Below are 230686 nucleotides of genomic sequence, written 5' to 3'. Positions count from 1 at the left end.
GGTTTGTTCGAGGCGTATACCGGGCTGTTGCAGCGCCTGTGTTTTGAAGCTTCGGCCTGGAACCTGTCGCCTCCAGCGCTGATCCCCGCCAGCCAACTGGCGGTGCGTAACGGCGTCCAAGGGCAGGCAGCGCCCCTGCCGGTACAGCGCCTGCACGAAGCCTTTTTTGCCCGGGCGCACCTGACGCCCACCCTGCCCGCCTTGTTGTTTGGCGATCATCCCGTCATCCACTACGGCGAACTCGCCGAACGTGCCCTGCAAGTGGCGGCCTACCTGGAGGCCCAAGGCGTGCGGCGCGGCGACGTGGTGGCACTGCAACTGCCCAAGGGACCCGAGCAGGTGATCGCGGTGCTGGGCATCCTGGCGTGCAGCGCCACGTACCTGCCTGTCAGCGTCGATCAACCGACGGCGCGTTGCCAGAAAATCTGCGATTCGTCGGGCGCACGCTTATTGCTCACGCAACTGCCCGCCACCAGCACTGCGCTGGACGCCCCCCGGCCCGGAGCGATCAGCGACCTGGCCTATATTCTCTATACCTCCGGCTCCACGGGTGAGCCCAAGGGCGTGGAAATCAGCCATCTGGCCGCCGCCAACACCCTGGAAGACCTGCAACGGCGCTTGCAACTGAACAGCGACGACCGAATCCTCGCGCTCTCGGCGCTGGAGTTCGACCTGTCGGTGTTCGACCTGTTTGCCGCGTTGTCGACCGGGGCGGCGGTGATCGGTATCGAGCCCGAGGCGCAACGTGATGCCGGACGCTGGCGTGAACTGGCCCTGCGGCATCGCGCCAGCGTGCTCAACTGCGTGCCGGCGTTGCTCGACATGTTGCTCGGCTGCGCCCCCGCCGGTGCCCATCTGCCCCTGCGCGCGGTGTTGCTGGGCGGCGACAAAGTCGCTCCAGACCTGGCGCCACGGCTGTGGGCCCAAACGCCCGGCTGTCGTTTCATGGCCTTGGGCGGTGCCACCGAAACCGCCATTCACTCGACCCTGTTCGAAGTGCTGCCCGGCCAACCCTTGTCCTGGCACTGCCTGCCCTATGGCACGCCACTGGACAACGTCCGCCTGCGCATCGTCGACCCGCACGGCCACGACTGCCCCGACTGGGTGGCCGGTGAACTGTGGATCGGCGGCGCCGGTGTTGCCGAGGGTTATCGCGGCGACCGGGTGCGCAGCGCCGAACGCTTTGTCGACTACCAAGGCCTGCGCTGGTACCGCACCGGCGACAGTGCGCGTTATCACCCCGACGGTAACGTCGAATTCCTCGGGCGCACCGATTTCCAACTCAAACTGCACGGCTACCGCATCGAAGCCGGGGAAGTCGAAAGCGCCTTGCTGGCCTGGCCCGGTATCGAGCAGGCGGTGGCGCTGCTGGCCGGCCAGCAATTGGCGGCGGTGGTGCGCCTGACGAACGGCCCCGCGACGCCTACACGCCTGGACCCAACGGGCCTGGCCGAACATCTGGCCGAGCGCCTGCCGAGCTACATGATCCCCGGCACGATCCTGGGCTGCGGGCAGTTGCCCTTGACCGGCAACGGCAAGGTGGATCGCAAGGTATTGACCGACTGGTTGGCAGCCAACAGCGCCCCTGTGCAGGCCAACCTGTCCCCTCCCTGCGGCGACATCGAAACCCTGGTTGCGCATGCCTGGCAGCAGTTGCTGGGCTGCGCTGAGGTCTGCCGTGAACACAACTTCTTCGCCCTGGGCGGTGATTCCCTGAGCGCCACCCGCCTGGTGCGCCTGCTTGCAGAGCAAGGGCTGGGAGGCGCGCGGATCGCCCAGGTGTTCGCCAAACCGGTGCTGGCGCATTTTTGTGCCGATTTGCATCGACAGGCCCATTCCGAACCGCAGCACATGATTGTGCCCGACCTGCCGCAACGCCATGCGCCCTTCCCCATGACCGAGGTGCAACAGGCTTATTGGCTGGGCCGCGACCCGAGTCTGGTACTGGGTGGCGTGAGTTGCCACTTCTATCGCGAATACGACGTCGAGGATCTCGACCTGCCGCGCCTGCAGACCGCGCTGGATCGCTTGATCGAGCGCCACGAAATGCTCCGTGCGGTGTTCGATCAATGCGGCCAGGCGCGCATCCTGCCCCTGCAACAGCTGCCGTCCTTCAAAATCGGCCAGGGCTACGCAAACCTCGACGACTTGCGCGAACACTGTGCCCACCGGGTGTTCGATCCGGGCCAGTGGCCGCTGTTCGATGTGCAGGCGGTGGCCAATGGTCGACACACGCGGCTGGCCATCAGCCTGGACAACCTGATCCTTGATGCCCTGAGCATCCTGCGTTTCTACGCAGAGCTCGATGCCTTGTACCGTGACCCTGGGTTGACGCTGGCGCCCCTGGCACTGTCGTTCCGCGACTATCAAGTGCAATCCGCCGTGGACGCGGCCGAGCTGCAAGCCGCGCAACACTTCTGGCAAGAACGCCTGCCCGAGTTGCCGCCGCATCCGCAACTGCCACTGGCGGTCGACCCTGCCAGCCTGGGTCAACCGCGCTTCGAACGCCTGCAAGGGCAAATCGACGCTCAAGCCTGGCGGGCGATCCTGGCCAAGGCTCAACAGCATGGCCTCACCGCCTCGGCCTTGCTGCTCTGCGCGTTTGCCGAAACCCTCGGCCGCTGGAGTGCGCGTCCCGACCTCAGCCTCAACCTCACGCTGTTCGATCGTCGAGCGCTGCATCCCCAGATCGATCAGGTCATGGGCGATTTCACCTCCCTTACGCTGCTCGGCTATGTTCCGCTGCCCGGCGAGCGCTGGGTCGACCGCGCCCGGCGTACCCAGCGAACCTTGGGCGAGGCACTGGAGCACCGGTGCCTCGGCTCGGTCAGCCTGTTGCGGCAGCTGGCCCGGGGCAATGGCGAGCAACAAGTGAGCATGCCCGTGGTGTTCACCAGTGCGCTCGGGGTCCCGGATGGCACGGCCGCGCCGCTGGACGGGCCGTTTGCCCGGCAGGTCTATGGCCTGACCCAAACCCCGCAGGTCTGGCTCGACCATCAGGTGGTGGAAGCCAACGGCGGCATCGCCTTGAACTGGGACTACGTGGTCGGCCTGTTTCCCGAAGGCTTGGTCGAAGTGATGTTCGACGCCTACCTGTACAGCTTGAACTGGCTGGCCGAGCACACCTGGGACAACCCACCGCCCGACCTGCTGCCCCAAGCCCAGGCGCAATTGCGCGCCCAGCTCAATGCCCCGGGCCCGAGCGTGCCGGGTGACCCGACGTTGCACCAAGGCTTCTTCGAACAGGCACGCCAAGCGCCACAACGCCCGGCGTTGTTGTGGGCTGAGCACGGCACGCTCAGCTATGGCGAGCTGGCCGAGCAGGCGCTGCGCATTGCGGGCAGCCTGGTGGACGCCGGCGTTGTGCCGGGCGACCTGGTCGCGGTGTCCCTGGCCAAGGGCCCAGGACAAATCGCCAGCGTGCTGGGCATCCTGGCAGCGGGTGCCGCGTACCTGCCGGTCGGTGTCGACCAACCGCTACAGCGTTGCCAACGCATCCTGCAACAGGCCGGCGTGACGCTGATCCTGGCCGGGCACGACCCGCAACTGCCGAGCGTCAAGCACCTCGATCCGCTCCACGCGCTGGAGGCTGAACCGCTGTCGACGCCGCTCGCCGTCTCGGCCGCAGAGCTGGCCTACGTGATCTACACCTCCGGCTCCACTGGCCAGCCCAAGGGTGTGGAAATCACCCACCGCGCAGCGATGAACACCGTGGCCGAGGTCAACCGCTGCTATGGCATCGACGCCAGCGACCGCACGCTGGCCCTGTCCGCACTGGATTTCGATCTGTCGGTGTACGACCTGTTCGGCCTGCTGTCGGTGGGCGGTGCGCTGGTCTTGATCGAAGAGGACCAGCGCCGCGATGCCCGGGCCTGGCTCAAGGCGTTGCAACATCACCGTGTGACACTGTGGAACAGCGTCCCGGCGCTGCTGGACATGCTGCTGGAAGCCAACGCTCACGACCGCCAGCCACTGGGCCTGAACGTGGCGTTGCTGTCGGGCGACTGGATTGGCCTCGACCTGCCCCAGCGCCTGCGGCAACAGGCGCCAGACTGTCGTTTTATCGCCCTGGGCGGCGCCACCGAAGCGGCGATCTGGTCGAACCATTACCCCGTGCGGCAAGCGCTACCGGATTGGCGCTCGATCCCCTACGGCGTACCGCTGGCCAACCAGGCCTATCGGGTGGTCGATGCCCTGGGCCGCGACTGCCCGGATTGGGTCACCGGCGAGCTGTGGATTGGTGGCGCCGGCGTCGCCCGGGGCTATCGTCACGCGCCACAGTTGAATGCCGAGCGCTTTATCGACGGCTGGTACCGCACTGGCGATCTGGGTCGCTACCACCCCGACGGCCTGCTTGAGTTTCTCGGGCGTGCCGACAGCCAGGTGAAGATTGGCGGCCATCGCATCGAACTGGGCGAAATCGAGGCTGCCCTCGCCCGTCACCCCTGCGTCACCAGGGCCGTGGCGCTGGTCACGGACAACCGGTTGATGGCTGCCGTCACCGCCAGCACCGACGCACAGGTCTTGGCACGACATCTGGAGCAGTGCCTGCCGGGGTACATGCGCCCGGAGCAAATCCTGGTGCTGCAACACTTGCCCCTGAGCAGCAACGGCAAGATCGATCGCCGGGCGCTGCAGGCCTCCTTGGCCGACGCCGCCCAGTCGCGCCCGGCGGTGGACGACCAACCGCTGCGCCCGGACGAACAAGTGATCGCTGAACTCTGGCAGCAATTGCTCAACGTGCCGAGCGTGTCGCGCCACGACAACTTTTTCCGCCTCGGTGGCGACAGCCTCCTGGCCACGCGTTTTCTCGAAATGCTGCGTACCCGCCTGGGGCTTGAACTGCCCATGGGCCAGTTGTTCGGCGCCGCAACCTTGACGGAGGTGGCGCAGATCCTTGAGCGCCAGCCCTCCTCGGACGCCGTTGAAGAGGGCGTCATCTGATGCCCGCACAACCCCTCTTTTTTCCAGGAGCTGTACCCATGCCCGCCGCCAAACTGCTAAGTGAACTCAAGTCCCTGGGCGTCGAACTCTGGCCTCAGGACGGACAATTGAAATTCCGCGCCCCCCAAGGTCTGCTCAATACCGAGCGCCTGGCACAACTGCGCGAACATAAAGAACAGATCCTGCACCTGCTCGAAACACAGGAACGGCCCCTGGTTCAGGCTGACCCGGCGAACCACCACGCCCCCTTCCCGCTCACCGACGTGCAGAACGCCTACCTCCTGGGCCGCCAATCTTCCTTTGGCTACGGCAACGTGGCCTGCCATGGCTACCTGGAACTGAGCTGGCCGCTGCTCGATCCGCAGCAGGTGGAACAGGCGTGGAACCGTCTGATCGAGCGTCACGACATGCTGCGTGCGGTGATCGCCAGTGAGGGTTCGCAATGCGTCCTGGCCAACGTGGCCCGATACCCACTGGCCGTCGCGGACCTGCGCGGCGCCACGGCTGAACAGCACCGGCACGGCGTGCAACAGATCCGCCAGGCCATGGAACAGAAGCTCTACCCCACCGATCAATGGCCGCTGTTCGAATTGCGCATGAGCCGCAGCGACAGCGGCGACACCCTGCATTTTTCCATGGACTCGCTGATTGCCGACTGGGCCAGCGCACAGTTGCTGTTCAACGAGTTGGAACAGTTGCTGGACGATCCCCGAGCCACACTGCCACCTCTGGACATCACCTTCCGCGACTACCTGCTGGCCGAGCGTGGCTTGCTTGAAGGCAGCCGCCATCAACGCGACCGCGAGTATTGGCTGGGGCGCGTCGATGACTTGCCTGCCGCGCCGCAACTGCCGGCACCCCTGAGTGGTGATGACACGACCCTGCCGCGCTTCCAGCGGCACTCGGCCCAGCTCGATCAGTCACACTGGAACGCCCTGAAAAAAGCCGCCAGCGAACGCGGCCTGACCCCTTCCATTGCGGTGCTCGCCGCCTACGTCGGGACTTTGCAACGCTGGAGCCAGCGCCCCGCCTTCAGCCTCAACCTGACGCTGCTCAACCGCTTGCCGCTGCACCCGCAGGTGGATCGACTGGTGGGGGACTTCACCTCCGTGAGCCTGCTCCAGGTCAACGATCCTCAAGGCCAGGATTTCACCCAGCAGGCCCGGCAACTGGGCAGCCAACTGTTTGCCGACCTGGAGCACCGGCTGTTCTCCGGCATTGAAGTGATGCGTGAAATCGGCCGCCGTCGTGGCCGTGAAGCCGCGGCCATGCCGGTGGTGTTCACCAGCGCCATCGGCCTGGCGATCGAACCGTCGGCGGCCAGCCAGCGGCGGGTGGGCCACGGCATTACCCAAACCCCGCAAGTCACCCTCGACTGCCAGGTGATGGATGACCGCCACGGTTTGCACATCCATTGGGACGTGCGCCAGGGCGTATTCCCCGACGGCTTGGTCAATGACATGCAGCGGGCGTTCCTGGCGCAGTTGCAGCGACTGGCCCTGGACCCGATCGCCTGGGAACAACCGATGCAGGTGCCGCTGCCGGCCTGGCAACAGCGGGAGCGCCTGGCGGCGAATGCCACCGCCGCGCAGCTGCCCACCGGTCGCTTGCACGACGGCCTGCTGGCCATGGCCGCTGAACATCCGCAAGCGCTGGCGGTGATCGACGCCAACGGCAGCCTGACCTATGCCGCACTCGTCGAACGCGCCCTGGCCGTCGCTGCCACCCTGTGCCGGGCTGGTTGCGCCGCCCAGGAACCGGTGGCGATCCTCATGCCCAAAGGCCTCGACCAAGTCGTGGCGGCCTACGGTGTATTGCTTGCCGGGGCCGCCTACTTGCCACTGGACAGCAATGCCCCGGCTGCCCGCCGCGACCGCGTGCTACGCAGCGCCCAGGTGCGTCATGTACTCGGCCAATCCCAGAACGTTCCCGCTACGCTGCTGCCTGATGGGTTGCACTGGCATGCGGTGGATCGACTGGCGCCCGCGTCGACCGATTTCGAAGCGGTCGAGGGCAGTTCCGATGACCTCGCCTACGTGATCTTCACCTCCGGCTCCACGGGCGACCCTAAAGGCGTGATGATCAGCCATCGCGCAGCCCTCAATACCGTGCAAGACATCAACCGGCGTTTTCAGCTCTGCGCCAAGGACCGCGTGCTGGGGTTGGCCCAGCTGAGTTTCGACCTGTCGGTGTACGACCTCTTCGGTCCCCTCGCCGTAGGCGGCGCACTGGTGCTGCCCGACCCGGCACGTGGCGCCGACCCGTCGCACTGGGCCGAACTGGTGCAGCGGCATCAGGTGACGCTGTGGAACTCGGTGCCCGCGCAACTGCACATGCTCGCCCACTACCTGCAGGCCGAGCCCCGGCCGCTGGACAGCCTGCGCCTGGCGTTGTTGTCCGGTGACTGGATCCCGCTGAACCTGCCGCCGCAACTCCAACAGCGCTTGCCCGGCCTGGTCCTGGTGGGCCTGGGTGGCGCGACCGAAGCCTCGATCTGGTCCAACCTGCACCCGATCGGCGCGATTGACCCGGCGTGGCGCAGCATTCCCTATGGCCTGCCCTTGGCCAACCAGGGCTTTCGCGTGCTCGACAGCCAATGGCGCGACGCCCCGACCTGGGTGCCTGGCGACCTGTACATCACAGGTGTCGGCCTGGCCGAGGGTTACCTTGGCGACCCGGCACTGAGCGAAGCACGGTTCTTCGCCCACCCCGTGGACGGCCAGCGTCTGTATCGCACCGGCGATCGGGGTCGCTACCTGCCGGGCGGCGAGCTGGAGTTTCTTGGCCGTGAAGACGGCCAAGTGAAAATCCGTGGGCATCGCGTTGAATTGGGTGAGATCGACGCCGCATTGCTCGCCACCCCCGGCGTGGACAGCGCAATCAGCCTGGTCACCGGTGATGCCGCCGGCGAGCGCAGCCTACAGGCCTTTGTCACCGCCGCGCAGACAACACCAAAACCGCTGCCGGACGCGTCCTTGCTCACGACGATCAATCGTTATGCCGACAACCAGGTCGGCACCTTTGACGCCCAACAGGTACGCGATTACCAGGCAGACCTGAGTGCCGCGGCGTTGAGTTCAATGCTGGAGGTGATGCTCAAGGCCGGATTGTTCAGCGGCGAGCTGACCGAACCCGATGCCCCGGCCATTCTCAGCGCGTTGCAGGCTCAGCCGCGCCATCACTGGCTGGTGCGCCGCTGGCTGGGCTCATTGTGCGAGGCGGGCCTGGTGCAACTCGAACAATCGCGCTATCGCCTGGCGCAACCGGCACCCGAGCCGGCGCTGGCCTGGGGGCGGGTGGAACAGGCGGTCGCCTCGGGGCTGTGCAGCCAGGCGCTGTTCGACTATCAGCTCAACCATGTCTGGCAATTGCCGCAGTTGATCAAGGGCGAGGTCAACCCCTTCGACCTGCTGTTTCCCCAAGGCCAACAGGACCTGGCGTTGCAGCTATACGGTGGGGACGCCGTCTCGCGCTACAACAATCACAGCATCGCGGCCCTGATCAATCGCCTCGCCACTCACCATGACGGCGACGGGCCGCTGCGCATCCTGGAAATCGGCGCCGGCACCGGGGCCACCAGCGCGCCCGTGATCGGCCTGCTCGATGGCTTGGACGTCGATTACCTGTTCACCGACATGACCGCTTTTTTCCTGCCGGCGGCCAAGCAACGGTTTGCCGAGCACGCCTGGGTGCGCTACGGCGTGCTGGACATCGACCAGGACATTCGGCCCCAAGGGCTGGCCAGCAACAGCGTCGACGTCGTGTTGTGTGCCGGCATGCTCAACAGCGTCAAGGACATCGACAACGCCCTTGGCCAGATTACCGAACTGCTCAGCCCCGGCGGCTGGTTGGTGCTCAGCGAACCCACCGGCGAATGGCCGCCGATCCTGTTGACCCAGGGTTTCATGATGACCCCGGTCAACGGTGATCGCGACTTGGGCCGTAGCGGTTTGCACAACGCCGAAACCTGGCAGGCGCGGATCCAGGCGTTGGGCGGTGAATGCCTGCCCACCCTGCCCCAAGCCGATCATCCGCTGGCCGCCCTCGGCATGCAGGTGTTCGCCGCCCGTTTCAAGGCCGGGTTCCAGCGCCTGGACGTCGACAGCCTGCGCCGCGCCCTGGCGCAACGCTTGCCCGAATACATGCTGCCGGCGCACCTGCAAGTGCTCGACCGCTTGCCATTGACCGCCAACGGCAAGGTCGATCGCAAGAGGCTGGCCAGCTTGCGCCCCGCCGTGGATGCCCAAGTGTCCGCGGGCCAGGCCACGCCGACCGATCCCCTCACCGCCGAGCTGTGCCGGCTATGGGCCGAGGCGTTGGGACTGACGCAGATTGGCGTCGACGACAGTTTCTACGAAAAAGGCGCCGACTCACTGATCCTCGCCCGTGTCGCCGGTCAGTTGCGTGAACAACTGCCCCAGGCCCAGGGCGTGAGTTACGACACACTGCTGCGGCAGATGCTCAACGAACCGAATGTCGCCGCCCTGGCGCGCTTGCTCAACCACGGCGAAAGCGCGCCAGCCGTCACTGCGGTAAGCGGCGAAGCCCAGCGTTCATCCAGCAGCAATGCGTTGGTGGTGCCATTCGGCGGTGGCGAGGTCGGCCCGGTACGGGTGATGTTCCACGCCGCCCTTGGCACCCTGGATTACTTCCAACACCTGGGGCATGCCCTGGCCGAGCAACAGGCCGGACCGGTGATCGGCTTTGCCGTGGCCGACACCGAGCGCTACCTGGCCCTGGAGCCCAAGCGCCTGATCGAAAGCGTGGCCCAGGACTACGCCGAACGCTTGATCGCCGACGGGCATCAGCGCTTCCAGTTGATCGGTTACTGCCTCGGCGGGTTGCTCGCCACCGAGGTCGCCCGGCGCTTGCTCGAACGCGGCATGGACGTGGTGGACCTGAGCCTGATCGACAGCATTCCGATGTTCATCGACACCGACGAGGAACTGGCCTACGAGGCGATCTTCGTACCCAACCTGAACCTGGACCCGGTGAAAACCGTGTTCGGCGCGCACATCGAAGACTACGACGTGTACCGCGCCATCGACCTGCTGATGGCCCGCGACAATCGCCGCGTGCCGGCCGGGGCCATGGCCTCCTTGAGCGGCGACCCGGGCCTGGAAGCCCTGGCGCTGGCGGTGCGACAACAATCGGCGCGCAGCCAGGAACAACGTCTGGCCGAGTACGCGCGCCTGGCGTCGGGCCAGGCCGGGGTGCCCATCGGCCCGGAGCTGGTGCCGACGCTGTTTCGCGTGTGCCGCCACAGCATGCGCGCGGCACGGTTCGACCCGCCGCCGTTCCTCGGCAACATGACCTACCTGCGCTGCCTGGAGCAGCAATCGTTCGGCATCACCGGCGGCGTTGGCCACCTGGCGGCACCGTTCTGGGAAGACGCGTGCCTGGGGCGGTTCGAGTTGATCGATGTGCCCGGCAACCACTTCAGCGTGATCGAACCGCCCCACGTCCACACCGTCACCGCGCACCTGCTGGACGCCCTACGGAAAAACTCATGACCACCGCCCTGGATACCCTCAAACGTCCGGTCAACCGCCTGATCCGAATAGGTGTGGTGTTTGCCGCAGTTGGCGCGCTGGTGAACCTGGTGCCCTTCATCGGCCTGACCGAGCTGGGCCGGTTGCTGCTGGCCGGCAGCGTCGACACTCAGGTCTTGTGGCGCTGGGCGGCGCTGGTCGTGATCGCCCTGAGCCTGGGCTGGATGGCCAACGGCGCGGCCCTGTGGTTGACCCACCTGGCGGACCATCGCCTGCAGGCCAGTATGCGCGACGCCATGGTGCGCAAGCTGGGGCGCGTGCCCCTGGGCTGGTACACCGAGACCACCTCGGGCGCGGTGCGCAAAGTGGTGCAGGACGATCTGGAGGACCTGCATCACCTGGTCGCCCACCACGCGGTGGAACTCACCGCGGCCATCGTCACCCCCGTGGCGGGACTGGTGTGGCTGGTCACGCTGAACTGGCGCCTGGCGCTGCTGGCGGTGCTGACCTTGCCGGTGTATGCGCTGGCCTACGCCCTGATGATGCGTGGCTTCGGCGCGAAGATGCAGTTGCTGGACAAGAGCATGAGCCGAGTCAGCGCGGCGATCGTCGAGTTCGTCCACGGCATCGCCGTGGTCAAGGCATTCGGCCAGGTGGGCCAGGCCCATCGCAGCTACCAACAGGCGGTCAACCAGTTCAGCGAGCAATACGCCGGTTGGGTCAAGCCGCTGTTGCGCCTGGAAGCGTTGTCCTCGATGGCCTTGAGCGTCCCGGTGATTCTGCTGGTGAGCCTGGGGGTGGGCAGCCTGTTGGTGGCCGAAGGCTGGATCACGCCGCTGCAATTGTTCGCCGAGACCTTGGTGGCGGTGGTGATTCCACAGTCGCTGTTGGTGATCAATCAGAGCCTGACCGCCCAACGCACTGCCCTGGCGGCTGCCGACCGCATCGAAACGCTGCTCAAGGTCGAAGAACTGCCCGCGCCCAACGAGGGCAAGCAGCCCTTGGGCAGCGACATCACCTTTGAACAGGTGCAGTTCGGCTACGACCCCGAGCACCCGATCCTCAACGGCGTCGACCTCCACTGCCCTGCCGGCAGCGTGACCGCCCTGGTCGGCGCGTCCGGTGCGGGCAAATCGACCTTGGCCAAACTGGTGCCGCGTTTTCACGACGTCAAGGCTGGGTGCGTGCGGGTGGGCGGCGTCGATGTGCGGGAGATCGATCCGCGCCAGTTGTATCGGCAGGTCGGTTTTGTCTTGCAGGACGCGCAATTGGTCCACGGGACGGTGGCCGATAACCTGCGCCTGGGCCGCCCCGAGGCCAGTGATGCAGCGATGGAGATGGCGGCCCGCTCGGCGCAGATTCACTCGCGCATCCAGGCCCTGCCCCGTGGCTATCAGTCGGTGATCGGCGAAGACGCGATTTTCTCTGGCGGTGAAGCGCAACGCCTGTCCATTGCCCGTACGTTGCTGGCCGACACGCCGGTGCTGATCCTCGACGAGGCCACCTCCCACGCCGACCCCGAATCCGAAGCGCTGATCCAGGACGCCCTGTCGGCCTTGGCCCGGGGCCGCACGGTGCTGGTGATCGCGCACCGCCTGGCCAGCATCAGCGGTGTCGACCAGATCGTCGTCCTCGATCAGGGCCGCGTGCTTGAAAGCGGCCGTCACGAATCCCTGCTTCAGGCCAACGGCGCCTATGCCCAGCTATGGCGCGCCGGCGCCAAGCACTCCGTTCCCGAGCTGGAGATGTCCCTGTGATCCGCAGTCTTGTTACGTTACTGGGGCCGGCGCATGCCGCCCGCCTCTACCGATACCTCGCGTGGCTGGTGACCAGCGCCGTGCTGCAAGGCCTGGCCGTGGCGTTGCTGGTGCCGATCCTGCACACGCTGTTTGCCGGTGATCTACCCAGGGCGATGGTTTGGCTGGCCGGCCTGGCGGCGATGGCCGTGCTGACGTGTATCGCCCATTACCAACAGGCGATGAAGGGCTTTGCCCTCGCGCTGGTGGTGTTGACCACCTTGCATGATCGCCTCGGTCGACACTTGGCCAGCCTGCCCCTGGGCTGGTTCAACTCGGAGAAGGTCGGACGCCTGTCGCGCAGCGCCACCAGCGGCACGTTGATGGTCACCGGCCTGTTCGCCCATTACCTGGGGCCGGTGGTGTCCGGGGTGGTGGTGCCGGCCACGGTTGCGCTGACCTTATTCATCTTCGACTGGCGCCTGGGCCTGACCGCGGTGCTGTGCGCGCCGCTGATCTACTTCACTCACCACGGGTCCGCCGCCGCCATTGGCCGTAACGACGCCCGGGTCGAAGCCGCCGCGACCCGGGCCGGTAACCGCGTGGTCGAGTTCGCCCGCTACCAGCACGTGCTGCGCGCCTTTGGCCGGACCCAGGACGGTTACGCGCCCTTGCAAGCAGCCAACCTGGCGCAGAAACAGGCCGGTGGTTCGATGTTGGCCCAGACCTTTCCCAAACTGCTGGCCGGCGGCCTGACCGTGCAATTGGCCTTTGCGCTGCTGGTGGGCGTGGGCATCGCCCTGGCCGTCCGAGGCGATATCGACGCCATTCAGCTGGTCGCCCTGCTCGCCCTGGCGGCCCGATTTGTCGGGCCACTGGCCGAGGCGGCGGCACGCAGCGGCCTGTTGCGCATGGCTGCTAATGACCTCGACCAACTGGTCGACATCCTGCGTGAGTCGCCATTGCCGCAACCCGCTGTCAGCCAAGCGTTGACCGCCCCCGGCAGCTTTGCCTTCGAACACGTCAGCTTCGCCTACGCCAGCGGCCCGACGGTGCTGCGCGACCTGACCTTCACGGCAGCGGCCCATTCGATGACGGCGATTGTCGGCGCCTCGGGCTCGGGCAAGACCACCGTCACGCGCCTGCTCATGCGGTTTTTCGATGCGAGCGAAGGCCGCGTCAAGGTCGGCGGCGTCGATGTGCGCGAACTGTCCAACGAAGCCTTGATGGCGCAACTGTCGCTGGTGATGCAGGACGTCTACCTGTTCGACGACAGCCTCGAAGCCAATATCCGCGTCGGCAGGCCGGACGCCAGTGCGCAGCAGGTGGCTGAAGCGGCGCGGCTGGCCGGCGTCGACGAAATCGTCGCACGCCTGCCCCAGGGCTGGCACACCCCGGTGGGCGAAGGCGGCGCGTCACTGTCCGGCGGCGAACGCCAGCGGGTGTCCCTGGCCAGGGCCTTGCTCAAGCGCGCGCCGATCGTGCTGTTGGATGAAGCCACTGCCGCCCTCGATCCCCAGAACGAAGCCTTTGTACAAGCGGCGATTCGCAGCCTGAAGCAAACTTCAACGGTATTGATCATCGCCCATCGCTTGCCGACCATCATGGCCGCCGACCAGATTCTGGTGCTGGACCAGGGTCGCCTGGTGGAAGCAGGTACTCACGCGCAACTGCTGGCCCTCGACGGGCGTTACAGCGGGTTCTGGCGTGATCGCCAGCGTGCCGGCGGCTGGCGCCTGAATGCGCGGGCCCAGCCATGCTGATCGGGGTGCTGGGTGCCAGTGGCGATGTCGGCCTGGCCAGCGCTCGGGCGCTGTTGAGCTTGGGCGTGAACGAACTGCGCCTGGGCGGGCGTGACTCACGCAACGGCGCGCGCTGCCTGGCATCGCTCCAGCGGCAATGGCCCGACGCACGCCTGCACTGGGCAGCGGTGGACTTCAATGACGCTCCCGCCCTGGCCAGGTTCGCCCACGGCTGCGACGTGCTGCTCAACTGCGCCGGCCCCTCCTGGCGATTGGCGGACCGTGCCGCCCGGGCGGCGTTGCAAACCGATGCGCATTACGTGGATGCGGCCGGCGAGGTGACGCTTGAAACGAGCCAGTGGCACAACCGTTGCGCCGTCCTCGGTGCCGGCCTGCAACCGGGGCTTACCGGCTTGCTGCCACGTTGGCTGGCCGAGCAGGCCTTCTCTGAGGTCCAGGGACTGACCAGTTATTTCGGCCTGCGTGACCATTTCACCACGGTGGCTGCCGACGACTTTCTGCAGGGGGCGGTGGACGGCACCAGCGAACCCCTGGCGGCGTGGCGCAACGGTCGTTGCAGCCGGGCGCTGCGCCGCAGCCGGGACGTGCTGCTGCCGTGTTTCCCCGGTCAGGTTCACCTGCTGCCCTATTTGAACCGGGAAGGCGAATGCCTGGCCATGGACCTGCGCTTGAACGTCGGCCAATGGTTCAACGTGATCACCGACGGGCATGTGCTCAAGGCGCTGGACCTGGCCCACAGCCTACCGCGCGTCGATGCGGTGCAGCGCTTGTGCGAGGCCAGCCGGCTGGACCTCAGCGGCCAGGCGCCCTTCGTCACGTTGCTGCTGCAACTCGACGGGCGGTGGGACGGCCAGGCGCGCACCCGCAGTCTGGTGCTCAGCGGCGCCGGCAACGCAGCGCTGACCGGTGCAATGGCTGCCGCCACGGTGCTCAGCGTGGCGAACGGTGAAATCAGTGCCGGCTGCCATTACGCCGCCCAGGCGCTGCCACCCGCCGCCAGCCTTGAACGCCTGCAACGCACCTCGGCGATCCGTGCCCTGAACCTGCTGCCCGGCCCGCTCGATCACCTGCACACCGTTGAAGAAGGTTGCCTATGAACAACGCCCTGAATGCGCTTGAACACGTCAGCCTGGGGGTGATGGCCCAAGTGCTGCTGCACACCCAGGCCTTGCCCTTGCGGGTCTGGCGCAGCGCCGGGCAGATCAACCAGGCCTTGGGCACGGCCCCCCGCCATGCCTGGATCGTGCGGCGCTGGCTGGCGGCGCTGACCCGCGCCGGTGCCTTGGGCGAAGACGCTGAACGCCTCGCCTGGCAAGGCATACCACCCACGGCTGCGGTCGAAAACCTGCCCGGGCTGTACGCCGAACTGGGCTTCCCGGCCAGCATGGCGCCCCTGCACCGCCAGGTCATCGCGTGCCTGCCCGACCTGTTGCGCGATCAACTCGCCCTGGCACCGTTGCTGTTGCAATCGGGTGACCCCGTCACGGTGCTGGGTGCCTATCAGCGCAACCACTTCACCGCAGCGATCAATCAAGCCCTCGCCGCACGGGCGGGCGAAGTCAGTGCCCACGGCGATGTGCTGCGGGTGTTGGAGTTGGGCGGTGGCGCGGCCTGCACCACCCGCGCCGTGCTGGCAGCGTTGCAAGCACGCGAAAAGGATTATCGCTTTACCGACATCAGTCCGCTGTTCACCGGCGCAGCCCAGCGTGAGTTTCGCCTGGAACCGGGGTTGCGCGTCGGCTTGCTCGACTTGGACCGGGACTTCGCCGAGCAAGGCATCGAGGCCTGCAGCCAGGACCTGGTGGTCGCTGGCAACGCCCTGCACAACGCCCGCGACTTGCCCCGCAGCCTTGGGCAGATACGCGCCTGCCTGAGGGACGGCGCAAGCTTGTTGTTCAGTGAGTCCATCGCCGACAACCCGGCGATGCTGACCTTCATGCACCTGCTGCTGTCACCGCCCGCCGATGCGCCGCTGCGCGATACCGATGAAGTGTTCATCCCGCCTGATGCATGGCGCCAGGCCTTGCAGGCCCAGGGTTTCCAATTACTCGAAGTCTGGCCCGCGGCCACCGACCCGCTGGCGGCCGCCGGGCAACGTTTGTTTCACGCCGTAGGAGTTTCAAGATGACGCTGCACGTTGACATCCTGCTGGTTGAGCTAGCCGCCGGCACGTTCCCCTGGCATTTACCGGCCCTGACCGAGCTGGGCGTTCATCAGGGTTCCCCGGCACGGCTGTTGGCGGTCATCGAACGCCAGCGCCCCGCCGTGGCAGTCATGAACGCCGAACAGCTGGAACGGCTGTTGGACTTCCCCGCCTTGCCATTGACCGACCTGAGCTACCTGGAACAGGTTCTGTTCATCACGGCGCAACCAGACGACTGGCAACTTGCCGAGCGCGCGGCGGCACAGCTCAATTGCTGCGTCCAGGGGTTTACGAATGCCCTCGGGGATTGGCGCGACCTGGCCAGCGTCAAGATCGAGCAGCAACGCTGGCGCGAGCGGGCCCTTGGGCATCCCGACGTGAGCAGCGTCGCGTTGCACGGCCAGACCTTGTTCGCCGTACCTCACCCCTGCAAGGCCGCATGGGTCGAGGATCACCTCGATGCTACCGAAGCGGCCCTCGACCGACAGTTTTCCTCCGAGCGACTCGTCGAAGCGGTACGGCTCAATGATCGGCTGGGCCATGCCGCGCTGCTGTCGATGCTCAACGGCCTGGACCATTGCGGCCTGTTGCCCGCCCCGTTGAACGATGTCGCCCAGGGCCTGGCCCATGGGGGCATCGCGCCGGGTCATCGGCCATTGATCGCGCGTTGGCTGGACGCGTTGCAGGAGCAAGGACTGTTGCGCCGCGAAGGCACCCGATTGCAGCCCACCCTTGACGCGAACACCTGGAGCGACGAAGCCCTCGAAGGTATCTGGACGCAACTGACCCTGGACTGGGCGCGCAATACCGGCGGCAGCGGCACCCTCGACTATGCCCGAGACAACGCCCGTCAATTACCGGCGCTGATGCGCGGCGACTGTGCGGCTGTGCATCTGTTGTTTCCCGAAGGACGCACCGAACGCGCGGCGGCGTTGTACCGCGAAAGCCTGGCGGCCCAGTACCAGCACCGCGCCGTAGCCCACTGGGTCGGAGCCTGGGCGGCACGCCAGTCGACCGGTGTGCCGTTGCGCGTGCTCGAAGTCGGTGCCGGCACCGGCTCGACCACCCAGGCGGTGCTGCCGGCCTTGGCCGACGCTGTGGTGGACTACCTGTGTACCGACGTGTCGCGCTATTTCAGCGAGCAGGCCGCCGAGCGTCTGCGAGACTGGCCGTGGGTCCGTCACGGCGTGTTCGACATCGACCGCCCGGCCCTGGCCCAGGGTTACCGCAGCCAGAGCTGGGACCTGATCATCGCCGGTGGCGTGCTCAATGCCGCCCGCGCTACCGAGCGCTCCCTGGCGACCTTGCTCGCCTTGCTCAAGCCCGGCGGCTGGCTGGTGTTCAGCGAACCCACGCAAGAGGAATTCTGGGTGATGGCCTCCCAGGCCTTCATGCTCAACCAGGCCGACGATGAACGTCAGCTCAGCAGCACCACCTTCCTGAACCTCACCCAGTGGCAAACCGCACTGGCCAGGAGCGGATTCCAGGGCAACCGCAGCCTGCCCGCCGCCGGTCACCCACTGTCGCGCCTGGGCCATCGCGTCTTCGTTGCCCAGGTGCCCACCCGCCGCTTGAGCCGCGCGGCACTGGCCGCGCACCTCGAAGAACCGGCCTTGAACCTTGAACTGCCCGACCAGTTACCCGACGACCACACGCTGGCCCTGTGGGCGCGCCTCCCGGAGACTTGCCCGTGAACAGCCCCCTTGCGCGCAAACGCGTGATCGTCGCCGGCACCGCGTTCGGCCGCCTCTACCTGCAAGCCCTGGCCCGCGCCCATGATCGCTATCAACTGGTGGGCATCCTGTCCCGCGGCAACGCCTATTCCAAAGCCTGCGCGGAGCATTACGGGGTGGCGCTGTACGAGACCGTCGAACAGGTGCCGGATGAGGTCGACATCGCCTGCGTGGTGGTGCGCTCCGGCGCAACCGGTGGCGCCGGTGCTGATCTGGCCCAACAGTTTCTGCGCCGTGGCATCCACGTGTTGCAGGAACACCCGGTGCACCACCGCGAAATCGCCGCGTGCATGCAGGCCGCGCGCCAGGGCCAGGCCGCCTATGCGGTGAATACGCTGTACCCCAATATCCTGGCGATCCGTCGCTTTCTCGCCGTGGCCGCCTACCTGCGCGATCAACAGGGACTGGCGTACATCGAAGCCGCCTGCAACAGCCAGGTCGCCTACCCGCTGTTGGATATTCTCGGACGCCTGGCCGGTGGTCTACGGCCCTGGTCGTTTACGGCACCGGCTCCTACGGTCGGGGAACATCCCTTCACCCGGCTCGATGCCCGTTTCAACGGCGTACCGATCAGCTTGCGCGTACAGAACCAGGTGCACCCCAAGGACCCGGACAACCACTCGCTCCTGCTGCATCGCCTCGAAGTCGGCTGCGAAGCCGGGGTGCTGAGCCTGGGCGACACCCACGGCCCGGTACTGTGGAACCCGCGCCTGCACGCTTTGAGGGACAGCACTGACCGGCTGATCATGGCCGGCCCCGGCAGCGAGCGGCTGGCCGGGCCGACGATGGTGCTGCTCGATCCGCACGTGCCCCTGAGCTACCGGCAGGTGTTCAACCAGGTCTGGCCCGACGCGGTCAGCGTCGCCCTGGATGAGTTATGCCGCGACATCGATGAACCTTCACGGCGCTTGCACAGCGGCGTCTGGGCCACCGAGGTGGCCATGGCCTGGCGCGAAATGAGCAACCTGATCGGCATGCCCGCCTTGATAGAGCCGCCAGTGCCCCGTGCGCTGCCGCTGGCCGAGCTCCAGGCCCTGGCCGACGCTGTGCAACCCCCTTGTGGTGATCACACCGCCCAACTGCTGGGAGCGCTGCCGTTTTGAACACTGTCCAACCTGCTTCCACTTGCAGCCACGTGTTGCTGTGGGTGCGCGACTTGCACCAGGCCGTGGCGAATTTTCGCGCCGCCGGTTTCGAGGTCACCTTCGCCACTGCCGAGGCACGCGCGCAACACGCGCACATCTGGTTCAGCCAGGGGCCGATCATCGAATTGCTCACGACGCCGCGTCACGCCTGGCTGTTCAAGTGGCCCATCGACTGCCTGGCCGGCCGTGGCGCTGGGCGCCGCATGTTGCGCTGGGCCGCCCAGGGTGAAGGGTTCTGCGACCTGGCGCTGCTGTGCGACACCCCTGCCCTGGCGCCGCGCCTCAAGGGCCTGGCGGGATGCGGCGTGGCCATGGGCCGCACGGTGAACTGGCGGCGTACCTGTGTCGATGGCCGCCAGACGCGCTTTCGTTTCGTCTACCCGCGCCACGACCGCCTGCCCTTCCTGGTCACGCCCTATGAGCCGGCCCAGCATCCGCCCCGAATGACTCACCCCAACGGCGCAACGGGCTTGGCGGCGATCCACCTGGGCGTACATCCCGGCGACCACACCGCCCTCAGCCTGCTGACCGGCGACGACCCGTTGCTGCGTATCCAGCCAGCCGAATACACCGGCGTACAGGCGGTGCAAGTCGCTGGCCTGGCGCACCCGCTGACTCTGCACGGCGCCCGTTTGCTGGGTTGCCCGACCGTTCAAGGAGATTGCCATGCTTGATGGATGCACCGACTGGCCCGACGACTTTATCCGCCGTTACCGCGAACACGGCTACTGGCAAGGCGTGCCGTTGGGCCAACTGTTGCGCGAGCAGGCGCAGCGCACACCGCACAAAGAGGCGCTGGTGGACGGTCATCGGCGTTGGTGTTACGCCGAACTCGATCTGCAGGCCGACCGCTTGGCCGCCGGGCTCGCCGACCGGGGCCTGCGCGCCGGCCAGCGGGTGCTGGTGCAACTGCCGAACATCGCCGAGTTTTTCAGCCTGACCTTCGCCCTGTTGCGCCTGGGCGTGATTCCGGTGTTCGCCCTGCCGGCCCATCGCGAACACGAACTGGTCCACTTGGCCCAACTGAGCCAGGCCGTGGCCTATGTGATTGTCGATCGGCACTTGGGCTTCGATTATCGGCCGCTGGCGCGCACCCTGCGTGAGCAGGTGCCGAGCTTGCAACAGGTCTGGGTGGTCGGGGCGGCCGAGGAGTTCGTCGCCTTGGGCGACTGTGTTGCTGACCCTCGTCCGCTGCCCGCGCCAGGCTCACGGGAAGTCGCCGTGCTACTGCTGTCCGGCGGCACCACCGGCCTGCCCAAGCTGATCCCGCGCACCCATGACGATTACGCCTGCAATGCACGCCTCGCGGCCCGCGCGTGTGGCTTCGACAGCCACACCCGCTACCTGGCTGCGTTGCCCGTGGCGCACAATTTTCCTCTGGCCTCACCCGGCGCGTTCGGGGTGTTCAGTGTCGGCGCTACCCTCGTGCTGGCGCCGGAGCCCAGCCCCGACACGACCTTCGAACTGATCGAGGGCGAACGTATCACCCACACCGCGTTGATCCCGCCGCTGGTGCTGCTGTGGCTGGAGATGGCGCAGTGGTCCGACCGCGACCTGAGCAGCCTGCAATGGCTGCAGGTCGGGGGCGCGCGACTCAAGGCCGAGATTGCGGCGCGTATCCGCCCGGCCCTGGGCTGTGGCTTGCAACAGGTCTACGGCATGGCCGAAGGGTTGCTGTGCTTCACGCCGCTGGATGACTCACAAGCGCGCATCTTCGAAACCCAAGGTCTGCCGCTCACCGCCGATGACGAGATCCGCATCGTCGACGCCGATGACGTGCCGGTCGCGCCAGGCGCCGTGGGCGAACTGCTGGTGCGCGGCCCCTACACCATTCGCGGTTACTACAACGCCGCCGAACAAAATCTGCGCGCCTTTACCGCCGACGGTTTTTACCGCAGCGGCGACCTGGTGCGGCGTTTGCCCGAGGGCCATTTGATCGTCGAGGGGCGGACCAAGGATGTGATCAATCGCGGCGGCGAAAAAATTCCGGTGGAGGAAATCGAGAATCTGTTGCTGGGCCATCCCCTGATTCGCGATGTCGCCCTGGTGGCCTTGGCCGATGAGCTGCTGGGTGAGCGCAGTTGCGCCTGCGTGCTGGCCCACGGAGGACCGGTCGAACTGGGCACGATCAACGCCTGGCTGCGCGAGCGTGGATTGGCCGCCTACAAACTGCCGGATCGCTTGCAGGTGCTGCGCGAGTTCCCGCTGACGCGCCTGGGCAAGGTCAACCGCAAGGCCCTGGCGGAACAGGTGCAAGCCTTATGAGCGGCGAAATGTCCGCGTGGTTACGCGTGCTGCGTGGAGGCGACCAACCCCGGGCCCGCCTGGTGTGCCTGCCCCACGCCGGAGGCAGCGCGAGTTTCTTCCGTCCGTGGCTGGCGCACCTGCCGGGGGATATCGATCTGCTGGCCGTGCAATATCCCGGACGTGAAGAACGGTTCAATGAGACGCGTATCGCCTGCCTGGCCAGCCTGGCCGAACACATCAGCCAGGCCTTGCTGAGTTTGCCCAGCCGTCCGCTGTGGTTGTTTGGCCACAGCATGGGCGCGGCGCTGGCCTACGCCGTCGGTGTGCAGCTGGAAGCAGCGGGTGTCGGTGCCGAGCATGTGTTTGTCTCGGCCCACCCGCCACCGCACCGGCAACCACCCAGTGACCTGCACCGCCAGGACGACACCGCGCTGATCGCCGACATTCTGCGCCAGGATGCCGAGGCCACAGGTCTGTGGGGCAACCCGCAATTGCGCGCCCTGTTCCTGCCGACCCTGCGCAGCGACTACCAGGCCATCGAGACCTGGCAACCGGCGCAGCTTGACCGCTTGGCGGCGCCCATCGACGTACTGCTGGCCCGGGCCGACACGGATGTCAGCCTTGACCAGGCCCGGGCCTGGGCAGACCTGAGCGAGCACACCCCGGATATCCGCCTGTTCGACGGCGATCATTTTTACCTCAAGCAACAGCCGCGCCCCGTGGTCCATCACCTGCTGCGACGCACGGCCTACCTTCAAGGAGAATCGGTATGAAAACCCCGGAACACTGCACCGGCCTGCCGGACATTCGCCACGCCATCGACACCCTCGACCGGCAGATCATCGATGCCCTGGGGCTGCGCATGCACTACGTCAAGGCAGCCTCGTCGTTCAAGCCCGACCAGGCCAGTATCGCCGCGCCGGACCGCGTCGCGGCGATGTTGCCGCAGCGTCGGCGCTGGGCCCAGGAGGCCGGGCTGGACGGTGAATTCATCGAGGGCCTGTTCAACCAGGTCATCCACTGGTACATCGCGGAACAAACGGCGTTCTGGCTGCAAAAAAAGAGCAAGGCGGTATGAACGAAGCCGCCTTGTTGAATGTGTTCGAAGCCGCGCACCAGCTCGCGTTGGAGTACCAGCGTCCCGTCGTCGCCGTGAGCTCGCGCCCCGCACCGACCCTGGATCCGTTGGTGCTGTACGAAGCGCACCGGCAGGGCTTTTTCTGGTGCGCTCATTCACCGCGTCTGGCCCTGTTCGGCCTGGGCAGCGCCTGGCAGATCGAAGCCTCGGGTCCCCAGCGATTGGCCGAGGTGAACCGTCAATGGTTCGCTCTGTGCGCCGACGCGGTGATCGACGGCCCCCATCCACCGCTGCTGCTGGGCGGCATGCGTTTCGACACGCAGCAACCTTGCGCGCCACATTGGGCGCCGTTTGCCGATGCCAGTTTTCACCTGGCCCAATGGTTGCTCAGCGAAGACAGCGACGGCCGTTGGCTGCGTTGCCAGTGCGTGGTGGAACCCGGTAGCGATCCCGCCGCCTTGGCGCACGCCAGTCTGGCGGCGTACCAACAGCTTCTCGCGTCGCCACGCTCGCCCGCATCGTGCCCAGCGGTCATCGAACGCACTGCATTGCCCGCGCCGCAGTGGCAGGCCAAAGTCACCAACGCCTTGCAGGCTATCGACCGCGGCGACCTGAGCAAAGTGGTGCTCGCCCGCCATATCGAATATCAGCTGGACGCCGCCCTCGATAGCGGCGCTGTCATGCGCCGGCTGCACGAGCGGCGCAACTCATCCCACCTGTTCGCCCTGCACCGCGCAGAGAGCTGTTTCATGGGCGCCACCCCGGAGCGGCTGCTCAGTTGCCAGGCAGGTCACCTGCGCACCCACGCCCTCGCTGGTAGCGCGCGCCGCGGCCCAACGCCCGAGGAAGACCAGGACGTGGGCGCAGGCTTGTTGGCGGATCCCAAGGAACTGCACGAACATCAATTGGTGGTGCAGACCATCCTGCAAGGCTTGAGCGGCATCGTCAGCAACCTGCAAGCCGCAACCCGACCCGAACTGCTGAAACTGGCCACGGTGCAGCATTTGAGCACCCCGATCAGCGCCCGGCTTGAAGAGGGCCGCAGCTTGCTGGACGGTATCCAGGCCTTGCACCCCACTCCAGCGGTCGGAGGTTTGCCAGGGGCGACGGCGATGGACTTCATTCGCCGCCACGAGGGCTTCGACCGGGGCTGGTATGCGGCGCCCGTGGGTTGGCTGGACTCACGGGGCAACGGCGATTTCCTGGTGGCCCTGCGTTCGGCGCTGATGACACCTTTGCATTGCCACTTGTTCGCCGGCTGCGGGATCGTTCAGGGGTCTCGACCGGCCGATGAGTATGAGGAAACTCAAATCAAACTGGCGAGCATGGAGCAGGCCTTGCAACTGGCTCCACGCTAAAGGCGAGCCAATGATGAACCTGTGGCGAGGGAGCTTGCTCCCGTTCGGCTGCGAAGCAGTCGTGGACCGGCGGATGCGGAGTGCCTGGTGCTTTGCATTCAGCAGGTTTGGGGGCCGCTACGCAGCCCAGCGGGAGCAAGCTCCCTCGCCACGGGTTTGTCGATTGCCTTGAGTGAACAGCGTCAGCTCAAATCCTGTTGTCCCCGCTCCCGTTATCGGGCAGAGGAAACTCAAATCAAACTGGCGAGCATGGAGCAGGCCTTGCAACTCTTCACACGCTAACGGCTACACGTCTATGCCAAGCCGCCCTGGGCGATCCAAGGCGGCGCGCATGACGCTTCGAAATTACCTTACACGTTCAAAGACGATGTGAACCTTCGTCCCATCGGGGCGGCGAAAGTCTTCCACCATCCGGTCGCCGTCGACCTTCAACTGCAGGTCGTCCCGGGTACGCACGGCGCCCACCCAGTTCGGGAACGTAGACCCTTTGACAATGTTGCCAGTGAACTCACCGTTCTGGTCGACGGTATAGCGCCCGAAGAAACCGATGCTCCCCGCCATCGCTGCCCGGTTTTCCTCATCGGTTCCTTCACCACGTACATTGGATCGAAACACCGGCACGCGCGGATTCGTGAGCACTTCGACAAACGTCAGCTCCGGCGTGAAGACGAGCCAACCATGAGGATCGGGGCCGTAGGCGTCCGATCTGCTGCCCTGGCTTTCAACGGTTGCACTGACCATGCGCCATGTCCCGACCAAGGCGTTTTCCTTGCCCGTAAACACGCTGGAGCACGCCGATAAGACAACGATCGCACCGACTGCCAGTACCTTATTTTTCAGACTCATCCGCATCACCTTTCACTCGCCGCAACAACGCGACGGACAATAGAGTGGGTTTCATCCTGGTCGGAACGGTCTTCATCCCTGGCTGCGATAGCAGCCAAACGTAGCTCCCGCGAAGCGGCATAGTCGGCCTGTCGTCCCAGTTGCCAACCCAAGTACCCCCATAGCAACGCGCAACCTGCGCCCACCACAGCGACCGGCCCGGCGCCCTGCCCCAGCAGGTCGAGCAGACTCTTGACCCAGCCGCTCATGGCGTCACCCGCGCGGTAAACCACGGTGTCGATGAAATTCTTGGCCTTGTATTTGCTCTCGGCATCCAACGGCGCGAACAGCATTTCCCGGCCCGGTCGGACGAACGCGTACTCGCCGATCCGTCGCACGATCATCAGCGCCACCAGCAGCGCGAACCCCGGCGCCAACGCCAGGCCCAGGAAGCCGATGCACATCAGCAGCGGCACGATGGCCAGCAAGGCACGCACGCCCAGCTTCGGCGCGATACGGCCGGTGATGAACAGCTGGGACAGCAACGCACCGGCCTGCACGACGATGTCGATGGTGCCGAAGATGCGCACTTGCGCCGCGCGATCCGGATAGTGCTCGGCCACCAGGCGTGCCTGCTCGAAATAGAGAAAAGTGCTGACCGTCGCCAACAACACGACGAACCCGGCGATGCCCAACAGGTAAGGTGACCCAAGCACGGCCGTCAAACCGCTGAGCGGATTGCCCTGCAAGGGCTGCCGGGGACTTTGCGTCGGCGCGGCGCCGGGACGGCCAGCCCCGCCCGTTTCGCGCCATCCCATCAACGCCCGCTTCAACACGAGCGTGGCACCGAGCAACAAGGCCGCCAGCAACATCAATCCCGAGGCGCCAAGGGGACCAATGAGCAACGCACTCAGGGCCGGCCCCAACAAGCCACCGACGCTGGCGCCCGCGGCGATGAAGGCGAACAGACGCTTGGCCTGCTCGCTGTCGAACACATCCGCCATCAGGCTCCAGGCCACGGAAACGACGAACAGGTTATAGACCGAGATCCAGACGTAAAAGACCCGGGCCAGCCAGACACTGTCCGGCTGGAATTGGAACAGCTCGACGAACATCAGCAGGTTGAAGCCGAAGAAGCCGTACACCCAGTCGATCAGGCGCAGGCGCGGCACTCGGGAACTGAGCCAGGCGAACAACGGCACGGCCGCCAGCATGACCAGGAAGGTCGCGGTAAACAGCCATTGCAGATTTTCCACCCCCGCCGCGATGCCCATCGACTCACGGATCGGACGCAGCATGAAGTAACCGGTGAAGAGGCAAAGGAACAGCAGGAACCCGCACAGCGCCGGCCTCAACTCGCCGTCGCGGGCGTTCAGGGCGAGACTCAGCCGGTGCAAATAGGAAGGCGTACGCATAGGGACTCCAGGAAGATGGCAACAGGGCAAAGTCGAGCGCGGGACGGACGCCCGCGCCCAGGGTTGCATCAGCGGTAGGTCACGCCAGTCAGGCGCTCGGAGACGGCCCAGAGCCGTTCGGCATCCGCCTGCGTGCTCGCGGCGGGCGGCGTCTTGGCGAAGCCCAACGGCCCGCGTCGTTCATCGTCACCGGTCGGGCCGTAATAAGCCCCGCCCACGGCGTGCGCCGCAGTGGCAGCGTACAGCGTGGGCAACGCCCCTTGTGCCGCTGAGTGGTACGCGTCGCGGTCCTTGGCCCAGCGCCGACCGAACTCGCTGTCCAGGCCGGGCCCCCGTGCGACCAACTCGGTGACCGCCACGCCAGGGTGCGCCGCCATGCTGCGAATGCCCCAATTTTCAGCGTCACTGCGCCGTTGCAAGGCAAATGCCCAGTGCAGGACCGCCAGTTTCGATTGCGCGTAGGCCGCGTACGGGTCGTATTTCTGCTCGCTCTGAAGGTCATCGAGGTTCATCGCGCCGCGTGCGGCAGCAATGCTGGACAGGCTCACCACGCGAGCATCCTGGCTTTGACGCAAGAGCGGCACCAACAGACCGGTCAGCGCGAAGTGCCCCAGGTAGTTGGTAGCCAACTGAAGTTCGAAGCCATCCGCGGACGTGCCCCGCTCGGGCGGCGCCATGACGGCGGCGTTGTTGATCAACACGTCGAGGCGCGGCAGCCGCTGATTGAGACGCTGGGCCAGGTCGCGCACCGATGAAAGATCAGCCAGGTCCACGTTCTCGAACTGCACCTTGGCGTCGGGCACGGACTCACGGATACGGGCGATGGCCTGCGCGCCGCGCTCGGGGTTGCGCGCGGCGATGATGACCTCGGCGCCGGCACGCGCCAGGGCCAGCGCGTCCTCGTAGCCCATGCCACTGGTGCCGCCGGTGATCAGGACAATCCGACCTTTCTGGGACGGCATGTCGCGGGTCGACCAGTCCGGTTTCGGTGCTACACGATCGGACGCCCCGACACTCACCGAAGCGAGCAGCGCGATACCCGCGGCAAGGGTTCTCGCCAGTCTCGCCAACCGGCTCATGTTGCTCATGCGGCCAAGGGTGGGTGTTGTTGTGTTATTCCACATGGTAATGGTCCCTGTCTGAAGAAATGAACCGGCATCGCCGGACGGTCACTGTTTCGAGCACGCCTCGGCCAACTGCAAAAAGCTGACGTGTTTCTTGATGCCTTGGGTGTTCAAGTAGGTCATCCTGGCCTGCACGACCTCGCACACCGGCGATGTCGCCTCCTCGATATGGATGACCCTGGCGATGTCCAGCGGCATGCCATATTCGTAGGCCGGGAACTGCGTTTGTTCTTTGGCGAGCAGCGGCGAGCCGCTCAAGGAGATGACGGCCAGCAGGCCGGCAATCGACAGGTTTCGAATATTCATAGTGGGCTCCACGACACGGTCCTCGTTGGGATGGTCGTAGCACTCTAGGAGGGGGTGACTGACGTCAAGGTGACTGCTGGCTGACGGGAAGATGTCAAACCCGAGCGCAATGCTGCTCACTTAAGAAAAAATGATGGACTTGTGGCGAGGGAGCTTGCTCCCGCTCGGCTCTGTAGGAGCTGTCGAGCGGAGCGAGGCTGCGATCTTTTTCCAGACACTTGAACCTCAAGCGAAAGATCAAAAGATCAAAAGATCGCAGGCTTCGCCAGCTCCTACAGAGCCCAGCGGGAGCAAGCTCCCTCGCCACGGGTTTTTCGATTGCCTTAAGTGAATAGCATTGCAAACGCGAGCGGGCTTTTACTCGCGGGGTGCGACGACTAAGGCGCCGCCTGGTTCATCAAGGAAAACCCGAAGGTGTTGAACCCATTCTCGCTGTGGGCGAACACACGCCCGCCGTGCATGGACGCTACCGCCCGCACGATGGAAAGCCCCAGGCCATGGTGCGCATCGCTTCGCGCCCGGGCGGCGTCGGCGCGATAGAAACGCTCGAACAGACGCTCCAGGTGCACGCTGTCGATGGGCGCCCCTGCATTGGAAACCCTCACCTCGACTTGCATGCCGTCGCCAACCAGGCTGACCTTGATGGTGCTTTCCGGCACCGCATAGCGCGCCGCGTTCTGTATCAGATTGGCCAGGGAGCGGTGAAAAAGACGTCGGTCGATGCACACACGCATGTCGCCTTGGATCTCCACGCCCAGCTGTTTGTCGTGCAGCACCGGCTCCAGGTATTCCACCGTCTTCGACGCTTCTTCATACAGCGAGACATCACTGAGTTCGGTTGCCCGTTGCCCGCTCTCGGCGCCGGCCAGGAACAGCATGTCGTTGACGATGGTGCCCATCCGTTCCAGCTCTTCGAGGTTCGACTGCAGCAAGTCCTGGAGCTCACCCACCTCGCGCCCATGGGCCAAGGCCACCTGGGTCTGTCCGATCAGGTTGGTCAGAGGCGTTCGCAACTCATGGGCCACATTGGCGTTGAACCCTTCGAGCTGACACCAGGCGGCTTCCTGGCGCGCCAGGGCGCCGTTGAAGGACACCGCCAGTTCCTGCAACTCGCCCGGTAGTGCCTCGGTGTCCAGGCGCTGCTTCGAATCCCCGGGCGGCAGGCTATTGGCTTGACGACTCAAGCGCCTCACCGGCCCAAGGCCGAAACGCGCGATCCAGTAACCGAGCAGGGCCACCAGGCCGATGCCCAACGCCGAAGTCAGGATCAATATTTTGGTGAAGTGGTTCAGGGTCTTCCTGAACGGCGTTGAATCCAGCCCCACGATGAAGCGCAATTCCGGGCGGTCGCCCATGGCGGGAATGGTCTTGAGCAGCACCATCATGGGCCGTTCTTTCTCAGGCAGGTCGACGGTAAACAGCCCATCGGCGCGCTTCGACCAATCCTGGCCGTCCGGCATCGCCCCACCGTAACTGAAGGCCGGGTTGTCCACCAGGATCCAATAGCGGACCCGTTCATCCGCGGGCGTCAGGCCGTCGAGCTTCTGGCGCAAGCCGACCCAGAACGTCGGCGAATCGTATTTCGCCAGCACCGGGTCAAGCACGGAATGGCGCAGGATGAGCTCGTTCTGCATCTGTTCATCGAGCGATTGCTTCAAGGAAGAGCGCAGCAGTGTCGCGCTGATCGACATGATCAGCAGGACAGCAAGGGCGAACATCAGGGCCAGCCGCTTGGCGATGGAAATCTTCATCACGACGTACCGCTTTGCCTGCCGTGTTCTTCACGGCTTTCCAGCACATACCCCATGCCGCGGACGGTATGCAGCAACTTGTGGGGATAAGGCGCGTCCACCTTGGCGCGGACGCGCTTGATCGCGACCTCGACCACGTTGGCATCACTGTCGAAATTCATGTCCCAGACCTGCTCGGCAATCATCAACTTGGACAGAATCTCGCCCTGGTGCCGTGCCAACAGGCTCAACAGGCAGAACTCCTTGGCCGTCAGGTCCAGCCGCAGCCCACCCCGGGTCACCTTGCGCGCCTGCAGATCGACCTCCAGATCGTCGATGCGCAAATGCGTCAGGTCGGCCGTGTCGCCGGCGCGACGACGGATCAAGGCCTGGACGCGTGCGACCAGTTCGGCAAACGAAAAAGGCTTGCCCAGGTAATCATCGGCGCCCTCGCGCAGCCCTCGAATGCGATCATCCACCGTGCCCCTGGCCGACAGCATGATGACCGGGGTTTTCTTGTGCAGGCGCAAGCCTTGCAGCACGTCGTAGCCGTCCTTGCCCGGCAGCATCACATCCAGGATCACCACGTCGTATTCCCATTCCAACGCGTAGTGCAGGCCATCGATGCCATTCGTGGCAACGTCGACAATGTAGCCAAGTTCGGTCAAGCCACGATGGACGTAGGAGGAAGTTTTTTCTTCGTCCTCGACAATGAGCAAACGCATCAGGTGACTCCTCTACGAAAGCAAGGCAACCCAGTGAGTCTAGACAGCGAAGGTGTCTGGAGGCTGACGGCTTCCTGACATTTTTGTCAGAAAGGGTTCGAGGACTGGAACATCAATCTTTGTTATTCGAATTAAGAATCAAATCTATAGCTAATGAAACTAAGCAAACGACCTTTCAGTCACCTATCTTGACCTCAAGATCTGCCAATCTGGCTGACGCCGGAACGTTACCCAACGGCTCAGAGGCGCCATCAAACGGCACCGGACAAACGTTCATCCGGCAGGATACGGATCCGCTCGTACGTTCACATTGATTAAAAACCGCAAGACCGATAAGGAGATCACCCCTGTGGTGGATGCACAGCAATCGTTGGATTCAATTTCCCCTGGCATCTCCTCTGGCGACGACCCTTACGGCGCCACCTTCCTCGCAACGGCCGACTGAAATCCGAACGAGAGCCAAAGGAAGCCGTTCATGGCAATCACGCAAAACAACCGTTTGGTGCAGGTCGACAGTCCGCTCGGCGGCGATGTCCTGTTGCTGCAGGGCATGGAAGGCAGCGAAGAACTGGGGCGGTTATTCCACTACGAATTGGACCTGACCTCCGAAGACCGGGCGATCACGTTCGACCAGTTGCTGGGCAAGCCGATGGGCCTGACCCTGGAGCTGTACGACGGCGGCAAACGCTATTTCCACGGCATTGTCTGCAGTTGCCGGCAGTTGACCGGGCACGGCCAGTTCGCCGGTTACCGCGTCAGCCTGCGACCCTGGCTCTGGCTGCTCACGCGCACCTCCGATTGCCGGATTTTCCAGAACAAGACCGTGCCGGACATCATCAAGCAGGTGTTCCGTGACCTCGGCTTCTCCGATTTCGAAGACAGCCTGAGCGGCAGCTACCGCGAGTGGGAATATTGCGTGCAGTACCGCGAAACCAGCTTCGACTTTGTCAGTCGACTGATGGAGCAGGAAGGCATCTATTACTACTTTCGCCATGAGAAGGCCCGCCACGTGCTGGTGCTGGCCGACGCCTACGGTGCCCACTCCACCGCGGCGGACTATGCCTCGGTGCCCTTCTACCCACCCGATCGGCAAATGCGTGAGCGCGATCATTTCTACGACTGGCAACTGGCACGGGAAGTCCAACCCGGCTCGCTGGCGCTGAACGACTACGACTTCCTGCGTCCGCGCGCCAGCCTTGAGGTGCGCTCCAGCGTGCCGCGCAACCACACCAACGCCGACTACCCGCTCTACGACTACCCCGGTGAATACGTCCAGAGCAACGATGGCGATCACTACGCGCGTACTCGCATCGAAGCCATTCACAGCCAGTTCGAGCGTGTGCAGTTGCGCGGCCGGGCCCGCGGAATCGGTTGCGGTCATGTGTTCACGCTGACCGGATACGACCGTGCGGACCAGAACCGCGAATACCTGGTGGTGGCCGCCCGTTATCAGATTCGTCAGGATGCCTATGAAAGCGGGCAGTCGGACGTCGCCGAACAGTTCGTCAGCGAGCTGGACTGCATGGATGCCAACCAGGCCTTCCGCCCTCTGCCCCTCACGCCGATGCCCATCGTCCGTGGGCCGCAGACCGCCGTGGTGGTGGGGCCCAGTGGCGAGGAGATCTGGACCGACCAGTATGGGCGGGTCAAAGTGCATTTCCACTGGGATCGCCATGACCAGTCCAATGAAAACAGCTCCTGCTGGATTCGCGTGTCCCAGGCCTGGGCCGGCAAGAACTGGGGCTCCGTGCAGCTGCCGCGGATCGGTCAGGAAGTGATCGTCAGTTTCCTCGAGGGCGATCCGGATCGGCCGATCATCACCGGTCGCGTCTACAACGCCGAACAGACCGTGCCCTACGCGCTGCCCGCCAATGCCACCCAGAGCGGGACGAAAAGCCGTTCAAGCAAGGGCGGCTCACCGGCCAACTTCAATGAAATCCGCATGGAGGACAAGAAAGGCGCCGAGCAATTGTTTATCCACGCCGAGAAGAACCAGGACATCGAGGTCGAGAACGACGAGACCCATTGGGTGGGCCACGACCGCAGCAAGACCATCGACAACGACGAGACCGTGCACGTCAAGCATGACCGCACCGAAACCGTCGATAACAACGAAACCATCACCATCGGTGTGGATCGCAAGGAAAAGGTCGGCAATAACGAAACCATCTCCATTGGCGTGAACCGCACCGAGGATGTCGGCAGCAACGAGAAAATCACCATTGGCGCCAATCGCACCGAGAACGTGGGCAGCAACGAGACCATCACCATCGGCGCGGACCGCACGGAAAAGGTCGGTGCCAACGAGACGATCACCATCGTCAGCAATCGCACCGAGGACGTGGGCGGCAACGAAACGATCGGCATCAAGGGCAACCGTAACGAAACGGTCCAGGGCAACGAAGGGATCGAGATCAACGGCAACCAGAGCACCCAGGTCGGTCAGAACGAATCCCGTGACGTATCCCAGAACCGCAGCACCAACATCAAGCAGAGCGACACCTTGGACGTCGGCAAGCACTTCGCCCTCACCGCTGGCGACTCCATCAGCCTGACGACGGGCGACGCCAGTATCACCCTGAAGAAGGATGGCACCATCATGATCAGCGGCAAGAACATCACCCTCGACGGCTCCGGCGCGATCAAGATCAAGGCCGACAGGAACGTGGTCGTCAAAGGCCAGAAAATTCTGCAGAACTAGCCAAGGAGCGTGCGCGATGACTGTCGAATATCAACTGCCCACCGCCTCCACTACCACGCCGGTGCGGGTGGATGGCGTCGTGATTGGCCTGCTGCTGGATGTGCCCAAGGCGGACGCTCCGGTCGTGGCGTTTCCCGGCTGCCCGGCCGAGGGCGGCCTCGCCGCGCGCACCACTACCCCCCTCAGTCGCGAGGACATCGGTGCCCAGGTCGCGCTGATGTTCGAGGCCGGCGACCTGACGCGGCCTTTGGTGATCGGTCGCATCCAGCGTTTGCCGCAAACCGCCACGCCAGCCGTCGCCCACCTGGACGGCGAACGCTTGGAGTTCACCGCGGAGCGGGAAATCGTCCTGCGCTGCGGCAAGGCGAGCATTACCCTTACCCGCGAAGGCAAAGTGCTGATCCGAGGGACCTACCTGTCGAGCCGATCATCCGGCGTGAACCGCATCAAGGGCGGCTCGGTGCAGATCAACTGAGGCAATGACGCCATGGAATTGGTAAACAAGACCCGTCTCGTTGGCGGTTATACGACCTCAACCGATAAAACGGGCCGTGAATGGCTGGTCGTGGTAGCAAAAGGAACCTATGGCATTCCAGATCACCCTGGACATACGCCCCGCCTGCTCGAACAACAGGTTCCGCTGGTCATGGCCGATGTATTCCCAGGTGAACCGAGTGAATCAGCGGCCTTGTACGAAAACGATTTTGCACTGCACAAGCCACGCTGTGATGTCCTGCTGAATGGTCACTGTCACGCCCCCAATGGAGAGCCGGCAACGGAGGTGAACGTAGCGCTGAAGGTCGGGACGCTTGTAAAAGCCTTCAAAGTGATTGGGGCACGAGTCTATGAGGATAGCGCCCTCTCATACTCGATAAGCAAGCCTGTTCCATTCACCATCATGCCGATTACCTATGCGCAGGCCTTTGGCGGCGTGGATCGGACGCATGCAGACCCGGCCAGACACAAATGGTACCCATGGAACCCTGTTGGCGCCGGTTTTTACCCCGCGGCAAGCAGTGCTCAGACCAATGGCTTGCCGCTCCCCAATACCGAAGAGCTGGACAGGCCCGTCACCGCCCCGAACGAACATTACAAGCCAATGGCATTTGGCCCGATTGGCCGAGCATGGCAGCAACGTATCCGATGGGCTGGCACCTATGATCAGGCGTGGCTTGATCATCAATTCCCCTTTCTTCCTGAGGATTTTGACTTGCGCTACTTCCAGTGCGCACCCGAGGACCAGCAAATTGACTATCCCCAGGGGAATGAAGAAGTTGCGCTGCTTAATCTGAGCGATAAAGGCCGGTCGGCATTCAGGCTTCCGGCAAACCTGAAACTACCGATGCTTGTTGTTTTTCATGACGACAGCGCGCGGGAAACAGCTGCCGTGGTCGACACTGTCATTCTTGAGCCTGACGCGAATCGCCTGACGCTGACCTGGCGAGCGTCTTCACCGCTCGGGCGCAACATCAAGGAAGTCGCCAAGGTCATCGTCGGGCAAACCGCCGAACAGTTCGAACAGGCCAAGGCCAACGAAGAACGCATGCGAGGTAAGCAGCACTTCAAGTCATTGGCTCAACTCGTGGCGTGGACAAAGCAAGCGTATCCTCCCGCGGAAGAGGAGATATGACGTCCATGCAGGGGCCCGCCCTCTTCGTCACCAGCATGGGCATGGCTTGTCCCGTGGGCCTGTGCGTCGCCAGCGCCTGTGCTGCCAAGCGAGCCGGGCTTTCCGCACTCCAGGAGCTGCCGTTCCTCGACAACGCCTGCGAGCCCATCATCGGTGCGACGGTGCCCAGCGTTGACCTGGCGCTGCCGGCCTCAACGCGGATGTCCGAGCTTTTGATGCATGCACTGGTCGAGCTGATACACAGTGCGCCCAAACTGGATTGGCAAGCGGTGCCTTTTCTCCTGTGCCTGGCTGAACCGGAGCGTCCAGGCATCGACATCAGGGAAATAGCCCAGACCGTCATTCAGGATGTTTCCTCCAGGTTGGGCATCCGATTCGATCCAAACCATTCCAAGATCATCCCCTCCGGCCATGTTGCCGGCATGCATGCCCTCCATGAAGCCAGTCGCTTAATGCAGGAAACGCGCGCCCCCGCCTGCGTGGTGGCGGGCGTTGACTCGCTGCTCAGCGCCTCGACACTGCAATGGCTGGATAACCATCGCCGGCTGAAAACGGCCACTCACAATGACGGCTTGTTTCCTGGCGAAGGAGCCGCGGCCATCCTGGTTCAGGCCTATCGGCAACCTGGCACCTGCCTGGCAATTTCAGGCCTGGGTTTTGGGCAAGAAGAGGCGCCTCTGTTGTCGAACAAGCCCCTGCGAGCAGGGGGACTGACCGACGCCGCGCGCACGGCGCTTGCGCAGGCAAAACTGGGGTTACATGAAATTGATTGGCGCCTGTCGGATGTCACGGGGGAGCAATACGGGTTCAAGGAATTGCCCTTGATGGAAGCGCGGCTTTTTCGGACGGTCAGAAAAGAGGACCAGCCGCTGTGGCATTGGGCGGAAGCGATGGGTGACACCGGGGCCATCGCCGCAATCGTCCAATTGATACTCGCCGAGCAGGCGTTTCGCAAAGGCTACGCACCGGGAACCACTGCGATCTGTCTGAGCAGCGCCCTGGCTGGCGCGCGTGCCGCCGCCGTCGTGCGCGACCTCAGTCGATCCGAGGGGGGCCTATGAGCTGCGACGTTTACGCAAACGGCGATGAGATTGCCTGCAAGGCGGGTGGTGGCAAGGTCATCGCGGCGTTCCCGGATGTTTGCCTGACGCCACCACCGCCTCCGGGAGGGCCGATCCCGGTGCCCTACCCGGACACCTCGTTCTCCAAGGACATGAAGAAAGGCAGCAAGACCGTCAAGATCGAAAACAAGGAGATCATGCTAAAAAATCGCTCCTTCTATAAAACCTCACCGCTGGGCGATGAAGCCGCTACAAGAAGCCAGGGTGCAGGCGTCATCACTCACGTCATTACCGGCAAGACCTATTTTGTTTCATGGTCAATGGATGTTCTTTTCGAAGGCCAGAACGTAGACCGACATACCGACCTCACCACCTCGAATCATGCCAGCCCTGCGGCGAATGCGGCGGTGCCCATGGTCAACACCGCCAAATACAGCCCGGTGCAACAAGACTCCAAAGTGCCGGGCAAGCATAAGTGTGAATGCTGTGGCGGCGCGGCGCACTCCAAGGCCCAAGCGAACGGGGAGTACATGTCGGAAGCTGAGTTCTACGACACCGCGCAAAGTCCCGAGAACGCTGCCGTCCTCGCCAAGGTCCGAGCGAACCCCAAGTGCAAGCACCTGCTACCGCCCGCCGGGAAGCCACCGAGCGGTTGCAATAAATACTACAAGACGGACACGCGGGAGAAAAAGAACATTGAGAACGACTGGGCAATGAACAGACCCAGTTATATGGAATGGAAAGGCGTGAGCCAGGGCGACCCAGTTGCCCATAGAGTCCCCAAGGCGGCCGGAGGTTGCCCCGCCGGCCAAGGAAATCTGGCGCCCACTGGCCGCAAGTGTGCCAAACTCGAAACAGAGTTGAGTGCCCTGCAAGACAAACGCGCCAATAGTTTTCGAAGGTCCTAGCGATGAGCGCTGCCACTTACAAGTACACCCACCGACCAGACTTCCTTCACGATTGCTTCTATTGGAAAGGCCGCGGATACCACTACGTCAGTGCGGCCCCCGAAGCCGTGTTGTCGCCTGACGGATGGCAGAGCAATGACCCCTGGATTGCACTTGCCTCGACTCTGGAGCGTGCAAAACATGCAGATTACAGTCATGTTTCCCAGCTCAGGAAATGGATATTGGACACCGATAGCGCGCCAACGCTGGTGTCGGCCTGCCTGGGCCTGACCGCGGATGCGGGCCTGGATACGGATTTGGATTTCCTGGCCGAACTCATGATCGACGGACCCGACTATCTACGCATCGAGGCTTGCCTGGCGGCTCAGTGGTCGGGTGTTCTATGGCTGATACCGTTCATGGTCGAAGCGCGGCGCATGCTGGAACGACGAGCCGATCAGGAAGCCGTAGAAGCGAACATTTCAAACCTTCTTGACCCCGTGGGCGGCCAGCCCGATTTCTACGACAGTGGTCTGAGCGAAGGCGACTACCGGGCGGCTGTCGATTCGCGACTTGCCAATCTGAAGAACGCCCATGGGAACGACAGAATTTCGATCTTGGGCGGCCTACCGGTCGATATGAACAAACAGGCCTGGTTCATGCGCAAGGCCCTGGCCCCAAAAAACACTGACGAATGGATCGATTGGAGCGGCTTTTTGCTCTGGAGACGGAAGTTCGAGGTGTACACCGGGGTTGACTGCTCCAGCTTCTATGGAAAAAACGGCGACTTCCAACCCCTGAATGCAGCGGTCGTCCTGGACCAATACATGGCCTCTCCCCAGCACTTCGAAGTCGGTGGACGTTATTTCTTTGGAAACCTGGTGCCGTAACAAGACAGAGGCGTCATGGTCCCCATCTCATCAATGATCGAGCAACATGCCGAAGAAGCTTGCTTCCTCATCCTCCTGCACGATCACGCCGTACGAGCGCCCCATTACGACCTTGATGACCTGAGCAAACTGGACGAGCGTATCGACGCCCATCTCGATGGCCTGCGCATCGCCGGCTCGACAGGCCTGGAGACCCTGCTGGCCCAGCTCGGCCCGCACACCGTCGGCGAGATGTTCGCCAGTGTGCTGCTGTCCTTCGAAGCGGCCAATGCACAGGCGCTGTCGCGGCTCAGCGAGCACCTGAGAACGGCCATGGAAACCGAGCGAGGTTACCTGATGGCCTTGGGGTGGCTCGACTGGGAACGGGTATCGCCCTGGATCGACCGCATGCTCTCCTCCCCCGAGCCTCTGTTCCGCCGCCTCGGCCTGGCAGCCTGCGGCATGCATCGCCACGATCCTGGTCCCGCCCTGCTGGCCGGACTTTCCGATGCCGCCCCAAGCGTGCTGGCACGTGCCGCCCGCACAGCTGGCGAGTTGCGTCGTCGTGACCTGCTGCCAGCGATTCGAGCCCAGTGTCTACAGGTAGACGCCGCCACGCGCTTCTGGGCCAATTGGGCCGCCGCCCAGATGGGTGATCAGCAGGCCTTGGAACCTCTGCGTTCATTCGCCGAGCAACCGGGCGAATTTCAATACCGCGCGCTCTGCGTGTTGCTGACCTGGCAGGAACGCGAGCCCAGCATCGCCTGGATACGCCAGTGGGTGCAGGATCCCAGGGATCGACGCATCGGCATCCAGGCCCTTGGGCTGCTGGGCGATCCGGTCTGCGTTCCGTGGTTGATCCAGCAAATGAGCGACCTGCCCTATGCCCGGGTCGCCGGCGAAGCCTTCAGCCTGATCACCGGTGCGGACCTGGCGTTACTCGACCTGGAATTGCAGGCCCTGCCGGATTTCGATGCGGGCCCGAACGACAACCCTGAGGACCCCAACGTGGCCATGGACCCCGACGAGAACCTGCCCTGGCCCGACCCGCAGGCAATCGATGGCTGGTGGCATGCCAATGGCGGAGACTTCCAGGTGGGTAATCGTTATATGCTGGGCTTGGCCCATGGCGAACACAGTTTTCAGCAAGCCCTTGTCCGCGGCCAGCAACGCCAGCGCGTCGCCGCCGCCTGCGGTCTCGCGCGCTTTCGTCCAACCGAAGTGCTTTTCCCCACCAGCGCACCGGCCTGGCGGCAAAAGCGGTTGTTGGGATGACGGCGGCGTTCGGGCGTTGACCAGGGTGTGTATAGCGCTGCGACGCCCGCAATCAATGACACCCCCTTGGAGGCACCATGCCGAACGCAAGCGGAAAGAACCCTGTGGCACTCATCAGTGGGGTTGGCAGTGAGATCGGAATCGGTATGGCGATCGCCCGCAGGCTGGGTAACGCCGGCGCCAGACTGATCATCACTGCCAGCAGTGCTCGTATCCTCGAACGCGTCGCAGAACTGCGTGCCGAAGGGTTCGAAGTCGAAGGACGGGCCCTCGATCTTACCGATGAAACCCAGGTCCGTGAGTTTATGGAGTGGGCAGAATCCGTCTGGGGGCAGGTCGATATTCTGGTGAACAACGCAGGCATGGCCATGCAAGGCAGTCCGGAGTTCTTTTCCGACTTGGCGACCATGGACCTGCACACCTGGAACCTGACACTGGCGCGAAATCTCACCACGGCCTTTCTGCTTACCCGGGCGGTTCTGCCCGGTATGCGGGCGCGCCGTTACGGGCGCATCGTCAACATCAGCTCCACGACCGGCACCCGCTGCAGCAACCCTGGTGAAGCGGCTTACAGCGCGGCGAAGGCGGCGATGGTTGGCATGAGCATGAGCCTGGCGCTGGAAGTCGCCCAGCAAGGCATCACGGTAAACAGCGTCGCGCCCGGCTGGATCAGCACAGGGTCGACCACCGCCGAGGAAGCCAAGGCGGCCGGTTACACGCCAATGGGCCGCGCCGGACGCCCCGAAGAGGTGGCGGCACTAGTGGCTTTTCTTGCGTCTTCAGAGGCGAGCTACCTCACTGGCGAAGTCATTGTGGTGGATGGCGGGAACTGCCTGGTCGAGAATAAGGCGCCTTGAGCTGAACAGGCGCCCCGGGCATTCGCCACGATTCGCGTCATAGGCCCAATAACCGCACGGCGTTACCGTGAGCGATGAGCGCCTTGTCCGCCTCAGTGATAGGCAGGCTATCGAGGAAAGCGCGAGCGCCATCCAGGCTCTGGTAGGGATAGTCGATGGAATACAGGATACGCTCGGCCCCCATGAGCGCGTGGATAAACTGGAAGTGCGGGAGCGTGAGCATGCCACTGGGCGAAACGTAGACATGCTCGCGGTAAGTCTGGCCGATGGGACGTTTCAGGCCGCTGGCTTCCTGAGGAATGGAATCTTCCAGGCGCTGCAGGAAAAACGGCACCATTTCGCCCCAATGCCCGCTGATGACTTGCAAATGGGGATGCTGGTCGAACACACCCGCGAGCAACATCCGCACGACTTGAATACCCGCCTCGTTGTGCCACCCCCAAGCAAACATCGAAAGGCGTGCACTGAGTTCGCGCTCGAACCCGCCGTAATACGCTGTTTGAACGGCAGGCAGCGGCAGCCCCGGATGGACGTACAGCGCCACGTTCAACTCATTGAAGGCGGCGAGAATCGGGGCATAGCGAGCATCATCGAGGAAGGTGTCCCCAGGGCGACCATTGATCAGCGCGCCCTTGAGGCCGAGCACCTTCACCGCCCTCTCCAACTCACGCGCCGCCGCCTCGGGTGCCTGCCACGGAAGCGTGGCAAAACCGCTGAAACGATCGGGATGAGCCTGTGCCGTCTCTGCCAGTTTGTCATTGGCGGCACGACACAGCTCAATGGCTTGCGAGGCGGGCAACAGCTGAGGAAACCCGCCATAGGAAAGCACCTGCATGCTGATTCCCGCCGAGTCCATGTCGAGCAAGCGTGACTTGCCTGTCTCCAGCGCCTTGCGTGCTGATTCGCTGGGCGCAATAACATGCGGTCGATCGGGGTCCGCGACCTGTACGCCATCGACCACCCGGCTGCCCCAGTCAGAAAGATAGGGGGCCTCGGCACGTACGAGGGCCTGGGTGGCAATGCCCATGGCGGGGTCGAGTACGTGCTCTTCAACACAGATCAGTTGCATAGTGCCCCCTAGTCACAAGTCATCACGCTAACAGCGCATCTCGCAGTGCTTCGCCCAGGCTGGCGGCGGACTGCGGGTTCTGACCGGTGATGAGGCGACCATCGACGACCACATTGTCCGCCCAGTTAGCCGCCTGCTGGTGATGTGCGCCGCGTCGGGTGAGCGTCGAGGCCAACAGGAATGGCACAACATGGGTGGACTGCACTTCCTCCTCCTCGTTGTCGGTGAAGGCGGCGACCCGCTTACCGGCCACGAGCAGGCTACCGTCGGCTCGACGTGCGTTGACCAAGGCGGCCGGCCCATGACAGACCGCCGAAACGATGCCACCGGCCGCGTCGATTTCGCGGATCGCCGCGTGTACGGCAACGTTATCGGGGAAATCCCACATCGTACCGTGGCCGCCGGCGAAGAAAATGGCCGAGTAGCGTGCCGGCTCCACCTCATTCATGGGCAAAGTGTGCTCAAGCGCATGGCGGAAATCGGTATCGGCCCAATAGCGGGCAATGACCGGATCACTCATATCCTCCAGGCCATCCAAGGGCGCGGCACCGCCGTTGATGGAGGCCAATTCGACACGGATGCCCGCCTCCTGCAATTTTTCCAATGGATGAGTGACCTCGGCCAAGTTGAAACCGGTGGGAAGGCCAGACGCGCCCTTTACCGCGTTGCTGGTGACGACGAAAAGGACTGGGTTGAGCTCAGAAGCTTGCTGGGTCATGGTCTTGGGCCCTTGGTTGAAACGAAGAAGGCTGGTGCGTTGCTCACGATGCCTGCGCCGCAATAATCGTCAGGCGTTATCGGGCGCGAAGAGCATTTCCCAGTTCATGAAGGGACCGAGCGGAATGATCTCCCAGTCGATGAGCCCGGCTTTGGCCAAGGGGAACGCGTTCAACGCCTCCCTGGCGGATTCCACAGTGTCGGCCTCGGCGATAATCGCCACGCCTGGGCGATCCTGGCGAAAATAAAAGTCGCGCACGATGCCGCCCTTGTAGAGCTGCCAGGCGTGACGGGCTTCGTCGAGCAGGTGCGGCTGATATTTCTCAAGACTGGCGCCAGGTTGAGGAATGTCGAGACAAAGCAGTTTCATGGTACGGCTCCTTGGTCGGGATACATGGCTCGGGTGAAGTCGACGCACTGGCGCCGCCTGGACACCAATATCAATGAAGCTGTAGCTTATAGTGGAATAATAATCTCCATTACCGATATTTTTTCCCCACAGAGTTGAACCATGGGAACCAATCCAGGAGCCAGGGCCGTATGAGAGATCCATTGGATGGCGTTGCGCTGTTCGTCGAAGTCGTGCACGCCGGTGGGTTTTCCCGGGCGGCGCAACAGCTGTCGCTGACGCGATCGGCGGTGGGCAAAGCGATTGGTCGGGTGGAAGAGCGGCTGGGCGTTCGCCTGTTTCATCGGACCACCCGGACCCAAAGCCTGACCGAGGCCGGCCAGGTATATTACGAACATTGCCTTCGCGCCTTGGAGGAAGTCCGCTCGGCTCAGTCCCTGCTGGAATCGGGCCAGCAAGAGATCACCGGGCGCCTGCGTGTAACGATGCCGGTCTTGTTCGGCCAATACTGCGCCGGCCCGATCTTGCTGGAACAGGCCCACCAGCATCCCAAGCTGGAACTTGAATTGCATTTCAGCGACCAGTCCGTAGACCTGATTGCCGAAGGCTTCGATCTCGCGATTCGCTTTGGTCCCTTGGCGCAACTCAGCGGTCTGCGCGCACAACGTCTGGCGGTCCAGCAAAAACTGCTCTGCGCATCGCCAGGCTACCTGGCCAAAAACGGGCAGCCTCGCAGCCTGCCAGAATTGCTCGGCCACGACGCGGTGCTGTATCACCGGCGCGATTACACGCAACCCTGGGCCGTTACGGATACCGACGGTCAACTCAAGACGGTGTCTCTTTCCCCGCGCATTCGTTTGAATGACCTTTCATTGATCGCCGATGCTGTCGAGGCCGATATGGGAATCGGCTGGCTGCCTTCGTGGCTGGTGCGTGATCGCTTGCGCTCCGGTGTCCTCGTCCAGCTCCTGGAAACGCATCCGCCCACCACGATGGACTGTCATGCCGTTTCACCCGAGATGCGGCAAATGCCTATGCGGCTGCGCCACATCATTGACGTGCTTGCCAGCCAACTGCCAGAAATCATGAAGCTGTGAGCCAGAAAAACCGTCACCCACAGAGTGCCGCCAGTGGGTGAGTCATTGAATTACCCATCCCTTGCCAGGAGTTGTCATGAACATTCGTCAATGGTTTTCCAAATGCGCGATGGTGCTTTGCCTGCTTGCATCCGGCGGGACCGGCGCGCAGACATTTCCATCCACGGTGGTGGTGCGTGTCGCACAGCTCGAGATCGATCCGGAGCAACTGCAACGCTATACCCAGATCGTCAAGGAAGAGATGGAGATCTCCGCGCGCGTGGAGCCTGGGGTAATTGCCATCTATTCGGTGGCGGATAAAGACCACCCTCACTTGCTCCACTTCTTCGAAATCTACGCTGACGAGCAAGCCTACCTGTCCCACATCGGGTCTGCGCATTTCAAACGGTACGTAGAGCAAACCAAGTCGATGATCCTCTCCAGACGGTTGATCGAGACGACGCCGATCCAACTGAGTTCGAAGTGAAACCGGAACGATGTCTTCCAAGCCAGGCAGATGCCTTGCGGAAAAACGATGGTGACAGAAACTGACCCTGTCGATGGTTAGAGTGAAACGGTTGGTCGCAGGAAACGATGCGCTTAGCACCCCTGCCCCAGCCCTGTTCCCTCTCATCCATCATCCAGAGTAAGCGTCGGCTATGAAGCGTATCCAGTATTACCATTACGGCGGGCCGGAAGTGATGAAGCTCGAGGCCTTCACGTTGGCTTCGCCAGGCCCGGGCGAAGTCGCTGTGAACATCCGATTCGCCGCCATCAATCCTATCGACTGGAAGTTGCGCCTTGGCCAGATGAAGATTGTCACGGGCAGGTCCTTCCCCCGAGCCATGGGCATGGACTTCTCGGGCACCGTCATGGCAGTGGGCAGTAACGTGACGCGGTTCAAAGTGGGGGATGCTGTTTTTGGGCTCGCTCGTTTCAAGGAAAGTGGTGCCTTGGCAGAAGCCGTGATCACCAAGGAATCGCTGCTGGCCAGCAAACCCGATGACGTCTCCTTCAAGCAGGCCGCTTGCCTCGGGACTCCGGGCATGACCGCCTGGAACGGATTACGGGACAAGGCCGGGCTGAGCACGGGCCAGCGTGTCTTCATCAATGGTTGCAGTGGCGCGGTCGGTGAAGCCTGCGTGCAGATAGCGCGCATGGTCGGGGCCACTGTCACCGGCTCGTGCAGTGAAGAGACGCTGGAGCGGGCGCGGCAGCTCGGGGTCGATACGGTTCACGACTATCGCCAAACCGATCTGTCCACGCTGCCTGAACGTTTCGATGTGGTGTATGACACGGCGGCCACGATGTCCCTGCCGGTCGGCCTCAACCTGCTGCGCAAAGGCGGCGTACTGCTTGACCTGAATCCAAGCCCCGGCAAGTTCCTCCGTTCGTTCTTTGACAAGCGCTTGAAACCCGTCATCTGCACGCCGCGTCCGGACGTCCTCGACACGCTCGCCCAGGCCGCCCAGAATGGCCGCTTCCGGCTTCCTGTAGCGGAGGTGGTGCCTCTCGACGATGCGATCGAGCTTATCGCGGCCATTGAGGGGGGCAGGAAATTGCGTGGCAAGGCCCTTGTGGCCATGGACTGAAGCGTGTCAAGAAGCCATAGATTATTCGACCTCATGCAGGTGCTACGGCGCCATCGCGGGACCGTTTCCGGTGTCACGCTGTCCCGCGAGCTGAATGTGTCATTGCGGACCATCCGACGGGACATCATCACGCTGCAGTCGATGGGTGCGGAGATCGTTGGAGAACCCGGCGTTGGCTACATCTTGCGTCCGGGCTTTCTGTTGCCGCCCTTGAGTTTCACTGAGGAAGAGATCCAGGCGTTGATGGCCGGCGCACAGTGGGTCAGCCGCCAAACCGATGCAGGCCTGGCTCGCGCTGTTCAAAATGCATTGGCGAAAATCGACAGTGTCCTGCCGCCGCACATGCGGCGAACTTTGGACAGCGACACGATCTATGTCAGTCGCAATCAAGGCGCGGCGGCGCTGGATCTGGCGCAGGTCCGGCTGGCACTTCGCGAACAACGAAAAATGCAGATCGTCTACAAGGATGAAAACGGGGAACAGACGCAGCGAACCCTCTGGCCGATCATGCTCGGGTTTGTCGAGTCGCAGCGGTATATCGCAGGCTGGTGCGAACTGCGCGGCGACTATCGTCTATTCCGAACGGACCGGATCATCAGGGTGGAAGTCCAGGAGGAGCGCTACGCCCGCCCCAGGCAACAGCTGGTCAAGGAGTGGCGCTCCCGGGAAGCGCACCCGTGCAAACAGAAGGATTGCAGCTAGGACCAGCGCGGTTCCCCTGTGGGAGGGAGCTTGCTCGCGATAGCGATGGTTCAGCTACAGGGCCACAAGGACTTCGAGAACGGCACGGTCCTGTGGCGAGGGAGCTTGCTCCCGCTGGGGCGCGCAGTGGCCCCCAAAAGGCGATGAGCGCTGCGCACTCAAGCGGGAGCAAGCTCCCTCGCCACAAAAGCGCCCAAGCGTCACTTGAACAATTCACTGCTCATGAAATCAATGAACACCCGCAGTTTCGGCGACAGGTGCTTGCTTGAAGGCCAGAGCATGCGGAAGGTGTTCTGATACCGGTTGAAGTCATCCAGGACGGTGACCAGCTCACCGGCGGCGATAGCCTCACGCACGGTGAAATCCGGTACGCAGGCAATCCCCAGCGCATCGCGCACCACATGCAGCAACGCCTCCGTGGTGTTGCAGACCAGCGTGGCCGGCAGGTTGAGATCCGACTCCCCTGCCCCGTTTACTGGCCAGACTTGCATCCTGCCGGTGCTGGGAAATTTGTACAACAGGCAGGCATGCCGCTGCAGGTCCGCCGGCACGCTCGGCGTGCCGTGTGCGGCGAAGTACCGGGGCGAAGCGACCACAACCAACTTGAACGTGCCCAACGGGCGGGACATCAGCCGGGAATCGTTCGGCTCCCCGGTTCGAATGACCGCATCGAAACCTTCCTCGATGATGTCCACCAGTCGATCGGAAAAATCCAGGTCCAATTCGATACTGGGGTAGCGGCGCATGAAGGCGATCAGCGTCGGCATGACCAGATCCGCAACGAGGGGCAAACTCACGCGCAGCTTGCCCCGCGGCGCTTCGCGGGTTTGTGACAACTCCTGCTCGGCCGCTTCGACTTCGCAAAGAATGCGCCGGCAACGCTCGAGGAACAGCGTGCCTTCCGCCGTCAGCGTGATACTGCGCGTGCTGCGATGAAACAAGCGGACACCCAGCCGTTCCTCGAGCCGCGCCACGCTCTTGCCCACCGCCGAGGACGAAATGCCCAGCGCCCTGCCCGCCTCTGAAAAGCTGCGGGTTTCGGCTGCGCGCACAAAAAAATCGATCCCGCTCAGTGATTCCACGCCAGGCTCCTATTGCGGACATTTTTTCCGATGTGTTGCGCACTCTAGCATTATTGTCTCGCCATGAATGGGCACTTACCGTAGTCGGCACCTATCAATCTGCGATTGACGCCGCCGTCCGGCGGGTCAGAAGCGCTCCAAGCAGGTGACACATGACGATTGCCAATACCCATATCGACGTCGATGCTGAACTGGTCCAGTAATTTTGGACATTTTTTTCGGTTCTCACGCAGCCAGCTTTTCCGCTGCTACAGGTGAGTGGTAACCGTTGTAACTGTGGCGCCTGACATTGTTGTAGCGCGTCACATAGCGGTTTATATCAACTCGGGCTTCGTGTTCCGAGTTGTATCCCTCTTCAGGCACCCACTCGGACTTCAAACTGCCAAAAAAACGCTCCATCGGGGCGTTATCCCAGCATTGGCCTTTTCGACTCATGCTCTGCTTAAGCTCGTGCGCCACCAGTTCGTCCCGGAATTTATGGCTGGTGTACTGACATCCCTGGTCAGAATGGAACAGTACGCCTTTAGGTCGCCCTCTCAATTCGACGGCCATTCGCAGTGATTCGCGCGCCAGTGTCGCGTCGGCGACCAGTGAAAACGACCAGCCCACTACTCGTCGCGCAAATAGATCCAGAACGACTGAGAAGTAGAGCCAGCGCTTGCCCAGCTGGATATAGGTGATATCTGCGCACCAAACCTTATTGATATCAGCTACGTAAAACTCACGGTCCAGCTCATTCTCAGCCACCAGCGACTCAACGCCCGATGACTTGTACTTGTGAGGTCTGCGCTGACGGCTAGCGATCCCAGCTTCCTTCATCAACCCGCGGGCCATATAGCGGCCCACCTGATGGCCGTCGCCCCGCAGGTCTTCGGAGAGGGTTCGTGCACCTGCCGAGCCTTTTGATGCCTTGTGGTATTTAATTAGAACAACCTTGAGCGCTTCGCGCTCCGGGTTGGTTTTACCTTGGCGCTGACGCCAGGCGTAATAGCTGCTGCGGTTGACTTCAAACACGCGGCAGCAGTCTGTAATGCCGTACTGCTCGCCTAGCTCACTGATCAGAGGGAATGATCTTTGGAGTCTAAAAGCAGGAGAGCACTGGCCTTTTTTAGGATTTCGATATCCCGGTCTTTCTGCCTGAGCAGGGCTTTAAGTTCCTGGATTTGCTTCTGATCGGCGGTGATTGCCTTGGTACCGACAAGCGTCGATCCGGCGCGCTCTTTTCGCACCTGCTCGACCCAGCGGCGCAGGGCTGTTGGGCCGATATCCAAGCTGGCACAGATCTCGGGAATCGGCTGATCCTCATCGAGCACCATGCTTGCAGCTTTGAGTTTGAACTCACTGGAATAGGATTTTCGCATCATCATGCACACCTCAGATTTGGGCGCCATCATAGCGCCCTATTGATGTGTCCAAATTCATTAGGCCAGATCAGGCTCGCTCCCACAGTGGCTACTGCTTATGGACTCAGTCCGCCAATCGCCAGGTCGTCCCGCCCTTCCCGTCTTCCAGCACCACGCCCATGGCGGTGATCTGGTCGCGGATGCGGTCGGATTCGGCCCAGTCCTTGTTGGCCCGCGCTGTCAGGCGCGCCTGGATCAACGCTTCGACCTCGGCGGCGTCCACGCGACCTTCGGCGCCGGCCTGCAGGAAGTCATCGGCTTCGAGCTGCAACACACCCAGCACGCTGGCCAGCTCTTTCAGGCGGGCCGCGAGACCGGCCGCGGCATTGAGATCGCTCTCACGCAGGCGGTTGATCTCACGCACCATCTCGAACAGCACCGCGCAGGCTTCCGGCGTGCCGAAGTCGTCGTTCATCACTTCGGTAAACCGCGCCACGAACGCTTCGCCACCGGCCGGAGGCACGGCGGGCAGGCCCTTCAAGGCATGGTAGAAACGCTCCAGGGCACCCTTGGCGTCCTTGAGGTTGTCTTCCGAGTAGTTGATGGCGCTGCGGTAATGGCTGGACACCAGCAAATAACGCACGACTTCCGGATGGTACTTGTCGAGCACGTCGCGGATGGTGAAGAAGTTGTTCAAGGACTTGGACATCTTCTCGCCATTGATGCGGATCATGCCGCAATGCATCCAGGCATTGGCGTACGTCTTGCCGGTGGCCGCTTCGCTCTGGGCGATTTCGTTTTCGTGGTGCGGGAACTCCAGGTCACTGCCGCCGCCATGAATGTCAAACGTCTCGCCCAGGCAGCAGGTGGACATCACCGAGCACTCGATGTGCCAGCCCGGACGCCCGGCGCCCCATGGTGAATCCCAGCTAGGCTCGCCCGGCTTGGCGCCTTTCCACAGCACGAAGTCCAGCGGGTCTTCTTTGGATTCGTCGACTTCGATGCGTGCGCCGATGCGCAAGTCCTCGATCTTCTTGCGCGACAACTTGCCGTAGCCCATGAACTTGGCAACGCGGTAGTACACGTCGCCATTGCCCGGCGCGTAGGCGTAGCCCTTGTCGATCAAGGTCTGGATCATCGCCAGCATGCCGGGGATGTGATCCGTGGCACGGGGTTCCAGGTCCGGCTTGAGGATATTGAGGCGAGCCTCGTCCTCGTGCATGGCGTTGATCATGCGCTCGGTCAGCACATCGTAAGGCTCGCCGTTTTCACGGGCACGGTTGATGATCTTGTCTTCGATGTCGGTGATGTTGCGCACGTAGGTCAAGTCATAACCACTGAAACGCAACCAACGGGTCACCAGGTCGAAGGCGACCATGCTGCGACCATGGCCGATGTGGCAGTAGTCGTACACCGTCATGCCGCAGACGTACATGCGGACCTTGTTGCCATCCAGCGGCTTGAAGACTTCTTTGCTCTTGGTGAGCGTGTTGTAGATCGTAAGCACAGGGTTTCCCTTAAGACTTGATCACTGACCCCAGGAATCGCGCAAGGTCACGGTACGGTTGAACACCGGAGCACCAGGTTTCGAGTCCTTGATATCCGCGCAGAAGTAGCCTTCGCGCTCGAACTGGAAACGGTCTTCCGGCTGTGCGTTGCCCAGCGATGGCTCGGCACGACAACCCGTGAGGACTTGCAGGGAGTCAGGGTTGATGTTGTCCAGGAAGCTGGCGCTGTCTTCGGCCTTCTCCGGGTTCGGCGAACGGAACAGGCGATCGTACAGGCGCACCTCGCACTCGACGCTGGCGGCGGCCGGCACCCAGTGGATCACGCCCTTGACCTTGCGACCTTCCGGGTTCTTGCCCAGGGTGTCGGGATCGTAGGAGCAACGCAGCTCGACGATGTTGCCGTCGGCGTCCTTGATGGCCTCGTCGGCGCGGATCACGTAGCTGCCACGCAGGCGCACTTCACCGGCAGGCTCCAGGCGCTTGTAGCCTTTTGGCGGCTCTTCCATGAAGTCGTCACGGTCGATGTAGATTTCCCGGGCGAACGGCAGGACGCGCACGCCCATGTCTTCTTTCGGATGGCGCGGCAGTTCGAGGTTCTCGACCTGGCCTTCCGGATAGTTGGTGATGACGACTTTCAACGGACGCAGCACGCACATGGCGCGCGGGGCGCTGTGGTCCAGGTCGTCACGGATGCTGAATTCCAGCATGCCGAAATCCACCACACCGTCGGAACGGTTGGTCCCGATCATCTCGCAGAAGTTGCGGATCGATTTGGGCGTATAGCCGCGACGACGGAAGCCCGACAGCGTCGACATGCGCGGGTCGTCCCAACCGTTGACGTGCTTCTCGTCCACCAGTTGCTTGAGCTTGCGCTTGCTGGTGATGGTGTAGTTCAGGTTCAGGCGGCTGAATTCGTACTGGCGCGGGGTGGCCGGCACCGGCAGGTGCTCGAGGAACCATTCATACAACGGACGATGACTCTCGAACTCCAGGGTGCAGATCGAGTGGGTGATGCCTTCGATGGCATCCGACTGGCCGTGGGTGAAGTCATAGTTGGGGTAGATGCACCACTTGTCGCCTGTCTGGTGGTGATGGGCGTGACGGATGCGGTACATGATCGGGTCGCGCAGGTTCATGTTCGGCGAGGCCATGTCGATCTTGGCACGCAGCACACGAGCACCGTCCGGGAATTCACCGGCGCGCATGCGGGCGAACAGGTCCAGGTTTTCTTCCACGCCGCGCTCACGGAATGGGCTGTTCTTGCCCGGCTCGGTCAGGCTGCCGCGGTATTCCTTGGCCTGCTCGGGGGTCAGGTCGCACACGTAGGCGTTGCCGGACTTGATCAGTTCCACCGCCCAGTCGTGCAACTGATCGAAATATTGCGAGGCATAGCGCACCTCACCGGACCATTCGAAACCCAGCCACTTGACGTCGCTTTCGATCGCGTCGATGTATTCCTGGTCTTCCTTGGCCGGGTTGGTGTCATCGAAACGCAGGTGCGTGACGCCGCCGAACTCCTGGGCCAGGCCGAAATTCACGCAGATCGACTTGGCATGGCCGATGTGCAGGTAGCCGTTGGGCTCCGGCGGGAAACGAGTGACGATCTGTGTGTGCTTACCCGAGTCCAGGTCCGCCTGGATGATCGGGCGCAGGAAATTGACCGGCACGGCCGGGCCGGTCTTGGAATTCGAGGTAGGGTCGACAGTGGGCTTGCTCATAGGATCCTTGAACATACAAGTGCGCGGCCGGGTGCGGCCTGATAAATCAAAGCCCGTATCATAGCCGATGCTGTCAAGCACCTGACAGGCCAGGCCGGCAAACGATTGAATTTAATCGACGACCCGATGAAAAACAGCCTCGAAATTCGTGCCTGGCGCGCTAAACTGCCCCAGCCTGGCGATTGCAGCCAGATCGGTTGCGGGCGTTCGCGCCCCGAAACCCACGAATTTCTTGAAAGAGTAGTAATCATGACCCAAGTCAAACTGACCACCAACCATGGCGACATCGTCCTGGAACTGAACGCCGAGAAGGCTCCGATTACCGTTGCCAACTTCGTTGAATACGTCAAGGCCGGCCATTACGAGAACACCGTTTTCCACCGTGTGATCGGTAACTTCATGATTCAGGGCGGCGGTTTCGAGCCGGGCATGAAGGAAAAGAAAGACAAGCGCCCAAGCATCCAGAACGAAGCTGACAACGGTCTCTCCAACGACAAGTACACCGTTGCCATGGCCCGCACCATGGAACCGCATTCGGCCTCCGCGCAGTTCTTCATCAACGTCGCCGACAACTCGTTCCTGAACCACAGCGGCAAGAACGTCCAGGGTTGGGGCTACGCAGTATTCGGCAAGGTCACCGCCGGCACTGACGTGGTCGACAAGATCAAAGGCGTCGCCACCACCTCCAAGGCTGGCCACCAGGACGTCCCGGCAGAAGACGTGATCATCGAGAAAGCCGAGATCATTGAGTGATACTGCTGATTTCAGACTTGCATCTGGAAGAGGAGCGCCCGGACATCACCCGGGCGTTTCTGGATTTACTGGCCACACGCGCCCGCTCGGCGCAAGCGTTGTACATCCTGGGCGACTTTTTCGAAGCCTGGATCGGCGACGATGCCATGACGCCGTTCCAGCGTTCCATCTGCCAGGCCCTGCGCCAATTGAGCGACAGCGGCACGGCCATCTTCCTGATGCACGGCAATCGCGACTTCATGCTGGGGCAGGCCTTTTGCAAAGCGGCCGGCTGCACCCTGCTCAAGGACCCGAGTGTCGTGCAGCTCAACGGCGAACCGGTGCTGCTGATGCACGGCGACAGCCTCTGCACCCGCGACGAAGGCTACATGAAGCTGCGGCGCTGGCTGCGCAACCCGGTCACGCTGTTCATCCTGCGTCACCTGCCGCTGGGCAGCCGCCAGAAACTGGCGCGCAAACTACGCAGCGAAAGCCGCACGCAGACGCGCATGAAAGCCAATGACATCGTCGACGTCACGCCCGAAGAGATCCCGCGGATCATGCAGCAATACGGCGTGAAGACCCTGGTCCACGGCCACACCCACCGCCCCGCCATCCACAAGCTGCAACTGGGCGAACACGCCGCCCGGCGGATCGTGCTGGGGGACTGGGACAAGCAAGGCTGGGCGTTGCAGGTGGATGAACAGGGGTTTGCGTTGGCGCCGTTCGGGTTTGCGCCGCCGCCACAACTGCCGGCACCAGACACAATCCCTGACTACATATAGATCCCTTGTGGGAGCGAGCCTGCTCGCGAAAGCGGTGTGTCAGTCAAAACATCACTGACTGATAATCCGAATTCGCGAGCAGGCTCGCTCCCACAGGTTGGACTGCGCCCGCCATCAATGACCGCTGGCAGCAGGCCCCGCCTTCGCCGCAAACGGCGGCTTGGCCAGCCATACCAACACGATCAACCCCATGAACGCCCACCCCAGCAGCGTGAAGTAATCCACGGTGGAGAGCATGTACGCCTGGCTGTTGAGGATCTGGTCGAGCTGGGCATAGGCCGGGGCACTCGCGCCGCCGAGCTGGTTGAGGGCTTCGCGGGTGGCCGGCTCGAAGGTGCTGATGCTTTCGCTCAGATAGGCGTGATGCTGGTCCGCGCGGCGGATCCAGATCCAGGTGGTCAACGACGCGGCAAAGCTGCCACCCAGCGTCCGCAGGAACGTCGCCAGCCCTGCGCCATCGGCAATCTGGTGCGGCGGCAGGTCCGACATCAGGATGCTCAGGGTCGGCATGAAGAACAACGCCACGCCGATGCCCATGAACAACTGCACCATCGCAATGTGTTGGAAATCCACCTCATTGGTGAAGCCGGCGCGCATGAAGCAGCTCAGGCCGATGGCCAGGAACGCCAGCCCGGCCAGCAAGCGCAGGTCGAACTTGTGGGCGTACTTGCCGACGAAAGGCGACATCAACACCGGCAGGATACCGATCGGCGCCACCGCCAGCCCGGCCCAGGTCGCGGTGTAGCCCATTTGCGTCTGCAACCACTGCGGCAGGATCAGGTTGATGCCGAAGAACCCGGCGTAGCCGCCCACCAGCACTAGGGTGCCAATGCGGAAATTGCGATAGGCAAACAGCCGCAGGTTGACCACCGGATGGCGATCGGTCATTTCCCAGATCACGAACACCGCCAGGGCGATGACGGAAATCAGCGCACCGATGACGATGAAGTTCGATTCGAACCAGTCCAGGTCGTTGCCTTTGTCGAGGATCACCTGGAGCGCGCCGACCCCGATGATCAGCGTGATCAACCCCACATAGTCCATCGGCTGATGGCTGGTGACCACCGGCCGCGCCTTGAGCTGCTGTTGCACCACCATTGCCGCGAAGATGCCGATGGGCACGTTGATGAAGAAGATCCACGGCCAGCTGTAGCTGTCGGTGATCCAGCCGCCGAGGATCGGCCCGGCAATCGGCGCCACCACCGTGACCATCGCCAGCAACGCCAGGGCCATGCCCCGCCTGGCCGGCGGGTACACGGCAATCAGCAAGGTCTGGGTCATCGGATATAACGGCCCGGCCACCAGCCCCTGGAGCACGCGAAAGCCAATCAGCTCCGGCATCGAAGTGGAAATGCCACACAAGAACGAAGCGAGCACGAACAGCATCGTCGCCCACAAGAACAGCTTCACCTCGCCAAAGCGCCGGCTGAGCCAACCGGTGAGCGGCAGGGCGATGGCGTTGCTCACCGCGAACGAGGTGATCACCCAGGTGCCCTGCTCCGAGCTGACGCCCAGGTTGCCGGAAATGGTCGGCAAGGCGACGTTGGCAATGGTGGTGTCGAGCACTTGCATGAACGTCGCCAGCGACAGCCCGATGGTGCTGAGCAACAGGCTGGGCGGCGTGAAGGACGCGTTATTGCTCATTGCGAAAATCCTATGAAACGGAGGTGGTGAATTACTGGCGCCCCGATGAAATGGAATTACGCCCTGTGGCGAGGGAGCTTGCTCCCGCTGGGCTCTGTAGGAGCTGGCGAAGCCTGCGATCTTTTGATCTTGATCTTTCGCTTGCGACTCAATTGTCTGGGGAAAGATCGCAGCCTCGTTTCACTCGTCAGCTCCTACACACCGCCGAGCGGGAGCAAGCTCCCTCGCCACAGGCGTTCGACGAAGCTAGTTCAGCGCTGCGCGGTCTTGCTGGCTGCGGCGCTGTTGTCGTGGATCAGGCGGGTGATCATCGCGTCGGCATCGGCCAGTTGCCGGTCATAGACCTGGGTGCTGAACGAGGCTTTCTGCGGTGGTTGCTGGGCCAGTACCGGGCCGCTCTGGTCGTGCAGGTTGACGCTGACCAGGGTCGACAGGCCGACCCGCAGCGGATGCTTGGCCAGTTCCTGGGCATTGATGTGAATACGCACCGGCACCCGCTGGACGATCTTGATCCAGTTACCGGTGGCGTTCTGCGCTGGCAGCAAGGCAAACGCACTGCCGGTCCCGGCGCCCAGGCTGTCGATGGTGCCGCTGTACTTCACATCGCTGCCGTACAGGTCGGCTTCGATGTCCACCGGCTGGCCGATGCGCATGTCACGCAGTTGGGTTTCCTTGAAGTTGGCGTCGATCCACAGTTGATCCAGCGGGATCACCGCCATCAACGCCGTGCCCGGTTGCACCCGTTGGCCCAGTTGCACGGTCCGCTTGGCGACATAGCCGGTGACCGGCGCGATCAAGGTGCTGCGAGCGTTGGTCAGGAAGGCCTGGCGCAGTTGCGCGGCGGCGGCTTGCACATCGGGATGGGACGACACCACGGTATCATCCACCAATGCGCTGGTGGTCTTGAGCTGTTGCCGGGCATTGGCCAGGGCGTTCTGCGCCGAGGTCAGGTCATCCCGGGCGTGGGACAGTTCTTCCTGGGAAATCGCCCCGCCGGCCGCCAGGTTCTTGCGTCGGCTGTAGTTTTCCTGGGCCTTTTGCACTTCGGCTTCTTGGGCATTGACCTGCGCCCGCATGCCATCGACGTTGCTGTACAAGCCCCGCACCTGGCGCACGGTCCGGGCCAGGTTGGCCTGGGCACTTTGCAGCCCGACTTCGGCGTCGTTCGGATCGAACTGCACCAGCACCTGGCCTTCACGCACCAGGTCGCCGTCATCGGCACCGATGCTCACCACGGTTCCGGTGACTTGCGGGGTAATTTCCACCACGTTGCCGTTCACATAGGCATCGTCGGTGCTTTCGCTCCAGCGGCCATACAGTTCATGCCAGGCCCAGACGCCCAGGCCCGAAAGAATGACCAGCAGCGTCAATGTCAGCAGCATGACCTTGCGCTTGCGTGGGTTGCCGCTGTCTTGCGTTTGTTCGGATTGAGTCGTTTCGGCAGTCGCCATGACAAGTACCTCGAATCAGTTATTTGGCGCGGTAGAGGCCGGGGTGGCCGCGGCCAGGGTCTGGGCCTCGAAACCACCGCCCAGGGCCTGCATCAGTTGGATCGACAAATCGATCTGCTCGGCATTCAGGTTCGCCAGTTGGCGCTGGGCCTGGAGCAGTTGCTGCTCGATGCTCAGCACGTCCAGGTAATTACCGATGCCCGAACCGTAGCGCTGGACCACGGTGTCGTAGGAGTTCTGTGCGATATCGGTGGCATGTTGCTGGGCGCCGATCTGGCGAGCGATGTCGCGCAACTGGTTGATGGTGTCGCTGACGTCGCCAAGGGCCGTGACCAGGCTCTTGTTGTACTGCGCCACCGCCAGGTCGTAATCGGCGTCCCGGGCATCCAGGTCCGCCCGCAGGCGCCCGCCGTCGAAGATCGGCAGCGACACGGTCGGCGCCACGTTGAAGAAGCGGCTGGGCGAACCGAACATCGCATCGCCCAGCAACGACCGCACTCCCGCCGCCGCGCTCAGGTTGAGGTTGGGGTAGAAGTTGGTCTTGCCGGCCTCGATGTCCTTGCTCGCCGCCTCGACCCGCCAACGCGCCGCGACCAGGTCCGGACGGCGGCCCAGCAACTCGGCCGGCAGGTTCGACGGCAAGGCGACCGCGTTGGCTTGCAGCACATTGGGCCGGGCGATTTCATTGCCGCGGTCCGGGCCCTTGCCCAGCAATACCGCCAAGGCAATCTTGGCGCTTTGCAGGCGTTTCTCGGCGTCGATCAGGGTCGCATCGGCGCTGGCTTCCAGGCTTTCGGTCTGCTGGTACTGATATTCGCTGTCGATCCCGGCGCTGAGACGGCGCTTGCCCAGGTCGAGCATCTGCCGGGTGCGCTTGAGGTCCTCGGCGGCCAGGTCATGAAGGATGTGGGCCTGGCCCAGGTCGCTGTAGGCCCGGGCCACGTCGGCGGCCAGGGTCAGTTGCGCGGCCTGGCGATCGATCTCGGCGGCGCGGGCCTGACCCAGCGCGGCCTCCCAGGCGGCACGCTGGCCACCCCAGAGGTCGAAGTTGTAGTTGAAGTCCACACTCAGCGAACGCAGGGTGCTGTAGGCCCCGCCCTGCCCTTGCGGGTCCTGGTCACGGGCCAGGCGCGAACGGCTGACGCTGCCGCTGGCATCCAGGGTCGGCAGGCGCGCCGCGTTGGCGGCATAGGCCGCGGCACTGGCCTGATGGACCCGGGCGCTGGCGACCTGCATGTCCGGGCTATCGCGCAGTGCTTCGCGGATCAGGCCGTCGAGTTGTGGGTCACCGAGGCTTGTCCACCAGTCGTTTTTCGGCCACGCGGCCGGCGACAGTGTGACCCCGTTCAACGACTGTCCAGCCTGGAGGCTCTTGGCCTCAAGGCTCACACCTTCGGTCTTCAGGCCGCTGTAGCTGGCACAACCGGCGAGGCTCATGGCCAACAGCACCAGGCCCAAGCGGGCACGCAAGGTTTGACGTTTCATTTATCCCCCAATCGCAACACGGTGATGGGATCACCGGCGGCGAGCAGTATTTTCTTGAGGATGTCTTCGAGGGTTTGCAACTCCTCGCGGCTGATCGCGCTGGCCAACTGGTTCATGGCGTCGGCACCGATGAACGGCAGGCGGTCAGCGAGGGCCTGGCCGGCTTCGGTCAGCACCAATTGCACCTGGCGGCGGTCCTCTGCCGAGCGTTGGCGGACCAGGAAACCTTTCTGCTCCAGGCGATCGAGCATCCGTGTCATCGAGCCGCTGTCCAGGGACAGGTAGCGACACAGTTCGACCGGCGTGTCGATGCCGTGCTGGGCCATGATGATCAACACCTTGAACTGTGCGGCGGTGATGCCGACGGGCTCCATGTGGGTGTCGATGATCCGGTCCTTGAGCAGCGCGGCGCGGCCGAGCAGCATGCCGAGGTGGCAATTGTGGAATTCGTCTGGGGTGAAATGCTTCATCTGAGCACCGTTTGCTGCCTAGGCAGTGAATGTATGTCGAGATATTACTGCTTAGGCAGCAAATGTCAAATAAATCGTTAGCTAACTACACATAAACAGACAGACACAGAAAAACTTGTGAGAGCGAGCCTGCTCGCGATAGCGGTGTGTCAGTCAACGAAGATGCTGAATGTCATTGCGCTATCGCGAGCAGGCTCGCTCCCACATTGGGTATTGGGGGACTTGGGGAGGGAGTTAGAAATCGCGCTTGTAGAAGATATCCAGCGAACTGGCGACGCCGCTGGCGGCTTCGAGGTAGACCTTCTTGCTGAGCTTGTACCGCAGGGCGATGGTGTTGGCCGGTTCGAACACGCCGACGCCGTAGCGCAGGCTGAGCTTTTCCGAGAGGTTGCCGCTGGCGACCACACTGGTGGTGTTGCCACTGCCCTGGGTGTCGAGCTGGAAGTCATCGATGCCCAGGTTATTGGCCAGGCTGCTGGTCACGCCCGAACTGCCCATCAGCCCCAGGCCCAGCGCCGCCTGGGCGAGCATGTTGTTGTCCTCGCCCGTGGTGCTCAATGGCCGGCCCAGCACCAGATAGGACAGTGCCTGCTCCTGGCTCATGGCCGGTTCCGAGAAAATCTGTGTGGTTGGCTGCTCGGCGCTGCCACTCAAGCGGATGCCGGCGATTACGTCGTCGGTCTGGCGGATCGCTTCGATATCCAGGTAGGGCTGGTCGATGGGCCCGGCGAACAACAGCCGCGCCCGGCGCACCGTGAGCCGTTGCCCGTAGGCCCGATAGCGGCCGTCGTTGAGCCACAGCTCACCGCGGGTGTCCATGTTGTCGCCGATGTGCACCTGGCCCTGGACGTTGGCGGTCAGGCCGAAACCCGAGAACGCGAGTTTGTCCTGGCCGACGATCACATCGATGTCCATCGCCATGGCCAGCGGCGCCTTGCCCTCCTCGGTCTGGTGGCCGACGATCACCGTGTCGTCCGAGACCTTGACGGTGGACGGTGGCAGCTCGCGAACGGTGATCTCGCCTTTGGGCACCAGGACCTTGCCGGCAATCGAAAGCTGCTCGCCCTGCATCGTGATGTTCAGGTCCGGGGCCACATCAAGCACCGCGTACGGTTCGACGGTGACCGGCAGTTGCGAGCCCTTGAGGGCCAGGTTCAGGCTCAGGGCCTCGCCCCAGCCGATATTCCCGGTCAGGCTGCCCTGCCCGTTCTTGCCGCTTTTCCAGCCACCGTCGAGTCGTACCGTTTCACCGGCAATCATCGCCCGCACTTGCAAGGCTTCGAGGCTGACCGGCAGTTCCGGCCCGGAGACTTCGCCGTCGCTGAGCACCAGGTTGCCGTTGACCTGGGGCGCAAGCAAACCACCAGACAAGGTCCCGCTGCCGTTCAGGTGACCGGTGAGGGTTTCCACCATCGGCACGAATGGCCGGGCCACGGACAGGTCCAGGCCGGTCAGGCGGAACGAGCCGCTCAAGGGCTTGCTCGCCGGCAGCGGGTTGATCTGCGCCTGGAGCATCAGTTCGCCGAGCCTGGCGCCGACGAAATTCAGGTCGGTGTCGATGCGCTTGGGGGTCAGGCGGCTGCTGAGCGTCAGGGTCTGGTACGGGAAGTCCAGCCATTGCGGCTTATCACTCGCCTTATCCCGAATCCGCAAGGTACCGCCACTGGCATCCACCAGGATACGGCCACTCGGGCCGCTGGCCGGCAGGTCCAGTTGCAGGTCCGCGTTAAGCCGGCCCTGCCAGGCAAAATCCTTGGGCATCCACTGGGCCAAGCTTTCGATGGGGAACTGCTTGAGGTGATAACGCAGCTTCGGTTCCGGCATCAGCCGCTGGTCTTCGCCACACAGGCTGGCATCAAAGGAACGCCAGCAATGAGCGCCGACATTGAGCGTGCCATCGGCCAGGCGCTCCAGTTTCGCCGGGGCTTGCAGGCGCCAGGCTTGACCGCCGGCCTGCACCTCGCCACTGGCCAGGCGTCCGCGCCAATTGCTCTGGTCGAGGGCGCCATCGAGCGCCAGGGTCGCGTCGAGCTGCGGCCCTTGCAAGTTCAAGTTGAGTGTTTGCCGCTTGATGTCGCCCTGCCCGCTGACGGTCAGCACGCCCAACGAAGTTTCACCGGCGCGGATGCCGCTGGCCTTGAGGTCGAGCTTGCCGCGCTGGGCGCTGTCGAGGGTCGCATCGAGGTTCAGGCTTTGCAGGCGATTGTCCTGGAACGCCAGCTGCGTGCCTTGCAGGCCGAACTTGCCTTGGGGCGCCTTGAGCGTGCCGGCCATGTCGACCCGACCGACCACTTGGCCGCGCAATTGCGGCCAGAGCTGGGCCAGGCGCGAGAGCTTGATGTCGATCTGGCCGCTCAGTTTCTCTTGCAGGCGACCGCTGCCGTTGATGCGGTTGTCCCCCAGGCGGATGTCCAGCGCGCTGAGGTTCCACTGCTCGCCGGCACCACTGGCCTTGGCCTGGAACAGCGCCGGTTGGCCGCGCAGCTTGCCCTTGAGATCGAGCTCCGCATCAAGGTCCAGGCGGTCGTTCTTCATGGTCCCTTTGCTGCGCAACGGCCCGGCCAGGGTTCCAGGCAGTTCACCGAGCCAATATGCGGGGTCGATGGCCGATAACTGCAACGCCGTGTCCCAGGCGATGCCGTCGGCAAATTGCAGGCTCAGGTGCCCTTCAGCCTTGCCCTGCCCCGCCATGAGCGCGAGTTGCGGCAAATGGATTTGCGTCAGGTCGCCGCTGAACGGGCTGCCCAGGCTGAAGGCCCCGGCGGGCCCGTCCAGCGCGGCCTGGAAGTTGCCCAGGTAGTGGCCATCGGTGTACGAGACCTCGCCGTTGAAACTGCGCAACGTCACTTGCGGTTCGTCGATCAACGGATAAAGGCGATGCCAGGGGAAATCCAGCCAGGCGACTTTCGCCTCGGCGCGCAGGCCTTCGCGCCAGTCCACTTGCCCATCGAGTTTCAGACTTTGCTGATTGCCGGCGTCCAGATCCAGGCCGGCGATCCGGGCGCCATTGGCGTCCACGCTGCCTTGCAGCAGCAACGCCACCGACCCTTTTTCGGCGGGCAGTGTCGCCTTGCCGAGCAGTTGATAGCCGTTTTTCAGATCGCCTTCGCCGGTCAATTCCAGCTGATTGAGTAACAGCGTGTCGGGCAGATCGGCGCTGGCCTTGAAGCCGTCGGCGGTGATACGCACCTTGGCGGGCAGGTTGTCCGCCAGCGGTTGCACTTCGCCGTTCAACTGGCCTTGCAGGTAGCCGCTGCTGTCGGCCTTGAGGTTGAGGGTCTTGAGCAGGTTGCCGTCGACTTTCAGGTCCAGGGCCCAGGGCATGTCACCCGGCGCCGGCAAGGTCAATCGGCCTTCGGCATTCAACGGCCAATCACCGCCGAGCTTGAGCAAACCGGACAGCTTCAGGCCCAACGCGTCGCGCTGCAATTGCACCGAGTCGATCTGCAAGCCCTCGGCGGTCCAATGGGCAACCAATTGCAGGCCCTTGAGCTGCTCGCTGCCATTGAACGACAGGCTGCCGACTTGCACATCGCCCAGTTCGACCGCGAGCGGCAAGTCCAGATCCGGCAAGCTGATCGGGCCGCTGCTCGGTTCATCGGCAGAGGCAGGCAACTGTACGGCAATCCGGTCAGCCTTTAACTGCTCGATGCACAGGGTCATACGCGCCAGGCACGGCGGCGACCAGGCGAATATCAGCCGATCCACCTCTACTCGACTGTCGCCCTGCTGCCATAAAACATGATCGGCGCTCCACTGCCCGCCCAGCCGGCCTTGGAAATTCTCCACAGTCAGCCCCGGCACCCGGTCAAGGGCCCAGCGGCTGCCATAGGCCGTGCCCAGCACCCCGCTCAAGACCAACACGACCGCCAGCAACACCCCCGCGAGCGCCAGCAGCGCTATCTTCAAACCGCGCTTCACAGCTCAGGCCCCATGGAAAAGTGCAATCGAATGCCGCCCTCGTCGTCCATCGCATGGGCCAGGTCGAGGCGGATCGGCCCCACCGGCGACACCCAGCGCACGCCGACACCCACCCCAGTCTTGAGGCTCGGCAGTTCCAGGCTGTTGAAGGAGTTGCCCTGGTCGACGAATGTTGCCACTCGCCACTTTTCTGCGATGGAGTATTGATACTCAAGGCTGCCGGCGACCATGTAGCGACCACCGATACGGTCGCCCTCGGCGTTTTCCGGCGACAGGCTCTGGTAGTCGTAACCCCGCACGCTCTGGTCGCCACCGGCAAAAAAGCGCAGGGACGGCGGGATGGATTTGTAACCGTTGGTGGCGCTGCCGCCAATCTGCGCCCGAGCCAGCAGCCGATGCTTGTCGAACACCGTGGTCAAGCCCTTGACCATGGCGGTGCCGTATAAAAGGTTGTTGTCCGAACCCAGCCCTTCCTTGGCGACCTTGGTGTCGAATTGCAGACGGTAGCCGTTGTGCGGGTCGATGCGGTTGTCGCTGCGCAGGTAGGAATAACTAACGCCCGGCATCAACAGCGTGCTCAGGCCCGCATCGTCGCCGAGGCGATATTCCTCGCGCTGCCACTTGAGCGACACCACCCGCTGCCAGCCGCTGGGCAACTTGCTGTGCCATTCCGGGCCCACAGTGAGCAACTTGCTGAGGCTGTCGGTGCCGGCCAGTTCTTCATATTGGTAACCGCCGGCGTAGCGCATCTTGTCGGTCAGCGGCGGGTCCAGCGGCACGTCGTACCACAGGCCGACGTTCTGCCGGGGCGCCGACACTTCGGCTTCCCAGCCATAGCTGTGGCCCTGGGGGTTGACCCAGTGGCGCGTCCAATTGGCTTTGGCCCGGGGGCCGACATCGGTGGAAAAGCCCAGGCCCAGCCCCATGGTACGCGGCTTGCGCGTGTCGAGCTTGACCGCCACCGGGATCACGTTGTCAGTGGCTGCGGTGGGCGCGGCATCGACGCGCACGCCTTCGAAATAACCGCTCGACTGCAGCGCCTGGTTGAGCTCCGCGATGAGTTCGGAATCGTACGCCGTGCCGGCCTTGAACGGCACCATGCGTTGCAGCAGGTCTTCGTCGAACGGCGTGTCGCCCTCGAAGCTGACCAGACCCAAGGCATAACGCGGGCCGCTGTCATAGACCAGCTCGATATCGGCGAGGCCCGCCTGAGGGTCCACCAGGAGTTTCTGCTGGGTGAAGCGCCCACTGAAATACCCATAGCGCGAGGCCTGGTTCTGGATCACCCGCTTGGCGTCTTCGTAGCGACCATGGTTGAGCACCGCGCCGGGTTTCAGGCCGGCGTTGCCGGGCACGCGAAAAACCTTGAGCGAAGCCGCCGGGCCATCGATGCGAATCGTGACGGTGCGCAGGTGCACCGGCTCGCCGGGGTCAATGGTCAGCACCAGGCGCGGGTCCTTGCCACCCTTGACCTCGCTGTCGATCTGCGGTTGGTAGTAGCCCAGCGCCTGGGCGGCCTTGCGCGCCTGTTCCTCGGCGCCGCGGCTGAAGCGCAACAAGGCCTCCTCATCACGATCACCCAAGCCACCGATGTAGCCTTCTACGTTGGCCTTGAGTTCGTCGTTGGACGGCTGGACGCGTACTTCCAATTCACTGTTTGCCAGCGCCGCGCAGCTGAGGGACAGCAAAAGCGCGCCACTGGTCATTCTTCCTGGGAGGTTCATGGCGCGGATGCTATCACGAGCGTAGGTGCCTGATAGAGCCGGACATTTCCCAAAAGTTCGTCCGACTATGCCGTTGCGCTTTGCAAAACCTGCGGGTTGGCGTGAAAGAACACATGCTCGCGGATCGGTCCTACCGCCACTTCACCGATTTCCTCGTAACCCTGGCGTTTATAAAACTCCAGGTAACGCGGGTTGCCGGTGTCCAGCACCACGCCGCGGGAATGTTCATCCACCGCACACCAGTTATGCACCGCTGCGAGCAACTGTTCGCCGAAATGCTTGCCCTGGAACTGCGGGTGCACCCCCAGCAGCGGCAGGACATGGACCGCATCGGACGGCAGGCAAGCCAGCACCGCCGCGTGATATTCCAAGTAGCGCCTTGTGCAACGAAAACCAGTGCTCAAGACCATGCGCAGGCGCCAGGCCCAACTTTCAGTGATGCCCAGGCGCCGCTGCGGCGGGGCGATCAGGGCGATGCCGATCAGGCGGTCATTGACCAACAGGCCGATGGCCGGCAGGTCCTGGAGAAAATGCTGCTTGACCAACTCACGCACCGTGGCCCGTACCCGCTGTTCATAACCGGGACGCTCGGATTCGAACAGGTAGCTGAAGGTCGGCTCATGGCGATAGGCCTGGTACAGCAACGAACGGGCTTCACGGGAATAACCACTGTCGAGCATATGGACGTCGGCGGTGGCGGTGGCGGTTTCAGGCATGGCGTTGGATCTCCTGGGAGCGAGGCTTGGTAATGAGCCCTGTAGGAGCTGCCGAGTGCAACGAGGCTGCGATCTTTCCACGGGCGCTTGAATCCCAAGCGAAAGATCAAAAGATCGCAGGCTTCGCCAGCTCCTACAAAGCCGAACGGGGAAATCCCCTCGCCACAGGACATTAGCAGCGCATTTGTCCTACTGCCACGCTGGCTCCCTTCCCACATGTCAGCTAGCATCGCAGTTTTGCTAGGACAGCCGACCATGAAGATCGTCTCCTTCAACATCAACGGGCTGCGCGCCCGCCCCCATCAGCTGGCGGCGCTGATCGAGAAGCATCAACCCGATGTGATCGGGCTGCAGGAAACCAAGGTCCACGACGAACAGTTCCCCCTGGCCGAGGTGCAGGCACTGGGTTACCACGTGCATTACCATGGGCAAAAAGGCCACTACGGCGTCGCCCTGCTCTCCCGCCAGGCGCCGCTGAGCCTGTACAAAGGCTTCGAAGGTGACGACGAGGACGCCCAGCGACGCTTCATCTGGGGCACCTTCGCCGATGCCAACGGCGTGCCGGTGACCATCATGAACGGTTATTTCCCACAGGGTGAAAGCCGCGACCATCCGACCAAGTTCCCAGCCAAGGCGCGTTTCTACAGCGATTTGCAGCAACTGCTGGAAAGCCGCTTCAGCAACGACCAGCCAGTGGTGGTGATGGGCGATGTGAACATTTCCCCGGAAGACTGCGACATCGGCATCGGTCCGGACAACATGAAGCGCTGGCTGAAAACCGGCAAATGCAGCTTCCTGCCGGAAGAGCGCGAATGGATGGCCCGCCTGAAGAACTGGGGCCTGGTGGACAGCTTCCGCCACCTGAACCCGGACGTCACCGACCGTTTCAGCTGGTTCGACTACCGCAGCCGCGGTTTCGAGGACGAGCCCAAGCGCGGCCTGCGCATCGACCTGATCCTCACCTCCCACGGCCTGCTGCCGCGGGTCAAGGACGCCGGCGTGGACTATGAGCTGCGGGGCATGGAAAAACCGTCGGACCATGCGCCGATCTGGTTGCAGTTGGGCTGATCCAAGCCATATACAACTCCCTTGTGGGAGCGAGCCTGCTCGCGATAGCGGTGTGACTGCCAAAATTAATATTGGATGTGCCGCCGTCATCGCGAGCAGGCTCGCTCCCACATGGGGTTTGCGGCAACGACAAGTAGCACCCCTGTCACCTTTCAGTAACCTGACTGACTTAATCTTCCGGCACTTCCTCGGGTTCAGAAGGTGCCGGCATGCGGCTGTGTGTTGTGATTTTCATGGGCCTCTGGCTGCCGCTCGTGGCATGGGCCGGTAATTTGCCCATTCCCGAACAGGGCCCAGCCTTGCGCCTCCAGGGTTCCAATACCATCGGTGCGGCGCTGGGGCCGGCGCTGGTCAGGGGCTTGATGGCGGATCAGGGCCTGCTCCGGATCAGCAGCGAAATCACCGGGCGCGACAACGAGCAACGCATCGTCGGCCAGACCGCCGATGGCCGACGGGTGCAGGTCGACATCGCAGCCCACGGTTCCAGCACCGGCTTTGCTGCCCTCAAACAGGCCAGCGCCGACCTGGCGGCCGCTTCCCGGCCGATCAAGGACAGTGAACTGAAGGAATTGTTGTCCCTGGGCGATCTGAAAAGCCCTGCCGCCGAGCAGGTCATCGCCATCGATGGCCTGGCGATCATCCTTCATCCCTACAACCCGCTGCGCCAACTCGATACCGTGCAACTGGCGCGGATATTCAGCGGCGAGGCGAAAACCTGGGAGGCCGTCGGCGGCACCGGCGGACCGATTCACCTGTATGCCCGGGATGAACAATCCGGCACCTACGACACCTTCAAGGAACTGGTGCTCAGCCGACAGGGAAAACGGCTGGATCCTACAGCGCGACGCTTCGAATCCAGCGAGCAGTTGTCCGACGCTGTCAGCCAGGACCCGCAAGGCATTGGCTTCATTGGTTTGCCCTACGTGCGCCAGGCCAAGGCGCTGGCGATTGTCGACGGCGCTTCCCAACCCATGTTGCCGCTCAACCACTTGATCGCCACCGAGGATTATCCTCTTTCCCGGCGCCTGTTCTTCTATCTGCCGCCCTGGGGCACCAACCCCTGGGCCGAGGCGCTGGTGGCGTTCACCCAAAGCGACAAAGGCCAGGCCATCGTCGCGGCCAACGGCTTCATCGCCCAGACCGTCCAGGCCATGGCCGTCACGCCGAACGCACTGATGCCCGAGGGTTACCAGGCCCTGAGCCGCCACGCCCAACGCTTGAACGTGAACTTTCGCTTCGAAGAAGGCAGCGCCAACCTGGACAACAAGGCCCATCAGGACCTGGGCCGCGTGCTCGACTATATAAAGCAGCACGACAAAGCCGACCGCCGCGTGACCCTGGTGGGTTTTGGCGACGCCAAGGACGATCCGGCACGGGCCGACCTGTTGTCCAAACTACGGGCCATGGCGGTGCGAAGGGAATTGGTCAAATACGGCGTGGCGCTACGGGAAGTGCGAGGGTTCGGGGCCTTGATGCCAGTGGCGGCCAATAGCGAGGATGAAGGACGGGTTAGGAATCGGCGGGTGGAGGTGTGGGTTTACTAGCATGCCATCAAAAGTCGAACCCGCTCTTGTGGCGAGGGAGCTTGCTCCCGCTGGGTCTGCAGGAGCTGTGTAGGAGCTGTGTAGGAGCTGTCGAGTGCAACGAGGCTGCGATCTTCCCCCAAACACTTGAGTCTCAAGCGAAAGATCAAAAGATCGCAGCCTCGCTCCGCTCGACAGCTCCTACAGCGCCGAGCGGGAGCAAGCTCCCTCGCCACAAGGGCATGTGCGTCATGACTGAACGAGCGACCTGTTACCGCCCCGCCAACTCCATGATCATCCGCGACAGCAGATAGATCCGCGGCACCACGCTCTCGACTTCGGCGTACTCCTCCGGCGTGTGGATATTGCCGCCAACAATGCCAAAGCCATCCAACGTCGGCGTGCCGACACCGGCCGAGAGGCTGGCGTCCGCCGCGCCGCCGCTGCCTTCTTCGGTGAGCTTGCGCCCCAGTTCACCGTAAATCCCCTGGGCCATGGCCATCAACCGGTCCGACTCCGCCGTCTGCGGCATCGGTGGCAGGCCGCGCTTGAGGCTGGTGGTCACTTCAGTGTCGGCGATCAGTTTGTCTTGCGACACCCGGGCCAGGTCCTTTTCAATGCGGTCGAACTCTTCCGGCACCGCCGCCCGCACATCAGCCTTGGCGCTCGCCTGGTCGGGAATCACGTTGGTACGGTCGCCGGCCTTGAGCACCGTGAAGTTGATGGTGGTTTTCTTTTCCGCGTCGCCGAGCTTGCCCAACTGCAAAATCTGATGCGCGGCTTCCATCGCCGCATTGCGCCCCAACTCCGGCGCGACACCGGCGTGGGACGCCTTGCCCTTGACTTCCACCAGCGCCGTGGCACTGCCCTTGCGCCACACCACCAGGCCGTCGGCCGGGCGACCCGGCTCGAGGTTGAGGGTCACGTCGTGGGCCTTGGCGGTTTTCTTGATCAGGTCGGTGGCCACGTCCGAGCCGGTTTCTTCGCTGGCATCGAGCAGGAAGGTGATTTGCGCGTAGTTCTTGAAATCAAGGTTCTTGAGGACTTTCAAGGCGTAGATGCCGGCGACGATGCCGCCCTTGTCGTCCATCACCCCCGGCCCGTAGGCCCGGCCATCCTTGATGTGGAAAGGACGCTCGGCGGCCGAGCCCTCCTTGAACACCGTGTCCATATGGGCCATCAACAGGATTTTGGCTTTCCCGGTGCCCTTGAGAGTCGCCAGGATGTGCTGGCTGCCGTCCGAGTTCGGTACCTTCTCAATGGTGGCGCCTAACTTTTTCAGTTCTTCGATGGCAATGTCGCCGACCTGGGTCAGCCCCGGCACATATCCGGAGCCGGAGTCGATATTCACCAGCCGCTCCAGCAGCTTCAGGGCCTCGCCCTTGTACTGCTGCGCATCGCTCAGGATTTGTTGATGGGGTTGCGCGAAGGCCATGGGGGTGAAGGCGCCAAGGGCCAGGCTCAGGCCGAGGCTGACGGCCAGACGGGAGCGAAGTGCGGTCATCGTCATGATTTCATCCTTGTTCCGTATCGAGAGAGTGCCAAGGGCACCCTACCTGACAACGGGGCAAGGCTCTAGACAGCAAGAGGCCATCTCAAAGGGAAACGACCGAGGCTTCCAGCACTTGCCGATGCCGGTGGCAAGTGACCCGGTTGCGCCCGCTGGTCTTGGCGTCGTACAACGCCTGGTCCGCATCATTGAGCCAAAGGGTCGCGTCGTTATATGCAGGGTCGAACACCGCCAGGCCAATACTCAGGCTCACCTTCAGCGCCGGGTCCTGCTCGTAGCTGAGGGTCGCGAAGCGCTCCCGCAAACCGTCCATGGCCTGCACAGCGTTGTGCAGGGTCAGGTCCGGCAAAATCACGCAAAACTCGTCACCACCATAACGCCCGACAATGTCAGCGGTGCGCAGGTTCTGCCTGAGCAGCTTGCCGAGCTGGCGCAGCACAATGTCACCAGCGCCGTGGCCGTAGGTGTCATTGATGGCCTTGAAATGGTCGATGTCGATCAGCGCAATCGCGCCATGAGCCGTCCCGTCCGCCGGATGGCGCACACAACGTTGGAATTCCTCGTCGAGGCGATCCTTCCACGCGCCATGGTTCAACAACCCGGTCAGGCTGTCGGTACGGCTCAGGGCCAGCAATTCACGTTTTTGCCGGCCCAGGGTGTAGGCCTGGCGAAAGCAGATCCAGCCCAGTGCCATCGGATACAAACACAGCAGCGGCAGACAGGCGTAGATCTGCGCCGGGCTGGTCATGGGCACGCTGGTCAGCGGGAAAATCACCGTGCCCACGGCGATGCCTGCCACTTGGGCCACAACCCCGACGAGCAGGAAACGCAGGCCACCGATGGCGACGTTGTTCATTGCCATCATCGCCAGCGTGACGGCCGTGGGCAGCGGGTTGAATTGCATCGCCACGACCCAGAAGCCGCCGAGAAAGGCATCGATCAGCAAGTTGCGGTGTTCGGCGTGGTACGGCACCGCGCATTGGCGAGCCCACCAATAAGACAGGTGCGGCCAGAGCAGGCCGTTGAACAGCATGAAACCCCAGACCCAGGGCGGCGGATCGAGGGGATAAAGCCCGGCGCTGACCACCAGCAAGCCCAGCGTCAGGCCCAGGATGCGCGATACGTAGAGCCTCCTGGCCAACGACAATCCCTTTTTTCCCGTTTTTTGCATAGACGCCTCTGCATCGCGGGTCTCCCGAACTATCGGGATGGGGTTGCCTGGAGTCTATCAGGGCAGCATCAAATAGCCACCACTGAATGCAGGGGTATTTATTCTTCTATAAATACGCGACGCTGCTCGGATTTTGGCTATATATGACAAGGAATCCTTAGCCTTCAGAAAGGAGGTCCCCTGGGCAACGATGTTCACGGGTTTAACTTCACTGATCACCGTTTGATCCGTTCGATCACATTCTGTCGTAGCCCATGGAGGGCAAAACATGCTGGTGTTGTGGGCAGTTCTTGCTGTACTTATCGCCTGGAGCTGGTTGACGTATCCCGGCATCGGCCATGTGATCTACGACATGGGCATGGCCTTGGAGGCACGCCTTTACCGGTTGCGCAAAATCACCGTGCCCATCAGTGAAATGACCGTGTCGACCTGGCAAGGAGGGCCTTATGAGGCGTCCGCCAGTATCCTGATGTTGCACGGTTACAGCGGTGATAAAAACCTCTGGCTGCGGGTCGCCCGGCATTTTGTCGGTGACTATCGGGTGGTGATCCCCGATCTCCCCGGCCATGGCGAAACCGGCTTCAAGGCCGGCGGCGGCTTCGATATTCCGACCCAGGCCCGGCGAATCATCGAATTGCTCGACGCCTGCGGCCTGGACAAGGTCCATGTGATCGGTAATTCCATGGGCGGGCATCTCGCCGCATGGCTGGCGGCCACATCGCCTGATCGCGTGTTGACCTTGGCGCTGCTCAATCCGGCCGGCGTCACCGCCCCCCAGCCAAGCGACATGGATCGCCAACTGGCTGCCGGTCGTAACCCATTCCTGATGAAGTCACGAGAGGAATTCCTGCCGTTCTACGCAATGACCATGGCCTCGCCGCCCTGGGTGCCGGGCGTGGTGATAGCGGCTGTGGCCGAGCGTTATGTGCAGCGCCGCGAAGAATTGGCGGAGATTTACACCGACTTTCACGCCAGCCCGTCGATGGAACCCTACTTGACCGACATTCGCGCCCCTTCCCTGCTGCTCTGGGGCCGCCAGGACCGGTTGATCGATGTCAGCAGCGTGCCGGTGTGGAGCAAGGGCATCGCGGACTTGCGCGTAGAAATCTGGGACGGCGTCGGCCACCTACCGATGATTGAACAGCCGGGGAAAACCGCGGCACTGTACCGCGGTTTTCTCAAAGGCTTGGGGCAGTGATCATGGAGCACTAAATACCCCGTGGCGAGGGAGCTTGTTCCCGCGGGGCTGCGTAGCGGCCCCTCTTCCACTCAAGCAGGTGGATCAGTCCCTGGCAGAATGAAGTCCTGAAGATTCTTCGTTTGCTGGAGCCGGCGAAGGCTGCGATCTTTCGTCCAACTTTCCCACAGCCTTTGCCAGGAACTCTTACGATGAGCTTCGTCAGCCCCGACCTGATCCGTCAACGCTTCTCCCGAGCGATGTCCGACATGTACCGCGACGAGGTGCCGCTGTATGGCGCACTGATGAAGCTGGTGGAACACACTAACGCCCAGGTCCTGGCCGACCAGCCGGAACTGGCCGCACACCTGCGCAGCACTGGCGAATTCGAACGCCTGGACCTGGAACGCCACGGCGCGATCCGCGTCGGCACCGCCGCCGAACTGGCGACCCTGGGACGGCTGTTCGCGGTCATGGGCATGCAGCCGGTGGGCTACTACGACCTCACGCCAGCCGGAGTGCCGGTGCATTCCACAGCGTTTCGTGCCGTGCATGAAAGCGCGTTGCAGGTCAGCCCGTTCCGGGTATTTACCTCGCTGCTGCGCCTGGAACTGATCGAGAATGCCGAGCTCCGGGCTTTTGCCGAGTCGGTGTTGGACCGACGGCAGATCTTCACGCCGGGCGCCCTTGAGCTCATTGACCTGGCCGAACGCCAGGGAGGCCTGACACAAGCCCAGGCTGAGGACTTCGTCCTACAAGCCCTGGAAACCTTTCGCTGGCACCACAGCGCCACCGTCACCGCCGAACAATACCGGCAACTGAGTGCCCAGCATCGCCTGATCGCCGACGTGGTGGCGTTCAAGGGCCCACACATCAATCACCTGACGCCGCGCACCCTGGACATCGACATCGTCCAGGCCCGGATGCCCGTGCATGGCATTACCCCCAAGGCAGTGATCGAAGGCCCGCCCCGTCGCCAATGCCCGATCCTGCTGCGCCAGACCAGCTTCAAGGCACTCGACGAACCGGTCGCCTTCACGAATCAGCCACAGGCTCAAGGCAGCCACAGCGCCCGCTTCGGCGAAATCGAACAACGCGGCGCTGCGCTCACGCCCAAGGGCCGCGCGCTCTATGACCAATTGCTCAACGCTGCGCGCGATGCGCTGGGAGAGTTTCCCAACGAAGCCAACGCCGAGCGCTACAACAGGCTGATGGCCGAACACTTTGTCGCGTTCCCTGACAGCCATGATGAGCTGCGCCAACAGGCACTGGCGTACTTCCGTTACTTCCCGACGCCCAAGGGCCTCGCCGCCAAGGGCACCCTTGAGCAAGCGGTCTCCCTGGAACACTTGCTCGAGCAGCAATACCTGCACGCCGAGCCCTTGGTATACGAAGATTTCCTGCCGGTCAGCGCCGCCGGCATCTTCCAGTCGAACCTCGGCGATGCCGCCCAGAGTCATTACGCCGGACAGTCCAACCGCCAGGCCTTCGAGACTGCACTGGGGCGCGCCACCATCGATGAGCTGGGGCTGTATGCCCAGACGCAACAGCGCTCTATCGACGAGTGCAGGGCTGCGTTGGGTGTGTAGGAGCAAGCTGAAGGAAAACGGCAAGAAGTTGCCTGGGAAACGCCCAGCGTGGCAGGCCTTTCTCGGCCATTCTGCCCCAGGTAACGTGGTGTCGGGGTGGGGCACGAATATCTGCAATGCGCCGGGCAAGCGTCTGTAGGTTTTGTTGCCCGCCTGAAGGGAATAGCAGCCTGATATAAAATCAACCTATTGATATTTAACGTTTTTTTGAAGTTGGCATAGCGCTTGATAACCGTCAGGGCACCTCGGGGCGATTCCCGCCCCAGGCCCTTAGTTATCCAGGAAGGAGAGCATTCCTTGGCTACCCCCGCGTACATGTCCGTTACAGGCACCAAACAAGGTCTGATCACTGCCGGTGCGTTTACCGCCGATTCAGTGGGCAACACCTACCAAGAAGGTCATGAAGATCAGGTCATGGTGCAAGCTTTCGAGCACCAAGTGACAATCCCCCGCGATCCTCAGTCCGGTCAGCCAACCGGTCAGCGCATACACAAACCCTTGGTCATCACCAAGGTATTCGACAAAGCTTCGCCACTGCTGTTGGCCGCCCTGACGAGCGGCGAACGTCTGACCGAAGTCAAGATCCAGTGGTATCGCACTTCGGCCGCCGGCACTCAGGAGCACTACTACACCACCACGCTGGAGGACGCGATCATCGTCGATATCAAGGACTACATGCCCAACTGCCAGGACCCGGAGAGCGCACACTTCACCCATCTGGAAGACGTGCATTTCACGTATCGCAAGATCACCTGGACCCACGAAGTCAGCGGGACCTCGGGTTCCGATGACTGGCGTGCACCGGCCGCCGGTTGATTCGCAGGCAAATGCTCAGGCATCGGCCAACGCTGTTGGTCAATGTGCATTCAAACAATCGACAATTATTGATTCAGGACGGTGTTCGCCCAGTGCGACGGCCTCGGCAATCCATGCACTGGTAAAGAGCCTGACACTGGGCGAACGGGCACAATAATAATGGAACTTTCAGAATATGTCCGGGAGACTGTTTAAATAATTGTTTATCTTCGTTTGTAACTGCCGGCGACGGATCATTACTCACCTGTTCGTACAGTTATATTCGAGGCTGGAACCCGAACTGTGGCGAGGGAGCTTGCTCCCGCTGGGATGTGAAGCAGCCCCAAAAAGCGGCCGCTGCGCGCCCGAGCGGGAGCAAGTTCCCTCGCCACGGTGTTTGGATGGCGACTCATACGATAGCTGTACAAACAGCTATACAAAACATGGACAAGTACAAAAAAGTTATCGCCATGGAAAATTTAAAACAGTCATTAGAAAACTCTTTTTAATACCAGCCGGCGTGATACTTCAGCCACGCCGTCCGGTTTTTTGCGCATCGGTGTCCCCCGCGTCAGGGTCGCCGTGTTGCTGTTTGCGCTTGGCCGGGTCATTGGGCCGCAAGGCATCGTTATCGCGTTCCACTTCACCGGGCAATACCGGAGCGTCGGGGTTGGACCGGGTTTGATCGGGGTTGTGCTTCATGGCGAACTCCTTGGATCTTCGGGATTCAGGCATCGGGGTCGGCAACTTCTTCAGCGACATTGGCATCCGGAGAGCGCTGGTGTAGTTGCTCGGCCTGGGTCTTCAAATCCTGCCAACGCGCCAGGTCGATAGCGCCCTGGCCAAACAGGTCATTGGCCACCCGCATCAGCTCAGTGAAGTGGGCATCGGGGGACTGCTGCCAGTAGGCCTTGTCGTCGAACAGCCGCTGCCAGTCGGCCAGCGACGGAAGTTTGAGGTCATCGCTCATGACGGGCTCCTGCGAGACATTCATAAGCTATGAGGGTCGGCATTCGCGGGGAGTTCCAGCGATTCTCAGTAGCCGGTCATTTCCAGGTAACCCGTGCCGCCCTGGTTGCCACTGAGTCGCACCGGTCCCTCCCAATAGGGAATGCGCAGGTCCATCCAGGCATTGGGATTGAGTGACTGGGTGATGACGTCGAGTTGCTTGCCGGGGATCTTGATGGCCCAGCGTACCGGCATCGAGCGCCCGGAGACGTTGGCGGTGTCCAATGGCACAAGGCTGATCTCCCCGGCGTGCAGGGTTTGCGCCCGGCCCTGGACATCGATCCACGTGCCCGTGAGGTAGGGCGCGCCGTTCTTGTGGCGCATGCGGTAGAGCATCAGTTGCTCACCGTTGTCCAGGTGCAGGGAGAACCAGTCCCAGCCAGTCTGGTTAGCGGTCAGGGGCTGGCTGCTCCATTCGCGGTCGAGCCAGGCCGGGCCGCTGACCGTGTAGCGCTGACCGTCGATTTCCAGTTCACCACGGGCCTGGAAAAACGGCTGGCTGTAGTAATACGACGCCTGCCCCTGTTCGGATTTCTGGCTGAAACCTTGCTCGCCCTGCAACACCAGCGGACGGTTCGACGTCAGCCGCAAGGCATAGCTGAAGCGTCGGTCGCGAGCCTTCAATTGCAGGTTCGCCAACGGCTCGGCCGCTGAGGCCTGGGTGCTGAATTGCCAGTCATCGATCCAGGCCTCGAAGGGCGCCGCCTGCACCCCGGCCTGCCCCACCCCACCCCGCGCATAGCGCTCGGCGGCATGGTGCACGCTGGCGGAGGTGACCGCCGCGTGGCCGAGCCAGATCGTCTGGTTGCGCCAGCCGCTGGCCTGGGGCGCGGCATTCAAGGCGCTACGAAACAGCGTCCATTGCACACCGAAGTCCCGGCCCTGGGCGTCCTTGAGATTGGCGGTGACGTACCACCACTCGATACGGAAACCTTCATGGACGCCGTGGTCGGCCGGAAAACTGAACGGCCGGCCAGGCACCACCGGCGTGAACGCGACGGCCGAGTCGCCGAGGCCGGCAAAGCCCTTTTGCACCGGCGCTGAGTCATCACATCCGCTGAGCAACGCCAGCAGCAACACGCCGATTTTAATCTTCATGGGCGAAGGTCCTCAGCAAATCCGCCGGCTGCGCGCGGTACAACGCATACAGCGGCCAGGCCGATGCCAGCAGCGTGGCGAGCATCGCCAGGGCCAGCAACTGCGCCAACTGCAACGGGAACACCCGCAACGGCAGGCGCCAGCCGAAGGCCTGCACGTTGATCACCGCGTCCAGGCACCAGGCCAGGGCGATGCCCAGCGGCAAGGCCAGGACCAAAGTCAGCAACGCCAGTAGCCAAGTCTGGCCGAGGTTGAGCAACATCAGCTGCCGACGCGTCACCCCCAGCGCCCACAGCGGCGCCAACTGGCCGAGGCGACTCTGACTCTGGGTCAGCAGACTGATGAACAACGCCACCCCAGCCACCGCCAGGGTCAGGCTGTTGAGGGCCGCGGTCGCGGCGAAGGTGCGCTCGAACACCTGGGTCGACCACCCCTTGAGCCGCGCCTGATCGACGATGCGACTGTCATCCAGGCTGAACCGTCCCTGCAGTGCCGTCAGCAGCGCCGGGATCGCGGGCGGTTCGATGCGCAGGTTGAAACGGTTCGGCGTCAACTGTGGCCAGTGCGCCAGCAAATGATCGGCGTTGACCAGCACATGCCCCTTGGGATTGCCGTAGTCGGCGTAGATGCCGACGATGCGCAGCGCCCATGGCCCTTGCGGCGTCGAGAGGGTCAATTGATCGCCGATGCTCACGTTGAGGCGCCGGGCCAGTTGTTCGCTGAGCATGAGGGTGTCAGCGCTGGCCAGTTGCTCCCAAGGCTTGTCACCATCGGACTCCAGCAGCGGCCAATGCTGGCGGTAGTGGGGATGGTCGATGATGCCGTGGACATCCGTCGGCCAGCCCCGCAACGGAATCGAGACTTGCCAGAGAGGGACGACGGCACTGATCGTCGGTTGCTGCTTGAGCCAGACGTACAGTTCTTCCGCCTGAGCCGGGGTTTGCGGGCTGATGTACAACTCGGCGGTCAGCCGTTGTTCCAGCCAGTTGCTGAAGGTCTGGCGGAAACCGGCGGTCATGCTGCCAGCGCCGATGTTCGCCGCCAACGCCAGCAGCAAGGCCATCAGGGCCAGGCTCAGTGCCGGTAATTGCTGGCGGCAATCGGCGATAAACCATTGCCCGAGCACCGAGCGGCTGCGGCGCAGCAGCCACGTCAGCACGCTGCTGAGCAACACCGGCAAGGCCAGCGCCGCGCCCAGCAACAAGGCGGTCATCAGGACAAAACCGCTGGCCAGGCTATCGCCCCAGACCAACGCCGATGCGCCAATCAACGCCGCCACTGTCGCCACCCAACGCTGACGTCGCAGCCAGCGCCCATGGGCCTGATGCCAGGCCTGGGGGTTGGCCAGCGCCAGCAAGGGCAGGCGCGCCGCCCGCAGCAAGCTATCGGCGCCGGCCAGCAGCGCACCGAGCAGGCTCAGGCCGACACCGCTGAGCCACCACGCAATGCTGAGATTCAGGTGTCCGGCCACTTCGGCACCGTACAACCCTCGCAGGCTCGCCGCGACATCGGGCAACAACAGACTCGCCAGCCAGTAGCCGCTGAGCACCCCGGCGATCCCACCGAGCAAGGCCAACCCGCCCAACTCAATCGCCAGGCTGGCGACCAGCACCCGCGCACTGACGCCACAGGCCCGCAGGGTTCGCAACAGACTGCGGCGCTGTTCGAGGGCAAGGCCGATGGCCGCGTGAACGATGAACAGCCCCACCACGAAGGATAAAACCCCCAAAGCGTCGAGGTTCAAGTGGAAACTTTCGGTCAGGCGCGACAGGTTGTTTTCTTCATCGGCGCGCTTGAATTGCAGCCGATCGTTGAACGCCTCCGGCAACACGGCGCTGAACGTGGCGGGTAACAGCAGCCGCGACAGCTGGTCTGGCAACCCGAGTACCGCTTGGGCAAAACCGATGTCCATCAACATCACGCCCGGCGCCATGTCCACTTGGACATGCAGCGGCGGCAGCGGTCGCCCATCGATTGTGCGAGGCTGGTCGCCCTCCATCAGCCCGAGTGCCTGCAAGGTCTGCGGGGCGACCCAGGTGCGGCCGGGCTCGGTAAAGAATTCCACCACCTCGGTCATCTCCCTCGCCTGCCCCGCCAGTGCCGCACCGGGAGGTAGCGACACCGGATCGATGCCCATCAGTTGCAGGCGCTGGTCCTCGTGGCCCTTGAGCAGCACCCGGGCCTGCAACACCGGCGACACCGGCCAGCCCTGACGCCGCAAATCGACAAACCATTGCTGAGGGAAGGTGCCGCCACCGGGTGCAGTGAGGCTGGCCTGGGGTTCGCCGCCGATCAGTTGGCTGGCCCGGGCGTAGCTGTCCCGGGCCTGACTATTCAGCGCTTGCACGCCGGTGAGCAGGCTGGTGGCGAGCCAGAGGCCAGTCAACACGCTGAAGAACTGCACCGGGTGCTGGCGCCAATGGCTGAGCAGGGCCTTGAGGGCCTGGCGAAAAATCATCACCCCTGGGCCACCTGCGCCAATCGTCCGCCGTGCAACACCACTCGCTGGGCCAGGCGAGCCGCCACCCGTGGACTGTGGGTCACCATCAACAGGCTGGTGGGACTGCCCTCCAGCAGTTCCAGCAACAGTTGCAACACCTCGTCGCTGGTGGCTTCGTCGAGGCTGCCGGTGGGCTCGTCGGCCAGCAACAAGGGCGGTCGCGAGGCCAGCGCCCGTCCCAGCGCCACCCGTTGCTGCTGGCCGCCGGAAAGCTGCTCGGGGTAACGTCGCAGCAACGCTGCAAGCCCGAGCCGCTGCACCAGATGGGCTTGCCAGGCCGCGTCATAGCGGCCACACAAGCGCGCCTGGAACGCCAGGTTGTCTTCCACCGGCAAGCTGCTGATGAGGTTGAACTGCTGGAACACCAGGCCGATTTCCGTGCGTCGCCAATTCGCCAATTGGCTTTCGCTCATGCCATCGAGCCGATATTCACCACTGCGGATGCTGCCGCGATCGACCTTGTCCAACCCGGCGACCAGGTGCAACAGAGTGCTCTTGCCGCTGCCGGACTCTCCCATCAGCGCCAAGCTGCTGCCGGGCATCAAGGTCAGGTCGACGCCTTGCAGCACCGGTAACAGACCTTGAGGCGTGGGGTAGCTTTTGAACACTTGGCGAACTTCAAGCATGGACAGGCTCGACGGCTGGACGTGAGGCTCAGGATAGCGGAGGTTGGCCCACTCAACACCTCCACCCTCTGGCCGACCGCAATCGCGAGCAGGCTCGCTCCCACAGGGTTTACCGTTGGTCAATCTGTGGCGCGATGGCTGGGTAGCTTTTGTGGCGAGGGAGCTTGCTCCCGCTTGAGTGCGCAGCGCTCATCGCTTTTTTTGGGGCCGCTGCGCGACCCAGCGGGAGCAAGCTCCCTCGCCACAGGGTCGTGCAGTACCCAAAAAACTTGTGGGTATCCAACATCACCGCAAACTGACCCACCGCCATCGCGAGCAGGCTCGCTCCCACAGGGTTTACCGTTGGTCAATCTGTGGCGCGATGGCTGGGTAGCTTTTGTGGCGAGGGAGCTTGCTCCCGCTTGAGTGCGCAGCGCTCATCGCTTTTTTTTGGGGCCGCTGCGCGACCCAGCGGGAGCAAGCTCCCTCGCCACAGGGTCGTGCAGTACCCAAAAAACTTGTGGGTATCCAACATCACCGCAAACTGACCCTCCGACATCGCGAGCAAGCCCACTCCCACAACGAACTCAGCGCCTGTCAATGCCCCACCGCCATCTCAACCTGGCCAGCAGGCGGCGTCACGATATGGTCCAGGTCAATATGCTTCCAAGCCGGCTTCGCCCCCAGCCGCGCATTGAAGCGATAGTTGAAGGTGAAATCATCATCCGTCGGCTGGCTCAACGACCTGCCATAAACCGATTCAACCCCAACCGGGTCATACCCCATCAGCTGCAACAGCGTCGGAAAGATGTTGTAGTGACTCGAACGATCCTTGTTCCGCGCCCAGGCACTACGCCAATCAAGCGCATGCAATCGGCTGCCCTGGATCACTACCAACGGCACCACCCCCTCTTCGGCCACCGGGTCGCCGCCGCAATGAGTGTTGAGCCCGGGATTGCCACGCTCGTGCAGGTCCTGGCCATGGTCGGAGGTGTAGATCAATACAGCACTGCTCAAATCAGCCTGCTGGAAGATTCGCGTGAAGAACTCGCCGACGTTCCACAGCAAGGTGTTCTGGTACGCGTTTCGGTAGAGCAACCAGTCATCTTTCTGCCCATTGAAGCCGTCGCGGCGGCCGGTATCGGCCACTTCCTGAAACTGCCCTCGCGGCAACGCCGGGCGGTAGCTCATGAAGTCGTCGGGGTATTTGTCGTGTACCGGGAAATGCGCACCCACCTTATTGATCACCACCAATTCAGCCTGGTGATCGCCCAGCAGTTCAATCAACTTCGTCGCCGCCGCCATGTCGCGCTCACGCACGCTGGTCTGGTCGAATTGGACGAATTCATCGATGTCCTGCTTTTCCAACGGGGTCATCAGGTTCTGCAGGTTGCCGCCGGTGCGCTGGGCATCGATGTAGACGGTACGCAAGCCGGCCTTCTTGGCGTACTGCCAGATCGACGGCCGGGTGCTGTTGATGCGCATGTAGTCGGTGCGCGTGCCACCGTAGCGCAGGGTGACATTGGTGTCGGCACTGCAATTGGCGATAGACGCCGCATAACCGAAATTGAAGATATCCACGCCTTCGGGCGGCGTCTTCAGCCCCGTGCGCACGCCGAACGGCGTGTTGATATCCAAGTAATTACCGCCGATGCTTTCGTCGATAATCAACACAATATCACCCTCGATCGCAGACAATCGCCGCGGCAAGGTGACTGGCTCCCTGGGGCCAACGGTGTCGTGCAAGGACTCGTAGGCAAAGAGGTTCAAATAGGCCAACGGCGTATACATTACCGGCAGGCCGCGCGCGCCCTCGCCCGCCCGCACGAACAACACACCACTGAGCAACAACACGCCCAGCACCGGCGCCGCGATCGGCAGATAAGCAGGCAATCGAATCGTCCGCCGAGGTTTGAGGGCGACGCCGAACAACAGCAACAAACCACCAGTCACCGCGCTGATGATCACCTCGCGGTACTGATAGGCCGCCTCCTGGATGAACCCTCCCGAGTACACCAGCGAAACGAATTGGCTGTAGGTCAGGTAGCTGTCCGTAACCCGGGTATACACCTCGAAAAACACCGCTGAAACGAACAACGCCAAGGCAAACACATGCCTCACCAACGTCTGGTGTATGTAGGCGCTCATCCACAGCGCCACCACCAACAGCACAAACATCACGCCGAACAGCAACGTCGCCAAGCCCAGGCCCAACGCATCGAGACGGTCGAGGTAAGAGTCATACCCCCTTAGCAGGTACAGAAACAGCAGCAATTCCTTGAGGTAGCGGGCCATGTTTTCCTCGAGCGGATCGCGGTGTCGAAAGCGCTTCGTTCCTGCACGTTAGCAGCCGGTTTCCAAAGCGCAAGCAACACCTTCCTCAACCATGCGTCAAAAAAAAGTTACCCCAAAAACGACACGAAAACAGGTAACAAAATATAAAAATCTATGGATAACGACCGTTTATCGCTTTGTTAAATGCCGCCAATCCCCAACAAAACAGCCACTTTGCTAGAACAGTCAATGACTTGATATCAGAAGGCCCGATTTCACATGAATTGCCAACACTGACAACTGTCATTTTGCTGACACGCTTTTCTGAAGCTGCGCTATACCCCTCTAAACAGTTTCATCCGAGTTACATCATTCGGTTTGCGAGGCGCGCCAAAAATGGACGTGAGCGTATTTGGTACGGGGTATGTCGGGCTGATCCAGGCGGCCGCAATGGCTGACGTCGGACATCGCGTTTTGTGCATCGACATCGACCCGAACAAAATCCGGCAACTGCAGCAGGCCGTGCCGACCATCAGCGAGCCAGGACTGTCCAATCTGCTCGAAGACAACATCAAGGCCGGACGCCTGTCGTTCAGCTCCCAGGCCAGCGACGCGGTCAATCATGGCGAGCTGATCTTCATCGCCGTCGGCACCCCCGCCGATGAAGACGGCTCGGCCGACCTGAGCCATGTGCTGGCCGTCACCCGGCAGATCGCCGACTTCATGGACAGCGACCGCACCCTGGTCATCAAGTCCACGGTACCGGTGGGCACCGCCGACAAGGTGGCTGAATGCGCCCGCCAGACGCTGGCCCGGCGCGGCCTGAAACAGCTGAACGTACGCGTGGTGTCCAATCCCGAGTTTCTCAAGGAAGGCAGCGCCCTGGCCGACTGCATGCGACCGGACCGGATCATCGTCGGCACCGCCGATCCGGTGGCCCGCGACCAGATGACGGAGCTCTACGCGCCCTTCTGCCGCAACCACGAAAAACTGATGTTCATGGACAACCGCAGCGCCGAACTGACCAAGTACGCCGCCAACGCCATGCTCGCCACCCGCATCAGTTTCATGAACGAACTGGCCAATCTCACCGAACGGTTGGGCGCCGACATCGAAGCGGTGCGCAAAGGCATTGGCTCGGACCCGCGCATCGGTTATCACTTCATCTACCCCGGCTGCGGTTTCGGCGGTTCGTGCTTTCCCAAGGACCTGCGGGCCCTGCTGCACACCGCCGAACAAAGCGGCATGCCGATGCGCCTCCTGCGCAGCGTCACCGACATCAACGACAGCCAGCGGCACATCCTCTTCGAGAAACTGACGAAGCAATTCCAGGAGGGCCTGGCCGGCAAGTCGATTGCCATCTGGGGCCTGGCGTTCAAGCCCAACACCGATGACATGCGCGAAGCCCCCAGCCGCTACCTGATGGAAGCGCTGTGGCGCGAAGGCGCACGGGTCCAGGCCTATGACCCGGAAGCCATGTCCGAATGCCGTCGCCTCTACGGCTATCGCAAGGACCTGAACCTCTGCGCCACCCGCGATGACACTCTGGAAGACGCCGACGCCCTGGTGATCTGCACCGAGTGGAAGAACTTTCGCGTGGTGGATTTCGACCTGCTGGCCAGCAAGTTGCGCGCCCGAGTCATCATCGACGGTCGCAACCTGTACAACCCCGAACACCTGGCCGCCGCCGGGCTGTTGTATCGCGGTATCGGCCTGCGCCATACAGTGCCTGGCACCCCGGCACCAGGGCCGCAAGCGTGAACATCCTGGTCACCGGCGCAGCCGGTTTCATTGGCGCCCATCTCGTGCTGCGCTTGCTGCGCGACGGCCATCGGGTGTGCGGGCTGGACAATTTCAATGACTATTACGACCCGCAGCTCAAGCACGACCGCGTGGCCTGGGTGCACGACCAGGCCGGCGCGTTCCCCCTGGCGCGGCTCGACCTGGCCGACGCCCCGGCCATCGATGAACTGTTCCAAACCCGGCGCCCGGACGTGGTGATTCACCTCGCGGCCCAGGCCGGCGTGCGCTATTCCCTGGAGAACCCGCAGGCCTATGTCGACAGCAACATCACCGGGTTCCTGAACATTCTGGAAAACTGCCGTCGGTACCCGGTCAAGCACCTGATCTACGCCTCCTCAAGCTCCGTATACGGCGCCAACGCGCGCATACCGTATTCGGTTCAGGACAATGTCGATCATCCGCTATCGCTGTATGCGGCCAGTAAAAAAGCCAACGAACTGATGGCCCACAGCTACAGCCACCTGTTCGGCATTCCTTGCTCCGGCCTGCGCTTTTTTACGGTGTATGGCCCGTGGGGGCGGCCAGACATGTCGCCGATCCAGTTTGCCCGCGCCATCGCCGAAGACCGTGTGCTGCAACTGTTCAACCACGGCGAGCACCAACGGGATTTCACCTACATCGACGACATCGTCGAAAGCATCGCCCGCCTGATCGACCGTGCGCCCCAGGTCACGCCCTTGCTGAATCACGAACCACCGGACCCGGCTACCAGCCGCGCGCCCTGGCGGATCTACAACATCGGCGGCCAGCACCCGGTGGCCCTGCGCACCTATGTCGCGCTGCTGGAAAAGCACCTGGGACGCACCGCCCGTATCGAGTTGCTGCCCCTGCAAGCGGGGGATGTGCTCAACACCTGCGCCGACGCCAGCGACCTGGCAAGGGCCACCGGTTTCCGGCCATGCATCGCACTGGACGACGGCCTGGGCCGCTTCATCCAGTGGTTCCTCGATTACTACCCACTGCCTGCCCACGCGCCGCTCGCGGCCCAACCTCAGCGGAGGAGTCTATGACCCGACATGAACAAGTCATCGAGATCAACGCCCCGGGACGCGACAAACGTGTCGATCCTGACCACCGCAGGCGCCTGGACGCGGCCATCCACCGCCAGGGCCGTGGTTGGTTGACCGGTCGCGACGGCGGCCGGCCCTGGACAGTCTCGCGCACCAACCGCGTCGTGGCCTGCCTCGGCGCACTGGCGATCCTATTGATGCTCTGCCCGCTACTGCTGGGCCTGGCATTGCTGGTGAAATTTTCCAGCCCCGGTCCTGTGCTGTTCGTACAAAAGCGCACCGGGTATCGCGGCCGGGTCTTCGGCATGTACAAATTCCGCACCATGGTCGCCGACGCCGAAGCCCTCAAGGAGTCGCTGCGCCACCTCAACAAACACGGCGTCGATGCCATCGATTTCAAGATCGACAACGACCCGCGCATCACGCCCATCGGCCGGTTCCTGCGTCGCAGCAGCCTCGACGAACTGCCGAACCTGATCAACGTAGTGACCGGCGACATGCGCCTGGTGGGCCCGCGGCCGACCTCGTTCAACGCCTATCGCTACAAGGACAACCATCTTGTGCGCCTGAGCATCTACCCCGGCATGACTGGCCTGTGGCAGATCTCCGGGCGCAGCAATATCGACTTCGACCAGCGCGTGGAATTGGACCTCAGCTATATCGCTGAACAGAGCCTGTGGCTGGATTTGAAGATCCTGATGCTTACCCCCTTCAAAGTTTTCAGCGGCCACGGAGCGAGTTAAATGGACGGTTCAACGAATATCCTGACCATAGCAAGCCCGAGCGAGACGAACCTGACCTCGACCGTGCTCGACCCTTCCCTGCGGATCCTGCTCTTGACGTCCGCCAACACCGGCACAGGCACCAGCACCAGCGCCATGGCGCTGGCCGCTCAGCTTGCGCAGATGAGCAACGGTCGCGTCCTGCTGGTGGATGCCAGCCAGTCACCGCGCAACCTCAGCCAGCAACTGTCGCTGCAAAAAGAGCGCGGTTTCACCGATCTGCTGTTCAACAGCCTCGCCCCGCCGCTGCTGCAGGATTGCGTGGTGCAGGCGTCCAGCCTGCCGTTCGACGTGCTGCCCCACGGTCGCCTCGGCCGCAATGCCGAACACCTGAGTCCCGAGCGATTGCGCCCGCTGTTCAGGCAACTGGCGGCGCAGTACCGCTTTGTGGTGATCGACGCCGACGCGGTGTATTCGGCCAGCGACACCCTGGTACTCAGCACCCAGGTGGATGGCGTGGTGCTGGTGGTGCGCGGCGAGGACACCCGCTGGGAAGTGGCCCAGGCCGCCCGCCAGCGCTTGTCCCAGGCCGGTGCGAAAGTGGTCGGCAGCGTGTTCAACCGCCGCAAGTACTACATGCCCAAGTGGCTCTACAACAACCTGTAAGCCTGCAAAAGGATGACGAGATGAACGCCAGAATGCTTGTCTTGCTGTTGCTGCCGCTTGCCGGTTGCTCCAGCACCAGCGATACCCGCTCGATGCCGGTGCAGATCCTCACGGCCGCGCCGGCCAACGCCCAAGCCACCGACATGCCCAAGGTCGAACAGACCCTGCGGCCCCAGGATGTGCTGGATGTGATTTTCCACATCGGCACCACCTCTTCCCAGGCTTATCGAGTGCAACCTGGCGACCAGGTTGCCCTGAACTTCACCGCCGCCAGCCAGCTCAACGGCACGCAACAGGTGATGCCCGACGGCAGTATCGAACTGCCGGGCGCCAACACCTCGGTGAAAGTCGCCGGCCTGACCACCGACGAGGCCCGCCTGGAGGTGCAGCGTGCCTACAACCAGAAAATGCTGTTCCAACCCAACCGCAACCAATTGACCGTATTGGTGACCAGCCCGCTGTCCGGTGAGACGAACTTGCGCAACACTCTGACCCACCCGGCCACGGGCATGAGCCGGGAAATCATCGTGGGCCGGGATGGCTACGCCAGCTTTCCGGAAATCGGCTCGGTGCCGTTGCAAGGCATGACCGTCACCCAACTGGAAACCTTCCTCAACGAGCGCTACGCGCAGTTGCCAGGCCACATGACCGTCGACGTACTGCTCAAGTCCACCGCCGGCAACGAGATCTATGTCCTCGGCGAGGTGGCCCAGCCCGGTTCCTACCCGATCCGCCGGCCGATCTCGGTCCTCGAAGCCCTGACCTTGGCCCGTGGCACGAACGTCAAGGCAAGGCTCGACTCGGTGGTGATCATGCGTCGCAACGGCAATCAGGTTGAAGCCCGCCACTACGACGTGGAGAAGGCCCTGAGCGGTGACGCCTCGCAGATCGCCTACCTGCAACCGGAAGACATGCTGTACGTGCCCAAGACCGGCTTGGCAAAAGCCGGCGAAATGGCGCGGCAGTTGGCCGATGTGGTGTTGTTCCAAGGCGTCGGAGTCAGCCTGGGCTACCGCCTCGACAGCAAAGGCGACAATAGCAGATCCAGCACCAACACCTCTGAAACAGGTAATTGATCATGAACCCCAAGGAAAATTATCTGCATGAGTTCTTCAGGATCTTCTTCGCCAACAAGCAGTGGGTGAAGCGCGTCTTCCTGATCTTCGCCCTGATCGCTCTGGTGCTGCCGTTGATGCTCAAGCAGAGCTTCGACATCACCGCCCAGGTGATCGTCCAGTCGAAGAAACTCTCCCAGGGCGACGCCACCACGTCTCTGAACCAGGAAAACGCCACCTTCATCCCGCCGTCCCTGGCGGACATGGAAACCGAGAGCAATATCCTGCGCTCACCGGCCTTGATCCGGCAGACCATCAGCACCCTGCGCGACCAGGGCGAATACACCCCAAGCCCAGGCATTCTGAATAAATGGGTGAGCGAACCGCTCAAGATGTACATCACCCAGCCCCTGCGCGAGTACGTCGTCAACCCGTTGCGCGATGGCCTGGGCCTGGAGGTCGATCCGGTGCGCGACACCGTGCTCGATACGCTGACCGACGAGGCCATCGAGAACCTGAAGATCGAGACCCTGCCCGGCTCCAACGTCATCTCCATCGTCTACAGTTTCGGTGACCCGGCCCAAGGCACCCGGTTCGTGGCACAACTGCTGCAGAACTACCTCAGCAGCCGCCAGGACCTGCAGTCGATCGAACTGCCGCAGACCTTCTATGAGCAGAAGAAAGCCCAATACCAGACTCGTCTCGACGGCCTGGAAGGCACCCGGCTGGGGCTGCTGGAGAACATCGGTTCTTCCGACCCCAAGGAAGAAATCACCTTCCGCCTGAACGCCATCAACACCGAAGAACAGGCCCTGAACCTGTATCAGGATCGCTTGCTGCAAAGCCAACGCTGGCTCGACTATCTCAAGACCAGCCTGGCGGCGGCGAACAGCTCGCGGTTCAACGACTACACCTTCCCGTTCACCTTCACCACCACCGTGGACAACATTGCCTTCGAAGACCGGGAAATCAAACAACTGGGTGAGCAATTGACCAGCCAGGTCAGCCGCTACATGAATGACCTGGCGATCTTCCAGCCCAGCAGCGAACCGATGTTGCTGGCCCGGGAACAGATCGTCCGCACGCGCCAGCAGTTCTTGAAAGTGGTCAACAACCGGATCCAGGAACGCACCACCGACCTGGCCGTCGTCAGTTCGGTGATCAATCAGAAAGTCGAACGCATCGCCGCCTTCAAGGAGCGCATCCATCAGTTGCAGGAAACCCAAAGCAAGCTGCGGCAGATGGACACCGAGATCAACGCCCTGCATGCGGCGTTCTCGACCTATGCCCAGCGCTTCGCCGAGGCCAGCACTGCGCGCTCGCTGGACAACGACCTGTCCAACGCCCGAGTCCTGAGCCCGCCGTTCGAACCGACCGCCGCGGCCTTTCCCAAGCCGATGCTGATCATTGTCTTCGGCATGTTCAGCGGCCTGCTGCTGGCGATCGCCCTGGTCTATGTGCGTGAGTTCTTCGACCATCGCTTCAAGCACCCAGCGCAAATCACTCAGCAATTGGATGTGCCGGTGCTGTTGGTGATCAACGAACAGTCCCCCGACCAGGTCAACCCGCACCGCAACTGGAGCCTGCCCAGCCTTGTCCATTGGGTGAGAAATTGAACGCGCCGTTCGGCCCGACCCGCCACAGCAGCCCCCTGTCGATCATTCATCTGCTCGACAGCGGCGGCTTCTATGGGGCCGAGCGGATGCTGCTCGATCATTGCCTGGCAACGCCCGGACAGCACCAGGTGCTGTTCCTGGCGGCGCCACCGACGTTGATCACGCGTTTTCGCCAAGCCGGGGTCGATTGCCGTCACTGCGCCAGTTGGGCCGAGCTGTTGCAGCACCTGCGCGAGCGCAGGGACGAACGACCGCTGATCAACACCCACAACTTCAAGGGGCTGTTGTTTGGCTGGTCGGCGGCCACGCTACTGCGCCTGCCACTGGTGATCACCCAGCATGGCTTCACGCCGCGCAGCCCCAAGCAGCGTTTCTACACCTGGCTGAGTCTGCAACTGTGCCGTACTGCTTCGGTCAAGCGAGTGGTCTGTGTGGCCGAAAGCATCGCCACGCTGCACCGCCGGGCCAGCGTGCGGGCGGAAAAACTCGATGTGATCCCCAACGGTCTGCCAGCGGCCAGCACACCGCTGGCCCACCGCACCGACCGGCAGCGCTGGCGGGTCGGCTACGTCGGCCGCTTGAGCAGCGAGAAAGGCCCGGACCTGTTCCTCGACGCCATGATCCCCCTGTGCCAGCGGCACTCGTCGCTGCACGCGGTGATGCTCGGCGACGGCCCGGAACGCCAGGCGCTGCTCAAGCGCATCACCGATGCGGGGTTGCCCACGCGCATCGAACTGCCCGGTTACCAGACCGACATGAACGCTTGGTGGAGCCGCCTCGACGCCCTGGTGATCAGCTCGCGCACCGAAGGCACCCCAATGATTCTGCTCGAAGCCATGCAGGCCGGCGTGCCGGTGGTGGCGTTCGGCGTCGGCGGCATTCCCGACGTCTTGCAGGACCGGCATAACGGCCTGCTCGCGACACCGACCGACAGTGCGGAACTGGCGGCGCAGATCGAAACGCTGTTCAGCGAGCCGCCCCTGGCACGGATCCTGGCCGACAACGCACGCCGAACCCAACAGGACCGCTACGACCTGCGCACGCTGGCCGAACGCTGGTCGCAGCTTTACATCCGCACGGCACGGGAGGCTCGCTCATGATTGTCCCGCTCTCGATCGTCAGTCTGCTGGGCCTGGTGTGCCTGGCGTTGCTGGCCAGCCCTTATCCGTTTTTGGCGCCGGGCGCGGTGTTCGGCCTGGTCGGCGTCGCCGTGCTGTACCGCAAGCCCATGTGGGGCTTGCTGGGCATCGCCGCACTGGTGCCGTTCGAAGGCCTGTTCAAGGAGAACGCGTTTTCCGGCAGCAAGTTCTTTGGCCTGGCGCTGATCCTGATCCTGATGTTGCAACTGGCCTTGCACCAGATTCCCGGAGCGCGCCTGCGCAGCAATATCTGGCGGCCGCTGATCGGTTTCATGCTGCTGTATGGCCTGAGCCTGCTGCTGTCCGAAAACATGAACCTGTCCATGACCCATTTTCGCGAACTGGCGGTGGGGCTGATTCTCTTCGTGATCACTTTGCTGATCGGTCGCGAACTGAACCTTGACCTGTTCTGTCGCCTGATGACCTTGAGCGTCACCACCACCTGCGTGCTGGCGATGTTTTCGGCCAAGTACCAGGACCAGGGACGCGCGTCCGGCCTGCTGGAAGACCCGAACGTCTTTGCCCTGCTGATCGCTTTCACCGTGCCGCTGGCGTTACTGTTGGTGGTGCGTGGCCCGAGCGTGCTGCACCGGTTGTTCTGGGGCGGCTGTTTCGTCCTGCTGCTGGGCGGCATGACCAAGACCGAATCGCGCTCGGGGCTGGTGGTGCTGATGCTCAGCCTGGTGATCGGCTTGTATCACTACCGCGCGCAACTGCCGCGCATCCGCCCACGGCACCTGGGCTTCGCCATGCTTGGCCTGGCACTCATCCTGCCCCTGGCGATCGCAGTGATGCCGGCCGGCTACGTCGCGCGCATCCAGTCGTTGAGCATCCTCAGCGCTGGCGTCAACGCTCACAAGGATGAATCCCTGGGCCGCCGCGCCTCGTACATTCTGGTCGGCAGCCAGATGATCCGCGAGAACCCGATACTCGGTTCAGGGCCCGGGACCTTTCCCCTGCACTACGCGCCCACTGGCTATGCCAAGGCGTTCTCGGCCAACCGCAAACTAAGCGACCTGTATCGCCGGGCCCATAACACCTACCTGGAAATCTTCAGCGAAATCGGCGTGCCGGGTGGGCTGATGTTCGTCGGCATGATCGGCCTTGGCCTGTACAACCTGCTGCACGCCCGTCGGCTCTGGTTGCAGCGCCGCGACTGGGCGCAGGCGGACCTGCTCACGCACCTGGGCATGAGTTTTCTCTCGCTGGCGTTGTTCTTGATGTTCCTCAGTGCGCCGAACCACAAGTTGCTGTGGATCATGCTGGCCCTCACCAGTGTGTTGCGCTACGACGCCGAACAGGCCGCGCAACAGGAGGCCCGGCCATGAGTTGCGTCAGCGTCGTCATCCCGATGTACAACGAGGCCCGGCACATCGGCCGGACCCTGCAGGCAGCTCGGGAAGCGGCCCGTCAGGCCGGCCTGGCATGCGAGTTGATCGTGGTGGACAACGGCTCCGACGACCATGGCCCGCGCATCGCCAACGAGCTGGGCGCGCGGGTGCTGATGGTCCCAGGCGTGCACATCGGCGCCTTGCGCAACCGCGGTGCCGCCGCCGCCCATGGAGACTGGCTGGCATTCATCGATGCCGACATCGAAATGCCGGCTGACGGGTTCAAGCTGTTGCTGGAACTTGAAGGCCACCAGGGCGACGTACTCGGCCTGGACCTCGACACGCCCCGGCAGGCACCGTGGTTCGCCGAAGCCTGGCAGCGCCGCAGTCAACGCCCGGCCTCACGCCTCCTGCATCGGGTGCAGTGGCTGCCCAGCGCCAACCTGTTGATGCGTCGCCGCTGGTTCGAACAGGTCGGCGGCTTCGACGAAACCCTGCGCACCGGCGAAGACAAGGATTTCTCCCTGCGCCTGCGCCAGGCCGACGCGCAATTGCTGCTGGTCAACGAAAGCGTGGCCCTGCACTGGGGCTACGAAGGCAGTTGGCGCGAGTGGATGCGCAAGGAACTGTGGCGCCAGGGCAGCCATCTGCAATTGCTCCGCAGCCATGGCCCGAGCCTGCGCCTGCTGCGCTTTCCAGCGCTGTCCATGGGTGCCTGGGGCTTGGACCTGTTGGCTTTGCTCGCATTGTTCCAGGGGCAGTTGCACCTGGCGCTGATGCTGTTGCTGGGCACGGCACTGCCACCCTTGATTCTGAGCCTGCGCCAGAGCCGGCGCGACCCGCGCCTGACCGTGCAATTGTGGGCCTTGCATGGGGTGCGCCTGCACCTGACCGGCGCCGCGTTGCTACTCAATCTATGTCATTGGAACGTCAGGAGACCTGCCCGTGGCTGAATTCATTTATTGGTCCTGCCTGTTGCTGCCGGTGTACGCCTACCTCGGTTACCCCTTGATACTGAGCCTGCTGGTGCCGCTGTTTCCGTTGCGGCGTTACGGCAAGGCCTTGCCGATGGACGTGAGCATCGTCATTGCCGCCCACAACGAGGCCCGGCATATCGAAGAAAAGCTGCGCACCTTGCTGACCCAGGACTATCGGGCCCATTCGCTGCAAATCATCCTCGCCAGCGATGGTTCCACCGACGACACGGTGGCCTGCGCACGCCAGGTGATCGACCCGCGCATCACCGTGCTCGACTTGCCGCGCCAAGGCAAGGCCGCCGCCCTCAATACCGCTGTGGCCCATAGCCGCGGCGAGATCCTGGTATTCACCGACGCCGACAACCAATGGGCCGTCGATACCCTCGGCCATCTGCTCTCGCCGTTGGGCGACCCGGAAGTCGGCGCCTGTGCAGGGCATATGGAGATCCCGGTGCCAGGCAAGGGGCTGAGCCTGGGCGACAGCCTGTATCGCCATTACGAAGGCTGGTTGCGGCGGGTAGAGAACCGCACCGGTTGCATGGTCTCGGCCGACGGCGCCCTGCTGGCCTTGCGCAGGGCTTTGTTCCAGCCGATTCCGGCCCAGGTCAACGATGACTTTTTCCTCAGCACCTGCGCGCCGGCCGCTGGCAAGTCCATCGTCTACGTGCCAAGGGCGCGGGTGACCGACCAGGGCGTGGACGAAGCCGACAAGCAGTTTCGCCGACGTCAGCGGGTCACCGTCGGTGGGTTGCAAAGCCTGGCCCAACGCCGGGAACTGCTCAATCCGCTGCGTCATGGGCTCTATGCCATTGGGTTGATCAGTCACAAATTGATCCGCCGCCTGGCGCCGGTGTTGCTGCTGCCGCTGTTGCTGAGCAATGCCTGGCTGTGGAACGACCATCCGTTCTATCGCCTGAGCCTGGTGGCGCAGTTGCTCGGCTACGCCATGGCACTGATCGGCTTGATGGACGCCCGCCACCGTCTGCCCCGGCCCTTTCGCCTGGCCGCGTTTGTGCTGGTGACGCTGGCGGGCATGAGCATCGGGCTCTGGCAGTTCCTGCGGGGTCATCGCTACAGCCAATGGAACCCCGAGCAGAATCGCTAAGGAGAACGGCCGATGTCGATCAAACACGTCTTCAAGCGCACCGGCGGCTGGCTGTACCTGAACACGTCCCTGGGCCGCCACCCACTGCGTGGCGCCGGCGTGATCCTGATGCTGCATCGTGTGCTGAGCAATGATCGCGCCGCCGAATTGCCCCATCGCAATGAGCTGTGCGTGGGGCCCGAGGCGTTTGAACATCTGCTGATCTGGTTGCAACGGTATTTCGAATGCGTGCCGCTGATGACCCTTTTGCTGGCCGACCCTGAAAGCGTCCCCAACCGTCCGCGGGTGGCCCTGACCTTCGATGATGGCTGGCGCGACAACGCCATGAATGCCTTCCCGTTGCTGCGCCAATACCAGGTGCCGGCGAGTATTTTCCTCTCCACCGACTTCATCGGCAGTCGCCAGCACTTCTGGTGGGAAAGCATCGGCGAGACCTTGTGGGGCAGCCATGGGCAGGTCGCCCGGCACTCATTGATCGAGCACTTGCAGCACGCCGGCCGGCCGTTGCCGGTACTGCTCGATGACATCGACGACGAGCGCCGCAGCCTGGCGCTGTTGCACTATCTGCAAAGCCTCAAGAGCCTCGATCCACGCACCTTGAGCGACCTCACCGAAGCCTGCCCGCAGGGTTCCCAACCCCAGGCCCTGGATTGGCCCCAGGTGCGCATGCTCGAAGATTCCGGCCTGATCCGCTTCGGCCCCCATGGTGCCAGCCACGCGATCCTGACCGGGCTGGACGACCAGCGCCTGCATGAAGAACTGACCCGCAGTTGGACAGCCCTGGAAAATGGCTGCGCCCAACCCTTGCCGGTGTATTGCTATCCCAATGGTGATAACGACGCCCGCGTGCGCCAACAGGTGGCCGCCCACGGTTTTGCCTTCGCCCTGGGCACCGAGGCCGGGTTGTATCGCAACGATGGCGATCCCCTGAACCTGCCGCGCTTCGGTGTCAGCCAGCGCAATGCTCATCACCCTGAGCTACTGGCCTGGCGGATTCGCCGAGGGGCACACCCATGAGCCGCGCTCATTACCTCAAGCACTTGGCGCTGAGCATGGGCACGCGTCTGGCGATGATCGGCCTGCGACTGCTGCGCAATGTGCTGCTGGCACGGATTCTCGGGCCCAGCGAGCGCGGGCTGTTTGCCTTGCTCAGCACCTTGCCGGACTTGATCAGCGCCGCCACCAGTGGCGGCTTGAACTCTGCCGTGGGTTACCAGGCGGCGCAGCAGCGCTCGATGGGGCTGTTGCTCAGCCAGGTGCTGGTTTTCGGTTGCCTGCTGGCCGGGTTGCTGACCTTGCTGGTGGTGACGCTGGTGCGCGAGTTCGGTGGCGAACTGGACATCACTACGCAATTGGGATTGCTCGCCTGGCTGCTGTTACTGGCCGTGCCGTTGACGGTGCTCAAGAGTGGCTTGCTGACGCTGCACAACGCCTCCGGTGGCGTGGGTGCGTTCAATGCCTTGCGCCTGCTGGAATCCCTGGCGCCCCTGCTGCTATTTGTTGCGTTGTTCTGGATGTGGCAAGACACGGCGCTGGAAGCGGCACTGATCAGTTGGCTGGCTGGCCTGAGCCTGGTCGTGCTGGCCGGTTGGGTGTGGTTGCGCCGCGATCATGTGGTCACCCTGCGCTGGGATCGCACCCGCCAGAACGAACTGTTGCGCTACGGTGCCCGCAGCCATCCCGACCTGCTGTTCCAGCAAGTGCTGCTGCGCTCGGACTTTCTGTTCATCGGTGCCCTGCTGGGCAGCACGGCCCTGGGTCACTACGCCATGGCCAGCGCCGCTGCCGAACTGCTGCTGATCGTGCCGGAAGCAGTCACCACGCCGCTGATGAAGCGCCTGCTGCAACAAGACCGCGATATGCAGCGCCTGACGCCCCTGGCCCTACGCCTGACTGCCACGGTGATGCTCGGCGCTTGCCTGAGCATGGCGCTGATTGGCCAATGGCTGATCGTCACCTTGTTCGGAGTCGCTTACCAGCCAGCGTATCCCGCCTTGCTGGCATTGCTGCCGGGGTTGTTCGGGCTGTGCTACGCGAGCATCCTGCGCCTGGATCTGCTGGGCAAGGACCGACCCGGCACGGTGTCGCTGCTGATGGGCGCGGGCGCGCTGCTGAACCTGGCGCTGAACCTGATCCTGATTCCCCGCTACGGCATCGTCGGAGCCGCCGCCGCGTCTTCGATCGCCTACCTGGGCGTGACCCTGGCGCTGCTGGCAATGTACTGTCGCCTCAGCGGCGTGGCGCTGTGGCAGACACTGATCATCCTGCCCAGCGACTTGCTGCCGATGCGCCAGATGCTGTTGGGGAAATCAGCATGAGCGCGGTTATCCGCCAGACCGTCATCGCGAGCAAGCTCGCTCCCACAGGGTGCGGTGGTGTCCTTGTGGGTGCGGTGAGTGAGCTTGCATCCATAGTGGATGTGCCGTCCTCTTCGCGAGCAGGCTCGCTCCCACAGGGGACTGGTGCCGGGCACAGTCACTTTGATGACCGCAAATCAACGGTGGGAGCGAGCTTGCTCGCGATGGGGCCAGTACGGCATCGGTGGAAAATGGCCGCTGGCCTGTGCCTTTGGGGCCTGGCCTTCTTGGCCCATGGCGCCGCCATGCAGTGGACCGGGATCCGCGACGGTAGCCTGTACCTGCAGACCGACCGCCCGGATTGGGTGACCGTGCGCTGGGTGCCGGCCTGGCAGGCCGACGCCAACTCAGAACATCTGTACTTGCTCAACGGCCAGGGGCGCCTGGTGGGTGAGCGTTTGATCGAGGCGGCCCAGGAACGTGGCGAGCAGCAGTGGCCTTTGCTGCCAGGGGCCGCCAGCTATCGGCTGGAAATCCCCGGCTACAGTTTCCGCCGCTACACCGTCGAACACGACGCCCATACCCGCGCGATGTACGCCCCGGCCAAGGTGCATTTCAACGCCGAAACCCATGACGGCGACGAGTTGTATTTCAAGATCGCGCCCGGTGAGCGAGCCGTGCTGGCGGGCAAGTTCCACGGCGGCGTGCGCGGCCTGCAAGCCCGGCGCGTTGCCGATGGTCAACAGGTGCAGTTGAACCTCAAGCCCTACCCGGCCTACTGGCAGTTCGACCAGGTCGCCCTGCCCATCGCCAATGTCGAGCAAACCTGGCGCCTGCAATTGCAGGGCAACGGTAAGGCAGCGTTCTGGCTGGACGGCACGGCAAACCTGTTCGCCCAGGCCGCCGAACAGCTTCAACCGCTGCTCCAGGACCCGGGGCAAGCGCGCCTGAAACTCTATGGCGATGCCCTGGGAACAACCCCGAAATTGGGGGTTTACCTGCCCTACGTCGTGCCCCCTCCATCGGCGTATCCGCTGATCGAAGCCCTCAAGCCCCAGGCCGCCAGCTTTTACAGCTTTGTCGACATCACCGCCGACAGGCCGGACTATGAAAATCAGTTCCGACGTCTCTACCAGGACCGCTTCGGCATTACCCAGGACATCACCCTGCTGGCCGGCAGCCAGCGCCAGGCCGACCTGCGGGCCGACCGCGTCAGCAACGACGGTTTGCAGGCCTGGCTCAAGGCGACCCGCGCCTTGGGCGGCAAAGGCATCCACTACCTCAGCTTCGCCGATGAACCAAACCTCAATTACCCGGATTTCGCCAGCTACCAGCAGGTCTTCGAGAGCATGGCCAGCCAGGTCCGCGCCACACCCGCCAACGCCCGTGCCGGAGTGCGCATCGCCATCCCGGCCAGCTCGCGGTTCACCAATGGCCCCCTGGCGGAAAACGCCGCTGACCGGCGCGGGATCGATTGGGCGCGGCGCTTGCTGGCCAAGTCCAGCGACCAGATTGACGCCCTCGCCTGGCACGAATGGATGATCCGCGACCTGCTGGCGACCCGGGTCTATCGCAGCAGCGTACGCCGCGCCGCCGAACTGGTGGGCCTGGACGATAAGGGCCAACCGCGAAAAGCCTTGCTGCTGGACCAGACCAACATGTCCAGCGGCTCGAGCCTGAGCCCCTACGATCAGGAAACCCACTACGCCGCCCTGTGGTGGACGTCCGTGGTCATCAACGCCTCGGCCGATGGCTGGCTGGCCATGCTCAACTGGTTCATGCTCGCCGACGAACCGGTGTACCCCAAAGGCATGGTGCGGGTACTGGACGACGCCCAGCGCTTCGAACTCAAGCCGGTGGGCCTGGCCCAGCAGTTCATCCAACAGCATTGGCTCAACCAGGTGCTACGCCTGGACAACGACGCCTTCGAAGTCGACGTGCTGGCCATGGCCACCGACGCTCGACGCAGCCTGCTGGGCGTGAATAAAGGCACGCGCCCGCAACAGGTCAGCCTGGACGGCGGGCCCTGCCCCCAGGCGCAAGCCGAGCTGATGTATTTCGGCCCCGACAATCACAGCCGCAGCGCCCCGTTCAACTGCGAGGCCGGGCAGATTCGTTTTCTCCTGCCAGGGGAAACCTTGTTTGCCCTCGGCTGGACCGCCCCCTCTTCCCCCCAACCCGCCACCCGTCAGGAGGCACCATGAGCGCTCTACAAAAACTGCGTGATCGCATTCAGAAAAAAGGGCCGAGCGCCGTTCTAAAACAATTGTTCAGGCGCTACGTATTTTTCCACACTCGACTGGTGTGGCTGGAGCACGATGTGCGGACCCCACTGCCCCCGCATAACCTCAAGCCCTACCCACCGATGCGCCTGGAGTTCATCACAGTCGCCAATGCCGATGCTTTTGCCCGGCACTTCGGCGACCGCGTCGAAACCATGCGCGAGCTGGCGGCCGAAGGCTACACAGGCCTGATGTACCTGGATGATCAGGGCGACACCGTGGGTTTTGCCTGGGCCAGTACACGAGATTATTTCGATCGCCATTTCTATCGCTGCAACTTCCCGATCAAGCCTGGCGAGTACTTTCAGTTCGGTGGCGAGGCGATCCGTAAATACTGGGGCTCCAGTATATCGGCGGACATGCAGTTGGAAGTGTGGAAAGTCATGGCCGAACAAGGTTGCGACACCATGGTCGATGTCTGCGATCTGCAAAACGTCCAGGCGATCAAGATGCATATCCGCATGGGCTTCCAGGAACGCGGCAAGATCACTCACGTGTATCGGCTGTTCGGTCACTGGCGGTTTTTCCGCGACACGCTCTACCGCGGCTCGGCACTGAGCGCCTTTCAAAAACCAGACCAGCCAGTGGCATCGACTGCGGCGGCGGTCTGATGTCCATGGCGATCCAGTGCCAATGGTGTTGCTCCCTGCCGCCTCAGCGGCGTGGGAGCTTCCCCTTCCCCAACCCGCCGCCCATCAGGAGGCACCATGAACATTCTGCAAAAATTGCGTGATCGCATTCAGAAAAAAGGTCTGCGCGCCGTTCTGAAACAGCTGTGCAGACACTACGTATATTTCCACGAGCAATTGGTGTGGATGGAACGCGACCTGGTCAGTCCGATACGGCCCAACAACCTCAGGCCTTATACGCCGTTGCGTCGGGAACGCATTACCACCAGCAATGCCGATGCCTTCGCCACCTACTTTGGCGACCGCGTCGAAACCATGCGTGAACTGGCCGCCGAAGGCCACACCGGGCTTATGTACCTGGACGACAAGGGCGACACCGTCGCTTTCATCTGGGGCAGTACACGGGACTACTTCGACCGCCATTTCTTTCGCTGCTGGTTCCCGGTCAAACCGGGTGAGTTCTTCGAGTTCGGCGGTGAGTCGTACCGCGCTTACTGGGGAACCCAGCTATCGGTGGATTTCCAGTTGGATCTGTGGAAAGCCATGGCCGAGCAAGGTTGCAACAAAGTGGTCGACGTCTTCGAGCTGCGTAACATTCCAGCCCTCAAGCTGCACCTGCGCATGGACTATCAGGAGCGCGGCCAGATCACCCACATGTACTGCCTGTTCGGCCGCTGGCGATTCTTCCGTGACACGTTTTACACGGGCGCCATGCTGGACTCCTTTCGTAAACCGGCCAAGCCGGTTACCTCCACTGCGGCGGCCTGACGTCCATGACGATCCGCTTCCAGTGGTATCGCTCCCTGAGCGCGGCGGACTTTCCTGTATCAGCTTACGAACAGCTGCGAACCCAGGTGGCCGACGCAACACCGTTCAACACCCTGGCCTGGCTACAAGCGGCGGAATTTGCCCTGCTGCCCGATCAGCAGTTGCAGGTGCTACTAGGCTGGCAGGACCAGGACTTGTCGCTATGCCTGCCCCTGGTTTCGGGACGTGAGCGCATGGGTGGACTGCGGTTCCGAGTATTGCACCACTTGGGTTACCCCTTGGCCGACCGCATCGCTCTGCTGGCGCGTTTGGACGCCGAAGGCATGGGCCAGGCGCTGGTGCAAATCCGACAGCATGTGCCCCACGCGATGCTACAACTCAATGAGGTGGTGGAGCCGGTCGGCGAGCAAAGCGTTCTTAGCGCCTGGATGACGTTGAGTTCCACCGGGGAGCGGCGCCTGAGTTGCCGGGTTCCGGTGCACCTGATCAGCGACAGCGACCATCAGGAGATTTCCGGCGATCCACGCTACAAGCTGCGCCGAGCGCGCAAGCGGATCGCCGCTTGTGGCGCAGAGATCCGCCGGATAACGCCGGACGCCATCAGCATGGGGCAATTGTTGCGAGCCCTTACCGATGTCGAGGCTGCCAGCTGGAAAGGTGAAGAAGGCGTCGGCATCTTTGCCGATCCCAGGCGCCGACAGTGGATGAACCACGCCTTCACCGCCCTCGCCGCTCAAGGTCAGGTGCGGGTGGTGCTGCTGGAGCTGAACGGTGAATGCATCAGCTATCGCCTGGGCCTGCTGGACCAAGGCCGATTGTATGACTACAACCTGGCATTCCTGCCGCAGCATGCCGACCTGGGCAGCGGCCGGGTATTGCTCGAAGAGTGGATTCGCTGGGGGCTGGACGAAAACTGGCGATGGATCGACGCGTCCCGTGTCAGTCTCGATAACTCCAGCCATCAATTGCACGAACGCATGACCGGACAACTGGAACATTGGCGTTGGAGTTTTTATTCGTGGCAACCCGCTGGCCTGATCCTCGGGCTCGCCTTGCGGCTCTGGAAAAGTCTTAAACCCTGGCTTCGCAAACAGCCTCCCCCAAAAACCACAGCAACAGATTCACCTTCTATCCCCAAGGAAAAGGAGATTCCCCATGCCCCTCCAAGTGATCATCAACGCTGACGACTTCGGACTGTGCGTCAGTGAAAACATGATAATCGTTCAAGCCTTCGAAGCAGGCGTCATCAGTTCCGCGACCATCATGGCTAATATGCCGGGCTTCGAACAGGCGTGCGCACTGTCCCGACGTCCCCGGCTCAAAGGGCGTATCGGCCTGCATTTCAATCTCAGCCATGGGCAGCCGTTGAGCCAGGCCATAAAGTCGTGCCCGACGTTTTGCCATGCGGACGGTCATTTCAACTTCAACCTCTCACGCTATTGCCTACGTCTGGGCCCAAAAGACCTCGCAGCCATAACGGACGAACTTCAGGCGCAATGGCAACGCTGCCTGGATCATGGCTTGCGTCCAAGCCACTTGGACTCGCATCAGCACGTGCACAACATCTGGCCCATCGGTGAATTGGTGGCGCGCTTCGCTGCGCGGCAAGAGGTGCCCATTCGCCTGGCGCGCAATCTTGGGGCAAACCTGAATATGTCCAAGCGCATCTTCAAGACCTTACTCAACCGTCGCCTGCGTCATTTATGCGGCGCAACGGCTGACTATGTCTGCACGCCGGCCGACTTGCATCACGCCGCACCACCGGACCATGGTGTGCTGGAAGTGATTGCTCACCCAATGCGACTGGATGGAGATTTCGGCGACACCTACCTGGCTCCTGGCTGCTCATTGACCCAGGTGCTGCATCAGCGCCTGGCGGGGGTGCCAAAGGTGGGGTATGGCAAGACTGAACGGACGTTTGAGCGGGTTCAGCTTGAGGATGCGTAATGCCCCCTCTGCCATGCAGGCATTATCTTGGGGAGGGGGTTTATTTCCTCCCCCACAAGGTCATCTCAGTCACCGAAGCACACTCGCGCCAGCGAGGCACGCCGGTCGATCGCTTCGCGCAGTCGCCGTGTCTGCGTTTCCCAGGCATTGGCATCGACCCGGGCCGAACGCATCAGTGCCAGCATCGCTTCCTTGGCGCTGAGGTACTCGGTCCACGCATCCCGGGCCTTGAGGCTGCGCCGCTCTTCCTCGCTCATGTCCATGCGCCGCAGGGCCAGAGCACATTCGTCCTGGATCAACGGCCCGAGGGTCGTCTGGATCTTGTGGGGCGCCTTGAAACACGCGGTACCGGTAATAATATCCCGCGCCCGGTCCAGGCCCCATTCCAGCGCCTGGGCCAGCGGCTCACGCAAGGTGCGATCGTAGAATTCCTCGACCCGCATCTGCGCGCTCGGACGATGGACACCAACGAAAACCTGGGTCATGCCCTGAGGATTGATCCGCGCCTGGACCTCGATTTGCGTGCCGTCTTCCAATGTCTCTTCGTGGTTGCGCCCCGGCAACCGACTGTTAACCCAAAGCCAATACTGTGCGCTTCTACGTCGCATCGTGTTGCCCTCCCCCAAAGGAATAGGGAGTAAGGCACAGGGCCTGGGGATTTTCCAGCGCTGAAAAGCGCGCTTCAGACGAATGACATCCGCCCTTTATCGCTCAGGTTTTTTCTCCACTTGCCCGACCTTGGCCCGCCATTTTCGCCAAGCGAACCCTACGTGACGAGGGTACTTGCCCCCCGCTCGGCTGTGCGGCAGTCGCGAAACGGTCAATGAATCTGCTACAAGGCATCTTCGGATTCGAGTAGCGAATGGCATCGATGGCTTCACTCTTACTTTCTGGCCTGAAACGCCGCTGGTTGGCCTGGCTGTGCATGAGCGCATTGGTGGTCGGCCTACCGGTGGGCTGTGCTGTGTTGCAGCACAAGGAGCGGGAACTGGTCTTTCGCATCGAGCCGGGGACCGCAAGCTGGTTCAGTGGGCTGCCCAGCGGTGTGCAGGAGTTCGACCTCAAGCCGAAAAGCTTCAAGGCCGGAGAAAATATCCATGGTTGGTGGTGGCCGGCCGAACGCAAGAATGCGCCGGCCATCCTGTATTTACACGGTGTGCGTTGGAATCTGACCGGCCAGTTGTTTCGTATCCAGCAACTGCGGGCGCTGGGCTATTCGGTACTGGCGATCGACTACCGTGGCTTTGGCAAAAGCCATGGGGACCTGCCATCGGAAGCCAGCGTCTATGAAGACGCACGCATCGCCTGGGAGCGTCTCGAAGCCTTGCAACCGGACCCAAGCCTTCGGCTGATCTATGGTCATTCCCTGGGCGGTGCCGTCGCGGTGGACCTCGCCGCGCAGCTCGGGCAGCAGGCAGCGAAGGATGGCAAGGCACAGGTCCGGGGCCTGGTGATCGAATCCACGTTCACCTCCCTGGGCGATGTCGCCACCGCGATGGCGAATACTTCCCTGCCAGTGCGCTGGTTGTTGTCGCAGAAGTTCGATTCCATCGACAAGATCGGCGAGATCAACATGCCGCTGCTGATCGTCCATGGCGCGGCCGACCGTTACGTGCCGCCACGGTTCAGCGAGCAACTGTTCAACGCCGCCCGGGAGCCCAAGCGCCTGCTGCTGGTGCCCGGGGCGACACATAACAACAGCATGAGCCTGGCGGGTAAAAACTACCGGCAGGCCTTGGATGCGCTGATGAAAAGCTCACCATCGCCCGTTGCCGGCAACGCCCCCACTGGCCCGGCCAAAGCGGGCTGACCCACTGAAGTGGTGGGTCAGTTATGGGGATGTTGGCTGTGCCGCCGCCATCGCGAGCAAGCTCGCTCCCACCGTTTTTCCGAGGTGTTCTCAGGCATCGCTGCCACCACAAATCCCTTGTGGGAGCGAGCTTGCTCGCGAAAGCGGTGGGTCAGTTGATGGGAATGTCGGCTGGGCCAGCGCCATCGCGAGCAAGCTCGCTCCCACAGTTTTTTCGGGGTGTTCTCAGGTATCGCAGGCGCCACAGATCCCTTGTGGGAGCGAGCCTGCTCGCGATGGCGGTGGGTCAGGCGACGGTGAACCGTCAGGGCCCCGCGCCGAACCGGTCACGGCTGTTGGTCAGGTGTAGCCACATGGCGGCGCGGGCGGCGTCCGGGTCCTGGCGCTTGATGGCGTTGAAGATCGCCTCGTGTTCGAGGCTGGCAAACTGCGCCAGCTTGCTTAAATCAGCTTGGCCGCGCTCGGCCACGTTCACGCGGGTCCTGGGAATCATCGCATTGCCCAGGTGCTGCATGATCTCGACAAAACAGGCATTGTCCGTGGCTTCAGCGATGAGCAGATGGAAACGCCGGTCGGCTTCGACGCAGCTGTCGTTGTTGTTGGACAACCGCTGGTAGTCATCCAGCGCCTGACGCATCTGCTGCAACTGATGTTCGCTGCGGCGCTGGGCCGCCAAGGCGACTGCCTGGGTTTCCAGGCCCAGGCGCAGTTCCAGGATCGCTCGCACCCCTGCCGCGGTGTCGACATTCAGTCGTAGCCCCTGCTCGCCAGTTTGCGCCAGCACAAAGGTGCCGATGCCGTGGCGGGTCTCCACCAGCCCCGAGGCCTGTAATTTTGAAATCGCCTCGCGCACCACCGTTCGACTGACGCCATGGGCCTGCACGATGGCACCCTCCGACGGCAGCTTCTCGCCCGGCTTCAACTGCCCCAGCAGGATGCTTTGGCTCAGCTTCGCCACCAGGTCATGGGCCAGGTTGTGGGTGCGCTTGCGCAGGGGCGCTTCGGTGTCTTGCGGCATCGCCGGGGTTCCTTGAAAACAGGCTGACTGATCGTATCACCCGCGGGCGTAGAAAATCTTTTCATCGAACCGCCCAACTTGTATGACAACACTCAAGATCAGCCCATATCGTATAAAAATACCCTGTTGATGCACGGCTGCTTTCAGCTTCTCAAGACCCTTAACACAATCAAAATAATCGGCTCAACCCAACAAATACGGCATAAAAACCTTTCATCCTCAATCCAATGATGCTGAAAAACCGCTTGTCATCGAAAAAAATCAAGTTGTATGATGTCTATCAACATCGACACCTGCACGATGCCCCGCATAAAAATAACGAGTGGGAGAAAAACCAGTGAACACATCCAGCCTCAAGGCGAATGCCGGAGCGGATCCGGTGCTGCTCTCGGCCATCGCCAAGGTCAAGCGCCACATCCTGCCGCTGTTCGTCATCATGTTTATCGTCAACTACATCGACCGCGTGAACATCGGCTTCGTGCGTGCCCATATGGAGCACGACCTGGGCATCGGTGCAGCGGCCTATGGCTTTGGCGCCGGTCTGTTCTTCATCGGCTATGCGCTGTTCGAAGTCCCGTCCAACATCCTTTTGCAACGCATCGGCGCGCGCATCTGGCTGACCCGCATCATGCTCACCTGGGGCTTGGTGGCCGCGGGCATGGCCTTCATCCAGAACGAAACCCACTTCTACATCCTGCGCTTCTTGCTGGGCGTGGCCGAAGCCGGGTTCTTCCCCGGAGTCATCTATTACTTCACCCGCTGGCTGCCCGGCGTCGAGCGCGGCAAAGCCATCGCCATCTTCCTCAGCGGCTCGGCCATTGCGTCGCTGATCTCCGGCCCGCTGTCGGGGCTGCTGCTGCAAATCAACGGCCTGGGCATGCACGGCTGGCAGTGGATGTACTTCATTGAAGGGATGTTCTCCGTCGGCCTGTGCTTCTTTGTCTGGTTCTGGCTGGATTCCAAGCCCCACGACGCCAAATGGCTGAGCCGTGAAGAACAGGACGTACTGGTCAAGGCCATCGACGACGAACAGCGCGCACGGGAAGCCGCCTCGCCGATCAAGCTGTCCATCGGCCAATTGCTCAAGGACCGCCAGATCATCCTGTTTTGCCTGATCTACTTCTTCATCCAATTGACGATCTATGCCGCCACGTTCTGGCTGCCAAGCATCATCAAGAAAATGGGCGAACTGAGCGACCTCCAGGTCGGGCTGTTCAACTCGATTCCGTGGCTGTTGTCCATCGTCGGCATGTACGCCTTCGCCTCGCTGTCGGCCAAATGGAAATTCCAGCAGGCCTGGGTCGCCACGGCTCTGTTGATCGCGGCAGCCGGGATGTTCATGTCCACCACCGGCGGACCGATCTTCGCTTTCGTCGCCATCTGCTTCGCAGCCCTGGGCTTCAAGTCGGCGTCGTCGTTGTTCTGGCCGATTCCCCAGGCCTACCTGGATGCCCGGATCGCCGCCGGGGTGATTGCCCTGATCAACTCGGTGGGCAACCTCGGCGGGTTCGTCGCCCCGACCACGTTCGGCCTGCTGGAAGAGCACACCGGCTCGATCCAGGGCGGCCTCTACGGCTTGGCGGCCACCTCGATCATTGCCGCGATCATTGTGTTTGCCGCACGCAACACGCCCAAGCCCAAGTCCGTCACCACACCTGCCAACCCGGCTACCAGCCACGCCTGATCACAACAATAATTCAAGGACCCATAGACGATGACCACTCCAGAAACCAACAAAGCCCCGATCATCACCAGCATGCAGGTCGTGCCCGTGGCCGGCCACGACGGCATGCTGCTGAACCTCAGCGGTGCCCACGGCCCGTTCTTCACCCGCAACATCGTCATTCTCAAGGACAACGCTGGCCACACCGGGGTGGGCGAAGTGCCCGGCGGCGAGCGCATTCGCCAGACCCTCGAAGACGCTCGCTCGCTGGTGGTCGGCAGCCCCATCGGCACGTACCAGAAGATTCTCAACACGGTGCGCCACGCCTTTGCCGACCGCGATGCCGGTGGCCGTGGCCTGCAGACCTTTGACCTGCGCATCACCATCCACGCGGTAACCGGCCTGGAAGCGGCCTTGCTGGACCTGCTCGGCCAGCATCTGGACGTGCCGGTCGCAGCCCTGCTCGGCGAAGGCCAGCAGCGTGATGAAGTGAAGATGCTCGGCTATCTGTTTTATGTCGGCGATCGCCAGCAGACCGACCTGCCCTACCGCAGCGAGCCGGACGCCGACAACGACTGGTTTCGCGTGCGCCACGAAAAAGCCCTGGATGCCGATGCCGTGGTCCGCCTGGCCGAAGCCGCCCAGGCACGCTATGGCTTCCAGGACTTCAAGCTCAAGGGCGGCGTGCTCCAGGGCGACGCAGAAATCGAAGCGGTCACGGCATTGGCCGAGCGCTTTCCCCAGGCGCGTATAACCCTGGACCCGAACGGCGCCTGGTCACTCAAGGAAGCGATCCGTTTGTGCCGCGACCAGCACAAGGTGCTGGCCTATGCCGAGGACCCTTGCGGTGCCGAGAACGGCTATTCGGGACGCGAGGTCATGGCCGAGTTCCGCCGCGCCACCGGTCTGAAGACCGCGACCAACATGATCGCCACCGATTGGCGCGAGATGGGTCACGCCATCACCTTGCAATCCGTGGACATTCCCCTGGCCGACCCGCACTTCTGGACCATGCAAGGCTCCGTGCGCGTGGCGCAGATGTGCAATGAATGGGGCCTGACCTGGGGTTCGCATTCCAACAACCACTTCGACATTTCCCTGGCGATGTTCACCCACGTGGCCGCTGCCGCACCGGGCGACATCACCGCCATCGACACCCACTGGATCTGGCAGGACGGCCAGCGGTTGACCAAGGCACCTTTGCAGATCCAGGGCGGCTGCGTGCAGGTGCCGAAAAAACCGGGGTTGGGGATCGAGCTGGACACCGACCAACTGGCCAAGGCCCATGAGCTGTATAAAGGCATGGGCCTTGGGGCGCGGGATGATGCGGTGGCGATGCAGTTCCTGATTCCGGGCTGGACGTTCAACAACAAGCAGCCGTGCCTGGTTCGCTGAGTCGATCAATGTCCCTGTGGGAGCGAGCTTGCTCGCGATGGCGGTGGCTCAGTCACATTGATGTCGACTGACACTTCGCTATCGCGAGCAAGCTCGCTCCCACATTGGGTCGATGGTACCCATGAGCTTGAGGCCACTCATAACTCCCACATTTGGATCTGGGGTGGCCTTTTATTTTATGAGCGCCACAGTCATCATCTCCTTCAAGCAGCACCCAATCAGTTGCCAGCTCTCCGCTCGGCCTCAGGCAATCAGGCTCAACCCTCCGGCCGCAGGATCAACACCGCCAACGGTGGCAGGTTGAGTTCCAGCGATAAGGCCTGGCCGTGGCTGGGCACTTCTTCGGTGGAGGCACCGCCGCCGTTGCCGTAGTTGGAACCGGCGTAGGTGTCGGCATCGCTGTTGAGCAATTCGACCCAACGCCCGCCAAACGGCACGCCGACCCGGTAGGCTTCGCGCGGCACCGGGGTAAAGTTGGCGACCACCAGCACCGGCCGGCCATCCTTGCTCCAACGCAACCAGGCGTAGACGCTGTTGAGCGCATCGTCGCCAATCAGCCACTGGAACCCCTGGGGGGCGTCATCCTGATCATGCAGCGCCGGCTCTTCGCGGTACAGCCGGTTGAGATCGCTCACCAACTTCTGCACGCCGCGGTGCTCAGGGTATTGCAGCAGGTACCAATCCAACTGCTGGTCGTGATTCCACTCGCGCCATTGGCCGAACTCACAGCCCATGAACAACAGTTTTTTGCCGGGATGGCCCCACATGAAACTGAGGTAGGCCCTGAGGTTGGCGAATTTCTGCCAGCGGTCGCCGGGCATCTTGTCGATCAACGAGCGTTTGCCATGGACCACTTCGTCGTGGGAAATCGGCAGCACGAAACGCTCGGACCAGGCATACACCAGGCCGAAGCTCAGTTCGTTATGGTGATGGGCGCGGTACACCGGGTCTTGCTGGATGTAGTGCAGCGAATCGTGCATCCAGCCCATGTTCCATTTGTAGGCAAAGCCCAGGCCGCCCTGCTGGGTGCTCTGGCTGACGCCCGGCCACGCGGTGGATTCCTCGGCGATGACCAGCGCCCCCGGGGTTTCCAGCGCCACCACATCGTTGAGGTGCCGCAGGAAATCGATGGCTTCGAGGTTCTCCCGCCCGCCGTGGCGGTTGGGCACCCACTCGCCGGCCTTGCGCGAATAGTCGCGGTACAACATCGAGGCCACCGCATCCACCCGCAGGCCATCGACGTGAAAATGCTTGAGCCAGTGCAGCGCCGACGCCAGCATGAAGCCGTGCACTTCGGTGCGGCCCAGGTTGTAGATCAGCGTGTCCCAATCCTGGTGAAAGCCCTCCAGCGGGTTGCCGTATTCGTACAACGCGGTGCCGTCGAACTGGGCCAGGCCGTGGGTGTCGGTGGGGAAATGCGCCGGCACCCAGTCGAGGATGACGCCGATATTGGCCTGGTGACAGGCATTCACGAACGCGGCGAAATCGTCCGGCGAACCGAAGCGTGCCGTGGGTGCGAATTGCGACAGCGGCTGATAGCCCCAGGAGCCTCCGAACGGGTGCTCCATGATCGGCATCAGCTCGATGTGGGTGAAGCCCAGGTCCTTGACGTACGGAATCAACCGCTCGGCCATTTCATGCCAGGTGTATTGCCGGGCCACCTCCCCCGCCTCGTCGATTTCGCACTGCCAGGAGCCGGCGTGCAATTCGTAGATCGACAACGGCGCGCCCGGTAGCTGGCGCTCGCGACGGCTTTGCATCCACTCGTCATCGTGCCATTCGATCTTCAACGGCGAGGCGACTTTGGAGGCGGTGTCCGGCGGCATCTGGGTGGCCAGCGCCACCGGGTCGGCCTTGAGGGGCAGGATGCCGTGGGCGCCGAGAATTTCATACTTGTAGCCTTCGCCAGCGGCCAGCCTCGGGATGAAGATTTCCCACACGCCGGACGGATAACGGATGCGCATCGGATGTCGGCGCCCGTCCCAGACGTTGAAATCGCCCACCACCGAAACCCGGCGCGCATTGGGTGCCCAGACGGCGAAACGCACGCCGTCGACGCCATCGACGGTTTTCAACTGCGCCCCCAGACAGGCGCTGAGGTCGCGGTGGTTGCCCTCGGCGAACAGGTAAAGGTCCATTTCCCCCAGCAGCGGGCCGAAGCTGTAGGGGTCTTCGGCAACCTGCTCGCCGCCGGCCCAACGGGTGCGCAGCAAATAGGGCTGGGCACGATCGAAATGACCGACGAACAGCCCTGGGGTTTCGGTGACTTGCAGCTCACCCAGCTCTTCGCCGCCCTCGCGGGCCAGTACATGCACGCTCAGGGCGCCGGGCAGATAGGCGCGGATGAACTGGCCGTCGGCGCCGTCGCCATGGGGCCCCAGGATGGAAAACGGATCGTGATGTTCGGCGCGCACCAGCGCGTCGATGTCGTGGGGCGCCGGCAGTAAGGACTCCTTGGCCTGCCCCTGGGGTTCTTTGTTCGAGACACTCATGATTCTCTCCACTAAATCGGTCCGGCTACGTCGGAAAAGGGTTGCAGCCCCCTCAACAACCCGACCAGGCCGTGCAATGGCACGGGCAGCCAGGTGGGGCGATTCTCGGCTTCATAGGCCACTTCATAGGCCGCCTTCTCCAGGCCGAACAACGCCAGCGCGGCGTCTTCGCCTTCAGCATCCTTCCACTCATGGGCAAGACTAGCTGCCGCCAGCCGATATGCCTCGACAAATGCCTGGCGAGCCTCTTTCAAATAACGCTCGGCGACCCGTTGCCGCGCCGCGTCGGCATCGGCCGTGCTGTCGACAGTGTGCAAGTGGATCGCCATGGCCGCCGCATAATCGAAGGAGCGCAACACGCCACTGACATCCTTGTACGGGCTGTGCTTGCCCCGTCGCTCATGCAATGGCCGCGCCGGCTCACCTTCGAAGTCGATCAGGTAGGCGTCGCCCTTGATCACCAAGACCTGGCCCAGGTGCAGGTCGCCATGGACACGAATGCGCAAGCCACCGGCGGCCTTGCCGGCCAGTTCCTGGACATGGGCCAGGACGGTTTTCTTGTGCTCCAGCAAGCGTGCGACCATGGCCTGGTCGGCGGGGTTCAATTGGCCTTGGTTCTGCTTGAGCAGGCGCAAGGCGTTTTCCACCTGGGCGGCCACGTCCTTGCCGATGGCCTGGGCTTCCTTGGCGTTGGTGGGTTGCGGTGCGAAGTCCGGGTCGTCGGTGGCCTGGGCCAGTACCTGGTGCATTTCTCCCAGGCGCTGGCCGAGCATGCCGGCGAAATCCTTCAGTTCGCCCAGGGCGTTGTAATGCTGCTCCTGCTCGGACACGGCGTCCGCCAGCTCATCGCGCAAGGCGCGTTCGAGGTTGTTCTGGGTCCATTCCCAGGCGTCGCCCTGATTGCTCAGGTAGCCTTGGGCGATCATCAGCAGCGCATCTTCGCCTTGGGCGTCGCGACGAACCACCGAACCCAGCAGCGGTGAAATGTTGCTGAACCCCGCTGCGGTCAGGTAAGCGCTCATTTCCAGTTCCGGGTGCACACCCGAGGCGACCTTGCGGATCAGCTTGAGGACGAGGCTGCCCCCCACCACCACCGAACTGTTGGACTGCTCGGCGGACAGGTAGCGCACCTCCGGCTCGTCTCCCAGGTTCAACGCGGCCAGGCCTTCGGTCGGTTCGAAACGCAACTCCCCTTCGGCGAACGGCAGCACCGTGGCGGCCTGCATGCTATGCAGCACGGCGCGAACGAAGCTTTCCAGGCTGAACGCATCGGTGATCAAGCCCACCTGGCGCACCCGACGTACCCGTGACAAGGCCAGTTGCTGCGGCAACGCCGCACCGACCTGGTCTTCGGCAAGCAGGCCGAACGGCAGTTGATAACGCAGGGTCTGGCCGCCACTGGTGACATCGATTTCACTGAGCAACACCGGATGCTGTGGATCGCCGAAGCGTACGCCATAGACAATGTCGACCTTCTCGATCGCGCTGTCCTTGCCAGCGAACCAGCGCCGGTTTTGCAACCAGGTCGGCAGGATGGTTTGCTCCAACGTGGTGCGCGATGGCGCTTCGAGCAATTCTTCCAGGCGTTTTTTCAGCACCAGGGTCGTGAAGTCCGGCAGGCTCTGGGCCGGTTCCACGTGCCAGCTCGGCATCTGGTTTTCCGCCGCCAGGGCGAACCAATAGAAGCCGTACGGCGCCAGGGTCAGCAGGAAATTCAACTGGCCGATGGGCGGGAAGGCATTGCCGCCGAGCATCTCCACCGGGACCATGCCGGCGTAGGCCGACAGGTCCAGTTCGGCGGCCTGGGCGCTGCGGGACACGTTGGCCACGCACAGGATGATTTCGTGCTTGCCGTCGGGTCCGGTGTATTCGCGGGTATAGGCCAGGATCCGGCGGTTGCTCGGCGAGAGCATCTTCAACGTGCCACGGCCGAAGGCCTTGGACTGCTTGCGCACCGCCAGCATCCGGCGGTTCCAGTTGAGCAGCGAGTGCGGGTCGCCGGCCTGAGTCTCGACGTTGACCGACTGGTAACCGTACAGCGGGTCCATGATCGGCGGCAGCACCAGGCTGGCCGGGTCGGCGCGGGAGAAACCACCGTTGCGGTCGATGGACCATTGCATCGGCGTACGCACGCCATCACGGTCGCCCAAGTAGATGTTGTCGCCCATGCCGATTTCATCGCCGTAATACAGGGTCGGCGTACCGGGCATCGACAGCAGCAGGCTGTTGAGCAGCTCGACGCGACGACGATCGCGCTCCACCAACGGCGCCAGGCGCCGGCGAATGCCCAGGTTGATGCGCGCCCGACGGTCGGCCGCGTAGTAGTTCCACAAGTAGTCGCGTTCCTTGTCGGTAACCATCTCCAGGGTCAGCTCATCGTGGTTGCGCAGGAAAATCGCCCACTGGCAATTGGCGGGGATCTCCGGTGTCTGGCGCAGGATGTCGGTGATCGGGAAGCGATCCTCCTGGGCCAGGGCCATGTACATGCGCGGCATCAGCGGAAAGTGGAAGGCCATGTGGCATTCGTCACCGTTCAACCCTTGGGCGTCGACATCGCCGAAGTACAACTGGGTGTCTTCCGGCCACTGGTTGGCTTCGGCCAGCAACATGCGGTCGGGGTAGTTGGCGTCGATTTCGGCACGAATCAACTTCAGGACGTCATGGGTCTCGGGCAGGTTTTCGTTGTTGGTGCCGTCGCGCTCGATCAAGTACGGGATGGCATCCAGGCGCAGGCCGTCGATGCCCATGTCCAGCCAGTAGCGCATCACCGACAACACGGCCTTGATGACCTGCGGGTTATCGAAGTTGAGGTCGGGCTGGTGGGAGTAGAAGCGGTGCCAGAAGTACTGGCCCGCTACCGGGTCCCAGGTCCAGTTCGACTTCTCGGTGTCGAGGAAAATGATCCGCGTGCCGTCGTACTTGTGATCGTCATCGGACCAGACGTAGAAGTCCCGTGCCTTCGAACCTTTCTTGGCCTTGCGCGCACGCTGGAACCACGGGTGCTGGTCGGAGGTGTGGTTGATGACCAGCTCGGTGATCACCCGCAGGTTGCGCTTGTGGGCTTCGGCAATGAACCGCCGCGCATCGGCCATGGTGCCGTAGTCGGGGCTGACGCCACGGTATTCGGCGATGTCGTAACCGTCGTCGCGCCGGGGGGACGGATAGAACGGCAGCAGCCAGATGGTGTTGACGCCCAGGTCGGCGATGTAGTCGAGCTTCTCGATCAGGCCAGGAAAGTCGCCAATCCCGTCGTTGTTGGAGTCGTAATAGGATTTAACGTGGACCTGGTAAATCACCGCATCCTTGTACCAGAGCGGATCCTTGATGAAGGTGGCAGACCGGGGTTTCTTCGCCATGTGCAACTCCTGATAAGTCATTAAAGCCGCGGGAGACAGGCTTGTGAGGTCTTTTTGTGGCGGAGGGCTTTATCCCCCTGTAGGAGCTGGCGAAGCCTGCGATCTTTTGATCTTTCGCTTGAGATTCAAGTGTCTGGGGCAAGATCGCAGCCTCGTTTCACTCGACAGCTCCTACATAGCTCCTACACAGCTCCTAGGCAGCGCCTGTGGGAGTGCGCATCACGCCACGCTGATCCGCCAAATCCCGAACGGCTGGTACGCCGGGTCGATCCGCATGAACTGGTACTTGCCGTACCAGGTCCAGCGGTGTCCGTTCATCAGGTCCTCGCCCTGGGTCTGGGCGTCGTCGGGCAGGCCCATCTCCCACAGCGGCAACTCGAAACTGGCTTCCTGCGGGTTGTGCGGATCGAGGCTCACCGCCACCAGGATGAAATTGCTGCCATCGGCGGTCCGCTTGCCGAAATAGAGAATGTTGTCGTTCCAGGCGTTGTAGATTTTCAGGCCCAGGTGGGTATGCAGCGCCGGGTTCTGCCGGCGGATGCGGTTGAGCTGGGCGATCTCGGCAACGATGTTGCCCGGCGCGGTGAAGTCCCGGGGACGGATCTCGTACTTCTCCGAGTCGAGGTATTCCTCCTTGCCCGGTACCGGCGCCGATTCGCACAATTCGAAGCCCGAATACATTCCCCACAGTCCTGAGCCCATGGTCGCCAGTGCCGCGCGGATCAAGAAGCCCGGACGCCCCGATTGATGGAGAAAGGCCGGGTTGATGTCGGGGGTATTCACGAAGAAATTCGGCCGGTAACACTCGCGCAAAGGCGACTCGTTGAGCTCGCTGAAGTAGGTCGCCAGCTCGGCCTTGGTGTTGCGCCAGGTGAAATAGGTGTAGCTCTGGGAATAACCGACCTTGCCCAACCGCGCCATCATCGCCGGCGTGGTGAACGCTTCAGCCAGGAAGATCACTTCGGGATATTGGGCCCGGACATCGGCGATCAGCCATTGCCAGAACGGCAGTGGCTTGGTGTGCGGGTTGTCGACGCGGAATATCTTGACGCCTTCCTTGACCCAGCCCACCACGATGTCCCGCAGCTCCACCCACAGGCTGGGAATCGCGTCGGCCGCGTAGAAGTCGACGTTGACGATGTCCTGGTATTTCTTCGGCGGGTTTTCCGCGTATTTGATCGTGCCGTCGGGCCGCCAACTGAACCAGCCCGGGTGCTGCTTGAGCCAGGGGTGGTCCTGGGAACACTGGATCGCGAAGTCCAGGGCAATCTCCAAACCGTGCTCCGCGGCCGCCGCCACCAGGCGCCGGAAGTCTTCGCGGCTGCCCAATTGCGGGTGAATGGCCTCGTGCCCACCCTCCTCGCTGCCGATGGCATAGGGGCTGCCCGGGTCGTCGGGGCCGGCAGTGAGAGAGTTGTTCGGGCCTTTGCGGAAACTGCGGCCGATGGGGTGGATCGGCGGGAAATACAGCACGTCGAAACCCATGTCCTGGATCACCGGCAGGCGCGAATGCACGTCGTTGAAGGTGCCATGGCGCTGGGGATCGTCGGTGATCGAGCGGGGAAACAGCTCATACCAACTGGCAAACTCGGACAGCTTGCGCTCCACATCCAGCGAATACTCGGGGCTGATGCTCAAGTACGGGCGATGATCGGCCCGAGACATCAGATCGGCACTGCGCGGTGCCAGGAACAGCGCCACCTGCTCGGTCGGCAACAAGCCGGAGAGCTCATGGTGCAAGGCCGCCAGTTGCTCGCTCAGGTCACCGGTGCTGCGCTCGACGGCCATTTGCACTTGGCTGCGCCCTTCCTGCAACTCCAGGCTGATCGGTACCCCTGCACCGAATTTCTTCTCCAGCTCGTAGCGAAAACTGGCGAACTGATCGATCCAGGCCTCGATACAAAACACATAGCGACCTTGTTCGGGCACGTTGAACTGGCCCTGCCAGCCGTTGTTGCCCAGGTCACTCATGACCTCGCTGTTCCACACTTCATCCTGCAGCGCACGCCAGCGAATGCGCACGGCCAGCTTGTCATGACCATCGGCGAAGACTTTGCTGGTCACTGTCACGTCCTGCCCAGCCACGGCCTTGGCGGCGAATTGTCCGCCGTCGATCACCGGCATGGTGTTTTCAATAGCAATACGCGGCAACAGCAAGGCTTGGGACAGCGGCAAATGCGGGTTGCAGGCCAGTTCAGTCGGGTGTTCGGCAGTCATCGAGCATCGCTCCTTTTACGCCCCATGGACGCGCTTGTGGCGGTAAAGGCCCAACGGGTCCCTGAAAAAACTCACTTAAACTCCGAACCGAATCAACGGCTAAAAGTTCAGAGGGATTTACCCCGATGCATCCGGGGATCAAAGCCGGTGCAAGGCGGTCAACAACAATAAGCACGACTCAAGCCATGTGCGTCACGGAGACCCGTCCCGATGAATATTCCGATCCCGGCCGAAACACCCGACCCGAACATCGACGACCCCACCTTACCCCCGCCCGGCCCTGATCCCGAGCCGATTCCAGAAAAAGACCCGCCGCTGGACCCGCAACCGCCGCTGGGCGACCCGCCGAGCGAGGCGCCGCCGGAGCGGGTTTGATTCAAGCGTAGTAATAAAAAACCTGTGAGAGCGAGCCCGCTCGCGAAAGCGGTGTATCAGTCGATGAAAATATTGCTTGTCACGCCGCCTTCGCGAGCAGGCTCGCTCCCACAGGTTGTGTTTGCAGGCTCATAGCCGCGTCACGGCTTGTCGCCCTTCTCCAGCGCCCGGACGATCACCGGCATCACACTGAAGATCGCCAGCGCCAGCACCGTGCTGAGCACCGCCGTCGCCTCCCGCCCCAACCCGGCGGCGACGCCAATGGCGGCGGTCATCCACAGGCCCGCAGCGGTGGTCAGGCCCTTGACGTGACCTTCGTCGCCGTCGGTGTTTTTCAGGATGGTGCCGGCGCCGAGAAAACCGATGCCGGCGACCACGCCTTGTATCACCCGACTCATCGCGTCGGCCTGGGAACCGGACATCTGTGGCACCAAGACGAACAGCGCCGCCCCCAGGGCCACGAGCATGTGGGTTCGTACGCCGGCAGCCTTGCCCTTGTGTTCGCGCTCGAAACCCAGGATGCCACCCAGCAGCGCGGCCATGAGCAGGCGCACCGTGACCCGGGTCATCTGCTGGGCATCGGTGATGTCGGCGAATTCCGCCTGCAGGGTTACCCAGACTTCATGCCACCAGGCGTCCATGGACCGTCCTCTTTTCCAGTCGATAAACGATGGACCGCAGGCGACGCCAGAGGTGCGCCTGACCGCTGATCAGGCGTAACGAACCCTGGCTTGGCCGCGACACCTAACGTTCATGACCCCAGAAGGAGAAACACCATGACTGTCCGTATCGATGACAACCAGACCTGCCATTTCGAAACCCCCAACGGCACCGAACAGCGCCCCGCCAGCGAGCTGACCATCATCACCGACCCGGACAAGGCCATGTCAGTCGTGGAGCTCAATGGCGATCGGGTCTACATCACCGAGGCCGAAGCCGATGCACTGACCGTGGCCGGCGCGGTCGACGGGCGCAAGCACCTGAAGGCCAGCGACAGCGGCTCGGCGATCTGAGGGAGTTTGCTCCCGCTGGGCTCTGTAGGAGCTGGCGAAGCCTGCGATCTTTTGATCTTGATCTTGATCTTGATCTTGATCTTGATCTTGATCTTTCACTCTAGACTCAATTGGCAGTGGAAAGATCGCAGCCTCGTTGCACTCGACAGCTCCTACAAAGCTCCTACACAGCTTCTACAACCCAGCGGGAGAGAGCTCCCTCGCCATAAGGGTTGTTCGCTCGTCCTTGGGTGCATCAAAGTGTCGCAGGGCCTGGGCTTCGCGGCATCTGATCCGGTTTTTATCAAAACACCTGAGTCTGTTATGCAAACAGTTCCATGGTCATAGTGCGCCGGCCAGATTGAGGCTGATGAGCGACCGACCATGAGCGATAGAATCCCCGTCCAGTTGATACAGACGTTCAAACCTGCGCCAACCAGGATCAAGGCCAGGACCACCGACAACCTGATCCACACCCGCAGCTTCACCGGTTTGTTCCGCACCTTGCGCATCAGCGGTGCGGGGGTTCTGTTCCTGCTGTTCTTTGGTACGGTGTGGCTGAACTGGGGCGGCCGCCAGGCGGTGCTCTGGGACCTTTCCGAAAGCAAGTTCCACATTTTTGGCGCGACTTTCTGGCCCCAGGATTTCATCCTGCTGTCGGCCCTGTTGATCATCGCCGCCTTCGGCCTGTTTGCGATCACCGTGTTTGCCGGTCGCGTGTGGTGTGGCTACACCTGCCCACAGAGTTCCTGGACCTGGCTGTTCATGTGGTGCGAGAAAATCACCGAAGGCGAACGCAACCAGCGGATCAAGCTGCAAGCCGCGCCGTGGGGCCTGAACAAACTGATCCGCCGCAGCGCCAAGCACACCTTGTGGCTGGCCATCAGCCTGCTCACCGGCTTGACGTTCGTGGGCTACTTCACCCCGATCCGCCCCTTGGCCGAGGAACTGCTGACCCTGCAAATGGCGGGCGTGAGCCTGTTCTGGGTGCTGTTCTTTACCGCCGCCACCTACCTCAACGCCGGCTGGCTGCGCGAAGCGGTATGCATGCATATGTGCCCCTATGCACGCTTTCAGAGCGTGATGTTCGACAAGGACACCTTGACCATCTCCTACGACGCGGCCCGCGGCGAAATCCGCGGCCCGCGCAAACGCGAGGTGAAGCCGGCCAATATTGGCCTGGGCGACTGCATCGACTGCCAAATGTGCGTGCAGGTCTGCCCCACCGGCATCGACATTCGCGACGGCCTGCAGATGGAATGCATCGGCTGCGCGGCCTGCATCGACGCCTGCGACTCGATCATGGACAAGATGGGCTACGCCCGTGGCCTGATCAAATACACCTCCGAACATCAATTACAGGGCGGCAAGACCCACCTGCTGCGACCTCGGCTGATCGGCTATACCGCCGTGCTCCTGGTGATGATCGGCGCGCTGGCCGTGGCGCTGGTGCAACGGCCCATGGTGTCGCTGGACGCCAGCAAGGACCGTGGCCTGTTCCGCGAAAACAGCGCCGGCCAGATCGAGAACATCTACAGCCTGAAAATCATCAACAAGACCCAGCAGCGCCAGGCCTATCACCTGTCCCTGGTGGACGGCGACGGCTTCATCCTGCAGGGCAAGACCCAACTGAGCCTGGCCCCGGGGGAAATCGTCGATGTGCCGGTGTCGGTGGCGATGCTCAGCGAACGGCCCGGCAAAGGTTCCGAGGAAATGACCTTCAAGGTCGCCGACAGTGACGAGCCGGGCGTCTACAGCGTGGCCAAGAGCCGTTTTGTCGCACCGATGAACCGTTGAACCCGTAAGATGCCGGGCACCCTGTGGGAGCGAGCTTGCTCGCGATTGGCGGTGGTACATCCAACATGAATGCAAACTGAACCACCGCTATCGCGAGCAAGCTCGCTCTCACAGTTAAGTGCCACAAATAGTTAAGTGCCGCAAATGTCACTCAAGACTGGGCCCCACCATGAAACGCTACGAGAAATTCGCCGACGACATCGCTGAACTGATCCGCTCGGGCATGCTCGGGCCGGGCCAGCGCGTACCGTCGGTACGCTACGCCAGCCAGACCTATGGCGTCAGCCCGTCCACGGTGTTCCAGGCCTATTACCTGCTGGAACGACGCGGCATGATCCGGGCCCGGCCGCGCTCCGGCTACTTCGTCAACACCCATGCGCCGAGCCCGTTTTCCGAGCCGGCGATCAGCAGCCAGGTGCACGAGTCCACCGAAGTCGATGTCAGCGAGCTAGTGTTTTCAGTCCTGGATTCGATCAAGGACCCGGCCACCGTACCGTTCGGCTCGGCATTCCCCAGCCCGATGTTGTTCCCGCTGCAACGGTTGTCCCGCTCGCTGTCCAGCGCAACACGGGACATGGACCCGCGGATGGTGGTCACGGACATGTCACCGGGCAATCCGCAATTGCGTCGCCAGATCGCCCTGCGCTACATGGTCGGCGGGCTGATGCTGCCCATGGAGGAATTGCTGGTCACCAACGGTGCCCTGGAAGCCTTGAACCTGTGCCTGCAAGCCGTGACCGAGCCCGGTGACCTGGTGGCGATCGAGGCGCCGGCATTCTATGCCAGCCTGCAAGTACTGGAACGGCTCAAGCTCAAGGCCGTGGAGATTCCCGTGCACCCGCGCGACGGTATCGACCTGGACGTGCTGGAGCAGACGCTGGAGCGCCACCCGATCAAGGCCTGCTGGTGCATGACCACTTTCCAGAACCCCATGGGCGCGACCATGCCCGAGGAACGGAAGCAGGCGCTGGTAGAGTTGCTGCGTCGTCATCAGGTGCCGCTGATCGAGGACGACGTCTACGCCGAACTCTATTACGGCCAACAGGCGCCCAAGCCTGCCAAGGCGTTTGATACCGAAGGGCTGGTGATGCATTGCGGTTCCTTCGCCAAGAGCCTCGCGCCGGGCTATCGCATCGGCTGGGTCGCCGCCGGGCGCTACGCGCAGAAGATCGAACGGCTCAAGCTCATGACGTCGTTGTGCGCCTCGATGCCGGCCCAGGCCGCCATCGCCGACTACCTGCAACACGGCGGCTACGACCGTCACCTGCGCAAACTGCGCTACGCCCTGGAAGAGCAGCAAAACGCGATGCTCGCCGCCATCGCCCGCTATTTCCCGGCCCAGACCCGGGTCAGCCAACCGGCGGGTGGCTATTTCCTGTGGCTGGAGCTGCCGGAACAGATGGATTCGCTGAAACTGTTCCAGATGGCCCTCGCCCAAGGCATCAGCATCGCCCCGGGCCCGATCTTTTCACCGACCCGGCGTTTCAGGAACTGCATACGCCTGAACTATGGCAGCCCGTGGACTGAAGTTTCGGAAAAGGCCATGGAGACGTTGGGGCGGATTATTCGCTCGTTTTGATATTGGGGTGTCTGTTGTTGCCCCATCGCGAGCAGGCTCGCTCCCACAGTGGATTTGCGGTGAGACGAATATCTCAGGTTCTCAGCAGATCTTATGTGGGAGCGAGCCTGCTCGCGATGGCGGCAGAACAGGCAACCCGCATTCCAGGACTCAGCGCCCGCCCCCCAGGTCCACAAACGTCCCGGTCGCATACGAAGCCTTGTCCGACAGCAGCCAGATGATCGCCTCGGCCACTTCGTCCGGACGACCGCCCCGGGCCATGGGAATCGCCGATTCCAATTTGCTGACCCGATCCGGGTCGCCGCTCAGGGCATGGAAGTCGGTGTAGATGTAACCGGGACGCACCGCGTTGACGCGGATGCCTTCGCCGGCCACTTCCTTGGACAAGCCGATGGTGAAGGTGTCCAACGCACCCTTGGAGGCCGCGTAGTCGACGTATTCGCCCGGCGCCCCCAGGCGAGCGGCGACCGACGAGACGTTGACGATGCTCCCGCCCTGCCCGCCATGTTTGGGTGACATGCGCAGCACCGCATGCTTGGCGCACAGGATCGGCCCCAACACGTTGGTCTTCAGGATCTTGAGAATGCGGAATTCGGACATCTCATCGAGTCGGGACTTGTGGGCAACCGTGCCGGCGTTGTTCACCAGGGCGGTGACACGTCCCAGCTCGACATCCACCCGGTCGAACAAGCCGATCACTTCGTCTTCGATGCTCACGTCGGCTCGCACGGCAATCGCCTGCGCGCCCTTCGCCCGGACCTGCTCAAGCACCTCTTGCGCGGCACTTTCATCGGCCTGGTAATTGATGCAGATCCGATAGCCCGCCTCGGCAGCCAGCAGCGCCGTGGCCGCCCCGATGCCGCGGCCGCCACCGGTGATGACGATGACTTTATCCACGCTTGCTTCTCCCATTCCACGGATAGACGTCCGGCCCAAGAATAGCGTTCACCGCTGCGTTTGCACAAAACCCTCGGGCCGGCGGGCTCTGCTCAGCGGGCCAGGGCGCGCAGGTCCAGGCGACCGTCCAGCAATGGCGGGCACCAGTAGTAACCGCCGGTGATTGGCCGGCTCATGCGATACAGGCCGTCGGTGATGCCATCTTCCAGGCCACTCATGCGCCGCAATTGTGCCTCGAAGGCGTCGAGGGAGAAACCGAACGCCAAGAACATCAGCCCTGCACGGTCGCCTTCGATCCACGGCATGGAGCGACGCACCACGAACGCTTCCGGAGCGAAGCTTTCCTGGGCGGTGCGCTTGACGTGGGCCGACTCCGGCGCGTCGTCGAGTTCTTCGTTGTCACTCAGGCGCCGGCCCATGATGTTGTCGCGCTCATGAGGTTGCATCGCCGCGAAACCGTCCAGGTCGTGTTGCCACTGCTGGATCGCGGCGAAACTGCCCCCGCGCAGCCCATCGGCGCCTGGGGCCAGGGCCGCGGCGAGGGCCGCTTCGTCGTGGGGGTTCTCGGTGCCGTCTTCGTAGCCGGTCAGGTCATGGCCGGTCATGTGGCGGAACGTTTCATTCATCTGCACCAGGCGCAGCGCCGGGGCCAATGCCACTTCGACGGCGCGACTGCGGTGCATCAGCTCGCCGCGGTCTTCACCGTGCAACCAGCACCACAGGGCGTGTTGGGTCGAGGGGTTGTCCACACCTACGCCAGCCAACGCAGGAAAGGCCCGCAAGCCATCGACCTGGGCGCCCAGCGCCTGGACCAGCGACTCGCCAAAGCCAACCACGGCACGGCCATCGAGCAGCAACAGGAGTTTGTCTAGTGCAGCCGGCAGTGCCTCGACCGATTCCAGGGCAAAAAACAAATGACGGGCCTGAGGCGGAACAGGGGTGGCGAGAATGCCGGGCTGGTAGTAACTCATGTGAACTCCTTTAGAAAGAATCGCGAGTTTACCCGGCGGCTGCCGCTTTGTGTGGTTTGGCTTGAGGCACGGGCGCGTCGGGCAACCGGGTCGTTTTGTGGGAAGATTCCCGCAGTCCTGTCAGACGGCTCAGAAACATGCCTCGGCCCAATAGCCTCGGATTGCCGCACAGCCAAAAACGCCCTAGATTGCCCCCCTCTAGGAAGGCCAACGAGAGCGCTGCACCATGCACATTGCAAGATCGATACTCGCCGGAACTCTTCTCCTGGTCTGCGGGACACCCGTGGGCCTTGCCCAGGAGCGCATTGAAGACACGGTCAATGCCGTCATCCAGCCCTTGATGAAACAACAGGACATCGCCGGCATGGCCGTGGCGATTACCTACAACGGCCAACGCCATTATTTCAATTACGGCGTGGCCGCCAAGGACACGAAAAAGCCGGTCACCGACCAGACCCTTTTCGAAATCGGCTCGGTGAGCAAGACCTTCACCGCCACCCTCGGCGCCTACGCCCAGGCCCAGGGCAAACTGTCCCTGGCGGATCCGGCCAGTCGCTTTGCCCCCGAGCTGCGTGGCAGCGCCTTGGCGGGCATCCACCTGCTCAACCTCGCCACCTACACCGCCGGCGGCCTGCCGTTGCAGTTTCCCGACGAGGCGGACCATCCGGACCGGATGTTCAGTTATTACAACAACTGGAAACCGCTCTACCCGGCCGGCACCCAGCGGCTCTACTCAAACCCGAGCATCGGCCTGTTCGGCTTTCTGGCGGCCCGCAGCCTGGGGCAACCCTTTGACGAGGTGGTGGAGCGCACGCTGATGCCAGGGCTGGGCCTCAAGCACAGTTACGTGCGGGTGCCGCAGGATCAGGTGGGCCGATACGCCCAGGGTTATGCCAAGGACGGCAAGCCCGTGCGGGTCGGCCCTGGCGCCCTGGACGCCGAGGCTTACGGGGTGAAAACCAGCTCGTCGGACCTGCTTCGTTTCATCGAGGCCAACCTGCGACCTGAAAAACTGGACACGGCTCTGAAGCAGGCCATCGCCACGACGCACACGGGTTTCTACAAGACTGGCGGGATGAACCAGGGGCTGGGCTGGGAGTTCTACCCCGCGCCGTTCACCTTGGATGACCTGCTTGCCGGCAATACACCACAGATGGCCCTGACGCCACAGAAAGTCGAACCTCTGGACCCACCCCTTCCAGCACCGGAGGGTGCCTGGATCAACAAGACCGGCTCCACCAACGGCTTCGGCGCGTACGCGGCGTTCGTGCCCGGAAAGGACATGGGGGTTGTCATGCTTGCCAACAAAAACTACCCGATCGAGGAACGGGTGAAGGCGGCGCACCGGATCCTGATGGCGTTGGACGGCCGATAGGCGACGGAGTCTCTGTGGCGAGGGAGCTTGCTCCCGCTGGGCTGCGTAGCAGCCCTAGACTTTTCCGATGGCTCATCGCCTGACAAATCTGGGGCCGCTTCGCGACCCAGCGGGAGCAAGCTCCCTCGCCACAAAAGCGGCCTCAGTGCTAGCGGGAGTCAATCCTCCAATGGCTTCGGCGGCCCGGCCGGTTTGGCTGCCTTGCCAGGCTTGGTGCCTTTCGCATCCTTGGCCGGTGCAGGCTCGGGCGCGGGAGGGGGCGCCGGGGGTGTCGCTTCCTTTTCCGTGGCGGGGAGTTTGTCGACGGTGTCAAAGAGGTCTTTCAACTCGATCGCCCCGGAATGCTCGAGCTTCTTTTCCCCATCCTTGCCCACCAGGATGACCTTGGTCTGGGCACCGGCGCCCAGCTTGAGCGAGCGAATCAGCGCCATGGTGCTTTGCGGGTCCAGGTCCTTGCCGTCGCGCTGGCCAATGGTATTGAGCACGGTGTAGAGCACCATGTTGCGCTCGGAAAAACCCTGCTTGCCTGCCGGTTCATCCAGGGCCTTCTTCAGGCTGACCCAGGCCGGGTCGACCGTGCTGGGCGCGATGACGATCAGGGGACGTGCCCTGCCAGCATCCGCCACCAGGGGGGAGTCGCCATCGGCAGCGAACAGGGGGCCGGCGATGGCCAGCAAGGTAGCGAAGGTCAACGACCGAATGAGCATGCGCCTCTCCTTTTGATATTTACGCTGTACTGATTGCACAGGGCGGCGATTGTTCCGCGAGCGTCGCCCGATACTGCGCCTGCCTGCCTTGAAGCTTAGGCGAGCGCGTTCATTGCGCAACCGCCCTGCACAGCGTTCAGAGACCAAACGGGAACGTATCCTCCTCGTGCTCCAGGACCTGGGGCGCCGGCAATGGCGTGACGGCTTCGGTCTGTTCGAACCAGAGCCAGGCGTCGAACTGCTCCGCCAGTACCGCTTCGAAATAATGGCTCTGGCGCTCGGTTTCAGGACGGTAGATCACACCGATCGCGCGTTCGAGCAGCGGCTCGGACAACGCATCCAGGAGGGCCTCGTCAGGGTTGGTCCGCCATTGCGTCAGCGATGCGCGAACACCGGCCTGGAGGAATTCGTGCTCCCAACTGCCGGGCAGCGCTGGCCGCACCTGCTTGATTTTCATCGGTGCGTCCCAGTCATCCGCCGCCGCGACACTGCCATGGTCGGTGCCCATGCCCAGCAACACCGCGCTGCGGCCATAAGCCAAACGACACAACTGGCCAATATTGAACTCCCCTTCCCAGCCCATGCGTGTCGCGGCGGCATTGCCAATGTGCGAGTTGTGCGCCCAGACCAGCGCCTTCGCATTGGCGCCGCGATGCTCCAACAAGGTTTGCAGGGTGTCGAACATGTGCCGGTCCCGCAGATTCCACGATGACTTGCCGCCGCGGTACATGGCTCGGTAGTACTGTTCGGCGGCGCGCACGACCCGGGCGTTCTGGGTGGCGCTGAAAAACGCCTCATCATCACTGATCATCGGATCCAGGCGCGTGGCCAACAAGCTGTTGAGTTGCTCGACCACGGCATCTTCACAGGTCGCCAGGTTGCCGCGCTCGGTGAAATGGCCATAAAGCGCCGGGTCATCGTGCCAGGGCGTGAGGCAGCCATAACGATGACGGGCATCACGGGCCATGTCCGGATGGCTGGTATCCAGGTAGTTCAGCACTTCGTCGATGGAGTGACGCAGGCTGTAGACGTCCAAGCCACGAAACTCCACCTTTTGGCCGATAGGCTGTTCCAGATTGTAATCGCGCAACCAGCGAACGAAGCCTTGGACTTCGCAGTTGCGCCACATCCAGGTCGGAAACCGGGCGAACGCCTGCTGCTTCCACGCCGACGGCCCCAAATCGCGTACACAGCGGTCGATTTGACCGGCATCGGGCCAGTCCGCTTCGACGGCAACGATATTGAAACCGTGGTGCTCTATCAGGTGTCGGGTAATGGCGGCACGGGTCCGATAGAACTCATGGGTACCGTGGCTGGCCTCACCGATCAAGACGACCCTGGCGTCACCGAAACGGTCGAACAGTTCGCCGAAGGCTGGGACGTCTTCGGCTGGCAAGGGTTCGGCGTGGCGACGCAGGAGGTCGGCAATGTCGGTTCGGGGTTCGGCAGGACGCCGGCGTAGTCGTTGCAGCAGATCTCTGGCAGGGCTGTTCATGGGTCGTGGCCTCATCAGTACCTGGTTTACAGGTATGACTCTGGCTTGCGGCCCATGACTCCGATCAAATCAGAACGCGAGTTTGAAGCCGATCATCGCCAGCATCACCGCCAGGCAAGGGCGCAGCAGCTCATCGGAGATGCGTCCCGACAAATGGCTGCCCAGGTAGATCCCCGGCAACGAACCGATCAGCAGAAAACCCAGGATGTGCCAATCCATGTTGCCCATGCTCGCATGGCCCAGACCGGCGACCAGGGTCAGCGGCACGGCGTGGGCGATCTCGGTGCCCACCAGGCGCTTGGTGACCAGGAACGGATAGAGGATGAACAGCGCCACAGTGCCCAGGGCGCCGGCACCGATGGAGGTCAACGCGACCATCGTCCCCAGCACGAGGCCGGTGACGACCGTCAGCGCATTGAGGCGCGCACCGGACGGGTTGTAGTGACCGCCGGCGCGATCGTGGGCGAATTGCAGCAGGCGCTTCTTGAACAGGATGGCCAACGCGGTGGCGAACAACACAAAGCCCAAGGCTTGCTTGATCACCGCGTTCATGGCGTCGGGCGAGCTGTGCAGGCTGCTGAGGAACCACAGGGTCAAGCCGACCGCCGGTACACTGCCCAACGTCAGCCAGCCGGTGATGGCCCAGTCGATGTTGCGGTTTTTGGCATGAACCAAAACACCGCCAGACTTGGTAATGGCCGCGTACAGCAGGTCGGTTCCCACCGCCGTCGCCGGGTTGATACCAAACCACAACAGGATCGGGGTCATCAGCGAACCACCGCCGACGCCGGTCATTCCAACGATGAAGCCGACCACCAGGCCCGCAACGACTAAACCGACATTACCGAAATCCATTAAACCCGTCTCGACACGACCGCGTGAAAAATCTGGCCGCGAGCATAGCGATTTTTCTTATAACCCCCTATATCGATGTGATCTATCTTTATTCCTTTTCTCTTCAACTCACTGGACCGGCAAGAAGTTGAGGAACAGCAGGCTCTGGGCATAATTCAAACCGATACGCCGGTAACGCTCGTCGAGCATCTGGGTCAGCAGGTCCAATCGGGCGACGATTTTCCCAAATTCCACGGCGAAACTCAGGTTGCTGCCCTCCTCCGAAATTTCATTGGAAAACAGCAACGGCGTGCCGTCCTTATTCTGCCGCTGGCTGAGCAGCCAAGTGGCTTTTTCGATATTGCGTGCCGCATTGCTGACAAAACGCGGGTCGATGGTGTCGGTCATGTAGAACTCGAGGCGATTGCCGTGAGCCGTGACCAGCATGCTGCCAATGGCATAGATGAATGCCCCGACCCGATCCCCGAGAAACTCCGGGCTCATGGCATAGCTCAGGGCGGCCAGGTCTTTCTTGCCCCCCAGGGTCGGCAAGGGCTGTTGCTGCTCGATGGCCATGCGCACCTGTTTTTCCGCGGTGCGGGCGTCGAGGAAGCCGGATTTGCGCAGTTCTTCGGGGTTACGCAGGTACAGCTTGCTCATCAACAGATAGAGGCTTTGCAGGTTGTCGTGCATCGCCAACGTGGCCATGCGGTCGACACTGGTCTGCAAAAACTCCTGGGGCTTGGCGCTGCTGAATTGCGTGACCATGTCCTGCCCCTGTTGATGACTGCAGCCGCCGCTGAACAGCATCGATACACCGACCAACCCTGCCATGCAGGCGTGGCGCAACCTCGTCACAGAAGAAAAAACACCGGCCATCGAGTCTCAATCTGGGCAGGGGGAAGCGATGGGGGTCGCCGCTTCCAGGCCAAGGATAGAGCGGCAAAAAGCGCAAAAGTGCGGTACCCGGGATGAAAACGCTCGCTTGGGCAAGCCTCGCCCCACTCAATTAGTCTTACTTTTTAATTGATAAATCCCGATTTATAGCTATAAATCCCTTCTCCACCCTCAAATAGAAAGACTACTGAACAGAAAAACCTTCATCGTTGTCCGACCAAGTAACGGACTCGACCGCGTTAAAACAACAACAAAACAACAGGAAGGAAGGTCTTACCATGCTTGAATCCAGACATTTGCTCACGGCCCTCGGAGTCTCTCTGATGATTGCCACCTCCTCCCAGGCCGCCGGCCTGACCAATGAACGCGTTGCCTTCGGCAAGACCAACGACGGCACGGCGGTTGAGAAATTCGTCCTGCGCAACAGCCACGGCATCGAAGCGACCGTCATCACCTACGGCGGGATCCTCCAGTCGTTGATCGTGCCGGACAAAAACGGCATGACCACCGACATCGTGCTCGGCTTCGACGATGTGCAGGGTTACCAGAAGAACGGCAGCGTGTATTTCGGCGCGACCATCGGCCGCTTCGGCAATCGCCTGGCCGGTGGGGCGTTCGAGCTGGATGGCAAGCGCTACCAGGTGCCGCAGAACGACAAGGACAATTCCTTGCACGGTGGACCACAGGGGTTCGATAAACGTGTTTGGAAGGCCGAGCCCAGCAATGACAAGGACTCAGTGGGCGTAACCCTGACGTATCTGTCGGCAGACGGCGAAATGGGTTTTCCCGGCAACCTGAAGACTGACGTCACCTACAGCCTCAATGACAAAAACGAATTGCGCATCGACTACAAGGCCACCACCGACAAACCGACCGTGCTGAACCTGACCAACCACAGCTACTTCAACCTGGCGGGCGCAGGCAACGGTGACATTCTCAAGCAAGTCGCGACCCTGCACGCGGCCCGTTACACGCCGGTCACCGGCAAACTGATTCCCACCGGCGAGCTGGCCCCTGTGGCCGGCACCCCGATGGATTTCACCCAACCCACCGCCATCGGCACACACATCAAGGCTGACCATCCGCAGCTCAAATTCGCCGAACCGAAACAGGGCGGCTTCGATTTCAACTGGGTGCTGGATGCCAAGGGGGACGTGAGCAAACTCGCCGCCGATGTCCAGGACCCGCAATCGGGACGGCGTTTGCAGCTGTACACCACCGAACCGGGTGTGCAGTTCTACACCAGCAACTTCCTCGACGGCACGGTCAAGGGCAAGCAAGGCAAGGTCTACCCGCACTGGGGCGCGTTTACGCTGGAAACCCAGCACTTCCCCGATTCGCCAAACCAGCCGGACTTCCCTACCACACGACTTGATCCGGGCCAGACCTACACCCAGACGATGGTGCTGAAGTTCTCGGCGGAATAACGTCCCCACCGATTGATCGTTCCCCTGCGCGTGGGAACGATCAATGCGTGAACACTTGGTCTATCCTGCTGCCACACGTCAAAGCTCAAAAACAGGAGAGAGCCATGAGGACGCTGGAATTGGCGGGTGTGTCCGTACCGGTGATTGGCCAGGGCACCTGGCGCATGGGTGAAGAACCGTCCCACCACAAGAAAGAAGTGGCCGCCTTGCGGCTGGGCATCGAACTGGGCATGACCCTGATCGACACCGCAGAGATGTACGCCGAAGGCGGTGCCGAAACCGTCGTCGGCGAAGCCATCACCGGCCTGCGCGACCAAGTGTTCCTGGTGAGCAAGGTCTATCCCCACAACGCCAGTCGCAAAGGCATTCCCCTGGCCTGCGAACGCAGTTTGCGGCGGCTCGACACCGATTACATCGACCTTTACCTGTTGCACTGGCGCGGCCAGTACCCCTTGGAAGAAACCGTCGAAGCGTTCGAGCGCCTGCGTGAAGAAGGCAAGATCGGCCGCTGGGGGGTGTCGAACTTTGACGTCGATGACCTTGAGGAGCTGGCCTCGCCGGCCTGCGCCACCAACCAGGTGCTGTACAACCTGCAAGAACGTGGTATCGAATTCGACCTGTTGCCCTGGAGCCAACGACAGCGCATGCCGATCATGGCTTACTGCCCGGTCGGCCAGGGCGGGCACCTGCTCAAGGATCACACCTTGGGGCAAATCGCCGAACGCCATCGCGCCACACCGGCGCAGATCGCACTGGCCTGGCTGCTGCGCCAGGACAACGTGATTGCCATTCCCAAGGCCGTGAAGCCTGAGCATGTTCGCCTGAATGCCGAAGCGGCCAACCTCAGGCTCGAGCCCCAGGACCTGGCCGCCCTCGACCTGATCTTCCCCCAGCCCCAGGGCAAGCAGCGGTTGGCGATGGTGTAGGAGCTGTGTAGGAGCTGTCGAGTGCAACGAGGCTGCGATCTTTCCCCAGCCACTTGAGTCTCAAGCGAAAGATCAAAAGATCGCAGGCTTCGCCAGCTCCTACAGAGCCCAGCGGGAGCAAGCTCCCTCGCCACAAAGGCGTCCAGCCAAATAAAAAGGTCTCCCCCGTCAGAACAACCCCATCTGCCCCCCCACCAACGTCGAAAAGTCATCGTCCACAAACGGCAGGATCGCATCCGCCACCGGCTGTAGTTGTTTGGTCACGTAGTGGTCGTAATCGATTGGCGCACTGCGAATTTCCAGTGGCTCGGGGCCGGCGACGGTGATGACGTAGCTGATCCAGCCGCCATTCTGGTATTGCCGCGGACGACCCTGGCGCTGGTTGAACTCATCGGCCAGCCGCGCAGCCCGCACATGGGGTGGGACATTGCGTTCGTAGTCGTCCAGCGGCCGACGCAAGCGCTTGCGGTAGACCAGCCGCTCATCGAACGCACCGGACAGGGTCTGCTGCACATAGTCGCGCACATAATCCTGGTAGGGCTTGCGGTGGAAGATCCGCCCGTACAGCTCCTGCTGGAACTGCCGGGCCAGCGGCGACCAGTCGGTACGCACGGTTTCCAGGCCCTTGTAGACGATTTCATCGCTGCCGTCGGCGCGGGTCACCAGCCCGGCGTAGCGCTTCTTGCTGCCCTCCTCGGCGCCCCGGATGGTTGGCATCAGGAAGCGCTTGAAATGCGTTTCGAACTGCAGTTCCAGTGCGCTCTCCAGCCCGAACTCGGCACGCACCTGCTCGCGCCACCACTGGTTGACGTGCGCCACCAGCTCGCGACCGATCCGCGCCGCTTCCTCCTGGCCATGGGCACGGCGCAGCCAGACGAAGGTGGAGTCGGTATCGCCGTAGATCACCGAATGCCCCTGGGCTTCGATCAACTGGCGGGTGTGCTGCATGATCTGGTGGCCACGCAGGGTAATGGACGAGGCCAGGCGCGTATCGAAGAAACGACAGCCACTGGAACCGAGCACGCCATAGAACGCGTTCATGATGATTTTCAGCGCTTGGGACAGCGGCGCATTGTGTTCGCGCTTGGCGGTCTCCCGGCCTTCGGAGACCCGCGCCACGATGGCCGGCAGGCAATGTCGAGTACGGGAGAAGCGCGCCCCGCGAAAGCCGGGCACCGACTCTTGGTCATCCGGGTGACGCAGCCCTTCGATCAAGCCCACCGGGTCAATCAGGAAGGTACGGATGATCGACGGATACAGGCTCTTGTAGTCCAGCACCAGCACCGATTCGTAGAGCCCCGGTTGGGAATCCATGACAAACCCGCCCGGGCTGGCCTCGGGCGGACGCTGGCCGAGATTGGGTGCAACAAAGCCCTGGCGGTGCATCAGCGGCATGTACAGGTGCGTGAAGGCCGCCACCGAACCACCGCTGCGGTCCGCCGGCAGGCCGGTGACACTGGCCCGCTCCAGCAGGAACTTGAGCAGCTCGGTCTTGGCGAAGATCCGCGTCACCAGCTCGCAGTCCTTGAGGTTGTAGCGGGCCAGGGCCGGCTTGTCCTCGGCGAACATGCGATTGATCTCGTCCATGCGCTGGTACGGGTTGTCGATGGACTTGCCCTCCCCCAACAGCGTCTGGGCGACGTTTTCCAGGCTGAACGACGGAAAACTCCAAGTGGCCGAGCGCAGGGACTCGATGCCGTCGATGATCAACCGGCCGGCTGCCGAAGCAAAAAAGTGGTTGTTGCGCGCGCCGTGCTCGCGCCATTGCATCTCTTCCCCGCCGCGCCCCAGGCGCAACGGTACTGCCAGTCGCCGGGCATGTTCGTGCAGCACCCGCAGATCGAACTGCACCAGGTTCCAGCCAATGATCGCGTCCGGGTCGAATCGGGCGAACCAGTCGTTGAGTTTCTTCAGCAGCAGTGTGCGCGATTCGCAGTATTCCAACTGGAAATCCACGCCGGTATCGTCGCCATTGGCGGGCCCGAGCATGTAGACCTGGCGCTCGCCACAGCCTTCCAGGGCAATGGAATACAACTCGCCCTGGGCGGTGGTTTCGATGTCCAGGGACACCAGGCGCAACGGTGGACGGTAGTCGGGGGCCGGTTTCATCTGGGCATCGACCAGCAGGCCATCCGCCGCGGGTGTACCGCCGAACCACACCGGGGCGGTGATGAAACGCTCCATCAGGTAGCGCTCTGGCGGTCGGATGTCCGCTTCGAACACCTCCACACCGGCGCGGCGCAAGGTGCTGTCCAGGCGCATCAGTTGGGCGTGTTGCTGGCAATACAGGCCCAGCACCGGACGATGCTCGAAATCCAGCAGGTCCAGGGGGCGCAACGCTATGTCCTTCTCCCCTTGCAGCAAGGCTTCGAGCTGGCCGCGCTGGATCTGCGGCACGAAGGCCACCGACGTCTGCACCGGCAGGCGTACGCGCCGGGGACCGGCGTCGGTCGCCAGCCAGAACTCGACTTCGGTGCCGGCCGGGGTGTCGCGCCAATGCCGGGTCAGGACGAAGCCCTGCTGTAAATCCACCGCTGCAACCTCGAATTTTGCGTAGGCGACGATTCTACCTGTGGCGAGGGAACTTCACCTGACCAACTGACACACCACCCACCTGCTTAACTGACACCACCACCTGCTTTTTGTGGCGAGGGAGCTTGCTCCCGCTGGGGTGCGCAGCAGCCCCAAAACCGACCACCTCGGTATATCGGGCGAATGCCAACAACCAGGGGCTGCTGCGCAGCCCAGCGGGAGCAAGCTCCCTCGCCACGGGGTGCATGGCATCACTTCAGTGGTGAATTCACCGGCAATGACGCTTTTGGACGATTGGCCGCCGCTTTACCGCTTGCTCTGCGCCGTTGGGTCTACGATGCTTGAACAACCAGCAAAAACAACACCCCGAGGCCCCCCATGAAAACCGTCGCGCAGTTGCTCCGGATGAAAGATGACAAGAACCAGCAGGTGCACACCATTTCACCGGACGACATGGTATTGCAGGCCTTGATGCGCATGGCCGAGAAGAATGTCGGCGCCTTGCTGGTGGTGAAGGACAACAAAGTGCTGGGGATCATCAGCGAGCGCGACTATGCCCGCAAAATGGTCCTGCACGGGCGCTCGTCGGTGGGCACGAAAGTGAGCGACATCATGGTCTCCCCGGTGATCACCATCGACCCGCACCAGAATGTCGAGAAATGCCTGAGCATCATGACCGAAAAGCACTTGCGACATTTGCCGGTGGTAGAAGACGGCAAGCTTATCGGGCTGCTGTCCATCGGTGACCTGGTCAAGGAGGCCATCGCCGAACAGGCCGATCTGATCAGACAACTGGAGCAATACATTCGCGGCGAATGATCCCTGCCAACGGGTTGCTCATTCTCAACACACTTCTATATTGAAGGGGTTGTTCCTGCGAGCATCCCGATGGCCGCCACCGACCGACTGATCATTTGTGAACATTGCGATGCGGTGTACGAGCCGGTTGTGCTCGCCCCGCACCAGAAAGCCGCGTGCGTGCGCTGCCACGCGGTGATCCAGCGCTACAACGGCCTGACCATCGAACAACGCCTGGCCTTGAGCGTGACGGCCGCGGTGCTGTGGGCTTTCGCCAACATCTACCCGGTGATGAGCATCCGCCTCCAGGGCCTGAGCAACAGCGCGACGTTATGGGATTCCATCGTGGCGCTGAGCCAGGGGCCCATCACCTTCATCGCCCTGGTGACAGCGGTGGCGATCATCCTTGCACCGGCCTTCCAACTGGTGCTGCTGCTCTGGGTCCTGGGCCATGCCTACCTCCAGCGGCGGGCGCCCGGGTTCAGCCTGTGCATGCGCAGCCTGGAAACCCTGCGGCCCTGGAGCATGCTGGAGGTGTGCCTGCTGGGCGCGCTGGTGGCGGTGATCAAGCTCGCCGGCCTGCTGGACGTGCTGCCGGGCATCGGTCTGTTCGCCCTGGCGGCCCTGAGCCTGCTGATGATCCGCATTGCCGGGCGCGATGTCCGCGACCTCTGGGACAGCCTATGAACGGCCAGCCGCCGGACACCCCGCCGCAAGCCCGCGACCTGAACCTGTGCCTGTGCCACAGCTGCGGGCTGGCCTGCGACATGACCGACGAACCCCAGGCCTGCCCGCGTTGCGACGCCGCCCTGCACCGCCGCAAACCCGACGCCATCACCCGCACCTGGGCCTACATGCTCGCCGCGCTGGTGTTCTACATTCCGGCCAACCTGCTTCCGGTCATGAATACCCAGATGCTCGGCGAAGGCGCCGACAGCACCATCATCAGTGGCGTCATCGAGTTCTGGCAAAGTGGCGCCTGGGACATCGCCCTGATCATCTTCATCGCCAGCATCGCCGTGCCCGGCATCAAGTTCGTGGTCCTGACCCTGCTGCTGGTGACCGCACAGCGACGCAGCACCTGGGCCCAGGTCCAGCGGGCGAAGCTGTACCGGCTGGTGGAAGTCATCGGCTACTGGTCGATGCTCGATGTGCTGGTGGTGGCCCTGGTGGCGGCCCTGGTCAAGTTCCAGGCATTGAGCGATATCGAACCGCGACCGGGTATCCTGTTCTTCGGCCTCGTGGTGCTGTTCACCATGCTGTCGGCCATGAGTTTCGACCCCCGGCTGATCTGGGACACTCAACCCTCCGAGGAGACCATGGATGAAGTCGCAAGCCACTGACGGGCCACAACCCGCACCCGGCCGGGCTCACGTCAGCACCCGCCGCTGGACGGTGTCGCTGGTGTGGATCGTGCCGATCATCGCGGTGCTGGTGGGCATTTCCCTGGTGGTCAACAACTGGCTGCAGGAAGGTCCGACCATCACCATCACCTTCAAGACCGGCCAGGGCCTGACCGCCAACAAGACCCAGGTGAAATACCGCAACGTGGTCATCGGCCAGGTTACCGACGTGCAACTGAGCGAAGACCAGAAGAACGTCACCGCCACGGTCAAGCTCGCCAAGACCGCCGACACCTTCACTCACGAGGACTCGGTGTTCTGGGTCGTACGGCCGCGCATCGGGGCCGGCGGGATCTCGGGGATCGACACGCTGCTGTCCGGTGACTTCATCGGTGCAGACGCCGGCCAGTCGAAAGTGCGCGCCAAATCCTTCACCGGCCTGGAAGCCCCGCCGCCGATCACCTATGGCGAACCGGGCAAGCGCTTCACCCTGCACTCCCAGGACCTTGGCTCGCTGGACATCGGCTCGCCGGTGTACCTGCGCAAGATCCCGGTAGGCCAGGTCGTGTCCTATGCACTGGACGCCGAGGGCAAAGGCGTCAACATCGACGTGTTCGTCAACGCGCCCAACGATGTGTATGTCACCGAAAACACCCGGTTCTGGAACGTCAGCGGCGTGGACGTGAATGTCGGTGCCAACGGTTTTGCCGTGAAGACCGAATCGCTCTCAGCCTTGCTGCTGGGCGGCATCGCGTTCCGGGCACCGGAATACAGTCCAAACGACACCGTTGCCAACGAAGACAAGACCTTCGAACTGTTTGCCGACCAGCAAAGCGCCCTCGCCCCGCCCGATGGCAAGGGCCAATACCTGGCCCTGCGTTTCGACCAGGCGCTGCGCGGGTTGCGAGTCGGTGCACCGGTGGAATTCCTCGGCGTGGAAGTCGGCCGGGTAGTCGCCATCAACCTCGATTTCGATGAGAAACAACGCAGCTTTCCGGTCAACGTCGGCGTGGTGATCTACCCGCAACGCCTGGGCAAGGCCCATGAAAAACTGCTCAAGTCGCTCAATCACGACCCGGAAGACGAAGCCGCCGGTGCCCGCCTGATCGGCAGCTTCGTCGAGCGTGGCCTGCGCGCCCAGGCCCGCAGCGGCAACCTGCTGACCGGGCAGTTGTACATCTCGCTGGACTTCTACCCCAAGGCCGAAAAAGTGGCCTTCGACCCCAGCGCCCGTCCCGTGCGTATTCCGACCCTCCCGGGCAGCCTGCAGCAATTGCAGGAACAACTGCAGACGATGGTCGAGCGGATCAACAAACTGCCATTGGAGAGCATCGCCGGCAACCTGGATGGCAACCTGGTGGAGCTACGCAAAGGCCTTGCCCAGTTCAACAGCAAGACCCTGCCAGGCGTACAAAGCACCTTGCAGGACGTCAGCAAGACCCTGCAATCGGCCAACTCGACCCTGGCCGAAGATTCACCGCAGCGCGAACAACTGACCCAGACCCTGGATGACCTGGGCCGCATGTCGCGCTCGTTGCGCGAGCTGTCGGACTACCTGAGCCGCCATCCCGAATCGCTGCTTCGCGGTCGTCCCAAGGACGCACCGGCACAGAACCTCACATTGCCGGTGAACGAATGATCACAGGAGCCCGCCCCATGCCACTGACGCTGAAATTCACCCTGGTTGCCGTGGCGCTGCTGCTCGGCGCCTGTCGCAGCGATCCGATCCACTACCACACCCTGATCCCCGCTCAGCCGGCCGGCCAGTCACACTCCGACGTGGACATCCAGATCGAACAGGTGAGCGTTCCACCCCAGGTGGATCGCACCCAGATGGTCATTCGCCAGGGCAACAGCGGGTTGGCGATCCTCGAAACCGAGTGGTGGGGTGCCAGCCTGGCGGATGAACTGCACAGCAGCCTGGACGAACAACTGAGCAACCCAGGCGCGCCGAAATCATCGCTGCGGGTGGACGTGCAGCGCTTTGACTCGATCCCCGGCCGCTATGCCCGCATGGACGTGCAATGGCGCCTGCGCAGCCTGGGCGGTGACACCCGCCCCCTGATTTGTCGCAGCAACCTGCAAACGCCGGCGGGCGCCAGCATCGACGAACTGGTGACGGCGCATCAGCAGAACGTCCGGCAATTTGTCGACCTTGTCGAGCAGGCGGCTGCACGCAAGGTCTGTCCTTGACCTGTAGGAGCTGCCGAAGGCTGCGATCCTTTGATCTTTCGCTTGAGATTCAAGCGTCAGCGGAAAGATCGCAGCCTCGCTTCGCTCGGCAGCTCCTACAAAGGCCAATGCAGCGACAGTATCGGCGCCACGCGTGGATGGCGGTCGATGCGTTCCAACAATCCGTAGAACTCCGGACGGGCGTTGAGCATCGCCTCCCGCGTATTTCTCCACTTGGTGATCACAGCCGCCAGGATATCCAGCGCCCCCGGCTCGTCGCCGCTGAGAAACGGCTGGGCCGGGAACTGGTCGGCGAACAGCGCCCAGTTGCGATACAGCCGTTGCTGGGTGCCTGATACCAAGCGCTGCCGAGTCTCTTCGTCCGCATCGTCCAGCCAGCGCTCCGGAAAATCGATGATGCCGATGGGGGTGTAGCAGTTGGCCGCGATGTACACCAGGCCTCGTATGGCTTGCGCACGTTGGGCTGCCTCGTCAGGGAGCAGCTTCGAGGCGGGAAAGGTCAGCCCAAGGTGAATCAGAATCGCCGCCGCTTCGGTCAGCACCGAGCCGTCTGGCAACTGCAGGGTCGGGACCTGCTTCAGAGGGTTGAGGGCCTCGAGTTCTTTCGCCGCATCGCTTTGCTCTGTCGAATAGGCATCGATCCGCCGATAAGCCACATCACAAAGATCCAGGGCCACCTCAACCGCCGACGAGCCGGATTGCCTGTGACCGAATAACTGATACATGAGCTTGCCTCCTGCCTGTGGGTTACCCGGTAGAGCCTACAAACCTGGCAGTGTTCCACCCGAAGGACGACACGCACGCCAGGGGGATACCCTCGCTGGATCAACCGACATCGAGCTATCACTGCCATCGATGTTCACCATCATGCCAATGAAGTTCTCTTGATGATCGCCCGGGACAACAATGGCCTCACACAAACCACTGCCCCCCCGGAGCACACCATCATGAAACGCCAAGTCATCCTCAGCCTCGCTTTCTCCATACTGGCCGCCAACGTATTCGCCGCCTCCTCGCAACCCGTCGTCGCCGAAGGCGGTTCTGATCGCCTGATCGAAAACCGCGTCGCTGAAGGTGGCTCTGACCGCCTGATCGGAAATCGCGTCGCCGAAGGTGGCTCTGACCGTCTGCTGGAACGCCGCGTCGCTGAAGGTGGCTCCGACCGCCTGCTGGAACGCCGTGTCGCTGAAGGTGGCTCCGACCGCCTGATCGAAAACCGCGTCGCTGAAGGTGGCTCCGACCGCCTGATCGAAAACCGCGTCGCTGAAGGTGGCTCCGACCGTCTGATCGAAAACCGCGTCGCTGAAGGTGGCTCTGATCGCCTGATCGAAAACCGCGTCGCTGAAGGTGGCTCCGACCGCCTGATCGAAAATCACGCATGAGTTGCTGGACGGCAACAAATGATCGGCAACACACCCTGTGGCGAGGGAGCTTGCTCCCGCTGGGGCGCGCAGCGACCGCCCCTAGACCGCCACCCTGAAAGCCCGGCCTCATCCGCCGGGCTTTTTCATGTCCAACATCTGATTAGCGCCCCGCCGCCCGCGCCATGCAGCGCTGATAACGCTCATCCACCCGCTTGGCAAACCACGCCGTGGTCAGCTTGCGCGTAATCTTCGGGCTCTTGAGCACGATCCCCGGCAATACCGCCCGTGGCAATGGCTTGCCCTCGGCCCGCTCAGCCAGTTCGAACACGCGCTTGTAGAGCTTGCTGTCCTCGAACGCCAGGCTGTCACCCTGCTCCAATTGATCGCGAATGGTCGGGTTGCGCATTCCCAGCGACTTGCCCAGCGTGCGTACCGCCAGTTCCGTGCTGCCCGGCATGATTGAATCATGCGCGACCAGATCGCCATCCAACGCCAGGGAAATACCCGATGCCACACTCACCGCATGCTGGAAAGCCGCGTTGCGACTGGCGTACCAGCCGGCATTGAAATCGGCGAAACGATACAACGGATCGGTATAGCTCACCGGATAACCCAGCAAATGCGCGATACCGAAGTACATCCCGCCACGGCGACTGAACACTTCGCGACGAATCGAGCCATCCACCGTGTAGGGATAATCCCGCGCATTGGTCTGGGCAAACGCGATGCTGACCTGCATCGGACCACCGGTGTGCACCGGATTGAAGCCGCCGAACAGAGTCTTGCCCAGCGGCACCATGCCAATGAAATCATCGAAAATCCCGCTCAACTCTTTCTCGCTGCGCGCCGCATTGAGCCGATCGCTGTAGCTTTTGCCATTGGGTGAGCGCACCTGGAGCGCGCCGCTGACCAACAACTCCGGAATGTGCACCTTCGCCGCACGGCGGTTGATCTCCTGGCGCGCGATCTTGCCCAGCCCCGGCACCGGCGGGTCGGCCTGGAACGTCGACTCCTGTTCAGTCACTGCCAGGACCGCACAGATATTCTGCGTCGTGGACGGAATTTGCTGGGCCGAAAAGGCCACATAGATATCAGTCGCCCAGCCTTCGCGATCCACCGTCTTGGCTGGCAACAACCGCACGATCTGCTGCTTGACCTCAGCGGGCTGGCGCTCGGGCTCCTGTGCCTGGCGGCTGCCGCAACCAGCCAAGGTCAGCAACGCCGCGAGGCTGATCATCAATGGGTTGAATTGCATGGTGCTCCATCGGGTGTGTTATTCCGGAGCAACCATACGATCAAAAATGGATACGGGCTATGCCAATGTGGGAGCGAGCTTGCTCGCGATAGCGGCGGCACAAGCCCACTTGATGCAAGCTGACCCACCGCTTTCGCGAGCAGGCTCGCTCCCACAGTTTCGCTAACCTGGAGAGGCGCGGATCAGATCCCGCTCAGCGCCAGGTCCATGGCGAAGTAGGTGAAGATCAAATCCGCCCCCGCCCGCTTGATGGCGCCAAGGCTCTCGCGGACCACGCGGGCTTCGTCGATGGCGCCGGCCTGGGCGGCGAATTTGATCATCGCGTACTCGCCACTGACCTGATACGCCGACAGCGGCAGGTTCGAAGCCTGGCGAATGTCGCGGATGATATCGAGGTAGGCACCGGCCGGCTTGACCATCAGCGCATCGGCACCTTCCTGCTCATCGAGCAGAGATTCGCGCAGGGCTTCGCGGCGGTTCATCGGGTTCATCTGGTAGCTCTTGCGATCGCCTTTCAGCGCGCTGCCGCCGGCCTCGCGGAACGGCCCATAAAGTGCCGAAGCGAATTTGGTGGAATAGGCCATGATTGCCGTCTGGCTGAAACCGGCTTCATCCAGGGCCTTGCGAATCGCCTGGACCTGCCCGTCCATGGCCGCCGATGGGGCGATCACATCGGCACCGGAGCGGGCCGCCGCCACGGCTTGCTTGCCCAGGTTGACCAGGGTCCGGTCGTTGTCCACTTCATCGCCGTGGAGGACGCCGCAATGACCATGGTCGGTGTATTCACAAAAGCAGGTGTCGGACATCACGATCATTTCCGGCACCGCGTCCTTGCAGATCCCGGCCATGCGCGACACCAGGCCGCGCTCGCTCCAAGTGTCGCTGCCGTCATTGTCCAAGTGATGGGACACACCAAAGGTCATCACCGACTTGATGCCGGCGCGGGCATAACGCTCGATCTCACTGGCCAGCTTCGATTCAGGGATACGCACCACGCCAGGCATGCTCTTGATCGGCACAAAATCATCGATTTCTTCTTCGACGAAAATCGGCAGGACCAGGTCGTTCAAGGTGAACTCGGTTTCCTGGAACAAGCTGCGCAGGCTTGCATTGCGACGCAGACGGCGAGGACGTGCTTCGGGGAACTGGCTGGACATGGGACTCCTGGGCAAAAAGTGCTACTCGATCACAGGGAGCAAAGCTTATGCCCTGGCCGGCCAGGGCACAAACGCCAGCTGGAAAACAGAGTGTTACCAGCCGGGCAATAATCGCCTCACAAGGTCAACGAGCCATTGATGCACGTCACCACAGCGCCACCAATCCAGACCTCATCGCCCACCTGCTCGACATGGATGCGCCCGGCCCGGCCCATCGTCAGCCCCTGGCTGACCACATAGGACGCCGGCGCCAGCCCCTTGCCCAATAGCCATTGCGCGAGCCCGGCGTTCAAGCTGCCCGTGGCCGGATCCTCGGGCATGCCATCACCGGCGATGAAGCCGCGCACTTCAAAGTGCGCCTCATCGCCATCCACGACCCGGTCCCAAGGGGCAATCACGCCCACAGCCAGATCCAGCAACTGAGGGTAATCGGGCTTGAGCGTCAGGACCTGCTGGCGATCCTTGAGCATCAACGCCAGCCAACCGGCACCGTTATCGACCCATTGCGCCTCGACAATCGCCTCCGCGGCGAGCCCCAGCCCCTTGCGCACTCGTTCCAGCAACCCGGCATCCAGCGGACCGGACTTGAGCAAGGGCGGCGCCAGGAACGCCAACCCATGAGCGCTGCGGCGAATCCTGACCAGGCCGACGCCGCACTCCTGCACGATCTCTTGCCCTTTCGGCACGCCTCCGGCTTCCAGCCAGGCGTGACAACTGCCCAGCGTTGGATGCCCGGCAAACGGCAACTCGGTCGACGTGGTGAAGATACGCACCCGGTAATCGGCTTCCGGGTGCTGCGGCGCCAGCAGGAACGTGGTTTCGCTGAGGTTGGTCCAGTTGGCAAAAGCCGCCATGCGCGAGTCACTGAGCCCATCGGCCCCCAGCACCACCGCCAGCGGATTGCCTTTGAGCGGCACGTCGCTGAATACATCCAGTTGCTTGTAATCGAAACGGCGAGGGGTCGGGCTACTCATTCCGGAATCTTCAACCCACGCGCCACGGCCGGTCGCGCCAGGAAGCGCTCCAATACCCGCGTCACATTGGGGAAGTTCTGGATGCCCACCAAATCACCGGCCTCATAAAAGCCGATCAGGTTGCGCACCCATGGAAACGTGGCGATATCGGCAATGGTGTAGCGCTCGCCCATGATCCAGTCCCGCCCTTGCAGACGGCCATCGAGCACCTTGAGCAGGCGCTTGCTTTCCTCGACATAACGATCGCGCGGCCGCTTGTCCTCGTAGTCCTTGCCGGCGAATTTGTTGAAGAACCCCAACTGCCCGAACATCGGCCCGATCCCACCCATCTGGAACATCAGCCACTGGAGCGTCTCGTAGCGCGCCGCCGACTCCTGGGCCAGCAACTGCCCGCTCTTGTCCGCCAGATAAATCAGGATCGCCCCCGACTCGAACAACGCCAACGGCTCGTCGCCCGGCCCATGGGGATCGAGAATCGCCGGGATCTTGTTATTGGGGTTCAGGGAAAGAAACTCGGGCGACAACTGGTCGTTGTTGGCGAAGTCCACTTTGTGGGGCTCGTACGGCAGGCCGATCTCCTCCAGCATGATCGAGACTTTCACGCCGTTGGGGGTTGGCAGGGAGTAGAGCTGGAGCCACTCCGGGTATTGGGCGGGCCATTTTTCGGTGATGGGGAATGGGGTCAAGTCGGGCATGGGGTCGGCTCGGAAATGAAGGAAACCCCGAGGATAATCCAAGATGTAGGGCACGACATCACTGCCCGTCACAGAATTCACGTCGCCCCTTCTTAATTTCGCAACATCCTGTCGTTAACGTTCGTCACATCTCCCGACGGAGATCGCTACAGTGCACCGGGACCCGCCAGAATCGAACCAAAGCGCTCGGAGGGACTCTGAGCAATGCCCCCGAGGATTCGACGAGGCGTAACGACAGGGAAAACACCCGAGGCCAGCCGCTTCGCGGTGCCAGGGTTTGTCAGCCTGACTCACGCGTGCTGAAGACTATTTATTCGATGATGAACCCACTGAATTTCACCAGGCGCTTCAAACACCGTTCGTGGCTGATGCTGCCAACGCTGCTTGTGGTCTGTGGCCTGGTGCTGTCGCTGGAGTCCAGCGTCAGCCGCGCCCAGCCAGCCGATGGTGTACAGACCCTGGTTTTCCTGCGCCACGCCGAGAAACCCGTCGGCGGCTTAGGCCAGCTCAACTGTCGGGGCCTCAACCGCGCCATCGACCTGGCCACCCTCCTGCCGGAAAAATTCGGCAAGGCCGACTACGTGTTCGCGGCCAACCCTACCCGCAATGTCGAAGAGGGTGAGCTGGACAACTCCTACAGCTATATTCGCCCGTTGATGACCATCAGCCCCAGTGCTATCAAGCTCGGGTTGCCGGTGAACATCGATTATTCAGCCAACGACACCAGCGACCTGGCTGACGAGCTGCTCCACGACAAGTACCACAACGCCACCATCTACACCGCCTGGTCCCATGGCTACCTGCCGGAGCTGATCAACAAGGTCGCCGGAGAGGCGGTGGGCAAGGAGCAGACCATTACCGAAGACTGGGCCTCGGGTGACTTCGATTCGCTGTATGTGCTGACCCTGACCTGGCACAACGGCAAGGCCAGCCTCACCAGCCAGAGCTACAAACAAGGTCTGGACAATGGGCAGGAAACTTGCCCGACCTGATCAGTCGCTATTTAGTGCAGCCCCTGTGGGAGCGAGCTTGCTCGCGATAGCGTCAGCCCCATTGACATTGATGTGACTGAACCACCGCGATCGCGAGCAAGCTCGCTCCCACAGGGTAGTCGTGTGATTCCTGAGCCTGGACTTGCGGGCTCACCCTCCCCGCGCAGCCCGCGCCCTCAGATATTCCAACACCGCTGCCTGCTCCCCCGAGAACTCGATCCGCAGCCCCTTCTTTTCCCGCTGGAACACGTACATCGGGTCGTAATACTCACGCAACAGGCCTTCGATCCACCCGCGATGCAAATCGACGTCGCCGCTGCTGGCCTGCTCGACCAGGGCGCTTTCCAGGATGTCCTTCAAGCGCCGGTGCCTATCGCCGCCCAGGCGCTTGTGGATGTTGTCCAGGCTTGCCAGCAGTCGCTCGGAAAACAACGAGAAGCCTTCATCGCCATGCACTGCGACAAACTCCGCGCACAGGTCGATGACGTAATCCTGCAGGATCCGTTCGACCCGACGCTCGAGGCTGTCTTCCAGCCAGACCATCGGAACCTGCTGCATGCGCTGGTACAAGGACAGCGGCAAGGCGCAACTGCCGACTGCACGGCTCTCATCTTCCAGCACAAACTGTTCGATGCCGGCGGCGCGTTTTTTCAGCACGTCCACGGCCAGGCGATTTTCGAAATCGATATTGGACGGCTGGCCCGTGGCGCGTTTGCCGAAGCTCGAACCGCGATGGTTGGCGTAGCCTTCCAGGTCCAGACTGTTGTCCAGTTGACCCAGCGCCTCAGTCTTGCCGGTGCCGGTCATACCGCCCAGCAGCACCAGGTCGCACTCGGCGACCGCTTGCTCGACCGTGTCCAGCAAAAACGTGCGCATGGCCTTGTACCCGCCGCCGACCCGGGGGTAGTCAATGCCTGCTTCGTCCTTGAGCCATTGCTGGACGATCTGCGAACGCAAGCCACCGCGAAAGCAATACAGCAGACCGTCGGGATGGGCCTTTGCGAACGCTGCCCAGGCCTGGATGCGCTGGGCCTTGGTCTCGCCGGACACCAGTTGATGGCCCAGGACGATGGCGGCCTGCTGCCCCTGCTGCTTGTAGCAAGTACCAACGCGTTGCCGTTCGTTGTCGGTCATCAACGGCAAATTGACCACGCCGGGGAAAGCGCCCTTGATGAATTCGATCGGGGCGCGCGTGTCCATCATCGGTCGGTCATTGAGGAAGATGTCGCGGTAATCGGTGACGTCATGGCTCATCAAGACACCTCGACCGCGTAGCTCTGTCGCTCGACCAACTCGCCGATGGGCGCCAGCGCCAGGCCGAGTTCGGCGGCCACCCGCAGGAACTCGTTCTCGCCTTCAGGGGTGACGGCAATCAGCAGGCCGCCGCTGGTCTGCGGGTCACACAGCACTCGCTTGTGCAGTTCCTGGACCCGACCGACCTTGCTGGCGTAGCTGTCGTAGTTGCGCAGCGTACCGCCCGGCACACAGCCCAGGTCAAGGTAGTACTCGACACCCGGCAGGCGCGGCACCGCGTCATAGCGGATGCGCGCGGTCAGTTGGCTGCCGTCGGCCATTTCCACCAGGTGCCCGAGCAGGCCGAAACCGGTGACGTCGGTCATCGCGGTCACGCCGTCGAGCTTGCCGAAGCGGCTGCCGGGTTTGTTGAGGGTGCACATCCAGTCACGGGCCAGGCCAACATCGGCGGCGCGCAGCTTGCCTTTCTTTTCCGCCGTGGTAAGGATGCCGATGCCCAGGGGCTTGGTCAGGTACAGGCGGCAACCGGCGGTGGCCGTGTCGTTGCGTTTCATGTGGCGCTTTTGTACCAGGCCTGTCACCGCCAGGCCGAAAATCGGCTCGGGCGCGTCGATCGAATGCCCGCCGGCCAGGGGAATACCGGCCTCGTCACACACGGAGCGACCGCCGCGAATCACTTCCCGGGCGATTTCCGGGGCCAATACGTTGACTGGCCAACCGAGAATCGCGATGGCCATCAGCGGATCACCGCCCATGGCATAGATGTCGCTGATGGCATTGGTGGCGGCGATGCGACCGAAATCGAAGGGATCATCGACAATCGGCATGAAAAAATCGGTGGTCGAAACCACTCCACGCTCCTCGTCGATGGCGTACACCGCCGCGTCGTCGCGAGAAGCATTACCGACCCACAGCTTGGGATCGAGATTCTGCGCACCGCTGCCGGCCAGGATCACTTCCAGCACTTGGGGCGAAATCTTGCAGCCGCAACCGGCACCGTGGCTGTACTGGGTCAGGCGAATCGGCTCGCTCATGGGCATACCTCTGTTCAGTCAATTGGCCGATTCTAGCAGCAACGCCCCCAACTCAGTGCCGTGTCAAACATTCGTCCCTGCAACACTTTGGTGCAGCTCCAGGCGACCATAACGTATCCGGTGCGCCAAGCCTGACCGAAAGGACAGGAAAACAGCCTGAATCCCATGCTTTTCAAGCCACTGTGAAAAAATGGTATGAGATGTGCAAACGTTTGCGCAATCGATCAGCCCCAACGGATCGACGGCTTTTTTCAATCACGGAACACGGGCTCTGGCCCGCACGAACAAGGACTTTCCATGCACTTCACTTCCCGGTGTCGCGCCACCCCCGGCCTATTGGCCGCCACCCTGCTACTGACCGCCGTTACCGGACTACTCAGCACCACGACCCAAGCCCAAACCACCGAGGCGTCCGCCCAGGGCGAAACCCTCAGTCCTGAAGCCATCCCCTCGAAAAAAGGCGCCTACCTGTCGGACTGGTACAACCAGGACCTGACGCTCATCGGCAGCAAGGACATCAGCTTCGGCCCGCAACCGGTCGACGATATCTACCTGGACTTTGGCGACGGCAACTTCCGCGCCCACTCCGAGGGGTGGGGGTACTACGCCGGCGTCGGCTATCAATTCTGAGCAAACCGTAGCAGCACCTTTTCGAATCCATGGAGGTCACGAACACATGATCAATCGCCTGCTTGTTTCTATCGGCCTGGCCAGCACTGCACTCTTCGCTTCAACCGCCGGGGCCGCACCGCCACTCCAACCCAAGGTGATGCTGATCACGATGTTCGCCCCCGAGGCGCAGAACTGGATCGATCGCTTGCAGCTCAAGGATGAAATCCGTGTACCGGGGCTGTCCGCCGAGTACCCGACGATCCACTGCAACGCCGAGCGGGTCTGCCTGCTGATTACCGGCATGGGCCAGACCAACGCCGCGGCTTCGACCCTGGCCTTGGCGCTCGCCCCGACCGTCGACCTGCGCAAGAGCTATTTCCTCGTGGCTGGGATCGCCGGCATCAACCCGCATCACGGCACGCTCGGCACCACCGCCTGGGCCCATTACCTGGTGGAGTTCGGCACCCAATGGGAGTTGGATTCCAGGGATGTGCCCAAGGATTGGCCCACCGGTTACCTGGGCATCAACACCAAGGGACCGAACGAAAAGCCGCCGCTGGACTACAAGACGGAAGTCTTCGAACTCAATCCAGCCCTGCAAGCCAAGGCGTACGCCCTCAGCCAGAAGGTGACCTTGGCCGAAAGCAAGGAGTCGGCCGCCTGGCGCTTGAAATACCCCTATGCCCCGGCCAACCAGCCTCCGGTGGTGACCCGTTGCGACACCCTGGCGGGTAATACCTGGTTCTCCGGCACGCGCCTGAGCGAGCGCGCCGAAGTCTGGACCCGCCTGCTCACCGACAACAAAGGCGTCTACTGCACGACCCAGCAGGAAGACAACTCGACTTACGAAGCCTTGCTACGGGCCAGCCGCGAAGGTCGGGTGGACATCAACCGGTTGGCGGTGCTGCGGGCCGGGTCCGACTTCGACCGCCCCGAGCCCGGCGGCAATGAAGTGGACAACCTGCTCAAGTACGCCGACCAGGGCGCGTTTGTCCCTGCGTTGGAAAACCTGTTCCGCGCCGGCAACCCGCTGGTGCAGGACATTGTGAAGAATTGGTCGGCTTGGAAAAACGGTGTGCCTGGCCTTTGATCTGTCGAACCCCGTTTGGAGCGGGGGACATGACCTCTTGTGGCGAGGGAGCTTGCTCCCGCTCGGCTGCTAAGCAGCCGCCAAAAGCTGGGGCCGCTGCGCGCCCAGCGGGAGCAAGCTCCCTCGCCACAGGGGAATATTGGGCGGCTGCATTGGGTTAGCCCGTACAGTTTCATTCGATGGAATTTTACATTTCGGGAGGGATCACTTGGATATCACCCCTGCGTACCCACCCAGGAGACCGCCCGATGCGCCTCGCCCCTGCTGCTGCCGCCAACGCTCACCTTGATTACGGCCTCGACACAATGTTTGGTCGCGAAACCAAAAGTGTCGACTGCCAATTCGATGTCAAACGCCTCGACGACGGCAAGTTAGCGCTGCACGTACGACCACCGCTGCCTAAGGATCTTGATAAGGCCCAGATCGTGGTATTCAGCGCCGAAGGCCGACACATCAGCGGCATTGTCCGGCGAGCGGAGCGCCTGGACGATGACAGCCTGCAACTGGTCGTGGAGCCCGACCGAGGTTTCGCAGGCACTGCGGCCTGATAAGCGTCATGGCAGTGCCGCCGCCATCGCGAGCAATCTCGCTCCCACAGGGGGTTGTGTTGAATCCAATATCGGGACCAGCACCGCCCACTGCGGGAGCGAGCTTGCTCGCGATGACGTCAGCCTGGACACTCCCAACCCCGTGGCGAGGGAGCTTGCTCCCGCTGGCCTGCGAAGCAGGCCCGATATTCCTCCAGGCAGACCGCATGGCCCGGCTTGGCGACTGCTGCGCAGCCGAGCGGGAGCAAGCTCCCTCGCCACGGTATCGGTCCTTGCTCAGAGGTTGTCTGGCTTGCGCACCTAGGGCATTTGGTCGGGCGGTGCTAACGTGGCGCCTCGACGACTGACAAGGATGACCGCGTGCTGCTGCTCAAATTGCTGGTGATTCCCATGTTCCTGCTGCTGATCTCCCAGGCGGGCAGGCGTTGGGGACCGAGCGTGGCCGGCTGGCTGTCGGGGTTGCCGGTGGTGGTGGGGCCGATTCTGTTGTTCCTGGCGGTGGAACAGGGCGAGCTGTTTGCCGCGCAATCGGCGACCGCGGCGTTGGCGGCGATGTTCGCGATGATTGCTTTCTGCGTGGTGTATGCCCAGGTCGCCCAGCATCGCAATTGGCCCTGGGCACTGGGCATCGCCCTGGGCGTCTGGACCTTGGTGGCGTTGATCTTGTCCTGGCTACCGGCTTCGCTGCCGTTGTCGAGCCTGATCGCCCTCGTCGCGCTGCTGGCGGCACCGTATCTGTTCCCGACGGTCCGACCGGTGATGAACGGGCCGGCCGCAAAATCCGACAAGCTGCTGCTGCGCATGATCGCCGGCGCCCTGTTGACCTTGGCGGTGACGCTGCTGGCCAGCACCGTGGGCGAACGCTGGAGCGGGTTGCTGGCGGTGTTCCCGGTGCTGGGCAGTGTCATGGCGGTGTTCTCCCAACAAACCCGTGGACCGGCCTTCACCGCCGCGCTGCTGCGAGCCACGGCCACCGGCATGTATTGTTTCGCCGCCTTCTGCCTGACCCTGGCCCTCGCCTTGCCGTTGCTAGGCATGCCGGCCTTTGCCTTGGCCGTCGCGGTGTCGATGGCGATGTTGCTGGTGACCCGACGCCTGCTGGTGCGGGCACCGTCCGGCGGTACCACCCACCTTTCGCCGAAATGAAGTCTCTTCGGCACTGGCGCTGGAGTCCGATACGACGCCCATGGGATGATCGGCCTTCAAGCACGACCATCTGTGGAGCGTTTCAATGTCATTGCTGAGTAAACAAGCCGCCGCCCTGTTGCTGGGGGCCATCGCCAGCCTGGTCGTGGTCTCCGCCCAGGCGGCCCCGGCCAAACCTGCCAGCGATACACCGGCGCAGAAGGTGTCGATGCTGGGCGGCAAGTTCACCTTCACCTTGCCCAAGGGCTTCACGGCGACGCCATTGCCCGCCGGTGATGCCGCCCAGGGCACCGCCGGGGCGACGGGGACGATGTACAGCAATGCCACCAGCAAGACCGTGGTGATCGCAGCGGAGAACGTCATCATCGACGGTGCGAATGTGAAGGCTGACGATGGCGCGTTCCTCGACACCACCATGGCCGACTTCGCCGCCCAGCGCCTCAAGTCGCTGCCGGACGCCAAGATCCTCAGCGAAAAAAGCCTGAAGCAAAAAGGCACCGGCCTGGGCCTGCGCCAACTCGACACCCAGGCGACCCAGGGCGGCGGGCCGACCCTCGACAGCACCTTGCTGGGTGCCTCCGGCACGCGCATGGCGGTGGTGCAAATCATCTCCCGAGCCAGCGACAAGCCCGGTCATGAAGCGTTGGTGAAACAGATCGCCAGCGGTCAGTGATAAGCACTGCACTGATCACCCTGTAGGAGCCGAGCTTGCTCGCGACTGCGTCGGCACATCCAACCTTGACGCAAGCTGACCCACCGCTATCGCGAGCAAGCTCAGCTCCCACAGGGTTCTGAAGACAACCACCGTCAAATGTGGGAGCTCAACTCCCACAGGGACTTGCTGTGATTCAGGGATTGAGCCGCTCCAGCCAGGCCCGCAGGTCCTGCACCTCCAAGGCGCTGATGCTGTGGCCGACGCCTGGGTAGGCATGGAATTCCGGTTCCAGTGCCAGGGTCTTCAGGAAGGTGCTGGCCTCAGTGCCATCGTGGTAGGGAATGATCGGGTCTGCCGTGCCATGGCCAATGAACACCGCCAGTGCCCGACGCGATTCGTCGGGCGTCAGTTCCGCCCGCAGCACCGACAGGACCCGTCCGCCCATCGCCGCAATGCCGCCCACGGCTTCGGGATGTCGCAAGGCCACTTCATAGCTCATCATCGCCCCCTGGCTGAACCCCACCAGATAGACCTTGCTCGCGTCGGTCGAATACTTGGCCCGGGCCTTGTCGATGAAGTCCAGCAGCATCTGGCCGCTGGCCTTAAGGTCCGAGGTGTCACCGTCATAGGCGCCCTCGCCCTTTTTGGCGAACCACTGGTAACGGTCCTGCTCCATGCTCTTCGGCGCCCGCACCGAGAGGTAGTTGTAATCCCGCGGCAGCGCGTCCTTGAGTTCGAACAGGTCCTGCTCGTTACTGCCGGAACCGTGCAAGAAGATCACCAGCGGTCGGTTCCGGGCCTGCTCATCGGCTTGGGCCAGGTAGTTGAGCGGCAAGTCCGTGTGCAGCGAGGGTTGGGCCTGCAACCCGGACGAAACCAGCAACAGAAACACGGCGAGCGCTTTGAACATCGATCTTCCTCCATCGTTTCGACAGCCGCACGGCAAGGCGCGTGCGGTGAGGTAGACAGCAGTTATCAGTCGTTGATCAATTTCCCCGTACGAATCGGTTCACGCCCTGCGACTTTGGCCTGCCAGATCCCCGGCTGGGTGTAGCGCCCGCGGTCCAGGGCAAACAGCACGCCGCTGGTGCCAGCCCGCACGGTGGTGACTAAATCACTCAACGGATCGACCACTTCGAACAGCGGATCGCCCCGCTCCACCCAGTCGCCGGCCTCACGCAGGAAACTCACCACGCCATGGTGCGGCGCGAACAGGTATTGCGTGCCTTCGAACGGAAAGCCTTCGCAGCATTCGGCGGGGGCGGATGGCCAGTCCCCGGCGATAAAACCCTGCTCGGCCAAAAACCCGAGGATGGCTTCACAATTGGCCTGGGCCTGCTCCACCCGAGTATCGCCCATGCTGCCCAGCTCCAGCGTCGTCGCCAGGTTCGCCGCCGGGATCGCTGCCGCGGGAAAGGCCTTGGCCAGGCGCAACCAGGGCGAGGAGCAAGACTCGTCGAACGAACTGCCGCCCGAATCCTCGCACAGCAACGCCACTCCGGCGTTCAAGCGTGCAGCCAAAGAGCGCCATTGCGGCCACTGTTGCGGCAAGGCGTACAAGTGGATCGCCGCCTCGAAATCGCAATGCAGGTCCAAGGTGATGTCGGCGTCGCAGGCATGGCGCAGCAGCAGGCGATGCAGCGCTTCGAGTTGCGAAGGGGGTGGCGGCAGGTCATCGAGGACCTCGGCCATGGTCTGGCGAATCAAGGTGATATTGGCGGCCGGATCGTCCCCCAGACGATCACCGATGCGTTGCGCTACCGGCGCACTGAGCTCCACGAAGGAACGATTGAAATTCTTGCCGCTGCCCAGTTCGAAACGCCCCATGTGGGCGCTTTGCAGATGTTGGTCCAGGCCGATGGGGTTGGCCACCGGCACCAGTTCGATCACGCCCTTGAGCAAACCTTGGGCCTCGAGGTCGTTGAGCCGCTGCTTCAGTTCCCAGGCGGTGCGCATGCCCGGCAGTTCGTCGGCGTGCAGGCTGGCCTGGATGTAGGCCTTGCGCGGGCCATGGCCGTAACGAAACACGCTGAGCCGGCGCTCGGTGCCCAGGTGGCTCCATGGCAGGGTATGGTCGATGCGTTGCATGAAATCTCCGAATGACTAGCGTAGGAGGTACGTAGGAGCTGTCGAGCGAAGCGAGGCTGCGATCTTTCCACTGCCAGTTGAGTCCAGAGCGAAAGATCAAAAGATCGCAGCCTCGCTTCGCTCGGCAGCTCCTACAGCAGCTCCTACCGATTAATGCCCGTAGACGTCAAAGGCAAAGTATTTGTCCTGCACTTTCTTGTACTTGCCGTTGGCGCGGATTTCGCTGATGGCCGCGTTGAATTGGTCGGCCAGGGCCTTATCACCCTTGCGCACCGCAATGCCGGCGCCACCGCCGAAGTACTTAGCGTCTTCATAGGTCGGGCCGACGAAGGCGAAACCCTTGCCGGCATCGGTTTTCAGGAAGCCTTCGTCGAGGTTCACCGAGTCGGCCAGCATGGCATCGAGGCGACCGGCGACCATGTCCAGGTTGGCTTCCTGCTGGGAACCGTAGCGCACCAGGTCGATCCCGGCGGGCACCAGCACTTCGGTGGCGAAACGGTCGTGGGTACTGGCGCGCAGCACACCGACTTTCTTGCCCTTGAGTTCGGTCAGCGGATCCTTGACCTCGGAGCCTGCCTTCATCACGAAGCGGGCCGGGGTGTGGTAGTACTTAATGGTGAAATCGACGTTTTTCTTGCGATCGTCGGTGATGGTCATGGACGACAGGATCGCGTCGATTTTCTTCACTTTCAGCGCGGGAATCAGGCCATCGAACTCCTGCTCGACCCAGACGCATTTGACCTTCATCTGTTCACACAGGGCATCGCCGATATCGACGTCGAAGCCGGCCAGCTTGCCGTCGGGGGTTTTCATCGAAAAAGGTGGGTAACCGGCTTCGATCCCGAGGCGGATCGGCTTGGCGTCTTCGGCCACGGCCGACAGGGACAATACGGACAGTGCCAGGGCACCGAACATGGCTAGCTTCTTCATTTTCGCTCCTGAGTGCGCAGGTATTTTATTGGATCGTTATGGGCAGATTCATAGCAGCGTTCGGTCAGCAAAAACCGAAGTGGCCGGGAGTCTAGAGGGGCACTCAGGAGGGGAATTATGTTGAGGCGACAAATAGTTATAAGAACAGCCAGATGCAACTGGCTATCACGAAATTTGCGAAAAACCTGACAGGTAAACGCCCTGTGGCAGATTCGCCCCTGTGGCGAGGGAGCTTGCTCCCGCTGGGGCGCGCAGCGGCCCCAATAAAGGCGAGACACCAAGGGGCTGCTGCGCAGCCCAGCGGGAGCAAGCTCCCTCGCCACAAAAGCCTGGTTGCAGGAGAGTCAGCAATCGCAGCTGATCGCTTCGTCCGCCACGCGCTCCACCGAGCCGGTCAGGCGAAAGCCTTCATCGAGCCAGCCCATGATGCCGCCGATCATTTCCTTGACCGGGTAACCCAAGGTTGCCAGACGCACCGCCGCCTTGTTCGCGCCATTGCAATGCGGGCCGGCGCAATACACCACGAACAGGGTGGTCTTGGCATAGGCAGTCAGGGCCTGGGCGGTGAGCGTGCGGGTCGGCAGGTTGATTGCGCCGGGTACGTGGCCGCGCTCATAGGCCCCAGGCCCGCGTACATCCACCAACACAAAATCGACGGTACCGGCCTGTTGGCTAGCGTGAACGTCGGAACAATCCGTTTCGAAGGACAGGCGACGGCTGAAATGCTGCAGGGCGATATCGGACGGGGCGGCAGGCACTTCGCGAACCAGGCTGGTCATGGATGTGTACTCCAAGGTAGATAAGGGCGTGAAGAGACTTTATCCCCCCGAGGCTTGCGGCTACAGTGGCGTACAAGACACTCTGTGGGAATTTTCCGACAAATGCAGCCTATCCCGGGTCTGGTCGCGATCCTCGCCTATGACGGCCTGTGCACCTTTGAATTCGGCGTTGCCGTCGAGATCTTCGGATTGGAGCGACCGGAATTCGATTTCCCTTGGTACGAGCATCGGATCGTTGCCGTCGATGACGGCCCGATGCGTGCCATGGGCGGTTTCCAGGTATTGGCCGATGGCGGCATGGAACTGCTCGAAACCGCCCGGACCATTGTCGTGCCAGGCTGGCGCAGCCGCAGCGAACCCCCCTCTCCAGTATTGCTCGACGCACTGCGCAGGGCCCATGCCCGAGGCGCGCGCTTGTTGTCGATTTGCTCCGGAGCCTTTGTATTGGCCGCCGCCGGGCTGCTCGATGGCCTGGGCGCCACCACGCACTGGCGCTACACCGATGAGTTGGCCGAGAGCTTTCCCGCGGTCCGGGTCGACCCGGATGTGTTGTACGTGGACTCGGGACAGGTCATCACCTCGGCGGGCAGCGCCGCCGGCATCGATGCTTGCCTGCACCTGGTGGCACGGGACTATGGCGTCCAGGTCGCCAACACCGTGGCGCGTCGGCTGGTGATGTCGCCACAACGGACGGGCGGCCAGGCGCAGTTCATTCCCTCGCCGGTCAGCCGTACGCCACGCAGCGACCTGTCGAGCGTCATGCAATGGGCCCGCGAGCGCCTGCACGAACCCCTCGGCGTGCGTGAACTGGCCAGCCAGGCGGCCATGAGCGAACGCACCTTCCTGCGCCACTTCACCCAGGCCTGCGGCGTGTCGCCCAAGGCCTGGCTGCAACACGAACGCCTGGCCCGGGCCCGCGAGATGCTGGAAAGCACCGGGGACAACACCGACAACATCGCGCAACTGTGTGGCTATCGTTCGGTGGAGAGCTTTCGCGTAGCGTTTCGCAGCGTGGTGGGGTTGGCGCCGTCGGTGTATCGGGAGCGGTTTGGGCGGGGGTAAAGATGCCGGGGTTATGAAACTCCGTGGCGAGGGAGCTTGCTCCCGCTCGACTGCGAAGCAGGCGCAAGATTGAAGTCATGACACGCCTCTGGGCATAGGGGTTGCTGCGCAACCCAGCGGGAGCAAGCTCCCTCGCCACGGGTGATGTGCAAGCTCAGTGGGGCTTGCGCAACAAATACGTATCCATGATCCACCCATTGGCCTTTCGCGCGGCCTTGCGGGTACGCTCGATATCATCGGCCACGTCCCCCAACCGGCCGGCGATGAGGATTTCATCCGATGTCCCCACATAGGCGCCCCAATAAATCTGCGTATCGGGATCGCTCACCCGGCGATAGGCATCCTCCGCATCGAGCATCACCACCACGCTCGCCGCGTCGCCCACCTGCCCCGCCGCCAAGCGGCGTCCGGTGGTGATCTCCAGCGAACCGCCAATGCTGTTCAACGGCACTTTGTGTCGGGCGGCCAGGGCCTGGACACTGGTGATGCCGGGGATCACCTCGAACTCGAACGCGCAACGGCCCACGTCGAGGATCGCCTGCAGGATACGCACGGTGCTGTCGTACAACGCCGGATCGCCCCACACCAGAAAACCACCCTGCTGCCCGTCGGACAGTTCTTCATCGATCAACCGTTCGAAAGCGGCCTGTTTCGCGCGATTCAGCGCATCGACGCTGTCCTTGTAGTCCAGGTCGCCGCGCTGGCGTTCCGGGCTGTAGGCTTCGACGAAACGGTAGGTGCGATCAACGATGTAGCGTCGACAGATTTCGCGCCGCAGCTCCAACAGTTTGTCCTTGGCCGGGCCCTTGTCCATGAGGAAGACCACGTCCAAGCGGTTCAAGGCCTTCACTGCCTGCATCGTCAGGTGATCCGGATCGCCGGCCCCAATGCCAATGACGGACAACCTCTTCATCGCGGCGACTCCTGGCCAGGCCCTTGGGCGCGCAATCGCCACACGCCGTTGAAACGCAGCTCAAGGGTGGACAGCGGCTCAACATCGATCCGATTGAATGTGGCGGTCGGGCAGCCCAAGACACTCATCAAGGCGGCGCGGATCACAAAGGGGTGGGTGACGGCCAGCAGATGCCCCGGTCGGGTTTCCAGGCGGGTCAGCCAGTCTCCGACACGGCGACACAACTGCGCGATGGATTCACCGCCATGGGGGGTCGCCTCGGCCTCGTCGAGCCAGGTTTGCAGGGCCTGCGGCTCAACCTTGAGCAATTCATCGATGGACAATCCGCGCCAGCGTCCAAGGTCGCAATCGGCCAGGGCCGGGTCCACCAGAGGCTCGTCGCCGAACAGCGCGGCGGTCTGGCGAGTGCGCAGTTCCGGCCCGCAGAGCAGTTGCCGGACGTTTCGATAGCCCTGCCCGACCTGCCCACGACGCTCCAGCCAGTCGGCGTCCAGCGCTTCGTCCAGGCCGAAGCGCGCCTGCTTCTGGGCAACGGTGCGGGCATGGCAGATCAACGTCAGGCGAGTGGTTTGCACACTGGGTTCTCGGGTAATCGAACGGGTCGCATGGGCGGAGTATGGGCACGTTTAGTTTTACAGCACCTTATACGAAATCAAATAAGTGAGACAAAAAGGCGTTATTTCCGACAACTTCAAAAGCATCAACTGACATACCAAGTTGACCTGGCCGAAACCAACTCCTACAAGGCTTTCGCACAATTCTGAGGCATTTTAAACGGAACATAAAAACCGCTGGACATGTAGCACTAGCTACATAAATACTGTTTTCAGGAGTTATGAAAGAAAACCAACATTTCATCCAGGCAAGGAGCACGGATGCCGCCCCTCAGAGACCTGATCACCGATCCCGGCCTGGTATTGACGCCGTCGGAACGCAAGGTCGTACGCGCCCTGCTCGATCATTACCCACGCAACGGCCTCGGCCCGATGTCACGCCTGGCAGACCATGCCGGCGTCAGCGACCCGACCATCGTGCGGCTGGTGAAAAAACTCGGGTTTGGCGGCTATGCCGAATTCCAGGATGCACTGCTCAGTGACATGGACCATCGCCTGCGCTCCCCCCGCACCCTGCTGCAACCGCGGGCCAAATTGCAGCGAGGCGATACCTGGAGCCAATACCTGGCCGCCAGCCAACGCAACCTCAGCGACACCCAGGCCCTGACCCAACCCGAAGACGTGCGCATTCTCGTGCAGTGGTTGCTCGACAGCCGTCATCAGGTGCATTGTTTCGGCGGGCGCTTCAGCAGCTTTCTTGCCCATTACTTGCTCAACCATTTGCGATTGCTGCGTGCCGGCTGTTTTGCCCTGGAAGACAACGCCCAACTGCCTGACCGGCTGTTCGACGTGCAACGCCAGGACGTAGTGCTGATTTTCGATTACCGCCGCTACCAGGCCCAGGCCCTGCGCGTCGCCAGCGCGGCCAAGGCGCGGCATGCCCGGGTCGTGTTGTTCAGCGACGTCTACGCTTCGCCGTTGCGCGAGCTGGCGGACCTGATCATCAGCGCCCCGGTGGAATCGGTCTCGGCTTTCGACAGCCTGGTGCCGGCGCTGGCCCAGGTCGAGGCCCTGATCGCCTGCCTGACCCTGCAATGCCCTGAGCTGGCCGAACGCCTGGAAGGCATCGACGCCTTGCGCACGGAATTCAACACGCACCTGTTGGAGGAAAAATAAGGATGTTCTCGCTCCCCCACCGCTCGCCCCGGGATTTGCCGTTCACCCGCCAACACACGGCCTTGCTGTTGGTGGACATGCAACGCGCCTGGCTGGAACCGCAATTCGACGCCCACCTGCACACACCCGAGGCCGAATACTTCATCCAGCGGGCGCACCAGCAGGTCATCCCCAACCAGCAGCGCTTGCTCAACGCTATGCGCGAAGCGCGGCACAACGTGTTGCACACCCACATCGAAAGCCTCACCGCCGATGGCCGCGACCGCTCCCTGGATCACAAGCTGTCGGACATGCACCTGCCCAAGGGCAGCCCCGAAGCGCAGATCATTGCCGAGCTGACGCCGCAGGAAAACGAAATCGTGCTGCCCAAGACCTCCTCCGGGGTGTTCAATTCCACCAACATCGATTACGTGCTGCGCAACCTGGAGACCCGGCACTTGATCGTCGCCGGGATCGTCACCGACCAGTGCGTCGACATGGCCGTGCGCGACGCCGCCGACCGCGGCTACCTGGTCACGTTGGTGGAAGACGCCTGCGCCACCTACACCGAACAACGGCACCTGGCGTGCCTGAACGCGATCAAGGGCTATTGCTGGATCACCGACACCGACACCGTGCTCGCGCGTTTGCAGGAGATGCAGCCATGAGCCGCCCCGATGCCGCCGCCCTCCTCGCGCCGCTGCCGGTCACGACCCTGGTGACCACCGACCTGATCGGCGTGACCCGCGGCCGCTCGTTTCCCAGCGATGAGTTGCCCCACTACGTCACCGCCGGTTGCGGCTGGGTGCCGGCCAACAGCGCACTGACGCCCCAGGACATCATCGCCTCGACCAACCCCTGGGGCGCCTATGGCGACCTGCGGCTGATACCGGACCTGTCCAGCCGGGTAACCGTCAACAACGGCCCCGATCCCCAGGCGCCGGCCCTGGACTTTATTCATTGCGATATTCGGGAGACCGACGGCCAGCCTTGGAGCGCCTGCCCGCGCACGCTGCTGCAGGACGAAGTGGAGCGTTATCGCACGGAACTGGGCCTGCAGGTTTTCGCCGCGTTCGAGCATGAATTCAACCTGGCGGCCACGCCTGCGCAGCCTGATCGCCTGGCCTTCAGCCTCCAGGCCCAGCGCCAGCAGGCCGGGTTTGCCGGGTGGTTGCTCAGCGCCCTGCGGGCCGGCGGCGTCGAGCCGGAAATGTTCCTGCCGGAATACGGCCAGCATCAATACGAAATCACCTGCCGCCCGACCCTGGGCGTGGCCGCTGCCGACCGGGCCGTGAACGTGCGGGAAATCACCCGCGAGATCGCCCGGCAGATGGGCCTGGACGTGAGTTTCGCCCCCAAGACCTCGGAACATGCCGTGTGCAACGGCGTGCATCTGCACCTGAGCCTGCAAGACCTGAGCGCAGACCCAGTGCTGCATGACGCCGCCAACAGCAACGGCTTGTCCAGCCTCGGCCAGCATTGGGCCGCCGGTGTGCTGCAGTATCTGCCGGCGCTGTGCGCACTGACTGCGCCGACGCCGGTGTCCTACGAGCGTCTGCAACCTCATCACTGGAGCGCCTCCTATGCGTGCCTGGGACAGCGCAACCGCGAAGCGGCGCTGCGCATCTGCCCGACCGTGAGCCTGGGTGGAAAACCCTTGGCGAACCAGTACAACCTGGAGTTTCGCGCCATGGACGCCACCGCCTCGCCGCACTTGGCGATGGCCGCGCTGTTGATTGCCGGGCGGCTGGGCATCCAGCAACGGTTGCCATTGCGGGCTGTCACCGATGAAATACCCGATGAGCTGGACGAAACACAACGTCGCGCCCGTGGCATTATCGCCCTGCCGACAACCCTGGCCCAGGCACTGGACTGCCTGCGCCACAGCGGGGCGTTGCTTGAGACCCTGCCCGGCCCGCTGGTCGAAACCTATTTCGCCTTGAAGGCCCAGGAGCTGGCCTTGACCCAGGCGCTCTCACCTGCCGAACGTTGCGAGCACTATGCACGAATCTATTGAATGCGCTGAATCGGGCCTCTACACCAGGCCAGCCTATCGATTGACCCGGGAAGACTCCGACCACCCGGTGCTGCTGGTGTGCGAACACGCCAGCCGTTTCATTCCTGTGGCGCTGAACGATCTTGGCCTGGATGAAACCGCGTCCCAGGAACACATCGCGTGGGACATCGGCGCCCTGCTGCTGGCTGAACGCCTGTCCGAAACCCTCGGCGCGACCTTGCTGTCGGCCAATTACTCACGGCTGTTGATCGATCTCAACCGCCCGCTGCACGTGCCGGACAGTATTCCGGCCCAGAGCGAGATCTACCAGGTCCCGGGCAACCATGACCTGGATGACGCCACACGCGAATATCGCCAGCAGTGCCTGTTTCATCCCTTCCATGATCGGTTGCGAACGTTGATCGACCAGCGCCTGGCCGCCAACCGGCCGGTGCGCGTGGTGGGCATCCACAGTTTCACCCCGGTGTTCTATGGTCAGCCACGCGCCCTGGAAGCCGGCGTGCTGTTCGGCGAAGCCAAGGCATACGCCCAGCGCATCGTCGACGGGCTGTGCCGGCATTCGCTGCGGGCAGCGGGCAACCAGCCCTACAAGATCAATCCCCTGACGGACATGACAGTCCCGGTGCACGGCGATGGTCGCGGCCTGGATTCGGTGCTGATCGAAGTGCGCAACGACCAACTGCGCAGCCCCGAGGCGGTACGGACCTGGAGCGCCTACCTGGCGCCCCTGCTGTAGCGGCATCGACAGATTTACAACGCAGACAGCGAGCAAACGCAACCCACACAGCTGAAAAGGAAAACGGCTCATGAGTATCGAGGCATTTGGCTACAAACAGGAATTGAAACGCGGCCTGTCGCTGACAGACCTGGTGGTCTACGGGATGATTTTCATGATCCCCATCGCGCCGTTCGGTGTGTATGGCTACGTCAACGCCGAGGCACCGGGGATGGTGCCGCTGGCCTACATCATCGGCATGGTGGCGATGCTGTTTACCGCCTTGAGCTACGGCAGCATGGCCCGGGCTTTTCCGGTGGCAGGTTCGGTCTATTCCTACGCGCAACGGGGTCTTAACCCACACGTCGGCTTCATCGCCGGCTGGCTGATGCTGCTGGACTACTTGCTGATCCCGCCACTGCTCTATGTTTACGCCGCCATGGCGCTGAACCATTTATACCCGGACATCCCCAAGGTCGGTTTCATCCTGGCCTTCCTGGTAAGCGCGACCTTCGTCAACCTGCGGGGCATCACCTTCACCGCGCGGATGAACATCATTTTCCTGCTGGCACAGCTGGTGGTGCTGGGGATTTTCCTGTTCTACGCCTGGAATGCCCTGCACGGCGGAGCCGGTAATGGCCAACTGACCCTGGCGCCGCTGTACAGCCCGGAACACTTCAACTTCGCCCTGCTGATGCAAGCCGTATCCATCGCGGTCCTGTCGTTCCTGGGCTTCGACGCCATTTCCACCCTGGCCGAAGAGATCAAGGGCGACCCGGGCCGCAGCGTCGGCAAGGCAGCACTGGTGACTTTGCTGGTGATGGGGGCGATTTTTGTGGTACAGACCTGGATCGCCACCGACCTGGCGGCCGGCATGGGCTTCAAGTCCGCCGACACCGCGTTCTATGAAATCGCCGAACTGGCGGCCGGCAGTTGGTTGGCCACCTTGACCGCAGTGGCCACGGCCCTGGCCTGGGGCGTTGCAGTGGCGATCACTTCCCAGGCAGCGGTGTCGCGCCTGTTGTTCGGCATGGCCCGGGACGGCCAGTTGCCGAAGGTGCTGGCCAAGGTCCATCCGAAACACAACACCCCGTACATGAGCATCTACTTGGTGGCGGTGCTGTCGTTGCTGATCTGCTACCTGTTCATCAACGCCGTGGACACCCTCACCTCCCTGGTCAACTTCGGCGCCCTGAGCGGCTTCATGTTGCTGCACATCACGGTCATCAACCATTACTGGCGTCGCCAACGGTCCGGCCAACTGATTCGCCACGTGATCTGCCCACTGGTCGGCTTCGTGATCGTCGCGGCCATCATGTACAACATGGGCGTGGCAGCACAGAAACTCGGCCTGATCTGGATTGCCGCGGGCGTGGTCTATCTGTGCCTGCTGAACAAATTCGGCAGTCGTACCGCCCTGCCCGATCCAGCGGGTCAATGAGGGACGGCAGTCGAAGGGTTCGGCCTGCCGTGGTGACAACGCGTGGACATCGACAGTGATCGTCAAGCCCGGTGCCGGTCGCCGGGCTCCCTGGAACAGGAGTGCAATCCATGCTGGCCTTACGTCCAGTTCAATTAGCCGATCTGCCGCAACTGCAACAACTGGCCCGTGACAGCCTGGTAGGCGTCACGTCGCTGCCAGACGATACCGGGCGCCTGGAGGAAAAGATCCTCGACTCGTGCGCCTCGTTCGCAGCCGATGCGCAAGGGCCGGGGGCAGAGAATTACTTTTTCGTCCTGCAGGACCTGGAGTCCGGGCGACTGGTCGGTTGTTCGGAGATCCTCTCCAGCACCGGTTGCAACGAACCGTTCTACAGCCTGCGCAACCGGCCGTTTTCCAGCGAGTCCCGGGAGTTGAACATCCAACACGGCGTACCCGCCTTGTCGCTGTGCCAGGACCTCAACGGGCAAACACTGCTGCGTGGCTTCCACATCGACGCCGAACGGGTGCGCACGCCGGAATCAGAGTTGCTGTCCCGCGCCCGGCTGATGTTCATCGCCGCCCACCCCCAGCGCTTTGCCGAATCGGTCATCACCGAAATCGTCGGTTTCAGCAGCGAGGACGGCCAGTCGCCCTTCTGGGACGCGATCGGCCAGCATTTCTTCGACCTGCCCTACGTCGAAGCCGAACGGTTGTGCGGCTTGCAGAGCCGGACCTTTCTCGCCGAGCTGATGCCGCAATACCCGATCTACGTGCCCATGCTGCCGCCCGCGGCCCAGGCCTGTATCGGCCGGGTGCATCCCGACGGCCAGGAAGCCTACGACATCCTCGAACGCGAGGGTTTCGAGACCAACAGCTACGTCGATATCTTCGACGGCGGGCCGACCTTGCATGCCCGCATCGCCAACATCCGCTCCATCACGCAAAGCCGCACCACTACGGCCAGGCAAAGCCCGCAGATTGACGCACGGGGCCTGTACCTGGTGAGCAACGAGCGCCTGGGAAGTTACCGGGCCATCGTCGCTGAACTGGACGTCAATGCCGACGGCCCGGTGTCCCTGTCACCCGCCATGCTGAACGCCCTGGACATTCAGGATGGCGCGCGGATCCGGGTGGTTACCCTATGAACCTCATTCGATCCCATGGCTTGCCCCGACGCTTGGACCGACACGATGAAGGAGCTGCATCATGATTGTCCGACCGGTGGCCATCACCGATCTGCCTGCCTTGCTGGACCTGGCCCGTTGCGCAGGCCAGGGGTTTACCAGCCTGCCGGCCAACGAAGAGCGCCTGGCCCACCGCATTCGGTGGGCCCAGCGGACCTTTGCTGGGCAAGTCGAACGGGCCGACGCCGATTACCTGTTCGTGCTCGAAGACGATGATCGGCAGGTGGTGGGCATCAGCGCCCTGACCGGGGCGGTGGGGCTGCGCGAGCCCTGGTACAACTATCGGGTCGGAGTCACGGTCAGCTCGGCACCGGAGCTGGGCATCCAGCGGCAGATCCCGACGCTGTTTCTCAACAACGAGATGTCCGGGCAATCGGAGATCTGTTCGCTGTTCCTGCACCCCGACCAACGCCGCGGCCATAACGGACGCCTGCTGTCCCTGGCACGCCTGCTGTTCGTGGCCGAGTTTTCCCAGCTATTCGGCCAAAAACTGATCGCCGAACTGCGCGGTCATGCCGACGAACAAGGCTGTTCGCCGTTCTGGGACAGCCTGGGCCGGCACTTCTTCAAGAAGGATTTCAGCTACGCCGACCAATTGTCCGGCATGGGCAACAAGTCGTTCATCGCCGAACTGATGCCCCGCCAGCCGCTGTACACCTGCCTGCTCACCGAACGGGCCCAGGCGGTGATCGGCAAGGCCCACCCGAACACTGAGCCGGCCCTGAAGATCCTCAGTGCCGAAGGTTTCAGCCATAAGGGGTATATCGACATCTTTGACGGTGGCCCGGTGATCGAGGCGCCGGTGTCGAAGATCCGCACCGTACGCGACAGCCAGACGCTGACCCTGGCCATCGGCAGCCCGGACGAACAGGCACCGGTCTGGCTGATCCACAACCGGCGCCTGGAAAACTGTCGTGTGACCAGCGCCCGCGCCCACCTGCATGGCTACAGCCTGGTCGTCGATCGCCTCACCGCCAAACGCCTGCAAGTACAACCGGGTGACACCGTGCGCGCCGTGGCATTGCCCAGGCAGGGGCAACAGGCGGTGGCGGCGTAGCCGTGTATCCGCCGGCCAGGGCCTTCCGGACCTGCGACCGTCGGTCTGATGCCATAACGGCATCGCCCATACACATTCGTCATCATCTTTGCGCTTGCCACGTGATAGCCTTTGGATCTTTCGGCGTTGACAATTTTGCTCAAGCCTTTCCATTCCATTTGGTGGAACTCATATGTCCAGGCTTTCCCATCAAGATTTGCGTCGTAACTTTCGTCAGCTACTGGCTTCCAAAACCTGCTACCACACCGCATCGGTGTTTGACCCGATGTCGGCGCGTATCGCTGCCGACCTGGGTTTTGAAGTAGGCATCCTGGGAGGTTCGGTCGCGTCGTTGCAAGTATTGGGCGCGCCGGACTTCGCCCTGATCACCCTCAGCGAATTTGCCGAACAGGCCACCCGTATCGGGCGCGTGGCCCAGCTGCCGTTCATTGCCGACGCCGATCACGGCTACGGCAATGCCCTGAACGTGATGCGCACCATCATCGAACTGGAACGGGCCGGCGTCGCGGCGCTGACCATCGAGGACACCTTGCTGCCCGCCCAGTTCGGGCGCAAATCCACCGACCTGATCGGTGTCGCTGAGGGCGTCGGCAAGATTCGTGCGGCGCTGGAGGCGCGCGTCGACCCGGAAATGGCGATCATCGCCCGGACCAACGCGGGGATTCTGCCGGTGCAGGAAATCATCAGCCGGACCCAGCAATATGAGCGGGCCGGGGCGGACGGGATTTGCATGGTGGGCGTGCAAGACTTCGATCACTTGGAGAAGATCAGCGAGAACCTGACGGTGCCGTTGATGCTGGTCACCTATGGCAACCCGCTGCTGCGCGACGACAAGCGCCTGGCCGAACTGGGCGTGCGCGTGACCATCGACGGCCACGGCGCTTACTTCGCCGCGATCAAGGCCACCTATGACAGCCTTCGTGAACAACGGCAAATCTTCACCCAGGCCTCGGACCTCAGCGCCACCGAACTGACGCACACCTACACCCAGCCCGAGGAGTACATCCGCTGGGCCGAGGAGTACATGAGCGTCAAGGAGTGAGCTGATTCACTGTCCCGGAGGCCGCCATCGCGAGCAAGCTCGCTCCCACAGGGGCTTGCGGTGAACGCCAATGCTGCGTTCCGCCAATAAACATTGTGGGAGCGAGCTTGCTCGCGATGGCGGTGCCAGCGTAAAGAACCTTCAGCGCCCGCTGCGCAACATCTCCTTGGGCACGTACTTACCGATCTCGAACTTGCCAATCGCGGCACGGTGGACTTCATCCGGGCCATCGGCCAGGCGCAGGGTGCGTTGCATGGCGTACATGTAGGCCAGCGGGAAATCGTTGGAAACCCCGGCGCCACCGTGGATCTGGATCGCCCGGTCGATGACCTTCAAGGCCACGTTCGGCGCGACGACCTTGATCTGGGCGATTTCGCTCTTCGCCACTTTATTGCCGACCGTGTCCATCATGTACGCCGCCTTCAACGTCAGCAGGCGCGCCATGTCGATTTCCATCCGCGAGTCGGCGATCTTGTCGATGTTACCGCCCAGGCGCGCCAACGGCTGGCCGAAAGCGGTGCGGCTGACGGCCCGCTTGCACATCAACTCCAAGGCGCGCTCGGCCATGCCGATGGAACGCATGCAGTGGTGAATCCGGCCCGGCCCAAGGCGACCCTGGGCAATTTCAAAGCCGCGTCCTTCACCCAGCAAGACGTTTTCGTACGGCACCCGCACGTTATCGAACAGCACTTCGGCATGGCCGTGAGGCGCATCGTCGTAGCCGAACACCGGCAGCGGCCGGACGATCTTGACCCCGGGGGTGTCCACCGGCACCAGGATCATCGAGTGCTGGGCATGACGTGGCGCATCCGGATTGCTCAGGCCCATGAAAATCAGGATCTTGCAGCGCGGATCGCATGCCCCTGAAGTCCACCACTTCTTGCCGTTGATCACCCACTGATCGCCATCGCGCTCGGCACGGGCGGCCATGTTGGTGGCGTCCGAAGAGGCCACGTCCGGCTCGGTCATGGCGAAGGCCGAGCGAATCTCGCCGCGCAGCAGCGGTTCGAGCCAGCGTTGCTTTTGTTCTTCATTGGCGTAGCGCACCAGCACTTCCATGTTGCCGGTGTCCGGTGCCGAGCAGTTGAACGGCTCAGGCCCCAGCAACGAGCGCCCCATGATCTCTGCCAGCGGTGCGTATTCCAGGTTGGTCAGGCCGGCGCCCAGCTCGGACTCTGGCAGGAACAGGTTCCATAGGCCTTCTGCCTTGGCCTTGGCCTTGAGCTCTTCCATGATGGCCGTGGGTTGCCAGCGGTCGCCCTCGGCCACTTGCCGTTCGAACACCGCTTCGGCCGGGTAGACGTAGGCATCCATGAACGCCGTGACGCGTTCACGCAGTTCCTGAACCTTGGGGGAATAGGCAAAATCCATGAGCAGCACCTTCTTGGCAGAGGTTGTTTTAGGTCATGAAATCGATGCTAGTTCAGCTACGAAAATTTACCTAACCTATTCTCGGCGTGTATTAACATTCATCACCGATATATGTTTCACTGATTCGCATCGCCACCCGGCACCTCACAACAAGCCCAAGAACAAGAGTGCAGCGCCATGAATCTGAGCAAGGTCGACCTCAACCTTTTCATTGTCTTCGATGCGATCTACACCGAAGCCAACCTGACCCGCGCCGGGCAGATCGTCGGCATCACTCAGCCAGCCGTGTCCAATGCCCTGGCACGTCTGCGCGAGACCTTCAACGACCCGCTCTTCGTACGCACCGCCCAAGGCATGGTGCCGACGCCCATGGCCCAGAACATCATCGGCCCAGTGCGCAACGCCTTGTCGCTGCTGCGGGTGTCGGTGCAGGAAAGCCGGATCTTCAACCCGTTGCAGGCGGTCAAGACCTACCGCATCAGCATGACCGACCTCACCGAAGGCGTGATCCTGCCGCTGCTGTTCCAGCGCCTGCGCCGCCTGGCACCGACCGTGGCGATCGAGAGCTTCCTGTCCAAGCGCCGTGAAACCACCAAGGAACTGGCCGCCGGCCGCCTCGACTTCGCCGTGGACGCGCCGCTCAACACCGACCCGCAAGTGCGCCACGTCAAGTTGATGGAAGATCGCTACGTGTGCGCCATGCGCAAGGGCCATCCCCTGGCGGGCAAGGAAAAAATCAGCCTCGACGATTACCTGGCCCAGACCCACGTGCATATTTCCAGCCGCCGCAACGGGCTGGGTTATGTCGACCTGGCACTCGGCAAGATGGGCATCCAGCGCAAGATCGCCCTGCGCTCCCAGCATTACCTGATGGCCTCCCAGGTGCTGCAGCAGACCGACATGGTCATGACCGTCCCCGAGCGCTTTGCCCGGCGTCACGATTTGCACGCCTTCCTGCTGCCGGTCAACGACGTGCCACCGGTGGAAACCCACCTCTACTGGCACGAAAGCACCGACCAGGACCCGGCCAACCGCTGGATGCGCGAGCAGATGATCGAGCTGTGCCAGCAGGTGACGGCCTATGAGAAGAAGCTCGATAAGGTTTAGCCGATCAAACTGTGGGAGCGAGCCTGCTCGCGATAACGGTAGACCAGCCAACATCAATAGCGGCTGACCCGACGCTATCGCGAGCAGGCTCGCTCCCACCGGTGCTTAGCCTGAAGTGCGGAACCTCATTGCTTGACGCACACGTCAACCTGCCTTTAGCTTAGCGCCAACCCTTTCGTTTCGAGCGCTTCCATGAGCAGCCAGACCTACAGCATCTCCGACCTCGCCCGCGAATTGGATATCACGACACGGGCCATCCGCTTCTATGAAGAACAAGGCCTGTTGAGCCCGGAGCGACGGGGTCAGGAGCGCATTTATTCGCCGCGGGACAAAGTCAGCCTGAAGCTGATCCTGCGTGGCAAGCGCATTGGTTTTTCCCTGGCCGAGTGCCGCGAACTGATCGAACTCTACGACCCCACCAGCGGCAATCAGAAACAGCTGCACAGCATGCTGGCGAAAATCGCCGAGCGCCGGGAACAACTCGAACAGCAATTGCTGGACATCGAACAGATGAAGCTGGAACTCGACACCGCCGAAGAACGCTGCATCCAGGCACTGGAGCAGACAATCAAGGGCGAGGAAATCGCCCAGTAACACTTCATACCCCTTGTGGGAGCGAGCTTGCTCGCGATAGCGGTAGACCGGCCAATATCAATGGCGACTGATCCGACGCCATCGCGAGCAAGCTCGCTCCCACAGGGGACATCATCGTTCTCAACATCCTTGGCAACTCATTACAGGTCAATCCCCATGTCCCTCCCCTCCTTTGTACGCTTGATCGAAGTCGGCCCCCGCGACGGGCTGCAGAATGAAGCCCAGCCCATCAGCGTCGCCGACAAGGTGCGCCTGGTGGATGCCCTGAGCGCCGCCGGCCTGGGCTACATCGAAGTTGGCAGTTTCGTCTCGCCCAAGTGGGTGCCGCAAATGGCCGGGTCCGCCGAGGTGTTCGCGCAGATCCAGCGCAAGCCCGGTGTGACCTATGGCGCCCTGGCGCCGAACCTGCGGGGTTTCGAAGATGCACTGGCGGCAGGCGTAAAAGAAGTGGCGGTGTTCGCTGCCGCGTCCGAAGCGTTCTCCCAGCGCAACATCAACTGCTCCATCAAGGAAAGCCTGGAGCGCTTCGCGCCGATCATGGACGCCGCCAAACAGCACGGCGTCAGCGTGCGCGGCTACGTCTCCTGCGTGCTGGGCTGCCCGTATGAAGGCGCGGTCAAACCTGAGCAGGTGGCGTGGGTCGCTCGGGAGCTGTATGCGATGGGCTGCTACGAAGTCTCCCTGGGTGACACCATTGGCACCGGCACCGCTGGCGCGACACGCAGGATGTTCGAGGTGGTGGGCGCCGACGTGCCGCGGGACAAACTCGCCGGACATTTCCACGACACCTACGGCCAGGCCATGGCCAATGTGTACGCCAGCCTGCTGGAAGGCATCGCGGTGTTCGACAGCTCCATCGCCGGCCTCGGCGGCTGCCCGTATGCCAAGGGCGCCAGCGGTAACGTCGCCACCGAAGACGTGCTGTACCTGCTCGATGGCCTGGGTATCGAAACCGGTGTCGACCTGGACGCCCTGATCGCTGCGGGCCGGCAGATTTGTGATGTGCTCGGCCGCCCCAGCGGTTCGCGCGTGGCCAAGGCTCGCAACGCACAGTGAGGTGTTACCGCCGTGGTTGTAACAGCGGCGAAACGAGTAACACGGAAACAATTTGTCAGGTTTGGTTCGTCAGCTTTTTCAGGGAAAAATCATAACTTGTTGATTTATATATATTTTTAAAAGTTGGCACGCCATCTGCTATATCTCTGGCATAACAAGAATAAAAAAACGCAGCAAACCCAATAAAAACAAGACGAAACGACTCTGACATAACAAAAACAACACGGCAGAGACGCAGCTAACAGATTTTTTTGGAGAAGATGGGCTTTTCAGGGTGCTTCCAGGAGCAACCCGCAACCGGGCAGAGAACAATAAAACTACCTTCAGGTAGCTCCCGAATCGGTTGGATCGCTAGGCGAAAAAGCAGATCAGCGCTCAAAAAAATACGTTTGCTCTTGATCCCGGATGGGGATCGCCAAAAACAGCGGTAAAGGGCCACGGCTGCCAAAAACAACAACAGGCCGCCCCTCAATAATAAAAAAAGAGCACGCGACGACAAAATTAAAGGGGAGCTTCGGCTCCCCTTTGTGCTGTCTGGGGTTTGGGTTTTCTTGTGGGAGCGAGCTTGCTCGCGATGGCGGCAGACTACCCACCATCAATGGCGGCTGACCCGACGCCTTCGCGAGCAAGCTCGCTCCCACAGGGGACTTTGCTCACCCTTCTCTATCGCGCAGTTCTTCGATGCTGATTTCGCGCATGCGGAATTTCTGGATCTTGCCAGTGACCGTCATCGGGAATTCTTCAACGAATTTGAAATGACGCGGCGTCTTGAAATGGGCGATGCGCTCCTTGCACCAGGCTTGCAGGTCCTGCTCGGTGGCACTGTGGCCAGGATGGAACTTGATCCACGCCACGATTTCTTCGCCATAACGCGAGCACGGAATGCCGATCACCTGCACATCCGCCACCGCCGGGTGGGTGAAGAAGAACTCCTCCAGCTCGCGCGGGTAAATATTCTCCCCGCCACGGATGATCATGTCCTTGTTGCGCCCGACGATGCAGACGTAACCCTGCTCGTCCATGGTCGCCAGGTCGCCGGTGTGCATCCAGCCATCCGCGTCGATGGCATCGGCGGTACCCTTGGGGTTGTTCCAGTAACCGAGCATCACGCTGTAGCCGCGGGTACACAATTCGCCGACCGCACCACGCGGGACGACATGGCCTGCCTCATCGATAATCTTGCTTTCCAGGTGTGGCTGGGTGCGGCCAACGGTGGTCACGCGCAGTTCCAGCCCGTCTGTAGGACCGGTCTGCAACGACACCGGGCTGGTTTCCGTCATGCCGTAGGCAATCTGTACTTCGGCCATGTGCATTTCGTTGATGACCCGCCGCATCACCTCGATGGGGCATGTGGCCCCGGCCATGATGCCCGTGCGCAGGCTGGACAGGTCGAAGTCGCCTCGCTGCGGCTGGTCCAGCAGGGCGATGAACATGGTGGGCACGCCATACAGGGCGGTGGCTTTTTCCTCGGCCACGGCCTTGAGCGTCAGCAAGGGGTCGAAGGCATCGTTAGGGTAGATCATGGTGCTGCCATGGGTCATGCAGCCCAGGTTACCCATGACCATGCCGAAACAATGGTAGAGCGGCACAGGGATCACCAGCCGGTCGCCAGCCGTCAGGCCCAGGCTTTCGCCAACCATGTAACCGTTGTTGAGAATGTTGTGGTGGCTGAGGGTGGCGCCTTTGGGAAAGCCGGTGGTGCCGGAGGTGTACTGGATATTCACCGGCTGATCGAAATGCAGGCTGGATTGACGCTCAGCCAGTTGTCCAGGCGTCACTGCCGCCCCCAGGGCGGCCAGTTGTGACCAGGGCAGGAAGCCTGATGGCGGTTCGGAATCGAGGCTGATCACACCGCGCAAATCCGGCAGGCACTCGCTCCGCAAGTGACCGATCGATTGCTCCGCCAACTCCGGCGCCAACGCTTGCAACATGGCGTGGTAATCCGAAGTCTTGAACGCCCCGGCACACACCAGCCATTGGCACCCGGATTGTTTGAGCACGTATTCGAGTTCAGAGACGCGATAGGCCGGATTGATGTTGACCAGAATGACGCCGATCTTCGCACTGGCGAACTGACTAATGCACCATTGGGCACAATTGGGCGCCCATACACCGAGACGGTCACCGGTTCTCAAGCCCAGCGCCAACAAGGCCCGGGCATGCAGATCGACGGCCTCGGCCAGTTGTTGCCAGGTATAACGCAGGGATTGATGGCGAACCACCAACGCCTCGCCCTCTGGATAACGGGCCACGGTCTGATCGAAGACCTCGCCGATGGTTTGGGCCAGTAAAGCCTTTTCCTGCGAACCCTGGGTATAGCTGAGCTGCGAATGCGAACCGACTTGATCCATGACGCCCCCTCTTGTCTTTATTAGTGGGTATAGCGGTGGAACCTCATGCACAAATGCCGTTGTGGCTGCGTAGGAGCTGCGTAGGAGCTGTCGAGTGCAACGAGGCTGCGATCTTTCCCCGGCCACTTGAGTCCCAAGCGAAAGATCAAAAGATCAAAAGATCAAAAGATCGCAGCCTTCGACAGCTCCTACAAAAGCCGAGCGGGAGCAAGCTCCCTCGCCACAAAAGCTGATTCAAAACACCCATACTCTGGCTTAAGTTGACGTTAACGTAAAGGGTGATTGACAGCCCTCCATCTCAGGCTTACGTTAACGTAAAGGTGAGAGCTGCCCCCTGCTCTCCGCACCCGATAAAAAAGCCAAAGGTGTCCCATGAGCTACCCATCCCTGAACTTTGCCCTCGGCGAAACCATCGACATGTTGCGCGACCAGGTACAGGCCTTCGTCAAGGCCGAGCTGGCGCCCCGCGCAGCGCAGATCGATATCGATAACCTGTTTCCTGCCGACATGTGGCGCAAGTTCGGTGACATGGGACTGCTGGGCATCACCGTACCGGAAGAATACGGCGGCGCCGGTCTGGGCTACCTGGCCCACGTGGTGGCGATGGAAGAAATCAGCCGAGGCTCGGCCTCGGTCGCCCTTTCCTACGGCGCCCACTCCAACCTCTGCGTGAACCAGATCAACCGCAACGGCACTCACGATCAGAAAACCAAGTACCTGCCTAAACTGATCAGCGGCGAACACATCGGCGCCCTGGCGATGAGCGAACCGAACGCCGGTTCCGACGTGGTTTCGATGAAACTGCGGGCCGACAAGCGCGGCGACAAATACGTCCTCAACGGCAGCAAGACCTGGATCACCAATGGTCCCGATGCCAATACCTACGTGATCTACGCCAAGACCGACCTGGAAAAAGGCCCCCACGGCATCACGGCCTTCATCGTCGAGCGCGACTGGACAGGCTTCAGCCGCAGCAACAAATTCGACAAGCTCGGTATGCGCGGCTCCAATACGTGCGAGCTGTTTTTCGATGACGTTGAAGTGCCGGAAGAAAACATCCTCGGCGCGCTCAACGGTGGCGTGAAAGTGCTGATGAGCGGCCTCGACTACGAGCGCGTGGTGCTGTCCGGCGGCCCGACCGGGATCATGCAAGCCTGCATGGACCTGATCGTGCCCTACATCCACGACCGCAAGCAATTCGGCCAGAGCATCGGCGAATTCCAACTGATCCAGGGCAAGGTCGCGGACATGTACACCCAGCTCAACGCCAGCCGCGCCTACCTGTATGCGGTGGCCCAGGCCTGCGAGCGCGGCGAAACCACCCGCAAGGATGCCGCCGGGGTGATCCTCTACAGCGCCGAGCGCGCCACGCAAATGGCCCTCGACGCGATCCAGATCCTGGGGGGCAATGGCTATATCAACGAATTCCCTGCCGGTCGTCTGCTGCGGGACGCCAAGCTGTACGAAATCGGTGCCGGCACCAGTGAGATTCGTCGGATGTTGATCGGCCGCGAACTGTTCAACGAAACCCGCTAACGGAGCTGACCATGGCCACGCTGCACACTCAGCTCAACCCGCGCTCACCGGAGTTCATCGCCAACCGCGAGGCGATGCTCGGACACGTCGAGGCCCTGCGCACCCTGCTCACGCAAGTTCGCCAAGGTGGCGGTCCCAAGGCCCAGGAACGGCACACCTCGCGGGGCAAGTTGCTGCCCCGTGAACGCATTAATCGACTGCTGGATCCGGGCTCGCCGTTTTTGGAAATCAGTCCACTGGCGGCCCACGAAGTCTATGGCGAAGACGTGCCGGCGGCCGGCGTGATTGCCGGCATCGGCCGCGTGGAAGGCGTCGAATGCATGATTGTCGCCAACGACGCGACGGTCAAAGGCGGCTCCTACTATCCGCTGACGGTGAAAAAACACCTGCGCGCCCAGACCATCGCCCAGCAGAATCGCCTTCCCTGCATTTACCTGGTGGATTCCGGCGGCGCCAACCTGCCGCGCCAGGATGAAGTGTTCCCGGACCGCGAGCACTTCGGCCGGATTTTCTTCAACCAGGCCAACATGAGTGCCCAGGGCATCCCGCAGATTGCCGTGGTCATGGGCTCCTGCACCGCTGGCGGCGCCTATGTGCCGGCCATGGCGGACGAGGCGATCATGGTCCGCCAGCAGGCGACGATTTTCCTCGCCGGTCCACCCCTGGTGAAAGCCGCCACCGGCGAAGTGGTCAGTGCCGAAGACTTGGGCGGCGCCGATGTGCACTGCAAGGTCTCCGGCGTAGCGGATCACTATGCCGACAACGACGAACATGCCCTGGCCCTGGCCCGGCGCAGCGTGGCCAACCTCAACTGGCGCAAACTCGGCGAGCTGCAGCAACGCCAGCCCATCGCCCCGCTGTATGCGAGTGACGAGCTGTACGGCGTGGTATCGGCCGATGCCAAGCAGCCGTTCGATGTCCGGGAGGTGATCGCGCGCCTGGTGGACGGTTCGGTGTTCGATGAGTTCAAGGCGCTGTTCGGCACCACGCTGGTGTGCGGTTTCGCTCATTTGCACGGCTACCCGGTCGCAATCCTGGCCAACAATGGCATCCTCTTCGCCGAGGCCGCGCAGAAAGGCGCGCACTTCATCGAACTGGCCTGCCAGCGAGGGATCCCGCTGCTGTTCCTGCAAAACATCACCGGTTTCATGGTCGGGCAGAAATACGAAGCCGGCGGCATCGCCAAGCATGGCGCCAAACTGGTAACCGCCGTGGCCTGCGCCAAGGTGCCGAAATTCACCGTGATCATTGGTGGCAGTTTCGGCGCGGGTAACTACGGCATGTGCGGCCGCGCCTATGATCCGCGGTTCCTGTGGATGTGGCCGAACGCGCGGATTGGCGTGATGGGCGCCGAGCAGGCGGCCGGCGTACTGGTGCAGGTCAAGCGTGAACAGGCCGAACGCAGTGGCCAGCCCTTCAGCGCCGAGCAGGAAGCCGAGATCAAGCAACCGATCCTCGATCAATACGAAGAACAGGGTCACCCCTATTATTCCAGCGCACGGCTGTGGGACGACGGCGTCATCGACCCGGCCCAGACCCGCGATGTACTGGGCCTGGCCTTGTCCGCGTCACTGAACGCACCCATCGAACCGAGCCGCTTCGGCGTGTTCCGGATGTAAACGGGGAATGACCATGGATAACTTCAACACCCTCGAACTGCACACCGACCCACGGGGCGTTGCGACCCTGTGGCTCAGCCGCGAGTCGAAAAACAACGCGTTCAATGCCGAAATGATCCGCGAATTGATTCTCGCCCTGGACCATGTCAGCAGCGATCCAAACCTGCGCTTCCTGCTGATCCGCGGTCGCGGCAAGCATTTCAGCGCCGGCGCCGACCTGGCCTGGATGCAGCAATCGGCCGAGCTCGACTACCACACCAACCTCGACGACGCCCGGGAACTGGCCGAGCTGATGTACAACCTCGCCAAGTTGAAGATTCCCACGCTGGCGGTCGTCCAAGGTGCGGCGTTCGGTGGCGCGCTGGGGCTTATCAGCGCTTGCGACATGGCCATTGGCGCCGATGAAGCGCAGTTCTGCCTGTCGGAAGTGCGCATTGGTCTGGCGCCGGCGGTGATCAGCCCGTTCGTGGTGCAAGCCATCGGCGAGCGGGCGGCGCGTCGTTATGCGCTGACTGCGGAACGCTTTGATGGGCAACGTGCGAAAGAAATCGGTTTGCTGTCGGAAAGTTACCCGGCCGAGACCCTGGACCAGCAGATCGAACAGTGGATCGATAACCTGCTGCTCAACAGCCCGGCGGCCATGCGCGCCAGCAAGGAACTGCTGCGTGAAGTCGGCAACGGCGCCCTGACCCCGGCACTGCGGCGCTACACCGAAAACGCCATCGCCCGCATCCGCGTCAGCCCGGAGGGCCAGGAAGGCCTGCGGGCCTTCCTGCAAAAACGCGCGCCAAACTGGCAAGCCGAATCGAATAACAAGGAGCCGCGTCGATGAGCGCCCCTGCCCTCACCACATTGCTGGTGGCCAACCGTGGCGAAATCGCCTGCCGCGTGATGCGCACCGCCAAAGCCATGGGCCTGACCACCGTTGCCGTCCACAGCGCCACCGACCGCGATGCCCGCCACAGCCGTGAAGCCGACATTCGCGTCGACCTGGGCGGCAGCAAAGCCGCCGACAGTTACCTGCAAATCGACAAACTGATCGCCGCGGCGAAAGCCAGCGGCGCCCAAGCCATCCACCCCGGTTATGGTTTTCTGTCCGAGAACGCCGGGTTCGCCCGGGCGATTGAAAACGCCGGGCTGATCTTCCTCGGTCCACCGGCCTCGGCCATCGACGCCATGGGCAGCAAATCGGCGGCCAAGACGTTGATGGAGACCGCCGGCGTGCCACTGGTGCCCGGCTATCACGGCGAAACCCAGGACCTGGAGACTTTTCGCGACGCCGCCGAGCGCATCGGCTACCCGGTCTTGCTCAAGGCCACCGCCGGTGGTGGCGGCAAGGGCATGAAAGTCGTCGAGGACGTCAGCCAACTGGCCGAAGCCCTGGCCTCGGCCCAGCGTGAAGCGCAGTCCTCGTTCGGCGACTCACGGATGCTGGTGGAAAAATACCTGCTCAAGCCGCGCCACGTGGAAATCCAGGTATTTGCCGACCAACACGGCCACTGCCTATACCTCAACGAGCGCGACTGCTCGATCCAGCGCCGCCACCAGAAAGTCGTAGAAGAAGCCCCCGCCCCCGGCCTGACCCCGCAACTGCGCCGGGCCATGGGTGAAGCCGCCGTGCGCGCGGCCCAGGCGATTGGTTATGTCGGGGCAGGCACCGTGGAGTTCCTGCTGGATGCGCGGGGCGAGTTTTTCTTCATGGAAATGAACACCCGCTTGCAGGTCGAGCATCCGGTCACTGAAGCGATCACCGGACTGGACCTGGTGGCCTGGCAGATCCGCGTCGCCCAAGGCGAGCCGTTGCCGCTCACTCAAGCGCAAGTACCGCTGCTTGGTCACGCCATCGAAGTGCGGCTGTATGCCGAAGACCCGGTCAACGACTTCCTGCCGGCCACTGGACGCCTGGCGTTGTATCGCGAATCGGCCGAGGGGCCGGGCCGGCGGGTCGACAGCGGGGTCGAAGAAGGCGATGAAATCTCGCCGTTCTACGACCCGATGCTGGGCAAGCTGATCGCCTGGGGTGAAGACCGTGAACAGGCGCGCTTGCGGCTGTTGAGCATGCTCGACGAATTTGCCATTGGCGGGCTGAGAACCAACATCGGCTTCCTGCGCCGGATCGTGGCTCACCCCGCCTTCGCGGCGGCGGAACTGGACACCGGATTTATCCCACGTTACCAGGCGCAATTACTGCCAGAGCCCGGCGAATTGGATGACGCGTTCTGGTTCGCCGCTGCCCAAGGGGTCGCCTTGAGCCTGAGCCCGCGCGTACGCGACGATGACGTCGACTCACCGTGGGCGAGCACCACGGGACTGCGCCTGGGGCTGCCCAGGGAAACCACCTTGCACCTGAGTTGCGAAGGCCAGGATCGCGCGATGACGCTGGACATCGCAGCCGGTTGCGCGGAACTCAAGGGCGAGCGACTGCTGATCGAACAGCACGGTCTGCGCCGCAGCCATCGAGCCATTCGCCAGGGCAACAGCCTGTATCTGCAATGGGAAGGTGACCTGCACCGGATCGACTTGTACGACCCGCTGGCCGCCGCCGAAGCCAGCCACAGCCATCATGGCGGCCTCGTCGCGCCTATGAACGGCAGCATCGTGCGGGTCTTGGTGAGTGTTGGCCAGACGGTGGAGGCCGGGGCTCAACTGGTGGTGCTGGAGGCCATGAAAATGGAGCACAGCATTCGTGCGCCCCAGGCTGGCGTGATCAAGGCGCTGTATTGCCAGGAAGGCGAAATGGTCAGCGAAGGCAGCGCCCTGGTGGCATTCGAAGAATAGGCATCGGCCCGCTCCCAGGGCCGATCCAGTCAGAACCGGATGGTGGCCTGCACCACCACACCGATGATGCGGCATTGCTCGGTGTACAGGTTTTTCGGGTAAGTCGGATTGAGCGGAACCAGGTAACGCTGCCCGCTCTCTTCGATCAATTTGCGAAAGGTCGCATCACTGCTGCCAGGCAAGCATGCAACCACCAGTTTGCCGGGCACCGCCTCGATGGCCGGATCCACCAGGATCGACATGCCCTCGGGAATGCTCAACCCACTGGGTGCGGTCATCGCATCGCCCACCACCACCAGCCAGAATGCGTCGCCCAGGGCGTGGTAGTCCGTCAGTTCGTAGCGCGCCTGGCCGTGGGCATCAGGATCACCTTCGCGAACCTCGCCCACCTCGTGCCACTCACTGACCGGGTAGCGGAAGTACGGGTTGTACTTCCGCGCCAGGGCCATGCCTTCTTCCGTGGAGGTGTCCGGCTCGCGGATCACCATCGCCACTTCCAGAAACTCCAGCCCCAGCTCCCGCAGGACCCGGTTCATGTCTTCGACACTGGGTTGCCGGCGCTTGGTCAGCCAATGGCCGACCCCGCCCTGGGACATTCCCAACCGCTCTGCCAGCACCACTTGCGTGATGTGCAGCTCCTTCATCTTGGCCTTGACCAACTCTATCCATTTATCCATGTGCGGCACGATACGTGGGTGACCCCGGCCCTCAAAACACAAATTGTAGTATTTAAATTGTCGTCACAATTACGGTAAGTACTATTCTGGTTTCAGGAGTTCAGCCCCTCACACGGAGATTTTCATCACCATGGACACCCCCAATACAGACCAGCCCAGCAGCCCTTTCGACGGCACTTTCCCTTCACTGCAGGATTGCCCGGCGGCCAAACGCGCCCTCGACTACTACTTGAAACCAGGTGTTTCGCCAGCCCAGACAGAACACCGCTTCTTCGAAGTCAACCACAGCATCAGCGCCGAAGAAGCCCTTGTCCACGCATGCGACCTGCTGCGCTGTGCTGCGGCGACCGCCCATGAGTCGGCCAACCAGCTGGATGGCTCGAGTCGTGACCTGGCGTTTTCGGTGGTACACATGATCGATCTGGTCAAGGTGATGCTTGACCGATCCCTGGATGGCTACCCTACTCGCTAGGGATAACCTTGGGAATGTCGTTGCGAACGCGGACGACAAGAAAAATTTTCCAATCGATGCGATCAAACCATTTGACTTCCAAATGATAATGATTATTATTGCATCAGCTGGTCGCGAGATCAGTCGATAGATCAGAAGACCTTAGGTCGGACTTCTGGAATATCTCCTCATCAGGCTAATCACGGTTTTTGACCCGGCTTTTTGCCGGGTCTTTTTTTGCCGATTTTTCGGCTTATGTCTTCAGGCTAATGAAGTCTTTTTGGGTGCTGCCAATTCGATGGCGGCGATCATAGCAAATGAATATCTGTTTACAAGCGTCCTCCCGCCACACAGGCGAAAACTATCGACAACCAGCACTTGAGAATCAATTGCAGACTCTCTAAGCTGGCTTCGCGTCCAGGGAGGACGCCCCCCGCTTTTACGTGACGTAAATCGTCTCGGTTTGCCCTTTCTTGCGTGTAAAGTAACGGCCATGAAAATCCTTTCCAGGAATCCTGACCGTGGCTAAATCTTCCTTTGATATCAGTGCCAATTTCGACAGCGGCAACATCGAAGTCGTCGACATCAGCAACCCGTTGCAGTCGCTGCTCAAGATCAGGCCCGACACCCGCAGCGCCCATTTCCAGTGGTTCCACTTCAAGGCCAGCGGCTTGCACGTCGGCCAGGAATATTCCTTCCGTCTGCTCAACGCCAGCCAATCGTCTTATAACAAGGCCTGGACGGGCTACCAGACCGTTGCCTCCTACGATCACGTCAATTGGTTCCGCATCCCCACCCAGTTTGAAGGCGACGCCCTGCGCTTTCATCTGGAGGCCGAACAACCCCACGCCTGGTTCGCCTACTTCGAACCCTACAGCCGCGGGCGTCACGACTGGCTGATCGAGCAGGCACAGCACAAGGCCGGCACCGAACTATTGGCGGTCGGTAAAAGCGTGGAAGGCCGTGACATTCAACTGCTGCGCAAGGGCAGCGGCGCCGAAGGCCGGCGCAAAGTCTGGATCATCGCCCAGCAGCATCCCGGTGAGCACATGGCCGAGTGGTTCATGGAAGGCGTGATCGAACGCCTCCAGCAGCATGACGATGCGCAACTGAACCGGTTGCTCGCCAAGGCCGATCTGTACCTGGTGCCGAACATGAACCCGGACGGCGCGTTTCATGGGCATCTGCGGACCAACGCCATGGGCCAGGACCTCAACCGTGCCTGGCAGAACGCCAGCCCGGAAATCAGCCCAGAGGTCTTTTTCGTCCAGCAGCAAATGGAAAAGTACGGCGTCGATCTGTTTCTCGATGCCCACGGCGACGAGGAAATCCCCCACGTCTTCACCGCCGGTTGCGAAGGCAACCCGGGCTACACGCCGCGCATCGCCGAACTCGAAGAGCGCTTGCGCAGCCATCTCAAGCACCAGACCAAGGACTTCCAGACCGCGCATGGCTACACCCGCGACGAACCGGGCCAGGCCAACATGACCCTGGCCTGTAACGCGGTCGGGCAGAAATATGACTGCCTGTCCCTGACTCTGGAAATGCCGTTCAAGGACCACAACGACCACCCGAACCCGATCACCGGTTGGTCCGGCAAACGCTCGATGCAACTGGGCAAGGATGTGTTGAGCACCATTGAGGCTATGGTTGACGAGTTGCGCTGATCCAAGGACCTGATCATGTCCCTGGTCCAAGGTGAACACCTGTGGCGAGGGAGCTTGCTCCCGCTCGGCGTTGTAGGCGCTGGCGAAGCCTGCGATCTTTTGATCTTTCACTTGAAATTCAAGCGCCAGTGGAAAGATCGCAGCCTCGCTTCGCTCGACAGCTCCTACAGACGCCACCCAGCGGGAGCAAGCTCCCTCGCCACCGGGTTCATCAGCCCTTGCCACGCAACATACTGTCCAACACCTCATCCCGGCGCACCCACGCGTGAAACAGCGCCGCCGCCAGATGCACCAGCACCGTCACGAACAACAAATAAGCCAGGTACCCGTGGGCCTTGCGCAGCAATGCGAACGTCTGGGCGTGGGCGGGCAAGATCGAAGGCAACTGCAGCGAGTCACCGAGCATCACCGGGTCCCCCGCCGCCGAAATCATGCCCCAGCCCAACAACGGCAGAGCCAGCATCAAGGCGTACAACAGCACATGGGAGGCGTTTGCCGCCAACACCTGCCAGCCCGGCAGATCGGTCGGCAGCGGCGGTTGTCGGGTGGTGAAGCGCACCAGCAGACGGACGATCACCAGCAGCAAAATCGCAATCCCCAATGGCTTGTGCAACTGCAGCAGCCATTCGTGGCGTTCGGACACCGAGGCGACCATGCCAGCGCCAATGAACAGCATGGCGATGATCATTAACGCCATCAACCAGTGCAGCAGCCGAGCCAACGGTACAAAGTGACGAGGGGCGCTCATGGGCGGGACTCCTGTTTGGCGGGAAGTTGGTTCACTTCGCTGGTACGGCGCAGGTAGGAACTGGCGTAGGCGGCAGAACGCGCGACCAACAGCGGATCGTCAGATCCTTCTATCCCTTGGGGCAGGATCAGCGGGTCATAGTTGATGTCGCGGCACTCGCCGTTGTCCTGCGCCTGGGTGCGCTCCAGCACCAGCGTTCCGGCATTGAGCACCTTGCGGTCAGCGGGCCAGGCCTTGCTGGCGTCGTTCACCGGGTCACCCGGGTTGGCCAGCGTGATGTTCAATTGCCAACGCAACGGCCCGGCGGCGAGGCGCTTCACCAAGTCTTGCTCAAGGAAGTCGGTGCCCTGGGGCGGCGTCGCATCGGCGGCGTCCTGGCTCAGCGGCACCACGCCCCAGCGCACAGCCTGGCGCTGCCCGGCGGGGTTGACCAGGTAGAACGCGTTGATGCCGTTGTAGGTTTCGGTGGCATAGCTGGCCGACGGTTTGGCGGTCTTGATCCATTGCAGGAACGGCACCGCTTCGGGATGCGCGGCAAAGAATGCCGGCACGGCCGTGGGATTCGGCTTTCCAGTGGCGGGGTCCGGCGATTGGGCTTGCTGGAATTGGTAGAACGCTTCGACCGTGCCCACCGGAAACACCGGCATGCTGTTCATGCCGGTGCGCCATTGTTGGCCGTTGGCCTGGGTAAAGCGCAGCGCCAGGCTGCGAATCGGCACACTGCCGTCCGGTGCATAGGGGTTGCCACTGGGCAAGGCGAAACGCCCGACCACCGGCGTTTGCGGCAGTGAGAACACCTGGGCGCTGGAATAAGCGCTGGCCTCGCCCGTGCTTTGGAAATAGCCCGCGACGCAGACACCTTTTGAGTGGTTGCGTCGAAAGCCCGGGTGAACGCCGTTGTTTTTTTCCAGGACATTGACCAATGCCTGGGGTGTCAGACGCTCGGGGTCGAGGCTGCCATTGACGTAGGCAAACGCTCCGGCCAGCGCGGCAACAATCACGGCGATGCCGCTCAGGCGCAGTGTCAGGGCGGCGGCACTCAAGGGCGGCCGGCTCGACGAGGGTGAAGGATCAACCATGAGAAAGCTCCAGGGCGCGAGGCCATTCGTTGAAAAGGACCCGTCAGACGAAGGCCCGCCAGGTTTATTCCCACGCCTCGTATTTATTTTTCCTGCACTGGAATAATCTCGTTCGCGGGGCGTCTTTCCAGTCCCGGCGCAATGACTGCCCACAGAAGCCACACGTTCATGAACGCACTCGACGAACAGTTGCGCGAACTCATCCCCAGGCTACGGCGTTTTGCCGTGTCGCTGACGCGCAACCCGAGCAACGCCGACGACCTGGTGCAGATGTGCCTGGAACGGGCGTTGTCGAAATGGAACGACAAGCGCCCGGACGGCGACCTGCGGGCCTGGCTGTTTTCGATCCTGTACCGGCAGTTTCTCGACGGCCATCGTCGTTCCCGGCGTTATGCGCGCATGCTGGAGTTTTTCACCGGCCGCGACGATGCCCAGCCTTCGGCCGAGCGCAGCGTGATCGCGCAATCGTCCCTGCTAGCCTTCGATCAGCTCACGACGGAACAGCGGGCGCTGTTGCTCTGGGTGTCGGTGGAAGGCTTGAGCTACCAGCAAGTCGCCGACATCCTCGGTGTGCCGACCGGCACGGTGATGTCCCGCCTGTCCCGTGCCCGCCAGGCCCTGCGCCAACTCAGCGAGGGCGAAATCACCCGCCCCACCCTGCGGATACTCAAATGATCAGCATGCCCCCCAGCGACAGCGACCTGCACGCCTACGTCGATCGCCAACTGAGCGAGGCCGACCGCCGCCTGGTCGAGACCTACCTGGCCAACCAGCCTGAAGTCGCCGCCCGGGTCCGGGCCTGGCAACAGGACGCGCAACACCTGCGCACGGCCCTGAGCGGAGCCATGCAGCAGCCATCCAACCCGGACCTCGACCCAGCCATGATTCGCCAGCGCCTGAAACATCGCTCCCGCCGCCATCTGGCGAGCGCCGCGGTGTTGCTGCTGGCCATCAGCGTGGGAGGCTTCGGTGGCTGGCAGGCGCGACAAATGACCCTGCTCAGTGCCGCCGCCCCCATGGCCGATGCCCTGCAGGCGTACCGGTTGATTGCCCAGCAGGGCATCCTCCCAGCCGATTACCAGACTGGCGACGAGCAACACATGCAAGATTGGCTCGACCGCTACTTCACCCAGGCCGACCGGCTGCCCGACCTGTCCAGCGCCGGATTCAAGCCGGTGAGCGGGCGCTTGCTCAGCACCGAACAAGGCGCGGCGGCGATGGTGGTCTATCAGGACCCGAGCGGTCAGAAAATCAGCTTCTATGTGCGTCCACCCGGCCCGAAAAACTTCCTGCTGCCACGAGGCAGTCGTCGCGATGGCGAACTGCAAGCCGAGTACTGGTCCGGGCCGGGCTACAACTATGCGATGGTCATACCGAGTGATACACCGACGACGCAGCGGCTCAAGCAGACCCTGAACTTCTGACCCCCTACCCTGTGAAAAATCTCTGTGGGAGCGAGCCTGCTCGCGATGGCGTAGTTCAGTTAGAGATGAAGTCACTGTCACACCGCTATCGCGAGCAGGCTCGCTCCCACAGGGAACATCAGTTGCTCTTGAGAGCGTGCTCACCCCTGTCCAAACACCTGCGAAGGCCTGCGCAGCAACGGGTCGAACGGGTTGATCCGCGGCCCGATCAGGGCCGCTTCGCGCTTGAGCATGTCCACCACCGTCGGCAGACGATCAGGCCCCAGGCGGTCGCTCACAGTGGCCACGCTCAAGGCGGCCACGGCCCGGCCGTCACGGTCGAGGATCGGCACGGCCACCCCGGCCATGCCCTGCAATACGCCAGTATTGCGTCCGGCGTAGCCCAGCGTGCGCACGTTCTCCACTTCCGTGCGCAGGAAAACTTCGTCGTACAAATGGAAGTCCTTGAGCCGCGGCAGGTTGTATTGAATCACCGTGTCGCGCTCCTCTTCCGGCAGGAACGCCAGGATCGCCAGGCTGCCCTGCCCCACGCCCAACGCCACGCGGCCACCGATGTCGCCGGTGAACGTGCGGATCGGAAACGGCCCCTCGCTGCGGTCCAGGCAGATGGCATCGAAACCACTGCGGGCCAGTAAAAACAGCGAGTCCCCCAGGGACGCCGACAACCGCAGCATGGCCGGACGCACCAGTTCACGCAGGTTGCCGGTGTTGCCAGCGCGGGCCGCCAGGGCGAAGAACTCCAGGCTCAGGCGATAACGTTTGCTGCGTGCATCCTGCTCGACCATGCCCTCGTCCATCAGGCTGCGCAGCAAGCGATGCGTGGTGGGTTGGGACAGGCCGATGCGCTGGGCCAATTGCGTCACCCGCTCGCCGCCTTCGACGGTATCGCCCAGGCTGCGCAACACGGCAAACAACCGGGAGACCGCACCGACACCAACTTCGCCTTTGTCACTATTCCGATTAGTGGAATTATTCATTCAGTTTCTCATTATTAAATTTATTCACTGAATGAAAGTGAAAATAGTCTTCGCTTCAGTGAAATACTCCATTGAGCCCATCCTATTCTTCGTCCTACTCTTCGTCCATACAGGGGCGATTCGAACAACAGCGGCAGCCGACTTGAAGTCGAGCGCCAACGCACCCCAGCAACACCCTTTCGTATCTGCCCATACAAAAAAAGCGCGCCTTGCGGCGACGCATAACAATCCCAGGTGGAGCGCAGCGATGGCTTTTGTGCAACTTGAAGGACTTGGCAAACGTTACGGCGACATCGACGCCGTGGTCGCCACCCATCTGTCGGTGGAAAAAGGCGAGTTCGTCTCGCTGCTGGGGCCTTCCGGCTGCGGCAAGACCACGACTTTGCAGATGATTGCCGGCTTCGTCGAAGTCAGCAGCGGGCGCATCCTGCTGGACGGTCGCGACATCACCCACGCCAAGCCCGCCAGCCGTGGCCTGGGGGTGGTGTTCCAGAGCTACGCGCTGTTTCCCCACATGACCGTCAAGGACAACGTCGCCTTCGGCCTGCGCATGCGCAAAGTGGCCAACGCCGAACTGCAACAACGGGTGGACCGGGTGTTGAAGTTGGTGCGCCTGGACCGCCACGCCGACCGCTACCCGCGAGAACTCTCGGGCGGCCAGCGCCAACGCGTGGCACTGGCCCGGGCGCTGGTGATCGAACCGCCGGTGCTGTTGCTCGACGAGCCGCTGTCCAACCTCGACGCCAACTTGCGCGAAGAGATGCAATACGAAATCCGCCGCATCCAGCGCGAAGTCGGGATCACCACGCTGATGGTGACCCACGACCAATCCGAAGCCCTGTCGATCAGTGACCGGGTGGTGGTGATGCAGGCCGGGCGCATCACCCAGATCGACGCGCCGTATACCCTTTACGAGCACCCGCGCACTGAGTTCATTTCCGGCTTCGTCGGCAAAGCCAACCTGCTGCCCGGCAGACGCGACAGTGCGGGCGTCGTTCAAGTCTGCAGCCAGGCCGACGGCGAGCTGACCCTGAGTTTGCGCCCGGAAAAAATCGACCTGTGCGAAGCCGGCACAGGGCGACTGCAAGGCACCCTCGTCAGCCGCTTCTTTCTCGGCAGCCAATGGCTTTACGGCGTCTCGACCAGCCTGGGTGAACTCTGCGTGGTGCGCCGCAACGATGGCTCGGCGCCCTTGGTCGAAGGCACGGCGGTGAGCCTGGACTGGGAACCGGCGCTGCTGCGGGTACTGAGCGCGGACGAGGTGCCGGCATGACGCTGATCGATGCGATGCGCCGAGGTCGGCAAGGCTACCTGATGTCCGCGCCGGCACTGGCCTTGTACCTGGGCTTGCTGGTCATTCCCCTGGGCTTGACCGTGGTGCTGTCGTTCAACGTCTTCGACTACAGTTCGGGCATCAACGGCGACGCCTACACCTTCGAGCACTACACCAGCCTGTTGGGCGATCCGTACTTCTACGAAATCTTCTTGCGCACCCTCTGGATCAGCGCCCTGACCACCCTCCTGTGCGTGCTGATCGGCGTACCCGAAGCGTACATCCTCAGCCGCATGGGCGCGCCGTGGCGCTCGATTTTCCTGATCCTGATTCTCACGCCGTTGCTGATTTCAGTGGTGGTGCGAGCGTTCGGCTGGAGCCTCTTGCTCGGTGCCGACGGTCTGGTCAACCAGGCCCTGCAAGCCTTCGGCGGTGCGCCGATGAAGCTGCTCTACACGCCGTTCGCCGTGGTCATCGCCCTGGTCCATGTGATGTTGCCATTCATGATCATTCCGGTCTGGACCTCACTGCAGAAACTCGACCCCGCCGCCGAGCAGGCCGCGCTGTCCCTGGGGGCGAGCCAGTTCACGGTGATCCGCAAGGTGGTACTGCCGCAGATCATGCCCGGCGTGCTGTCCGGCACGCTGATCGTGTTCGGCCTCGCCGCCAGTTCCTTCGCCATTCCGGGCCTGCTCGGCGGGCGGCGCTTGAAGATGGTCGCCACGCTGATCTACGACCAGTACCTGTCGGAGCTGAACTGGCCAATGGGCGCGGCCATTGCCGTGGCACTGCTGCTGCTCAACCTGCTGATCATGCTGTCGTGGAACCGGATGATCGAAGGCCGCTACAAGAACTCATTGGGATAATTCGTCGTGTCCAGAAACGGTCCTTTCGCGCTGTTATTTCATGCCCTGGTCGTAGTCTTCATGCTGGCGCCGCTGGTGGTGGTCTGCCTCGTCGCCTTCACCCCGGAAAACACCCTGAGCCTGCCGACCACCGACTTTTCCCTGCGCTGGTTCCGCGCGGTGTTCGAGCGCGCGGACTTTGTCGACGCGTTCTACAACAGCCTGGTCCTGGCGTTCTGCGCGGCCTCGCTGGCGACGCTGATTGCGGTGCCGGCGGCCCTGGCGATCACCCGGCTCGAGTTCCCGGGGCGGGATTTCTTCAACGGCCTGTTCCTGTCGCCGATCATCATTCCGCACCTGGTGCTGGGGGTGGCGTTGCTGCGCTTGTTTGCGCTGATGGGCGTGAACGGCAGTTTTGCCTGGCTGATCTTCGCCCATGTGCTGGTGATCACCCCCTATGTGCTGCGCCTGGTGCTGGCCTCGGCCATCGGCCTGGACCGCAGCGCCGAACAGGCCGCGCAATCGTTGGGCGCCGGGCGCTTCACGCTGTTTCGGCAAATCACCTTGCCGATGATCCTGCCGGGGGTGGCCGGGGGCTGGCTGCTGGCGTTCATCAACAGTTTCGATGAGGTCACGCTGTCGATCTTTGTCACCTCGCCAGCCACGCAAACCTTGCCGGTGCGCATGTACGTATACGCCACCGAATCCATCGACCCGATGATGGCGGCGGTGTCGGCGCTGGTCATCGGGCTCACCGCGCTGACCATGATTCTGCTCGACCGGGTCTATGGCCTGGATCGGGTCCTGGTAGGTAAACAATGAGGGCGTCATGGCACTGCTGAAACGACTGGCCGAAGGCGACCGCCCGGCCCTGGACTATATCCTCGACGGCCAGCCTGCCACCGGCCTGCTGGGCGACACGCTGCTGACCGCCGTGCTGACCTGCAGCGAACACCTGCGCGGCAGTGACTTCAGCGCCGAGCCCCGGGCCGGCTTCTGCCTGATGGGCGCCTGCCAGGACTGCTGGGTGCGCCTGGGCGACGGCCGCCGCGTCCGCGCTTGCTCGACGTTGCTCGAAGCCGGACAACACATCAGCCGCGAACCGGGGCGCCAGGTATGAACATTGTCGACAGACGCGGCCTCATCGCGAGCAGGCTCGCTCCCACAGGGGGACTGCGGCGTGCACAAAACCAGCCTCCACAACCGACTCAATGTGGGAGCGAGCCTGCTCGCGATCGCGGTGGGTCAGGCAGCCACAATGTCGACTGGCACGGCCTCATCGCGAGCAGGCTCGCGATGACGGCCTCGACCGCAGCACAAATCCCCCGGCCCGGCCAATGAGGTGGCGATGAAACCGATAGCCATCATCGGCGCCGGCCCCGCCGGTATCCGTGCCGCGCAGACTCTGGTCGCCCACGGTTTGTATCCAATCCTGCTGGACGAAGCCGCCCGCGGTGGCGGGCAGATCTACCGGCGCCAACCGGCCCATTTCAAGCGCTCGCCGAGCAAGCTCTATGGCTTCGAAGCGCACAAGGCCAACGCCATCCACCAGACGCTCGACGCATTGCGCGCACAGCTCGACTACCGCCCCGACACCCTGGTGTGGAACGCCGAGGCCGGTCTGCTCGATACCCTGCATGAAGGCCGTGCCGACCGCCTCGAGTACGCCAGCCTGATCGTCGCAACCGGCGCCACCGACCGCGTCCTGCCCGTACCGGGATGGACCCTGCCCGGGGTGTACAGCCTGGGCGCGGCGCAGATTGCCCTGAAGTTCCAGGGTTGCGCCATCGGCGAACGAGTGGTCTTCGCCGGCAGCGGTCCCTTGCTGTATCTGGTGGCCTATCAATACGCCCGGGCCGGCGCCAATGTGGTCGCGGTCCTCGACAGTTCGCCCTTCAGCGCCCAGGTCCGTGCCCTGCCCGGCCTGCTGGCACAACCGGCCACCCTCGCCAAAGGCCTCTATTACCGCGCCTGGCTGACGGCCCGCGGCATCGCCGTGCATCAAGGCGCGAATCTGACGCGTCTCGACGGGGAACGCCGGGTACAGTCGCTGCACTGGCGCAACGCAAGCGGCGCGCACACCCTCGACTGTGACGCAGTGGCCTTCGCCCATGGCTTGCGCAGCGAAACCCAATTGGCCGATCTGTTGGGCTGCGAATTTGCCTGGAACGCGCTCAATCGCGCCTGGCTGCCCCAACGGGACCGCGCCGGGCGCAGCAGCGTGCCAGAAATCTACCTGGCCGGTGACGGCGCCGGCATCATGGGCGCCGACGCGGCGGAAATGGCCGGTGAACGGGCGGCCCTGGCCTTGCTCGAAGACCTCGGCTACGCGACCGACCCGCAACGTTGCACGCACCTGGAGCAAGCCCTTGAACGCATCGGCCGGTTCCGCGAAGGCCTGGAGCGTGCGTTTGTCTTTCCTGAAACATGGGCCACCGACGCGGCCGACAACTTGATGATCTGCCGCTGCGAAGAAGTCAGCGCTGGCGACATCCGCCGCGTGGTGGGCGAAGGCCATTGGGAGATCAATCGGGTCAAGGCCCATTGTCGGGTCGGCATGGGCCGCTGCCAGGGACGCATGTGCGGTGCCGCTGCCGCGGAAATCATTGCCTGCGAGAGTGGCCGCGCCGTCTCCAGCATCGGTCGCCTGCGGGCCCAGGCGCCGATCAAACCCGTGCCGTTCGGCCTGGAGGTCGAGCCATGATCGAAGTCGATGCGGTGATCATTGGCGGCGGCATCGTCGGCGCCTCGGCCGCGTTGTTCCTGAGCCAGGCCGGACGCCGGGTGGCGCTGCTGGAACGCGACTTCTGCGGCTCGCACTCCAGCGGCGTGAACTACGGCGGTGTGCGTCGCCAAGGCCGACCGCTGTCGCAACTGCCCTTGTCACAACGGGCCCATGAAATCTGGCGCCAGTTGCCCCAGTTGATCGGCATCGATGGCGAGTACCAGCGCAGCGGCCATCTGAAGCTGGCCCGCAGCACCGCAGACCTGCAAGCGCTGCACGACTACGCCGCCGCCAGCCAAGGCTTTGGCCTGGATTTGCAACTGCTCGATCGCACGGCCCTGCGCGCGCGCTTTCCGTGGGTCGGCGCCGTCGCGGTCGGCGCGTCACTGTGCCCGGAAGACGGCCATGCCAATCCGCGCCTGGTATCGCCAGCTTTCGCCCAGGCCGCGCGCCGGCAGGGTGCGCAAGTCCACGAACAATGCGCCGTCAGCCGCGTCGAGCACGACGGCCAGCGCTTTGTCGTGCACACCGCAACGGGCCTGACATTCCACGCGCCCTGGCTGCTCAATTGCGCCGGAGCCTGGGCCAGCCAGTTCGCCGCGCAATTCGGCGAAGCGGTGCCGATGCACGCCGGGCACCCGGCGATGCTGGTCACCGAACCCTTGCCCCTGGTCATGGACGCCAGCACCGGCGTCGAGGGCGGCGGTATCTATGCCCGCCAGGTCTCGCGCGGCAATTGCGTGCTGGGGGGCGGTCAAGGGTTTGCGTTGGACACCGCTCGCGCCCGGCCCGGCCAGAACGCGGTGCTGGAAATCCTGCGCCAGGCTGTCGAACTCTACCCGTTTTTGGAGGGCGCCCAGGCGATTCGTACCTGGAGCGGCACCGAAGGTTACCTACCCGATCGCCAGCCAGTGATCGGCCACAGCAGCACCCAACCCGGTCTGTTGCATGCGTTCGGTTTTGCCGGCGCGGGCTTCCAGATCGGCCCGGCGGTGGGCCAGGCGCTCACCGAGATCATCTGCCGCGGGGCTTCGACCACGCCGCTGGATGCGTTTTCCATCACCCGGTTTCACTCCATCTCCGTTGCTTGATAGAGGAAGGTCGCGCCAATGAATAACGTCAAACGCAGTGCACTGTTCGCTTTCTGCTCGCTGGGTTCCGCATGCCTGGGCGCCCTGCTCCCAGCCACCCAGGCGTTGGCCGAGCCGACGCTTTACCTGGGCATGAACGGCGGCACCATGGAGCGGCTTTACGCCGACAAGGTCTTGCCGGCTTTCGAAAAAGCCAACAACGTCAAAGTGGTCATCGTGCCCGGCACTTCCGCCGACATCCTGGCGAAAGTCCAGGCCAGCAAGGGCAACCCGCAAATGCACGTGATGTTCCTCGATGACGGCATCATGTACCGCGCCATCGCCATGGGGCTGTGCGACAAGCTCGAGGACAGCCCGACCCTGGAGCAGATCCCGGCCAAGGGGCGTATCAAGGACCAGGCCGTGGCAGTCAGCCTTGGGGTAACGGGGCTGGCCTACAACACCCGGCTGTTCAAGGAAAAAGGCTGGAATACGCCCACCTCCTGGATGGACCTGGCCGATCCGCGCTTCAAGGACAAAGTGGTGTTCCAGTCGATGGCCTCGTCCACCTTCGGCCTGCACGGCTTTTTGATGTTCAACCGGATCCAGGGCGGCAGCGAAACCGACGTCGAGCCAGGTTTCAAGGCGTGGCCGAATACGGTGGGGCGCAATGTGCTGGAGTACATCCCGAGCTCGGCGAAGATATCCGAAATGCTGCAGACCGACGAAGCCGCGCTGTTCCCGCTGACGCCGACCCAGGTGACCGCGCTGAAACTCAAGGGCATGCCGGTGGAATATGCCCAGCCGAAGGAAGGCGCCGTGGTCCTCAACGTCGCCGAATGCGCCATTGCGCAGAACACCCAACCGGAACTGGCGCAAAAACTCGCCGCGTTCTTGCTGACGCCGCAAGCTCAGGCCATTGCCCTGGAGGAAGGCGACCAGATCCCTTCCAACCCCAACACCCCAACCACCGACAAGACCCATGGCCAGGTGGAAGCGATGAAGCAATACCTGGAAACGGCGATTGCCGTGGATTGGGACCAGGTCAACGAACAGCGCCCGGCCTGGAACGCCCGCTGGAACCGCAGTATCGAGCGCTAGAGCGGACTTTGCAGTTATCATGCGGCCAATTCAAAAACTGAGCCAATAACCCGTGGCGAGGGAGCTTGCTCCCGTTGGGCTCTGTAGGAGCTGGCGAAGCCTGCGATCTTTTGATCTTGATCTTTCGCTCACAATTTAAGTGGCAGTGAAAAGATCGCAGCCTCGTTGCACTCGACAGCTCCTACGCGCCGCCGAGCGGGAGCAAGCTCCCTCGCCACAGGGATTGCGTGTATTCGCTTAACCCGCCAACCCGACAAACATGTCCTGCACGTCATCGTGGTTGTCGAGGCCTTCGAGGAAGGCTTCGACTTCAGCCATCTGCTCGTCGGTCAAGCCGCTGACGGGGTTCTTCGGCTGGTAGCCCAGCTTGGCCGACAGCACGGTGAAGCCCTGCTCTGGCAAGGCCTTCTGTACGGCATCGAGGTCGACAGGGTCAGTGATAAACAAGGTCGCGCCGTCTTCACCTGGCTCGAAATCCTGGGCACCGGCCTCGATGGCGGCCATTTCCGGATCGGCGTCCGGGCTGTCTGGCGCGGCTTCGATCATGCCGACATGGTTGAAGTCCCACGCCACCGAACCCGAGGCGCCCAATTGGCCCTTGCGGAAGGCGACGCGAATTTCGGCGACGGTACGGTTGATGTTGTCGGTCACGCATTCAACGATCAGCGGCACCTGGTGCGGCGCGAACCCTTCGTAGGTGACGCGGTGGTATTGCACGGTTTCACCAAGCTGGCCAGAACCTTTCTTGATCGCACGTTCCAAGGTCTCGCGGGGCATCGAGGCCTTTTTGGCCTGTTCGACCACCAATCGCAAATGCGCGTTGGTCGCGGTGTCAGCGCCGTTGCGCGCGGCAATGGTGATTTCCTTCACCAGCTTGCCGAAGATCTTGCCCTTGGCGTTGGCAGCCGCTTCTTTGTGTTTAACCTTCCACTGTGCGCCCATTACTCACTCTCTTGTCTGACGCGCCGAGACATCTGCCGGCCGGCGCTGTGGCGCAAGTTTATACGGCCTAAACCGGCTGATCGACCAAAAAATTCACCCTGCCGGATCGACATTTTCACAGTTTGCTGTAGGGCTTTTCTGAAATAGCGACTCACGAGCACCGTTTACCCTCACGGTTTCGTACCCTCAGCGCCTCTGTCCCTGCCAGTAGGAGGCGCGATGCGCAACGACACGGAAAGTCCCTTCAGCCTGACGCTCACGCAAAGCGACTTGCAACTGCAAGTCTTGCGCTTCAATGGCCGCGAAGCCCTCAACCAGCCGTATCGCTTCGACCTGGAATTGATCGGCCTGGCCCCACCGTTAAACCCCGACCTGCTATTGGGGCATCCGGCCTTCCTGCGTCTGGACGGCGAATCGGGCATCCATGGGATTGTCCACAGTGTCAGCCTGAGTGCCCTGGCCCCGCGGCGCATCGGCTATCGCTTGACGTTGGTCCCCTACCTGCAGCGATTGGAACAAGGTCCGCGGCGCCGGGTTTTCCATCGACTCAGCGTGGTGCAGTTGCTGCGACACCTGCTGGAAGACAACGCCCTGCCCACCGACAGTTACCGTTTCGAGCTGCCCCATGGGCAGTATCCGTGTCGCCCATTCTGCATCCAGTACGACGAAAGCGACCTGACCCTCCTGCAACGGCTGTGCGAGGAAGAAGGCATTCATTACCACTTCGAGCACGCCCCCCAAGGCCACGTCCTGGTGTTTGCCGAAGACCCGAAGAGTTTCCCCGTGCGCCCCGTCGAACTGCCCCTGCGCCCGAACGACAACTCGATACCGGCCATCAAGCGCTTGTATTTGCGTCACCACGCGATGATGCCTGGCTGGCCTGTCGGGTTCCGCGACCGGGCCACCACCGAAGCCGACGCCTCCGCGGCGAATCAACGCCTTGAGCAGATCGACCATGAAGGCATGCACGGTGACCCGGCCTTGACTCACCATTACCAGGCCGGTCGCCGCCAGCTGGAACGGTTGCGCTGTCGGCAACGAGAAATCCATGGTCACAGTGACCAACCGGCCCTGCACGGTGGCGACATCGTGCAGGTCTGCGAACACCCGGTTTCCACCTTCAACGATCAATGGCTGATCACCGAAGTCCAGCATCGCGGGCGGCAGTTCTCGATCCTTGAACCGGACCTGCCCGCCACATCGTCGGCCCGTGACTACCGCAACCGGTTCACCGCCATTCCCTGGTCCACGGTGTTCAGGCCGGCCCTCAGGCATCCAAAACCCAGCATCCCCGGTTATCACTTGGCCCATGTACTCGGCCATGCCGGCCTACCGGCCCAGTCCGATGAGCGCGGGCAAATCAGCGTCAGCCTCTGGGTGCCAGATCAGGAAGGCATCACGCTGCCCGTGTCGCGACTGACCCTGGACAACAGCCCCTCGCTGATGGCCGGCAGCGAAGTGCTGGTGAGTTTTCTCGATGGCGATCCCGACCGGCCGGTGCTGTGCCCAGGGGCTGTCGATACCGGCGCAGGACACGCCACCGCCCCCCCGAAACCGTCCCGTGCCAACCCTAACGCCGGGTTACTGTTGGACTGGCTGCTGAACCCGCCAGACTTCACACCCTGAGCCTCCGTGTGGCTTCTTGCCGGCAAACCTGATCTGGCTCATGCAAACCCAGCGAAACGGGCTTACAGTGAAGACACAACGCCGCTCTAGACGGCGCTTTACCCTGATTGTTGGAGATACCCGCGATGCCCTGGAAAAATTCGGAAAGCCGCTACAGTACCGTCACGGTGACCTTGCATTGGCTGATGCTGGTGCTGCTGGCCGTGGTTTATGCCTGCATCGAGTTGCGGGGGATTTTCCCCAAGGGCAGTGGCGGCCGGACCCTGATCAAGGAAGCGCATTTCATGCTTGGCCTGACCGTGTTCCTGCTGGTCTGGCTACGCCTGTTCGCCCGCAGCATGGGCAAGGCACCGGCGATTTTCCCGGCGTCGCCTGCCTGGCAAACCCTCCTCGCCCGCCTGATGCACTGGGCGCTGTATGTATTCATGATCGCCATGCCGCTGCTGGGCTGGCTGATCACCAGCGCCGAAGGGCACCAGGTGATGTTCTACGGTTTCGATCTGCCGTTGCTCATCAATCAGGACAAGGATTTTGCCAAGCAACTGGAAGGCTGGCACGTGCTCGGTGGCACCATCGGCTATTGGTTGATCGGTCTGCATGCCTTGGCGGGGCTGTATCACCACTATGTGGTACGCGACAACACGCTGTTGCGGATGATGCCCAAACGCGGTTGATCGCCGTTACTCGAACCCTCGGCGGCCTTGCAGACCGCCGGTGTGGACAAAGACCAGACGCGTGTCTGGGGCAAACGCCTCGGCCTCGACATGTGCCTTGAGCAACATCAAGGCTTTGCCGGTGTACAACGGCTCCAGTTCAATGGCCGTCGTGGTCTCAATGAAATCAGTGAGCTCGGCATCGACCCGGGCGAAACCACCACGACTGCCGTCGAGCAATTCATAACGCGGCTTGCAATGCCCCGCCTCCGCCACGATGCGCTCGACCTGCTGGGCCACGCCATGGTCCGGGGGCACCGCCAGCGCGCCATAGACCGGACGCTCGCCCGCCTCGGCCAGCACCAGCCCGGCCAGCGATGTTCCGGTGCCGCAGGCCAGCCACCAACCGTGATAATCCGTCCATCCCAACGCCGCCAATTGTTCACGGACGCTGGCCGCCCAGGTCATGCAGCCTTGTGCGCCCGGCAATCCCGAACCGCCTTCGGGCACCGGATGCAAATGTGGATAGCGGACCTGCCACGGCCCCCAGAAACACGCCGCGTGCCGCTCTCGGTATCCGCCGTAACCCAACCAGTGCAGCTCCATACCCAATGCTTCCAGGTCACGCACCGTCGGCGTGTCCTGGGGATGACCGCGCAGCAGCCCAGCCGTGGGAAAGCCGAAGCGCTTGCCCGCCGCCGCCAGCGCATGCAAATGATTGGAATAGGCCCCGCCCAGGCTCATGACCCCTTCGGCACCGGCCTCATGGGCGGCGCGCAGATGATGGACCAGCTTGAACCACTTGTTGCCGCTGATCAGCGGATCGATCCGGTCCAGGCGCAACACCGCCACTTCGACACCGGCACGGGCGAGCCAGTCCAGGTGAAGAGGTTCGAGCCGGGGTTGGGGGTGCCAGTCGAGGGTGGGAAGTAGCATGGCGGCAGGTCAGGTGGAGTTGGGCCGGTATCTTAACAGCTTGGTCGCGGACGACCTGACAACGAAAGAACCTGTGGGAGCGAGCCTGCTCGCGATAGCGGTGGGTCAGCCAGCACATCTGAAACTGACTTACCGCCATCGCGAGCAGGCTCGCTCCCACACTAGGGGATCCGGGTGTCTACAGGGCGTGCGCCTTACAACTGCGCCGCCAACCGCGAACCCTGGTTGATCGCGCGCTTGGCGTCCAGTTCAGCCGCCACGTCGGCACCGCCGATGAGGTGAACGGTCTGCCCCGCCGCTTCCAGGCCTTCCTGCAACTCACGCAGCGGATCCTGGCCAGCGCAGATCACGATATTGTCCACCGCCAGCACTTGCGGCTCGCCGGCTTCACCGATGCGAATGTGCAGGCCATCGTCGTCGATCTTCAGGTACTCGACGCTGTTGAGCATCTGCACCTGCTTGTTCTTCAGGCCCGTGCGATGAATCCAGCCGGTGGTCTTGCCCAGGCCGTCACCGACCTTGGAGGTCTTGCGTTGCAGCAGGAACACCTGGCGCGCCGGTGCATGGGGTTCGGCCTTGATCCCAGCCACGCCGCCGCGAGCTTCGAGGTGGGTATCGATACCCCATTCCTTCCAGAACGCCTCACGGTCCTGGCTGGTGGCAACACCCTGGTGAACCAGGAATTCCGACACGTCGAAGCCAATACCGCCGGCACCAATCACCGCGACACTGCGCCCCACCGGCTTGCGCGCGAGGATTACGTCCAAGTAGCTCAAGACCTTGGCGTGCTCCACTCCGGGAATCGCCGGCACGCGCGGGGCGATGCCGGTGGCGAGGATGATTTCGTCGTAACCTCCGGCCACCAATTGCGCCACATCCACCCGGGTGTCGAGGCACAGCTCGACATGGCTGGTCTGCAATTTGCGCTTGAAGTAGCGCAGGGTCTCGAAAAACTCTTCCTTACCCGGCACGCGCTTGGCAACGTTGAACTGGCCACCGATTTCGCTGGCCGAATCGAACAGCGTCACCTGGTGCCCACGCTCGGCCGCCACCGTGGCAGCGGACAACCCGGCCGGGCCGGCACCGACCACGGCGATCTTCTTCGCCTGAGTCACTGGCAGGTAGTTCAGCTCGGTTTCGTGGCAGGCCCGCGGGTTCACCAGGCAACTGGTGAGCTTGCCGCCAAAGGTGTGGTCCAGGCACGCCTGGTTGCAGCCGATGCAGGTGTTGATTTCATCGCTGCGACCGGCAGCGGCCTTGTTGACGAACTCCGGGTCGGCCAGGAACGGCCGCGCCATGGAGACCATGTCTGCATCGCCTTCGGCGAGGATCTGCTCGGCCACTTCCGGGGTGTTGATGCGGTTGGTGGTGATCAGCGGAATGCTCACCGAACCGCGCAGCTTGGCCGTGACTTTGCTGAACGCCGCCCGTGGAACCTTGGTGGCGATGGTGGGAATCCGTGCTTCGTGCCAACCGATACCGGTGTTGATGATCGTCGCGCCGGCCTGCTCGATGGCCTTGGCCAACAGGACGATTTCATCCCAGGTGCTGCCACCTTCCACCAGATCGAGCATCGACAGGCGGAAGATGATGATGAAATTCGGACCTACCGCTTCGCGCACCCGACGGACGATTTCCACCGGCAGGCGCATGCGGTTTTCATAGCTGCCGCCCCAACGGTCGGTACGGTGGTTGGTGTGGGCCGCCAGGAACTGGTTAATGAAATAACCTTCCGAGCCCATGATCTCGACGCCGTCGTATTCGGCCTTCTGGGCCAGGACCGAGCAAGTGACGAAATCGCTGATCTGCTTCTCGATGCCTTCCTCGTCCAGCTCCTTGGGCTTGAATGGGTTGATCGGCGCCTGGATCGCACTCGGTGCCACCTGCTTGGGACTATAGGCGTAGCGCCCGGCGTGAAGAATCTGCATGCAGATCTTGCCACCCGCCTCGTGCACGGCCCTGGTCACGATCTGGTGCTTGAGCGCCTCTTCTTCGGTGGTCAGCTTGGCCGCACCGGAATAGACACCACCCTCGTCGTTCGGCCCGATCCCGCCGGTGACCATCAGGCCCACGCCGCCCCGGGCGCGCTCGGCGAAATACGCCGCCATGCGTTCGAAGCCGCCGGGCTTCTCTTCCAGGCCAGTGTGCATCGAGCCCATCAGGGTGCGGTTGCGCAGCGTGGTGAAACCCAGGTCCAGCGGGGCCAGCAGGTGCGGGTAATGAGAGGCGGTCATCGGTAACTCCACAACGGGCGATCACGGAAATAAAGCGCAAGCTCTGCGGCTTGCGTCTGTCATGGCCCACAGCGTAAGAGCCAGGGCGCAGGCGCTCAATGACCGTAACTGACAACTTAATGATCCAAATGTGCAGGACACCGATCAGCTGTACGTGACTCTCAGCGAGACGAGCCAGTCCTATCAACGCTGGCCCAGGTGCTCAAACCAAAAAACAACCCTAATAACACGGTCGCCCTCGCATGCATCCCCAACGAAAAATGCTGCACAACGAGTTGCACGCCCGTCCGTCGCTGTATTTCGACGAACCGGCCCACGTCTTCCACCTGGCGTTTCTGGGCGACAACGCCCAGTGCAACGCGCTGCTCGCGCGACTGTGCCCTGATACCGTCGCCGCGCAGGCCGCACAGGGCATCACCCGCCTGGAAGGGCATCCGCTGAAGTGGGAGCGCCACGCCGAGTTCTTCACCCTGACCCTGGTCGTGCCTGCCAGCAGCAACGAGCTGCAATGGACCACGCTGCCCGACAGCCTTGCCCGGGGCATCGAAGGTCACGCCCAGCACCTCATCAACGCCGTTCAGGTGGTGGTGCGCGCCGAAGCTGGCCTCGACTTGCCCAGTTACGGTTTCAAGGACCCTTGCGGCTCATGCGTGGGTGGTGGCGATGCGGTGGTCTGGAGCGATTTTCGCCTGACCGAGGACGGCACCAATCGCCTGCTGTTCATCAACCGACGGCTCAACGCTTATCGCCAGGGGCGCATGATCCGGCGCCTGCTGGAAATCGAGACCTATCGCATGATGGCGTCCTTGTCGCTCAGTATCGCCAAGGCACTGGACCCGCAACTGAACGAATTCGATCGCACCCTGGTGAGCCTCTCCGAGCGCAACGCCAATGCCAGCGGCGTGCACGCCAAGACCTTGCTGGAGGACATTGCCCTGCTGTCTCGCCAGGTCGTCAGCAGCTCGGTCAGGAATCGCCACCGTTTCAGCGCGACCCGCGCCTACGCGCAACTGGTGTTCGAGCGCTTGGGGGAGTTGCGCGAAAGTCACCTGGGGGATTGTCAGCGGCTGGGCGTATTCATCGAACGACGCTTCAAACCCACGGTGCGTTATTGCGCCGCCACCGAGCAGCGCCTCGAACAACTGGCCATGAGCGTGGCCAACCTGGGTGACTTGCTGCAAGCCCGCGTGCAAGTCGAGATGGAAGACCAGAACGCCGAGATCCTGCGCAGCCTCAATGCCCGCGCCGATGCGCAGATCAAGATCCAACGCGCGGTGGAAGGCCTGTCAATCATTGCCATCACCTACTACTTGATCAACTTGTTCAAGTTGGTCTACAGCGGGTTGCATACCTTGGGGGCAGACCTCTCGGCCCGTGAGGCGCTGCTGGGCATGACGCCGCCGGTGCTGTTGATCATGCTGCTGATTCTGATCCGGATCAGAAAGGCCAAAAGTCACTAGCCCGCCCTGCCCAACGCCAAGGGCGTCGACGGGTTCCATGGACGCCTTTGCGTACGCTTGCCGTGCGTACAAATCAACGTACGCCCTTCGCTAATCCCTTGTTTTACCGTACCCTGCCCCGTGACTCTTGATGAAAAATCACGAACCTGTACACGGCCGCTGACTGTTCCCCATGCGCAAATTTTTGTACCTGCTGTTTTCACTGGCCCTGATGGCCGCCCTGGTCACCTACGCATTGTGGACGACCGATCGTCCGGCGGGTCATTACCTGTCAGACCTGCGCATCAACCTGGCAGTCGACCAGGGCACGCCGGCGAACCGCGGCAACCTGCTGGGCATCCAGCCCGAACTGTTCCCCACCGATTACCAAAGCCCCGAACGCCTGCATCGCAAACTGGCGGCCTATCTGCAGGCGGCTCGCGACCAGGGTTTTATCAATGCCAAGACCGTGGTGGTCCTGCCCGAGCACATTGGCACCTGGCTGATGGTCGGCGGCGAAAAAGACGAGTTGTACCAAGCCACCACCCTGAAGGAAGCCATGCACTGGCTGGCGGTCAGCAATCCGCTGGCGTTCATCCAGGCACTGGTCAGCGCTCAAGGTGACAGCCGACTGGATGATGCCTACCTGCGCATGAAAGCCGAACGCATGGCCCATGACTATCAAGCGCTGTTCGGCGGGCTGGCCAAGGAGTTCGGCATCACCTTGGTGGCCGGCTCCATCGTGCTACCCGAGCCCAGCATCAGCGAAGGCGAGTTGAGGATTGGTCGCGGCGCGTTGTACAACAGCAGCCTGGTGTTCGGCAGCGATGGCCGGCCGATCGGCCAGCCACAACGCCAACGACATCCGGTGTTCGAACAGCAGGATGTGCTGGGCGCCGCCCACCCGGCCGCCCCCCTCGTCATCGACACGCCTGCCGGGCGCCTGGGCGTGCTAATCGGCAGTGACAGTTGGTACCCGCTCCACTACCGGCAGCTCAACGAACAGGGCGCACAACTGATCGCGGTGCCTGCCTTCGTCATCGGTCGCGGCGCCTGGGACAAACCCTGGAGCGGTTATAAAGGCCTGTCCACGCCAAGCGAAGTGAGCCTCAAACCCGGTGAAGTGAGCGAGGGCCAAGCCTGGCATCGCCTGACACTGACCAGCCAACTGCCCATCAGCCAGGCCCGGGGTGGCGTCAGCGTATTCCTGCGTGGCCAGTTCTGGGACAGCGGCAGCGCCGGCCAGAGTTTCATCAGCCACAATGGCCAGCACTTTCCCGATGGCGAAGCCCGTGGCGCGCGCCTGTTGAACCTGTGGTTGTAAACATGAAACCGCAGCCGATGCGCCTGGGGGACTTGTCCGTGGGCTTCGTCCACAGCCTGGCTGACGCGGTCGCCAGCCATGGGCAAGACCCCAAGCCTTTGCTGGAACAGTACGGTCTCGACGCCGCGCGCCTGGCCGAGCCTGGGGCACGCCTGTCGATCCCACGCTACATGCGCCTGGGCTACGCCGCGATCCAACAGACCCAGGACCCGGCCCTGGGCCTGCGCATGGGTCAGCTTGGGCGCTTGAGCCAGGCCGGGCTGGCGGGCGTAACCGCGGCCCAGGCGCCGACCGTACGCGAGGCGGCCCGCTGCATGACCCGCTTCGAACCGCTGTATGGTTCCAACTATCGCGGCCAATCGAGTTTCCATGAGGATGCCCGCGGCGCCTGGCTACGGTTCTATTCCATCAGCCCGTACAACGCCTACAACCGCTTCGTCGTGGACTCGATCATTGCCGGCTGGCTGGCGCAATTGTCCAGCGTCAGCGGCATCGCGCTGAGGCCCGAACGCATCGAAATCGAGTTCGAGGAGCCGGCATACCTGGAGGCCTACCGCACGCTGGGTGACTGCCCGATCCAGTTTGGCGCCGAACAGAATCAACTGCGCCTGGGCCTGGACAGCCTCGCCCAGCGCAATCCGCAGCATTGCCCCAGCACCTGGCACCACCTGATTCAATTGTGTGAACGGGAGTTGGAACAATTGACCCGCACCCGCAGCCTGCGTGAGCGCATCATTCAATTGCTGGGACCGTTGCTCAGCGGCGGTCGCGAGCCCGACCTTGAAGAAGTGGCGGCCCGCCTGAAGCTGCCGACCTGGACCCTGCGCCGCAAGCTGGCCGACGAAGGCACGCAGTTCCGTGCAATCCTCAACGACACCCGCCGCGACCTGGCCATGACTTACATACGCGATACCGAACTGGCGTTCGGTGAAATCGCCTACCTGTTGGGATTTGCCTCAGCCGAGGCCTTTCAACGGGCCTTCAAGCGCTGGAACGACCAGACGCCTGGGGAGTTTCGCCGTAGTCACCGGGGGCGTTGAGTTTCAAGTGCTGGCTTACAGCGTTCTTACAACTCCGTCGCATCTTCGGCGGGTTCCAGCGGGTCCAGTTCATAGGCCTGGTATTCCAGCAGCTCTTCCTGATAATCATCCATTGCGTGTCCTTCCCCTGTCATTGAATCCAAATGCCTGATGGCGCTGGCATCAGCATAAAGCTGCTTTATGAACAAAACATGAAGCAAAGGCTTCATGAATTAAACGTAGCACAGGGTCGGGAAATTACCGCGTGAAGGTGTGACAGGGCGTAACACCCTGCCACCTGGACCTCAAGACGCCGGAAGCGGCTGGATCGGCTCGGTCGGAGCCGGCAACGAGCTGGACGGTGGTGGTGGCGGTGTCACGGTTTCCGTCGTCGGCGCAGACTCGAACGACTCAGGCGCAATCGGCGCGGGCTCGCTCGGCGGTGCCACAGGCTCCGACACCGTAGGAGCGGTTTCGACGGGGGCCGGCACAGCCTCCTCGACCGGGGTAGCGACTGCGGGCGCAGGCGCAACAGGTTCCGGCTCGGGCGCAGGGGCTGGAGCAGGCATCAAGGCGGCTGACTCGGCCTTGGTTTCCGGTACTCCCAGCTCGGCTTTCGGCTTGTCGGCATTCTCAGCGGCTTTCTTCGCTTCGGGAGGCAGGAACAGCTCCACCAAGGCAAAGAACCGCTCATAGAACTTGGCCGCCGACACGGTTTCGCTGGCGACTTTGACCATCGAGTCATCCGAGGAGCCGATCGGCATCGACACCGAACCCAGCACACCCACACCCAGGCTGGCGGAGTTGTTGGTTTTCTTCAGGGCATAACGGTCCTGCAAGGCGTTGGCGAACATCGTCGCACGGTGCCCGGTGCCGCCGTCTTCGGCACAGACCAGGTTGAAACTGATCTCCATATGAGTTTCGCCGGTCTGCTGGAAACTCTTGTGGCCGCTGACCAACTTCGGATCGCTGCTGGTGATGATGTAACCCTGGCTGAGCAACGCCCGACGCCCGGCCTCGCAGGTCGCCGCGTCACTCACCGGATAGGTGCGCGAGAACGTGCCCGAATCATCGAAGTTTTCGTGCTCGTATATGGCGGTTTTCTTCGACGAGCAACCGGCTGCGGCGGCAAGCAGTAATGCAAGCCCGACGGTGCGCATGGGTAATGATCTGAACATTGAACATCCTGAGAAAAACGGTCCGGGGCGTATTGTGCAACAGAACGCGACCTGGCAGCGTGGCTAATCTTGTTTCAAGGGGGTTACAAGTTTACTGGGGGTTGTTTGCAGGAAAAAGACGCTAATCCGGTGGATCGACGAATACCCGCTTCTGGGTAACACACATGATTCTAAAGTGAGCCGCTGCAAGAGCAGCTATAAGAGCGGAACCGCCAGCGGCCATTACCGAAGAAACGGATATACACCCCGTCCCGGAAAAAAAGAAACCAAAAAAACGGCGCTTCCCATTTCTGAAGAAGCGCCGTTTTCTCTAGTGAACAGCATCACAACCAGGTTTGAAAAACCATCAAGCCATTAGAAACGCTTGATATCCGCCTGACTCTCCAACTGCTTGCGATACGCCGCAAAGTCCTGCTGACCCACACGGGACGCCAGGTAACGACGATATTCAGCCTTCTCTTCGTCAGTCGGTGCCGCCGCTTCGTTCACACCGTTCAGACGCACGAGCACCAGGCTGCCATCAGGCAAGGTCACGCTGCTGAACGACGGCTTGTCCTTGGACTCAGGCTTAGGCATGCGGAACAGCGCTTGCAGCACCGCAGGATCGATACCTTCCTGGTTGCGGGTTGCCGCCTCGGTGGCTTTCCAGCCTTGACCGTCGACGGGCTTGTCCAGTGCGGTCTTGCCGTCGCGCAGGCTGGCAATCAACTCGTCAGCGCGGGTCTTGGCTGCTGCGCTGGCGTGTTCCTTGGCCAACTGAGCGCGGATGGGGCCTGCCACTTTTTCCAGCGGCAGTTGCTCAGGTTTGCGGTGCTCCTTGGCACGCAGCACCACGACGGTTTCAGGGTCCAGCTCGATGGCGGTGCTGTTGGCACCCTCCTCCAGCACTTCCGGGCTGAACGCAGCAGTGACCACGGCACGATTGGCCGCAATGCCTTCACCGCCTTCACGACCGAACGGGGCCGATGTGTGGACGGTCAACTTCAGGTCCTGGGCCGGCTGCGCCAGGTCGGAGGCTTCGAACGAGGCGTCTTCCAGTTGCTTGGTCGCCTCCACGAAACGCTGCTCCACCTGCTGGGTTTTCAGCTCGCGGGTCAGCTTGTCCTTGAGGCTGGCAAAGGTCGGCACTTCAGGCGCTTCGACACCCAGCAGCTTGATCAGGTGCAGACCGAAATCGGTGCGTACCGGTGCCGAGACCTGGTCCTTGTTCAAGGCGTACAGGGCCTTTTCGAACTCCGGATCGTAGACGCCTGGACCGGCATAGCCGAGATCGCCACCGTTGTTCGCCGAACCCGGATCCTGGGAAAACTCCTTCGCCAGGGTCTCAAACGACTCGCCTTTGGCCAAGCGCGCCTGGATCTCCTCGATCTTCGCCTTGGCCTGGGCTTCGGTCACCTTGTCATTCACTTCGATCAGGATGTGCGCAGCCCGACGTTGCTCCGACAGGTTGGCGATTTCTTTCTGGTAAGCCGCTTGCAGGTCTTCATCCTTGACGTTGACCTGATCAAAGAAAGAGGCTTTCTTCAGCTCGAGGTAATCGATGACCACCTGGTCAGGGGTCATGAATTCCTTGGCGTGTTTGTCGTAGTAAGCCTTGACCTCATCATCGGTCAGCTTCACCGACGCTGGATCGACCTTGATGTTCAAGGTGGCGAAATCACGGGTCTGCTTTTCCAGGCGAGCGAAGGCCAGCACTTGGGCGTCGGTGACAAAACCGCTGCCTGCCAAGCCGGCGCGCAACTGACCGATCAGCATTTCCTGAGCCAGCATCTGGCGGAATTGCATACGGCTGTAACCCAGCTGGCGGATCACTTGATCGAAACGCTCGGCGCTGAATTTTCCATCGACCTGGAACTCAGGCGTCTGCAGGATCACTTGATCAAGCGCAGCTTCGGAGAAAGCGAATTTCGCATCGTGTGCGCCTTGCAACAGCAACTTGCGATCGATCAGGCCCTTGAGCGCCGAATCGCGCAGCATTTTTTCGTCCAGCAGGGAGGCGTCGAAATCCTTGCCCAGCTGTTGCATGAGCTGACGGCGTTGCATGTCGACCGCCTGGCTCAGCTCGTTCTGGCTGATGTTCTCGCCGTTGACCTTGGCCGCGTCATTGCTGCTGGTAGTGGCTTGAAAAATGGCTTCGAAACCGGTCAACGCCATCAATGCGACGATGATCCCGATGATGGTCTTGGCAATCCAGCCTTGTGAATTGTCCCTGATATTCTGCAGCATGCGTCCCCCAGAAACGGTTGAACTTCAAATTTAGGCAACCGTGGAGCGTGGGTAGAATCCGGATAGAAGAAAGGCGCATCCGAGGATGCGCCTTCTCGTAACTGGCGGAGCGGACCGGGCTCGAACCTGCAAGCCCTGGCGTGCCAGACCGGTTGCAACCGGCCGTATTACCGCTCCGCTGCCAAGCCAGGCATGACCCCGACCCGGATAAACTCAACGAAACCTTAGTTAACGGCTTCTTTCAGTGCTTTACCAGCTTTGAAGCTTGGCTTCTTGGCAGCAGCTATTTCCAGCGCCTGGCCAGTCTGCGGGTTGCGACCGGTGCGAGCTGGACGATCAGTGACGGAGAAGGTGCCGAAACCAACCAGAACAACGGAGTCGCCAGCCTTGAGAGCGCCAGTGACGGATTCGATTACAGCGTCCAGCGCACGGCCAGCAGCAGCTTTCGGGATATCAGCGGATGCAGCGATAGCATCAATCAGTTCCGACTTGTTCACTCTAAGTCCCCTTATATCTATTTGAGATGATTCTAAGTTTTTTTGGTGAAAGCAAAAACGAGTGCTGAATGGCCTGCAGACACTTAAGAGCCGCTTTATAACAAGGGCTCTAAAAAACTGTCAAGGAAGGCCCCCCAGGCAAATGCGTATTAATGCGTGCTAATTCTTTCCTTAGAGTCAGACTCTCGCTTTTCTTCCTTTGCGACAATCTCCGGAGCCACATCCGGCAAGGGCTCCGGCGCGTATTGCAGCGCAATTTGCAGGACCTCGTCAATCCATTTAACAGGTTTGATCTGAAGATCCTGCTTGATGTTGTCAGGAATTTCCTTCAGATCGCGAACATTCTCTTCTGGAATGATCACGATCTTGATCCCGCCACGGTGTGCCGCCAGCAGTTTTTCCTTCAGACCGCCGATCGCCAAGACTTGGCCACGCAGCGTGATTTCACCTGTCATGGCGACGTCGGCGCGCACCGGGATGCCGGTCAATGCCGAAACCAGCGCCGTGCACATGCCTACACCGGCGCTTGGACCATCCTTGGGCGTAGCCCCTTCAGGCATGTGGATATGCGTGTCGCGCTTCTCATGGAAGTCCAGAGGAATGCCCAGGCTCCGGGCACGGCTACGAACCACCGTCAGCGCAGCGGTGATCGATTCGACCATCACGTCGCCCAGGGAGCCGGTCTTGATCAGTTGTCCCTTGCCCGGTACCACGGCCGCTTCGATGGTCAGCAACTCACCACCCACCTGTGTCCACGCCAGGCCAGTCACCTGACCGATCTGGTCCTGCTGCTCGGCCAGGCCATAGCGGAACTTGCGCACGCCCAGGAAATGCTCGAGCAAGTCCGAAGTGACCTTGACCGCGAAGCGTTTTTCCAGCGCATGTTCCTTGACCGCCTTGCGGCAGACCTTGGCAATCTGCCGCTCCAGGCCACGCACACCGGCTTCGCGGGTGTAATAGCGGATGATGTCGCGAATCGCTTCCTCGTCGAATTCCAACTCGCCTTTTTTCAGGCCGTTGGCCTGGATCTGCTTGGGCGAAAGGTACTTCACCGCGATGTTGATCTTCTCGTCCTCGGTGTAGCCCGGCAGACGAATCACCTCCATCCGGTCCAGCAACGCCGGCGGAATGTTCATGGAGTTGGAGGTGCAGAGGAACATCACATCCGAGAGGTCGTAGTCGACTTCCAGGTAGTGATCGTTGAAATTGTGATTCTGCTCAGGATCGAGCACTTCGAGCAATGCCGAGGCGGGATCGCCGCGCATATCGCTGCCCATCTTGTCGATTTCGTCCAAAAGGAACAGCGGATTGCGCACGCCGACCTTTGTCATCTTTTGAATCAATCTTCCTGGCATCGAACCGATGTAAGTGCGGCGATGACCACGAATTTCCGCCTCGTCACGCACGCCACCCAAGGCCATGCGTACGAATTTACGGTTGGTCGCGTGGGCAATCGACTCCGCAAGGGAGGTTTTACCGACCCCGGGAGGACCGACCAGACACAAGACCGGACCGCGAATCTTTTTAACGCGCTTCTGTACGGCGAGGTACTCAAGGATGCGCTCCTTGACCTCTTCCAAGCCGTAATGGTCAGCGTCGAGGATATCTTCGGCACGCGCCAGGTCCAGGCGTACCTTGCTCTGGGCTTTCCACGGCACCTGGACCAGCCAGTCGATGTAGGAACGCACAACGGTGGCTTCGGCAGACATCGGCGACATCTGCTTGAGCTTGTTCAGCTCGGCCTGGGCCTTGGCCAGTGCGTCCTTGGGCAAGCCGGCGGCATCGATGCGTTTTTTCAGCTCTTCGATTTCGTTGTGGCCTTCGTCGCCATCGCCCAGCTCTTTCTGAATGGCCTTCATCTGCTCATTCAGGTAGTACTCACGCTGGCTGCGCTCCATTTGTTTCTTGACGCGACCGCGAATGCGTTTCTCGACTTGCAACAGATCGATTTCGCCGTCGAGCAATGCCAGCACGTGCTCGACACGAGCCGACAGATCAATGATCTCGAGAATTTCCTGCTTCTGCTCGATCTTGAGGGCCATGTGGGCCGCCATCGTATCGACCAGCCGCCCAGGCTCGTCGATGCTGTTAAGCGACGACAGGACCTCCGCAGGCACCTTCTTGCCCAATTGCACGTACTGTTCGAACTGCGACAGCAGGCTGCGGACAAATACCTCTGATTCACGCTCGGGCGCGTCGACTTCTTCGATCAGCGACACCTCGGCCCGGCAATGGCCGTCCACTTCGCTGAAACGCTCGACAGTACCGCGCTGCTCGCCTTCGACCAGGACCTTGACGGTGCCGTCGGGCAACTTGAGCAACTGCAGAACCGTTGCAATCGTACCTACGCGATAAAGTGCGTCTTCGCCGGGATCATCGTCGGCTGGATTTCTCTGAGCCAGCAGCAGAATCTGCTTGTCACCCGTCATCGCAGCCTCAAGGGCTTCGATGGACTTCTCGCGCCCCACGAACAGCGGGATAACCATGTGCGGATACACCACGACATCGCGCAATGGCAGGAGAGGCAATTCGATGGTTGTCTTCATGATTTCGCCTCTACGGCGGCCCTAGGGCCGGAAACAGATGGAAGTAAGCTTGAAACCAAGATGGGGGCAGCCTCGAAAAAAAACAAGCGCTAAGACACGTCTAAAACGCGCTAAAAGCAAAGGGGCCCGAAGGCCCCTTCTTTGTTCCGGCAGCGGGACGCTTAAGCGTCCGGAGCGGCCTTGGCAGCCGGCTCACTGTTTTCATAGATATACAGTGGCTTGGACTTGCCTTCTATAACGCTTTCGTCGATCACGACTTTACTCACCTCGGACTGCGAGGGGATTTCATACATCGTATCGAGCAATACGCCTTCGAGAATCGAGCGCAACCCACGGGCACCGGTTTTACGCTCCAGGGCACGTTTGGCGACCGACTTCAGCGCGTCGGAACGGAACTCCAGGTCTACACCTTCCATTTCGAACAGCTTGGCGTACTGCTTGGTCAGGGCGTTCTTCGGCTCGGTCAGAATCTGCATCAATGCCGCTTCATCCAACTCATCCAGCGTCGCCAGGACCGGCAGACGACCGACGAATTCCGGGATCAGACCGAACTTGACCAAATCGTCAGGTTCGACTTCACGCAGGGACTCACCGACCTTCTTGCCCTCTTCCTTGCTACGCACTTCGGCGTTGAAACCAATGCCACCACGGGTGGAACGGTTCTGAATAACCTTTTCCAGGCCGGAGAACGCACCGCCGCAGATGAACAGGATGTTACGGGTATCGACTTGCAGGAATTCCTGCTGCGGATGCTTGCGACCACCTTGAGGCGGAACGGAAGCGACCGTGCCTTCGATCAACTTGAGCAAGGCCTGCTGCACGCCTTCACCGGAAACATCCCGGGTGATGGACGGGTTGTCGGACTTGCGGGAAATCTTGTCGATTTCGTCGATGTAGACAATGCCCATCTGGGCCTTTTCCACATCGTAGTCGCACTTCTGCAACAACTTCTGAATGATGTTCTCGACGTCTTCACCCACATAACCCGCCTCGGTGAGGGTGGTTGCGTCGGCGATGGTGAACGGAACGTTCAGCAAACGAGCCAGGGTTTCGGCAAGCAGGGTCTTACCCGAGCCTGTCGGGCCGATCAGCAGGATGTTGCTCTTGCCGAGTTCGACCTCGTCATTCTTTTTGTCACGCTGGTTCAGGCGCTTGTAGTGGTTGTACACCGCTACGGCCAGTACCTTTTTCGCACGTTCCTGACCAATCACATACTGATCAAGGATGCCGCTGATTTCTTTAGGCGAAGGCAATTTATGCGCGCTGCTCTCGGCCTGGGCTTCCTGCACCTCCTCGCGGATGATGTCATTGCACAGGTCGACGCACTCGTCGCAAATGAAGACCGAGGGGCCGGCAATCAATTTGCGCACTTCATGCTGGCTTTTGCCACAGAAGGAGCAATAAAGCAGTTTGCCGTTGTCCTCGCCGTTGCGGGTGTCAGTCATTCGATCGATCCAAATCCGATAGGCTTGCAACACAAGATGAAGGCAATTGCAGGCTTTTTCAAGCCCGCAGATGATCGGACTTGCCGATCAACCTCATTTTGAGCAGCTTATTTTAAGCGGGGCGCTGGCTGATCACTTCATCGATCAGACCATATTCACGTGCGGCTTCAGCGCTCATGAAATTGTCGCGATTGGTATCACGCTCGATTTCTTCAAGCGTGCGCCCGCTGTGCTTGGCCATCAAGGTGTTGAGGCGCTCGCGGATGAAGAGGATTTCCTTGGCATGGATTTCGATATCCGATGCCTGGCCCTGGAAACCGCCCAACGGCTGGTGAATCATCACGCGGGAGTTCGGCAGGCAGTAGCGCTTGCCTTGAGCGCCGGCGGTCAGCAAAAACGCCCCCATGCTGCACGCCTGACCGATACAGGTCGTCGAAACGTTAGGCTTGATGAACTGCATGGTGTCGTAGATCGACATGCCCGCCGTCACCGAACCGCCTGGGGAATTGATATATAGATGGATGTCTTTGTCCGGGTTTTCGGCTTCAAGGAACAACAGTTGCGCGCAGATCAGGTTGGCCATGTAATCCTCCACCGGCCCCACCAAAAAGATCACTCGTTCCTTGAGCAGACGCGAATAGATGTCATAGGCACGTTCGCCACGGGCGGACTGCTCGATAACCATAGGGACCAAGCCGCCTGCGGCCTGGATGTCAGAGCTCTGCTGATAAAAAGAATTGCGGGACATGTCTCGCAGTCACTCCCAAATAGTTATGTCTTGAATACGCATAAGCCAGCACGAAGGCTGGCTTATGGGTGTTTATTTCTTACCGCAGAACCATCAATCGGCTTGTGGAGCTTCCACCGGCTTGACCGCTTCTTCGTAAGAGACCGCTTTATCGGTCACGCTAGCTTTCTGCAGAACAGTATCCACAACTTGTTCTTCCAGCACAACCGAACGGACTTCGTTCAGTTGCTGGTCGTTCTTGTAGTACCAGGACACGACTTGCTCAGGCTCTTGGTAGGCCGATGCCATTTCCTGGATCAGTTCGCGAACGCGGGCTTCGTCAGGCTTGAGCTCGAACTGCTTGACCACTTCGGCGACGATCAGGCCCAGCACGACGCGGCGCTTGGCTTGCTCTTCGAACAGCTCGGCAGGCAGTTGGTCCGGCTTGATGTTGCCGCCAAACTGTTGAACAGCCTGCACGCGCAGACGGTTCACTTCGTTGTCCAGCAGGGCCTTTGGCACTTCGATCGGGTTGGAAGCCAGCAGCCCGTCCATGACCTGGTTCTTGACCTTGGACTTGATGGCCTGGCGCAACTCGCGCTCCATGTTCTTGCGAACTTCGGTGCGGAAACCTTCCAGACCGGTTTCCTTGATACCGAACTGGGCGAAGAACTCTTCGTTCAGCTCAGGCAGTTTCGGCTCGGAAACGCTGTTGACGGTCACGGTGAACTCGGCGGCTTTACCCGCCAGGTCCAGGTTCTGGTAGTCCTCAGGGAAGGTCACGTTCAGCACGTGCTCTTCACCGGCCTTGGCGCCAACCAGGCCGTCTTCGAAACCAGGAATCATGCGACCGGAGCCCAGCACCAGCTGGGTAGCCTTGGCGGAACCGCCAGCGAACACTTCGCCGTCGACCTTGCCGACGAAATCGATGTTCAGTTGGTCTTCGTTCTGGGCGGCACGTTCAGTCACTTCGAAACGGGTGTTCTGCTTGCGCAGGATGTCCAGCATCTTGTCCAGGTCGGCATCCGACACGTCAGCGCTCAGACGCTCGACGGCGATGGATTCGAAACCTGCAACCGTGAACTCAGGGAACACTTCGAACGTGGCAACGAACTCCAGGTCCTTGCCTTTTTCCAGCACTTTAGGCTCGACGGACGGCGCGCCGGCCGGGTTCAGCTTCTGCTCGACGACCGCTTCGTAGAACGAAGACTGGATCACGTCGCCCACGGCTTCCTGACGCGCATCAGCTTCGTAACGCTGACGGATCACGCTCATTGGCACTTTGCCTGGGCGGAAACCTGGGATTTTGGCCTTTTGGGCAGTCTGCTGCAGACGCTTGTTGACCTGAGTCTCGATGCGCTCAGCCGGCACGGTGATGCTCATGCGGCGCTCAAGAGCAGAAGTATTTTCAACAGAAACTTGCATGGATATTCCTCGTTGCACAGACGTTGGCCGGGCGTTTCCGACCCCAGAATCAAGGGCATGCATTCTAGTAGGTCAAACTCAAGAAGTCACCCTACTGAAAACGCGCTGGAAACAAGCTCCGGATTTAGGACGGGACAAACGGTCATGCCCCGCCCGGATTGCAAATACAGCCGATTCAGTCCAAGGCTCTGCGCCAACGCTTCTATATATAGAAGCGGCTTGTGCGATCACGCTTTCCTCAGCCCCGCAAAGAGACCGACGGACGTGTCGCGCATCATCACGAAACATATTCGCGACGAAACGAGCGCTGCGCACAGCTCTGAACGGCGCCGATACCAGACCCAAAACCACCAAAAACAAAAACGGCGCAGCCCTTTTCAGGTACTGCGCCGTTCTCTGCTATTTAAATAGCGACTTGTATGGTGCGGACGGAGAGACTCGAACTCTCACACCTTGCGGCGCTGGAACCTAAATCCAGTGTGTCTACCAATTCCACCACATCCGCGTATCAAGCTTTTAAAGCAAAGGCGCCAGATTGTTAGATCTGGCGCCTTTCTAGAATATGGGGTGGACGATGGGGATCGAACCCACGACAACGGGAGTCACAATCCCGTGCTCTACCAACTGAGCTACGCCCACCATATTGCCTTGTTGCCTTACTTGTGCCAAAGCTGCCTAATGGCGCACCCGGCAGGACTCGAACCTGCGACCATCCGCTTAGAAGGCGGATGCTCTATCCAGCTGAGCTACGGGCGCCTTTTTAATCTGTATTCTTGGACGATTACAAACTAAGTGCTTTCAGTTTTACCGAGTTGAAACAACCAACTCCGCTCCACCTTCTTAACCAGTGCTAGGCTGTGCCCGACAAGTGCGACGAATGTTATAGACGGCCTGATAGGTCGTCAACTCTTTTTTAAAAAAAATTCATTTAATTAAAGGGGTTAGGGGAATTTGCAGACCAAGCGCCTTTGCCCTCACGCCCCGGCATGCGAGAATGCGTTCTCTTTTTTTCCCCTCTCGATGGTTAACCACGCGCAATGACTGCACAACTTATCGACGGCAAATCGATCGCCGCCAGCCTGCGCCAGCAGATCGCCCAACGAGTCACCGAGCGTCGCCAGCAAGGCCTGCGCACGCCCGGCCTTGCGGTGATCCTGGTCGGCAGCGATCCTGCCTCTCAGGTTTATGTCTCGCACAAGCGTAAAGACTGTGAAGAGGTCGGCTTCCTTTCCCAAGCCTACGACCTGCCTTCCGAAACCACCCAGCAAGCGTTGGCCGATCTGATCGATCGCCTCAACGACGATCCGAACATCGACGGTGTTCTGCTCCAGTTGCCACTGCCTGAACACCTCGACGCCTCCAAGCTGCTGGAGCGTATCCGCCCGGACAAAGACGTCGACGGTTTCCATCCTTATAACGTCGGTCGCCTGGCCCAGCGCATCCCACTGCTTCGCCCCTGCACCCCCAAGGGCATCATGACCTTGCTGGAAAGCACCGGCGTGGACCTGTATGGCCTCGATGCCGTGGTGGTGGGCGCGTCCAACATCGTTGGCCGTCCGATGGCCATGGAGTTGCTGCTGGCCGGTTGCACCGTGACCGTGACCCATCGCTTCACCAAGGACTTGGCCGGCCATGTCGGTCGTGCCGACCTGGTGGTGGTGGCCGCCGGCAAACCTGGCCTGGTCCGGGGCGAGTGGATCAAGGAAGGCGCCATCGTCATCGACGTGGGCATCAACCGCCAGGACGACGGCAAGTTGGTGGGCGACGTGGTCTACGAGACCGCCCTGCCCCGCGCTGGCTGGATCACCCCGGTACCCGGCGGCGTTGGCCCGATGACCCGCGCCTGCCTGTTGGAAAACACGTTGTACGCAGCCGAGACGCTGCACAGCTGATAGACGCGTCAACAAAGACCCTGTGGGAGCGAGCTTGCTCGCGATAGCGGTGTGTCAGTCAACCTGAGGGTTGGCCGGTCCACCGCTATCGCTAGCAAGCTCGCTCCCACAGGTGTTTCTGGTGTCTGGGCTTTAGCCATCAGGTTCGATCACTTGCACGGATCACGCGAATTACGAATTTTTCAGATTCGATTCGCCAGAATCCTCCTTCATTAAACTTTATTTATTCACAAGCCCTGGCGATACAGGCATATAGCGCTGCTCTCGCCCATACTCCTAGAATGCGACGTTTTAAAGTCGTTGCTCAACGGCACCTTCAACTCCATCGAGTCTACTCGCGTGAAAATCCGTCTATCGATCATCAGCCTGTTCATCGCTTTCACAGGCAGCTTCATCACGCAAAATGTCGTTGCACAGGAAACCATCGCGGCCCCTCGGGATACGGCCAAGCTGCAAGTCGCCTCGGGCAGCGCGATGTTGTTGGACCTGCAGACGGATAAAGTCGTCTACTCGAGCAACCCGGACGTGGTGGTGCCGATCGCTTCGGTGACCAAGTTGATGACCGGCCTGATCGTGCTGGACGCCAAACAGAACCTGGATGAATATATCTCCATCACTATCGCCAACACCCCGGAAATGAAGGGCGTGTTTTCCCGGGTCAAGCTCAACAGCGAGCTGTCGCGCCGGGACGTGTTGCTGATCGCCCTGATGTCTTCGGAAAACCGCGCCGCCGCCAGCCTCGCCCACCACTATCCGGGCGGCTATGTGGCGTTCATCGCCGCCATGAACGCCAAGGCCAAGGCGCTGGGCATGACCAGCACTCACTACGTCGAACCGACGGGCCTGTCGATCCACAACGTCTCCACCGCCCGGGACCTGACCAAACTGCTGATCGCCGCTCGCAAATACCCACTGCTGAGCGAGTTGAGCACGACCAAGGAAAAGACCGTTACCTTCCGCAAGCCGGTGTATAGCCTTGGGTTTCGCAATACCGATCATTTGGTCCACAAGGCCAACTGGGATATCCAGTTGACCAAGACCGGCTTCACTAACCAGGCCGGCCACTGTCTGGTGCTGGTAACGAAGATGGGTAATCGCCCGATGGCGCTGGTGATCCTTGATGCGTTCGGCAAGTACACGCACTTCGCCGACGCCAGCCGGATTCGTAGCTGGGTGGAAACCGGAAAAAGCGCCGCCGTGCCGGCGGTGGCCCTGCAATACAAGGCTGCCAAGAATCTCAAGAGCCGCCAGAGTGGGGTGGTGGAAGCTTCCAAGTAATCCACGCGTCGTCATGCTGTTCACTTAGAAAAAGCGGCGCTTCTTTCAAGTAGAAATGGGGAGCGCCGTTTTTTGCTTGGGTTTTGAGTTTTGGGTGTATATCCGTTTCTTCGGTAACGGCTACTTAGGGTTCCGCTTTTACAGCGGGTCACTTTTGAGAAGCGCAAAAGTAACCAAAACGCTTTTGCCCCACCACTCGGTGCCTCGCTAAGGCTCGGCATGCCTTCACTCCGGCATTGGTTCGTGGGCCGCCGCGAAGGGCCATCCATGGCCCAGCGCGACTAACCCGGCATCCATGCCGGGTTGCCCACGAACCAATGCCTGCGTTCAGCCATCGTGGTTAACGGGGCGCCCGAGATCAACGTCCACCGCGAGGCGGCCTGATAGCCGACCTGGCTCTATGGTGATCGCGTTTCTTCAGTGGGAGCGGGCTTGCTTGCGAAGGCGGTGGGTCCGTTTACGGCGATGTTGGATCGGCCGGCGTCATCGCGAGCAAGCTCGCTCCCACAAAGTTCTGTGGCGTATATGCATTTTGTGGCTGCCGAAAATCCATGTGGGAGCGAGCTTGCTCGCGATAGCGGTGGCTCAGCCACATAAATGTCGGCATGTGCCCCGCTCTTGCTCTTGCTCTGCTTCGGATCTTGATCTTGATCTGGACGCCCCGTTAAACCACGCTGGCCGAACGCAGGCATTGCGCAGTGGGCATCCCGGCATGAATGCCGGGATGGCCCTTCGCGGCGGCCCACGGAGCAATGCCGGAGTGAGGGCACACCGAGCCTAAGCGAGGTGCCGAGTGGTGGGGCAAAGCGTTTTTGGTTACTTTTGGCTGGTCCGGCTCCCGGCTTTTCCAAAAGTGACCCGCTGTAAGAGCGGAACCATAAGCCGCCGTTACGCAAAAAACTGATATACACACCAAACCACGCGTCTATCTACGGCTTCAGGTCACCCAGCGGATCATAAGACTTGGGCTTGCCCTCACCCTTCTTCTTGTCCAGAGGTGCCTTGGCCGGCCCTACCGGATCGACCTGAGGATCCTCAAGATCCGGCGAGTCCGGATCGAACCCCAAATCATCACCACTGGAATGCTCGGAAGAATGTGGCCCCGTAGGTGTTTTCGACTGTGCCATGCCTGCCTCCTTTAATCACGGTCGGAAAATGCCAACCCTGACGATAAGAGCCTCAGGCCTGTCGGGTCGTGCCCGGCAAGTGACGAACGGGGCGATCGATCAATGCGCCGCGCCGAGAGCCTTGGTGGCCCGCGCCGCCGCTTGCTCCTGCCCTGCCCCGGCCAGATCGGCCGCCGCTTTCAGCCAACGCTGCGAATCGACATTAGCTGGAAGCTGCGTGGGCCGCTGAACCAGCACCGCCCAGCCACCCGCGCTCTGGAAGGCCGATTCGAAGGCACTGAAACTCATCAACTGCCGACGATTCATGCCTGCACGCAACAACACCGTCTGCTTCTGACGATTGTAGCCGGCAAGAATCCCATACCGAGGTGCGGCCCAAAACGCCGAACCGTCGACATAGCGCACCAGCACCGGATAACCCGCCGCGATTTGCTCCAACAAGGCGGGCAGCTTGGCGTCGAGGGGATAGACCAGCAGCCCGTATTCCCGCGCCAGGGTGGGCATGCTCTGCTGCAAACCGGCTTCGCCACCGGGTAGGTGCAAGGGTTTTTCCAGCAGCCCCGGGGTGATCACCGTGCCTTGCAATGTCAGCAGGGCGGCCAGGGACTGCGGGGCGCCCTGGTGCATTTCGCCACGGTAGAACGGCACGCTGTTGAGCTCCACCCGCTCGGGCAGGCGCTGGATCTGCGGCGACACATTGCCCGCACACCCCACCAGGGCGACGAGGCAGGACACCACCAGTACCATTGATCGAAACGATGGAATGACCGACGACATGACGACTCTCTTGTTCAGGTACCCGGCATCCGGGCCAGGCTTGGGCCGACGATCATAAAGTGCGCAAAGCCCCGGGTATAGCCATAACCATCGTTTTACGATGGCGATAGAACGAACCGATCCATCCCTCGGTGCCTCAGATCGACGAGCTGCAACATTTGAGCGACTAGACTGTCCATTGTACTGGGTGCGTTATCCCGGACCAGGGATAGAAGGAGGCACAGATGAGCCTGACGACGACAATCCTGATGCTGATATTCGGCTGGCTGAGCGTAGCCACGGCCATGTTGTGGGGGGTGCTTCGAATCGCTCGGCGCCATTATCACGCGCCACCTGCGCCATCGGAAAAAGCCGCCGAGCCTGCCCGGCGCCACGCCGCCGCGCACTGACCTCTTACGTTCAAACCCATCGTTCTCAAATCCAAAAAAAAGCCACCCGGGCCTGGACCCGGGTGGCTTCTGTCTGCCTGGAATCAAGCGTTGTCGGGCAACGCCTTTTCCTTGGCCCTGCGGGACAACATGTTCAACACCTCGATCGCCGCCGAAAAGGCCATGGCCGCATAGATATAGCCTTTCGGTACATGGGCGCCGAAACCTTCAGCGATCAGCGTCATGCCGATCATGATCAGGAAGCCCAGGGCCAGCATGACCACGGTCGGGTTGTCATTGATGAACTTGGCGAGCGGTTCGGCCGCCAAGAGCATCACCAGCACCGAGACGACGACGGCGATGATCATGATCGGCAAATGCTCGGTCATGCCCACGGCAGTGATGATGCTGTCGATGGAGAACACCAGGTCCAACATCAGGATCTGACCGATGGCCGCCGCAAAGCCCAGGGTCACACCGGACGTGGCCGATTTCGGATCATTCGGCGCCGGGTCCATGCTGTGGTGGATTTCAGTGGTCGCTTTCCACAGCAGGAACAGGCCGCCGGCAATCAGGATCATGTCCTTCCAGGAAAACGCCTGGCCCAGGATTTCAATGACCGGTTCGGTCAACTGCACAATGAAGGCAATGGTGCTCAACAAGCCCAGGCGCAGGATCAGCGCCATGCCGATACCGATCCGCCGCGCCTTGGCACGATGCTGTTCGGGCAGCTTGTTGGTCAGAATCGAAATGAAGATCAGGTTATCGATGCCAAGCACGATTTCCATCACGACCAGAGTCGCCAGGGCGATCCACGCGGTGGGGCTGGCGGCGAGCTGTAAAAGATAATCCATGGGTCAGTCCTGACTGATGTGACGCGTTAGATGGTTTTGGTAGGGGTTTGTGTTTCTTCGGCTTCGTCCGCCGGCTCTTTCTTGGGCTTGATCAGCCCGCCGGTGGCTTCGCTGAGCGCCTGTTCGGCGGCCTTGTGGGTGTCGTCGATGGCCTGTTTGGCGGTTTCCGCTGCCTGCCCCATCAATTGCTGAGCGCTTTTTTCAGCCTGCTCACAGCCCACCAGCGTCGTTGCGGACATTACCAACAGGGCTGCAAGCCCCAAGGATTTATAGGTCATGGAATGAATGCCTCTTTGGAGAATAGAAGGAGCACAAAAAGTGGCCCACCAATGGCCAGGCATTCTAGAGAGGCGAATACTTCAGGAAAATTCGTATTTTCAGCGGTTATACTTCGGTTTTTACGAAGCGATATGAACCCATGCTCAATTATCGACAGCTGCATTACTTCTGGGTGGTGGCGAAAACCGGCAGTATCGTGCGGGCATGCGAGCAGTTGAACCTGACCCCGCAGACCATCAGCGGGCAGATTTCCCTGTTCGAGCAAACCTATCACATCAAATTGTTTCGTCGTGTCGGGCGGCAGTTGGAACTGACCGAAGCCGGCCGCCAGACGCTGCCCTACGCCGAGCACATGTTCCAGTTGGGCGGTGAGCTGGAACTGATGCTGCGGGCCCAGCCCAACGAGCAGCAAACCCTGTTCAGGGTCGGGGTGGCGGACGTGGTGCCCAAATCCATCGTCTATCGACTGCTGGCGCCGACCATGGAATTGAGTGAACCGCTGCGCATCACCTGTCGCGAGGACAAGCTTGAACGGCTGCTGGCGGACCTGGCGATCCAGCGCCTGGACCTGGTGATTTCCGACAGCCCGATGCCAACTCACCTGGACATCAAGGGCTACAGCCAGAAACTGGGGGAATGCGGGATCAGCTTTTTCGCCACCGCCGCGCTGGCCGAACGCTACGGGCGGGATTTCCCCCATGGCCTCAATGACGCCCCACTGCTGATTCCCGGACCGGAAACCGTGGTGCGCAGCCGCTTGCAACGCTGGTTCGCCGAACAGCAGATCCAGCCGCGCATCGTCGGCGAGTTCGACGACAGCGCCTTGATGCAGGCCTTCGGTCAATCCGGCAGTGGGATTTTCATCGGCCCGAGCGTGATCGCCGAAGAGGTCAAGCGTCAGTACGGCGTAGAAGTGATCGGCCAGACCGATGCGGTGAGTGAATCCTTCTACGCCATTTCCGTGGAACGCAAGGTCAGCCACCCTGGCATCGTCGCGATTGCCGAAGGTGCCCGTCGCGAGTTGTTCAGCGTCTAGCTATCCATGCAAGTGGCGCGGGGCTTGAAGGTCATCAGGAGCAACGCCAGCAGAATCGATACAAAAATGAACCCGGCGGCCGCGAACCCGACACTGCCCAGGCCCAGGGTATCGATGACCCGGCCACCGATCATCGCTCCCAGGCCAATCCCCAGGTTGGCCCCGGCAATGTTCAACGAAGCGGCAAACGCCGGGGCCTGCGGGGCTGCCTTCATCAGCCGCACATGGCTGACCAGGAACAATGCGGCCTGGGTCACGCCCCAGATGCCCATCGCCGCCGCCAACGCGAGGGGCGAATGAATGCTTGGGACCAACGCCACCATGCCGCCGATCAGGAACAGGCAGAACACCATCGACGCGATCAGCGGATGTCGGTCCACCGCACGACCACCGAGGGAGTTGCCCAGCAGCCCGACCGCGCCGAAGCCCATCAGGCACCAGCCCACCAGGGTGCCATCGAACCCGGCGAGGCGCTCGAGGATATCCGCCAGATAGGTGTAGGCGGTGAACATGCCGCTGAACACCAGGATCGACAACAGCACGTGCCCTTGCATCAACGGATTGCGCAGGATCTTCAATTGCGAACGGAAGCTCACCTGATGCTGATGCAGGTTGGTTTTCGGCAAGTAGAAAAACAGCAGCAACGCTTTGGCGAAGGCAATGACCGCCAGGATCGCAAACGCGCTGCGCCAGCCAAACGCATCGGCAATCAATGTACCCACTGGAATACCAAACACTGTGGCGCAGACGATGCCGAAGCCGATCCGGGCGATGGCCCTTCCGGCCAGCTGCGGCCCGACAATGTCCACCGCCGTTTCACTGGCCAACGCCCAGAACACCGGCAGGCCCAAGGCCGGGATCAACCGGGCAAGGGCCATTACCCAGATGTTGGGGGCGAAGGTGGCCAGCAGGTTGGCCAGGCCGAACATCACCAGCACGCTGATAAACAACTTGCGCCGCTCGAAACGAGCGAACCAGGCCGTCAGGAATGGCCCGAACGCCGCCACCGTAAACGCGAACAGCGTCACCAGCAGCCCGGCCTGGGGAATGCTGACGTGCAGGTCGCGGGCAATGGAAGGTAACAGGCCAACGATGACGAATTCCGTGGTCAGCACGGTAAAACCGGCGGCCGACAACAGGAAGATGGGTAACAACATGTAGAACTCCAGCAAAACGACGACACCAGCGTTAGCCCTGGGGCCCGCTGGCGGAAAAAAAGTGAGAGTGACAAAGCCTAACAGAATGCGCGCGTCATACAAACGCTCGGCATGGCCCGGATAAGGGTGACGGACTGTCACAGGTCCGTCAGATTTTTCACCGGCTGTGCTAAAGTCCGCGGCCTGCAAACGCCGTACTTTCTCTCGGTCCGCTCATGTGGCCTGCCCGCTTGTTGCCCTGATCCGTCGACCGTTGAACACAATAAAATCAGAGATGCCGCTATGACAGCTTCGTCCGTTACCCCTTTGCAACGCCTCAAACGCACCAGCCTGGTGACGCAAATCATCATTGGCCTGATCGCCGGTATTGTCCTGGCATGGCTGGCGCCCGACGTGGCGAAGTCCACCGCCTTCATCGGCAAGGTCTTCGTGTCCGCCCTCAAGGCCGTGGCGCCGATTTTGGTATTCGTGCTGGTCATGGCGTCGATCGCCAACCACAAGCATGGCCAGGAAACCCATATCCGCCCCATCCTGTTCCTCTACCTGCTGGGCACGTTCGCCGCGGCGGTGGTCGCGGTGGTCGCCAGTACGCTGTTTCCCTCCAACCTGGTGCTGTCGACCCAAGACGTCGCGGTCACAGCGCCCGGTGGCATCAGCGAGGTGCTACAAAGCCTGCTGCTGAGCGTGGTGGATAACCCGGTCCGGGCGCTGATGGACGGTAACTTCATCGGCATCCTGGCCTGGGCCATCGGCATGGGCATCGCCATTCGTCATGCTGGCCAGACCACGCGCACCGTGCTCGAAGACCTGTCCAACGGTGTAACCGTGATCGTGCGCCTGGTCATCCGCTTCGCCCCGCTCGGGATCTTCGGGCTGGTGGCCTCGACCCTGGCCACGTCCGGCTTCGACGCCCTGCTCGGCTACCTGCACCTGCTGACCGTGCTGATCGGTTGCATGCTGTTCGTGGCGTTGGTAGTCAACCCACTCATCGTGTTCTGGAAACTACGGCGCAACCCTTACCCGCTGGTGTTCACCTGCCTGCGCGAGAGCGGCATCACAGCGTTTTTCACCCGCAGCTCGGCGGCGAATATTCCGGTGAACCTGGAACTGAGCAAACGCCTGGGCCTGCACGAAGACACCTATTCGGTGTCGATTCCACTGGGCGCGACCATCAACATGGCCGGCGCCGCCATCACCATCACCGTACTGACCCTGGCGGCCGTGCATACCCTGGGTATTGCGGTGGACCTGCCAACGGCCGTACTGCTGAGCGTTGTCGCCGCCATTTGCGCCTGCGGTGCGTCCGGGGTGGCCGGCGGCTCGCTGTTGCTGATACCCCTGGCGTGCAGCCTGTTTGGCATTCCCAGTGAGATTGCCATGCAAGTGGTCGCAGTGGGCTTCATCATCGGCGTCCTGCAAGATTCGGCGGAGACGGCGTTGAACTCGTCGACGGATGTGCTGTTCACGGCGGCGGCGTGCCTGGGTGAGGAAGAGAAGCTCGCGCGTACGGCGTAACAACGGTGGCGGCTGTTCGGTCGCCATCGCGAGCAAGCTCGCTCCCACAGGGGGTTTATTGTGTAGCGGCCATTGTGTGAGCGCCACTGCCACTGTGGGAGCGAGCTTGCTCGCGATAGCGGCGGCACATCCACCAAGGATATGACCTGCAGCCACAAAAAAGCCCGGGAACGGCCCAAACCGTCCCGGGCTTTTTCATGCCTGCGGGTTAGAACGCGCCCATGTAGTCGCGCTTGCCCACTTCCACGCCGTTGTGGCGCAGCAAAGCGTAGGTGGTGGTGACGTGGAAGAAGAACTGCGGCAGGCCGTAGGTCAGCAGGTAGTTCTGGCCGCTGAAGCGCTTCTCCTTTGGCGTGCCCGGACGGGTGACGATTTCGATGCCTTCCTTGCCATCGATCTGCTCAGGCTTGATGTCGCCGATGAAGGCCAACACCTTGGCGATCAGGGCTTGCAGCTCGGCGAAGGTAGTCTCGCTGTCGTCATACTTCGGCAGCTCGACCTCGGCCAAGCGCGCGGACACACCCTTGGCGAAATCCACCGCGATCTGCACCTGGCGCACCAGCGGGAACATGTCCGGGTACAGACGGGCTTGCAGGAAAGCGTTCGGGTCGATGTTCTTCGCGGTGGCGTGGGCTTCGGCCTTGTTCAGAACGTCGCTCAACGCGTTGAGCATCTGCTTGAAAACCGGGACGGAAGCGGCGTACAGGGAAATAGTCATGGCAATCTCATGCAGGTGGCAGGAAAGAATGAATCAAACGGCTGCGATTATAGCCACGGCTGGTTGCACGGCTTGTCTTTTATTGCGCAAGGATTAGGCTAGGCGGCTTCCACAGCATAGGGAACGCGCGATGAGCATCGAAGAACAACAGCAGGCTGAAGAACCACGGCTCAATAGCACGGAAATCCGCATCCTCGGCGCATTGGTCGAGAAGCAGGCCACCAACCCCGAGACCTACCCGCTGACGCTCAACGCCCTGGTACTGGCCTGCAACCAGAAGACCAGCCGCGAACCGGTGATGAACCTCAACCCCGGCCAAGTCGGCCAGAGCCTGCGGGCGCTGGAAGGTCGTGGCTTCACCAAGCTGGTGATGGGCAGCCGCGCCGACCGCTGGGAACATCGGGTCGACAAGGCGCTGGAGCTGGTGCCGGCCCAGGTGGTCCTGATGGGCCTGCTGTTCCTGCGCGGCCCGCAAACGGTCAATGAGCTGCTGACCCGCAGCGGACGGATGCACGACTTCGAAGACGCCGAGCAAGTGGTGCATCAGCTCGAACGCCTGATCGCCCGAGGGCTGGCGTTGCTGGTGCCACGCCAGGCCGGTCAGCGCGAGGACCGCTATGTGCACGCCATGGGCGACCCGGCGGACATCGAAGCGATTCTCGCCGCCCGCCAGCACCCGGTGGAGCGCGGTGCCGGCGGCGGTGTCTCGCTGGAACGCATCGAAGAACTCGAAGCGCGGATCGCGGCGCTGGAAGAACGCTTGGCGCGGCTGGAATAGCAGCGCCTACGCCGACCGGGCGAAGGCCACGGCTTTTTCGAATTGCTCCAGGTTGGGCCGCACGCCGGTGTACAGCACGAACTGCTCCAGGGCCTGGATCGCGATGACTTCCAACCCGGTGATGACCCGTTTGCCGTCGGCCCGGGCGCGTACGATCAGGGGCGTTTCCGACGGGATCGCCACCACATCGAACACGGTCTCGGCCGCGGCGATGGTTTCGGGTTCAAACGCCAATTGGTCGGCTTCCGGGCCGCCGGTCATGCCGATCGGCGTGACGTTGATCAGCATCTGTGGCCGCCGGGTATCGAGTTCCGCTTGCCATTCATAGCCCAGGGACTCGGCCAGGGCGCGCCCGGCGGTCTCATTGCGGGCGACGATCAGCCCATTCTTGTAGCCCCCGTCGCGCAAGGCACTGGCCACCGCCTTGGCCATGCCGCCACTGCCGCGCAGGGCAAAGGTCGAATCCTTGGGCACGGCGTGGCTGTGCAGCAATTGGGCGATGGCAATGTAATCGGTGTTGTAGGCCTTCAAATGGCCGTCGGTATTGACGATGGTGTTGATCGACTGGATCGCGGCGGCGGAAGGATCCAGTTCGTCTACCAGGGCAATGCAGGCTTCCTTGAACGGCATCGACACGCCGCATCCGCGAATGCCCAAGGCGCGGATACCGCCCACCGCTCCAGGCAGGTCCTGGCTGCTGAACGCTTTGTAATAGAAATTCAGGCCCAATTGTTCATACAAATGGTTGTGAAAGCGCAGGCCGAAGTTTCCGGGACGCCCCGAGAGTGACATGCACAGTTGGGTGTCTTTGTTGGGATTGATCTGCATGCGTGTCTCCTTGCATTCACTTTCGGACAGACGGAACGCCGCCCCAAAAGGTTCGTTCGATGATGATACCGCCCGGCCCGGCCCGATCTCAGGCCGCTGGGTGACTTGGCGCGGTAAAGAAAAGCGCTACAGACCTTACACAATATTTACCCAACGGCGTCGTAAATCCTGAGAAAATCGCTGTCATAGCAAGTATCCCCGCGACCCTCATCGGGTCTGTTGCAGACCACAGGCGCCGGGGCCGAAACGAGGAACAGCCATGAATCGTAGACTTCCCATCATCGCCCTGCTCATGGGGGCACTCGCGGTCACCGGCCAGGCATCCGCCCACGGTCGTGGTGGTTGGGAGGGGCCCGCCGTGTTTGGTGCTATCGTCGGTTCGGCCATCGTTGGCTCGGCCATCATCAACCGTGATCGGCCGGTGTATGTGCAGCAACAACCGGTCTACTACCAACCGCAGCCGGTCTATGTGCAGCAGCCCCCGCCGGTCTACTACCAGCCGCAGCCGGTGTATGTGGAGCAGCCGATCTACTATCGCCCGGCGCCGGTGTATTACGGGCCACCACGGGGCTACTACTACGGCCCACCCCGCGGGCATTACGGCCGCTGGTAATTAGCCTCCCGAGCGAAAAAAAAAAGCCTGTGATCAGTGATCACAGGCTTTTTCATGTCCGCTGAATAACCCGATTTATTGTAGGAGCTGTCGAGTGCAACGAGGCTGCGATCTTGTTCCAGACGATTGAGCCGAGAGCGAAAGATAAAAATCAAAAGATCGCAGCCTTCGGCAGCTCCTACCACAGCCCAGCGGGAGCAAGCTCCCTCGCCACAGAGGTAATCGTCAGACGTGCTCGCTGCTTTTCAGTCGGATCGGCCCATGCTCCGCCGCCTCTTGAACAGGCTCCGCCACCACCGGAATCTCGTTGCCATCGCAATCATGCAGCTTGCCGTCGCTGAAATAATCGCCTTCGCGCAGCGCCGCCAGGTCCTGGTAGCGCAACACCCGTTCGGTACCGGCGGCGAAGACTGACTGCTGGTCGGAGTTGCCCGTGGTGAAGTGGTTGAACGCCAGGTTCAGCACGATCGCCATGATCGCCGAAGAACTGATGCCCGAATGAAAGATGGTCGCGAACCAGCTTGGAAAATGGTCGTAGAAGTTCGGTGCGGCGATGGGAATCATGCCGAAGCCGATGGAGGTGGCGACGATGATCAGGTTGACGTTGTTGCGGTAGTCGACTTTCGACAGCGTGCGGATGCCACTGGCCGCCACCGTGCCAAACAACACGATACCGGCACCGCCCAGCACCGAGGTCGGCACGGCGGCGATCACCCGGCCCATGAACGGCAGTAGGCCGAGTACCACCAGGAACACCCCACCAGTCGCTACCACGAAACGACTCTTGATCCCGGTGACCGCCACCAGCCCGACGTTCTGGGCGAAGGCACTCTGGGTGAAGGAACCGAAGATCGGCGCGATCATGCTCGACAGCATGTCGGCCCGCAGACCATTGCCCAGGCGCCTCGAATCGACCTTGGTGTCGATGATCTCGCCCACCGCCAGGATGTCGGCGGAGGTTTCAACCAGGGTGACCATGATCACAATGCACATCGACAAGATCGCAGCGATATGGAACGTCGGCATGCCGAAATGGAACGGGGTCGGGAAGCCGAACATCGGGCCCTGGCTGACCGATGAAAAATCGGCCATGCCGAGGAACACCGCGATGACGGTACCGATGACCATCGCCAACAGAATCGACAAGCGCGAGATGGTCGCGCTGCCCATTTTGCTCAGCAGCAGCACCAATACCAGGGTCACTGCGGCCAGGCCAATGTTCGCCATGCTGCCAAAATCGGCGGCGTGGCTGTTGCCACCCATCGCCCAACGCGCCGCCACCGGCATCAGGGTCAGGCCGATGGTGGTGATGACAATGCCGGTGACCAGTGGTGGAAAGAACCGGGTGATGCGGGAAAACACCGGGGTGATCAGCAAACCAATCAGGGACGCTGCGATCACCGCGCCTAGGATGGCTTGAAAGCCCCCTTCCCCGCCGCTGCCGACAATCGCCACCATGGTCGCGACGCCCGAAAACGATACGCCCTGCACCAAGGGCAGCTGGCAGCCAAAAAACGGCAGGCCGAGGGTTTGCAGCAATGTGGCCAGGCCTCCCGCGAACAATGACGCGGCAATCAACAGACCGATGTCCGCCGGCGAAAGCCCGGCCGCCTGGCCGATGATCAACGGCACGGCGACGATACCACCGTACATGGTCAACACATGTTGCAGGCCGTAAGCCATATTCGCGCCGACGCCGAGGTTTTCGTCCTCGGGCCGTGGGAGTGAAACATGGGGCGTTTTCATGGTTCGGGGATTCCCTGTTTTTTGTTATGCGCACACTGTATTCAAAATCTAGGACAAATGTCCATAGAGTTGTATACAACTTGTTGCGTGCACATTTGGAACAGATACCCGGTCAACCACTCAGTTATTCCTGGAACAACCCCACGATCGCAGGCCGCAACAGCTCGCGCAGCGGTACGCGCAGGCTGAATTCCTGCTCCAGCAAATCGATCAGCTCATCGGCATCGGTGATCACGCGCCGCTCGCTCTCCTGCCCTATCCGGTGCACGGCATAGCTGTTGCCGTTCAAGGTCTTGCGCAGCCCATCACCAGTGCGGGCCACCATTAACCGGCCCATGAACGGCGACTCAGGGTGGTTGCAGACGTACCAATTGCCGACGGTATAGTCGATGTCTTCCTGGCGTTGCAGGTCGAACAGGTACATCGGTCGCCATTCGTCGGCAACGTTGGCGCGCAGCAGGTAACCGTCCGCATGGGTCTCGATGCGGTACGGCTCATGGGGCGTCACCTGAACATCACGGCTGTCCAGCAGCAGCGGTGCGGTGGGCACCATGCCGCCAAAGCCGACATCGGTGATGTAGCGCACGCCGTCGATCGTCACCAGGCTCAGCCGATGGGTCCGGGCAGTCCAGGCGCCCTCAGGCGCGTTCATCACTACGCGCCCGGTGATGCCGCGGGCGTCGAAACCCAGTGTGTGCAACAGCACCAGGAACAACTGGTTGAGTTCATAGCAATAGCCGCCGCGCCCGTCCTCGAAAACCTTGCGCTCGACCGATTCAAGGTCGATGGGCACGGGCTGACGCAGCAACGTCGAGAGGGTTTCGAAAGGGAATTCAGCGGTATGGCGCCATTGCAACTGACGCAGCGTGTCGAGGGTCGGCGCCGGTGGTGCATCGAAACCCAGGCGCCGCAGATAGCGGGCCGTATCGCTCAGTTGGGGGTGACTCATGAGGGGTGTCCTTTTCCGGGTTCGGCACGGCGCTCAGAACAAGCGCACGGCTAATGGCGCCAGGTATAAGGCATTCCCTTCACAGAGACAACAATCGACCGGGCCCCCTGCCCCGTCAGCGCCGTTTGCGCGAAGCCAGCCGGATCCAGGTGGGTGCATGGTCGCTGGGGTGGGGCTGGTTCCTGACCCAGGCGTCCACGCCAGCCTCGCTCAGGTAGGCGCTGGCGGCCGGGTTGAGCAACAGGTGATCGATGCGCAGTCCGGAGTTCTTTTGCCAGTGCTGGCGGAAATAATCCCAGAAGGTGTAGATCCGCTCGTCTGGATACAAGTGGCGCAACGAGTCGGTCCAGCCCTGGTCCAGCAAGCGCTGGTAGCAGGCACGGCTTTCGGGCTGCAACAGCGCATCCTTGAGCCAGGAGCGCGGGTTGTAGATGTCGTCGTCGGTGGGCACCACATTGTAGTCACCGGCCAGCACCACGGGATGATCACTGGCCTGCAACCCTTGGGCGTATTCGATCAGGCGTTCGAACCAGGCCAGCTTGTAGTCGAATTTTGGACCGGGTTGCGGATTGCCGTTGGGCAGGTAAAGACACCCCACCAGCACGCCGTGCACCGCTGCTTCCAGATAGCGACTGTGGCTGTCGTCATCCCCACCCGGCAGGCCTCGACGGCTCTCCAATGGTTGCGCATCACGGGCCAGGATCGCGACACCGTTCCACGATGCCTGCCCGTGCCAGATCGCCCCATACCCCACCGACTCCAACTCCGCCGCCGGGAAGTCCTTATCTGCGGCCTTGAGTTCCTGCAAACAGACAATGTCGGGTTTCTCCCGCTCCAGCCATTCCAGCAGGTTGGGCAGCCGGGCCCGGATGCCATTGATGTTGAAGGTCGCAATCCGCAGGTTTTTCATAGGGCCGGTACTCGAAATGCCACGTTACTGGCTGTGACCGTCAACCAGACGCGGTGGTTGCAACGATCTTCATGAGCCCGTTTTAGTTAGGGGCCGGCCGTTTTCCAGCAATTGCGCAAAGGCTTGTTTGTCGATCGGACGGCTGAGGAAATAACCCTGTACTTCATGGCATTGATCCGAGCCCAATGAACCGAGCTGGGCCAGGGTTTCCACTCCTTCGGCGGTGACCGTCAGCCCCATGGCCTTGCCCAGGTTGATGATTGCCTGCACCACGGCGCGGTCGTTGCTGCTGTTGCTCATGGAGGCGATGAAGCGCTTGTCGATCTTGATGCCATCGAACGGATAGGTGCGCAGGTAACCCAGGGACGAATAACCGGTACCGAAGTCGTCCATGTTCAAGCGCACGCCCAGTTCCTTCAAGGCGTTCATGACCTGAAGGGCGCCATCGACGTCGTTGAGCATCACGTTTTCGGTGATCTCGAGTTCCAGCCGACTCGCCGGAAAACGGGTTTCGATCAACACCTGTCGCACATCTTCCACCACGTCGCTGCGCTCGAACTGCGCCGGCGACAGGTTGACCGAAACCATCAGTTCCCCCGGCCAGGTCAGCGCGGTTTCGCAGGCCTCACGCAATACCCAACGAGAAAGCGGGACAATCAGGTCGGTTTGCTCGGCCAAGGGAATAAAGGCATCAGGGCCCAACAAGCCTTGGGTCGGATGCTGCCAGCGAACCAAGGCCTCGACCGCCACGATCTCCCGACCATCGACGGTGTAGCGCGGCTGGAAATGCAGGACGAATTCGTTTTTCTTCACGGCCTGGCGCAGGTCGCTTTCCAGTTGGCGACGATGCTGGATCTGATCGTTCATTTGCGAAGCGAAATAACACCAGGTTTTCTTGCCTTCGGACTTGGCCTGGTACAAGGCAATGTCGGCACAGCGGATCAACTCACCGGGCACATAACCCTGGCGCCGGCTCACGGCGATGCCAATGCTGGCGCCAATGTGCAACGAATGGGTTTCGTAGAGAATCGGTTGCTGCAGGCTGTCGATCAACCGCTCACAGAATCGATCGATCTCCGTGGTGTGTTCCATGCCGTTGAGCACCACCACGAACTCGTCGCCCCCCAGCCTCGCCACCAGGTCTTGCTCGCGGGTGCTGTCGCGCAGCCGCTGAGCCACTTCCAGCAACACCGCGTCGCCTGCCGGGTGGCCGAGGGAATCGTTGATCGGCTTGAAATTGTCCAAGTCCACCATCAGCAACGTCAGGGGTGCGGCATGCTCCTTGGCCACCAACGCATCATCCAGGTACCGCGCCAGCTTGTTGCGGTTCGGCAGGCCGGTCAGCGCATCGTGCATCGACAGATGCTGGACCTGGGCGTGAGCCGCCACTTCATCGGTGATGTCACTGGCGGTACCGCGGTACCCCACCACTTCGCCCTTGGTGTAGATCGGGCGCGCCGACACCCGACAGAAGCGCAATTGCCCGGAATGATCGCGGTAGGAACAGCGTAAGTTGCTGGCGTTCTGTTCTTCCGTCAGCTTGCCTAACCAGAGGGCAATCGGCGTGGTGTCGCAATACAGCAGTTGCTCGATATCCTGCCCCAGCCATTGCTGGTCGGAAAATCCAGTGACCGTATTGAAACGCCCAGACAGATAAGTGATGCGCTGCTGCCCATCGATTTCCCAGATCCAGTCGGAGGCCGCCTCGGCCACGGCCCGGAAGCGCTCTTCGCTGGCCTCAAGGGCATGTGCAGATTTTTCGAGGCTGTCATAACTGGCATCCACATGCCGTGCCGTGCGCATTGCATAGCGAAAGAAGTAAGCGGTGAGCAGTGCCAGGATCAGCAACGCGCCACCCAGCGGCGGCACCAGTGACCAGAGCAGGTGCTGGCCCGGTCGCTCCAACCGGGACACCAGGCTATAGCCGGTACTGTCCAGCGGCACAGCTGGCTGGCCGGGCTCGAGTTCGGTGTCTTTCTTGAGATTCAAATCGGTGAGGCCATAACTCTTGCCCATTTTGCGCAGTTTGACCGGCGTCAGTTGGTCAACGAACAGCAGCACCGAAGTGCCTTTGGCCTCGACCTGGGGTCGTTCGTCATTGGGCAGAATCACCGACGCGGTGACAACGGCCGGCCAGCCCTCGAACAGCGTGTAGCGAATCGTCGACATCGTCAGGTCGGGCTGTGTCTGGAGCTGGTCCACCAGCGCTGGCAGCGGTGTGTCCATATAAACCGAGGCATCATCCTGGACATTGCGCCCGCGCACCACGGCATATTTGGTGCGTTGCCGATCAATGACAAACACCCCTTCGTATTCGTCATTGGTGAACAGGGTCTTGCCCATGTTCTGTTCGGCGTAGGCCCATTGCACATCGACTTCACCGTTGAGGTGGTCGTAGGCCGTGGTCCAATAGGCATAGCTGGCGATGTAGTTTTTCGAAGCGGTGATGCGATTCTCGAGGGCGCGCTCGATATAGAAGTGCGTCTTGCGCACGTCCTCCGCGTCGAGCTTTTGTGCAATGTTCAACAGCGCGGCGATCGCCACCAGGACGCCCAGGACAAACAGCCCCGCGACGGCCACGACCAGGCGACGGGTAATCGGCGTGTGACGCGCGGTGCCTGAAGGGGTATCGGCAGTGGAATCCATTGACCTGCTCCTATCCTGTCAACGCTGGCCTCGATACCTGGAGGAATGAGGACCGGGGCCAGTCGCTCCTAACCTTAGCAGCCACTGTTCGATCAGTTGGCGAGCCCACGTTTTTTTGCGAAAGAGCCTACACACTTCTTGAGGGTCACCAGCGCGATGCTTGAAGAGTTGACCGTGCCCCATGGCCGATGATTCCAACCAATCTCAACGATCCGAGCGTGCCAGCGTATCGAGCCCGCCTTCGGTCGATAACACCGCCACCCGGTTGCGGCCGCCGTGCTTGGCCTGGTAAAGCGCGGCATCGGCGCGCTGGATGAAGACTTCGATGCTGTCCAGGCTGCTGGGTACAAAGGCATAGCAGCCCAGGCTCACCGTGAGGTAACCGGTCGGGGAGCCGGAATGGGTGATGTGCTTGTCGATGACGCTGCGGCGGATCTGCTCGGCCAACGCCATGGCCCCCGCAAGATTGGTATCGGGCAGCAGTACTGCAAACTCTTCGCCGCCATAACGCACCGCCAGATCGGCCTTGCGATGGCAACAGCTCTTGAGCACCTTGGCCACTTCCGCCAGGCAATGATCCCCGGCCACGTGCCCATAGGCGTCGTTGTAGTGCTTGAAAAAATCGATGTCGAGCATGATCAGGCTCAGCGGGCTGCGCTGACGGGCACCCCGGCCGAACTCGATATCCAGGGCCCGCTCGAACAACCGCCGGTTCGCCAGCCCGGTGAGGCTGTCGTGGGTGGCAATCAGCGCCAACGCTTCCTGGGCCTTGCGCAAATCCGCTTCGATCTTTTCGCTGTTACGTACCTGGCGCACGAATACCCAGCCGAACAAGCAAATGCCCAGGACCACCAAGCCCACGATGAGGCTGGATTGGAAAGCCCGGTCATGCCAGCCCGCGAGAATCGACTCTTCGGACATCGCGGCGGTGACCACCAGCGGATAAGCCTGTAGATGTTGATGCCCATAGAGCCTGACGACGCCGTCGATGGCCGAACGGATAAGTGCATCGCCAGACATCCCGCCGGCCAGGGCATGGTTGTAAATATTCTCTTGGGCCAGCGGGTGACCAATCCGTCCCTCATCGAAGGGGCGACGGGCCAAGAGTGTCCCGTCAGACAAAGCCAGGGCCATCTCGCCTTGCTCATCCAGGCTGAAGCTTTTGAAGAACCGTTCGAAGTACGACATTTTGATGCCGGCCATCAACACGCCTTGGAAGTTGCCATCCTGATCGTTCAAACGGCGGGAAACGGGGATGATCCATTCGCCGTTTTGCCGGCTGCGGATCGCTGGACCGATGTGGGCGATCAGGGAGGCATTCTGCTGATGGAAAACGAAATACTCTCGATCCGCCACCCCTGCTCCCCTGTGCAGGTTTTCAAAGGAGGTCACCACCCAATGACCGTGCTTGTCGAACAGAAACAGGCCATGCAGTTGCTCAAGCGATTGCACCCGCCGGGCAAAGGTTTGCTGCAAACGTGGCTGTACCGCAGGGCCGAAGCCGTCAATTTGGATCCAATCGATCAGACTGGCCAGGACCAGATCGGCCTGGAGGAAGGTGTCCTGAGCCTGCTGGGCCATGGCCCGAGTAAGAGTGGCCGAGGCGATGCGGGCCGACTCCACGTCGTGACGGCGGGACTGTTCCAACTGCAGGTAAAGCAAACCGCACAGGCACAGGCACACCGCCGCGATAAACGTGACCGCAGCCTTGAGCAACGGGAGGCGTTTCAGGGCACCACCGGGGGTATGGAAAGGATCGTAGATGGAGATTGGCAAGCGACTTCCTGAAGAGGGCAAAACATGAGCGAATTCGCTCATAACCCCCAATATTCGTGAGCTTAGCCTACCGCTTGTGAGGCGGCAATTTGCCCGTGCAGCGGAGCCGATGGGTGGCTGGAATGGATCCAAAAACCCACCCCCGGCGCTCCCAAAAATGCCCGCCTCAGAACGAAGAAATTTCCGTGGTACTCACCGTACTGGCGGCACCCGGATCTCCCCGGCCCGGCATTGTGTCCTGACGCCCTTGCCGCAAGAAGCGAACGCCAGGTCCTTGCCCATGCACACCCGCACCTCCGACAACTGCGGCCCACTGCAAATCACCGCAATGCCGTCAGGCGCAATGCCGGGATTGCTTTGGCGGAACAGTCGGACGATTTCATCAGCCTCGAAATAGTACGAGGCGTTGAACGGTTGCAACTGCGGCGGGATTTTCACCGCCCCCAGGGCTTTGTCGGCAACCTCCAGGTAACCCGTGGCACCCAGGCCACTGCACGTACCGTGCTTGGACCATTCATGCGCCATCAACTTGCGGGTTGGAAACAGCGTCAGGCCTTTCTCCTGCTCGGCGGCGTTCAACGGCACCTGGGGCGCACAGAATTGCGGCCAGCCGCCTTTGGTGTATTGCGGCCAGAGACCGTGGAGCACAAAGCCGTAGCCTTTGCCGGAACACTGCGCATCGTTCTGGTGAGTCAGGCAGAACGTCGGCGACCAGGACAGCGCCAACAGGTAGTAATCGAACAGCCCGGCCACGGGTTGCGCCCGTGCATTGCCGGACTCGCGGGCATTGACTGCGGCCATGGAGCCCAGTGTCAGTACGATCAGTACGGCTATGGCAAGACGTTGTTTCATTGACCCACTCCTTGGGACGATTGTGCGAAAGCAGGATGATCCGGCGATGATTGTTTCAGTCGTGTGTTTCAATCCTTTGAAGGGCTGTTTTTTACAAGCAAACCTCGCCTGGGGCTATCTAAATTGCGTAACGCCCCATAACGTAGATCGCCTTCGACTTTTAAGTGCCCCGTCGCCCATGAGCAAACCGCCCCGAACCGATGACGAACAACCCCTGACCCGACCCGGCGCCGTCAGCCTGCGCGAAGCTTTCTGGTTCTGGCTCAAACTGGGCTTCATCAGTTTCGGCGGCCCCGCCGGGCAGATCTCGATCATGCATCAGGAACTGGTGGAACGTCGGCGCT

Annotated in this window: 195 protein-coding genes, 3 tRNA genes and 1 pseudogene (2 of these 199 only partly in view); 111 read left to right on the top strand and 88 right to left on the bottom strand. The window is 62.1% G+C overall.

The features are described 5' to 3' along the window. The 13 genes in view from AD659_RS11285 to AD659_RS11225 are tightly spaced (at most 38 nt apart) and all read left to right on the top strand, a layout consistent with a single transcriptional unit that may run on beyond the window. Positions 1-4944: the 3' portion of a non-ribosomal peptide synthetase gene (locus AD659_RS11285; RefSeq protein ID WP_053121167.1), read on the top strand. It extends 1494 nt beyond the left edge of the window; only the last 4944 of its 6438 coding nucleotides appear in the window; the start codon falls outside the window, past its left edge; its stop codon occupies positions 4942-4944. Positions 4945-4982: 38 nt separating this feature from the next. Further along, entirely contained in the window at positions 4983-10457 is a 5475-nt protein-coding gene (locus tag AD659_RS11280) for a non-ribosomal peptide synthetase (protein ID WP_053121165.1), read from the top strand. Then, positions 10454-12193, top strand: coding sequence for an ABC transporter ATP-binding protein (locus AD659_RS11275; protein ID WP_053121163.1), 1740 nt, complete (start codon positions 10454-10456; stop codon positions 12191-12193). The genes AD659_RS11280 and AD659_RS11275 overlap by 4 nt, the downstream gene beginning before the upstream one ends. After that, positions 12190-13935: an ABC transporter ATP-binding protein gene (locus AD659_RS11270; protein WP_053121161.1), complete on the top strand. Its 1746-nt coding sequence runs from the start codon at positions 12190-12192 to the stop codon at positions 13933-13935. Before AD659_RS11275 ends, AD659_RS11270 begins: the two co-directional genes overlap by 4 nt. Then, positions 13929-15032: a saccharopine dehydrogenase NADP-binding domain-containing protein gene (locus AD659_RS11265; RefSeq protein WP_053121159.1), complete on the top strand. Its 1104-nt coding sequence runs from the start codon at positions 13929-13931 to the stop codon at positions 15030-15032. The genes AD659_RS11270 and AD659_RS11265 overlap by 7 nt, the downstream gene beginning before the upstream one ends. Then, positions 15029-16063 (top strand): class I SAM-dependent methyltransferase, encoded by a 1035-nt coding sequence (locus AD659_RS11260; protein WP_053121157.1) that lies wholly within the window; start codon positions 15029-15031, stop codon positions 16061-16063. The genes AD659_RS11265 and AD659_RS11260 overlap by 4 nt, the downstream gene beginning before the upstream one ends. Next, positions 16060-17772 carry a class I SAM-dependent methyltransferase gene (locus AD659_RS11255; RefSeq protein ID WP_231987686.1) on the top strand — a complete coding sequence of 571 codons (1713 nt, stop codon included), beginning with the start codon at positions 16060-16062 and terminating at the stop codon, positions 17770-17772. Before AD659_RS11260 ends, AD659_RS11255 begins: the two co-directional genes overlap by 4 nt. Further along, a complete protein-coding gene (locus tag AD659_RS11250) occupies positions 17769-18914 on the top strand; it encodes a Gfo/Idh/MocA family oxidoreductase (protein WP_053121155.1) in 1146 nt (381 codons plus the stop codon). The genes AD659_RS11255 and AD659_RS11250 overlap by 4 nt, the downstream gene beginning before the upstream one ends. After that, positions 18911-19630 (top strand): VOC family protein, encoded by a 720-nt coding sequence (locus AD659_RS11245; protein WP_053121153.1) that lies wholly within the window; start codon positions 18911-18913, stop codon positions 19628-19630. Before AD659_RS11250 ends, AD659_RS11245 begins: the two co-directional genes overlap by 4 nt. Further along, positions 19623-21221 carry a (2,3-dihydroxybenzoyl)adenylate synthase gene (locus tag AD659_RS11240; protein ID WP_053121151.1) on the top strand — a complete coding sequence of 533 codons (1599 nt, stop codon included), beginning with the start codon at positions 19623-19625 and terminating at the stop codon, positions 21219-21221. The genes AD659_RS11245 and AD659_RS11240 overlap by 8 nt, the downstream gene beginning before the upstream one ends. After that, positions 21218-21976, top strand: a complete 759-nt coding sequence (locus AD659_RS11235; RefSeq protein ID WP_053121150.1) for a thioesterase II family protein — start codon at positions 21218-21220, stop codon at positions 21974-21976. Before AD659_RS11240 ends, AD659_RS11235 begins: the two co-directional genes overlap by 4 nt. Next, positions 21973-22281 (top strand): isochorismate lyase, encoded by a 309-nt coding sequence (locus tag AD659_RS11230; RefSeq protein ID WP_053121148.1) that lies wholly within the window; start codon positions 21973-21975, stop codon positions 22279-22281. Before AD659_RS11235 ends, AD659_RS11230 begins: the two co-directional genes overlap by 4 nt. Beyond that, entirely contained in the window at positions 22278-23639 is a 1362-nt protein-coding gene (locus tag AD659_RS11225) for an isochorismate synthase (RefSeq protein ID WP_053121146.1), read from the top strand. The genes AD659_RS11230 and AD659_RS11225 overlap by 4 nt, the downstream gene beginning before the upstream one ends. Before the next feature lie 345 nt (positions 23640-23984). On the opposite strand, the gene AD659_RS11220 is transcribed toward AD659_RS11225, so the two are convergent. From AD659_RS11220 to AD659_RS11195, 6 genes are all read right to left on the bottom strand, one after another. After that, on the bottom strand, positions 23985-24485 hold the full coding sequence (locus AD659_RS11220) for a lipocalin-like domain-containing protein (protein ID WP_053121144.1): 501 nt from the start codon (positions 24483-24485) through the stop codon (positions 23985-23987). Between the two features lie 5 nt (positions 24486-24490). Continuing rightward, positions 24491-25879 carry an NTP/NDP exchange transporter gene (locus AD659_RS11215; RefSeq protein ID WP_231987689.1) on the bottom strand — a complete coding sequence of 463 codons (1389 nt, stop codon included), beginning with the start codon at positions 25877-25879 and terminating at the stop codon, positions 24491-24493. 68 nt (positions 25880-25947) lie between these two features. After that, the gene (locus tag AD659_RS11210; RefSeq protein ID WP_053121142.1) at positions 25948-27003 is read right to left on the bottom strand and encodes an oxidoreductase; all 1056 of its coding nucleotides are present in this window, start codon (positions 27001-27003) and stop codon (positions 25948-25950) included. A gap of 45 nt (positions 27004-27048) precedes the next feature. After that, complete coding sequence (locus tag AD659_RS11205) at positions 27049-27309, bottom strand: DUF2790 domain-containing protein (protein ID WP_053121140.1); 261 nt, start codon at positions 27307-27309, stop codon at positions 27049-27051. 377 nt (positions 27310-27686) lie between these two features. Continuing rightward, a complete protein-coding gene (locus AD659_RS11200; protein WP_053121139.1) occupies positions 27687-29060 on the bottom strand; it encodes a heavy metal sensor histidine kinase in 1374 nt (457 codons plus the stop codon). Then, positions 29060-29764 carry a heavy metal response regulator transcription factor gene (locus AD659_RS11195; protein ID WP_053121137.1) on the bottom strand — a complete coding sequence of 235 codons (705 nt, stop codon included), beginning with the start codon at positions 29762-29764 and terminating at the stop codon, positions 29060-29062. The genes AD659_RS11200 and AD659_RS11195 overlap by 1 nt, the downstream gene beginning before the upstream one ends. A gap of 475 nt (positions 29765-30239) precedes the next feature. Between AD659_RS11195 and AD659_RS11190 the strand changes: the two genes are divergently transcribed. The 8 genes from AD659_RS11190 to AD659_RS11155 all read left to right on the top strand — a co-directional run bounded on the left by AD659_RS11190 (position 30240) and on the right by AD659_RS11155 (position 39044). Beyond that, positions 30240-32465, top strand: coding sequence for a type VI secretion system Vgr family protein (locus AD659_RS11190; protein ID WP_053121135.1), 2226 nt, complete (start codon positions 30240-30242; stop codon positions 32463-32465). Positions 32466-32481: 16 nt separating this feature from the next. After that, positions 32482-32940 carry a DUF6484 domain-containing protein gene (locus tag AD659_RS11185; RefSeq protein ID WP_053121133.1) on the top strand — a complete coding sequence of 153 codons (459 nt, stop codon included), beginning with the start codon at positions 32482-32484 and terminating at the stop codon, positions 32938-32940. Between the two features lie 12 nt (positions 32941-32952). After that, positions 32953-34095 carry a DUF2169 family type VI secretion system accessory protein gene (locus AD659_RS11180; protein ID WP_053121131.1) on the top strand — a complete coding sequence of 381 codons (1143 nt, stop codon included), beginning with the start codon at positions 32953-32955 and terminating at the stop codon, positions 34093-34095. Beyond that, positions 34092-35156 (top strand): 3-oxoacyl-ACP synthase, encoded by a 1065-nt coding sequence (locus tag AD659_RS11175; RefSeq protein WP_231987691.1) that lies wholly within the window; start codon positions 34092-34094, stop codon positions 35154-35156. The genes AD659_RS11180 and AD659_RS11175 overlap by 4 nt, the downstream gene beginning before the upstream one ends. Then, entirely contained in the window at positions 35153-36064 is a 912-nt protein-coding gene (locus tag AD659_RS30355) for a DUF4150 domain-containing protein (RefSeq protein ID WP_053121129.1), read from the top strand. Before AD659_RS11175 ends, AD659_RS30355 begins: the two co-directional genes overlap by 4 nt. Before the next feature lie 2 nt (positions 36065-36066). Then, positions 36067-36933, top strand: coding sequence for a hypothetical protein (locus AD659_RS11165; protein WP_169788899.1), 867 nt, complete (start codon positions 36067-36069; stop codon positions 36931-36933). A gap of 15 nt (positions 36934-36948) precedes the next feature. After that, positions 36949-38187: a TIGR02270 family protein gene (locus tag AD659_RS11160; RefSeq protein WP_053121127.1), complete on the top strand. Its 1239-nt coding sequence runs from the start codon at positions 36949-36951 to the stop codon at positions 38185-38187. A gap of 77 nt (positions 38188-38264) precedes the next feature. After that, the gene (locus AD659_RS11155; RefSeq protein WP_053121125.1) at positions 38265-39044 is read left to right on the top strand and encodes an SDR family NAD(P)-dependent oxidoreductase; all 780 of its coding nucleotides are present in this window, start codon (positions 38265-38267) and stop codon (positions 39042-39044) included. 37 nt (positions 39045-39081) lie between these two features. Here the strand turns inward: AD659_RS11155 and AD659_RS11150 are convergent, their stop codons facing one another. The 3 genes from AD659_RS11150 to AD659_RS11140 all read right to left on the bottom strand — a co-directional run bounded on the left by AD659_RS11150 (position 39082) and on the right by AD659_RS11140 (position 41200). Next, positions 39082-40113: an amidohydrolase family protein gene (locus AD659_RS11150; RefSeq protein ID WP_053121123.1), complete on the bottom strand. Its 1032-nt coding sequence runs from the start codon at positions 40111-40113 to the stop codon at positions 39082-39084. 22 nt (positions 40114-40135) lie between these two features. Further along, the gene (locus AD659_RS11145; RefSeq protein ID WP_053121121.1) at positions 40136-40831 is read right to left on the bottom strand and encodes a type 1 glutamine amidotransferase domain-containing protein; all 696 of its coding nucleotides are present in this window, start codon (positions 40829-40831) and stop codon (positions 40136-40138) included. Positions 40832-40900: 69 nt separating this feature from the next. Then, positions 40901-41200, bottom strand: a complete 300-nt coding sequence (locus tag AD659_RS11140) for a hypothetical protein (RefSeq protein WP_053121120.1) — start codon at positions 41198-41200, stop codon at positions 40901-40903. A 182-nt stretch (positions 41201-41382) separates the two neighbouring features. Between AD659_RS11140 and AD659_RS11135 the strand changes: the two genes are divergently transcribed. From AD659_RS11135 to AD659_RS11120, 4 genes are all read left to right on the top strand, one after another. Further along, complete coding sequence (locus AD659_RS11135) at positions 41383-42276, top strand: LysR family transcriptional regulator (RefSeq protein ID WP_231987693.1); 894 nt, start codon at positions 41383-41385, stop codon at positions 42274-42276. Positions 42277-42352: 76 nt separating this feature from the next. Beyond that, positions 42353-42742, top strand: coding sequence for a putative quinol monooxygenase (locus AD659_RS11130; RefSeq protein ID WP_053121116.1), 390 nt, complete (start codon positions 42353-42355; stop codon positions 42740-42742). Between the two features lie 172 nt (positions 42743-42914). Further along, a complete protein-coding gene (locus AD659_RS11125) occupies positions 42915-43847 on the top strand; it encodes an NAD(P)-dependent alcohol dehydrogenase (RefSeq protein WP_053121114.1) in 933 nt (310 codons plus the stop codon). Positions 43848-43850: 3 nt separating this feature from the next. Continuing rightward, a complete protein-coding gene (locus AD659_RS11120; RefSeq protein WP_197676975.1) occupies positions 43851-44549 on the top strand; it encodes a helix-turn-helix transcriptional regulator in 699 nt (232 codons plus the stop codon). Positions 44550-44749: 200 nt separating this feature from the next. Here AD659_RS11120 and AD659_RS11115 read toward each other — a convergent pair whose 3' ends face one another. The 5 genes from AD659_RS11115 to AD659_RS11095 all read right to left on the bottom strand — a co-directional run bounded on the left by AD659_RS11115 (position 44750) and on the right by AD659_RS11095 (position 50200). Next, positions 44750-45631, bottom strand: a complete 882-nt coding sequence (locus AD659_RS11115; protein WP_053121110.1) for a LysR family transcriptional regulator — start codon at positions 45629-45631, stop codon at positions 44750-44752. 225 nt (positions 45632-45856) lie between these two features. Beyond that, positions 45857-46663, bottom strand: coding sequence for an IS3 family transposase (locus AD659_RS11110; protein ID WP_231987738.1), 807 nt, complete (start codon positions 46661-46663; stop codon positions 45857-45859). Between the two features lie 26 nt (positions 46664-46689). Next, positions 46690-46998 carry a transposase gene (locus AD659_RS30165; protein ID WP_231987638.1) on the bottom strand — a complete coding sequence of 103 codons (309 nt, stop codon included), beginning with the start codon at positions 46996-46998 and terminating at the stop codon, positions 46690-46692. A gap of 100 nt (positions 46999-47098) precedes the next feature. Beyond that, the gene (gene cysS, locus AD659_RS11100) at positions 47099-48481 is read right to left on the bottom strand and encodes a cysteine--tRNA ligase (RefSeq protein WP_053121108.1); all 1383 of its coding nucleotides are present in this window, start codon (positions 48479-48481) and stop codon (positions 47099-47101) included. A gap of 21 nt (positions 48482-48502) precedes the next feature. Then, positions 48503-50200, bottom strand: a complete 1698-nt coding sequence (locus AD659_RS11095; protein ID WP_053121106.1) for a glutamine--tRNA ligase/YqeY domain fusion protein — start codon at positions 50198-50200, stop codon at positions 48503-48505. 249 nt (positions 50201-50449) lie between these two features. Between AD659_RS11095 and AD659_RS11090 the strand changes: the two genes are divergently transcribed. Both AD659_RS11090 and lpxH read left to right on the top strand, forming a co-directional pair. After that, complete coding sequence (locus AD659_RS11090; RefSeq protein ID WP_053121103.1) at positions 50450-50953, top strand: peptidylprolyl isomerase; 504 nt, start codon at positions 50450-50452, stop codon at positions 50951-50953. After that, a complete protein-coding gene (gene lpxH, locus AD659_RS11085; protein WP_053121100.1) occupies positions 50950-51717 on the top strand; it encodes a UDP-2,3-diacylglucosamine diphosphatase in 768 nt (255 codons plus the stop codon). The genes AD659_RS11090 and lpxH overlap by 4 nt, the downstream gene beginning before the upstream one ends. Positions 51718-51831: 114 nt before the next feature. On the opposite strand, the gene AD659_RS11080 is transcribed toward lpxH, so the two are convergent. The 7 genes from AD659_RS11080 to AD659_RS11050 form a co-directional block, all read right to left on the bottom strand. Then, positions 51832-53361: a DHA2 family efflux MFS transporter permease subunit gene (locus AD659_RS11080; protein ID WP_053121097.1), complete on the bottom strand. Its 1530-nt coding sequence runs from the start codon at positions 53359-53361 to the stop codon at positions 51832-51834. 251 nt (positions 53362-53612) lie between these two features. Continuing rightward, the gene (locus AD659_RS11075; protein ID WP_053121096.1) at positions 53613-54812 is read right to left on the bottom strand and encodes an HlyD/EmrA/EmrK family protein; all 1200 of its coding nucleotides are present in this window, start codon (positions 54810-54812) and stop codon (positions 53613-53615) included. Between the two features lie 15 nt (positions 54813-54827). Continuing rightward, positions 54828-56297: an efflux transporter outer membrane subunit gene (locus AD659_RS11070; protein ID WP_053121093.1), complete on the bottom strand. Its 1470-nt coding sequence runs from the start codon at positions 56295-56297 to the stop codon at positions 54828-54830. Further along, positions 56294-56767 carry a MarR family winged helix-turn-helix transcriptional regulator gene (locus AD659_RS11065; protein ID WP_053121090.1) on the bottom strand — a complete coding sequence of 158 codons (474 nt, stop codon included), beginning with the start codon at positions 56765-56767 and terminating at the stop codon, positions 56294-56296. The genes AD659_RS11070 and AD659_RS11065 overlap by 4 nt, the downstream gene beginning before the upstream one ends. Positions 56768-57001: 234 nt before the next feature. Beyond that, positions 57002-60688: a translocation/assembly module TamB domain-containing protein gene (locus AD659_RS11060; protein WP_053121084.1), complete on the bottom strand. Its 3687-nt coding sequence runs from the start codon at positions 60686-60688 to the stop codon at positions 57002-57004. After that, a complete protein-coding gene (locus AD659_RS11055) occupies positions 60685-62412 on the bottom strand; it encodes an autotransporter assembly complex protein TamA (protein WP_053121082.1) in 1728 nt (575 codons plus the stop codon). The genes AD659_RS11060 and AD659_RS11055 overlap by 4 nt, the downstream gene beginning before the upstream one ends. A 65-nt stretch (positions 62413-62477) precedes the next feature. After that, entirely contained in the window at positions 62478-63128 is a 651-nt protein-coding gene (locus tag AD659_RS11050; RefSeq protein ID WP_053121080.1) for a GNAT family N-acetyltransferase, read from the bottom strand. A gap of 255 nt (positions 63129-63383) precedes the next feature. On the opposite strand from AD659_RS11050, the gene xthA reads away from it, so the two are divergent. Further along, entirely contained in the window at positions 63384-64196 is an 813-nt protein-coding gene (gene xthA, locus AD659_RS11045) for an exodeoxyribonuclease III (protein WP_053121078.1), read from the top strand. Positions 64197-64405: 209 nt separating this feature from the next. After that, the gene (locus tag AD659_RS11040) at positions 64406-65740 is read left to right on the top strand and encodes a substrate-binding domain-containing protein (RefSeq protein WP_053121076.1); all 1335 of its coding nucleotides are present in this window, start codon (positions 64406-64408) and stop codon (positions 65738-65740) included. Between the two features lie 250 nt (positions 65741-65990). Here the strand turns inward: AD659_RS11040 and AD659_RS11035 are convergent, their stop codons facing one another. Both AD659_RS11035 and AD659_RS11030 read right to left on the bottom strand, forming a co-directional pair. Then, complete coding sequence (locus tag AD659_RS11035; RefSeq protein ID WP_053121074.1) at positions 65991-67229, bottom strand: M20/M25/M40 family metallo-hydrolase; 1239 nt, start codon at positions 67227-67229, stop codon at positions 65991-65993. Between the two features lie 85 nt (positions 67230-67314). Then, entirely contained in the window at positions 67315-68400 is a 1086-nt protein-coding gene (locus AD659_RS11030) for a diguanylate cyclase (protein WP_053121072.1), read from the bottom strand. 268 nt (positions 68401-68668) lie between these two features. On the opposite strand from AD659_RS11030, the gene AD659_RS11025 reads away from it, so the two are divergent. From AD659_RS11025 to AD659_RS11015, 3 genes are all read left to right on the top strand, one after another. Further along, positions 68669-69598: an alpha/beta fold hydrolase gene (locus tag AD659_RS11025; RefSeq protein ID WP_053121070.1), complete on the top strand. Its 930-nt coding sequence runs from the start codon at positions 68669-68671 to the stop codon at positions 69596-69598. A 191-nt stretch (positions 69599-69789) separates the two neighbouring features. Further along, positions 69790-71166: a 2-oxoadipate dioxygenase/decarboxylase HglS gene (gene hglS / locus AD659_RS11020; protein WP_053121068.1), complete on the top strand. Its 1377-nt coding sequence runs from the start codon at positions 69790-69792 to the stop codon at positions 71164-71166. A gap of 297 nt (positions 71167-71463) precedes the next feature. Then, positions 71464-71982, top strand: coding sequence for an Hcp family type VI secretion system effector (locus AD659_RS11015; RefSeq protein ID WP_053121065.1), 519 nt, complete (start codon positions 71464-71466; stop codon positions 71980-71982). 507 nt (positions 71983-72489) lie between these two features. Here AD659_RS11015 and AD659_RS29960 read toward each other — a convergent pair. From AD659_RS29960 to AD659_RS10980, 6 genes are all read right to left on the bottom strand, one after another. Then, positions 72490-72663, bottom strand: coding sequence for a hypothetical protein (locus AD659_RS29960; protein WP_167352865.1), 174 nt, complete (start codon positions 72661-72663; stop codon positions 72490-72492). A gap of 25 nt (positions 72664-72688) precedes the next feature. Further along, entirely contained in the window at positions 72689-72931 is a 243-nt protein-coding gene (locus AD659_RS11010) for a hypothetical protein (RefSeq protein WP_053121064.1), read from the bottom strand. A gap of 65 nt (positions 72932-72996) precedes the next feature. Further along, entirely contained in the window at positions 72997-74067 is a 1071-nt protein-coding gene (locus AD659_RS11005) for a lipocalin-like domain-containing protein (RefSeq protein WP_053121062.1), read from the bottom strand. Then, positions 74057-76525 carry an ABC transporter permease gene (locus AD659_RS11000; RefSeq protein ID WP_082343538.1) on the bottom strand — a complete coding sequence of 823 codons (2469 nt, stop codon included), beginning with the start codon at positions 76523-76525 and terminating at the stop codon, positions 74057-74059. The genes AD659_RS11005 and AD659_RS11000 overlap by 11 nt, the downstream gene beginning before the upstream one ends. Next, positions 76525-77193, bottom strand: a complete 669-nt coding sequence (locus AD659_RS10995; RefSeq protein ID WP_053121059.1) for an ABC transporter ATP-binding protein — start codon at positions 77191-77193, stop codon at positions 76525-76527. Before AD659_RS10995 ends, AD659_RS11000 begins: the two co-directional genes overlap by 1 nt. A gap of 576 nt (positions 77194-77769) precedes the next feature. Continuing rightward, complete coding sequence (locus AD659_RS10980) at positions 77770-79467, bottom strand: sulfatase-like hydrolase/transferase (RefSeq protein WP_053121053.1); 1698 nt, start codon at positions 79465-79467, stop codon at positions 77770-77772. A 375-nt stretch (positions 79468-79842) separates the two neighbouring features. On the opposite strand from AD659_RS10980, the gene AD659_RS10975 reads away from it, so the two are divergent. From AD659_RS10975 to AD659_RS10895, 17 genes are all read left to right on the top strand, one after another. Then, on the top strand, positions 79843-81207 hold the full coding sequence (locus tag AD659_RS10975; protein WP_053121051.1) for a UDP-glucose dehydrogenase family protein: 1365 nt from the start codon (positions 79843-79845) through the stop codon (positions 81205-81207). Continuing rightward, positions 81204-82259 carry an NAD-dependent epimerase gene (locus AD659_RS10970; RefSeq protein WP_053121049.1) on the top strand — a complete coding sequence of 352 codons (1056 nt, stop codon included), beginning with the start codon at positions 81204-81206 and terminating at the stop codon, positions 82257-82259. The genes AD659_RS10975 and AD659_RS10970 overlap by 4 nt, the downstream gene beginning before the upstream one ends. Further along, the gene (locus AD659_RS10965) at positions 82256-83002 is read left to right on the top strand and encodes a sugar transferase (RefSeq protein ID WP_053121047.1); all 747 of its coding nucleotides are present in this window, start codon (positions 82256-82258) and stop codon (positions 83000-83002) included. Before AD659_RS10970 ends, AD659_RS10965 begins: the two co-directional genes overlap by 4 nt. Further along, positions 83003-83647, top strand: coding sequence for a CpsD/CapB family tyrosine-protein kinase (locus AD659_RS10960; protein WP_053121046.1), 645 nt, complete (start codon positions 83003-83005; stop codon positions 83645-83647). It begins immediately after the preceding gene. A gap of 20 nt (positions 83648-83667) precedes the next feature. After that, on the top strand, positions 83668-84723 hold the full coding sequence (locus AD659_RS10955; RefSeq protein ID WP_053121045.1) for a polysaccharide biosynthesis/export family protein: 1056 nt from the start codon (positions 83668-83670) through the stop codon (positions 84721-84723). Between the two features lie 2 nt (positions 84724-84725). After that, on the top strand, positions 84726-86318 hold the full coding sequence (locus AD659_RS10950; RefSeq protein ID WP_053121044.1) for a GumC family protein: 1593 nt from the start codon (positions 84726-84728) through the stop codon (positions 86316-86318). After that, positions 86315-87418, top strand: coding sequence for a glycosyltransferase family 4 protein (locus AD659_RS10945; protein ID WP_053121043.1), 1104 nt, complete (start codon positions 86315-86317; stop codon positions 87416-87418). The genes AD659_RS10950 and AD659_RS10945 overlap by 4 nt, the downstream gene beginning before the upstream one ends. Next, positions 87415-88785, top strand: coding sequence for an O-antigen ligase family protein (locus AD659_RS10940; RefSeq protein WP_053121042.1), 1371 nt, complete (start codon positions 87415-87417; stop codon positions 88783-88785). The genes AD659_RS10945 and AD659_RS10940 overlap by 4 nt, the downstream gene beginning before the upstream one ends. Then, positions 88782-89741 (top strand): glycosyltransferase, encoded by a 960-nt coding sequence (locus AD659_RS10935; protein ID WP_053121040.1) that lies wholly within the window; start codon positions 88782-88784, stop codon positions 89739-89741. Before AD659_RS10940 ends, AD659_RS10935 begins: the two co-directional genes overlap by 4 nt. Then, positions 89734-90870, top strand: a complete 1137-nt coding sequence (locus AD659_RS10930; protein ID WP_053121038.1) for a glycosyltransferase family 2 protein — start codon at positions 89734-89736, stop codon at positions 90868-90870. Before AD659_RS10935 ends, AD659_RS10930 begins: the two co-directional genes overlap by 8 nt. Before the next feature lie 12 nt (positions 90871-90882). After that, complete coding sequence (locus AD659_RS10925; RefSeq protein WP_053121036.1) at positions 90883-91887, top strand: polysaccharide deacetylase family protein; 1005 nt, start codon at positions 90883-90885, stop codon at positions 91885-91887. Continuing rightward, positions 91884-93188, top strand: a complete 1305-nt coding sequence (locus AD659_RS10920; protein WP_053121032.1) for a lipopolysaccharide biosynthesis protein — start codon at positions 91884-91886, stop codon at positions 93186-93188. The genes AD659_RS10925 and AD659_RS10920 overlap by 4 nt, the downstream gene beginning before the upstream one ends. Positions 93189-93418: 230 nt before the next feature. Beyond that, complete coding sequence (locus AD659_RS10915; RefSeq protein ID WP_053121030.1) at positions 93419-95371, top strand: hypothetical protein; 1953 nt, start codon at positions 93419-93421, stop codon at positions 95369-95371. Beyond that, on the top strand, positions 95368-96060 hold the full coding sequence (locus AD659_RS10910) for a GNAT family N-acetyltransferase (RefSeq protein ID WP_053121027.1): 693 nt from the start codon (positions 95368-95370) through the stop codon (positions 96058-96060). Before AD659_RS10915 ends, AD659_RS10910 begins: the two co-directional genes overlap by 4 nt. 96 nt (positions 96061-96156) lie before the next feature. Then, positions 96157-96846, top strand: coding sequence for a hypothetical protein (locus AD659_RS10905; protein WP_053121025.1), 690 nt, complete (start codon positions 96157-96159; stop codon positions 96844-96846). A 5-nt stretch (positions 96847-96851) separates the two neighbouring features. After that, positions 96852-98030, top strand: a complete 1179-nt coding sequence (locus AD659_RS10900) for a GNAT family N-acetyltransferase (RefSeq protein WP_053121023.1) — start codon at positions 96852-96854, stop codon at positions 98028-98030. Continuing rightward, positions 98002-98793: a carbohydrate deacetylase gene (locus AD659_RS10895; RefSeq protein ID WP_053121021.1), complete on the top strand. Its 792-nt coding sequence runs from the start codon at positions 98002-98004 to the stop codon at positions 98791-98793. The genes AD659_RS10900 and AD659_RS10895 overlap by 29 nt, the downstream gene beginning before the upstream one ends. Positions 98794-98858: 65 nt before the next feature. Here AD659_RS10895 and AD659_RS10890 read toward each other — a convergent pair whose 3' ends face one another. Beyond that, positions 98859-99401 (bottom strand): hypothetical protein, encoded by a 543-nt coding sequence (locus AD659_RS10890; RefSeq protein ID WP_053121019.1) that lies wholly within the window; start codon positions 99399-99401, stop codon positions 98859-98861. A 263-nt stretch (positions 99402-99664) separates the two neighbouring features. On the opposite strand from AD659_RS10890, the gene AD659_RS10885 reads away from it, so the two are divergent. Then, positions 99665-100603 carry an alpha/beta hydrolase gene (locus AD659_RS10885; RefSeq protein ID WP_053121364.1) on the top strand — a complete coding sequence of 313 codons (939 nt, stop codon included), beginning with the start codon at positions 99665-99667 and terminating at the stop codon, positions 100601-100603. A 304-nt stretch (positions 100604-100907) separates the two neighbouring features. Here the strand turns inward: AD659_RS10885 and AD659_RS10880 are convergent, their stop codons facing one another. Then, positions 100908-101621 (bottom strand): FadR/GntR family transcriptional regulator, encoded by a 714-nt coding sequence (locus tag AD659_RS10880; protein ID WP_053121017.1) that lies wholly within the window; start codon positions 101619-101621, stop codon positions 100908-100910. A gap of 337 nt (positions 101622-101958) precedes the next feature. Between AD659_RS10880 and AD659_RS10875 the strand changes: the two genes are divergently transcribed. Both AD659_RS10875 and gudD read left to right on the top strand, forming a co-directional pair. Further along, a complete protein-coding gene (locus AD659_RS10875; RefSeq protein WP_053121015.1) occupies positions 101959-103305 on the top strand; it encodes an MFS transporter in 1347 nt (448 codons plus the stop codon). Between the two features lie 30 nt (positions 103306-103335). Next, positions 103336-104679 carry a glucarate dehydratase gene (gene gudD / locus AD659_RS10870; RefSeq protein ID WP_053121013.1) on the top strand — a complete coding sequence of 448 codons (1344 nt, stop codon included), beginning with the start codon at positions 103336-103338 and terminating at the stop codon, positions 104677-104679. A gap of 257 nt (positions 104680-104936) precedes the next feature. Here the strand turns inward: gudD and glgB are convergent, their stop codons facing one another. From glgB to AD659_RS10855, 3 genes are all read right to left on the bottom strand, one after another. Beyond that, positions 104937-107171, bottom strand: a complete 2235-nt coding sequence (gene glgB / locus AD659_RS10865) for a 1,4-alpha-glucan branching protein GlgB (protein ID WP_053121011.1) — start codon at positions 107169-107171, stop codon at positions 104937-104939. Between the two features lie 11 nt (positions 107172-107182). Next, on the bottom strand, positions 107183-110527 hold the full coding sequence (gene treS / locus AD659_RS10860; protein ID WP_053121009.1) for a maltose alpha-D-glucosyltransferase: 3345 nt from the start codon (positions 110525-110527) through the stop codon (positions 107183-107185). Between the two features lie 219 nt (positions 110528-110746). Further along, a complete protein-coding gene (locus AD659_RS10855) occupies positions 110747-112744 on the bottom strand; it encodes an alpha-1,4-glucan--maltose-1-phosphate maltosyltransferase (RefSeq protein ID WP_053121006.1) in 1998 nt (665 codons plus the stop codon). Between the two features lie 210 nt (positions 112745-112954). Between AD659_RS10855 and AD659_RS29955 the strand changes: the two genes are divergently transcribed. Beyond that, complete coding sequence (locus tag AD659_RS29955) at positions 112955-113119, top strand: hypothetical protein (RefSeq protein WP_013692690.1); 165 nt, start codon at positions 112955-112957, stop codon at positions 113117-113119. 140 nt (positions 113120-113259) lie between these two features. Here AD659_RS29955 and AD659_RS10850 read toward each other — a convergent pair whose 3' ends face one another. Then, positions 113260-113760 (bottom strand): MgtC/SapB family protein, encoded by a 501-nt coding sequence (locus AD659_RS10850; protein ID WP_014338633.1) that lies wholly within the window; start codon positions 113758-113760, stop codon positions 113260-113262. A 135-nt stretch (positions 113761-113895) separates the two neighbouring features. Between AD659_RS10850 and AD659_RS10845 the strand changes: the two genes are divergently transcribed. From AD659_RS10845 to mapR, 3 genes are all read left to right on the top strand, one after another. Further along, positions 113896-114132 carry a DUF3203 family protein gene (locus AD659_RS10845; RefSeq protein ID WP_003200097.1) on the top strand — a complete coding sequence of 79 codons (237 nt, stop codon included), beginning with the start codon at positions 113896-113898 and terminating at the stop codon, positions 114130-114132. Positions 114133-114495: 363 nt separating this feature from the next. Beyond that, positions 114496-115908, top strand: a complete 1413-nt coding sequence (gene ccoG, locus AD659_RS10840) for a cytochrome c oxidase accessory protein CcoG (RefSeq protein WP_053121004.1) — start codon at positions 114496-114498, stop codon at positions 115906-115908. Between the two features lie 169 nt (positions 115909-116077). Further along, complete coding sequence (mapR, locus tag AD659_RS10835; RefSeq protein WP_053121002.1) at positions 116078-117487, top strand: GntR family transcriptional regulator MpaR; 1410 nt, start codon at positions 116078-116080, stop codon at positions 117485-117487. Between the two features lie 150 nt (positions 117488-117637). On the opposite strand, the gene AD659_RS10830 is transcribed toward mapR, so the two are convergent. Next, the gene (locus AD659_RS10830) at positions 117638-118384 is read right to left on the bottom strand and encodes an SDR family oxidoreductase (RefSeq protein ID WP_053121000.1); all 747 of its coding nucleotides are present in this window, start codon (positions 118382-118384) and stop codon (positions 117638-117640) included. A 92-nt stretch (positions 118385-118476) separates the two neighbouring features. Next, positions 118477-119355, bottom strand: a complete 879-nt coding sequence (locus AD659_RS10825) for a Dyp-type peroxidase (RefSeq protein ID WP_053120999.1) — start codon at positions 119353-119355, stop codon at positions 118477-118479. A gap of 226 nt (positions 119356-119581) precedes the next feature. Here AD659_RS10825 and ampC point away from each other — a divergent pair, with 226 nt between their 5' ends. Continuing rightward, on the top strand, positions 119582-120730 hold the full coding sequence (ampC, locus tag AD659_RS10820; RefSeq protein WP_053120997.1) for a class C beta-lactamase: 1149 nt from the start codon (positions 119582-119584) through the stop codon (positions 120728-120730). Positions 120731-120888: 158 nt separating this feature from the next. Here the strand turns inward: ampC and AD659_RS10815 are convergent, their stop codons facing one another. The 4 genes from AD659_RS10815 to AD659_RS10800 form a co-directional block, all read right to left on the bottom strand. Next, positions 120889-121437: a DUF4174 domain-containing protein gene (locus tag AD659_RS10815; protein ID WP_053120995.1), complete on the bottom strand. Its 549-nt coding sequence runs from the start codon at positions 121435-121437 to the stop codon at positions 120889-120891. A gap of 136 nt (positions 121438-121573) precedes the next feature. After that, entirely contained in the window at positions 121574-122932 is a 1359-nt protein-coding gene (locus tag AD659_RS10810) for an erythromycin esterase family protein (RefSeq protein ID WP_053120991.1), read from the bottom strand. Between the two features lie 69 nt (positions 122933-123001). After that, on the bottom strand, positions 123002-123787 hold the full coding sequence (locus AD659_RS10805) for a sulfite exporter TauE/SafE family protein (RefSeq protein WP_053120989.1): 786 nt from the start codon (positions 123785-123787) through the stop codon (positions 123002-123004). A gap of 108 nt (positions 123788-123895) precedes the next feature. Further along, the gene (locus AD659_RS10800; protein ID WP_053120987.1) at positions 123896-124600 is read right to left on the bottom strand and encodes a hypothetical protein; all 705 of its coding nucleotides are present in this window, start codon (positions 124598-124600) and stop codon (positions 123896-123898) included. 341 nt (positions 124601-124941) lie between these two features. Between AD659_RS10800 and AD659_RS10795 the strand changes: the two genes are divergently transcribed. Both AD659_RS10795 and AD659_RS10790 read left to right on the top strand, forming a co-directional pair. Further along, a complete protein-coding gene (locus AD659_RS10795) occupies positions 124942-126090 on the top strand; it encodes an aldose epimerase family protein (RefSeq protein ID WP_053120985.1) in 1149 nt (382 codons plus the stop codon). A gap of 104 nt (positions 126091-126194) precedes the next feature. Continuing rightward, positions 126195-127016, top strand: coding sequence for an aldo/keto reductase (locus AD659_RS10790; RefSeq protein ID WP_053120983.1), 822 nt, complete (start codon positions 126195-126197; stop codon positions 127014-127016). 168 nt (positions 127017-127184) lie between these two features. Here AD659_RS10790 and AD659_RS10785 read toward each other — a convergent pair whose 3' ends face one another. Next, positions 127185-129548, bottom strand: a complete 2364-nt coding sequence (locus tag AD659_RS10785) for a DNA polymerase II (RefSeq protein WP_053120981.1) — start codon at positions 129546-129548, stop codon at positions 127185-127187. A 378-nt stretch (positions 129549-129926) separates the two neighbouring features. On the opposite strand from AD659_RS10785, the gene AD659_RS10775 reads away from it, so the two are divergent. The 5 genes from AD659_RS10775 (at position 129927) to AD659_RS10755 (ending at position 133882) form a co-directional block, all read left to right on the top strand. After that, positions 129927-130367 (top strand): CBS domain-containing protein, encoded by a 441-nt coding sequence (locus AD659_RS10775; protein ID WP_053120977.1) that lies wholly within the window; start codon positions 129927-129929, stop codon positions 130365-130367. Positions 130368-130436: 69 nt separating this feature from the next. After that, positions 130437-131033 carry a paraquat-inducible protein A gene (locus AD659_RS10770; RefSeq protein ID WP_053120975.1) on the top strand — a complete coding sequence of 199 codons (597 nt, stop codon included), beginning with the start codon at positions 130437-130439 and terminating at the stop codon, positions 131031-131033. Next, positions 131030-131689 carry a paraquat-inducible protein A gene (locus AD659_RS10765; protein ID WP_053120973.1) on the top strand — a complete coding sequence of 220 codons (660 nt, stop codon included), beginning with the start codon at positions 131030-131032 and terminating at the stop codon, positions 131687-131689. The genes AD659_RS10770 and AD659_RS10765 overlap by 4 nt, the downstream gene beginning before the upstream one ends. Further along, the gene (locus tag AD659_RS10760; protein WP_053120971.1) at positions 131670-133328 is read left to right on the top strand and encodes a PqiB family protein; all 1659 of its coding nucleotides are present in this window, start codon (positions 131670-131672) and stop codon (positions 133326-133328) included. The genes AD659_RS10765 and AD659_RS10760 overlap by 20 nt, the downstream gene beginning before the upstream one ends. Before the next feature lie 17 nt (positions 133329-133345). Further along, positions 133346-133882 (top strand): PqiC family protein, encoded by a 537-nt coding sequence (locus AD659_RS10755; RefSeq protein WP_053120969.1) that lies wholly within the window; start codon positions 133346-133348, stop codon positions 133880-133882. 95 nt (positions 133883-133977) lie between these two features. On the opposite strand, the gene AD659_RS10750 is transcribed toward AD659_RS10755, so the two are convergent. Then, positions 133978-134607 carry a glutathione S-transferase family protein gene (locus AD659_RS10750; RefSeq protein ID WP_053120967.1) on the bottom strand — a complete coding sequence of 210 codons (630 nt, stop codon included), beginning with the start codon at positions 134605-134607 and terminating at the stop codon, positions 133978-133980. Between the two features lie 222 nt (positions 134608-134829). Between AD659_RS10750 and AD659_RS10745 the strand changes: the two genes are divergently transcribed. Further along, positions 134830-135264: a phage infection protein gene (locus tag AD659_RS10745; RefSeq protein WP_083347241.1), complete on the top strand. Its 435-nt coding sequence runs from the start codon at positions 134830-134832 to the stop codon at positions 135262-135264. A gap of 142 nt (positions 135265-135406) precedes the next feature. On the opposite strand, the gene AD659_RS10740 is transcribed toward AD659_RS10745, so the two are convergent. The 4 genes from AD659_RS10740 to AD659_RS10725 form a co-directional block, all read right to left on the bottom strand. Continuing rightward, positions 135407-136501, bottom strand: coding sequence for a DUF1615 domain-containing protein (locus tag AD659_RS10740; protein WP_053120963.1), 1095 nt, complete (start codon positions 136499-136501; stop codon positions 135407-135409). Positions 136502-136683: 182 nt separating this feature from the next. Next, the gene (gene hemB / locus AD659_RS10735) at positions 136684-137658 is read right to left on the bottom strand and encodes a porphobilinogen synthase (RefSeq protein WP_053120961.1); all 975 of its coding nucleotides are present in this window, start codon (positions 137656-137658) and stop codon (positions 136684-136686) included. 116 nt (positions 137659-137774) lie between these two features. Beyond that, a complete protein-coding gene (locus tag AD659_RS10730) occupies positions 137775-138632 on the bottom strand; it encodes a PhzF family phenazine biosynthesis protein (protein ID WP_053120959.1) in 858 nt (285 codons plus the stop codon). Further along, positions 138629-139327, bottom strand: coding sequence for a glutathione binding-like protein (locus AD659_RS10725; RefSeq protein ID WP_053120957.1), 699 nt, complete (start codon positions 139325-139327; stop codon positions 138629-138631). The genes AD659_RS10730 and AD659_RS10725 overlap by 4 nt, the downstream gene beginning before the upstream one ends. A 317-nt stretch (positions 139328-139644) precedes the next feature. Here AD659_RS10725 and AD659_RS10720 point away from each other — a divergent pair, with 317 nt between their 5' ends. Further along, entirely contained in the window at positions 139645-140319 is a 675-nt protein-coding gene (locus tag AD659_RS10720; RefSeq protein WP_053120955.1) for a hypothetical protein, read from the top strand. A 150-nt stretch (positions 140320-140469) separates the two neighbouring features. Here AD659_RS10720 and mnmH read toward each other — a convergent pair whose 3' ends face one another. Beyond that, positions 140470-141573 carry a tRNA 2-selenouridine(34) synthase MnmH gene (mnmH, locus tag AD659_RS10715; RefSeq protein WP_053120953.1) on the bottom strand — a complete coding sequence of 368 codons (1104 nt, stop codon included), beginning with the start codon at positions 141571-141573 and terminating at the stop codon, positions 140470-140472. After that, positions 141573-142607 (bottom strand): selenide, water dikinase SelD, encoded by a 1035-nt coding sequence (gene selD / locus AD659_RS10710; protein ID WP_053120951.1) that lies wholly within the window; start codon positions 142605-142607, stop codon positions 141573-141575. The genes mnmH and selD overlap by 1 nt, the downstream gene beginning before the upstream one ends. A 297-nt stretch (positions 142608-142904) precedes the next feature. Between selD and AD659_RS10705 the strand changes: the two are divergent. The 5 genes and pseudogenes from AD659_RS10705 to AD659_RS10685 form a co-directional block, all read left to right on the top strand. After that, positions 142905-143210, top strand: a pseudogene (locus tag AD659_RS10705) (nucleoside-specific channel-forming protein Tsx); the annotation flags it as partial. Positions 143211-143283: 73 nt separating this feature from the next. Continuing rightward, positions 143284-144309 (top strand): purine-nucleoside phosphorylase, encoded by a 1026-nt coding sequence (locus AD659_RS10700; protein WP_053120946.1) that lies wholly within the window; start codon positions 143284-143286, stop codon positions 144307-144309. Positions 144310-144557: 248 nt separating this feature from the next. Then, the gene (locus AD659_RS10695; RefSeq protein WP_053120944.1) at positions 144558-144857 is read left to right on the top strand and encodes a hypothetical protein; all 300 of its coding nucleotides are present in this window, start codon (positions 144558-144560) and stop codon (positions 144855-144857) included. Positions 144858-145217: 360 nt separating this feature from the next. Continuing rightward, on the top strand, positions 145218-146003 hold the full coding sequence (locus AD659_RS10690) for a hypothetical protein (protein ID WP_053120942.1): 786 nt from the start codon (positions 145218-145220) through the stop codon (positions 146001-146003). Positions 146004-146088: 85 nt separating this feature from the next. Continuing rightward, positions 146089-146676 carry a DcrB/PsbP domain-containing protein gene (locus AD659_RS10685; protein WP_053120940.1) on the top strand — a complete coding sequence of 196 codons (588 nt, stop codon included), beginning with the start codon at positions 146089-146091 and terminating at the stop codon, positions 146674-146676. 175 nt (positions 146677-146851) lie between these two features. Here the strand turns inward: AD659_RS10685 and AD659_RS10680 are convergent, their stop codons facing one another. The 4 genes from AD659_RS10680 to AD659_RS10665 form a co-directional block, all read right to left on the bottom strand. Beyond that, entirely contained in the window at positions 146852-147568 is a 717-nt protein-coding gene (locus AD659_RS10680) for an alpha/beta hydrolase (RefSeq protein ID WP_053120938.1), read from the bottom strand. Positions 147569-147633: 65 nt separating this feature from the next. Continuing rightward, positions 147634-148746 carry a M14 family metallopeptidase gene (locus AD659_RS10675; RefSeq protein ID WP_053120936.1) on the bottom strand — a complete coding sequence of 371 codons (1113 nt, stop codon included), beginning with the start codon at positions 148744-148746 and terminating at the stop codon, positions 147634-147636. Positions 148747-148896: 150 nt separating this feature from the next. Next, on the bottom strand, positions 148897-149676 hold the full coding sequence (locus AD659_RS10670) for an ABC transporter substrate-binding protein (RefSeq protein WP_053120934.1): 780 nt from the start codon (positions 149674-149676) through the stop codon (positions 148897-148899). A 344-nt stretch (positions 149677-150020) separates the two neighbouring features. Further along, a complete protein-coding gene (locus tag AD659_RS10665; RefSeq protein WP_053120933.1) occupies positions 150021-150455 on the bottom strand; it encodes a rhodanese-like domain-containing protein in 435 nt (144 codons plus the stop codon). A gap of 102 nt (positions 150456-150557) precedes the next feature. On the opposite strand from AD659_RS10665, the gene ftrA reads away from it, so the two are divergent. After that, on the top strand, positions 150558-151517 hold the full coding sequence (gene ftrA, locus AD659_RS10660; RefSeq protein ID WP_053120930.1) for a transcriptional regulator FtrA: 960 nt from the start codon (positions 150558-150560) through the stop codon (positions 151515-151517). Between the two features lie 154 nt (positions 151518-151671). Here ftrA and cobF read toward each other — a convergent pair whose 3' ends face one another. Both cobF and AD659_RS10650 read right to left on the bottom strand, forming a co-directional pair. Further along, positions 151672-152430, bottom strand: coding sequence for a precorrin-6A synthase (deacetylating) (cobF, locus tag AD659_RS10655; RefSeq protein WP_053120928.1), 759 nt, complete (start codon positions 152428-152430; stop codon positions 151672-151674). After that, positions 152427-153005: a histidine phosphatase family protein gene (locus AD659_RS10650; RefSeq protein ID WP_053120926.1), complete on the bottom strand. Its 579-nt coding sequence runs from the start codon at positions 153003-153005 to the stop codon at positions 152427-152429. Before AD659_RS10650 ends, cobF begins: the two co-directional genes overlap by 4 nt. Positions 153006-153305: 300 nt before the next feature. Between AD659_RS10650 and AD659_RS10645 the strand changes: the two genes are divergently transcribed. The 8 genes from AD659_RS10645 (at position 153306) to AD659_RS10610 (ending at position 161577) form a co-directional block, all read left to right on the top strand. Next, positions 153306-154160: a MurR/RpiR family transcriptional regulator gene (locus AD659_RS10645; RefSeq protein ID WP_053120925.1), complete on the top strand. Its 855-nt coding sequence runs from the start codon at positions 153306-153308 to the stop codon at positions 154158-154160. A gap of 2 nt (positions 154161-154162) precedes the next feature. Then, positions 154163-154807 carry a cysteine hydrolase family protein gene (locus tag AD659_RS10640; protein ID WP_053120922.1) on the top strand — a complete coding sequence of 215 codons (645 nt, stop codon included), beginning with the start codon at positions 154163-154165 and terminating at the stop codon, positions 154805-154807. After that, positions 154804-156156, top strand: a complete 1353-nt coding sequence (locus tag AD659_RS10635; RefSeq protein WP_053120920.1) for a type I glutamate--ammonia ligase — start codon at positions 154804-154806, stop codon at positions 156154-156156. Before AD659_RS10640 ends, AD659_RS10635 begins: the two co-directional genes overlap by 4 nt. Continuing rightward, positions 156140-156892, top strand: coding sequence for an N-formylglutamate amidohydrolase (locus AD659_RS10630; protein ID WP_053120918.1), 753 nt, complete (start codon positions 156140-156142; stop codon positions 156890-156892). The genes AD659_RS10635 and AD659_RS10630 overlap by 17 nt, the downstream gene beginning before the upstream one ends. A gap of 70 nt (positions 156893-156962) precedes the next feature. Further along, entirely contained in the window at positions 156963-158312 is a 1350-nt protein-coding gene (locus tag AD659_RS10625; protein ID WP_053120916.1) for an APC family permease, read from the top strand. A gap of 110 nt (positions 158313-158422) precedes the next feature. Continuing rightward, the gene (locus AD659_RS10620) at positions 158423-159439 is read left to right on the top strand and encodes an arginine N-succinyltransferase (protein WP_053120914.1); all 1017 of its coding nucleotides are present in this window, start codon (positions 158423-158425) and stop codon (positions 159437-159439) included. 61 nt (positions 159440-159500) lie between these two features. Continuing rightward, complete coding sequence (gene astA, locus AD659_RS10615) at positions 159501-160535, top strand: arginine N-succinyltransferase (RefSeq protein ID WP_053120912.1); 1035 nt, start codon at positions 159501-159503, stop codon at positions 160533-160535. Between the two features lie 172 nt (positions 160536-160707). Continuing rightward, positions 160708-161577, top strand: a complete 870-nt coding sequence (locus AD659_RS10610) for an isocitrate lyase/PEP mutase family protein (protein ID WP_053120909.1) — start codon at positions 160708-160710, stop codon at positions 161575-161577. A 141-nt stretch (positions 161578-161718) separates the two neighbouring features. On the opposite strand, the gene AD659_RS10605 is transcribed toward AD659_RS10610, so the two are convergent. After that, the gene (locus tag AD659_RS10605; protein ID WP_053120907.1) at positions 161719-162948 is read right to left on the bottom strand and encodes an acyl-CoA dehydrogenase; all 1230 of its coding nucleotides are present in this window, start codon (positions 162946-162948) and stop codon (positions 161719-161721) included. Positions 162949-163125: 177 nt separating this feature from the next. On the opposite strand from AD659_RS10605, the gene AD659_RS10600 reads away from it, so the two are divergent. The 3 genes from AD659_RS10600 to AD659_RS10590 all read left to right on the top strand — a co-directional run bounded on the left by AD659_RS10600 (position 163126) and on the right by AD659_RS10590 (position 165705). Further along, on the top strand, positions 163126-164055 hold the full coding sequence (locus tag AD659_RS10600; protein ID WP_053120905.1) for a LysR family transcriptional regulator: 930 nt from the start codon (positions 163126-163128) through the stop codon (positions 164053-164055). 192 nt (positions 164056-164247) lie between these two features. After that, entirely contained in the window at positions 164248-164649 is a 402-nt protein-coding gene (locus tag AD659_RS10595; protein WP_053120903.1) for a MerR family transcriptional regulator, read from the top strand. 156 nt (positions 164650-164805) lie between these two features. Then, positions 164806-165705, top strand: a complete 900-nt coding sequence (locus AD659_RS10590) for a hydroxymethylglutaryl-CoA lyase (RefSeq protein ID WP_053120901.1) — start codon at positions 164806-164808, stop codon at positions 165703-165705. 653 nt (positions 165706-166358) lie between these two features. Here the strand turns inward: AD659_RS10590 and AD659_RS10585 are convergent. Then, the gene (locus tag AD659_RS10585) at positions 166359-168056 is read right to left on the bottom strand and encodes an AMP-binding protein (protein ID WP_053120899.1); all 1698 of its coding nucleotides are present in this window, start codon (positions 168054-168056) and stop codon (positions 166359-166361) included. A 372-nt stretch (positions 168057-168428) separates the two neighbouring features. Between AD659_RS10585 and AD659_RS10580 the strand changes: the two genes are divergently transcribed. From AD659_RS10580 to AD659_RS10565, 4 genes are read left to right on the top strand one after another with little or no spacing between them, the layout of a single operon-like run. After that, the gene (locus tag AD659_RS10580) at positions 168429-169592 is read left to right on the top strand and encodes an isovaleryl-CoA dehydrogenase (RefSeq protein WP_053120897.1); all 1164 of its coding nucleotides are present in this window, start codon (positions 168429-168431) and stop codon (positions 169590-169592) included. An 11-nt stretch (positions 169593-169603) separates the two neighbouring features. After that, positions 169604-171211 (top strand): carboxyl transferase domain-containing protein, encoded by a 1608-nt coding sequence (locus AD659_RS10575; protein WP_053120895.1) that lies wholly within the window; start codon positions 169604-169606, stop codon positions 171209-171211. 13 nt (positions 171212-171224) lie between these two features. Next, the gene (locus tag AD659_RS10570) at positions 171225-172043 is read left to right on the top strand and encodes a gamma-carboxygeranoyl-CoA hydratase (protein ID WP_053121363.1); all 819 of its coding nucleotides are present in this window, start codon (positions 171225-171227) and stop codon (positions 172041-172043) included. After that, entirely contained in the window at positions 172040-173989 is a 1950-nt protein-coding gene (locus tag AD659_RS10565; RefSeq protein WP_053120893.1) for an acetyl/propionyl/methylcrotonyl-CoA carboxylase subunit alpha, read from the top strand. The genes AD659_RS10570 and AD659_RS10565 overlap by 4 nt, the downstream gene beginning before the upstream one ends. A 29-nt stretch (positions 173990-174018) precedes the next feature. Here the strand turns inward: AD659_RS10565 and AD659_RS10560 are convergent, their stop codons facing one another. After that, positions 174019-174666, bottom strand: coding sequence for a LexA family protein (locus AD659_RS10560; protein WP_053120892.1), 648 nt, complete (start codon positions 174664-174666; stop codon positions 174019-174021). A 130-nt stretch (positions 174667-174796) separates the two neighbouring features. Here AD659_RS10560 and AD659_RS10555 point away from each other — a divergent pair, with 130 nt between their 5' ends. Both AD659_RS10555 and AD659_RS10550 read left to right on the top strand, forming a co-directional pair. Next, on the top strand, positions 174797-175138 hold the full coding sequence (locus tag AD659_RS10555) for a DUF6124 family protein (protein ID WP_053120889.1): 342 nt from the start codon (positions 174797-174799) through the stop codon (positions 175136-175138). 494 nt (positions 175139-175632) lie between these two features. Further along, positions 175633-176784: a M14 family metallopeptidase gene (locus AD659_RS10550; protein ID WP_053120887.1), complete on the top strand. Its 1152-nt coding sequence runs from the start codon at positions 175633-175635 to the stop codon at positions 176782-176784. Positions 176785-176995: 211 nt separating this feature from the next. Here the strand turns inward: AD659_RS10550 and AD659_RS10545 are convergent, their stop codons facing one another. Together AD659_RS10545 and AD659_RS10540 are read right to left on the bottom strand one after the other, a co-directional pair. Then, on the bottom strand, positions 176996-177532 hold the full coding sequence (locus AD659_RS10545) for a cytochrome b (protein ID WP_053120885.1): 537 nt from the start codon (positions 177530-177532) through the stop codon (positions 176996-176998). Then, on the bottom strand, positions 177529-178611 hold the full coding sequence (locus tag AD659_RS10540) for a catalase family peroxidase (RefSeq protein WP_053120882.1): 1083 nt from the start codon (positions 178609-178611) through the stop codon (positions 177529-177531). Before AD659_RS10540 ends, AD659_RS10545 begins: the two co-directional genes overlap by 4 nt. Positions 178612-178779: 168 nt before the next feature. Here AD659_RS10540 and AD659_RS10535 point away from each other — a divergent pair, with 168 nt between their 5' ends. Then, positions 178780-179286: a sigma-70 family RNA polymerase sigma factor gene (locus AD659_RS10535; protein ID WP_053120880.1), complete on the top strand. Its 507-nt coding sequence runs from the start codon at positions 178780-178782 to the stop codon at positions 179284-179286. Then, positions 179283-180035, top strand: a complete 753-nt coding sequence (locus tag AD659_RS10530; protein ID WP_053120879.1) for an anti-sigma factor family protein — start codon at positions 179283-179285, stop codon at positions 180033-180035. Before AD659_RS10535 ends, AD659_RS10530 begins: the two co-directional genes overlap by 4 nt. A gap of 140 nt (positions 180036-180175) precedes the next feature. Here the strand turns inward: AD659_RS10530 and AD659_RS10525 are convergent, their stop codons facing one another. Further along, positions 180176-181012 (bottom strand): IclR family transcriptional regulator, encoded by an 837-nt coding sequence (locus AD659_RS10525; RefSeq protein WP_053120877.1) that lies wholly within the window; start codon positions 181010-181012, stop codon positions 180176-180178. A 247-nt stretch (positions 181013-181259) separates the two neighbouring features. On the opposite strand from AD659_RS10525, the gene AD659_RS10520 reads away from it, so the two are divergent. The 7 genes from AD659_RS10520 (at position 181260) to AD659_RS10490 (ending at position 188026) form a co-directional block, all read left to right on the top strand. Next, the gene (locus tag AD659_RS10520; RefSeq protein WP_053120875.1) at positions 181260-182285 is read left to right on the top strand and encodes an ABC transporter ATP-binding protein; all 1026 of its coding nucleotides are present in this window, start codon (positions 181260-181262) and stop codon (positions 182283-182285) included. Further along, the gene (locus AD659_RS10515; protein WP_053120873.1) at positions 182282-183151 is read left to right on the top strand and encodes an ABC transporter permease; all 870 of its coding nucleotides are present in this window, start codon (positions 182282-182284) and stop codon (positions 183149-183151) included. Before AD659_RS10520 ends, AD659_RS10515 begins: the two co-directional genes overlap by 4 nt. A 6-nt stretch (positions 183152-183157) precedes the next feature. Continuing rightward, on the top strand, positions 183158-183952 hold the full coding sequence (locus tag AD659_RS10510) for an ABC transporter permease (RefSeq protein ID WP_053120871.1): 795 nt from the start codon (positions 183158-183160) through the stop codon (positions 183950-183952). A gap of 7 nt (positions 183953-183959) precedes the next feature. After that, entirely contained in the window at positions 183960-184250 is a 291-nt protein-coding gene (locus AD659_RS10505; protein WP_053120869.1) for a (2Fe-2S)-binding protein, read from the top strand. Between the two features lie 228 nt (positions 184251-184478). Further along, positions 184479-185834 carry an FAD/NAD(P)-dependent oxidoreductase gene (locus tag AD659_RS10500; RefSeq protein WP_053120867.1) on the top strand — a complete coding sequence of 452 codons (1356 nt, stop codon included), beginning with the start codon at positions 184479-184481 and terminating at the stop codon, positions 185832-185834. Continuing rightward, a complete protein-coding gene (locus AD659_RS10495; protein ID WP_053120864.1) occupies positions 185831-186946 on the top strand; it encodes an NAD(P)/FAD-dependent oxidoreductase in 1116 nt (371 codons plus the stop codon). The genes AD659_RS10500 and AD659_RS10495 overlap by 4 nt, the downstream gene beginning before the upstream one ends. 18 nt (positions 186947-186964) lie before the next feature. Beyond that, positions 186965-188026 carry an ABC transporter substrate-binding protein gene (locus AD659_RS10490; protein WP_053120863.1) on the top strand — a complete coding sequence of 354 codons (1062 nt, stop codon included), beginning with the start codon at positions 186965-186967 and terminating at the stop codon, positions 188024-188026. Between the two features lie 237 nt (positions 188027-188263). Here the strand turns inward: AD659_RS10490 and AD659_RS10485 are convergent, their stop codons facing one another. Then, positions 188264-188968: a YebC/PmpR family DNA-binding transcriptional regulator gene (locus tag AD659_RS10485; RefSeq protein WP_053120861.1), complete on the bottom strand. Its 705-nt coding sequence runs from the start codon at positions 188966-188968 to the stop codon at positions 188264-188266. Positions 188969-189187: 219 nt separating this feature from the next. Between AD659_RS10485 and AD659_RS10480 the strand changes: the two genes are divergently transcribed. Both AD659_RS10480 and AD659_RS10475 read left to right on the top strand, forming a co-directional pair. Beyond that, positions 189188-190594, top strand: coding sequence for a type VI secretion system Vgr family protein (locus AD659_RS10480; protein WP_053120859.1), 1407 nt, complete (start codon positions 189188-189190; stop codon positions 190592-190594). Between the two features lie 125 nt (positions 190595-190719). Beyond that, a complete protein-coding gene (locus AD659_RS10475; RefSeq protein ID WP_053120858.1) occupies positions 190720-191268 on the top strand; it encodes a cytochrome b in 549 nt (182 codons plus the stop codon). A 6-nt stretch (positions 191269-191274) separates the two neighbouring features. On the opposite strand, the gene AD659_RS10470 is transcribed toward AD659_RS10475, so the two are convergent. Together AD659_RS10470 and AD659_RS10465 are read right to left on the bottom strand one after the other, a co-directional pair. Then, complete coding sequence (locus tag AD659_RS10470) at positions 191275-192183, bottom strand: 1-aminocyclopropane-1-carboxylate deaminase/D-cysteine desulfhydrase (RefSeq protein WP_053120856.1); 909 nt, start codon at positions 192181-192183, stop codon at positions 191275-191277. Positions 192184-192377: 194 nt separating this feature from the next. Next, positions 192378-194417, bottom strand: coding sequence for an oxidoreductase (locus AD659_RS10465; protein WP_053120854.1), 2040 nt, complete (start codon positions 194415-194417; stop codon positions 192378-192380). Between the two features lie 242 nt (positions 194418-194659). Here AD659_RS10465 and AD659_RS10460 point away from each other — a divergent pair, with 242 nt between their 5' ends. From AD659_RS10460 to AD659_RS10450, 3 genes are all read left to right on the top strand, one after another. Next, a complete protein-coding gene (locus tag AD659_RS10460; RefSeq protein ID WP_053120853.1) occupies positions 194660-195877 on the top strand; it encodes a DUF3422 domain-containing protein in 1218 nt (405 codons plus the stop codon). Positions 195878-196049: 172 nt separating this feature from the next. Further along, positions 196050-197180 (top strand): carbon-nitrogen hydrolase family protein, encoded by a 1131-nt coding sequence (locus AD659_RS10455; protein ID WP_053120851.1) that lies wholly within the window; start codon positions 196050-196052, stop codon positions 197178-197180. Positions 197181-197182: 2 nt separating this feature from the next. After that, a complete protein-coding gene (locus tag AD659_RS10450) occupies positions 197183-198220 on the top strand; it encodes an AraC family transcriptional regulator (RefSeq protein WP_053120849.1) in 1038 nt (345 codons plus the stop codon). 26 nt (positions 198221-198246) lie between these two features. On the opposite strand, the gene AD659_RS29760 is transcribed toward AD659_RS10450, so the two are convergent. The 11 genes from AD659_RS29760 to AD659_RS10395 all read right to left on the bottom strand — a co-directional run bounded on the left by AD659_RS29760 (position 198247) and on the right by AD659_RS10395 (position 208999). After that, positions 198247-198429, bottom strand: a complete 183-nt coding sequence (locus tag AD659_RS29760; RefSeq protein WP_153044003.1) for a hypothetical protein — start codon at positions 198427-198429, stop codon at positions 198247-198249. A gap of 75 nt (positions 198430-198504) precedes the next feature. After that, positions 198505-199377, bottom strand: coding sequence for a DUF2242 domain-containing protein (locus AD659_RS10445; protein WP_053120846.1), 873 nt, complete (start codon positions 199375-199377; stop codon positions 198505-198507). 354 nt (positions 199378-199731) lie between these two features. Then, the gene (locus tag AD659_RS10440; RefSeq protein WP_053120844.1) at positions 199732-201603 is read right to left on the bottom strand and encodes a SurA N-terminal domain-containing protein; all 1872 of its coding nucleotides are present in this window, start codon (positions 201601-201603) and stop codon (positions 199732-199734) included. A gap of 224 nt (positions 201604-201827) precedes the next feature. Next, positions 201828-202100, bottom strand: coding sequence for an HU family DNA-binding protein (locus AD659_RS10430; RefSeq protein WP_053120842.1), 273 nt, complete (start codon positions 202098-202100; stop codon positions 201828-201830). 149 nt (positions 202101-202249) lie between these two features. Next, entirely contained in the window at positions 202250-204646 is a 2397-nt protein-coding gene (gene lon / locus AD659_RS10425) for an endopeptidase La (protein ID WP_053120840.1), read from the bottom strand. Between the two features lie 161 nt (positions 204647-204807). Continuing rightward, a complete protein-coding gene (gene clpX / locus AD659_RS10420; RefSeq protein WP_024778305.1) occupies positions 204808-206091 on the bottom strand; it encodes an ATP-dependent Clp protease ATP-binding subunit ClpX in 1284 nt (427 codons plus the stop codon). 112 nt (positions 206092-206203) lie between these two features. After that, entirely contained in the window at positions 206204-206839 is a 636-nt protein-coding gene (clpP, locus tag AD659_RS10415; protein WP_030140021.1) for an ATP-dependent Clp endopeptidase proteolytic subunit ClpP, read from the bottom strand. Between the two features lie 93 nt (positions 206840-206932). After that, on the bottom strand, positions 206933-208243 hold the full coding sequence (gene tig / locus AD659_RS10410; protein WP_053120838.1) for a trigger factor: 1311 nt from the start codon (positions 208241-208243) through the stop codon (positions 206933-206935). Between the two features lie 420 nt (positions 208244-208663). Continuing rightward, positions 208664-208748 (bottom strand) — tRNA-Leu (locus AD659_RS10405). A gap of 58 nt (positions 208749-208806) precedes the next feature. Continuing rightward, positions 208807-208882 (bottom strand) — tRNA-His (locus tag AD659_RS10400). Between the two features lie 40 nt (positions 208883-208922). Then, positions 208923-208999 (bottom strand) — tRNA-Arg (locus tag AD659_RS10395). A gap of 281 nt (positions 209000-209280) precedes the next feature. On the opposite strand from AD659_RS10395, the gene folD reads away from it, so the two are divergent. Both folD and pbpG read left to right on the top strand, forming a co-directional pair. Continuing rightward, complete coding sequence (gene folD, locus AD659_RS10390; protein WP_053120836.1) at positions 209281-210135, top strand: bifunctional methylenetetrahydrofolate dehydrogenase/methenyltetrahydrofolate cyclohydrolase FolD; 855 nt, start codon at positions 209281-209283, stop codon at positions 210133-210135. A 339-nt stretch (positions 210136-210474) separates the two neighbouring features. Next, positions 210475-211413: a D-alanyl-D-alanine endopeptidase gene (pbpG, locus tag AD659_RS10385; RefSeq protein WP_053120834.1), complete on the top strand. Its 939-nt coding sequence runs from the start codon at positions 210475-210477 to the stop codon at positions 211411-211413. Between the two features lie 929 nt (positions 211414-212342). Here the strand turns inward: pbpG and AD659_RS10380 are convergent. Both AD659_RS10380 and AD659_RS10375 read right to left on the bottom strand, forming a co-directional pair. Continuing rightward, positions 212343-212540, bottom strand: a complete 198-nt coding sequence (locus AD659_RS10380; RefSeq protein WP_053120832.1) for a DUF6021 family protein — start codon at positions 212538-212540, stop codon at positions 212343-212345. A gap of 99 nt (positions 212541-212639) precedes the next feature. Then, positions 212640-213317, bottom strand: a complete 678-nt coding sequence (locus AD659_RS10375) for a hypothetical protein (protein WP_053120830.1) — start codon at positions 213315-213317, stop codon at positions 212640-212642. A 224-nt stretch (positions 213318-213541) separates the two neighbouring features. Between AD659_RS10375 and AD659_RS29950 the strand changes: the two genes are divergently transcribed. Beyond that, positions 213542-213706 carry a hypothetical protein gene (locus tag AD659_RS29950; RefSeq protein ID WP_167352864.1) on the top strand — a complete coding sequence of 55 codons (165 nt, stop codon included), beginning with the start codon at positions 213542-213544 and terminating at the stop codon, positions 213704-213706. A gap of 83 nt (positions 213707-213789) precedes the next feature. Here the strand turns inward: AD659_RS29950 and AD659_RS10370 are convergent, their stop codons facing one another. Both AD659_RS10370 and AD659_RS10365 read right to left on the bottom strand, forming a co-directional pair. Then, entirely contained in the window at positions 213790-214539 is a 750-nt protein-coding gene (locus AD659_RS10370; RefSeq protein WP_053120828.1) for a TerC family protein, read from the bottom strand. 26 nt (positions 214540-214565) lie between these two features. Continuing rightward, positions 214566-214817, bottom strand: a complete 252-nt coding sequence (locus tag AD659_RS10365) for a hypothetical protein (RefSeq protein WP_053120826.1) — start codon at positions 214815-214817, stop codon at positions 214566-214568. A gap of 140 nt (positions 214818-214957) precedes the next feature. Here AD659_RS10365 and nhaR point away from each other — a divergent pair, with 140 nt between their 5' ends. Beyond that, the gene (nhaR, locus tag AD659_RS10360; RefSeq protein WP_053120823.1) at positions 214958-215854 is read left to right on the top strand and encodes a transcriptional activator NhaR; all 897 of its coding nucleotides are present in this window, start codon (positions 214958-214960) and stop codon (positions 215852-215854) included. Here nhaR and AD659_RS10355 read toward each other — a convergent pair. Beyond that, positions 215851-217011, bottom strand: coding sequence for an MFS transporter (locus AD659_RS10355; RefSeq protein WP_053120821.1), 1161 nt, complete (start codon positions 217009-217011; stop codon positions 215851-215853). The two genes, nhaR and AD659_RS10355, sit on opposite strands and share 4 nt — an antisense overlap. A gap of 282 nt (positions 217012-217293) precedes the next feature. Between AD659_RS10355 and sstT the strand changes: the two genes are divergently transcribed. Beyond that, positions 217294-218526: a serine/threonine transporter SstT gene (gene sstT, locus AD659_RS10350; RefSeq protein ID WP_053120819.1), complete on the top strand. Its 1233-nt coding sequence runs from the start codon at positions 217294-217296 to the stop codon at positions 218524-218526. A 208-nt stretch (positions 218527-218734) separates the two neighbouring features. On the opposite strand, the gene AD659_RS10345 is transcribed toward sstT, so the two are convergent. After that, the gene (locus tag AD659_RS10345) at positions 218735-219244 is read right to left on the bottom strand and encodes a DUF1993 domain-containing protein (protein ID WP_053120817.1); all 510 of its coding nucleotides are present in this window, start codon (positions 219242-219244) and stop codon (positions 218735-218737) included. 130 nt (positions 219245-219374) lie between these two features. On the opposite strand from AD659_RS10345, the gene AD659_RS10340 reads away from it, so the two are divergent. Further along, positions 219375-220022: a YceH family protein gene (locus AD659_RS10340; RefSeq protein WP_053120815.1), complete on the top strand. Its 648-nt coding sequence runs from the start codon at positions 219375-219377 to the stop codon at positions 220020-220022. A 6-nt stretch (positions 220023-220028) separates the two neighbouring features. On the opposite strand, the gene AD659_RS10335 is transcribed toward AD659_RS10340, so the two are convergent. Next, positions 220029-220850: a shikimate 5-dehydrogenase gene (locus AD659_RS10335; RefSeq protein ID WP_053120813.1), complete on the bottom strand. Its 822-nt coding sequence runs from the start codon at positions 220848-220850 to the stop codon at positions 220029-220031. A 259-nt stretch (positions 220851-221109) separates the two neighbouring features. Between AD659_RS10335 and AD659_RS10330 the strand changes: the two genes are divergently transcribed. Next, positions 221110-221463: a hypothetical protein gene (locus AD659_RS10330; protein ID WP_053120811.1), complete on the top strand. Its 354-nt coding sequence runs from the start codon at positions 221110-221112 to the stop codon at positions 221461-221463. Positions 221464-221688: 225 nt separating this feature from the next. On the opposite strand, the gene AD659_RS10325 is transcribed toward AD659_RS10330, so the two are convergent. From AD659_RS10325 to AD659_RS10300, 6 genes are all read right to left on the bottom strand, one after another. Then, complete coding sequence (locus tag AD659_RS10325) at positions 221689-223209, bottom strand: nucleobase:cation symporter-2 family protein (RefSeq protein WP_053120809.1); 1521 nt, start codon at positions 223207-223209, stop codon at positions 221689-221691. Between the two features lie 124 nt (positions 223210-223333). Continuing rightward, positions 223334-224158: an arylamine N-acetyltransferase family protein gene (locus AD659_RS10320; protein ID WP_053120807.1), complete on the bottom strand. Its 825-nt coding sequence runs from the start codon at positions 224156-224158 to the stop codon at positions 223334-223336. 115 nt (positions 224159-224273) lie between these two features. Beyond that, entirely contained in the window at positions 224274-225068 is a 795-nt protein-coding gene (gene xth / locus AD659_RS10315) for an exodeoxyribonuclease III (protein ID WP_053120805.1), read from the bottom strand. A gap of 69 nt (positions 225069-225137) precedes the next feature. Continuing rightward, positions 225138-227714, bottom strand: a complete 2577-nt coding sequence (locus AD659_RS10310; RefSeq protein WP_053120803.1) for a bifunctional diguanylate cyclase/phosphodiesterase — start codon at positions 227712-227714, stop codon at positions 225138-225140. 204 nt (positions 227715-227918) lie between these two features. Then, positions 227919-229490, bottom strand: a complete 1572-nt coding sequence (locus AD659_RS10305; RefSeq protein ID WP_053120801.1) for a sensor domain-containing diguanylate cyclase — start codon at positions 229488-229490, stop codon at positions 227919-227921. 192 nt (positions 229491-229682) lie between these two features. Then, entirely contained in the window at positions 229683-230342 is a 660-nt protein-coding gene (locus AD659_RS10300) for a ribonuclease T2 family protein (RefSeq protein WP_053120799.1), read from the bottom strand. 178 nt (positions 230343-230520) lie between these two features. Between AD659_RS10300 and chrA the strand changes: the two genes are divergently transcribed. Further along, positions 230521-230686 carry the 5' end (the start) of a chromate efflux transporter gene (gene chrA / locus AD659_RS10295; RefSeq protein WP_053120797.1) on the top strand. It continues 1193 nt past the right edge of the window, so only the first 166 of its 1359 coding nucleotides appear in the window; it begins with the start codon at positions 230521-230523; its stop codon lies beyond the right edge, outside the window.

Source organism: Pseudomonas thivervalensis, assembly GCF_001269655.1.
Taxonomy (GTDB): domain Bacteria; phylum Pseudomonadota; class Gammaproteobacteria; order Pseudomonadales; family Pseudomonadaceae; genus Aquipseudomonas; species Aquipseudomonas thivervalensis.
This window is presented reverse-complemented; position numbering and strand designations above follow the sequence as displayed.

Excerpts from the sequence above, each read along its gene's own strand:
- AD659_RS11280 (WP_053121165.1), top strand. The coding sequence starts at position 4,983 with ATGCCCGCCGCCAAACTGCTAAGTGAACTCAAGTCCCTGGGCGTCGAA.
- AD659_RS11275 (WP_053121163.1), top strand. The coding sequence starts at position 10,454 with ATGACCACCGCCCTGGATACCCTCAAACGTCCGGTCAACCGCCTGATC.
- AD659_RS11265 (WP_053121159.1), top strand. The coding sequence starts at position 13,929 with ATGCTGATCGGGGTGCTGGGTGCCAGTGGCGATGTCGGCCTGGCCAGC.
- AD659_RS11260 (WP_053121157.1), top strand. The coding sequence starts at position 15,029 with ATGAACAACGCCCTGAATGCGCTTGAACACGTCAGCCTGGGGGTGATG.
- AD659_RS11255 (WP_231987686.1), top strand. The coding sequence starts at position 16,060 with ATGACGCTGCACGTTGACATCCTGCTGGTTGAGCTAGCCGCCGGCACG.
- AD659_RS11240 (WP_053121151.1), top strand. The coding sequence starts at position 19,623 with ATGCTTGATGGATGCACCGACTGGCCCGACGACTTTATCCGCCGTTAC.
- AD659_RS11235 (WP_053121150.1), top strand. The coding sequence starts at position 21,218 with ATGAGCGGCGAAATGTCCGCGTGGTTACGCGTGCTGCGTGGAGGCGAC.
- AD659_RS11230 (WP_053121148.1), top strand. The coding sequence starts at position 21,973 with ATGAAAACCCCGGAACACTGCACCGGCCTGCCGGACATTCGCCACGCC.
- AD659_RS11225 (WP_053121146.1), top strand. The coding sequence starts at position 22,278 with ATGAACGAAGCCGCCTTGTTGAATGTGTTCGAAGCCGCGCACCAGCTC.
- AD659_RS11220 (WP_053121144.1), bottom strand. The coding sequence starts at position 24,485 with ATGAGTCTGAAAAATAAGGTACTGGCAGTCGGTGCGATCGTTGTCTTA.
- AD659_RS11215 (WP_231987689.1), bottom strand. The coding sequence starts at position 25,879 with ATGCGTACGCCTTCCTATTTGCACCGGCTGAGTCTCGCCCTGAACGCC.
- AD659_RS11210 (WP_053121142.1), bottom strand. The coding sequence starts at position 27,003 with ATGTGGAATAACACAACAACACCCACCCTTGGCCGCATGAGCAACATG.
- AD659_RS11205 (WP_053121140.1), bottom strand. The coding sequence starts at position 27,309 with ATGAATATTCGAAACCTGTCGATTGCCGGCCTGCTGGCCGTCATCTCC.
- AD659_RS11200 (WP_053121139.1), bottom strand. The coding sequence starts at position 29,060 with ATGAAGATTTCCATCGCCAAGCGGCTGGCCCTGATGTTCGCCCTTGCT.
- AD659_RS11195 (WP_053121137.1), bottom strand. The coding sequence starts at position 29,764 with ATGCGTTTGCTCATTGTCGAGGACGAAGAAAAAACTTCCTCCTACGTC.
- AD659_RS11190 (WP_053121135.1), top strand. The coding sequence starts at position 30,240 with ATGGCAATCACGCAAAACAACCGTTTGGTGCAGGTCGACAGTCCGCTC.
- AD659_RS11185 (WP_053121133.1), top strand. The coding sequence starts at position 32,482 with ATGACTGTCGAATATCAACTGCCCACCGCCTCCACTACCACGCCGGTG.
- AD659_RS11180 (WP_053121131.1), top strand. The coding sequence starts at position 32,953 with ATGGAATTGGTAAACAAGACCCGTCTCGTTGGCGGTTATACGACCTCA.
- AD659_RS11175 (WP_231987691.1), top strand. The coding sequence starts at position 34,092 with ATGACGTCCATGCAGGGGCCCGCCCTCTTCGTCACCAGCATGGGCATG.
- AD659_RS30355 (WP_053121129.1), top strand. The coding sequence starts at position 35,153 with ATGAGCTGCGACGTTTACGCAAACGGCGATGAGATTGCCTGCAAGGCG.
- AD659_RS11165 (WP_169788899.1), top strand. The coding sequence starts at position 36,067 with ATGAGCGCTGCCACTTACAAGTACACCCACCGACCAGACTTCCTTCAC.
- AD659_RS11160 (WP_053121127.1), top strand. The coding sequence starts at position 36,949 with ATGGTCCCCATCTCATCAATGATCGAGCAACATGCCGAAGAAGCTTGC.
- AD659_RS11155 (WP_053121125.1), top strand. The coding sequence starts at position 38,265 with ATGCCGAACGCAAGCGGAAAGAACCCTGTGGCACTCATCAGTGGGGTT.
- AD659_RS11150 (WP_053121123.1), bottom strand. The coding sequence starts at position 40,113 with ATGCAACTGATCTGTGTTGAAGAGCACGTACTCGACCCCGCCATGGGC.
- AD659_RS11145 (WP_053121121.1), bottom strand. The coding sequence starts at position 40,831 with ATGACCCAGCAAGCTTCTGAGCTCAACCCAGTCCTTTTCGTCGTCACC.
- AD659_RS11140 (WP_053121120.1), bottom strand. The coding sequence starts at position 41,200 with ATGAAACTGCTTTGTCTCGACATTCCTCAACCTGGCGCCAGTCTTGAG.
- AD659_RS11130 (WP_053121116.1), top strand. The coding sequence starts at position 42,353 with ATGAACATTCGTCAATGGTTTTCCAAATGCGCGATGGTGCTTTGCCTG.
- AD659_RS11125 (WP_053121114.1), top strand. The coding sequence starts at position 42,915 with ATGAAGCGTATCCAGTATTACCATTACGGCGGGCCGGAAGTGATGAAG.
- AD659_RS30165 (WP_231987638.1), bottom strand. The coding sequence starts at position 46,998 with ATGATGATGCGAAAATCCTATTCCAGTGAGTTCAAACTCAAAGCTGCA.
- AD659_RS11095 (WP_053121106.1), bottom strand. The coding sequence starts at position 50,200 with ATGAGCAAGCCCACTGTCGACCCTACCTCGAATTCCAAGACCGGCCCG.
- AD659_RS11090 (WP_053121103.1), top strand. The coding sequence starts at position 50,450 with ATGACCCAAGTCAAACTGACCACCAACCATGGCGACATCGTCCTGGAA.
- AD659_RS11080 (WP_053121097.1), bottom strand. The coding sequence starts at position 53,361 with ATGAGCAATAACGCGTCCTTCACGCCGCCCAGCCTGTTGCTCAGCACC.
- AD659_RS11075 (WP_053121096.1), bottom strand. The coding sequence starts at position 54,812 with ATGGCGACTGCCGAAACGACTCAATCCGAACAAACGCAAGACAGCGGC.
- AD659_RS11070 (WP_053121093.1), bottom strand. The coding sequence starts at position 56,297 with ATGAAACGTCAAACCTTGCGTGCCCGCTTGGGCCTGGTGCTGTTGGCC.
- AD659_RS11065 (WP_053121090.1), bottom strand. The coding sequence starts at position 56,767 with ATGAAGCATTTCACCCCAGACGAATTCCACAATTGCCACCTCGGCATG.
- AD659_RS11055 (WP_053121082.1), bottom strand. The coding sequence starts at position 62,412 with ATGAACCTCCCAGGAAGAATGACCAGTGGCGCGCTTTTGCTGTCCCTC.
- AD659_RS11050 (WP_053121080.1), bottom strand. The coding sequence starts at position 63,128 with ATGCCTGAAACCGCCACCGCCACCGCCGACGTCCATATGCTCGACAGT.
- xthA (WP_053121078.1), top strand. The coding sequence starts at position 63,384 with ATGAAGATCGTCTCCTTCAACATCAACGGGCTGCGCGCCCGCCCCCAT.
- AD659_RS11040 (WP_053121076.1), top strand. The coding sequence starts at position 64,406 with ATGCGGCTGTGTGTTGTGATTTTCATGGGCCTCTGGCTGCCGCTCGTG.
- AD659_RS11035 (WP_053121074.1), bottom strand. The coding sequence starts at position 67,229 with ATGACGATGACCGCACTTCGCTCCCGTCTGGCCGTCAGCCTCGGCCTG.
- AD659_RS11030 (WP_053121072.1), bottom strand. The coding sequence starts at position 68,400 with ATGCAAAAAACGGGAAAAAAGGGATTGTCGTTGGCCAGGAGGCTCTAC.
- AD659_RS11025 (WP_053121070.1), top strand. The coding sequence starts at position 68,669 with ATGCTGGTGTTGTGGGCAGTTCTTGCTGTACTTATCGCCTGGAGCTGG.
- hglS (WP_053121068.1), top strand. The coding sequence starts at position 69,790 with ATGAGCTTCGTCAGCCCCGACCTGATCCGTCAACGCTTCTCCCGAGCG.
- AD659_RS29960 (WP_167352865.1), bottom strand. The coding sequence starts at position 72,663 with ATGAAGCACAACCCCGATCAAACCCGGTCCAACCCCGACGCTCCGGTA.
- AD659_RS11010 (WP_053121064.1), bottom strand. The coding sequence starts at position 72,931 with ATGAGCGATGACCTCAAACTTCCGTCGCTGGCCGACTGGCAGCGGCTG.
- AD659_RS11005 (WP_053121062.1), bottom strand. The coding sequence starts at position 74,067 with ATGAAGATTAAAATCGGCGTGTTGCTGCTGGCGTTGCTCAGCGGATGT.
- AD659_RS11000 (WP_082343538.1), bottom strand. The coding sequence starts at position 76,525 with ATGATTTTTCGCCAGGCCCTCAAGGCCCTGCTCAGCCATTGGCGCCAG.
- AD659_RS10995 (WP_053121059.1), bottom strand. The coding sequence starts at position 77,193 with ATGCTTGAAGTTCGCCAAGTGTTCAAAAGCTACCCCACGCCTCAAGGT.
- AD659_RS10980 (WP_053121053.1), bottom strand. The coding sequence starts at position 79,467 with ATGGCCCGCTACCTCAAGGAATTGCTGCTGTTTCTGTACCTGCTAAGG.
- AD659_RS10975 (WP_053121051.1), top strand. The coding sequence starts at position 79,843 with ATGGACGTGAGCGTATTTGGTACGGGGTATGTCGGGCTGATCCAGGCG.
- AD659_RS10965 (WP_053121047.1), top strand. The coding sequence starts at position 82,256 with ATGACCCGACATGAACAAGTCATCGAGATCAACGCCCCGGGACGCGAC.
- AD659_RS10960 (WP_053121046.1), top strand. The coding sequence starts at position 83,003 with ATGGACGGTTCAACGAATATCCTGACCATAGCAAGCCCGAGCGAGACG.
- AD659_RS10955 (WP_053121045.1), top strand. The coding sequence starts at position 83,668 with ATGAACGCCAGAATGCTTGTCTTGCTGTTGCTGCCGCTTGCCGGTTGC.
- AD659_RS10950 (WP_053121044.1), top strand. The coding sequence starts at position 84,726 with ATGAACCCCAAGGAAAATTATCTGCATGAGTTCTTCAGGATCTTCTTC.
- AD659_RS10940 (WP_053121042.1), top strand. The coding sequence starts at position 87,415 with ATGATTGTCCCGCTCTCGATCGTCAGTCTGCTGGGCCTGGTGTGCCTG.
- AD659_RS10935 (WP_053121040.1), top strand. The coding sequence starts at position 88,782 with ATGAGTTGCGTCAGCGTCGTCATCCCGATGTACAACGAGGCCCGGCAC.
- AD659_RS10925 (WP_053121036.1), top strand. The coding sequence starts at position 90,883 with ATGTCGATCAAACACGTCTTCAAGCGCACCGGCGGCTGGCTGTACCTG.
- AD659_RS10920 (WP_053121032.1), top strand. The coding sequence starts at position 91,884 with ATGAGCCGCGCTCATTACCTCAAGCACTTGGCGCTGAGCATGGGCACG.
- AD659_RS10915 (WP_053121030.1), top strand. The coding sequence starts at position 93,419 with ATGGCCGCTGGCCTGTGCCTTTGGGGCCTGGCCTTCTTGGCCCATGGC.
- AD659_RS10910 (WP_053121027.1), top strand. The coding sequence starts at position 95,368 with ATGAGCGCTCTACAAAAACTGCGTGATCGCATTCAGAAAAAAGGGCCG.
- AD659_RS10905 (WP_053121025.1), top strand. The coding sequence starts at position 96,157 with ATGAACATTCTGCAAAAATTGCGTGATCGCATTCAGAAAAAAGGTCTG.
- AD659_RS10900 (WP_053121023.1), top strand. The coding sequence starts at position 96,852 with ATGACGATCCGCTTCCAGTGGTATCGCTCCCTGAGCGCGGCGGACTTT.
- AD659_RS10895 (WP_053121021.1), top strand. The coding sequence starts at position 98,002 with ATGCCCCTCCAAGTGATCATCAACGCTGACGACTTCGGACTGTGCGTC.
- AD659_RS10890 (WP_053121019.1), bottom strand. The coding sequence starts at position 99,401 with ATGCGACGTAGAAGCGCACAGTATTGGCTTTGGGTTAACAGTCGGTTG.
- AD659_RS10885 (WP_053121364.1), top strand. The coding sequence starts at position 99,665 with ATGGCTTCACTCTTACTTTCTGGCCTGAAACGCCGCTGGTTGGCCTGG.
- AD659_RS10880 (WP_053121017.1), bottom strand. The coding sequence starts at position 101,621 with ATGCCGCAAGACACCGAAGCGCCCCTGCGCAAGCGCACCCACAACCTG.
- gudD (WP_053121013.1), top strand. The coding sequence starts at position 103,336 with ATGACCACTCCAGAAACCAACAAAGCCCCGATCATCACCAGCATGCAG.
- glgB (WP_053121011.1), bottom strand. The coding sequence starts at position 107,171 with ATGAGTGTCTCGAACAAAGAACCCCAGGGGCAGGCCAAGGAGTCCTTA.
- treS (WP_053121009.1), bottom strand. The coding sequence starts at position 110,527 with ATGGCGAAGAAACCCCGGTCTGCCACCTTCATCAAGGATCCGCTCTGG.
- AD659_RS10855 (WP_053121006.1), bottom strand. The coding sequence starts at position 112,744 with ATGACTGCCGAACACCCGACTGAACTGGCCTGCAACCCGCATTTGCCG.
- AD659_RS29955 (WP_013692690.1), top strand. The coding sequence starts at position 112,955 with ATGAATATTCCGATCCCGGCCGAAACACCCGACCCGAACATCGACGAC.
- AD659_RS10850 (WP_014338633.1), bottom strand. The coding sequence starts at position 113,760 with ATGGACGCCTGGTGGCATGAAGTCTGGGTAACCCTGCAGGCGGAATTC.
- AD659_RS10845 (WP_003200097.1), top strand. The coding sequence starts at position 113,896 with ATGACTGTCCGTATCGATGACAACCAGACCTGCCATTTCGAAACCCCC.
- ccoG (WP_053121004.1), top strand. The coding sequence starts at position 114,496 with ATGAGCGATAGAATCCCCGTCCAGTTGATACAGACGTTCAAACCTGCG.
- mapR (WP_053121002.1), top strand. The coding sequence starts at position 116,078 with ATGAAACGCTACGAGAAATTCGCCGACGACATCGCTGAACTGATCCGC.
- AD659_RS10825 (WP_053120999.1), bottom strand. The coding sequence starts at position 119,355 with ATGAGTTACTACCAGCCCGGCATTCTCGCCACCCCTGTTCCGCCTCAG.
- ampC (WP_053120997.1), top strand. The coding sequence starts at position 119,582 with ATGCACATTGCAAGATCGATACTCGCCGGAACTCTTCTCCTGGTCTGC.
- AD659_RS10815 (WP_053120995.1), bottom strand. The coding sequence starts at position 121,437 with ATGCTCATTCGGTCGTTGACCTTCGCTACCTTGCTGGCCATCGCCGGC.
- AD659_RS10810 (WP_053120991.1), bottom strand. The coding sequence starts at position 122,932 with ATGAACAGCCCTGCCAGAGATCTGCTGCAACGACTACGCCGGCGTCCT.
- AD659_RS10805 (WP_053120989.1), bottom strand. The coding sequence starts at position 123,787 with ATGGATTTCGGTAATGTCGGTTTAGTCGTTGCGGGCCTGGTGGTCGGC.
- AD659_RS10800 (WP_053120987.1), bottom strand. The coding sequence starts at position 124,600 with ATGGCAGGGTTGGTCGGTGTATCGATGCTGTTCAGCGGCGGCTGCAGT.
- AD659_RS10795 (WP_053120985.1), top strand. The coding sequence starts at position 124,942 with ATGCTTGAATCCAGACATTTGCTCACGGCCCTCGGAGTCTCTCTGATG.
- AD659_RS10790 (WP_053120983.1), top strand. The coding sequence starts at position 126,195 with ATGAGGACGCTGGAATTGGCGGGTGTGTCCGTACCGGTGATTGGCCAG.
- AD659_RS10775 (WP_053120977.1), top strand. The coding sequence starts at position 129,927 with ATGAAAACCGTCGCGCAGTTGCTCCGGATGAAAGATGACAAGAACCAG.
- AD659_RS10770 (WP_053120975.1), top strand. The coding sequence starts at position 130,437 with ATGGCCGCCACCGACCGACTGATCATTTGTGAACATTGCGATGCGGTG.
- AD659_RS10765 (WP_053120973.1), top strand. The coding sequence starts at position 131,030 with ATGAACGGCCAGCCGCCGGACACCCCGCCGCAAGCCCGCGACCTGAAC.
- AD659_RS10760 (WP_053120971.1), top strand. The coding sequence starts at position 131,670 with ATGAAGTCGCAAGCCACTGACGGGCCACAACCCGCACCCGGCCGGGCT.
- AD659_RS10755 (WP_053120969.1), top strand. The coding sequence starts at position 133,346 with ATGCCACTGACGCTGAAATTCACCCTGGTTGCCGTGGCGCTGCTGCTC.
- AD659_RS10750 (WP_053120967.1), bottom strand. The coding sequence starts at position 134,607 with ATGTATCAGTTATTCGGTCACAGGCAATCCGGCTCGTCGGCGGTTGAG.
- AD659_RS10745 (WP_083347241.1), top strand. The coding sequence starts at position 134,830 with ATGAAACGCCAAGTCATCCTCAGCCTCGCTTTCTCCATACTGGCCGCC.
- AD659_RS10740 (WP_053120963.1), bottom strand. The coding sequence starts at position 136,501 with ATGCAATTCAACCCATTGATGATCAGCCTCGCGGCGTTGCTGACCTTG.
- hemB (WP_053120961.1), bottom strand. The coding sequence starts at position 137,658 with ATGTCCAGCCAGTTCCCCGAAGCACGTCCTCGCCGTCTGCGTCGCAAT.
- AD659_RS10730 (WP_053120959.1), bottom strand. The coding sequence starts at position 138,632 with ATGAGTAGCCCGACCCCTCGCCGTTTCGATTACAAGCAACTGGATGTA.
- AD659_RS10725 (WP_053120957.1), bottom strand. The coding sequence starts at position 139,327 with ATGCCCGACTTGACCCCATTCCCCATCACCGAAAAATGGCCCGCCCAA.
- AD659_RS10720 (WP_053120955.1), top strand. The coding sequence starts at position 139,645 with ATGATGAACCCACTGAATTTCACCAGGCGCTTCAAACACCGTTCGTGG.
- mnmH (WP_053120953.1), bottom strand. The coding sequence starts at position 141,573 with ATGAGCCATGACGTCACCGATTACCGCGACATCTTCCTCAATGACCGA.
- selD (WP_053120951.1), bottom strand. The coding sequence starts at position 142,607 with ATGAGCGAGCCGATTCGCCTGACCCAGTACAGCCACGGTGCCGGTTGC.
- AD659_RS10700 (WP_053120946.1), top strand. The coding sequence starts at position 143,284 with ATGATCAATCGCCTGCTTGTTTCTATCGGCCTGGCCAGCACTGCACTC.
- AD659_RS10695 (WP_053120944.1), top strand. The coding sequence starts at position 144,558 with ATGCGCCTCGCCCCTGCTGCTGCCGCCAACGCTCACCTTGATTACGGC.
- AD659_RS10685 (WP_053120940.1), top strand. The coding sequence starts at position 146,089 with ATGTCATTGCTGAGTAAACAAGCCGCCGCCCTGTTGCTGGGGGCCATC.
- AD659_RS10680 (WP_053120938.1), bottom strand. The coding sequence starts at position 147,568 with ATGTTCAAAGCGCTCGCCGTGTTTCTGTTGCTGGTTTCGTCCGGGTTG.
- AD659_RS10675 (WP_053120936.1), bottom strand. The coding sequence starts at position 148,746 with ATGCAACGCATCGACCATACCCTGCCATGGAGCCACCTGGGCACCGAG.
- AD659_RS10670 (WP_053120934.1), bottom strand. The coding sequence starts at position 149,676 with ATGAAGAAGCTAGCCATGTTCGGTGCCCTGGCACTGTCCGTATTGTCC.
- AD659_RS10665 (WP_053120933.1), bottom strand. The coding sequence starts at position 150,455 with ATGACCAGCCTGGTTCGCGAAGTGCCTGCCGCCCCGTCCGATATCGCC.
- ftrA (WP_053120930.1), top strand. The coding sequence starts at position 150,558 with ATGCAGCCTATCCCGGGTCTGGTCGCGATCCTCGCCTATGACGGCCTG.
- cobF (WP_053120928.1), bottom strand. The coding sequence starts at position 152,430 with ATGAAGAGGTTGTCCGTCATTGGCATTGGGGCCGGCGATCCGGATCAC.
- AD659_RS10645 (WP_053120925.1), top strand. The coding sequence starts at position 153,306 with ATGCCGCCCCTCAGAGACCTGATCACCGATCCCGGCCTGGTATTGACG.
- AD659_RS10640 (WP_053120922.1), top strand. The coding sequence starts at position 154,163 with ATGTTCTCGCTCCCCCACCGCTCGCCCCGGGATTTGCCGTTCACCCGC.
- AD659_RS10635 (WP_053120920.1), top strand. The coding sequence starts at position 154,804 with ATGAGCCGCCCCGATGCCGCCGCCCTCCTCGCGCCGCTGCCGGTCACG.
- AD659_RS10630 (WP_053120918.1), top strand. The coding sequence starts at position 156,140 with ATGCACGAATCTATTGAATGCGCTGAATCGGGCCTCTACACCAGGCCA.
- AD659_RS10625 (WP_053120916.1), top strand. The coding sequence starts at position 156,963 with ATGAGTATCGAGGCATTTGGCTACAAACAGGAATTGAAACGCGGCCTG.
- AD659_RS10620 (WP_053120914.1), top strand. The coding sequence starts at position 158,423 with ATGCTGGCCTTACGTCCAGTTCAATTAGCCGATCTGCCGCAACTGCAA.
- astA (WP_053120912.1), top strand. The coding sequence starts at position 159,501 with ATGATTGTCCGACCGGTGGCCATCACCGATCTGCCTGCCTTGCTGGAC.
- AD659_RS10610 (WP_053120909.1), top strand. The coding sequence starts at position 160,708 with ATGTCCAGGCTTTCCCATCAAGATTTGCGTCGTAACTTTCGTCAGCTA.
- AD659_RS10605 (WP_053120907.1), bottom strand. The coding sequence starts at position 162,948 with ATGGATTTTGCCTATTCCCCCAAGGTTCAGGAACTGCGTGAACGCGTC.
- AD659_RS10600 (WP_053120905.1), top strand. The coding sequence starts at position 163,126 with ATGAATCTGAGCAAGGTCGACCTCAACCTTTTCATTGTCTTCGATGCG.
- AD659_RS10595 (WP_053120903.1), top strand. The coding sequence starts at position 164,248 with ATGAGCAGCCAGACCTACAGCATCTCCGACCTCGCCCGCGAATTGGAT.
- AD659_RS10590 (WP_053120901.1), top strand. The coding sequence starts at position 164,806 with ATGTCCCTCCCCTCCTTTGTACGCTTGATCGAAGTCGGCCCCCGCGAC.
- AD659_RS10585 (WP_053120899.1), bottom strand. The coding sequence starts at position 168,056 with ATGGATCAAGTCGGTTCGCATTCGCAGCTCAGCTATACCCAGGGTTCG.
- AD659_RS10580 (WP_053120897.1), top strand. The coding sequence starts at position 168,429 with ATGAGCTACCCATCCCTGAACTTTGCCCTCGGCGAAACCATCGACATG.
- AD659_RS10575 (WP_053120895.1), top strand. The coding sequence starts at position 169,604 with ATGGCCACGCTGCACACTCAGCTCAACCCGCGCTCACCGGAGTTCATC.
- AD659_RS10570 (WP_053121363.1), top strand. The coding sequence starts at position 171,225 with ATGGATAACTTCAACACCCTCGAACTGCACACCGACCCACGGGGCGTT.
- AD659_RS10565 (WP_053120893.1), top strand. The coding sequence starts at position 172,040 with ATGAGCGCCCCTGCCCTCACCACATTGCTGGTGGCCAACCGTGGCGAA.
- AD659_RS10560 (WP_053120892.1), bottom strand. The coding sequence starts at position 174,666 with ATGGATAAATGGATAGAGTTGGTCAAGGCCAAGATGAAGGAGCTGCAC.
- AD659_RS10555 (WP_053120889.1), top strand. The coding sequence starts at position 174,797 with ATGGACACCCCCAATACAGACCAGCCCAGCAGCCCTTTCGACGGCACT.
- AD659_RS10545 (WP_053120885.1), bottom strand. The coding sequence starts at position 177,532 with ATGAGCGCCCCTCGTCACTTTGTACCGTTGGCTCGGCTGCTGCACTGG.
- AD659_RS10540 (WP_053120882.1), bottom strand. The coding sequence starts at position 178,611 with ATGGTTGATCCTTCACCCTCGTCGAGCCGGCCGCCCTTGAGTGCCGCC.
- AD659_RS10535 (WP_053120880.1), top strand. The coding sequence starts at position 178,780 with ATGAACGCACTCGACGAACAGTTGCGCGAACTCATCCCCAGGCTACGG.
- AD659_RS10530 (WP_053120879.1), top strand. The coding sequence starts at position 179,283 with ATGATCAGCATGCCCCCCAGCGACAGCGACCTGCACGCCTACGTCGAT.
- AD659_RS10525 (WP_053120877.1), bottom strand. The coding sequence starts at position 181,012 with ATGAATAATTCCACTAATCGGAATAGTGACAAAGGCGAAGTTGGTGTC.
- AD659_RS10520 (WP_053120875.1), top strand. The coding sequence starts at position 181,260 with ATGGCTTTTGTGCAACTTGAAGGACTTGGCAAACGTTACGGCGACATC.
- AD659_RS10515 (WP_053120873.1), top strand. The coding sequence starts at position 182,282 with ATGACGCTGATCGATGCGATGCGCCGAGGTCGGCAAGGCTACCTGATG.
- AD659_RS10505 (WP_053120869.1), top strand. The coding sequence starts at position 183,960 with ATGGCACTGCTGAAACGACTGGCCGAAGGCGACCGCCCGGCCCTGGAC.
- AD659_RS10500 (WP_053120867.1), top strand. The coding sequence starts at position 184,479 with ATGAAACCGATAGCCATCATCGGCGCCGGCCCCGCCGGTATCCGTGCC.
- AD659_RS10495 (WP_053120864.1), top strand. The coding sequence starts at position 185,831 with ATGATCGAAGTCGATGCGGTGATCATTGGCGGCGGCATCGTCGGCGCC.
- AD659_RS10490 (WP_053120863.1), top strand. The coding sequence starts at position 186,965 with ATGAATAACGTCAAACGCAGTGCACTGTTCGCTTTCTGCTCGCTGGGT.
- AD659_RS10485 (WP_053120861.1), bottom strand. The coding sequence starts at position 188,968 with ATGGGCGCACAGTGGAAGGTTAAACACAAAGAAGCGGCTGCCAACGCC.
- AD659_RS10480 (WP_053120859.1), top strand. The coding sequence starts at position 189,188 with ATGCGCAACGACACGGAAAGTCCCTTCAGCCTGACGCTCACGCAAAGC.
- AD659_RS10475 (WP_053120858.1), top strand. The coding sequence starts at position 190,720 with ATGCCCTGGAAAAATTCGGAAAGCCGCTACAGTACCGTCACGGTGACC.
- AD659_RS10470 (WP_053120856.1), bottom strand. The coding sequence starts at position 192,183 with ATGCTACTTCCCACCCTCGACTGGCACCCCCAACCCCGGCTCGAACCT.
- AD659_RS10465 (WP_053120854.1), bottom strand. The coding sequence starts at position 194,417 with ATGACCGCCTCTCATTACCCGCACCTGCTGGCCCCGCTGGACCTGGGT.
- AD659_RS10460 (WP_053120853.1), top strand. The coding sequence starts at position 194,660 with ATGCATCCCCAACGAAAAATGCTGCACAACGAGTTGCACGCCCGTCCG.
- AD659_RS10455 (WP_053120851.1), top strand. The coding sequence starts at position 196,050 with ATGCGCAAATTTTTGTACCTGCTGTTTTCACTGGCCCTGATGGCCGCC.
- AD659_RS10450 (WP_053120849.1), top strand. The coding sequence starts at position 197,183 with ATGAAACCGCAGCCGATGCGCCTGGGGGACTTGTCCGTGGGCTTCGTC.
- AD659_RS29760 (WP_153044003.1), bottom strand. The coding sequence starts at position 198,429 with ATGAAGCCTTTGCTTCATGTTTTGTTCATAAAGCAGCTTTATGCTGAT.
- AD659_RS10445 (WP_053120846.1), bottom strand. The coding sequence starts at position 199,377 with ATGTTCAGATCATTACCCATGCGCACCGTCGGGCTTGCATTACTGCTT.
- AD659_RS10440 (WP_053120844.1), bottom strand. The coding sequence starts at position 201,603 with ATGCTGCAGAATATCAGGGACAATTCACAAGGCTGGATTGCCAAGACC.
- lon (WP_053120840.1), bottom strand. The coding sequence starts at position 204,646 with ATGAAGACAACCATCGAATTGCCTCTCCTGCCATTGCGCGATGTCGTG.
- clpX (WP_024778305.1), bottom strand. The coding sequence starts at position 206,091 with ATGACTGACACCCGCAACGGCGAGGACAACGGCAAACTGCTTTATTGC.
- clpP (WP_030140021.1), bottom strand. The coding sequence starts at position 206,839 with ATGTCCCGCAATTCTTTTTATCAGCAGAGCTCTGACATCCAGGCCGCA.
- tig (WP_053120838.1), bottom strand. The coding sequence starts at position 208,243 with ATGCAAGTTTCTGTTGAAAATACTTCTGCTCTTGAGCGCCGCATGAGC.
- folD (WP_053120836.1), top strand. The coding sequence starts at position 209,281 with ATGACTGCACAACTTATCGACGGCAAATCGATCGCCGCCAGCCTGCGC.
- AD659_RS10380 (WP_053120832.1), bottom strand. The coding sequence starts at position 212,540 with ATGGCACAGTCGAAAACACCTACGGGGCCACATTCTTCCGAGCATTCC.
- AD659_RS10375 (WP_053120830.1), bottom strand. The coding sequence starts at position 213,317 with ATGTCGTCGGTCATTCCATCGTTTCGATCAATGGTACTGGTGGTGTCC.
- AD659_RS29950 (WP_167352864.1), top strand. The coding sequence starts at position 213,542 with ATGAGCCTGACGACGACAATCCTGATGCTGATATTCGGCTGGCTGAGC.
- AD659_RS10370 (WP_053120828.1), bottom strand. The coding sequence starts at position 214,539 with ATGGATTATCTTTTACAGCTCGCCGCCAGCCCCACCGCGTGGATCGCC.
- AD659_RS10365 (WP_053120826.1), bottom strand. The coding sequence starts at position 214,817 with ATGACCTATAAATCCTTGGGGCTTGCAGCCCTGTTGGTAATGTCCGCA.
- nhaR (WP_053120823.1), top strand. The coding sequence starts at position 214,958 with ATGCTCAATTATCGACAGCTGCATTACTTCTGGGTGGTGGCGAAAACC.
- AD659_RS10355 (WP_053120821.1), bottom strand. The coding sequence starts at position 217,011 with ATGTTGTTACCCATCTTCCTGTTGTCGGCCGCCGGTTTTACCGTGCTG.
- sstT (WP_053120819.1), top strand. The coding sequence starts at position 217,294 with ATGACAGCTTCGTCCGTTACCCCTTTGCAACGCCTCAAACGCACCAGC.
- AD659_RS10345 (WP_053120817.1), bottom strand. The coding sequence starts at position 219,244 with ATGACTATTTCCCTGTACGCCGCTTCCGTCCCGGTTTTCAAGCAGATG.
- AD659_RS10340 (WP_053120815.1), top strand. The coding sequence starts at position 219,375 with ATGAGCATCGAAGAACAACAGCAGGCTGAAGAACCACGGCTCAATAGC.
- AD659_RS10335 (WP_053120813.1), bottom strand. The coding sequence starts at position 220,850 with ATGCAGATCAATCCCAACAAAGACACCCAACTGTGCATGTCACTCTCG.
- AD659_RS10330 (WP_053120811.1), top strand. The coding sequence starts at position 221,110 with ATGAATCGTAGACTTCCCATCATCGCCCTGCTCATGGGGGCACTCGCG.
- AD659_RS10325 (WP_053120809.1), bottom strand. The coding sequence starts at position 223,209 with ATGAAAACGCCCCATGTTTCACTCCCACGGCCCGAGGACGAAAACCTC.
- AD659_RS10320 (WP_053120807.1), bottom strand. The coding sequence starts at position 224,158 with ATGAGTCACCCCCAACTGAGCGATACGGCCCGCTATCTGCGGCGCCTG.
- xth (WP_053120805.1), bottom strand. The coding sequence starts at position 225,068 with ATGAAAAACCTGCGGATTGCGACCTTCAACATCAATGGCATCCGGGCC.
- AD659_RS10310 (WP_053120803.1), bottom strand. The coding sequence starts at position 227,714 with ATGGATTCCACTGCCGATACCCCTTCAGGCACCGCGCGTCACACGCCG.
- AD659_RS10300 (WP_053120799.1), bottom strand. The coding sequence starts at position 230,342 with ATGAAACAACGTCTTGCCATAGCCGTACTGATCGTACTGACACTGGGC.